We start from the raw sequence: 175,676 nt of genomic DNA, 5'->3' as shown, positions 1-175,676 counted from the left end.
GATGGTAAAATTTATCAAACAGCAAACTTAAATAAACTTACCATACATGCTGGTAATGCAAATCCTTATTCAGTATCAATTGAAGTTGCTGGTCTTTCGTATGACAAAAACGGTAAGCAAACTTGGGTAGATGTTGATCATTGGGAGGATGTAACGGATAAACAAGCTAGATCAGTAGCTTGCTTACTGGTTGCTTTAGTGAAAAAATATAATTTCACATATGAGAAAGTTCATTTTCATGAAGACTTATGTAACAAACAAAGATATGAAGGGCGCTTAGTTTGGATAGCTATGAAAAAATATTTACCAAATCCTCCTTCTGGAAACAAACCCACACCTTATCGCAATAGCAAGCTTATACTTGATCCAAGATTTCCTGAGGGATGAGAAATGAAAAAAAATATTTACAGGATTTTCCTAACAATATTATCTATTGCATTAGCAGGTTGCAGTAATGCGGAGAATAAAAATAAATCAGTGCTACCTCAGACTGATAAAGAAGATTTTTTTTTAGATAAACCAAAAATACAATCACTAAAAACATCTGAACCTCAATTAAAATGCGAACAGTTTAATCTAGATGTAGAAGATAATATAGTCTGCACCTACTGGAACAACTCTAAGAAATTTGAGAAAGAGATAAAAATTCAAGAATATGAAATTTATCCTTCGCTTATAGAAGTCCATGAATTATCTCCAACTGAGTATAATTTTTTTACAACTACAAATATCTATTATAAAAACAAGAATTATAAGGCCAATATTTTTCCAAATTCTAGAGTTCAACTATCAAATGGAAATGAAGTTATCAATCTAATCTGTAATAAAGATAGTTGCTCTAAGCCATTTCTATGGGGTTTTGCTACAGAGTCAACTATAAGAGATAATCCTGAATTAGCTGATGCAATGATGACTAAGATATCATCTATATATACCTATAACTACAACACCTACCTTAAAAAAACGAGCAGCCAATCAGTCAAAGACAAACTAGCAGTCAAAGTCTATTTTGAAAACCCAAATTTAGATGATTCAAGCTATGTTATTCGACATGTAGATAAAGATTCACCACTAAAGAACACTATTCAAGAATACTTGAACGGTTTAACACCAGAAGAGAAAAAACTAGGGTTTGAGTCTAGTAATTTTGGCAATGAAAATTTTACAGTGAAAATTGAGAACCACATCGCTAAGATTCACTTTACTGCTAGTGACTTAACTAAAGATTTGAGATCGCCACAGCAAGTGATCGATTTTACGTCCTCTATTGATAGAACTGCAGAGCAATTTGATACCGTTGACGACGCAGAAATCTGTGTTAATAATACCTACAACTATCATATGTCTTTTTTGGCTAATGAAGAACCAGTTGATTGTCCCTTTTAACTTTTATTTCAACTATCTACATTTAAAATTAAACCAAAAAAAATCCGACCACATTGAGTGATCGGATTTTTAATATTTGGTGGAGATGGCGGAAACTAAACTACAGACGTAAATCATTGATTTATATAAACATATAAAAATTAAAATAAGACGATACCAACCATAATACCAACAATCGTTTTTGATTTTGCTATTGTTGAATACTTACTATTTTATTTAGATATTATTTGTAACCTATTGTGCTCATGTGCTCATGTTTAAGGTCACGCCTAACTTCGCTCGACATACTTAACTTCGCTCACCATATTGCTAAAATTAAGCGTTTATCGCGCGTTTTTTTGCGCGTGTTTCCTGTAAAGCCCCGTAATACCAATGTTACGGTGTATTTTTTTTCGCTCAACAAGCCTCAAAGGGCGCGCGAGAACGAGCGAAATATGAGCGCCCGTACAACTCTAACCTGCACAATACACGCAATATGTGCGCATAAACACCCGTTTCCACGCGCACAAAAGCGCACATTTCGCGCATTTCTAACTGTGATTAGCTTGCGTTTATCGTGCATCGGTCGCAGCTGGTGGGTGTAAAGGTGTCAGTATTACTGTTGTTTTGCGCGATTGACATAGCGTTTCCAGTCGCGCAAAATCGTTCAAATATCGTGCATTTACTCAGATAGTGCCGATTTTGGTTAAGCGTTTACTGCGCAAGTAACGCGCATTGTGATTATTGAAATATAGCCAAGTCATAATTACGTCAGCTGCACGTGCTGGATTTTATCGGAACTATCAGTTTGACAGTACAGTCATGTTTAGCAGAACAAAAAAAGGCAGACGATGAACGCCTACCTTTTATATTTATAATGGTTTATCTACTGGTCACGACTATTTAACTTCTGCTTCTATCAAGGCAATCTCATCAGTAGTTAAATTAAACAGCTTATACACTTCCTGATTTAGCTCATCTTCAAGCAATGTTGCTTTTGCCTGTAGCTCTTGGTGCTTGGTTTGCTCTGATTCAAAGTAATCTTGCCAATCATTTCTTTCTGCAAGTGGAATGCTACCTTTAAAGGCTTTTTTAATCTCTGTTTGCAGACCAGCAAAATCCAGCTCCCACCAGCTGTTAAGTTTGTTATTGAGCTTAAACACACCTTGCTCTGGTACTAGGTCTTTAAGGCGTCGAGCAAAGCTAATTTCACATTTGTGTTTAGCTTCAGTATTAGCTTGGCATTGGGTAGCTATCTGAGAAATAATTTCTTGCTCAGGCTTTTTTGGTATGGGTAGTTTTTCAACGTATTGAGACTTATATCTGTAAAAACCACCTCTAGCTATAGTACTAGTAGCTTTAAAAACAAACTCCAAAACGCTACTGTTCAAAAGGCCATATAAATAAAAATCATATGAAGAAATGAAAAAGCATGTATCTGCAAGAAGTTCAGAGTTATTCGAAACTGATACTTGATTACTTTTTGAGATATCAGGCCATACTAACTTAGATTTATGAAATTCTTTATGATAAGAAATAGTGCTTGCTAGCTCATACCACTCAATCCCCTTAGCAGATCTTCCTTCTAATTTCTCTCTAAATTTGGAAAGGTGTTCTAATGCACCTCTATATTTTTCAATCTCTATGCCTTTACGAGAAAAGATAAGGAACAAAGACCTGTCGTTATAGATCCATTTTTTCAAATCTTTACCTTCAAGATAAGGGAAGATTATTTCTTCAGAGATAGGGTCTTTGCTTACTATTTGGTCTCTTGTTTTTTTATCAATAACGAAAGCTTCATTGCAGCCTGTTTTTATACCATAGTAAGGAGAGCCGTAGGACTGCTTTAAATTATCATATCCGTTTGTAAGCTTTGATCTTAAATCATATAAATCTTGAGGTTCTATTTTCCAACTATCTACTGATAACTGACTTTGTGCACTATCACTGCTTTTAATAACAAACTCTATCTGTAAGTTTTCAGGTATGAGATCACCTAAAACTAATGCTTGGATTAAGCTGTCAGCTGCTGGTTTATTTTTTTCTAAGATAATTATTACTGGATAGGTAGTCACTCCTTCAAATATCTGTAAATCATTGAAGTCAACAAGTTTGCTAATACGTATATTAGTACTTAAGTATTCTCTTAGTTTCTGACCTGAACCAGTCTTGAAAAAAGTTGAGCTTGAGATATAGCCCATCTTTCCATTTTCTTTAAGCAGCTTAGTTCCCAATTCAAAGAAATAACCGTATAAATCTAACACGCCATGATAAACAGCATAATGTGTTTCTAACCATGGCTTAATATCGGAAAAAAGCTCTTGTCTCACGTAAGGTGGATTGCCCAGTACAACGTCAAATCCACCTTCAGCGAATATTTGTGGGAAAGCTGTTTGCCATGAAAAGGTATTGTTCGGTACTGGTTCATCAAAGCCTAGACTGTTACCAGCAATAAAGTTAGCATCGAGCGATTCTAAAGGCTTGCCCTTTTCAGCCGTCTTCAGCCACAAAGAAAGTTTGGTTATTTCTATAGATTCCTCGTTAATATCTACACCAAACAAATTATTGTTCAAGATCTCTTTGTTCAGGTCTAGTACGCTGCGCTGTCCTGTTAGCTCTGCCAGTTTTTCATTAATCTTTTCATATTCAAGATGAAGATAATCAAAGGCTGCTACCATAAAAGCACCTGAGCCAACGGCTGGATCAACTACTTTGATCGTCATTAGCTTTTCTTGCCACTCGTACCAAAACTGCTGTTCTACCTTGCTACCTCTTTTCCACTGTATTGTTCCATCAGGTTTGTACTTACCGTAGTCAGCAAACATCAGATCAAACTGCTCACTTATATAGCTACCTAAAGTGTTAGCCACAATAAACTGTGTAATATTATCTGGTGTATATACAACGCCATCTTTTTTACGTTTGCCAGTAACAGACGTTGCTTTGCTCTTGGCTTTAGGTAGCGTGCCAGCAGCTATTGTCTCTATAAGAATTTCTAAGTCAGCTATCGACTGCTCAAAAATACGCCCTAGCACTGTGACTGAAACTTCCGAGTCAAAGTCGTATTCAGCTAAGTCTTTGAACCCTTCGCAAAGCTCATTACTAATAGCCAGTTGATCTAAAGCTTCATCTTTAGCAAAAAGCCCACCGTTATAGGCAGGAATACCTAGCGTGGTGTTACCTTTATCAACCGAGTTAAACAGCCCAATAAAGTTTTGATAGGTAGGACGGGGGTTGTAGGGATCTTGATGTTCATAGGCTTTTCTAATGCTGTTATCAGGAATTAAGCCTTTATCTTCTGCAAAGGAGATAAATAGAATGCGATCTAACAGCTTTTGTGCTGGTTGTATTAAATCTTTAGGCGTTTTATCTGGGTTGTCGGCTATCATGTGCGATAGCATGTTCTCGCGTAGTAACTTATAGTCTTCGTAAAGCTTTTCACTAATATCTTTATCAGCGCTATTACTTTCTTTAAGTAAGTCTTCGGTATGCCCAGAAAGAAAATTATCGGCACTAAGTAGTAGGTAGAACTTAGCGTACTCTGCTGGGTCTAGTAGGTCTCTAAAAAGGAATCGTTCATAAACTAGGCTGGTTTCACTAATGGCGTACAGGCGCAATTCTACATAGTTAGACAGTAATACCCACTTAACACCTTTAATATCTCTAGCATACTCATAGGCTTGCTGTACGGGTGTTTTGTGTCGTCCTGACATGATTGCATCTAAGTTCTTAGTACCAGCACCTTTCAGTTCAAAAGGTGCTATAACAGTATTTTTTGAATTATCTTTTTCACCTACAAAATGACCTAAAGCTAAATCAACTCGACCTCTAGCAATCGGGTATTCTCTGGCAATTGTATAAGTGTCAGCCGAGCCAACGTCAGTATAACCTAATACCTTACACATGATCTGCTGCGTAAAAGCTCCTTGTACTTGCACTTCGTTAAGATTATTAAATGTGCCTGAATCTATTTGGTTTATCCAGTTCTGAATTACATCTTGATGAGCTTCAGGTATGGTTGGGCTTTTTATATGTTTAGCTAATGTTTTATTATTAAATAGGCTCATCTGTTTCTCTGATTTTCCCTAAAAATGACTAAGTAGTGTACCGCAATCAAGGGAGCTTGATAAATAAAACTGACATAGATAATAGTTTTTTAGTTTAGGTTTTCATGTGCCATAAAAAAGCTATTAGAGCCAATAAAAATGAGAAAAGGTGGGATATGCAAAGAGGGCTTGTAATTTCTTTGCATGGGGTTAAATTGCTAATAGCTGCACGCGCTTATTAAACGCTTATGCAAAAGTCGTGCATATCTTAAGCGTTTTTCGAGCGTATTATTTGCATACTTGAAGCCATGACTTTTACCCATAATTTTTTAGACATTAAATAAATATGATGGATATACTAAGTATCTTAAAACCATATAAGGGCAAGCGTCATGACTAAAACACAGTTTCGGATATTAGGCGGTATTATTATTTTAATTAACCTAGTGATTTTTGGGACGTATGGCATTGAAGGCATACCTCTATTGATAGGAACGCTTGGTGTTGCTTTGCTGTTCGAGATGGTGCTAGTAAAAAAGTATGCAACGGATAGAAATAAGCCTAGCCAGCCATGAGGTGGGGCATCATTTTAGGCTATGGGTTTTGGTATGCGTGCGCGGTCACTTGGATATACAGGTTCATCGCGCTACTTGATGAGAGCTTAGCTTGGATGTTTGTCATTGTGGCTGCCATTGCCTTCTATAGGTTTTACTTTGTAGATGATAAGGCATAAAAAAGCCCTACGATAATGTAAGGCTTTTTTGTTAAAAGCTGGCTAGGTCATATTGTAACTGTAGTTATGGCTCTCACTCTCGCTTGCGGATATCCCTGCACTGCTCGTATCAATTCACATTCTAGCTATATAAAACTATACCTTATCATTGCTGCTAGTGGTCTGTTACTCGTTCACCGTCATGGTGAGGGTGTTCTTATTGGCTGCTGTATTAGATGCACTCTATCTATCTTGAACATATCTCACTACGTGTGCAAATATCGTGCACTGGTGACTGTGCTGGCATGATAAATACCGTTTTAAGCGGTGCAATAAGTGTGCATTTATCGTGCATTTTTGCAATGTGATTAGCTGCGTTTGGGCTGCATCGGCTCACCGCTTGTAAGTCGCTATGCCTTGTATATCATACGTTGTAGCGTACCAACTATAACTATAAGTAACGCACCTTGCAAGTGGCTATGCCCTGTATATTTCATTGCGTGTTTATTGCGTTTCATTGCATAGTGCCTAGTGAGTTTTATCCTATTTGCCAGCCTGTAGCGCGTCTGTAGCTGCTCCTATAGTGCCAGTGATGATACTTACTTACTTACTTACTAACCAATAAAAAAGGCAGACTCATAGCGCCTACCTTTTAATACTACTAGGGTTCGTCATGATGGCGATACCTACTTGCCAGCTAAGACTTGCTGCCAAACTCAGGGATTGCATCAAGATCGTTCGTCATCGGAATGTAATTAGTAAAGCGCGAGTACCTACCCTCAAAACCTAGTCGAACCGTTCCAACTTGGCCTTGTCGGTTCTTAGCGATAATCACCTCTGCTACGCCCCTATCTTTTGATTTGTCGTTATAAACCTCATCACGATATAAGAACATAATCACATCGGCTTCTTGCTCGATTGCTCCAGACTCTCTTAAATCGCTCATAATAGGTCGCTTGTTAGGGCGGCTCTCTAAGCTACGGTTCAACTGTGATAAGAGTAGGACGGGACAATTAAACTCTTTGCCAAAGGCTTTTAAGTGCCTTGTGACTTCACCAAGTGCATTTACTCTATCTTTGCCGTCAATCCCGCCCATGATTTGCAAGTAGTCAATCATGATGACCCCAATCTCGCCATGCTGATTGCGGATCTTGTTTAAAGTCGTTCGCATCTGATGATAAGTAATTAATGATCCTGACTCGATGAACATAGGATATTCTTTGCTGTAGTCTCTGACTGTGTTGTTTAAATTCGCCCAATCATCAGCACTAACATTCATACCACTTCTGACAGCACCTAAATCAACACCTGCCATTGATGACATAAACCTTTGCATAACTGACGCGTCTGTCATCTCCAAGCTAAAGAACACGCCCGCCTTTCGCTTGTACTGCCCTTTACTGTCTGTGTAAAAGCTGTCTCTAACCATGCTCTGTACAATGTTCTGACCGAACGTAGTCTTACCCATTGAGGGACGCGCGCCCACTACCACCAAGTCACCGTTTTGTATTGGTGAACGGTTATCAAGATCAATGAACCCAGTAGGTGAGAACGGCATTACTTCACCCTTGCTAGCCGCTTGTAGATTAGTAAAAAAGTCGTCCATCAATGAGCCAACAGATCGTGCACCGCTACCGCTTTTGTTGGTATCGATGACAGCCGTTAGCTGCTCAATAATCCCGTTCACCTTGTCATCAAGACGAGTATCGGCTTGCTTTAATTCGTCCTGCGCTTGTAGAAGCACCCGATTGATAGCTCGATACTTTGACAGCTCGAGTATGCGATCAGCGTAGGCCACAAGATTAAATAACGTGGCTGGGCTTGTGCTTAATATCTCGGCAAGATAACCATCAGAAACGTCATCACCATAATTATTAGTTGCTAACCAATCGTGAACCATGACAGTATCATACGGCAGACCATCTTTAGCCAAAGCCTTGATCGCTTGAAATATTAACTGATGCTTGCTTGCTGCAAAGTCGTTAGCATCAATCTTGCTGACGACATGCTCTAAAGATTTCTCTATGCTCATGATCGAAGCTAATAGCGCCTTTTCTATGTCCATATTATAAAAGCTCATACTTCTAACCCCGCTTTTTCCATGCTCGCTTTGTTTGCTGCTATCTGCTCCTCACGGCTTAAGCTCTTGGTCTGTGGCTGTGAGTCGAACGAGTCACTACGGTTACTGTGAGGACGAGCACTACTGCTTTGGTCTGCATCAGTGTTATCTAACTCTGTGATCTCATCAAGCCAGCCCTCATTATTTAAGTAGGTCATAGGGTGCTTACGATAGCTCTTGTTAGGCGTTGACTTAACATACCTTGGAACATGAGCCATGATTAGCTTTTGTGTCTCAATACTAAGCGATAGCCATTTAGCCTTTGGCTTTGCTAAACCGCCTTTCTTATAGTCATAAGCGTTCCAAAAATCATCAAACGGTAAGCTAGTTAATGGTTCTTGGTTAGTGGTTGATGGTTTATGGTTAGCATTGCCTTCGCTATGCGTTCGCATTGCATTCGCATTACTGTCACTTGAAGTCTTACTATTACTAGCCTTAACGCCTTTACTTCTCCATCTAACGTTAGCAGATTTACGTGCTTTATCTGATTTTATCTGATATTTAGCGATCTCTTTCTCGGCTCTGTCGTTCACATAACCGTCATCAGCCAGCTCAAAGAAATAACGCAATACAGTCGCAATGCTTTCGCTATGCGTTCGCATATTAATAAGCATTGCTATCTCGTCAATATCTTTAGGCAGTGGACACTCATTTAGGTATTGATAGTCCAACATTCTGCGATAAGCCAAGTCCTCCATAGGCTCAAGGAAGTTAGTTTTACTCATATAGTCTTTTGGGTGAAATGTATAGTAGTGCATTACTCATCCCCTATAACATCGCTGGCGCGTGATATACTATTATCAGAATCAGCTAACTTAATTAGTTGACCACTACAGATATTACCTGCCAGCCCTTGCCGTGTGGCTGCATCAAAACTATTCATAACCTCTAAGCCTGTGCTAAATGCACGGGCTTTTTCATAGCTGTCTGTTTGTGGTGTGGTAGTCATCTGTTACCCCTTGCCTGTGACTGGTTCGGCTTGCGCCGCTCTCTATACTTCTTGTAATAGCTTTTGCGCTTGGCGTGCTTACGGCTTTGCTTTGGTTGTGGGTAGGTTCTCACTGTGCCACCTCCATATTTACAAAGGTTTTAGGGTTGTTTGGCTGACATGCCACCAATGACAGTAACAAGCCAATACCTGCTACCCATGCCATGAATATAATAAAGCTAAGTAGTAAGCTACGCTTATGTGGCTGTTTGTGATTGTGCTCCCCGTGGCTGGTTTTTAAATTGGTTTTATTATCATCACTCCTCATAGCGCGTAACCTCCATTTCAGGCATTGATAGCAATCTGTCCATCTGTTCGCTGGCATCAGTGGCAAACAGTGAGTCCCTAAACAATGCAGCAATGACAGCTTGAATAACGCCCTTAGATATTGGGTCATCTGTCTGCACGGCTTGCAGTGCCATTGCGTAGTGTTCAGCATCAATCGACAATAAAACTAGGTGCTCATTGATACCCTCTAATGTGTCTGCTATCTGCAATAGTTTATCGTTTGACTGGCTCATATCTGCACCCCACTAGCGTTATTGCTGGCTGGCTTGTCTATCCAATACTGTTTAAACGTCTTACCATTGCGCTTGATGGTCTTATCTTGGATAACCACACCTTGCGCCCTTAGCTCGCTCACTCTTTGTAAAAAGCATGTGATCTGCCATAGATTAAAAGCTTCATAAGTCGATAGGGTATGACCTGCCAGCAGATAGTCATGGATAATCTGCTTATAGCTCTTTTTGGGTTGCCGTGTCTGCATGATCTACACCTCGCTAGTGGTTGAGGTGTGTTTGTTGATCCATGCGTGAACGTCTGCATATGACCAGCATGTCATGGTAGGAGATAGCTTTTTGCTAGGCGGAAAACGCCCATCTTTTGACCATTCGAATAGAGTTGTTTTAGAAAAGGGTAGAAATGGCAGAATATCTTTAGCCCTGCCCATGCCTGTAGTCGGCAAGTGCTGCATAGGATTATTTGCGGTGGTTGGTTTGGTGTCGTTCGCGGTGTTATCAGTAAAAGGGATAACGGGGGTTTGGTTGGTTTTGTTCTTGTCCATTAGTATAGTTCCACTAAATGACGCTACGGTGTGTAACGTCCAGTGGTTAATACTCTAAGGGGTAGGGCTATCTATGGCATTGTAAATACAATCTGTAAATAGTATTTACAATTTATGATTTCTTCTTAGCGTCTGTTAGCTGCTTATTTGCATTTTGAAAAAGAATATTTATATTATCTTTTTTGATGCCGTATATTTTCATATCATCAATATATTCAGCCAACCCTATTTGTGACGGTTTATTGTTACTGTTGATACTACTACTTTTAAAATGAAAAGCATTCATATCAGGATTTAACAATAGATTTTTTAATACTGCTATCAAACAATATGCACTATCTTTAGGGTTTGAATTTTTAACATCAGCTGGCTTGTCTTTTAATATGGCTTCAAGGCGTGTTATTTCGGCTTCGGCGGCTGCCAGTTCTTTAGTAAGTTGCTCATTAGTTTTAGGTTTGCCATACCCTACCGCTGACGTTCCCATCACTAAACTACCCGTTGCTTTTGCATCTACTTCTTCTTGTTCAGGTTCTGCTATGCGTTTTTGTAGTTCTTCGTTTTGCACTGATTGTTCTATTGTTAAATATTCATTAAAATTTTTATAGATAAAACCACATTTAGCTAGCCATGCTTTAACTTGTTCAGGCCTGATCTCCTCTTTATCATTAATCGGTGTTAGTTCGTTGGCATCTAATGCAGTGCTTATCATGTCCCAATATGCCTGATACTTGTCATCGCGATTGATACGAGCTGGATCATCATTGGTCATTAGGCATATTATTTGCTCAGGGATATAGCTTACAAGATTTATTACTTCTCTTTGATAGCCACCTAAATTCACATAATCCTTTATGGCTTGCTGACTGCTTTTCGGTAATTCGTAGTATTCGCTATCACTTCTATTTATCATGTCACTGTACATGGAATATAGAGCGTTACTATCACCCCAAACTATTAGACTGGTATTTTTAGCTATATCTTCTATCTTCAATAAGTCAAACCTTGACCATAAAATCTTCTTTATAAAATGTTGCAACGTAATATATTCATCAAAAACTTTACCTTCACTATAATTATCGAGTTGTCCTGCAGCCTTTCTATAATCTCTAATTTTCTGCTTTAACTCATAACTATTGCATATCGGTTTATCAATAGGATTATAAGTAGGATTATAAGGGTCTGAGCTAGTTAGCTCATGTACTGTCAAAGAAAATAAGCCTAAGCTATCCATTGCAGAAATAACTACGTCTATATTATTCTTCTCATGGCTATTTATAATGTCTATAACTTCGAGAACTGATAAATATTTCTCTCGTTCTGCATTGCCTTTTAATGTAATCGTTTCAACTAATCCCACAACTCACACCCCTACACCCTTAAATCAAAGTAGGTGCAAGGCATTGACAGCATAAGAGTGTGTAAATAGCTGTCGTTCGGGTAATTAGTCCTAGCCTTGCATAGTCGTTATGCTATGCCGTTCTCTTTGCATACGTCCAAAAAGGTTTGTAGTGACTGTTCGCCCTCATGCTCTAGCACGGTAATGCTGTCACCATAGAAGTCTGCCCCACCATTTAGCCCTACAAATTCCCCACGGAATAAATCCAGTTCAGGGTCGTATTGAATGATGGCTTTATGGTCATTAATTATCATAATGCTTTGCATAATTATTCCTTATTTTCATTATTAGCCTTGCTTAGATTGTTTAGCCTTTGGCATAGTTATCACGTTATCCAACCTGCCAGCGTAAGCATCATCAATGAAGTTTGCCCACTCAATCATCATGTCCGTTCTATACTTTAAGTGCTGCGCCCCGTTATAGGCTGCACTGATCTTGTTCTCTCTATCGTGTGCCAGTTGCAGCTCTATAGCTTCGTGCATGTATTCTTGTTCATGCAGTGTGGTACTAGCCAGCCCTCTAAAGCCGTGCCCTGTCATTTTGCCTTTGTAACCCATATTCCATAACGCATTAATAAACGCGCTTTGACTATATGGCTTGCGTGTTGAGTTATTAAAAAAAACATACTGATCCGAAAAGCCTAGCGCCTTGATCTGCTCTAATATCGCTATGGCTTGCGGTGCTAGTGGCACAAAGTGCAATCGCCTAGCTTTCATTTTGTCAGCTGGTATAGTCCATAAGCCACGATTAAAATCTATGTCCTGCCATTCCACGTATCTGATCTCATTGGTACGCACAAATGTATAGCATAAAAACCATAATCCTAGCTTCACCAGTGCATCACCCCCATAAGCATCAATGTCTTTCAATAGCTTGGGTAATTGCTGGCTAGTGATACGGTGGTGATTAGTCGTTTTGTGTGGCTTGATCGCTTCGGCTAAGTCTGTGGCTGGGTTGTGTGTGGCTAGTCCATTGCGTATAGCATGTTTGAATATCTGCCCTATTTCTCTAATAGTGCGCCTTGCCATTTCATTAGCGCCACGCGCTTCTACTGTTTTGCCAATAGCCAATATGTCAGGTGCGGTTATGTCGTTGATGTTCTTATGACCAATAGAGGGTTTTACATCACGCATATAGGCGGAATAGTTACGGGAAAATGTGCTTTCTGCTAGGTAGGTTTTGCGCTCGCTATACCATGATTGAGCTATGTTATCGAAAATATTAGAACCACTTTGGCTAGCTTGCTGCTCTTTCTTATGATCTTTAGGGTTCACACCATCAGCTATTAAGCGTTTGATCTCAATATTGCGCTGTCTTGCATCTTGTAAGCTCATGACTGGATAAGTGCCAATAGTGAGAGTTTGCTGCTTGCCTTGCCAGCGATAGGCGCTGATCCATGACTTAACGCCCGTGTAACGCACCCATAACTGCAGCCCATTACCATCACTATGCTTGTCAGGTCGCTTTGTATCAATAGAGGTGCTACTGGGCTGTAGCTTATTGATGACGGTATGAGTTAAGGGCATTGGACTATCCTTTGTTGGTATTGAAAAGGTGTATAAACTCTAATACCAACAATAATACCAACATTCTATATAGGACGCTATACCCCTATAAGATACGAAAACCCAAAAAACGCCCAAAATAAAGGGCTAACAGTCTATGACGGTCAGCCCTTTATCGTTGTTTGGTGGAGATGGCGGGAGTTGAACCCGCGTCCGCCAGCATTACGCTCATGAATCTACATGTTTAGTTTCTGTCTTTGGTTTTAATCCGCACCGATCCGACAGTCAGGATGGATTGGACGATTCTCTACTTTTGAACCCAAACGATTGAGACAATCACTTGTGGCGAGCCTACATGCGGACGCTTCAACTTAGTTGACCAACTGTAGGTGATCAGCAACTAAGTAAACAGGTTTAAACCATGTAAACAGGGTTTAAGCTGCTAGAGCGTAATTTTCGTCGTTTGCGACTATAACAATATATGTTTGATTAACGAGAGGACATATACTCTCGACATGCATCATTGAGTTTCATCACCAGCGTCGAAGCCAGAACATCCCCAATAAGACTGTGCATTATATAGTAACTACCCCTGTTGTTTCAACCTATATACAGTTGGCATTACATTATGTTACAGCTTAGATTTTTAGGCCAAAACAGTATTTAGCCATTTACCGATATTTTGAATCTGCGGCATGCAGACCTGATGTGCCATCGGATAAGTATTGTACTGAACATTATAGCCTTTTGCGGATAATAATTGCTGTGCTTGCTCGCCTAAAACCACAGGAACGACCGGGTCTTGTGTGCCATGCTCAATCAATATTGGCAAGTCTTTGTTAGCGGCACTGAAGACAATATGATCATTGGTCGCCAGATAAGTCGATAGCGTCATCAAGCCAGCCAAGCGCTCTGGATAACCAAGTGCCGCATGATAGGCCACTGCCCCGCCCTGCGAAAACCCTGCGATTACAATATGCTCAGGTGACACGCCACGCTCTATCTCACGGCTGATCAAATCATGTATTTGCTGGGAGGACTCTTCAATTTGAGCGATATCGACTTTACGCTCCAGACTCATCTCTAAAATATCGTACCATGCTGGCATCACCATACCGCCATTAATCGTCACTGGACGCTGGGGCGCATGTGGAAAAATAAAGCGTACGGCCATATCATCAGACAATCCCAATTGCGGCACAACTGGCTCGAAGTCATGACCACTCGCGCCCAAACCATGTAGCCAAATAACGGCTCGATCTATCGTTTTTTTGGCAGGGTTATGCTCAACGATAACGCACTCTAGATATTCACTCATCATTTATCCTTAATAATATTCAAAAATTTAAATAGGGTTAAAGTTACAAAATAGGTTCGGTTGTCATCATTCCTTAAACATAACTCGGTACTTTGAGTGCTAGTTAAATGACAATAAAAGTTATTCTTATTATTTTGCACTTTTTATGGAGACAGTTTACATGACAATTTCGGATAATTCAGTGCTTAAACGCAATCAGCTTAAGAAAGTGCCACTTAAAAAAATCGGTCAAATAAATCTTACTTTGCCGTTAGTAATTGTTAGTACCCTACTGCTAATAGGCTGCGAGGAAGATGACGACTTTTCGACTGCAGTGCCACCTACACCGCCTACTACTGAGCCGACCCAATCCGTCGCATACACTTACGGGGTTCGACCCTTTTACTTGGTCAATGATATGGATGAGGGCCCGCTCAAAGACGAGTTGCTGGCATGTAAAACGCAAATACCCAGCAAGACAGACTTCTCTATTTCTCATCGCGGCGCACCACTACAGTTCCCTGAGCATACTTATGACGGCTATGTTGCCTCGGCGCAAATGGGCGCAGGCATATCGGAGTGTGATGTTGCCTTTACCAAAGATGGCGAGTTGGTATGTCGCCACGCGCAAAACGACTTACATACCACCACCAACATTCTCGCGACCACACTGGCTGACCAATGTACCGTACCACCAATAGTGGACGCCAATGGCATACTGACCAATGCGGCGGATATTGAATGCCGAACCTCAGATATTAGCGCGAGTGAATTCAAAAGCCTCAAAGGGAAAATGGACGCTGCGAACCCTCAAGCGATTAGTATTAGTGGGTATATGAATGCAACAGCACCGTGGCGAACGGATTTGTATTCACAAAATGGTGAGTTATTGACTTTAAAAGAGCACATTACACTTGCCAGCAGCTTGGGCATGAAGCATACGCCTGAGCTGAAAGCCCCAGTCGTTACTATGCCGTTCAACGGTTATAGTTTGGATGCTTATCGTCAACAGTTAATTGACACTTATAAGAATGCAGGCGTGTCCGCTAGTGAGGTGTACCCGCAGTCCTTTAATATTGAAGATATCGAATACTGGCTTAACAACGAGCCCCTCTTTGCTGCCAATGCCGTCTACTTAATTGATGACAGTAATGAAACTGCTGCAGGCAAGACTTTTGACAAAAATGACCCGACCACGTGGAAGCATTCATTAGCCGATATCAAAGCTCGCGGTGTCAATACTATCGCACCGGCATCGTGGCTATTGGTCACTACCAATGGCAAGGGTAAAATGATGCCTTCTGCATACGCAACACAAGCCCAAGCCAACGGGCTGAATATTCTCGCCTGGTCACTCGAACGCTCAGGGCCACTTGCAGGTGGCGGCGACTGGTATTATAGTGGTCTGGGCGATGCCATTAATAATGATAGCGATATGATGAACTATATCGATGTACTGGCACAAGACGTTGGTGTCAAAGGCATCTTCTCAGATTGGCCCGCGACCGTCAGCTATTATGCCAATTGTAAAGGCCTGACATAGTCGTTATGAGGTCAAAACATCTCGGTAAATATATTTAGTAAAAAGGCCAACTTAGCTGAGACTAAGTTGGCCTTTTTTGGTTAACTCTGTTAAATAAATTTTTAAGTATCTCTCTCTAAAAAGTAAGATAGATTCAATTTAAAAACGATACAATTTTACTAGGCTACTGGAATGAATTTTTTGCAGCCTCTGTCACGCTGGCGAACAGCACGCAAGAAAAATTTATACCAGTAGCACGTTGATATAGTGACGCTCTTTTATTGTGAATAGACTATAGTGTCAGTAAGGTTCAATGTCCTATCATTATCTTACTTACTATTACTTGCCTCAGCTTTTCCATCAATTTTTCACAGCGATTGATGAGTGCTAGCAAAATGTAGCACTACTTTTATGCTACGATAATTTAATGGATTGATACTGACTGTATGACGCCTTATCAACATTTTTTAATCTTTGTAAATATAGCTGTGACTAACGCTACAGTCAAAAAACTTAGAATGACTACAGTGCTATTGGGATAAATTTTGCGCAGCCTCTGCGTATGCAGCACGCCAGAAAAACTTATCCCAATAGCACACTAATACAGCTGTACTAGCTTTACTATTCATCGACTATACTTTAGCTTAATTTTTTTATAAAACGATATAACGCTTATGACTCATATTTTATTGGTAGAAGATGATCCCGCTATTGCTATGTCGCTTAAAGTGACTTGCAAGCGTGAAGGCTGGCAAATCACTTGGTTAGATAATGCCAGCAGCGTACTACCGTTGCTACGTAGCGAAAAAGCGCAAGATTTATCAGCGATTATCTTGGATGTAGGGTTGCCAGACGGTGATGGTTTAAGCCTATGCCAGCAGATACGTCATGCGCCTGATATAGGTACGCTCAAGGATGTGCCTGTGGTATTTTTGACTGCACGTAGTGATGAGGTCGATCGTATCTTAGGTTTAGAGATGGGCGGTGATGACTATTGTGCCAAACCCTTTAGCCCTAGAGAGTTGGTCGCCCGCCTAAAAGCGATTTGGCGACGTGAGCAATTACTTTATGAGCAGTCTGCTAATAACCATACAGAAACAGCAAATAATAGCGCCGACCATGCTTCACCGAGCAACACGTTATCTAGTAACGGCCTTTCTAATAACATGTCGGGGCAAGCACTAACGTTTGAGTGCCAATCTGGTGTTTGGCATTATCAACCGCTCAACTACTCGCTACTGTGGCAAGAGCAAAAGCTTGAACTGAGTAACACTGAACGCAAAATCTTATTGACCTTATTAAAAGCGCCCAATCAAGTATTTAGCCGTGAACAGCTACTCAATGCTGTCAGTGATTATCCTGACCATCGCTTGGCACGGACGATTGACAGTCATGTCAAATCCATTCGTAAGCAGCTGGCAAGCGTCGATTCTAGCATTGAAGTCATTCATACCCATCGTGGTCTTGGCTATGCGTTATGTCCAGCTTAGGCTTTGATGTTCATTCGCTGCTAAATAGTATATTTATACGCTCAAAGCGACCTTACCGAGTACTAATAGCAGTATCAAACCTATGACTCATCAAACCAATAACAGTGCTAATACCAGCCAAAGTAATTGGTATGCAAAACTGCATCCCATTGGCACGGCACAACAAACGGCTGACCCAAAAAAGTTGCTAAATTTAAGTATCTTTTTTAGGATTTGGTTGGCAGTGGCTTTAGTGCTGATTATTTGCGGCATCGTCGTGTTTACTCAGCTTTTTAGCTACGTCAAGCCGACCGTGCAGCAAGTGATTGAGGACACGCTCTTAGACACCAGTAAACTACTAGCAGCCAGCCTACAGCAACCACTGCAATCAAAAGAGCTGTATGATGAGGATTATCAAAGCCAACTTGATACTGCATTTATTAATACCTTAGCAAACAACAATATAACCCGCCCAGACATCAAGTATGATGAAAAAACCTATAGTAGCTTTCGAGTCTATGTCACAGACAAGCAAGGCACGGTCATCTATGATTCATTCCGCACGCCTAACAATGCTGAAGGACAGGATTATAGCCGCTGGAATGACGTCTATTTAACCTTAAAAGGTCAATACGGCGCGAGAAGTACGACACGAGATCACAATCAGCGCGATGGTACGGTCATGTATGTGGCGCAGCCAATCAAGGATGAGGCAAGCAATATAATTGGCGTCGTTAGCGTCGGTAAGCCAGTCGCGAGCGTGCTGCCTTACTTGGACAATACTCGTCGGCGTATGCTGATTACTGCCTTGCTCATTAGTATTGTCGCTCTTATTTTAGCTGGGCTCGTGGCATGGTGGCTTAAACAAAGCATCAGCCTTGTGACCCAATATACCAAGGCGCTGGCAGAAGACACCAAAAAGCCCTATTTTTACTTAGGTCATGAGCTCAATAGCTTGACCGATACCATTGAAACCATGAAGCATCGCTTAGAGAATAGAGGCTATGTCAACGACTATGTGCATACGTTGACCCACGAGCTAAAAAGCCCGTTGACGGCCATTCGTGCCAGTAGCGAGCTGCTAGAGGACGACGGCTTGGATGAAGACGATCGGCAGATACTTATCCAAACCGTTGGTGAACAAAGTATAAAAATGCAGCAATTAATCGATAGGCTACTGTTACTCGCTAAGATTGAACAACCGACCTTTAAACTGAATCAACAACTTACTCCCTTATTACCGTTGATGCAGAGCCTTGCAAAAGACAATACCGCGAAGTTGCAACAGCAGCACCTAGCACCTATTCATATCTATGTAGATGATAAAGTAGTTAGTGAATCATCACCTTTAAACGCAAATATATCCGCTCATATTAACGTTTTTGCCGATCAATTTTGGTTGGTACAAGTGCTGCAAAACGTCTTGGACAACGCCATTCATTTTGCTGAAAGCACAATCAACATTTATATTCACCGCTCAGCACAAAGCGTCAAGATCGATATATTTAACGATGGTCAGTTATTGCCAGATTACGCGGTGACTAAAGCGTTTGACCGCTATTTTAGCTTGTCTCATCACGGTCATGTGCATCACGATCACTCACATAACAGCCACCCACATAACAGCGATGCTACTTATGGCGTTGGCCAAAACGCTAATGAAGCAGATTCCTCTACCGCATCCGCGCCTACACCCAAAAAGGGCACAGGACTGGGGTTAACATTGGTCAAACAAGTCATCGAGCATCACGGTGGTCAGGTCGCTATTAATAATATTCATACGCATAGTGAGGGAGAATTTGCGGGTATCAAGCAACGTTCTGGGGTCATGGTCAGCATTACCCTACCCTTGGCTCAAGAATAAAAATTTATGACAATTCATTAAACTTCCATCATTCCTACACAGGTTTTCTATCTCTTTATTTTATGATGCTGTTATTCAAATTCGTCATCAACAGTAAAAGTAGAAACACTATGAAAAACCTTATTAATCAAACCCAAGTTCTAGAAAACTGTTTAGGCGGTAGTCGTCATTTTTGCCTACAAGCGCTGTCATGCGAAGGTATTGATAGTATTGATTTTGGGCATTGGCTAGCCATTCCTAGTCAGCAATTACTTCTGGTGTTTCGTCATCAGCAATGTGTGGCGGTTAATGATTATCCATTGCTTGCTTAAATCACTAAGTGCCCAATATGATTAACATGTCATCACTAAACAAACCATTAAAAGTATTACTACTATTTCTTGTAGTATGGTTTATTTACAGCGAATTTTTTGCTACTCATATTAAATTAATCAATAAAACAAACTATGATATTTACTCAGTAAAAGGCGAGTATCTTTCTAAAAGCACAGACGTAAGCTCAGAAGAGATAGATAAACAACAAAGGTTAGTTATCACGCCTAAAAGTGAGGAGCAGTATTCAATTCGTTTTAGCGCGCAAACAGCAAATCACCCAATAGACATCTCAATAGGTTGGGATACGCGCGTATATGATAATAATGGCGACCGTATCTCAATGATAGACAGTCAAGGTAGCTCCTTCATATTTTCAGAAGATGGCTTTTGCGACTACGACATCATTATTCATGAGCAATACGCCGAAGCTAAAGGATCTAACAAGAATTTTTGTTATAGAAGAATACTCTTACATTACGCTAAAAATATCATTGTCACAGAAGGGTAAATAGCTTCAAGCTATAAAAGCTGAGTGGTAAAGTGCATTACGGTTAGATCACTAAATAGCTTATAAGTTCTAAAATAGAAAAGTCTTTTACCTTATCAATGAAATCCATCAACAGGGAAAAGACTTTTCTTGAATAATTAGCGAAATCAAACCACTAAGTAATCGATTCTACTGGTGGCTTTACATCCGCATTTTGACCGCGATGGCGCAGATAGTGATCTAGCAAAACAATGGCTAACATGGCTTCTGCAATCGGCGTGGCACGGACACCCACGCAAGGGTCATGACGACCTTTGGTTAGCATCTCAATTGCTTCACCCTCTGTATTGATGCTCTTGCCAGCGGTAGTAATACTAGAAGTTGGCTTGAGCGCGATACTGACCCGAATATTTTGACCCGATGAGATACCACCCAAAATACCACCAGCATGATTGGCAGTAAAGCCGTCCGGCGTCAGCTCATCACGAGAGCGATGACCAAACTGCCCTGCGACCGCCATACCATCACCAACCTCAACGCCTTTGACAGCATTAATACTCATCATTGCATGAGCAATGTCCGCATCGAGGCGATCAAATACTGGCTCACCTAAACCGACTGGAACACCGCTAGCAATAATCTCTAGACGGGCGCCGCAGCTGGTGCCTTCTCGGCGCAAGCTATCTATCAAGGTTTCAAAACGACTGACGGCATCAGCATCCGCACAAAAGAACGGATTGCTATTGACAAAGTCCCAATCGATTTGCTCGGGGTTGGTGACCTGACTGTATTCATTACCAATCTGCGTCACATGGCCATGAATTTGTACGCCCAAGCGATCTTGCAGATACTTCTTAGCGATAGCGCCCGCCGCCACGCGCATTGCAGTCTCACGCGCCGAAGAGCGACCGCCACCGCGATAATCACGAAAACCATACTTCATACTATAAGTATAATCGGCATGACCGGGACGGAAGGTGTCTTTGATTTCGCTATAGTCTTTGGATTTTTGATTGGTATTACGAATCAGCAGACCGATAGAAGTACCTGTGGTTTTGCCTTCAAATACACCAGAGATGATCTCAACTTCGTCAGACTCGCGGCGCTGGGTCGAGTACTTAGACGTGCCCGGCTTTCGGCGATCCAAATCAATCTGCAAATCTTCTGCGGATAATGCTAAACCCGGTGGCACGCCATCAACGATTGCCATGAGACCGGCACCATGCGACTCACCGCAGGTGGTGACCGTAAAAACTTGCCCGATACTATTGCCTGCCATATTTATCCTTAAACAAGTAAACGTAACTTATGCTTCTTTGATCAATCGTTTGTAATTTTTGACTGCTAATTTATACTTATTTATGACTGTCTAACATCTGCACAAAAGGAGCGAACAGCTGACGATGTGCCATTAGCTCATCATAAGTAATCGCAAACACCCCATGACCACCATGAGCGAACTTTAACCAGTCAAACTGAATCTCAGGATAGGCTTGCTTTAACGCCCACTCACTATCACCCACTTCACAGACCAGTAAGCCTTCTGGACTGAGATAGTCTGGCGCTTCAAAAAGAATGCGGTGTACCAAGTCCAGTCCATCTTGACCTGCTGCTAGCGCATGCTCAGGCTCGTATAAAAACTCTGGTGGCAAGTCTGCCATGATAGCAGCATCGACATACGGCGGATTGGTAACGATCAGCTCGTATTGATTTTCAGCAGGAATCTTGGCAAACAGATCCGACTCAATCACATTCACTTGATGGCCAAGATCATGATGATCGACATTGACCATCGCCACTTCAAGCGCGCCTTTATCAATATCTACAGCATCGACCAAGGCATCGACGAAGCGCGTCGCCAAGGCAATAGCAATACAGCCAGAGCCGGTGCATAAGTCTAAAACACGCTCAGGCTGTGATAGCTGCTTGACATCCAAACCATGATCATAGAAGGCAGTAGCCTTATCATTGACCGTCATACCCAGTGGCTTCGCCAGCTCATTGACATCAAAATACGGATGGAACTGTTGACGTATTAATTCTGCTACAGGCGAGCGCGGAATGAGCACGCGCTCATCAACATAAAAAGGCAAATCACAGAAGTAGGATAAATTGATCAAGTAGCTTAAAGGCTTACGCTCAGCGATACGCTCTTCTAACAGGCTCAATACCAATTGCTTCTCTGACGTGGTCAGCCGGCAGTCTAGAATCTGCTCATTCGCGGACCAATCTAACGACAACGAGTGCAATACAATCGCTGATGCTTCAGCAAACTCATCTGTCGTGCCTTGAGCCACGACCACATCATAGTTACGAAGTTGAGTGACCGAAAAGCGTATAAAATCACGAATACTAACCAGTTGCTCGCGCGCTTCTTCGAGCTCTGCATGCAAGTTGGCAAATTCATCGTGCTCACCGAGAAGGCCTGTCTTCAAATCGTACTCCATCTCACCGTCCAAGCCCTTAGGCTCAGTCTCATTGAAGTATTGGTTTTGAAACTCTTCTGCGCTCATTGTTTGGTCTTCTGACATATCGCACCTTGCTGATTACATGTTCACTGACTACATGCGGATGGGTTAAATCGCTCTCTATAAAAAGCCGACTTATTAAATAATAATCTAGCCCTACATTATAGACGCAAACACTAGGTTGCGCCAATCACTGTGTTTTTTAGTTTACTAAAAACAGAAAAACACTGAGTGTATTGAGTTAGGCCATGTTCTCATGTTAAAAATAGTCATAAAAATGAGATAAATTGCCGTCAAACGAGGAAAATAGCACAAATAATATCGAGATATTAATCAGCTGTTTGACGACGTTTGGCAAAGTTTAGCCATTTTTAGCCCATTTAAATACAAGCGCTTGGATTGAAGACACGCCCTAGAATCTAGCAAAAATCCATACACACCATGGCTAAATTATTGCCCAACTGTAGTGAATACGTCAGCAGTTGACGTTTAGTACTATATAGGTATAAAAATATGTGTCAAAAGTTTGCGAAGCGTCTCAATTATGCGCATAATAGCCGTATTAGTAGCAACCACAAGTAACTTAAATATGATGAAAATAAAGCCTCTTATTACCGCCATATCTATCGTAGTCGTTAGTGCCAGCGTGAGTGCGCTTGCCGCCACCGCTGATAATACTCGCTCATTGCCAGTACGCACATCCGACTCCATGCCTAGCCTCGCTAAGAAAGTGAGCCTTGATGTGCAAGAGAATCGTAGCCGCTCAGTCGATGGTCGCGCTCCCGCCACTACTGCTAAGCCAGCTGACCGCATGACGCAATTGATTGATTCAAAGCAAGGCCAAAAGCCGATGGCAGCCGCTCAATCGAGCACTGCTGATAATATGAGCGCAGAAGAGCTGACTCGTAAAGATGAGCAATCTGACAGCACTGATGATATTAGTGAAGGTCAAGCCGTTGCCGCCCCTAGCGACGTCTCGTCTATTGACTCCTCTGACCCTTTGTCTTTTGAGTTACCTGAAAGCGAAAAGCGTCAAGATTTTAGCGATGACCCTACCATCAAAAACATCGAAGACAAAGATGGTAAAAGATACACCACGCTAAACTTGTCCAACTATGCCAAACAAGTCAATGATGCCGTCTGGTCACCAAGCATGAAGGTCAACTCAGCGATGACTATTAAAATGCAGGCATTACTCGATTGGAACCATGCTTCACCGGGTCCTATCGATGGCGGCTGGGGTATGAACAGTAAAAAAGCCTTGATCAACTTTCAAACCATGAAAGGCTTGCCAGCAACCGGCAAAATGGATCAAAAAACATGGAATGCCTTAATCAAAAACATTCCTGCCAATAAGCCCGTGTTAGTGACTTACACACTGACTGAAGATGATCTCAAAACCAACTTCGCGCCTACCCCTGCTGGCTCAGAAGCGAAGTCGAAAATGAAAGGTTTGTATTATCAAGATATCAAAGAGATGCTGGGCGAACGCTTCCACATGGACGTACGCTACTTAGATAAGCTAAATAAAAATAAAGCTTACCAAGCTGGCGAAACCATTACAGTCCTTAACACCCGTGGACCGCTGAATCAGCGCATCAACCGCGTTGTCGCCAATAAAGCAGACAAAACATTGTACGCCTACAATGATGACAAATTGGTCGCCACCTACCCAACGACTATTGGTAGCGATGCCACACCGTCTCCACAGGGTACTTTCAAAATTATCAACAAGGTAAAAATGCCTTGGTATAAAGCGACTGTCGGTGACGGTGCTCAGAAAAAGGTTCATATGCTGCCACCAGGACCGAACAACCCTGTCGGTGTTGTATGGATGGGCTTGTCTAAACCGTCTTATGGTTTGCATGGCTCGCCAAAACCTGAAGGTATCAGCCGTCAAGCATCAGCAGGTTGTGTACGTTTGACTAACTGGGATGTACTAGAGGTGTATGCCAACATTGAGAATGGCGCAACCGTTGTCCTAAAATAGTTTAGTTTAACAAAATGCTTAATGAAAAAAAGACCCTGTTAAGAGGGTCTTTTTTTATGACTGAGTTTCACTCAATTTTTAGATACTTACTATCAGAGAGCAGCAAAACAGCTTCCTAAAGCAGCGTCTTATTGGCGCTTTTCTTATGATACATCCACGCTTACTCTACAAAGTAAGCTTTCCGTATTTAACGTGCCAATGTAAAGTAACGGTATAAAATAACGATGTAAAGCACTCGCTTAGAACATCAATTTAAAATATAACCCGTAAAGTAAAAATTGCCCACTGCCCTATGACTTATACTTTATAGCCTTCCTCATTACCAGTGATGCTGCCTACTTTTTTGGTAAAGTACAATCCTGCAGGAATAGAGATCAAGATACCTGCGGCTACTGCCATTTGGATATGTGGAATCTGATTAAACCCTGTAACCAAGGCGCCAATCATGAATACGCCAATGGTGACGGTTGCTGCTATGGAGTAGATGACAGAAAATAATGGCCAGTTCATAATTTATTCCTCATTTTTGTTGTGGGTATACTCCCTTTATACACTAAATCCACAAGGAAAGTAAGTATTTAATCCAAACCTTTAAGCCAGTTATAACGGGTGACTCAGCATAAAAGCCTTGTTATAATAAGGGAATTATCTGCAATATTATTTATCGTAAAAAATCGTAAAGTATGATGCTTTTATCAGTATTAGTTGATTTTCCATCCGCTTACTTCTCGCCTGCCTAGTCGCAAAAAACTCCTACGGTTTTCTACATTTATCATTACAATAGCGACTTTCTGTCATTCGCTAAGAAAGTTTTTCACTATGACCTTATCTAATAAACAGTCAGCTGTTGAGTCAGCAACGACAAAAGATGCCTTAGACCAGATTGATGCTCAGCAGGTGTCAGAGTCTATTGCTAATAATAATGCAACTGATGAAGCTAATGTCGATGAAATGTCGTGTCCAAATGATAAAATCCAGACTCATAAAACCTTGGATAATGAAACCTTAAACAATGAAAATCCAAGCAATACTGAAAGCGACATTGAGCAAAATGACATTGAGCAAGACGGCATTGAGGAAAATGATCTAGGTGCTCAACATCCTGAAGCTAAAGTAAAGATGGAGTCGCTTGGACCCGATGTGGTAGTGGCGAGTGTTGAAACATCGGAGCCAGAAACCCAAGCATCTGGCGACATGGAAAAAACAGAAGTTGGCGCGTCAAATGCTGATGATGTAGAAAAGCAAGGTACTGAAGATAGTCAGGAAACCCTAGTTGATGAAGCCACCGTTGAAGCAGAAGCTACTGACGATTCTAGGGTGCTAACCGACGCTAGCAAAACAATTGACCATGAATCCACGGCGGATGCGACGGATCCCAAAACAGACGAAAGTATGTCCATACAAGGTACAAGTGCAGAAAATACAGTAGAACCTGAAACACTAGTCACGCCAGCCTCCAAAGGAAAAACGCAGCCCAATGCCAAAGCGTTGACTGCTACTGAAAATGAATCTAAAAATGAGTCAAGCAAAGATGATGCACTAGAAAAAATGCCTAACGACGAGGCAGAGAATAACGACAAAGAAGAAGAGAAAGAGAAAGAGGACGAAGTCAAAGAACAAAAAGAAGCCAAACTGGAGTCTTATAAGCAGTTTGTTGCCGAGCAATTCAGCAACCAAAAGGTAGACTATCCAGAAGTACGAGTCAGAATCGAGGCCAACGCTCTGCCTAGCAAAATGTATTTCATTATGAATATACTTTCTGCCATCATCGCCAGTTATGGGTTGGTAACCAATTCAGCTGCCGTGGTCATTGGCGCCATGTTGGTTGCCATGATGTTAGGTCCCATTACTGGCATAGCATTAGCGATTATTGATCATCGTATGCCATTGCTACGTAAATCACTGATTACGGTTATCGTCGGCGTATCATTGGTCGTACTGGTCGGCTTCGTCGTCGGTTGGCTGCACAAAGATCAGCCATTAACGACAGAGATACTATCGCGCACTCAGCCGACCTCGATGGATTTGATGATTGCCTTAGCAGGTGGTACTGCTGGTGCTTATGCGATGGTATCACCGCACCTATCAGTGGCAGTGGTCGGCGTAGCAGTAGCAACCGCTTTGGTGCCACCACTGGCTGCCAGTGGTATTTTATTTGCCAATGGCGAGATTCAGCTAGGCTTTGGCGCCTTACTGTTAGCTGTTACCAACATTATTGCCATCCAATTTACCAATGCGCTTGTATTATGGCTTTTAGGCTTTCGTCGTTTGGTCAAGGACGACTACAAATCAAACACCTACCTGACTTTTTTGCAACGTAATGCAGTGACCCTATTGTTGTTAGCAGGGTTGGGCACTTATTTAACTATTAATCTACAAACCAACGCCAAGCAGCAAGTCTTTGAAAGCAGCGTCAAAGAAGCCATCAACAGCTACTTTATTGATAAGGGTAACGTACTGACCAATACTCAGTTTGATACCTCGAAAGAAAATAAAGTCGTACGTGCGGTCATTCGCGGAGAGACGACGCCTACCTCATACGATGTACGACAAATCGAAACTGTCATTACCCAAGATATGGCAGAGAATTTCCCTGAGTATTTACCCATTAAGCTACAGCTGCGCTACTTGCCAGTACAAGTCATTGAGTCCAATCCATTGATACAAGACAAACTCGACAAGACCGATGCGGCGATTTTGACCAATTAGCTTTTATGCGCTACCAAAACCATCGACTATTTAGAGACGCAGAATAACCTAGCAGTTGTAACTCTTGTACCAAGAGCTTGGGCGTTTGTGCTAAAATCGCTTGCAAAATTATTTTACTTTATCTATTCAATTCTATCCGTCAGTAAGGAGCCGCTGTGAGCCAGCCATTTCGCTCAGCCGATATTCGTCAAGCTTTTATCGATTTTTTTATAAGCAAGCAGCATACCCCTGTTTCTTCATCTAGCCTAATTCCGCACAATGACCCGACATTGCTATTTACCAATGCCGGTATGAATCAGTTTAAAGAAACGTTTTTGGGCATGGAGCCGCGTGATTATACCCGTGCAGTAACCTCGCAAAAATGCGTAAGAGCGGGCGGCAAGCATAATGATTTGGACAATGTTGGCTATACGGCGCGTCATCACACCTTCTTTGAGATGCTGGGCAACTTCTCCTTTGGCGATTATTTTAAGCAAGCGGGTATCGAGTACATTTGGGAATTTTTGACATCCGATGAATGGTTGGCTATCGATAAAGATCGTCTATATGTGACCATTTATGAGACTGACGACGAAGCCTTTGATATTTGGCATAAAGACATCGGTATTCCTAGCGAGCGTATTATCCGTATTGGTGATAATAAAGGCGCGCCTTACGCATCAGATAACTTTTGGACGATGGGCGATACTGGCCCTTGTGGCCCTTGTACCGAAGTGTTTTATGACCATGGCGCAGACATTGAAGGCGGTTTGCCCGGTACACCCGAAGAAGATGGCGACCGCTATATCGAGATTTGGAACTGCGTCTTTATGCAGTTTAACCGTCAAAAAGACGGCACCATGTTGCCACTACCTGCTCCTAGTGTCGATACTGGCATGGGGCTTGAGCGTATCAGCGCTATCATGCAAGGTGTGCATGGCAACTACGAAATCGATTTATTTGTGCACTTGATGGATGCCGCTGCTGAGATTTTAGACATTGAAAATCAGCAGCAGTCGTCGCTAAAAGTCATCGCTGATCATATTCGCGCTGTTTCATTTTTGATTGCTGATGGTGTCACGCCAAGTAATGAGGGTCGTGGCTATGTGCTGCGCCGCGTCATTCGCCGTGCCGTACGTCATGGTAATAAGTTGGGCGCTGATAGTGATTTCTTTTATAAGATGGTCGCGCCACTGGTCGCTGAAATGGGCACTGCCTATCCAGAGCTAAAAGACAAACAAAGCGTCATCGAAAACGCCATTCAAAAAGAAGAAGCGCAGTTTGCCAAGACATTGGCACAGGGTTTACGCTTGCTTGCCAGCGAACTTGAAGGCTTACAAGACGGCGATACCCTCTCTGGCGAAGCCGCCTTTAAACTTTATGATACTTATGGCTTTCCGCTTGATTTGACCGCCGATATCACTCGTGAACGCGGTATTGTAATCGACGAAGCGGAGTTTGATGAGCACATGCAAGCACAACGTGAACGCGCCCGTGATGCTGGCAAATTCGATGTTGATTATAGCAGTGTCATTCAAGTAGACAACCCAACGACATTCATCGGCTATGAGCAACTTGAAGAAAATGGCGTGACTGTTAATGCCCTTTATCAAGATGGCAATCCTGTCGATAGCTTAAGCGAAGGTATGGAAGGCGTTATCGTCCTTGACCGTACGCCGTTTTATGCTGAAGGTGGTGGTCAAGTCGGTGAGTTGGGTGAAATTCGTAGCGCATCTGGTGTTTTTGAAGTGCAAGATACCAAAAAATCCGGGCAAGCCATTATTCATCATGGCGTCGTGACCATGGGTGATATCAGCACTAAGCAAACAGCTGACGCCCAAGTTTTATCTAGTATCCGTGCTGCTAGTGCCAAAAACCATTCGGCCACTCACTTATTGCATGCCGCATTAAGAGAGGTATTGGGTGATGAAGTCACACAAAAAGGCTCGCTGGTCTCAAGCGACGTGCTACGTTTTGACTTCTCCTATGATAAGCCCGTCACTGCTGCCGAGATTACACGTGTAGAACGTCTCGTTAATGAGCAAATCCAAGCCAATACCCCAGCCCGTATCGAGCATATGTCTATCGATGAAGCGATGAAGCAAGGTGCCATGGCACTGTTTGGTGAGAAGTATGGCAATGACGTTCGCGTGCTTACTATGGGCACCGACAGCATTGTCGATGGTCAGCGTCAGCCCTTCTCTATTGAGCTGTGTGGTGGTCTTCACGTGCAGCGTACGGGCGACATTGGTGTCTTTAAAATTACTAGCGAATCAGGTATTGCCGCAGGTATCCGCCGTATTGAAGCCGTCACAGGTATGAATGCCATAAAAAACATTCAGCAAAGTGAGCAACAACTCAGCGAGCTTGCCAGTCAGCTAAAAGTAAAACGCCCTGAAGTGGCACAGCGTGTCCGTACTATGGCGGATAAGCAGCGCGACCTAGAGAAGCAGTTAGAGCGTTTAGAACAGAAAATGGCCAGTGCGCAAGCCGCTAACTTGCTTGATGATGTGCAGACTATCGCCGGTACGCCAGTTCTTATCAGCACCTTAGGCGGTGTGGATGGCAAATCAATCCGTACGCTGATGGATGATATCAAATCCAAACTGCCTGATAGCGTGATTGTATTGGTTGGTGATAAAGACGATCAGCTAGCCTTAGCCGCAAGTGTCGCAAAGTCTGTCACTGCTAAAGTAAAAGCCGGTGATATCATTCGTCATTTGGCAAGTGAGCTTGGCGGTAAAGGCGGCGGCAAGCCCGATTACGCCCAAGGCGGCGCACCGAAGTCTGGCAACAGTAAAGCAGTCATTGACGCGCTACCCGCTTGGATAACTACCCAGCTTGGTGAATAAGCCATTTAGCTGACTGCCATTCAGTGCGTTAAACGCCATTAGTATGGGCGAGCAGCAGGAATGATACGATTGGTTATACGCTTTATAACCAATCGCCATATATCTAATCCGTACTGACACTTAACCTTACAAGCCGAGTATGGTATAAAGGTCGACGTTTGGGCATATCCTTAATTCCATTCATATCGCTCATTCAGTTTAACGCAGGCACCATTGGATAAACAAAAGGCATAGGGCGCAACTCTTATAATACGGCTTTATCTACGCAAGCATTGATTGACAGATACATTGCTGCTTATCGATGATAATAAAAGGCCATTAATGAATAATAGGTAGATTTTTATGGCGTTAATAGTACAGAAATACGGCGGCACCTCGATGGGCAGTATCGACCGCATCAAAAACGTCGCCAAACGAGTTAAGCGCTGGCATGATAATGGTCATCAAGTGGTGGTCGTTGTCTCTGCCATGAGCGGCGAAACCAACCGTTTGATTGATCTGGCACGCCAAATTAGCACCCAGCCTGATCCTCGCGAATACGATCAAATGGTCTCAACGGGTGAGCAGGTCTCTATCTCGTTACTTGCAATGGCCATCAAAGATCTTGGTATTGGTGCTCGTTCATTCACTGGTCGTCAGGTCGCTATTAAAACTGATAGCTCATATAATAAAGCCCGTATCGAAAGCATCGATGATAAAAACATTCGTGAGCAATTAGATGCTGGTAATATCGTGATTGTGGCTGGTTTTCAAGGTATCGATGAGGATGGTAATGCAACGACGTTAGGTCGCGGCGGCTCTGATACGACAGGTGTTGCGATTGCCGCAGCCTTGGGCGCAGATGAATGCCAAATCTATACCGACGTCGATGGTGTCTATACCACTGATCCACGCGTCACCTCAAAAGCCAAAAAGCTTGAAAAAATTACTTTTGAAGAAATGCTGGAGATGGCGAGCCTAGGCTCAAAAATCTTACAAATTCGCTCAGTAGAATTTGCGGGTAAATATGGCGTACCGCTACGCGTCCTCTCTAGCTTTGATGAAAATACCGATGGTAGCTTTGACGACGACTTTAAGAACAATGTCGGCACCCTAATTACGATAGACGAAGGAGACAATATGGAACAGGCAATCATCTCAGGTATCGCTTTTAATCGAGACGAAGCAAAAATAGTCGTGCGCGGTGTGCCCGATCACCCTGGCATCGCCTCTGCTATCTTGAGCCCTATTGGTCGCGCCAATATCGAAATTGACATGATCGTGCAAAACCTATCAACCAATGGCACCACTGACTTTACCTTTACGGTCAATCGTACTGACATGGACAAAACCATGAAAGTGTTAAACGATGAAGTCAAAGACGAGATTGGTGCCAAAGAAATCTTGGGTAACAGCGAAGTCGTCAAAGTTTCTTTGGTTGGTGTTGGTATGCGCTCGCATGCTGGGGTTGCTAGCCTCATGTTCCAAACCCTCGCAGAAAACAACATCAATATTCAAATGATATCGACCAGTGAAATCAAAGTATCTGTGCTTATCCAAGAGCAGTATCTAGAAAAAGCAGTTAAATCACTGCACACGGCATTTGGTCTTGATCGTGAAGATGGCGACAGCAAAATCGCTGGGCTATAATTTATATTAAAACCATTAAAAATATAGACATAGCATTAACAGTTATCGATTACATCAGCATCAATTACTTTCAATAATGTGTTTATCCAAATAGGGTCTTTTTAGATCCTATTTTTATTTTTATTATTGTTCTGATTGGTATATACCTAATAGTTTTGTGAAAACCCGTGACAGTATCTGTTATGCCCCCTATAATGGGGCTTTCATTTGGGCTAAATGAATCTACCTATCATTACCGCTATTCGCCTAACGTTAGACATAGTAGCTTGTAAGCTAAATACAAGGTGTGTTTAGTGCGGCGGTAATGTCCTGTAATTGAGAAGTAATCTGATGAGTAATAATCTGTTGATGCGACATAAGGAGTGTGACGCATGTTAATTTTGACACGCCGCGTGGGCGAAACATTAATGATTGGTGACGAGGTCAGTGTGACTGTCCTAGGCGTTAAAGGCAATCAAGTGCGTATCGGTGTTAATGCGCCAAAAGACATTGCTGTACACCGCGAAGAGATTTACCAACGCATACAGCATGAGCGTTCGGTACAATCACAAATGCAGCATCTTGAGCAAGGCAGTTTTGCGCCTTCCTTTGATGATGAAGACTATTTTAATCGCTAAGCTGAGTCTTAACACCTAACCACTAATAATCATTGAGCACACACCAAGCACCGTACTTTGCTTTTTAATCTGCTCTGAGGTCATTTATTTATGAGTATTCGCCAATCAGATGTATCGGCTCTACTTAATGGTTTGAATAAAAAAGCCATTGGATTCAATGATGTCATCAGTTTTATTGATGATTTTTATCGTTATGCGCCCGCCCCTTTCGTTAATGGCATGCAGCACAATGCCGCTGGCGAAAACGAAGGCAGTGCGAAAATTTTTGGTTTTGCCAAACACCATGGTCTCAATCAATTAGACACGCTAAAGCTATTTGGTGAACATTATACCAAAGTGCTAGAGACGCCTAAAGGCACTGATCATGCCAATATCCGCAATTTTTTGCATTGGGGTTGGCAAGGGTTTTTGATGCAAAAGAATCCATTGACGGTCCGTCCAAGTGTTGATACGACTGCGCTTTAATCATTTTTAAGCACAAAAAAAAGCCACGCTATATAATATAGCGTGGCTTTTTTATTGAGCCTTTCAATCTTATCTTTAATATAAGTGAAAAGCACTGTCGATACATGACGCACTGCTGATATCCATTTTCTTGCTTGCTATGCCTGTGCAGACAGAGGCGACAAAAAAGTGATATCAGCAATACCGTCGCGTTTTTAGGGTATTTTGACTATAGCTGCTTTTATTGTAGTTAACTACGGCTACTCTAATTCACGACCATTCTGCTTATTTATCACGAAACTTAACTGGCTGGATAGCGCCCTTAGTATTGGGCATATTGGGATAATGATGTTCGTGCTCGACATCACATTCAGCACCGACGATTGAGCCATCGTCCTTTACAGGTTTATGAATATAACCGGTACGCTCGGCCGCAGGTAGATGCTCATGCTCCCAAACCATTACCGCTTGCATACAAGTGTCGCGCTGCTCAGGGGTTAATTTACGGCCATCTGGCCATTTGCCAAGCTCAATGGCCATACGGAATTTATCGACCACGTCTGGTGTTAGCGTTGCTAATATTGTTTGCTTATCCATCTCACTCTCCACGACTATTTTTTATACGACAACTGCTTTTATTCATCATCCATAATATCATCATCGATATCAAGACTGAATTCTTCGGCATGGACGTTCCAGTGTAGTTTGGTACGGCACGCCTCATAAAAATCAAATCCTGGAGGATGTAGCAGCGTTAGCTTATCAGGGTGCTTACGAATATAAAGCCGCTGCTCTTGGTCGAGCGGTATGCTGGGCTTGCCATCTGCACTAACCATCGGCTGCGTGCGATTGTCCTCATGGATGCGAATACAAACTTCGCTATTGCCACTGACTACAATCGGACGACTGGACAAGGTATGCGGATGCATGGGCACCAGACATATTGCATCCATACTCGGATGGATAATAGGGCCACCACCAGATAGTGCATAGGCTGTGGAACCAGTAGGCGTCGCCACAATCAAGCCATCGCTGTGCTGTCTATAGACATCGTGACCATCAATTTTCATCTGAAAATCAATCATATGTACTGACTTACCAGCATGCAATACGATGTCATTGAGCGCCATATCTTCATGGATAATATTTCGCCCTTCTCGTATTTCCATCGTCAAGAGAAACCGATGATCCAACTGATAATCGCCCATCAATACTTGACGCAATTTAAAAGCAGCTTCATCAGGTTTGACATCAGCTAAAAAACCAAGGCGACCACGGTTGACACCCAAGACTGGCACGCGATAACGAGCCAGTGCTTCAGCAGCATGCAATATAGAGCCATCACCACCGACGACGATAACCAAATCACAAATCTCACCAATTAAGCTACGCTTAACGATTTTGACTTTTTCGATCTCAGTAAGATCCAAGGTTGGTAGATGGGCAGTTTGCATGTCCATTATCAGGGTGAGATTCATCTCATTGATCGTTTGGGCAATCTGCACCAGACTTTGGGTGACGCTGCGCTTGCCTGCGCGCCCCATTAATCCAATACGCCGAAACGCTGGATTTTTGATGGCGTGGAACAGCTCTGATGCATGTAAGTGTGGCAATCTTTCGGACTGCGCGGAGTTTTCCATAAAACGACTCGGAATAACGGTAAAATACAGGGCAATGATAGCGATAAATGAGCGCTTAAACTAGCATGTTTTATCAATTATCGTTGTTAACTGTCGTAATCAACCCCATATAACAACCATTGCACGCCCATTTATGGCCTGCTTACCGCGCTACTGAGCATCCCTAGCTAGTCCAAATAATAAGTCAGATGATGGTTGCGTCAATCCTTGACAGCCGTCACGCAAACACAGTTGACAATAACCAAGCTTTTGCTAAAGTAGCAGTAATTTATATCATTTTTAATTAAGGACATATGTATGGCCAATCCTATTGTCAGTCGCGCAGAGCTTGCGATCGGCGGTCAGCCGATGACCGTCAAAGGTGTCATCCAAAAGACCAGCTTGTTGCTTGGTTTATCTGCTATCACTGGTGTCGGCTTTTTCTTTTATGCGCTGATGGCAGGTTTATCGCAAGGTTTTATTACCATGGCGGCCTTTGGTAGTATGTTTGCCGCTTTTGGTCTCGCGATCTTTATCACTTTTAAGCCACAAAAAGCCAAAACTTTCGCGGTCCCTTATGCGCTCTTAGAAGGTATCTTCTTAGGCGGCATCTCGCTGTTTTTTATGAGAATGTATCCAAGCGTGCCAGTGACTGCAATGTGTGCGACCTTTGTGACAGCAGCCGTTATGCTAGGGCTATATCGCTCTGGTCTCGTTAAGGTAACGCAAAAATTCCGCTCTATCGTCACCTCAGCGCTTATAGCCATCATGCTCGTTTATGTCGCCCAGTGGGTTCTTTCTTTAGCGTTCGGTTCGAGCTTACCTTTCTTATTTGAAGGTGGCGTTATCGCTATTGGCTTCAGTTTATTTGTGATTGTTATCGCTTCTTTTACGCTATTACTTGATTTTGATAACATTGATCGCGGCGTAGCAGCTGGTGTTTCTGAAGACTACGAATGGTTATTTAGTATCGGTATTCTTGCGACGCTAGTATGGATGTATATCGAATTTATGCGTCTGCTTAGCTACCTACAAGACTAATCTATAACTGGCTAATAATAATGATACCTAAAATAAAAACCGTCTTTTGCTAAAGGCGGTTTTTTTATATTTGAACCAAAGTAGGTATTATATGCAGATAAATACCACGTATAAGAAACTAAGCACGTTTTAGACGCAGCGCATTTAATACCACAAATAATGAGCTAAGCGACATTCCAATGGCGGCAAGCCAAGGTGGGACATAACCAAACGCGGCAGGTAATAATACGATACTGTTATAAGCCAGTGCCCAGCGGAAGTTTTGTTTGATAATGCGTTCCGTTTTATCCGCGATACGCTTGGCGGCCGTGATGGCTTCAATCTGTCCATTAAGGATGATGCTATCGCTTGACACCTGCGCCAAATCTGCCGCGCCAGCAATCGAAGTCGACACATCTGCTGCTGCCAACACGGGCGCATCATTAATACCGTCACCAACCATCAGCACGACTGACCCTTGTGCTTGCAGCTGCTGGATATGATTGACCTTATCTGTTGGTGACAGACCATTATATGCCGCCTGCATGCCCAAAGTCTCCGCCATGACCATCGCCTGCGGACTGGGGTCGCCCGTCAGCATCACAGACTCAATACCTAAGCCTTTGAGCGTATCCAGCATTGAGCGGGCGTTATCACGCACTTTATCGCTAAAGTAAAAACACGCCAGCGCTTGCCATCCACTTGAGGAGCTTGTTTGACAAGACAACACAACCGCTGAGCTGGCACGCTGGCTCAGTAAATCGATCGTTAAATCATTGTCTGCCTTTGCACCAGTAGCACCTTTATCCAAAGCAAAATCCATATGACCAATACGATATAGAACGCCATCAATCATGGCTTCTACCCCGCCTGCTGGATAATGCAGCAAGGCTTGAGTGGGCGGCAGATGTAATTGATAAGCGGCGGTCAGTAGCGCATGAGCAATCGGGTGACGACTGCCTACTTCTAAGGCCGCGGCAATGGCTAAAAAACGGTCTTTTTGCAAAGGCAACGCGCTTGAGTCATCGTTTTCATCTTGGCTGAACGATTTTATTAGCTCAATGTTCAGTAAGTTTGGCTTGCCATAAGTCAATGTCCCTGTTTTATCAAAAGCCACATGCGTAATCTCTGCTAAGGTTTGCAGCGTATGACCACGCGTGGTCAAAAAGCCATAGCTGGCCAATCGATTGGTAGAGACAGTCAAAGCAATCGGTGTGGCTAGTGACAGCGCGCAAGGACAAGTCGCCACTAAGACTGCAACCGTTGCCCAAATAGCTTGGCTTGGATCGACAAAATACCAGCCGATAAATACCAATGCTGACAACACTAAAATCCGCGCCACAAACCAACGAGCCAGCTTGTCCGCTTGCTGTGCCAGTTTGGGCTTTTCACTCATGGCACGGTTCATCAGCCGATCAATTAATCCAATCTGACTGTCTTCTGGCAGTGCCGTGACCAGCATCTCAAACGGCTGACTGTCGTTTTGTGCGCCGCCGACGATATAGTCGCCTTGAGACTTGATGATTAAATCACCCTCACCCGTCAGCAGACTTTGGGAGACGGTCGCAGTTGGACTAAGCAAAATACCATCGCTGATAATCTCAGAGCCAGCCTCAACCATGATGATGTCACCCACTTGCAAGCTTTGAGCGGTCACCATCTGTTTTTGTTCTGCACCATACACTGGCTTTAACAAATCTGGCTTTAATAGGTCTGGTTGACGGCTGGTTTGTTGCCAGTCTTGAGCTATACGATTGGTTATTTGATGAACATTGGCATCCATACTCTGCATAAAATTGGGTGTATACTTTGTTGGAGCGCTGACTGCGGCACTTATTGCACTATCAGCACCTGTCTCATGAACTGCCTGATTAATAGCACTCGTATCTGTTTTATTCGAAACATTTTGTTGTAACTGCTGCAAAATGAGCGCAGCGTCTCCTTTGTTTTCAGCAATTTTTTGTACTAAAACTGGCTCCACCACTACTAAGTCATTGGCCATCGTCGCCGCTTTTAGACGGGCATTATGCTCGATATAACGCCCTGCCAATAAGAAGAAAATAAACATGCTGACCGAATCATAATAGGTCTGACCGTTTCCAGTAATGGTGGCGTACAAACTGGCGAAAAATGTAACAATCAAGGCGATACTGACCGGTACATCCATATTGACTTGGCGCGCGCGAACTGCCGACCATGCAGACGTAAAGAACGGTATGCCCGCATAAAAGAACACGGGAATACTGACGAATAACGACACCCAACGCAAAAAGTCGCGCTGCAATATCAACATCCCGCTATATTCACCAAAATATAGTGCGACCGCATACATCATCGCTTGCATCGCGCCCAGAGCAGCAATTCCTAGACGTAGCAGCATCTTGTTATTGTGCTTAGCCAGCATTGCTTCATGGGTGTCTTGACGGTAAGGCTTGGCTTCGTAGCCAATTTCATTGATAACGGCTAGAATACGGCTGATAGGCAGCTTACTCTCGTCCCAAATGACGCGCATACGCTGATTGGTCAAATTGACCTGACACTTACTGATGCCATCAATCTCATAAAGACGCGATTCGATGAGCCACGTACAGGCAGCACAGCGCAAGTTGTTAACGGACAATTCTGCCACCGACAGACCATCTTGAGCGTAGACGAACTGTGATTTTATCTCATCATGATCATAGGCTTCGAGGCGCGTCAGTTGGGTAGGCAAACTTGCCGTACGGTTGATTTCCGAACGATCAAGATAATATTGCTCAAGCCCTGCCTCGACGATACTTTGCGAGGCCAACTGACAACCCATGCAGCACATCTCACGGGATTTACCCAATATATCGGCATAAAACGGCGGCTGCGGTACTGGATCGCCACAGTGGAAGCAATGACCAGCAAGGGGCAGTACCAACCCTTCGGTGATAGAGTTGTCTTCATAATAATGGCTGGAGGTTGGTATTGGTGAGGGGGCACTAGACATAATCGCGCTTACTTCCTTTAGACAGGTTTGCTCGAACCCAATTCACTTTGAGAAAACTTGCTATCATCAAATATGCCTAATGTTATTTAAAACAGCTATTTTAAATAAGCTCGACACGGCTAGCACAGATAGAGAATCAACCGCTAATTCATACAAAAAACATCGTTAGAATAATCGTAAATTGTTATCTTATATGGCACTGATAAAGCAAATTAAAAGCGCGCTGTGTTTTCGTATAAACATCGCTGTCAATAGATCGATTATACTATAAGCCGGTGCTGTGAACAGCATAACCCCTCACAGAGTCATCCCACTGAATGCCTGAGTTGATGATGATAGATTGAAAAATTTGTCAATTTGCGTCATTATGAGGCAGTTTTTTATCCCTAAATGGTGCATCATCCGTGCAAAAATCTAATTCTAAGCGACCAATCTCCAAGCTTCCTTCGTCATCTACGTCTGCTATCAGCACGCTACCCTCACAGCAGCGCGGCTTGGTCTTTAGTAGTATTTTATTAATTGTCATTATCGCTGGCATGGTGCTATTGGCGCTGTATTTGATCAAGCTTGATCGCACCATTACCCACAAGTTCGAAGGTAAGCGCTGGGATATTCCTGCCAAGGTATACTCGCAGCCACTTGAGCTTTACCAAGGTGCCAGCGTCGATAACAGCACGATTAAGACATGGCTTGAGCTGCTTAATTATCAAAGCAACAAAGCCTATGATCGCACCGGTACCTATCGTAAGTCTGGCAATACCTATTATATCCATACGCGCGGTTTTACTTATAGCTCCAACGATATAGACACTGAGCAAGTCATCAAAATGACGATTGCTGGTAATAAGATTGAGTCGATTCAAAGCACTTTACCGGCTAAGAGCGGCATTATTCGCCTTGAGCCGGTTAGTATTGGCGGCATTTACCCAGACAGCAATGAAGATCGTATGGTCGTCTCTTTAGATGAGGTGCCACAGCCATTGATTGATGCATTAATAGCCACGGAAGATCGCGGCTTTTATGAGCATAAAGGCGTATCGATACGCGGTATCGCCCGTGCAATCATTAATAATTTCTCTGGCGGCTCTAGACAAGGTGGTTCGACCATCACCCAGCAGCTGATTAAAAACTTTTATCTGAATTCAGATCGCACCCTAAAACGCAAAGCCAATGAAGCCCTAATGGCTGTGTTACTTGAGCTCCATTATAGTAAAGATGAAATTCTACAAACGTATCTGAACGAGATTTACCTAGGACAAAACGGCAACCGCTCTATTAATGGCTTTGGTTTGGCAGCGCAGTTCTATTTTAATCAACCGCTGAACGAGCTGCGCTTAGACCAGCAAGCCTTGCTCGTTGGTATGGCAAAAGGCCCGAGTGTCTATAATCCACGTCGCCATCCAAACGATTCAAAAGCACGTCGTAATGTCGTTCTTAGCAACATGCTAGCGATGGGCACGCTCAGTCAAGCAGACTATGATAAAGCCATAGAGAGATCACTGGGTATCGCTGACAAGCCTGTCGAAGGCAAAAGCCAATTTCCTGACTTTCTCGATATCGTCAAGCGTGAATTGAATACCGTCTATTATTCTGATGACTTAAAAAATGAAGGTCTGACGATTATTAGTACGCTCGACCCTATTGCCCAATTAGCCGCCGATAAAGCAGTCGATAAAAAACTGGGCGAGCTCCGTCGTAGCAGCAGCAAAACCAAAGATTTACAAGGTGCCTTGGTCAGTGCCAATCCAGAGACTGGTGAGCTGGTCTCTGTGGTCGGTAGCGGCAGTGAATTTACGGGCTTTAACCGCGCCGTCGATGCCAAGCGTCAAGTGGGCTCTTTATTAAAACCGATCATTTATATGACAGCGCTCGAAAGCGGTCGCTATAATTTGGCAAGTTCGGTCGATGATTCACCAGTTACCGTCAACCTAAATGACGGTACGAAGTGGAATCCACAAAACTATGACAAGCGTGATCATGGTTATGTCCCCTTTACCACTGCACTGTCTCAGTCTTATAACCAAGCAGCGGTACGCTTAGGCATGGAATTTGGGATCGATACTTTTGCCAAGCAGCTACAGCGTATGGGTATTAAAGAGAAAATATCGCCTTATCCTTCTGCATTATTAGGATCGGTCAATCTTAGCCCAATGGATATGCTTGGCGTCTATCAAGTGTTTGCTACTGGTGGCTTTCGCACGCCCATTCATAGTATTCGTAGCGTCATTGATGATCGCGGTCGTATCTTGCAGCGCACTGGACTCAATACACAGCGTAGTATCCCGCCTGAGACCAACTTTTTGACCAATTACGCGCTACAGCAAGTGGTCGCCAGCGGAACGGCTAAACGAGCACAGTCGCTTGGTAGCAACCTGAATCTCGCTGGTAAAACAGGGACCACAAATGACTATCGCGACGCTTGGTTTGCTGGTTATAGTGGTAACTATGTCAGCGTGGTTTGGGTCGGTCGTGATGATAATAAGCCAATCGGTCTGAGTGGTGGCACAGGTGCATTACCAGTTTGGGTCGACTATATGAGTCGCTTAAAATTGACGCCAGTATCACTACCTGAGCCGGAAGGTATTGAGTGGTTATGGCTTGAAAACAATTCTGGTAAGCTATCAAATGAGCGCTGTACTGATGCGCGCTATTTGCCAGTAATGTCAGCACATTTGCCCGAAGAAGCCAGTAGTTGTGCCATCGGATTGTATCAACAAGATCGCGCTCAAGAACAGAGTGAGCAAGGCGCTATCAATCAGCAACGCCGCCGCGAAGGCTTAGACATTCCAAATGGCGAAGCGGTTGAGACCGAGAGCCAAGATGATAATGATGCGCAGGGCGGTACCGATACTTGGTACGACCGTGCGGTTGAATGGTTCTAACATTGTTTTTAAAAACTTAAAAGGGTCTTAACATGGTGTCATCTATACAGCAAAGCGTATCCGTTAAGCAGGACATTATTAGCACGGCTAAAAAGAATACTCTAGCGAATACTGTTCTCGCTGCCAGTGCGGTCGTTGGCATGATGAGCTTGAGTGCCTGTCAAACGGCGCCTATTACTGCGACGAGCACAACACCTGCTCAAACGATGCCAGCAACACAACGTCAAGAGACAGCAGCGCCTTCATCGGTTACCAACGTAAAACCTGCGACTCAAGCGCCGATTATTGATCACAGGGGCTATGGAGAAGGCGACGATAATGATGAAAAAAATGACTACCCTATCCAGTCTGATGCGCCGTCTGGCCCATCTTCAGCGACAAACCCATTAACGCAACAAACTCCAGTGTACACAGCGCCTAACTCCCCATCCAGTCCTGTGTTTTCACAGCCCGATGCCGTAATCATTACGCCGTCCCGTGATGACTATATAATTTCTGAACCTTCAATACCGTCGCACAATGACCTATTAGAGCGCGCGCGCCAAAACTCGCAACAACGCAGTCAACAAGCGGCTACTAACAACAGTGACCTGCCAGCATTTCGCAATCTTATGCAAACAGGGATTGGTCAGTTAAAATCAGGCAAGCTGACCAATGCTGAGAGCAGCTTTACCCGCGCCCAGCGACTCGCGCCCAAATCCTCAGCGGTGTATTTTTATCTGGCACAAGTCGCTCTCAAAAAGAACCAACCGCGCAAGGCAGAAGCCATGGCTCGCCGTGGTCTTAGCGTCTCGCAAGATGCCAATCGCAGACGCGCGCTCTGGCAAATTATTTTGCAATCAGGGCAAGCGCAGGGTAACTCACGCGTCATCAATGAAGCAAAGCAAGCACTGCGTTAGTATCAAGACATACCGAAGTGAGTAAATACTAAGTCTATAACTTGCTATCTACTCACTTTTTATATTGTGCATACGCATCATTTATCCAAAACACTCATTTTTATTTTAGATTAAGGTTATCGTTATGGCATGGCAACAACTGCACTTACAGTGTGAAAAAGCAAACGTCGATCTGGCTGAGGCGCTGTTACTAGAAGCAGGTGCACTATCAATCGCTTTAGATGACGCAGGGGATCAACCCTTGTTTGAGCCATTGCCTGGTGAGTCACCCTTATGGGATGAAGTGATCCTGACAGGATTGTTCGATGCCAGCACAGACACTGGTAGCCGTTATGCCGTTGAACAGTTAAGTCACGAAATTGGTGCACAAGTACACGCCAGTCGTGTTTGGCTAAGTGCTGTGGATGATAAAGATTGGGAACGTGAATGGATGAGCAATTATCATCCTATAGAATGCGCCAATAACTTATGGATTGTGCCTAACTGGATAACGCCGCCCAATCCTGAAGCGATCAATATTATTATGGACCCCGGCTTAGCTTTCGGTACGGGTTATCATGCCACCACGCGCTTGTGCCTCGACTGGCTAACAGAACAAGATCTGAGTGACAAAGTAGTGATTGACTATGGTTGCGGCTCAGGGATTTTAGGTATTGCGGCATTATTGCTAGGGGCACGTCAGGTCTATGCCGTTGATATCGATCCACAAGCTGTGCTGGCGACCAACCAAAATGCCGTACGCAATCATGTCGATGATCGCTTGCAAGCATTTTTACCCGAAGACTTTACTGATTACTGGAAACAAAACGACGTCAAACCTGTAGAAGTGATGGTCGCCAACATTTTAGCCAAGCCCCTTATTGGCTTAGCACCTTACTTTGTCACCTTAATGGCACCAAAAAGTCGTATCGTGTTAGCCGGCTTAATCGAGTCACAAACTGAAGAAGTGACTGCCGCGTATCAGCCTTATTTTGCGCTCGACCCGAAGCATGCCTTTACGGCGCAAGAAGACCAACATTGGCAGCGTTTATCTGGTACATTTACAGGCTAGCAACATTTAATTACATCTGTTACGATAGAGGGGCAGTCAAATGTTATGTATTTGACGCCACTCTGTCCTTGTCTATTGCTCATGAATGTGTCAAGCATTTAACGATGAGTATCTAAGTAGAAGCCTGAGTATTAGAGGCAACTATTGGTGAGTGGCTGCGCGGTATTGATAACCATACTTTTTTGGATTCGACCCTATGACCACGCCAATAAAAACTCAGTGCCCTCATTGCCAAGCTTGCTTTAAATTACAACAAACCCAGTTAAATAAAGTAAACGCCACCGTTTGCTGTGACCAGTGTCAGCAGAGTTTTTTGGTCAATAAGCACCTTATCGTCACCACCGACACGCCACCAAAAATAGCAGATAGCACAACCACCAACCCAAATAATACCAGTAATGTCACACCGCTTACTCATAATAAACTGTCTAATAAGCAATCTTCAGCCGCCTTATCCTCTGACAGCTTAATTCATGATGATTTAATTTATGATGACATGGATATCGATGACGCAGATGAAAGTAGTTTGGAATATGACTCGTTAGAAAATATGGACGCTTGGCTGACCCATGCAACCGACAGTAGTCATAGCACCTCCACCGCCAGCAGTAAGCTTGATAAAGCACCCAAATCAGCAGCAGACGCAACATTAGCAGCAACGCAGTCTACCTCACCTGCCCAAGTTGCGCTTAGTTCAGCGGCGGCTAATAATATCCATGCCAATATTGATGATACGACTGACAACGCTTGGCTCGAAGATCTGCTCAAAGAGCAAAAAAATAATGACAATAGCATCCAAGAGGATACGGATTTATCGCAGCTCTTGCTCAGCATGGGCGTGCCCTTTAGAGACGAAGACCGAACACATGAAGAGCGGGTCAAAAAAATGCAAGCGCAAGCGAAATTTGCGCCAACACCAACGCGGCATTCAATTGCCTCGCTACTGTGGACGCTTGGCTGTTTAGTATTGGCGCTGCTACTTTTTGCCCAGTATGTTATTTTTAATTTAGAAACCTTGGTAAAAAATCCCGCTCATGCGGAGCGTCTACAGACAATCTGCACAATCGCGGCTTGCAGCCTTCCTAGCGCTGACTTATCTGCCTTGACGATCACTGAGCTCAATCACAAGCCTAGCCAAATTAAAAAAACGGGGACTTTTAGTGAGGTAAGTGCAACGTTAAACAACCAAAGCCCACAAGCCCAGCTTTACCCTAATGTTAAGGTCAGTGTTTACGGGACAGATGCCCTACTCGGAGAGTTTATTGCAGCACCAGATGATTATCTATTGAGTACCCAAAACCAAATAGCGGCTGCCAGTCGCAGACAACTGCTATTTACGATACCGGTTGCCAATGCTCAAATCCGTGAAGTCCGTATTAATCCTATTTATTGAAGCAGACCTTAATAAATAGAAGTAATAAGCGAGACCTTAATAAATAGCAGTAACGAAATAGTTTGGAATTGAAAAGTCTTCGTTGAATGGCATTGCCGCTGAGATAACGTCCAATCTGTCAATGCTAACCGATATTAATTTGTTATAATACCCGTCTAAACCCCTATGGTTTGACTCTTTTTAATCTCAAGGACATTATCTTATGGCAACTCATGCACAGCATAATGCCAATCGTTTTGCCCAAAGCTCTGAGCATCTTGCCGATTATAATAAAGACGATTATCAGCATTCTATCCGTGATTTAGAGCCTTCTCTAGATAGCCTTATGAACAATGGGCATACTCCTGAACCTTTGCGTGTGAACGTAGAGCGAGTGGTGCGTCAGTATTTTGCGATGTTAGGCGATGAGATACCCACCGATTTGTATGAGCTTATCTTAAAACAAATCGAAGAGCCGCTATTGTCTGTCGTCCTTGAGCAAACGCGCGGCAATCAGACCAAATGCGCGCAAATCTTGGGTCTCAATCGTGGTACGTTACGCAAAAAACTTAAAACCTATAACTTAATGTAACCTCGGCCAGATGAGCTTACCGATCGTCATTAACCCTCATTATGTATGGCAATTTATCGTTTATGACCTTATCCACTGTGATACTGTCGGCAGCGATTGTCATTATCACCTTGCCAGACGTTTACGTCAGGCTTTTTTTATGGAAATTTCTTATGAGTACAGCCCCACTTGCCCTACTGTCGGTCTCCGATAAATCCAATATCGTCGAATTTGCTCAAGGCCTTATTAAAGCAGGCTTTGCTTTGTTATCTACTGGCGGTACTTATCGACTGCTGACAGAGCATAATGTTGCGGTGACCGAAGTGTCAGATTATACCGGTTTTCCTGAAATGATGGACGGTCGTGTAAAGACGCTACACCCTAAAATTCATGGTGGCATCTTAGGACGCCGTGGCACTGACAATACGGTTATGAGCGATCATCAAATTGAGCGTATTGATTTGGTCGTGGTAAATCTTTATCCATTTGCCGAGACGATTGCTCGTGCGGATGTCACCATGAACGATGCCATCGAAAACATCGATATCGGTGGTCCTACGATGGTACGTTCTGCGGCGAAAAATCACGCCCACGTTGGTATCGTAACCGATCCTGCTGATTATACGCGCGTACTTGAAGCCTTGGGTGATGGCACTAAACTGACCACTGCCCTACGCTACGACTTAGCGGTGAAAGCCTTTGAACATACTGCACAATACGACGGTATGATTGCCAACTTCTTAGGTAGCCGAGTCAATGAGACTCAAGAGCCAGAGAATTTTTCACGCACCTTTAACGTGCAGCTAGAAAAAGCACAAGATCTACGTTACGGTGAAAACCCACATCAAAACGCGGCATTTTATACAGAAAATAATCCACTAAAAAGCCAGCAAGCTTCTATTGCCACGGCGAAGCAATTACAAGGTAAGGCACTGTCTTATAACAACATCGCTGATACTGATGCAGCACTTGAGTGCGTAAAAGCGTTCAGCGCCCCTGCTTGCGTCATCGTTAAGCATGCCAACCCTTGCGGTGTCGCGGTCGATACCGACCAAGTCGCTGCTTATAACACCGCTTTTAGCACCGATCCTGAGTCTTCTTTTGGTGGTATTATTGCCTTTAACCGCCCATTGACCGTTGCGGCAGCAAAAGCAATTATCGACAATCAATTTGTAGAAGTGATTATTGCACCTAGTATCGAAGATGGGGTGCTTGAAGCAACTGCTGCTAAGAAAAATGTGCGCGTCTTGGTATGCGGCGAGCTACCAACACCTGAACAGCGCGAAAGCCAGCTCGACTATAAGCGTGTTAACGGCGGGCTACTCGTACAAGAGCAGGATCTGGGTTTGATTACCGCTAATGACCTAAAAATCGTCACTGACGTGCAACCAACAGAAGCGCAGATTGCAGATTTACTGTTCAGCTGGAACGTCGCAAAATACGTCAAATCTAACGCCATCGTTTATGCCAAGGGTCAACGCACTATTGGTGTTGGCGCTGGTCAAATGAGCCGTGTCAACTCAGCACGTATCGCCGCTATCAAAGCTGAACATGCAGGCTTAGCCACAGAAGGTGCTGTTATGGCCTCAGATGCCTTCTTCCCGTTCCGTGATGGCATTGATAACGCTGCTGAAGTAGGTATCTCGGCGATTATCCAACCGGGTGGTTCTATGCGTGATGACGAAACGATTGCTGCAGCGAATGAGCATGGTATCGCGATGGTATTTACAGGCATGCGCCACTTCCGTCATTAATCTGTTGTCAAGATAATGCTGTTAAGACAAAGTCGTTAAGAATAAATAAAAATCGTATTGCATAAAAAAAAGCCACTATTGATAGTGGCTTTTTTTATTTAAGATTTGATAAAGCTTATTCAGACAAAGGGTTTAACAAATGCCTTATAAGTGGCTTAACGTCCTTGCGCATTGGCCATATTAGTCTCATTAATTTCAACCTTATACACTAAACGTAGATACTCTAGATAGTCTTGTAGCTGATCTTGACCCAAATTATCACGGATAATAGATGCCGTTTGCGCACGTTGCATATCAGACAGTGGTGATTGTTGTTCGGTCTTGATACGATCACCAACCAATAACGTCGCACCCATCTCTGTTTTACTCGCAATGGCAACGACGCCATTATTGGCCGCTTGCTGACTAAATGCCAAGCCGCGCTCTTTTTCTGTCAATCGTGTGGTTTGACGATTGACTTCGCCTAAGGCTTGAAATCTGACCGGTTGCTTACCGATATCGGCCGTTGTTTTAATACCAGCCGCCAGTTTTTTAGCGTCTTTTAACGCCAATGCTGTGGCTTTTTGCTGACGTAATATCTGTGTGATTCTTGGCGTAGCCGCTGCCAGAGTAAGCGTTTTGGTAGGACGATAATTGCTTGGCTGTACCCATACCGTGCCATTACCAACTTCAATACCTGCCGTCACCGCTTGGTCTTGAATCGTAAACTCATCAAAAGCTTGCTTAATCACTGCTGGTTGCGACAATGCTGACTGGTTGCCTTTTTTACGATAATCTTTGATACGCTTTAGTGTCACGCCCTCTTGCTGAGCAATATCTTCGATACTAAAACCATCTGCTGCCAAATCGTTAATTGCCGTGACTTTATCGGCATACATTTCCTGACGCTTATACTCTTTGGCCTTAACCGTTAGCTCTTCACGCATACTCTCGAGGCTAGGTACTTTACTACCATTGTCTTCGGTTACAGTAAATATCTGATAACCAAAGCTGGTCTTAACTGGTGCACTCACATCGCCAACGCTCAAGCCTTCCAAGGCTTTTTCAACTGCTGCTGCGTCATTGCCAAATACAGAAGGATTGAAGCGACCGATGTCACCACCCGTCTCTCCTGATGGATCGTCAGATTCCGTCTTAGCAAGCTTGCTAAAAGCCTCACCTTTATCCAAACGAGCTTTTACTTTATCTGCTCGAGCCTTGGCATCCTTACCCGTTATCAATATTTGACTGATTTTGCGCTCATCGACTACAGCCAGTCCTTGCTTATAGGCAGCGTACTGCTGCTCTAAATCTTCTGTCGTGACATCAGTAACTTGAACCGTCTGCGGACTCAATTGCAGGTAAGCCAAGTCGACCATTGCCGCACTTTTTAGCGTGTCTTTATTGGCATCATAGTAGGCTTGTATATCGTTTTTGCTCAGCTTCACTTGTTCTTGGTAATCCTGCCAATTAAAGCGATGCAACCAAATATTACGCGACTCTAGCTGTAGATCTATTAGCTGACTAACCGCTTGCATCGGATACACTGCCGTACCAACGATACTGGCATTCAGCTGATCGAGGCTTAACTGGTTACGAAACTCAGCAAACAGCTGATCTTTGGTCATACCGCGCTGACGCAAAAAGTTTGAAAACTGATCGTTTGAAAAATTGCCATCCGCATCTTTAAAGATCTCTTCTTGACGCAGTAGACGATTGATGGTGTCGTCAGAGACCGTCATACCCAGCTTACCCGCTTGCTGCTCTAGCAAAGTTCGATCAATCAGACCTTTTAGTACTTGCTCATGCAGCACATCTTCATTCAATAAACTGGCATCATCAATTTGCTCTAAGGTCTCAGTACGGCGATTATTAACAGCAGTCTGATATTCTGATAATCCAACACTTGCCTCACCTACTTGCGCAATTTGGTTGGGATCGACACCGCCACCAAAGTAGCTTTCGACACCCAATAGAGCGAGCGGCGATAGGCATAAAATCAATAAAATGCGACCTGGCCAGCTTTTTAAGAAATCGCGCAATTTATCCATAGTTATCTCTGCTTTATTAACCTATATTGATGAAAGACCATTTAATGCTATCTAAGCAGGCAATGGCAAGGGTAAAAACCTGGGCAAGTTATAAGGGCAAAATAAGGCTTGTCTAAACAACCCCACTATCGCGCGCCTATGATACGTGATTTTTACGCTAGACTCAAAATATTCACGTTATATGATACAAACGATGGCTGTAAAAAAAGCACCTAATATTTAGGTGCTTTTTTTGCGGTTTCACTTATTACTTAGGCTGTAGCCAATCAATAAGCGATTCTCTATCATTTTACTATCAACAAACGCTATTTTTATTCGTATGACACGTCATTATGTAGGGTTTGTCTGTAATAGAGTGACTTAACTATATCGGCTTAGTTCAAGCGCTCTTTTAAGTTTTTACCAGCTTTGAAGCTTGGTACTTTGCTTGCTGGAATGCTAAGCTCTTCACCAGTCTTAGGGTTACGGCCAGTACGAGCCTTACGGTCTTTTACGCTAAAAGTACCAAAACCAACTAGTGAAATGCTTTCGCCAGCTTCTAGAGCTTCGCCAACGCTTTCCATAACAGCATTCAATGCATCGCCAGCTTGAGTTTTATTTAGACCACTTTTATCGGCGATGCTATCAATTAATTCTGACTTATTCATAAAATTTCCTTCAAGTTTAAGGGGGATAATAAACGCTCACGCCAGGTATTGTATCGCTCTCATAGCACTTAAGCAATAAAAACCACCTGACTCACGCATAAACAGGTTTCGCTTTGTTAACGTCTTTATATCAAGGCAGCATAAGGAGCGCAAGCAATTTTACATATTTTTGTGCACTGTACTACGTATTTGACACCCAATGTTACGCAAAATATATGCAACTGAACATCTGACTGCTTTTTAACTCATACATTAAATAATACCTTTATGAGTTATTACCTTTACGAGTTATTCAGCTTTTGATGACAGCACTACAGATATTACTACGCGCAAATCCTAACAGTTTCGTTAACGATATATTGTTAGCAATATAGTTCTAGGGATTAGTGACATAACGCTAAGCATTAGTGAGATGATTTTAAGACAATTATTTGCTAAGTGACAGAAACCAACGTTACTTTTTATTATAAAGACGTTACTATAAGCAAAATCTTGCTATATGTTTTGAGTCGGCTTTGACTCTTGTTTGTCTTTTTGCCTCTAACTTGCCAAATAAAAAACGGATTATTTACATGAAGCGTACTACGTTGTCCACCTCTCTTCTTAATATTATTCTCGTGTTCGTCGAGTCGGCTCTGACCCTACTGTTACGTTTAGATCCCGAGCTACGTAAAGCCGCTTATCCACTTGCCAAGCAAGGCACTGTCGTTGCGCTGCGTTTGTATTTGCCTCATGTCGAGATTTTTGCCACTTTTAGCACCAAGGGCGTGTTATTAGATGCGCAGTTACCCATTGATCGTAGTGAGCCTGACGTGGTCATCAACGCTTATAGTATCCAAGTCATCAATGCCATCACGACCCACGATAGCGAAACGACTGAAAAACTACAGATGCGCGGTGAGTCCGTACAAGTACAATTGGTTAAGCAATTTATTATGCAGCTTGGTCTTGGTAGCTTGATTCAGGGTTTGATCAAAAAAATCAAAGGCGGCAAAGGCAAATCTAAGCCGACTGACGCGGAAATGGCCGAAAAGAAAGATGGCTATAAGCTCCGTATCAAAGAGCAGCAGACGCAAATCAGTACATTAACGACCAAGAATCGTGAGCTTGAAACCACCGTAAAGGAATTGCAGAGTAAACAAAAGACATTGATAATTGTGACTATTATGGCGCTTGTCATTATGATTGGCTCAGTCATAGCACTATTGATGAACTAGTTTTCGTTAATGATGGTGATATTTATTGATAAATAATAATGCACCTGTTAGGTGATTGCTTTAATGACCATTAAGCGTTTGATAGCTGCAATAAGCTACCAAACGCTTTTTTTATCGCTTTAATTTGCTAACCGTGAACTTGAAACAAATATAAAAGCTTAAATCGGTACAAAACTTTTATTATACAAGCCAGCTTTTACCCTACCTTAGCCACCATTGTTTTTATCAATCGTAGTAATCAATTGGATTAACCATTCAACCACACTTTAATCTTGACTAAATTACTCGGGATTAAGTATAATTACCCTATCGTTGCACACATCGGGTTCATCATCTGTTGTTTAATAGCGATAAGACACACTTAGTTGATAGACAATTAACAGAGGCAAAAGTTCGCTTTTACCAAAACTACTTGACTAAGATCGTTGTTAAATATACTTATAACTGAGAAGTTGGGAGATAACACATGCGTTTGACTACTCGAGGCAGATATGCCGTTACTGCGTTACTAGATCTGGCGTTACAGACCAGCCAACAAGAGACAGCGGTATCGTTATCCGATATTGCCAAGCGGCAATCCATATCTATCTCTTATCTCGAACAGTTATTTTCTAAACTTCGTAAACGTGGCTTAGTCACGAGTATCCGCGGTGCGGCAGGTGGCTATCATTTAGCCAAGCCATTGCACGAAATCGATGTGATGAGCATTATTTCTGCTGTCGATGAGTCTGTGAACGCGATGCAGTGCGAAGGACGCGGTGACTGCCAAGGTGGTACAATGTGTTTAACCCATGACTTATGGTGTGCACTGTCCAATCATATCGAACAGTACTTGAAAAATATAACTTTAGCGCAATTATTAGACATGGAAAACGTGCAGTCAGTCTCAGACCGTCAGCAGACCGTTACCAAAGATATTTCCATAAAAGACATCAATACTATTACCCTATCGACCAGCGAGGCAAACCCAGCATGAGCCAACATAACAACCTTATATACTTAGATTATGCCGCCACCACCCCAGTTGCTAAGTCAGTTGCAGCTAAGATGAGCGAATATCTGACAGTAGATGGCATCTTTGGTAATCCCGCCTCGCGCTCGCATGGCTACGGCTGGCAGGCAGAAGAAGCGGTCGAAGTGGCGCGTCAACAAGTGGCAGAAGTCATCAACGCCGATCCACGCGAAATCGTCTTTACCTCTGGTGCGACTGAGTCTGACAACTTAGCGATCAAAGGGGCGGCACATTTCTATCAGTCTCGCGGTAAGCACATCATCACCAGTAAAATCGAACATAAAGCTGTATTAGATACTTGCCGCGAGCTTGAGCAAGAAGGCTTTGAAATTACATATCTTGAGCCACAGCCAAGCACCGGTCTTATCTTACCTGAGCAAGTGAAAGAAGCGCTACGTGACGATACGATTTTAGTATCACTTATGATGGTAAATAACGAGCTTGGAACGATTACTGATGTCGCTGCTATTGGCGAAATTACTCGCGAAGCTGGTGTGGTCTTCCATGTGGATGGTGCTCAGTCAGTCGGTAAAATACTCATTAATCTTGAAGAGATGAAAATCGATTTGATGAGCTTTTCAGGCCACAAAGCTTATGGTCCTAAAGGCATCGGTGCGCTATTTGTCAGTCGTAAGCCACGTATTCGTCTAAAAGCAGAACAACATGGCGGTGGTCATGAGCGCGGTATGCGTTCAGGAACGTTGCCAACGCATCAAATCGTTGGTCTTGGCGCGGCATTTGCCCTTGCCAATGAGCGTTACGAAGAAGACCATGCCCATGCTGCAAAACTGCGCCAAAAACTGTGGGATGGTCTACAAGATATCGAAGAGATCTACCTAAACGGTGATTTAGAGCACAGCGTTCCTAACATTGTAAACATCAGCTTTAACTTCGTTGAAGGTGAGTCGTTGATGATGTCGCTAAAAGACTTAGCCGTATCGTCAGGATCAGCCTGTACATCAGCGACCCTTGAGCCATCATATGTACTGCGCGCTATTGGTCGTCCAGACGAATTGGCACACAGCTCAATTCGCTTTAGTTTCGGTCGTTATACTACTGAAGAAAACATCGATACGATTATCAAGCAGATGCACGAAGCGGTTGATAAATTACGTGCCCTATCACCACTTTGGGATATGTATCAAGAAGGTGTTGATTTAGATTCAGTCGAGTGGGCTGAACACTAAAACCTGAAACAATGAAGTACTTATTAGATACAGCTATTAAATGATGAATCAGACAATTATAAATATAGTTTTTATGAATTTTATTTTATAAATACCGTTTTTATTACCTAAATGTTTGACCCCAATTATCGATGAGTGGGTAGTGTTTCAACTTTCAGAAGCCACTGCTCATCATCTAACTAGGAGAAAACCCCATGGCCTATAGTGACCAAGTTATTGATCATTACGAAAACCCACGCAACGTCGGCAATCTTGATAAAAATGCCAAAAACGTTGGTACTGGTATGGTTGGTGCCCCAGCTTGTGGCGATGTGATGCGTCTACAAATCCAAGTCGATGATAACGGTATCATCGAAGATGCACGCTTCAAAACTTACGGCTGCGGTTCAGCAATTGCCTCAAGCTCGCTCGTTACCGAGTGGCTAAAAGGCAAAAGCTTGGATCAAGCTGGTGAGATTAAGAACAGTCACATTGCTGAAGAATTAGCATTACCACCCGTAAAAGTGCATTGCTCTGTTCTTGCAGAAGACGCCATTAAAGCCGCTATTAGCGACTATAAAGGTAAGCATGGCGCAGCAGCTGCTGTTATGGCAGAAGAAGCGACTAGCTAAGCCTATTAGCGTAAGCATTGTATTTTGAGTATTATAATAGCAATACTTTAGTAGTTGTGTTTAGCATCGCTACTAACGCTATAGAGGTGACAATGACGCTTATGTAATTGTCACCTTTTATTTTCTAGCAGTTATTAATTATTAATTTAGTTATTAACTCATCGTTATCCAGATGTTATTTTGGCAAGCCCGTTGTTTTGGTTGTCAGATCATCTACAGTTTTCTTAAATTATTATCTCTATTATTGATAGTCAATGGGAGTTGGCATGATTGAAATGACAGAACGCGCCGCTCAGCATGTTCGAGACTTTTTGGACAATCGCGGTAAAGGCGAAGGTATTCGAGTGGGTATCCGCACAGCGGGTTGCTCAGGTTTAGCTTACGTTTTAGAGTTCGTAGATACCCCTGACGAAAATGACACGCGCTATGAAAGCCGTGACGTCAGTATTTTCATTGATCCTAAGAGCTTGGTATATTTAGATGGCTTGTTGATGGACTACGAAAAAGAAGGATTAAACGAAGGCTTTAAGTTCACTAACCCCAATCAGAAAGGCGAATGTGGTTGCGGCGAATCCTTTACGGTTTAATGATAAAATAATTTGATTTTTCTGAGTTTAGGGTTTTTGACCTGAAATTCGGGCGATGGTAAATAAGTGCGGCAATAGCCAATCTTAAATCAGTAAGCAGTGCAGCCAACCAAATAGTAAAGTAGCCACTGGCTAGATAAAACCTTAAAAATAAATAAAAAAAGCAAGGCGTATGATATGACAGACATTACTCAAGAAGCCCAGTTTGATAACTTCTTTGCCCTATTTGAGCAGCCGGTACAGTTTGACGTCAATCAAGAGAGTCTCGATCAGCATCTACGTCTGCTACAAAAACGCTATCATCCTGATAATGTCGCCAAGAACTTGACAGACGCCGCCCAAGCGCAACAGCAGTCTGAGCAAGCATCAGCATTGATTAACCAAGCCTATCAAGCGCTGAGTGCGCCTGATAGCCGTGCAAGCTATCTGTTAGATATGGCAAGACAAGCACAAAACCTAGAACACTCAATCGCTGATTTAGACTTTTTAGAAGATGCGATGCAGATGCGTATCGAATTGGATGAGGCGATTGAAGATAAAAATCTCTCAACGTTACAACAGCTACATCCGCAGATTACAGAACGTTTGACCAAACAGTCTCAGCGTTTTAATAATGCTTACCAAAGCAAAGACTGGCAAACCGCGATTGATGCGACGCAAAAATTAAAATTCTTGGTCAAGTTAAATGCTGATGTGACAACGGGTCTTGATGAGGTCGCAACGTCTGAGCATTCAGATGATGATGATTTATACGTTTAGACAATGAATACTCAAAAGCTTGTATCATTGATAGTATGTGCAAGCTTTTCTAATTTATCGCTCTTATTTAAAGCAATATTCTAAAGCGGTGGTTAAAATAGTCTCAACGATACCGTATAATCCCATATTTTAAGCGCTATTAAACGCTACTCTCTTCTATGTTAGAGAAGAATCGCAGCCGTTAACTGTCATAGCGCCTATGTTGTATTTGCCCCATTTCACTTATTCATTTTATCTTTGAGTTATCTTATGTCTTTATTGCAAATTGCCGAACCCAATCAAAGTGCCCAACCCCATCAGCATCGTTTTGGCCTAGGGATAGACCTTGGTACCACGCGCTCATTGGTCGCTGTGGTGCGCTCAGGCAAGGCGCAAGTATTAGAAGCAGGCGCAGCTAACGACACTTTACTACCTTCTGTGGTCTATTATCCAAGTACTGGCAAGCCATTGGTTGGGTATGATGCCCTAGCCCACTTAGCGGATGATCCAAAAAATACGATCGTCTCGGCTAAGCGCTTTATGGGTCGCAGCCAAGCGGATATAAAATTCTCTCATCCTTACGAATTAAGTGGCAATAAAGATGACATGCCAGCTTTTGTCACCGCTCAGGGTGAAGTATCTCCTGTTGAGGTGTCAGCTCGTATATTAGCCGCTCTTGAGCAACGTGCAGCAAGCGCATTACCTGAAGATAGTATTGCAGGTGCTGTCATTACCGTACCTGCTTATTTTGATGAAGCGCAGCGTCAAGCGACCAAAGATGCGGCGCAAGCGGCTGGTATCAATGTACTGCGTCTATTAAATGAGCCGACCGCCGCAGCCGTTGCCTATGGTCTCGATCAGCCTAATCAAGAAGGTGATAAAGAAAGTTATTACTTAATTTATGATTTGGGTGGTGGTACTTTTGACGTTTCTATCTTAAAACTAAATGACGGCGTTTTTGAAGTATTGGCCACAGGCGGCAATAGTGCGCTTGGCGGTGATGATATTGACCGCTTACTGACCAATTGGCTGATTAAGCAATTAAATATCGACCCCAAAGACGTAAGCTTGCATGACAAGTCAATACTTGCGCAACAAGCCAAAGCTTATAAGCAAGCACTAACTGATGCTGAACAGGTCGATATCGATATCACTGTCAATGAGCAGTCTTATCAAGGTGTGCTACGCCGTGAAGACTTGCTAACTATTGCAGAGCCCGTTAGCCGCCGCACGATAAGTGTCTGTGAACAAGTACTGCGTGATGCCAAGCTATCTACCTCAGACTTAGATGAAGTTATCTTAGTCGGTGGCTCTACCCGTATGCCAGCTGTACAGCAGGTAGTGACTGAGTTTTTTGCTAAAGAGCCGCTTTGCCGTCTAAATCCAGATGAAGTTGTGGCTTTAGGCGCTGCCCAAACGGCGCATCAATTGGTCAACGGTGATAGTGATAACAATCTATTGCTATTAGATGTAACGCCGCTATCGCTCGGTCTTGAGACCATGGGTGGTCTGGTTGAGGTACTGATTCCACGCAATACACCTATTCCTGTCAAAAAACGCCAAGTATTCACTACCTATCAAGATGGTCAAACAGGTATGGTGATTCATGTGGTACAAGGCGAGCGTGAGACAGTAGATAACTGCCGCTCACTGGGCCGCTTCGAGCTATACGGTATCCCGCCAATGAAAGCTGGCTTTGCCCGTATTGAAGTGACCTTTAGTATTGATGCCAATGGTCAGCTGACCGTCAGTGCGCAAGAAACCACGACTAAGACAGAAAGTAAAATTGAGATTGTGCCCTCTTACGGCCTGTCTGATGAGCAAAAAGAGCAATTATTAATCGCAGGCTTTAAATATGCTGAAGAAGATAAAAATGCACGCTCTTTAATTGAGACCAAAGTAGAAGCGGAACGTGAAGTTTTAGCACTGCAATCAGCACTTAACGAATTTGCTGCCTTACTGACATCTGATGAACAGCAATTATTGGCTGAGCAAATACAAGCATTACAAACCACGCTCAGTACTGATGATTTGGCGCTTATCGAGGCACAGCAAGCAAAACTCAAGCCTCATAGCGATGCCTTTGCTGCTCGAATTATGAATCAAAGCGTCAAAGCCAGCATGGCAGGTACGAGTGCCCAAGACTGGTAGCAAAAACATCGAACCAATACAGCTTAGTAACTTTACTAAGCTGACCTCTTATATTTTTATTTTTTTAATTGATTAGCATCGGACAGACAATTTATGCCAAAGATTACCGTACTACCGCATCATGAAATTTGCCCTGAAGGCACCGAAGTCGAGCTAGAAGCTGGCAGCAATTTATGCAAGGCGCTATTAGAAAAAGGCATCAAGATTGAGCACGCTTGTGAGATGTCAAAAGCCTGTACTACCTGCCATGTGGTCGTGCGCAAAGGCTTTAATAGTTTAGATGAGATGGATGATATCGAAGCCGATTTACTAGATCGTGCTTGGGGCTTGGAGCCTGATTCACGCCTGTCTTGTCAGGTCATGCTTGATGATGATGACTTAACTATTGAGATTCCTAAATATACGCTTAACCATGCAAAAGAAAATCATTAAGCACTCGCAGCATTAGCTTCTTGCTCCCTATAATATCTAGGTATTGTAAAAAAGGTCAGTTCATTGTTAAAACAATGAACTGACCTTTTTTTTGGAAAAACTTAAAGAAAGAGCGTATCTAAAGCTTTTCTAGGGCGTGTCCTCATTTTAAAAATGGTGATAAAAATGAGGTAGATTGCAGTCAAACAAGGAAAATAGTGCAGATAATATCGAGATATTACCTAGCTATTTGACGATGTTTGGCAAGATTTAACCATTTTTAACCCATTTAGATTGCTATTGGTTGAATTGAGGACACGCCCTAATGACGATTATTATTACTCTTATTCAAGCTATAGTCAGTCCAATATTAAAAAGATACAGCGGGACTGGGATGCTTAGTTTTTAATATGAGTTTTGCAGCCTCTGTCGGCGTAGGCACAGCAAGCCAGAAAAACTTATAACAGTTTCGCGTTATTAAATAACGTATCCATTTTATTTAGTATCGACTATATTAGCCTCAAGCGCCACCGCCTCTTCTTGCTCAATACGTTCAAGTGCAAGATTTAGGCGGTTTCTCACATCTTGATAATCACTGTCTTTCATATCTTTGAAGTTGAGGTGCAAATTAAAGCCAGGGAGTGTGTGGTCGACCCACTTTGATAAACGACCTTTATTGGCATCAGGATCAAGTACTTGCCATGCTTTAATCTTATCATCGAAGCCTTTTAATTGATAAGCACCTGAATAATCACACTCATAATCGTGACAAATATAATCATGCGTACTTTCGCTAACGAGTATTTCACCCTTGCCAGCACTGGCTTCAAGCCTTGATGCTAGATTGGCTTCTTTGCCAATCAGCGTATAACTCAGGCGATTGTTACTACCAAAATTACCGACATGGCAGTAACCGGTGGTAATACCAATACGTATGTATAAACCATCAAAACCCATGAGTCGCCATTTTTGTCGTAACGTGCGCATTTCACGGCGCATATCTATAGCCATGGCAACACAGTCCAAGGCATCTTGCCGAGCGCCACGACTGTCCGGTTCGCCAAAAAAACACACCATACCATCACCAATGAACTTATCAAGTACTGCGCCGTGTTTATGCGCAATCAAGGTCATACAGTGCATATAGGTATTCAGAATATCGGCCAAATTATCAGCACTTAGACTATCAGACAATTCAGTAAAGCCAACGATATCTGAGAACATAATGGTGAGCTTGGCCCGTTTATTCGAGACACTAATAGGGCTATCTGCTTTTACAATGGGCTCCCAAATTTGTAGAGGAACAAAGCGTGTCAGTTTACTAATGACAGACACCATAGTATTTAGACGCCCACCTGCTTGTAACGCGCTGGCTTCGTAGCCAATGTATTGATGATAAATGTAGCGAAAATGAAAAATAATGACGGTCATACTCGTAATCAGCACGATGGCCGGTAGCCAACCTTCATAACAGTCCATCCCAGTACCGTGTAAAGTAACGCTGACATAATAAAAAATAATGATGGTTACTACCGATACCGCTATCAGCTTTAAGTGATTTTCAGGACTACTTATGATAATACGAATAGCTATCAACGCCGCTAAGCTAATGGACATCACGGTGCAGAACTGTAGAGAACCTATCACTGCAGACAACAAAATAATGACAATATTAGACGTCCAAAAGCTGGTTTGGCGACGATAGTTGTAAATAAGAATCATGAGGCTTGGCAGAGAGATGATAACGAGCAAAGCCATTGACATTGGGCTAAACTCAAAATGCACAGCCATCAGTACAACAGTTAGGATTAAAACGAAGACTTCTGGATAGTCAAATCGATAAATCCCATCGTCCTGCAACAGGATTTTCGGTCTTAACTTATCTAAAAGGGTCATAAGGAATGTTCGCTTAAGCAAGACAAACTAATGAGAGTCAATGACAAATACATCAGCGCATGTCTATAGTAGCCATGATGACAATGACAAAAAAGAGGATAATAATAGTGATTGCTTATTATACGACAATAAGCTTATACAACCTATGTCATTGGTAACCAAAAGAATACCCTTGGTCGTTCCTTTTTCTTTCAAATACTTTTAAGACTCTCAAAATAAAAATAATTTACGGAAGTTATCACTTAAAACAATTATCAAAAAGCCAGATATTAAATATCTGGCTTTTTAGCATTCAAAAGATGGAAAATACTAGGGTCTGTTGAACATTCAAATATTAGGACTGCTGATCGCTAAAATCGTCCCAAACCTTTTATCAAATCAGGCGTAAACCGATGATAATGTCGAGACCTTAGCTAGGTTTACAACAACGTTTGGGATGGTTTTAGCATCAGCCTTTCAGAGCAGAGCTATTTTTTGCCAATACATGGCGAAATTGTCTAACCTAGAATGACTAGGCATCAAAAATTTCACTGCACATTGTCTAAAAAATAGCTACTGCCAGTGCCACATTTGAATGTTCAACAGACTCTAAATCAATATCATAATAAGCATGATTATTGGACGGTAAGGCTATTATTGAACAGTAAAAGCATTAGAAATGCCTGAATAAGGCTTAATTTTACGTGTCCAACCATTTTTCCAGTCGCCTTGATGGGTCAATCGATAAGTACCCGCTGGGGTATCGTTACTGATTCGCCAATCAACGATAGCCTTACTGTAAGCCGCGCCTTCACGCTGCCAAGTATAAGTGGTATCAAAGTCGCTATCACTCAAATAATCGACCCACTGACCATTCTCAAAACGCTGTACTTTTAAGAAACTGTCTTCGGTACGTAGATTGTTTTTAGGATGAGCGCCGCGGAATACCGCAGTGGCAACCTGACCTTTTTGATAACTGGCTTTGGGCTGAGTGAGGGTTTGTCCCCAACTTTGTCTTAAAGGCTTGTCATCAAACACCACCCCCGGACGCTCATTAAACGACTTAGCTGAGCGATCAGGCGGCGTGGCGCTGTCATAAACCTCTATGCCATCCCGTAGCGCCTCGGCCAGTTGCGTATATTCTTGGATATAAGCAGCAGCTTGATAAGGGCCATACTCAGTAGACGCCCCTTCATAATGCTGGGTGGCAAACTCTTCTCGCGTACTTAAATAGCCGCTATAGTTATTGGCCAAGCCATTAATAATAACGGTATCAACTCCTGAGTCTTTTAGCTGCGCAAGTACTGCCGCGCGCATCCGTCGTCCGACCATGGTGGAACTCAGCTGAAATTATCATTAAATCTAACTTTACTATGACTTTTTTTAAATAAAAACTACTTTAATAAAAACATTGAGGCAAAACTGACAACTCATCATTTAATGCCTGATTACATTTGCCAATCAAACGGCATTTGATGATGACCACGTAATGCCATCATTAATGTCTGCTGCATCTGCGCCAATACTTCGTTGGTATACGGTATAGCAGGTACACCCCATACTGGATTTGGCCACTGCATGTCGTTTTGATAGCGAACGATATGATGGAAATGTAGCTGCGGTACTTGATTGCCGAGTGCTGCCACGTTCATTTTATCAGCTTGGAAGGTCTTGGCCAATTGGCTTGATAACCAGCTAGATTCACGCAAAAACTGTACTTGGTCAGCCTCAGATAGCTCATATAACTCTTTGATACCGGATACGCGTGGTACCAATATCAACCAAGGAAACTGACAATCATTGATTAAACGACAGGTCGATAATGGGAAATCACCCACTAAAAAACTATCAGCAGCAAGTTTATGATGAAGTTGGAACATAATGACGGTTCTCTTGTTATGACGCTTGAATAAAAGGAATTAGAATTAATTCAAAAATTAATAAGCTATAAGGATAATAAGCTAAATATAGGATGTCGCTATTTTATCAGTTATCCAATCGATAAAATAGCGCCATGACTGATTGACTTAAGGTTTGATATTTACCTGAGCTAATTCATTTAGCGAATCTACTTAGGTTAAACGAATAAATCAATAAAGCTAAACAGTTTCTGCCACCATATGCTCATTAAAATAGCGTAATAGCTCTTGAATCGCGCTGACGCGCTGCTGCGGAGTTGCCAGTTTATCGGCATCCTGATAACGAATACCAGAGGCACCATTCATACGGTAGCGCTGACCATTGCTCTGAATTAACTTAATAATTGCTAAGGCATCGACTGGCGTATCGGGCGCAAACTCTAATGTCATGCTGCTGCTATTAGAATCAATCTTATTAATCTTCAGCGGCTCAGCTTGTATACGCAGTCCGTGGATGGCAAATAGCTGCTTGGTTTGATCGGGTAAGATACCAAAACGGTCAATCATTTCAGTACGAATATCAGTCAGAGCTTCTTTATCATCAGCATTACTGATGCGCTTATAAAATAATAAACGTTGATGAACATCGTGTAGATATTCTTCTGGTATCAACGCCGAGCTATGCAAGTTAATCTCACTGGTCAGCGACAATGGTGTGCTTAAATCAGGCTCTTTACCTGCTTTAATCGCCTTCGTCGCTCGCTCTAGCATGTCCATATATAAGCTAAAACCAATCGCCTGCATATTACCGCTTTGCTGTTTACCAAGTATCTCACCCGCGCCGCGAATCTCTAAATCTTCGCTTGCCAGCATAAAGCCTGCACCTAAGGTATTGGCGCGTTCAATCGCATGTAAGCGTCGCTTGGCATCACCTTTAAGACCTTTGATAGAAGGCACTAGCAGATAACAATAGGCTTGGTGATGACTACGACCAACGCGACCACGTAGCTGATGCAGTTGCGCTAAACCAAACTTGTCGGCGCGCTCGATGATAATCGTATTGGCATTGGGTACATCAATGCCGGTTTCGATAATGGTGGAGCATATCAGCACATTGAATTTTTTATGATAAAACTGCTGCATGACTTGTTCAAGTTGACGCTCTTGCATTTGTCCATGAGCGACCCCTACTCGCGCCTCAGGAACCAGCTCACGTATGGTTTCTGCCATACGCTCAATACTCGCCACGTCATTATGCAATAAATAAACTTGCCCGCCACGCAGTAGCTCACGCAAGATAGCCTCTTTCATTAGAGCATCAGTTTTTTGCATGACAAAGGTTTTGATAGCCAAACGACGTGCCGGTGGCGTCGCAATAATCGACATATCACGCATACCTGAGAGCGCCATATTAAGCGTTCTAGGGATGGGAGTCGCAGTCATCGACATACTATCCACATCAGTCTGAATCGCCTTGATACGCTCTTTATGACGCACGCCAAAGCGATGCTCTTCATCAACAATCATCAAGCCTAAATTAGAGAATTTCACATCGGGTTGTAATAGTTTATGCGTGCCGATAACGATATCAACCTTGCCAGCTGCAAGGTCTGTTAGCACTGTTTCTTGATGCTTTTTGCCACCGAAGCGCGATAGCGTTTCGATACGCACTGGCCAATCAGCAAAACGGTCGCGGAAATTGTCTTCATGCTGACCGGCTAGCAAAGTTGTCGGCACCAATACTGCCACTTGATAACCGGCGCTGACCGCGATAAACGCCGCGCGCATGGCCACCTCAGTCTTACCAAAACCTACGTCACCGCAGATAAGGCGATCCATTGGTTGGTTTTGCCTCATGTCTTCCATCACCGCATGGATAGCATTGGCTTGATCGGGCGTTTCTTCAAAAGCAAATTGACTGGCAAACAGCTCGTACTGTGATGGATCTATTTTAAAATGAATACCAACTTTGGCTTCGCGCCGTGCTTGCATATTAAGCAGTTCAGCCGCCACGTCATGGATTTGCTCGAGCGCTTTTTGCTTGGCTTTATCCCACTTGCCGCTGCCAATTTTATGCAATGGCGCAAGTGCAGGATCACCGCCACTATAACGGTTAATCATTTGTAAATTGGCAACCGGTACATAGATACTGGCATCATCGGCATATTTCAAATGAATAAATTCTTGTTCGCCATCGCCGACATCTAGCGTAATCAGTCCATTGTAACGCCCGATACCATGCTCGATATGCACCACTGGGCTACCTTCGGTTATCTCGGTAACACTTTTAACCAAAAACTCTTCTGACACACCGCTTTGACGACGGCGGCGCGTTTGTAGTACTTGCCGACCAAATAACTGTGTCTCACTAATCAGCACTAAACGTTCAGGAACATAAACCCCGCGCTCAATGGGTGCAACCGTGAGCCCAACTTGCGGCAGCTTTTTAGCATTAAGACCAGTAGTTTTATCGGCGGCTAAAAACGCCTCAAAGCTGTCATAAGCTTTGATATCAATTTTACCTTTGAATAGCTCAATAAGAATCTCACGGCGACCCGCTGTTTCAGCGACAATCAATACAGGTGTTGCTGTTTGCGCTTGTAGCGCTAAAAATTCTAACAGTTCGGTAAGAGGCTCAGCTTTTTGATGATTGACTGATAATTGCGGCGGCTCTTGTGCGCTTAACGTCACCAAGCCTTGCTGCTTATTTGCCACAAGCGGCAGTTGTGGCTGTGAATCTGACTGCTCTTCAACTTGCAGCAATGATTTGTCTGCTAACAATGACGCATCTTCTAATAGCGAAGCATCGCTATCAATCGCAGCGACATCGGTCATGGTAGCCAATTCATTACGGGCACTGAGTATCACGCGTGGATAATGATTGAGGTGCTCGTTAAGCGTATTTGATAATAAATACAACCATTCAGGCGCGACGATGGGCTTATCGATATCATGACGGCGCTCTTCATAGCGGCGCTGAATCTGTGACCAATAATCTGCCTGTTTTTCGTTGATCAGCTCATCTGTTATAAATAGCGCATCACTTGGTAGGTAAGCAAATAAGCTACTCTCAGCTTCCCAATCCTTTAAGTCAAAAAATAGTGGCTGATAGTATTCAAGTCCGCTACTGGCGATACCTGCCATGACGTCTTTATGCAGCTCAAACTTACGGCTGCTGGTATTAGGGAACATCGCAACAAAGTTAGTGCGAAAGGTCTCGCGCCCCTCATCAAGCGGAAACTCTTTGGCGGGTAAGATTTGAAACTGCTTAATGGGCTTTGAGATATCTGGCAGTTTATGCAGTAGCGACAGCGACTCTTTGCCCATGCTGCTATCGTTGCCGCTCATCATGGTTTTGAGGTCATCGACGGTCAGTGTGCGCTGAGTCTGCGGATTAAAGAAGCGAATGGTTTCAATTTCATCATCGAATAAATCTAGACGTAGCGGAAACGGCTGACCCATGGCAAAGATATCAATAATACTACCGCGTACGGCAAATTCGCCCGGCTCAAAGACGTTTTCAACGGCACGGTAACCGGCCTTTGCCAATAAGCCACGTTGGGTATTGATATCGAATCGATCACCGACACTCAAATCAAAATGCTGCCCTATCAGCCAGCTTGGCGGTGCGACCCGATGCATCAACGCCTGTACCGAGATGAGCAGCACGCCTGACGCTGGCATATCGGTTAATAGATTGATACGTTCGCTGACGATATCTTGATGCGGTGACAGCTCATCATAGGTCAATGTCTCCCAATCAGGGAATACATAAGCATCGACGCCGCAGAATGCCAACTCTGTCTCTATCTGGTTAAGCTGGTTTTGGTCACGAGTTACCACGACTTTCAAACGGTCGGCAACATTCCATAGCGGCGTTTGCACCAGACTTGCCAGCCACAAACTACTGACTGCCCCATGCACAGGTGCCAGCCAACGGCGCTGGGCATTCTGGATAGGGAATAACTGCTGGTTAATCGGGTCAAAGGCGTCAGTCAAAGCAGTGATAGGCATAAAGAATAGGATCAACGTTAAGAGTCAGAAAGCTATTATACGAATATTTCAGCAATTACCAAAATTTATGCCGTAACGGTTTGTCACTTAGCATTTTTAATAAAAAACCAATAGCTAAATAGTTGATAAAACTTATATTCGTATATAAAGACAGAGTAAATGTAAAAACCTCAACGGTTAAGCTGAGGTTTTTGAGTTGTATGCATTAAGCTGCTTTTAAATTATAAGCGGTTTTTAAATTAATGGCTTGTCGCTCGCGATAATGCCGTTATTGTCTGCATAAACAAACATACCAGAATTTAGGGTTAAATCACCAAAGCTAATTTCAATGTCGGTTTGTCCTTCATCGCGGCGATTTGACTTGCGCGGGATACAACCTAGTGCCATGACACCGATGGCCATTGCTGCCATATCATCAACATCACGGACACAGCCGTACACCACAACCCCTGCCCAGCCATTATCAATCGCTGACTGCGCAATCATATCGCCTAACAGCGCACAACGCATTGAGCCACCACCGTCGACCACCAATACTTTGCCATTACCGTCTTTGTCTTTACCATCGCTGTTTAATAACGATTTTACGCGGCTATTGTCTTCAAAGCATTTCACCGTCACAATTTCACCGCAGAACTTGTCCTTGCCACCAAAGCTATGAAATGACTTGCCTTCGATATTGGGCAGGCATACCTGCGATTCAGGATTGGCATCCAATAAATCACAGGTCACAAAGCTCTCTTTATTCATTGCGGTTGCTTCTGGCATCGTGTTTGACATGATGAGGCTCCTTAATTACTTATAATTGATTTTAACTATTTTTTTATGTACTGCTTAGGCTATTTTTTCACTCTAGTCATTGCCAGCATCTGCTTATTTTCAATGATATCCGTGTGCTCCAATAACGGTTCGGTCCGGTATTTGCTACGCTGATAAATGTCATGGGCGCTCATAGCCATGGCGCTGGCAACACGCTTGGCCGAAATAGGATGCAATGATAACGATTCAGACACCAACGGTGATATAAGCTGAAAGGCTTTTTGGCCAATACTTTCAAGTGGACGACCTTTATGTTTGCCAAGTAACAAAGACGGGCGAAAAATCACTAGCTGGGCAAAATCCAAGGCCACAATCGACTGCTCAGTTTCCGCTTTGACCCGATTGTATAAAAAGCGACTGTCGATATCAGCGTTCATCGATGACAGCAAAAAGAAGTTTTCAACACCTTTATCGCGGCATAATTTAGCGAAATTGACATTATAATCATGATCGACTTTGTGAAAAGCTTCATCACTACCCGCTTGTTTCTTAGTAGTACCAAGGCAACTAAAGGCATCCGTTGTTCGATCAACCCCAACACTGGCAAAGATTTCGCTTAAATTATCAAAATCATTGACCTGATAAAAACGCATACTGGCATTGATATAGCGTGGTGGACGCCGAGCAATCACGATCAACGTATCATAAATCTCACTAAGCTGCTTTACAAGATGTTGACCTACCAATCCTGTCGCGCCAATCATAATTGCTTTTCGCTGCATACCCTATCCATTTGTATTTTGTATAATGTTAGAAAATCCATGATGATGAGAAGACATATCCGTAAAGAAAGATCGCTCATGTATCATACCTAAATTAACGCATCACTGAGGGTTATTAGGCACAGTTAGACACAGTTTATTGTAAGAGATTTTGTCAGTAATAGGCATCGCTTGGCGACCAACTTTGCTCTTAATAGCCAAATACAGCAAAATATTAGCAGATAGTTTAACTACTTTGTGCATTAACTATCAAATATATTGTCCTAAGCGCAATAATTTGCTAAGATAACCGGCTTTACACGTCAACGCTGTTTAATTATTCCAAACAGTTCTGGCGCTTGCGATGTTCTATCGATATTAGAGGTCTTAATATCAGACATCGACATCATGTTTGGCGAGAGGCTGCTCGTCACCGATGATTGTTAAACCCATTATTGCAATCAACATTCATATTTTTATCTGTCTTTATCAAGGAGATACGCGTGGCTAATACTGCACAAGCTCGTAAACGCGCCCGTCAAAACACCAAACGTCGTCAGAACTCTGCGTCACAACGCTCTATGGTTCGTACTTACTTAAAACGTGTTGATGCGGCAATCGCTGCTAAAGATTATGACGCGGCTACCGAAGCTTACAAAAAAGCGGTACCGGTTCTTGATCGTATGGCTGACAAAGGTATTATTCATAAGAATAAAGCTGCTCGTCGTAAGAGCCGCCTAAACAAAACAATCAAAGGCCTACAAGCTTAAGATTGCTAGCGTTTAGACCGCATCTCGCCTTTATAGCGTGATGACTAAAACCTTGTTACCAGTTCTAATACTGGAGCAAGGTTTTTTTATGCCTGTTGAGAAATTATTCATCATTTGGCAAAAAAAACAATTAAGTCCACTTTACTTCAGGTGGCAATAGCAATTTATTCGGATGAAAACCAGCAGCACGGTAGCCCTCTAATAAAGCGCTAATCGGGCGGATATAAACCTCACCGCGCCAAACAAAATAAGCATTGGCTTGCTCAAAGGGCTTATCATCAAACCACAAAAACACCCCTTCCATCATCTTAGGCCAATCATTCCAATCGATTTCGGTCACATCAAGCATGACCGCTAAAAAAGCAGACAATAAAGTATCGTGACTAACAGCGAGCATTAAATGCCCGTGCTGCGGTTGATGTTGATAAAAAAGCGACAAGATATCGAGACCACCCTGATAGGCATTTTTAGTGCCTTCGAGGTTGCCTTGGAGGAAACGATTGATAAAGTTAAGCACCCCAATCTCTTTAAATACCACGTTGGCAATCTCAGGCTCAGTGACTAGGCTGCCAGGCTCTACTAGCAAAGACTGATGAGCGATATTGCGCTGTAGTCCCGCGCCTTCTTGCATCAGCTGCGCAGTATCAATACAGCGACCAATCGGGCTTGAGATGCTATCGACATCGAGCGAGTATGGCAAATGTCCTGCCAACCAACGCCCCCAAGATTTGGCCAGTACACGGCCTTTTGGTGTCAGTGGCAACTGGTAGCTGGCAAAACCATTACCATCAGAACGCTCGCGCAAGGAGTGTCTGGTAAATAAAATCAGTCGTTTATCTTCGGGCAAAAGGCGGACCGACGAGATCATGCTATCCGGTAAGTGTGACGGTGCTGGGGCACTCGGCGTGTGGCTCGCAAGCTTATCAGCGGATAGTTTTGACGGGGTATCAATAGGATATTTACTCATGCCAGCAAGCGTAGCAGATTTTTTATCAGGAATGAACAAAATATAAATCCAGTTGCAATATAAGCAGTAATAATGATTAGAGTTTAAGACAGATTATTATCATGATTGCAAAATCAAACCTGCTGCTGTTTGCGACATAAGGTTGTTATGAGACACGCTACTCACCCAATATCAATGACCTTATCCCATGCGAATGCTATCTCAGTACTACTGACTTCATTAGGATAAGCACGCGGATTGACGATCACGCGAGTATTACCAATACGATAATCAAATGCCTCATGTGTATGCCCATGCACCCACAGCGTCGGCGCCCAGTCTTCATGCATCCAGCCAGAAAAATCACTAACGAATGCCGCATTACTCGGTAGGCTAGCGTACTTTTCAGACACCGATAAGGCGCTGACACTATGATGACTCATGACAACAGTTGTTTTGCCCAACCCTTTAGAGGTTATTAAGGCTTTTTTTAGCCATTGCCGCTGCTCAGCATGGATTTGCATCGATACCTCAGGAGAGAAAAGATCGTTGCCAGCATAGATTTGCTTATAGTCACGCATAAAACGTCTGGCAGCGGCCATCGTGTCTTCATTGGCCTGATATTGATAATCCGTCCACAATGTACAGCCTAAGATTCGTACCTCGCCGATATCAAAATGTTGGCATTGTAAAACCCGAACGCCTTGCTGCAAGTGGGCATTATAATTGTCCCAAGTGGCAAGCTTCTTATCAAAATGCAACACATCTTCATCAAAGTACTCGTGGTTGCCTGCAATAGTAAGTAGCGGTATTTGTAGACGCGCTGCTTGCTCCTGCAACCATGGCATGCCGTTATCGCTGTTAGCGGTGTCTCCCGCTACTAACAACACATCTGCGTCGGTTTTGGGAATATGTCCCATGGGATGCGATTGACGCGCATAGCTGTCAATATGTAAGTCGCTTAAAATCTGTAATTTCATACTATCCAATATTATTTGATAATACCATTTCTCAAAATTGAGCAGCAAGCAAAACTAGAGGCCGCGTGCTGTCTGTTAATAGACGATGCGAATTTGTAATTGCCTATCATATGTTTAAGGTAGGTATCAGTATAAATTTAACTAGTGTAGCACCTTTTCATCGACCAGCAAAAAGTAAAAAAGACAGCCATTTAGGCCGCCTTTTTTCATTATTCTGTTACCATAAAAAGATCAAATACTTTGAAGTATCGTCTGTAGCTTAGTAGCAGGATCTTTAGCTTGAGTAATCGAGCGCCCTATGACCAGATAATCAGAGCCCTCATTCAATGCTTGTTTCGGGGTACAGATGCGTTTTTGATCATCCGCATTATCATCTAACAAGCGAATACCAGGGGTTACTAGCTTAAAGTCTTGACCGCATAATGCTTTAAGTACTTTTGCCTCCTGTGCTGAACAAACGACACCATCAAGCCCCGCTTGTTTGGTCAACTGTGCTAATCGACTCACTTGCACATCCAGGCCATCAGTAATACCCGTTTGCGTCAATGCTTGATTATCCATAGAGGTCAGTACGGTGACGGCGATTAGCAGGGTATTAAGGTTATTATCCAATAAGCGCTGTTTTGCTAATGACATCGCCTCGAGGCCAGCACTGGCATGGACGTTGACCATCCATACACCAAGCTCAGCGGCAGCCAGTACGGCTTGCGCTGTGGTATTAGGAATATCATGGAATTTTAAGTCTAGAAACACATCAAACTGGCGCTGCTGCAAGTTCTTGACGATATCAGGCCCGCAGCGGGTAAATAACTCTTTGCCTACCTTTAAGCGACATAACGCTGGATCTAATTGATCAGCCAGCGCTAAAGATGCCACCATGGTCATATTATCTAAGGCGACGATGACGGGAGACTTAATTACATTATTCATGGTTTTGCCATATTTATATCAGAGTATTCAAAGCACTATAGGTGCAGCTTAATCATTCATCTCATTCAGCGATTTAATCTCGCCTATGCTTAGCCAAAGTAGAGGCTTCATCTATATTAACCGCTGTGTCTTGTACATGGGTCTCAGTTGTCCCGTAAACTGCATCTTCTACCGTAGGCGCATTCGCTTGACGATCGATAGCGATATTGGCTTGCGTCAATTGCTCTTGTAGATGTATATTGGCCTTTTGCAAGCGTGAGATTTCCCACTTATTTTGCAGCACACGGAAGATAAGCAACGCTAACAAAATACCAATAATAATACCGAGTATCAAACAAAGTATCAGTAGCAGTCCTAAATTCATCGTCGGTGCTTGTGAGAACAATAAATTGACACCGACCTCAGTATTATTGGCTAATACTAAACCTAGCGAATAAGCAAAGCTTAAGAACAGTAATATCAGCAGTAAGATGCGCATGAGACGTATACCTCGGTTTTGAATAGAGTTCATAGTTTAATGATAGCAGTCTAAAGTGTGTCATTAATAAACACATCTATAGCATAGCTGCTACTGTACTATTTATTGGCTACTTTATCATTGACGGCTTCACGTAGTGCTTTACCAGGCTTAAAATGCGGTATCGCTTTGGCGGGTACCGGTACGCTCTCACCTGTTTTTGGGTTGCGCCCCATACGGGCGCGGCGATGATGGAGACAAAAACTACCAAACCCACGAACCTCTACCCGACCGTCATTGGCTAAAGTATGGGTCATCAAATTTAATATTTCACGTACTGCATCATCTACAACTGTATCAGTTATATTTTCACAATTCGCACTCAAATTACTAATAAATTCGGATTTGTTAATCGCTTGCTGCATTATGACGCTTGCCCTGTTGATTAATGGATAAAATGACTGTCTGTCAAAATCTGTTTTTACGATGGCTTATTTTTTGGCTATCTAATGAGTTAACTCATAAACACTTAAACTTATCGCTGTTACCATAAAGCCGTAATATCGCTTGAATCTTGATTTGACTGGTGTCTTGTTACTCAATGTTGCAAATGATAGCGGATATTGGGATAAATGGAAATAAGAGTTTGCCTGTTTTAGCAAAAACCTCAATCATTCATACTACTTAGGTAAATTTGATCATAAAAAAAAGCGACCGGAGTCGCTTTTTTTTGTTACTACTATATTAATAGCTTGTCGCTTACTGCATTTGTTCTTTAATCAAGTCACCAATGGTTTTTGGCTGTGCATCAGAACCTGGAGCAGCAGTAGTGTTGGTGCTACCAAGATCTTTAATCGCTTGACGCTCTTCAGCTTCGTCTTTCGCTTTGATAGACAAATTGATGTTGCGTGTTTTACGATCAACACTGATGATTTTCGCTTCAACGTCATCACCAACAGTCAGATGCTTAGTTGCATCTTCAACGCGGTCACGTTGAATTTCAGAAGCACGTAGATAAGCTTCAACTTCGTCAGCAAGTTCGATAGTAGCGCCTTTAGCATCTACTTCTTTTACTTTACCATTAACGATAGCACCACGGTCATTATTGACTAGGTATTCGTTGAATGGATCAGAGCTTAACTGCTTCACGCCTAGGCTGATACGATTGGCTTCTGCATCTACAGACAATACCATTGCTTCAACGGTGTCGCCTTTGTTGTAGTTACGAATAGCATCTTCGCCAGTTTCGTTCCAAGAGATATCAGATAGATGAACAAGACCATCAATACCACCGTCTAGACCGATAAAGATACCGAAGTCAGTGATTGATTTGATAGTACCAGTGATTTTATCACCGCGCTCATGTTTCTTATCAAACTCATCCCATGGGTTAGCTAGAGTTTGTTTGATACCTAGGCTGATACGGCGACGCTCTTCATCGATATCAAGAATCATTACTTCAACTTCATCGCCCACTTGAACCACTTTAGATGGGTGGATGTTTTTGTTGGTATGATCCATTTCTGATACGTGTACTAGACCTTCAATACCTTCAGAAATCTCAGCGAAACAACCATAGTCAGTCAAGTTGGTTACGCGAGCTTTTACAACACTACCTACTGGGTAAGTGCCGCCAACGTTATCCCAAGGATCAGTACCAAGTTGTTTTAGACCTAGGCTAACGCGGTTGCGTTCACGGTCAAACTTCAATACTTTAACTTTTAGGTCTTGGCCAACTTCAACAACTTCAGATGGATGCTTGATACGGCGCCACGCCATGTCAGTGATGTGCAATAGACCATCGATACCACCTAGGTCAACGAATGCACCGTAATCAGTAAGGTTCTTAACGATACCTTCGATCTCGATACCTTCTTCAAGCTTGTTCAATAGCTCTTCGCGCTCAGCTGAGTTTTCAGCTTCCATAACTGCACGACGGCTAACCACAACGTTGTTGCGTTTTTGATCAAGTTTGATGACTTTGAATTCTAGCTCTTTGCCTTCAAGATGCGTGGTATCACGGATAGGGCGAACGTCAACCAATGAACCTGGCAAAAACGCGCGTACTGAACCGATATCTACGGTAAAGCCGCCTTTAACTTTGCTAGAAATAATACCTTTAACGATCTCATCGTTGTCAGAGATTTTCTCAAGGAAATTCCAAGTCTCAACGCGTTTGGCTTTTTCACGTGACAGTAAGGTTTGACCCATACCGTTATCAACCGCTTCAACCACAACATCGACACTATCGCCAACTTCAACTTCAAGTTCGCCTTCTTCGCTTAAAAACTCTTCACGAGCGACGATACCTTCAGACTTAAGACCAGTATCTACTGTAATCCAATCATTATCGATGGCTACAACAGTACCTGTGATAACCGAGCCACGCTCGATATCCAGACCTGTTTCTTCGATGCTCGCTTCAAATAGTTCAGCAAATGATTCCATTATGTCTACCTTTGTATAGCCGTATCCTGTCCAGCACAGTACGGATCAAATTTATGACTATATAAAACGGAATACTGGTTTTATATCCTATATAGTCATATAAAAAAACGGTTGTTGTTAACAAGCCCATTATTGGTAAACTCAATGTTTACTAAACTCATTAACAACAATTGTCTTTTCATACTAAAACTGCAATGTCGTTTTAGTCATTCCTTATCTTACACACTATAATTTTATACTAAAATCAAAGATATAGGAAACTTTTTAGTGCTTAATATGTTGTTTCTATTAACTATTAAAGCAAATACCCTGATTCTGGCAGTGTTTTTTTATCTGCTCATAAACCGCATCAGCATCAAGCGTTGAGCTGTCTAATACTAAAGCATCTTCTGCGGGCTTTGACGGTGCTGTCGTACGATTTTCATCACGATCATCACGGGCTTTAATCGTCGTTAATATTGCCTCAAAATCTGCCGCTTGACCTGCTTCTGTTAGCTGTGTAACACGGCGCTTGGCACGGGCTGCCGCGCTAGCAGTCAAAAACACTTTAACGTCAGCATTTGGAAATACAACTGTTCCCATATCACGACCATCAGCTACCAGTCCTGAGCGGGTTGCCATATCTTGTTGTAGCTTTAGTAAAGCGTGACGAACTGTCGGATAGACAGCCACTTGTGAGGCATAACCACCAATCGTTTCGTTACGCACCTGCTCACCCACTGCCTCACCATTCACGATGATATCGACACGCCCTGACTCATTGTTAGGTACAAAGGCAATCTCTAAACTTTGCGTTAACTGTAATACAGCCGTCTCATCAATCGACTGACTGGCATCGGCAGTAATCAATCCTGCTTCAAATGCCTTTAAACCAACGATACGATATAAAGCGCCTGAATCTAACAGCTGATAATTCAATGCTTGTGCCAGACGCCAAGTTACCGTGCCCTTGCCTGCGCCACTTGGCCCATCAATACAGATAACAGGATAACGCATTGGCTGCGCTTGGCTATTATCATTAGCAGGTGTAGAGACGGTCATAGGATTCACTTATCACTTTATAGTAGGCACTGCGTATGTGGCGGCTTTTATACTAAAAACCTCATCAAACAAAAGCGACTTGATGCAACAGTAACTACGCAATATTTACTTAATTATCAACTGCTTGTTAGACTACTAACTTATTAGCAACCAAATAGGGCGTTATTATAGCAAAAAAACCACGCTATCACTAGCCACAAGACTGATATCTTGTTGAATGTCTATTTTATTTGTTACTGATGATGGTATGGTCGCTGAGCTTGTTCTTTTTCGCAGCTTGGCGACGCTCACGAAAAAAATGCTTTAACATTTGACTGCTATGCTCGCAGCATAAGCCTTTATGTACTTCGATAATATGATTATAAAAAGATTGTGCAGCTAAGTTCATTTGACTGCCTACCATCCCCGCTCTAGGCTCACTCGCCGCATAGATCAGTCTTTCCACACGCCCATGAATGAGTGCGCCAATACACATCGTACAGGGCTCTAAAGTCACGTATAGCGTTGTCTGTAATGGCAGACGGTAGTTCTCTAAACGCGCGCACGCATCCCTTAGTGCAACAATTTCAGCATGAGCAGTTGCGTCATGGCGCCCAATTGGCTGATTGAACCCTTGGCCAATAATCTGCTGATTGTGAACCAATATAGCGCCTACTGGCACCTCTCCGAGCGCAGCCCCTTGTTTAGCCAGCAGCAGTGCTTCTTGCATCCATTTCACGTCTTCTAGCGACCAAAACGTACTGCTTGCGAATGAAGCGTCTACTTCAATAGTGGCGAGTTGGTTAGCTGTTAACGGATGAAGTTGTAAATTTATCATCGAATTATTTGGCATTTATTGTGGTAATTGCCAGTCAATGGGCGTCTGTCCATACTGTACCAAGTAATCATTGGTTTTAGAAAATGGCTTGGAACCAAAAAACCCACCACGATTGGCAGCAAGTGGTGATGGATGCACCGCCGTTAAAATCAGATGTTTTTCTGTATCGATATACTTGCCTTTCTTTTGTGCCTTACTGCCCCACAATATAAATACGGTGTGCTCCGTTTGTTCATTGACCACATCAATCACTGCATCGGTAAACTGCTCCCAGCCTTTGTTTTGATGACTGTTCGGCTCACCTTCTCGCACGGTTAATGAGCTATTTAATAATAAAACCCCTTGCTGCGCCCAATAGGTCAAATCCCCATGTGCAGAATAGCTGCTACCAATGTCATCGGCCATCTCTTTGAGTAAATTATTGAGTGATGGTGGCTTGGGAATCGCTTTGGGCACCGAAAACGATAAGCCCATTGCCTGCCCTGGACGATGATAAGGGTCTTGTCCTAAGATAACGACTTTAACCTTTGATAAAGGGGTTAGGTTAAACGCATTAAACATCAAAGGAGCCGGTGGATAAATGCTCTCATCTGATTGATACGCTTCCTTTAAAAACGCTCGTAGATTGTCCATATTGTCAGAGGTTAATTCCTCTGCTAGGGCCGCTTTCCAATCTGCTGGTAGACGGACATTATCTAAAATTGCCTGCCTTTGCTCTGGGGTTTTCGTCGCTTGCTCGTCGAACAATTCCATGATACATCCTTATTATATTTGTTATGAATAATTACTTCGCAACTACAGTCACAATATCCTAGAAACGCGATGGTATTGCTAATATCAATTTTTTTAATCTCTGTCTGCGCAGGTACAGCAAGCAAGAAAAATGGATATCAGCAGGGCGTGATGGTTCGATATTACTTTTCACTGACTATAGCGTGGTTTAAAGATTGATGGTAACAAAAAATGCTGTGAGGTTTGTTAATAAATTATAGCAATAAAAAAACGGCTACCACAGAAATATGGTAGCCGTTTTTATAAAGCTAATGTAAAACCGCTTAGCTGGCTAGTGACTCAGAGTCAGGATGCGGCTCATGGGTCTCAACGACCGTCAATATAATACGACTATCGGCTGAGCCCTTATCAGAAGACTTGTTACTATTTTTGTCTAGTTTCACAGTAGCGTCATCTTTCTCATCACCTGCTTCAGGCTCTAAGGTTAGATGGACAACCCCACCGTTAACCAAGTCTCCAAACAAGATCATACTGGCCAATGGCTTTTTAATCTCGTCCTGAATCAAACGCTGCATCGGACGTGCACCCATCAAACGATCATAGCCTTTATTGGCCAAGTAATCACGTACTTCATCATCGATCTCTAGCGTGACTTGCTTATCATCAAGCTGCACTTGTAGCTCAACCAAGAACTTATCGACCACTGAAACCACCACTGAGGTATCTAATGGGTTGAACTGGATGATAGCATCCAAGCGGTTGCGGAACTCTGGGGTAAAGACGCGCTTGAGCGATTCTGTATTATCACGGCTATGATCTTGCTGAGTAAAGCCCATCGAAGAGCGGCTAATACTATCAGCACCGACGTTGGTCGTCATAATGACAATCACCTGCTTAAAGATAGCAACACGACCATTATTATCTGTCAAAGTACCATGATCCATGACTTGCAACAGCAAGTTAAAGACATCAGGATGCGCTTTTTCAATCTCATCAAGCAATAAGACGCAGTGCGGATGCTGATTGATCTTTTCAGTCAATAATCCACCCTGATCAAAACCGACGTAGCCTGGAGGCGCACCTATCAGACGTGAGGCCGTATGGGCTTCCATATACTCTGACATATCGAAGCGCACCAACTCTACGCCTAATAATTTTGCCAACTGACGCGATACTTCTGTTTTACCAACCCCTGTAGGACCGGCGAACATAAACGAACCAATTGGCTTATCTGGTGCTTTTAAACCCGCACGAGACAGTTTAATCGCATCTGCTAACGTCTCGATCGCTTCGTCTTGCCCAAACACTAAGTGCTTAAGATCTCGATCTAAATGCTCCAGAATACTCTTATCATCACTGGATACCGACTTGGGCGGAATACGCGCAAGCTTGGCAACGATAGCCTCAATGTCTGCCACATCGATTTTCATCGGTGGTTTTTTCTTGGCTTTCACCGCTTTTGAATCGTCAGATGATTTAGCACGATCATTGGCTTTTGCCGCATTGGCTTGATCCTGCATCTCGTTATCATCGTCACTGCTCAGGTCGCCATCTAAACCCTCAGTATCGGCATCGATCTGAGCATCAAAGTCCTGCTCTAAATCCGCAATGAAGCTCTCTTCTGCTTCAATGTCGTCGGCATCTGGAATCACACCTAGGCGCTTATACGCACCGGCTTCATCAATGACGTCGATTGCCTTATCAGGTAAAAAGCGCTCGTGAATGTGCTTGGCAGATAACTGTACAGCGGTAACCAACGCTTCATCAGTATATTCAACGTTATGAAACTCTTCATAGCGCGGCTTTAGACCGCGTAAGATATCGATACTGTCATCGACACTTGGCTCTTTAACATCGATCTTTTGGAAACGACGTGACAGCGCATGGTCTTTTTCAAAGACCTGACGATACTCAGTAAAGGTCGTTGAACCAATGCAACGCAGCTCACCGTTAGCAAGTGCTGGCTTGATTAAATTCGACACGTCCATATTGCTACTCATTGAAGAGCCTGCACCAATAATCATGTGAATCTCATCGATAAACAAGATCGCGTTGGGCTTATTCTTTAGGGCATCAAGCAGTGACTTCATACGTTTTTCAAAGTCACCACGATACTTAGTGCCTGCGATGAGCGAGCCGATATCTAAGCTATAAATCACACAGCCATTGAGTGGCTTAGGTGCTTTATCATTGATAATTAACCATGCTAGCCCTTCGGCAATAGAGGTTTTACCAACCCCTGGCTCACCAACCAACAATGGGTTGTTTTTGCGGCGACGGCAAAGTACTTGTGCCGCTCGTTCAATCTCAGAAGCACGGCCAATTAATGGATCCGTTTTGCCTTCTGCGGCACGCTGATTGAGGTTAGTAGCGAACTCAACCAAGGGATCTTTACTGGTCTTTTCAGAAGCACTACGGCGCTCACCAGTCATAGAGGCACGTGGCTCAGATGGCTCGTCTTTGTCCTGACCGTGTGATAGATACTGGGTCAGCTCAAGGCGACTGATGCCTTGTTTTTTAAGCAAATAAACCGCGTAAGTATCGTGCTCAGAAAACATAGATACCAAAATATCTGAGCCTTCGACCAAACGACCGCCACCGATAGACTGCACATGAAAAATGGCGCGTTGTAGAATGCGATCAAAGCTTTGAGTCGGCTGTGGTGATTGCTCCGTTTCTGCGTCTACCGTTGGCGTATGCTTATTGATATAAGCCTCGAGCTCGGTACGCAGCGTAGAAACATTCGCATTACACGCCGTTAATGTATTGGCAGCATGAGTGTTTTCTAACAGTGCCAACAATAAATGTTCAACAGTGAGATACTCATGCGATTTTTGGCGCGCAAGTGTCATTGCTAAACGCAAAGAAACTTCAAGATGACGACTTAACATAAGGACTTCCTACAGTTGTACCTATCTTTATAAATTGATAGCTTTATGAATGAGTTAGGTAGTAAATCAGGGCGATAGATGGATTGTTCAAGGGCAATGTTAGTATTATTAAGAAACCTGCCTAAATGATGATTGATGCGTATCGCGTATCATTTAGCCGATGTTTCGACCTATCTAGCAATGATTGTGATAATTCATATTCGCTTTTCTTTATCTCAACATGATACTCAATCATAGTCAATCTATTAACGCATACTAAAATGTATCTAAGCACACTGTATGACGTCATGGTCAACATGAGAAAAAGTCAAAATAATGAATTAAATGAATGAGAAGTTGATGATAAAAAAGATCATATAAGAACGAGGACGTAAATAATCAGAATATTGAATAGTATTTGTCTGAATAATGGCTTCAGTGGCGTAGCAAAGTGCTAAAACGACTAGGCCTGAAACATCGAGCTACTATACAACGCTATGTTTAATATATAGGGCTACTTAACCTGAAAATCAAGATCAACACAGAAAGATGTCTACTTATTTGACAGAAAGATGTCTACTTATTTGGGAAGGGCAATTGCGCTGTTTTGCTGTAAAGCAATTAGCAGAACTTTATGACAATAAAGCTTTATATAGGTTTATCAATATAAAGCCTGCCAGTGGTCTTCTGAATGGCTGATTTAGGGAATGCTAAACAAAGCGAAAAACTGCGACAAAATAAAACAGTCGCGACGGCTATTCACCTTGATGCGGTTCGATTTGAGTCAGTAACGGATAACCTTCGCGATGAGCAAGGCTATTCACCTTTTTGGCTTTGGTTTCGGCGATATCTTTGGGATAAATACCGGCAATACCTTTACTGCTGTTATGAATCGTCAACATGATTTCAACGGCAGAATCAACGCTGTGGCGAAATTCTGACTGCAAAACGTAGACAACAAACTCCATCGGCGTGTAATTGTCATTGTACATCACGACCGCATACATCGGTGGCTTCGCCACTTCTGGCTCGGCCACGAGCACGTCTGCTTGCGGCGATGTCTCACCGTCTGGCTCACTATCTTGAGCGCGTTGCGCAGGTATATTAGGAAAGTGCCAATCAAAAACGGTCGGCCTAGCTTGTAGAGTCATAGGTTTTATCATAATCAAAGTATAATTATAAGGTAAGTTTGAAATAAAGAAGAGGTTATACAGAAAGGCTATCAGGCATAGCGCAAAGTATCATTAGTTATCAGAAAATATCGTTAATTATCAAAAAATGTCATTGTTATAAAATAATGGTTATGAACAGCCATTACGTTTAACTAACTTTGGCTTATACCATTAAATTTCAAGTACTTGTTAGGTTTTAGATATTAATTAAATTTTAGGCACTATAGTTAAATTCAAATAATTTCGATATTTCGATGCTTTGATATTTCAATACAATGAAACCGAGTGCAAGCGATACATCAGCATGGTTAGCGTGAATGACGATGTAACGGATTTATATGAATTGACTATAATCAAGGCTCGATAGGACTTTCATCTACTTCTGGCAAATCTAAAAGCGATAGCGGCATATTGTCGACCCTATCGCCAAGCTTCCAGTCATAAAGCTGTTCTTTTTGCTGACCACCGGCTCTCAAAGTCAGTTTTGCCTGCAATGGCTTAAAGCCTGATGGCATCATAAAGCGGCCACGAATACGCACAATACCCTTAATCGAATAACTGGCAGGATCTAGCGGCACTTCCACGAAGTCATCATCATCAAGCAATGTCAACGTTGGTGTTAAACGCTTGGCATTACCATCTTCACTGAGCATACCGATGTCAAAACCATACTCAAAAGCATTCTCAGGTAGCGGCTTAATATTAGCACCAATTATCTGTAGTGGCATGCCACCATTATCAGCAATCACCTCAGTATAGAGCTCATTAAGCTGGGCAACTTGTTTGTTTTCAACAGTTAGTGATTTTTGCGTTTCGCGTAACTCTTTCAAGTTTGCCAAACTAATCGCCAGCTCTTGCTTGGCAGTCGCAGCCTCACTGGTGGCTATTTTGTTGCTAATCCGCAAGTCTTTTAGCTCTTTGGTCGCCTCATTGCTATTGATAATTGCTTGCTTGGTCTCGGTTTGCATCGAATGAAAGCCGCGCTGATAGCCAAGCTTATGACCAAATAACAATCCAACAGTAGCGGTCACTAATATGGCCACAACAAAGAGTGCCAGCACCAGTGTCGATGCCCCTTTTTGACCAGCAATGAGATTGTGATGGTTGTCGATAAAGCGGTCACTGCTTTGTAAAGAATGCGGTCTACGCTCCACTTGATATGGAACAGAGTCTTGGCACGATAAACGTGCTGGCTGTGAGCAAAAGCGTAGTACAATCTTAACACGCATTTAGACAGTATCTCTTAACAGTAAGGGCAGGTTATTATAGCGGAATTTATAATCAATACCTAGCACCATCAATATGAATGATTTAACAGTAAAAATACAATGTTGGATAGTAAGCTTAAGGGACAATCGGCGCAAAATTCAACCCCTGTGACTCATCAAACCCAAACATCACATTCATATTCTGTACCGCCTGCCCAGCCGCGCCTTTTACTAAATTGTCTTGTACCACAATAACCGTCAATTCAGAACGCTCATTGTCCTGATGTACCGAAATCCGCAGACGGTTGCTGGCTCGCACACTGCGCGTATCAGGATAAATACCTTTTGGCATGACATCAATAAACAACTCTGACGCATAGCATTGTTCAAATGCTTGTTGCCAATCGATGGCAGCGCCTTCTTCGGTCAACTCCATATGGATAGAGCTTAACATGCCACGAATCATTGGCACTAGATGCGGTAAAAAGCGAATACGATGGCTAAACTGACTGTCTAATAACTGCGCCACCCCCTGCTCAATCTCTGGCAGATGACGATGACCTGTAACGCTATAAGCTTTAAAATTGTCCGTTGTTTCCGCATAATTAAGCGCCAGACTCGCCTGACGTCCCGCCCCTGAAACGCCAGACTTCGCATCAATAACAATACGAGCATCGATCAATCGGGTGGCTTGCTGATTTTGCGCGTCAATAATGGGTTTTAAACCCAAAATAGCGGTGGTTGGATAACAGCCAGGATTTCCTACGACCAAAGCGTTTGCAAGTTTGTCGCGATTGACTTCAGGTAAGCCATAAACAGCCGTTTTCAGCAGCTCAGGACAGGCATGCGACTGTTTATACCAATGCTCAAACTCCATCAATGACTGGAGACGAAAATCAGCCGCCAAATCGATGACTCGTACACCTGCTTGAGTCAACGCTTGTGCTTGTTTCATCGCGACACCGTGTGGCGTGGCAAAAAACACCACATCACATTTTTGTAGGGTGGCAAGCGTATCATCACCCAAGTCACTAAAGACAATATCCGAGATACCGCGTAAGCTTGGGAATATCTCATCAGCACGTGTACCCGCTTCACTACGTGACGTTAGCAAATCAATAGAAACCTCAGGATGAGCGGATAGTAAGCGAATCAGCTCAATACCTGTATATCCTGTGCCACCGACGATTGCTGCTGAAATCATAAGATATCCCCTTTTACTCAGTAATGTAATTGCTAGCTATCGCTACCACTGGATTTTAAATTTATAAGTCCAATTTATCATAGCATTTAAATATCTCAGTGGCTAAATACCACAATGATTAAATAGCACAGTGATTAAATAAAACAATGGCTAGATTTTGTAATCATGCACGGCATCGATAAACACTTTGGCATTGTCAGGGTTGACCCACTGCGTAATACCATGACCCAAATTCGCCACGTAGCCAGTTTTTTCGCCATTAGCATAAGCGCTATCTAGCATTAACTTTACTTCTGAGCGGATGGTTTCAGGAGAACCGTAAAGGGTTGCTGGATCCAAATTACCTTGAAGCGCTTTGCTACTCTGTAACTTCTTATGCTGTTTGGTCAATTGACGCTGACTCTCAGTCAATGCTTGACGCGCCCGATCAAGCGGCATCGTCCAATCTAGACCTAAGGCATCCGCCTCACTATCCGCTTGGACATCTAGCCATAGTCCGCCGCCCTTGGTAAACAGTACCACTGGTATATCAGGGTGACGCACTTTTAGCTCAGCGACGATGCGCTTATTATAAACATGTGAAAAATCGATAAACTGACGATGACCAAGCGCGCCGCCCCAGCTGTCAAATATCTGCAATACTTGAGCACCAGCAACGACTTGCGCATCTAAATAGTCAATAACAGACGTGGCAAGCTTATCTAATAATTGATTTAAAAAAGCTGGGTTACTATATAAAAAGCCTTTGGTATAACGATAATCTTTTGAGCTGCCGCCTTCAATCATATAGGTCGCTAGTGTCCACGGACTACCAGAAAAACCGAATAAGGGCACTTGCCCATTTAATGCTTTACGAATGCTGTTCACCGCACGCATGACGTAATCCAGAGAGTCATTGACATCAAGCACAGGCAGTCTATCTAAATCAGCTTGCGTACGAATAGGGTGTTTGAACTTCGGCCCTTCTCCCGTCTCGAAATACAAACCCAAGCCCATGGCATCAGGGATAGTCAAAATATCACTAAATAGGATAGCTGCGTCCAAATCATAACGACGTAGTGGCTGTAAAGTGACTTCTGTCGCGCGATCGGTATCGCGGCACAAGCTCATAAAATCACCTGCTTCAGCACGGGTGGCTTTATACTCTGGTAAATAACGACCAGCTTGGCGCATCATCCACACGGGTGTGGTGTCGATCGTCTCAAAACGAAAGGCACGTAGTAATCTGTCGTTTTTTAGAGGGGCAAACTCATGCTGAAGCGAGTTGTTATTGTCTGAAGCACTCATGTACAAATCTCCAAAACAACACGGTATTCATTGATAATGATAACAATGAATACCGTGCTGGATAAAATAAGTTAAATATAAAGAATATAGAACGCGGCACAAATTAAACCATCAGGTTTTTGTACAAAGACGGGTTTTGATCAAAATCGCCTTTTAAACCAAAAACGTCTGGTATCACAAAATAATACTGGTTTTCAAATTTTTGAGTGTCGGTTACTTTTAAATATTAGGGCGTATTAACAAGCTTTTCGTCGCGCATAAATTTCCAACCTCGATGAGTATAAGTAATCGTATGACAAAAACAATCTATTGACCAAAGTCATTTGATGCCTTATTTATACTTATAGATAAGACACCTTTATACTTATACATAGAAAGTCAAGTACATAGAAAATCGATACCACTACATCGTCAATGCTAGGTTGTCACGATGTACCATGACCACGCGCTCTTCATTATTACCAAGAATTCTATCGAATTGCTCAGTACGCTCACGAGCCACACGGCGCGCGTCACGAGAGGAGAAGTTGACTTGGCCAACGGCGAGACGCTCGCCTGTATCTTGGTGCACAATTTCGACCACATCACCTTCATCAAAATCACCGCGTACTTCTGCTACGCCGACTGGTAGCAAGCTCTTATGATGTTCAACGACGGCTTTTGCGGCACCAGCATCAACAATCAAAGAGCCTGACATACGTAGATGCGCTGCTAGCCATTGTTTACGAGCAATGATTTTATCTTCGTCATTAGTCGTTAGCAACGTACCAACCGCTTCACCAGATACCACACGGGTAATAACGTCATCGATAGCGCCGCTCACAATTACGGTAGGACAACCACCCATGGCGGCAAGGCGACCAGCACGAATCTTGGTTAGCATTCCACCACGTCCGAGTTTGCCACCATCACCTGCAATATCAAACAAGTAATCAGCCATGGCACGCTCTTGACGAATCATTTTGGCATCAGGGTTATCACGCGGATTATCAGTGAACACGCCGTCTTGATCCGTTAAGATAATGTACAAATCAGCATTGACCATCGCTGCTGCCATCGCACCTAACGTATCGTTGTCGCCAAATTTGATCTCATCAATGGTGATGGTGTCGTTTTCATTAATGACCGGTAGCACGTTCCATTCTAATAACTGTGTCAGTGCGCCTGTGGTATTCAGATAACGACTACGGTTGGACAAGTCATCATGGGTTAGTAGTAGCTGAGAGCTTTGAATACCGTGCTGAATCAACGCTGACCACCAGGTTTCAATCAAGCCCATTTGACCAATAGAAGCACAAGCTTGCAGCGCCGCTAATTTTTTGGGACGCTCCTCTAGGTTCATGCGTACCACGCCTTCAGCAACTGCCCCTGACGACACGAGCAGTACTTCCACGCCTTGCTTGTGCAGCTTAGCAATTTGCTTTGCCCATTCGTAAATGGCAGTTCGATCTAGCCCTCGACCGTTATTGGTTAATAACGATGAGCCAATCTTGACAATAACGCGCTGAATATCAAAGTTGCGAGTTTGCTTAATAAACCTTGCTTCTTCGGTCGTGTTTTCTATGTCACCTGCCATATAAACTCCTGTGTCTTATGTCAATTAATTACGGGGATTGATCTAAAAAATTCAAGTATATCAGTTTAAGCACCATCATTTAAGGAACATAAACGACTTCAACGCCATCTTCATCGTCATCATCTAAATCATCATCGTCGTTTAAGTCCAACCCTTCACGTGCCGCTTTTCGAGCCGCACGATAAGCCTCACGCTGGGCTTCAGTATTCAGACGTACTTCTACTTCTAAGCGCTCAAAACGTGTTCTTTGTGCTTCAGCGAAGATGGGGTCCTCTATTTCGCGTTCGCGCTCACGTTCAATCTCATTCATCAAATGATATTTAACAGCATCAGTCCCTTCACCCATTAGAGTTGACGTGCGAAATACATCTCCTGTCCAACCAAGCTCAGCGACAATATGGGTACAGAGCTCATTTAACTCTTCTTCAGGCACCTGATCAATTTTGTTTAATACCAAAATTTGGGGTAGGTTGGATAATTCAGGCGAAAAACGTTCAAGCTCATTCAAGATAACACGAGCATTTTTTACCGGATCGCTGCCATCAATTGGCTTTACATCAACCACATGTAACAGACGGCGCGTACGAGCAACATGCTTTAAAAAGCGAATGCCAAGTCCTGCACCTTCTGAGGCACCTTCGATTAAACCCGGAATATCCGCCATGACGAACGAGCGATGACGACCAATATCGACCACGCCCAGATTTGGAACCAACGTGGTAAACGGATAATCAGCAACTTTTGGTCTAGCAGCAGAGACTTGGCGGATAAAGGTCGATTTACCCGCATTAGGTAAACCAATCAAGCCAACATCAGCCACAACTTTTAGCTCAAACTTAAGCACTTTTAGCTCACCTTCAAAGCCTGAAGTAGCCTTGCGCGGTGCTTGGTTAGTCGAGCTTTTGAAGTGAGTATTACCCAAACCGCCATCACCGCCTTTGGCAATGAGCAAAGTCTGACCAATTTCAATCAAATCACCCAACACTTCATCGGTTTCGGTATCGACTATCGTCGTACCGATAGGCACTGGCAAAAATAGATCGTCAGAGCCCTTACCTGAACAGTTTCTACTATGACCATTCTCAGCTCGCATGGCGTCATAGCGACGCGTATAGCGATAGTCAACTAGGGTGTTGGTGTTATCCTCCGCAATGGCATAAACATCTCCGCCCTTGCCACCATCGCCACCATCAGGTCCACCACGTGGGACATACTTTTCTCGGCGAAAACTGGCGATTCCGTTACCACCGTCACCTGCTTTTACCGTTACGACGGCTTCATCAATAAATCGCATCTTACGTTCCTTAATTTACCATCCAGTTTATAAACTGGTTACAGCCAACGACTGTATTTTAGGGTATAGCTATGTGTTTGTGTAGTTGTAAAAACTTAATGCTTATAAAAAATTAGTGCTTGTAAAAAACTGGTTTAAAAATAATTATAACCCTAGTGTGCCAAAATACTTAGCAACAAACATGATACTTAGCAACAAGTATGACAACAACACCCGATAACCAATCGGACTATCGGGTGCTTGAGTATCACATCTAAAAAACATGGCTTCTATACGAAACTTAATGCATTAGCGTATCACTGCTATAGACTTAGAATTTTTACGCTGGAATCTGAGTATAGCTGATGCCGGCCATTTGTGTCGCCAAACGTAATACTTGCGTACTGTAGCCCACTTCGTTGTCATACCAGATATAAACGATGGCATGATTGTCCGTGAGAATCGTCGCTTGTGCATCAACGATACCGACGTGCGTATCACCGACGAAATCAGTCGAGACCGCTTCGGTAGAGTCCGTATAAGCAATCTGTGTTTGCCACTGGCTGCTATTAGAAATTTTACGCATAAACTCATTTAACGCATCAGCACTGGCAGGTGCAGTTTTGAGGTTTAAGTTTAAAATTGCTAAGCTGACATTCGGCGTTGGGACACGAATAGCATTACCGGTTAATTTGCCGCTAAGCTCTGGTAGTGCTTTACCAACTGCTTTTGCCGCACCAGTACTAGTGATAACCATATTCAACACTGCACTACGGCCACGGCGATCGGCCTTGTGGTAGTTATCGATTAGGTTTTGGTCGTTGGTGAACGAATGAATCGTTTCCACATGACCATTTTCGATACCATACTCGTCATTCAATACTTTTAGCGTTGGTGTAATCGCGTTGGTCGTACAGCTCGCCGCGCTGACAATCGTATCATCACCGACCGTATCATTATTCACACCATAAACGACGTTTTTAATCTCGCCGCCAGCAGGAGCCGTTAGCAATACTTTTTTAACGCCTTGAGACTGTAGATGCTTACCAAGACCGGCTTCGTCTTTCCAAATGCCCGTGTTATCAACAACCAATGCATCGTTGATACCATAAGCCGTATAATCAATTTCGCTTGGGTCTTTAGCATAAATAACTTGCACAAAGCGACCATTGATAATCAGACCGTTATTTTCATCATCAACCACCACGCCACCAGCGAAGCTACCATGAATCGAATCACGCTCTAGTAATGATGCACGCTTGGCCAAATCACCAGCAGCAGCCGGACGTACGACGATGGCTTTGAGTTGTACGCCTTTCGCGCTTGACGCTTGCGATAACAATAGACGCGTTAAGATACGACCAATACGACCAAAACCGTATAGCACGACATCAGTCGCACCATTGATAGCATTGTTGTCACTGCTAATAGATTGCAGAGCCGCTTGTACATCACTGTCATTAGCAATCAATTGACCGACATCGATACGCGCAGCTTGGATAGCCTTATTGTCTGCTAGCACTTTAACCATCGCTAGCGTATCAGCGATAGCGATGGCTTTTGCATCTTGATCACGCATCGCTACTTTTTGATGTAGTGCCAATATGCGACCGACTGAGGTCGTATCTAGCGTTTCACCGAACAAGGTCACTTGGACATCTTGCTCGTTATAGAGCTTATTCAATAGCCCCATCAGCTCAATCGCTTGTTGCTCTTGGTTGTTATAATTGCTCAAGTGCTCTTGATGTAGGTGGCGTAAGGTATCAGCGTTGCTCACGAGAAACATCCTTATGGTCAGTAATGTATGATCAGTAAAGTATGAAGAAGTATCAAACAGATAGATTGTATTTAGTCTAAGTGACTATTCAAATACGGTGAGGTCAAATACGATGAGGGCAAAACATCCATGCCAATCATTTTTCATTTTCATCAGTGTATTTAGATCGCCTAGATTTTAGCCTAAAACGGTCAATTTTGCCAGTGATAACCGATCAGCGCGCACTTATAACCTATTTTGGGGCTATATTGACTTGATTATAAAAATAAAGGCAGCCTATTACGCTGCCTTTGTTAAATTCGAACGCCTTAAACAACGATGCTGTTAAACAACTAAATCGATAAACAACTAGCGCACTAAACAATTAAGTCACTAAACAATTAGGGTACTAAAGTAACTGTTTGATTGCTTTGTGCGGTCAGTTTAAATTCTTTCAAGTCGTAGCCTTGTTGCTGGGCAATTTGGCGATATTTCGCATAGGTTTCCTGACTGACATTGGGCGAACGTGCTAGTAACCATAAATAGTCTTTGTCTGGCGTACCAACTAGCGCTGTCTGATAATCAGCATCGCGCGCCAATACCCAATAATCGGCACGACCGACTGGTAACCAGCGAATCCATGAAGGCAAGAACGTCACTTTTAGCTTGCTACCCGTATCGTCGGCAGGTTTTGCCAATCCCTCAGCGGTAATATCTGAACCGTCTTCAGCTTTACATTTATTGGTGACTACCACTCCGGAGCCGTCTATTTTTTGGGCATAGTTTGCGGTTACATCACTAGCACAGTTGCGCTGAAAGTACATTGGTAACCGACCTATCTCATACCACGTGCCTGCATACTTTTTGAGATCCACACTGTCGACGGTGGTCGGTGTGTTCGCAGACTTATGGATGATGTCGCTGGGCTTCACAGACAAGGTTTGCGTTGTGGTTTTATCAGTCGTCGCCGTGGCAGAAGTTTTACTAGTGGACGCGCTAGTCGCTGGTAACGGCGCAGCATAAGCCGAAAACGCCGCCAACGGTATAATAATCGCTAGGGCAATGCCAGTATGCTTAATAAGCCCATTCATAAATATGCGCTCCGGTATTTCTTTATATGAGGTCGTCGTCAATGATAAATCATCTGTGTTTTGAGGTTTTTCTATTGAAATATTCGCTTGTTCCTCTGACATCAGTACATCTACTTTGTTAGATTCCTGTGCTTGCTTCTTCTGCGCTTTTTTGTAGCCACGGATTTTTTGAGAGCCGCTAGCTTTTTTGAAGCCATTAGCCGTGTCAAAATCCTCTATATCGCTATTTTTTGAATCGTTACTGTTGATATTACCGTTTTCAATCATAGCAAACTCTTTTGCCTGTGTAAGGCTTTTGTCGATGCTTTTGTATCCAAAATAGCTGTCTTGCAAAGACGATGTTTTTGCCAAATGGTTTGAATGTTCGCCGTTATAACTGTCGCTGTCATTACTAGCATTGAGACTTTTATTACCATTGATAGCATGGTTATAGCTTGCATCATTGCTGGCACTATTTACGTGTTGCCCATTATCCTGATAATGGTTCTTTAACTGACTGTTTTGCTGTGATTGAGAACCGGCTGCCTGTGCATCAGACCATGATGACTGAGGTAACTTATTGGTTTTCATAGGGATACCATTAATTATTGGTGATGGTTAAAAACTTATTCATTATCAAATAAATATTATTTGATTTTCTACACAAAAATATTGTTACTAATAAAGATAATGTGAGAAAAATCAAATATTATTATGAGTAGTGAGAGTCGCTTGACCAGACAATTGGTTTATTAAAAGCCAAAAACGTCATCTATAAAAACAGCTTGAAGACTCTCTAATTTGATAGCCTATCTTAATGGCAGTGCTATGATTAAAACAGTGTCGCAATGTAGGAAAACGCAACGGTTTGTAAGTAATTCTGTATTTAGATTAGAGAATAAACACATAGTTACCGATTGGATAAATATAAGGGAAGCTTATTATTATTAAGAATTTACTTTGATAAATGGTAGCTACTGTGCTTGACGTGATAGGCCTTGTACAAGCACTTGATGAGCATAGTTAACTTGGTATTTATTAATAAAAACTTGCTAAAAAAACGCCTAAACGAACTGGCTGATACCGGCCACGCTGATACCGCCGTATTGGACAGCTTGCTCAATCATAGCTGGTGACAAGCCACCCAAACCAATGACTGGCATGTCAGCCAACTGTGCCAAAGCTGACCACGCTACCCAACCTAATGGCGCAGTATCGGGATGCGTTTGGGTCGCTAGTACTGGTGATAAAAACACACCGATCACTGGTGCTTGCTGCTGCTGTAAACGAACACTAGCAAGCTGATTAGCGGCATGGATACTGGCTGCATCGTGACAGCTGATTATTAATGGTCGATCGAGAGGTAACGCCTGCTCACCTACGGAACTGTCTTGCTCATTATCAAACCATTTCATGAGCGCAGTCTGAGAGATTTGATGAGCAACGATCTGATAATCGGCTTGTAATGAATGAAGGCGACGCTCAAATGGCAGAATCACTTGAATGTCTGGACGCAAAGCCATCAATTGCTTTACGCTATTATCAAAGTCTGAGTCCTTAACTCGAATGTATAGCCAAGCATGGGTCCCTACTTTTTCCTTGTGATAGGTCAACCATTCTGTTGCTGGATTGGGCAGATCATTAAAGTGCGCCAAAGGATAGCTAATCGCTATCTGTGCGGGTAGACGCAACCATTCTAAAATCGTTTTATTGGCAGCAGGGAAATGATACTTCCCTGCCAATAGCGCAGATTTATTGACCCATTTTAGCGCTTGCCCTTCTAAGCCATAGCAAAGATGGCGATGTTGCTCATACTGCCCTGCTGTCAGCTCAATATTATAGACCTGCAAGCTCACTTGCTTATCCCCATAATCATGATGCAGTCGTCCAAGTTTGACGACAGTATTGTCGTGAATATCGATTCCAGTTTCTTCAGCGACTTCGCGTATTAATGCCTGTTTTGCGGTTTCATTCGCCTCTATCTTGCCACCTACAAACTCATAACGGTTGCCCTGATGTTGAGCCGCATCTCGAAATCCGAGCAAATACTGCGTCTGATAATGAATAACAGCGACAGCGACATTTACAATCTTTTGATGGTGGGTTTGTTGAATCATTGCGGCGTTTGCCATAATACTGTCCTCAAATGCTTGTTTTATTTGTTATGACTCGAATGCTTGCTTTGTTTGTTATGAATAGTCACTTGCGATAATAAACTGATATTAAGTTAAGTCATTGATATAAAAAATAAAAAATAAATTCAATCTGACTTTATCATCGTAGGTTTATATAAGTTTACATAATGACTGCATTTTATTTTATCAATTACCTTGCAAAACAATCCAATCTAAATGATAATTATTATCGTTAATGACTATTACTCTTCGATGTCGACTACTCAACTGTTTTACCAAAAGGAATTTACTATGAGCATGGTTATCTCTCGTTACTTAAACTGCCGCGAAAACCGTCTACCGACTTTGCAATCACAGCATCTGTTTGCCTTGACCAAAGAGGTACGTATTGAGCACGAAGGTGAGGAATATCGCTTACGCTTAACTCGCAATAACCGCTTAATTTTGACCAAATAGTTAAAATTACACCTCACAAAAAAACGCCTTTATCGAAAGGCGTTTTTTATTGATTAAAGTACAGTTGATTAAAGTACAGTAAATACTATTTGGGCAATATTAGAGTTAATAAATCAACCATTAGCTGATAACAGTATTATCCAAAATTGCCTTCTAAAATTGCCAACTATAAACCACATCAACCGCGTTTTCTGCCGCCGACGTTGCCTCGACATAAATTCGACGGGTCAACTGGTAACGAACAGATAGGCTGTTCTGCGCATTAAAGACACCTACCCCGTAGCGAATGTATAAGTCAGGGGTCACGTAACCGGTGACATTGACGTTAGTGTCTTCACTCCCGCCAGAGGCATCAACAGTCAAGCTTTGTAGACCAAAGGCTTGACCAATCTGGTTGGTTAAGTTGCGTGTACCGCTCAGCCCGAAGCTCAGCCCAGCGGCCGCTAAGTTATTCGTCACTTGCGACTTAAATCCCTGCTCACTGATTTGCGTGGCGCTCTTATTATCGATACGACCAGTGACCAACGCATTCATTGCTTGCTGTTGGGTCAGACCAGCATTATTAAAGACGATAATGTTTGGACTCTCAGTACTGCCTTTGACGCGCACGCCGACTGTTTTTCCGCTAATGACTTTGACAGCTTCAATACTCAGGTTAGGCTTCATCACATCCCCATTGAAGCGCACCTGCCCATAGTTAAGCTCTAGACTCTGACCGAAAGCATTGATATTGGTACGACGTGATACTTGCACCACCCCTGTGGCACGCATAATGCCCGTGCCGTTTTGAGTGATATTAATCGCACCTGCCAACGGAATAACCGCTCCAAAGCCACGGAAGTTAATGTCATCACCCAAATCAACACCGATATCAGCATTGATCGACCACGGTTTTGAGATAGCTAAGACTTCGTCGATATTACCAATGAGACGACGATCTAGGACGACCGCATCTTCTGTTTGCGTAATGATGTCTTCACTAGCCTCTGGCGGACGAATGGTCGCTGATGGCACGCTGATGGCTCCTGTAATGTTGACGTAACGGTCGCCAGGACGCACGATAATATCGATATCAGGATTAATCTCAGCCAATAGCAAGGGTGGCTGAGTCAATACTAAGCGCTCACCAACGACACTCAATTTGGCTTGTAGTTTTTGCTGCCAGTTTACTGTTCCCGTTAGCGTGCCGCTGCCCGTACCACTATTAAAGGTGCCGTCGATAGTTGCTTGCGTGCCACGAATCTTGGCATCGACATTAACTTTTCTTAAATTGACTGGCAAGTCAAGCATCGCGATACGACCGTTGGCCAATTTCACATCACCATAGAACTGTGGTTTTTCTAGCGTGCCACCAAGTCCGCCCGCCATAGTGATATTGCCTTCAAGCACACGCATACCGGGGAAGAAAGGTTTAAAAATCGCTAAATTAAGCTCATTGAGCACTAATGCGCCCGAAATGGGTTTGGGGTTTTTATAAGGATCGACGATGACTTCCGCGTAACCGCGCGCGCCGCGACCAGTATTGATATCTGTCCGTAATTTAAGACCTTCAGGTACTGACAAGGCAATCAGTGACACACGCTTGTATGACAAGCTTACAGGAGCGCTGTCACCATCTTGAAGCAAGCCGATTTTGCCATTATCAGAATATAAAGTGGTATTGATAGTCGGTGGACGACCACGTTGCCAGCCGACAATCGCCTTACCATTAATCTGCCCTTGCCAATCAATATCTTTGGGTAAAAACACTGAAAATAGCGAGGCGTCTAGCTTTTGCAATGCCAAATCGACCTGACCACCAGACGGTGAAGCGATTAGGTTTTCACGTAAACACAGCTTGCCGGTTTGATCGGCCGCCTGCCAGCAATGCGCGGCAAGTTGCACCTTAAGCTCGCGGTCACTGCCGTTTTGCTTGTTAGGCAAATTGACAATCAACTGCGCTGGCTGCAACTGGTTCAAGGTGGCATATCTGGACTTAACACGACCTTTACCAATCACCCCAGACCAACTGAGTGTATTACGATTAAAACCACCTTTGAGTCTTGCTGCAATATCGAGCTGCTCATTAGCGACATTGAGATCGACCACATGTGCCTGCTCAGTACCATTAAAAGACGCATTAACGCTTTTGAAGCTTTGCCCGCCAGCATCTAAGCCTTCAGCACTGATAATAAGCTGACTTGGGCTGTTTGCTAAATTCACGATTTTGCCGCGAATACGACCTTGACGCAAGATAAAGCCCGGCAGCGCAAGTCGCTCACCGACCAAATCAATATAGATAGTGGGTAACGCTTGTCCCGCAGGCTGCGATAAGGTCGCACCGCCAGTCACTTTGCCGGTCAGCTTACTAGAGAGCTGATCGAGACTGGTGATATTAATCTTGGCTTGTAATTGCTTGGCATTGCCATTGGCAGTGATGTAGTTATCGCCCCAGCGTAAGACGAGGTTATTGGCATTTAAACTCTCGATTAAGGCGTTCACTTGCTTATATTGCGCCTGTGCATCTTGCTTTTGTAAACGTTTAAAATAGCTCGCCAAGTCTTTTGGCAGTCGCATTTTTGCGGCTAAGCTGCCTTTGGCACTGAGCGGCTGACCTTTTAACATGCCAGTCAAGTTGATCTGCTTGATATTAATGGTTTGCTGAGCGTCACTCCAGCGACCATCAGTATCGATAGTACCGGTGATAGCGCTTGGCGTACTTTTGAGGAAGTAACCCAAATTAAAGCGATTCATTACCGCTTTGATATCCCAAGCGATACCTTGACGCACATCGACGGTGCCGCTGGCATCGATACTACCTGCAGCGCCGACATGACGGAAGCGTTTGATACGGATGAGCTGGGCATCGCCACTGGCATCGATAGTCAGTTTGCCTGCTGGTAATTGCTCGGCATCTAATACACCGTCAAAATTTACTGCAAATCTATTTAGCTTACCCTTGGCATTCGCTTTGTTTTTTGGTGCTGTTTGCCACTCGCCACTGGTTTTTAAATCACCAGTAATAATGGCCGGATTGTTGGGTAAAAAATAACCCAAGTTGAAGTCATCAAAGCGACCATCCACTGTCCAACCAATATTTTTTCGCAAATCGATGACACCCTTCGCATTCACTGCGCCAGCCTCACCCTTATAATTGAGCTTACGAATACTGATCAGCCTTGGCGTGCCAGCCGCATTGATAGACAGACGACCCTTTGGCACATCCGCCGTATCGACCTGACCATCAAAACGCGCATCGAACATAGAAAGCTCGCCGCCAACGATGTCAACTTTGGCATCACCGCCACCAGTGATGCCGATAGCACGGCCGTCTTGCGTGGCATCAAGCTGCGCCTGCAAATCGGTATTGTTTAAATTAATAATATGACGCTGACCTTTAACCCCGCTTTTGCTGATATTCACTAAGCGGCCACTGGCACTAATACTGCCCGTTAGACGCTCAAGCGGTAGATCACTACGATACTTTTTGGGTAATAAACCATTAGTACGGGCATCAATTTGCCACGTTAATGGGCGCTTCTTGGTCGCCAGTTGAATCTGTCCAGTACCTGATAAATCACCGACGATACCATTATATTTGAGACGATTGATGTCAATGACATTGCCAGCTTTGCGGACGCGCACATCATAGTTGCCTTTGGGAGCAGCATTAAGCTCATTGATGACTGCATTGGCATCGACAGAGAGGGTCGAACCGCGCACGATGACATCAGCTTGACCACTAGGACTATCGATATTACCGATATTCGGGACATTACGACGGATCAGATTTTGCCAAGTGGCATCGATATACCAAGGCGCTACCTGTTTAACCTTCGCAGAGGTTTTACCACGTGCAATATTGGCATTAACATGTTCGCCATCACGCTGACGTAGATCCGCGTCAATCTCTAAGTTACCTGCACTGTTTTTTTGTTGATAATGTAGCGACAATCGACCGTTGAGTTTTTGCGGAGCGTAGGCTTTAAAATCAGCATAGTCGTCAGGAATCGCGCGGCGAATGTCAAAATTGCTACCAGTCGCGCGCACCTTTGCATCGAAGCTATTTTTCCAGTCTAAAATACCTTGTAATATTAGGTTTCCAGCTGGAACCTGAGCATCCAAACGATCAATGCGCAGTTGACTATTGGCAATCACTGCCCGCCCTTGATAATGCCCTGAAGGAATATCTTTGGCAGTCAGCTCAGTATTGATACGCAAACGTATCTCAGAGATGACCCCTGAGGCAGTGGCTGTGCCGCTTTTTAGGCGAATGGCTTGGCTTTCGGCATAAGGAATCAGAATGTCGTCCCATTGCAGTTTTGCCTGAAACGGTGAATCCTTATCGAGTCCTTGCACTACAAAATCACCGCTGACATCGTTATCATTGTAGCGGCTACGCACCTTACCAACGGTACGTTTTAAGCTGCCGGTAGCGGTAATATTAAGGGGATCAATGTAGGCTTTTTCTAAGGCACTGACCTCAGCAATAGCACTTAAGTCCAACGGATAGTCACCTTGCAAATCAATCTCACCTTGCAAAGCACTAACCTTGACGATATCTGCATACTGTAAATTGCCGCGACCTACCGTGACCATGCTGCCAACCCACGTCAAATCACGAGCGCTGATATCATGAATGACAATAGGATCTTTGGTCACTTGTTTATAGACAATCGTTTTTATTTTGGCTTGATCAAAACGCAGATTCACCGGTAGCTTGAGCGTTTTATAATCAAATGGCTCACCTGTTGGCGGTTTTTTATTGATAATCTCAATACGCTGAATGTCGGCATCGCGCAGATGGACTTCTTTAGCAAATACCGCACGCCAGCCTATTTTGACATAAGCTTGGTCTACCAAGATCTCAAGGTCTTCGGTCGCCTCGATATCGATATCTGTGACCAACAGACCATCACGCAAATTACCGCGCCCATATTTAAACTTAATACCCGTCTCAGCGCTAATCTTTTCTAATAAGAACTTGGTGCCTGATTCAGTACCAGCCGCATAAAAAAAGATGGCGAACATAATCGCCAGTACGATGAGCATGAGTACCAGTAGCTTGAGCAAAAAAGACAGCGGATACCAACGCCTTACAGCACGGGCATCACGTTGCGCCGGATCTTCATCCGGTGAATTATTAGGCGGGGTATTTTTGGTCAACATCACACTCAACTACGTTAAAAAAATGATTGCCAACAATCGCTAAAAACGATTGACGAGGCTCTTATAAAGGCGATCCGATAAAGAAACTCAACCTGACAGGAACACTTTCTTCTGTGACACCAGCGGCAACATCGACCCGCACCACACCAACAGGTGATGCCCAGCGAATACCAACACCAACGCCGACCTTTGTATCAGTCTCGAAGTTTTTGTCATAGGCATTACCCACGTCGGTAAAAACGGCGGCGCGAAAGCCAGGTTTAAACTCATAGTTATATTCCGCACTACCGACGGCGAGCACTTGCCCACCAGTCAGATAGCCATTGTCGATAGGCGATAAGCTCTCATAATCATAACCACGAATACTTTGATCACCGCCCGCAAAGAAGCGCAGCTTATAAGGCACTTCATAGAAATCATCGGCCCAAATATAGCCTGCATTGAGACTACCAAGTACTTGGTGCTTTTTGTCGTCGCCAAAACTATAAATACCGCTGACACCCGCCCGTACAATCGCTAAATCTGTATCGCTCAACGCCTTTTCAGCGCCTGCTTCTACAGAGTAATACTGACGGATACCACGAGTCGGATTGGTCGCACTATCCACGTCCGTTTTATTGATACCATAGCCCAATAACAGCGCTTGTTGCTTTGGTCTAGAAGACGTAAAGCGTATCGGCAGATCTTCTAAGTCCGCCTCATCAACCCCTGTCTCTAGCTCGTCTAAGCGATAACGTACAGAGTAGCTACGATTCCAGCCACTGTCACGGCGAATATTACGTGCCAATGAAGCTTTTAGCGTTCGGGTAGACAAATCAAAGTTGCCTTTGCCTTGATCGATGACCTCCTCTTCATAGGTGAGGCGCGCATCTAGCTTATCATTAAGCGGATGCTTCCACGGCCGGCTGCCATAGACCGAGACATTCTTAGTAATTCTAGAAACCTCCGTTTCTGCGCCAGCTTGATAGCCTTGACGATTGAGCAGGTTGTAATCTATCTTAGCTGTGGCGCGTACGCCGGTATCGGTACCATAACCAATACCTACTTGGGCGTCGCGTGGCTTACTGGAAGAGACAAAGACATATAGTGGGACTTTTTTACTCTCTTGCACTTGTTGCGGCGTTTTACGTCCTGCCAGCGTCGGTGGTACAAAGTTTTCATCCGCAAGAATACTCTTTTCATCTGGGAAGATTTTTTGTGCCACGTTGCTGATAGAGTCACTGATTTTACCTAAAATCGTGTCGGTCTCTTGGTCTTTTTCGTCTAATACCCGATCATCTGGCAAGCGGCTTAAGCGATTGGCTTTTTGTTTGATGGCTTGGAGTTTATCCAGTGTTTGCTCATCTGCTTCAAATTCGATGGCAGCGATATCTGCGGGATTAACTTTCTCCCCACTATTGCCACTATTAGCATCGCCATCGCTACTATTTGCTGCATCACTGTTTTGCGCAGTGTCATTTTGAACAGTGCCATTCGTATTACTGCTACTTTCTGCCCCATTATTTGCTGCGGCTACATCATCAATAATTTCTGAAGCATTGACCTCACTGTCAACATCGTCGTTGCCAGTATTACCAGCCGCATTGCCAGGCGCATTATCGAACGCTAAGGTACTGTTTTCACTGCTGTCATTGGGTGGCAAAATAGACTCGACATTGACAGTATTAAAATAACGTGTCGCTGATAAGTCGTTACTAAACTTAGTAACATCAGGGCGATAGAACGGCTCGCCGGGTTTGAAGTCAAACAACTGCTGCAACAATGACAATTCGACAGGTAGCTTATCAGGGTCGCGGGTCAACGTATTGGTCGCTGCATCATAAGTAAAGAACACCACTTCGTCGTACTCGTAGCGGTCACCAGTATTATAAACCAGCGATACATCGGCGGTATTGTCTGGCAAAATGATATCGACTGATTTGTTCAGCCAATACTGGTCAAAATAACCATAAGTGTTGCTGAGTGACTCTAGCGCCGCTTTACTGTTTTTGTAAACGCGATGATTGAATACATCGCCTTCTTGCGGTGGTAGCTCTTTTTCCAACGCTTGGTATTCTTCTTGCTCGCGACCTTCACCGCGAATTTCGATAATACGACTGTCGACAATGACCGGCTCACCTAGATCTTCAATGACAACCTCAATGACGTCACTATAAGGCTGACGTAAGCGCATGGTCACATCATAATAACCAACAGCTTGTGCGGCATCTTGTGCAGTTTGGCGCAGACGCGGTAAGGCTGCGGTAAAGTCAACGACAGATTGGACAGTGGTGTCATCAAGCGCAGCTTTGATGTTTTTAATCGGTTGCGTGTCTTCGTCTGCTTCGATGAGTTTTTGCGGCGTATTAGTCGCATCGTCAGCGGCAACTTGCTGCAAGTAAACCGTCGTCTCGACGTGCGGTAACGCTTGAGCACCGTCATTAAAAAATCGATTGTAGAGTCGCTTAACGATATTGGTTTTGTTACGAGCCATGGTTTTTGGCTTTTTGGCTTGCTCGATACTTTGATTGACGGCTTGGGTTTCGGACTGATAATCAGGCAAATAATCTTCTGGATTGATAATATCTGACTGCGTGCCCTCTCCTCCTGTCACATTGCCTGCACTTACTGACCTCTCATCATCGATCATACTATCATCGTCGTTATCAGCGCTTCCACTACTGACAGCATCGCTGACATTAATTGGCCGTGCCATGATTTCAGCAGTCTCAGCCTGTTCAGCCGCTGTCTCGCTTTTGCCCAGCGTATCGAGATTGCTCGGTGCTGGCAAATTGGTCGCATCAAGACTCACGTCTAAGCCAATAGGCGGGGTGGTATCATTTAAAGTCGCGATAGGCGCATCAAAGTCGCGGTCGTTATTACTGATGCCATTCATGTTACTGACATTGGTGTTGTTAACGTCGTTACCATTATTAATGCTGTCAATGTCTTGCGCATTCTGTCTATCCAGCGCTGCCAGCTCGCGATCAATCTCATCAGGCGTCATCATCTGATAGCCCTGCTGTTGCACTGTCGCCGCTTGCTGCTCCAAATCTTTATTTGCCACATTCGCCTGTGCGTCACTCAACTCGCCTACATCATAAAGGTCGTTATCCAAATCACTGGCATCATCGACATTATCATCATCTTGCTGAGCGTTGGCATTGCCATTTACTCTTTGAGATGGCGAATTTTGCAGGTCTTTTTCTTTAGTACCAGACTGCTTAATACCTAGGTTTTGTTCGCTATAGTCATCCAATACTGACTTATCGATGATGCCTTGTTCCACTGCTTTCTTTAGGCGCAAGGCATCTAAGGCGATATCAAGCTGTGTATCCTCAGTAGAGGAGAACTGAGGGTCTGTGCGAGGGGGTTTAGGGGTTGGCGGTTGCGGTGGCGTTACAGTATTGAAAAATGGTTGGTTGGCTGTATTTTGCGTATCACGGTTCTGACTATTAAGGTTCTGACTATCAATAATTTGACTGTTCGTATTGGCATTGGTCGTGGTGTCAGCCAATGCCGCAGGTGCGATACCAAAACCTACCAAGCTGCTCGCCAAGGCACTAAAAAGCGCTGAGCGCGTAAAATGAATACGCGGCGCAGTCTGCTGCAAATCATCCATCACGGCACATTTAACAGTATTGGTAGCAGCGCTGGCACGATTACCAGCATGAGTGTTTGAGGCTTTGTGCTGCGTAACCGACAAGTGGCGCGCTAGAGTTGAAGGCTGATGTTCCATGTATACTTATTTCCTATCACCTCACGCGGCACAAGGGAATGACGATAGCAGTCGCCAGGTTTTACCGGTGAATAAACGTAGAGCAGTTAACTGAGATTTTCTATGGCGACCGTACTTTTTTAGTGCTGGTTTTAGCGCTGAGCCTATCTCATCTGAACTTACTGACATAAGATAGGTAACTTTGAATGATACCGAGGCTTTAATCTCGCTCAAATTTTCAAAAAGTAACTTTTCAAAAGACAACCATGTAAAATTTACAAATCATAACTTAGTTAATTATGAAATCATAACTTCGGACGCATGTATTTTTGCCAAAGCCTTGCTATTATACGGCTTAATATTGATAAAACCTATGCTATATTTCGATAAGTTTTTGATACTGTTGATAATTAATGGCACCCGAATGCTGTGCTCAGCCCTTACCTCTCATCTATCAGCCGCGATCCATCTGTAGGAATTTTCATGGCCAATCAGTTTCAGTTATTTAAGCGCCGCCGTTTTAGCGCCATGTTTTTTACCCAGTTTTTGGGGGCGTTTAATGACAATATTTTTAAACAAGCACTCATATTAGTACTGACTTATACCGCTGCCAGTCAGTTGGGGATGGAAGTCAGTATCTTAAATAACTTAGCGGCAATGCTATTTATATTGCCCTACTTCCTATTTTCGGCACTGGCGGGACAAATTGCCGATAAGTTTGAAAAATCAAAGCTCACGCGCTTTATTAAGGTGCTTGAGCTGGTGATTATGGCGATTGCCGCCGTCGGCTTTGTTTTTGAATGGTACGGCTTGTTGTTTGTGGCATTGTTTTTGATGGGCACGCATTCGACCTTTTTTGGACCGATTAAATACGCTTATTTACCGCAAGCGATGAAGGAAGATGAGCTCGTCGGTGCCAACGGTCTGTTTCAGATGGGCACGTCGCTAGCCATCCTCCTTGGTATGATTATCGCCGGTGTCTTGACCCAGCTATCACAGTCGCTGTATTGGATTAGTGCCACTGTATTGGCGGTCGCTGTCTTGGGTTATTTGGCGGCTCGTTATATCCCTACCATGCCAGCCATGCAGCCGACGCTCAAAATTAATTGGAATATTTTTACCACCAGTTGGTCGACGGTACGCTATTTGTACTCGCTGCCGTTTTTATTCTTCGTCATTCTTGGCAACAGCTGGTTTTGGTTTTATGGTGCGACGTTTTTGACACAAACACCAGAATTCAGCAAGGTCATTTTGCATGGCGATGAGTCGGTGGTTATTTTCCTATTAACGCTATTTTCTGTTGGCGTGTCGATTGGGTCTTTGTTATGTAAAACCTTGACCAAAAACCAAGTCAGTTTACGCTTACTGCCCTTTGGTATTGCTGGTTTAAGTATTTTTGCTATTGATTTGTATTTTTCCTTGTCAGGTCTCAACATAGACGTTAATACTGAAACATTATTAGGCATTAGTGATTTGTTTGGTATGAGCGGCAGTTGGCGCGTATTTGCCGACTTGTTCTTTTTAGGCTTTAGTGGCGGTTTATATATCGTGCCTTTATATGCGTCTATGCAGGCTTATGCACCCAAAAGTCATCGCGCGCGTATCGTCGGTGCCAACAATATTTTTAATGCCATATTTATGGTCAGCTCAGCGATTTTTGCGATTGTGGTGCTCAACACCTTAGGATTGACGCTACCGCAATTATTTTTGGTTACGGGTGTGCTAAACATTGCTTTTGGCGCGTTTTTATATATTAAGCTTAATAAACACGTGCAGCATGCGGTCATACATACTAATGATGACGAGCTTAGCCGACAAGACTAAATGCCTAGAAGATCTAGCGATTATGAGTAGCGTTGGTGTTCACTAAATCATGCAGCCGATAATAGTGGTGCCGATAATTTATATTGTTTGCTATAGTAATGTGCATGAACAGAATATTGCTGCTTTAAAAAGCAAATATCAGCAATATCTTAATAAGAAGTTTTTTGATAACAATTAAAGCCATCAGGAGTGAATCATGGCCCTGCGTCCTTTATCCAAAATTGACCAGCTATTACTTGGGGTTGACAAGGCACTGCGAGCGGTTGTTCCGCATTCTAATCCCAGTACTCGCCCGTTGCCCGTCAGTAATGACGAGATTCCTGAGCTGACCATTACCGAAGCGCGTCACGTGGCAGGATTGATGCGCATCAATCATACTGGTGAAGTATGTGCGCAAGGCCTGTATCATGGTCAAGCCTTTACTGCTAAAGACACTGGCGTCAAACAAGCCATGCAGCATTCAGCCGAAGAAGAAGTCGATCATCTGGTGTGGTGCGAAACACGGTTAAAGGAATTGGGCAGTCATGCTAGCCTATTCACCCCATTGTGGTATGGCATGTCTTTCGGTCTTGGCGCGGTCGCCGGGGCTATCTCTAACGAGTTTAGTTTGGGATTTGTCGCTGAAACCGAAGCACAAGTCAGCGAGCATCTGCAAGATCACATTGGACAATTACCCGTGCATGATCAACGCTCAAGAGAAATACTGGCACAAATGGATATTGAAGAATGTCACCATCGCGAGCTGGCGCTAGCAAGTGGCGGCGCGGCTCTTTCACCACCGGTGCGTCAGACCATGCGCTGGATGGCCAATCGGATGAAAGCCACGGCTTATCATCTATAAATGAATAGCGAGTAGCGCCTCTCATCGGGTTTATTGAATCAGGTAATTTAACAATCCTACTACTGATAGCATTGAGCTTAATTTGCTAGGGTATTAAAAATTTGTTCGATTTTGCTTCAATAATATAAAAAATTTCTAAGCATACAAAATAGCGTCGATAATACAAAACAACTATCAATCGATTGTAAATAACGACTTAATAAACAAGGTAACGACTTTTATGAAAGCCATCAACCAATCCAGCTTGTCTAGCAATGCTACCAAAGCGCCTACATTTGCGACCCTAACCGCATTAGCCGCTGCCTGTGCACTGATGTTGTCTGCCCCTGTCAACGCTGCCGAAGCGGATAGCAGCGCTAACGCTAGCACCACTGCTACAAACCCTGCTGTCCCTAGTGCCATGGATTCAAGCAGACGTGTCATTCGTCTCGCTAAACCAAACGCTACTGCGGCTACTAGCACGGCTCAAACTGATGTACCATCAAATATGGCGTCCGCAAATAGCACTCAGTCAAGCAACGTCCTACCAACGAACCCTGCGTCAGTCAATGCTCAGCAAAACCGAGCTCCGCAGAACAACAGTGCTCAACAAAGTCAGGCGCCTTTAAGTAATGCACAGCCCTCAGCAGCAGTACCGCAAGCACCAACAGCAGCGACCCCTGAGCTAACAGGTACTACTCGAGTATATGAGCGTGGTCCAATGACTGCTACTGGCATTGATCTTCGTGGTGGTCAGTTGCCCAATATCCCAACACCGCAAGTACAACTTTCAAGCGTTAGCTTTGTACCGACGGTCTTAGTTCCACAGCAGCAAGGCTTGGGTACTGATAAGCTCGACGTTAGCTTGCTAGATGACTTTATCGAAGATGTCTCTCCTAACGCCCGTCACTATCCACCGAACTTCCCTAACCGCTCACAACGTCACTATACTCGTGAAAAAATCAAAGTATTGACTGAATGGATTGAGCCTTATGCCCAATCGCCAAACGCCTCTTATGACGTGCTGATTCGAGCGGCTAAGCTCAATGGTATGGGTCGTAACTTAGATTTAGGTTCAGACTATACGGTACGTGGCGGCAAATATGTCGACCGTGCTATCAAAATCAAACCTGACAGTGGTGAAGCCAACTTCTTATACGGCATGATGCTGTCAGAAGGTGGCGGCTTTAAAGAAGGTCAAAAATATCTAGACCGAGCCGTCTCATTGGGCTATACCGAAGCAGAACAAAGCTTGGCGCAGTCAGATTTATTGAGCGATCGCCGCGACAACGCTCTAGAACGTTTGCGTCGTCTTGAGCAACAAGTGCCTAATAATACCGTTATTCGTCAACAAATTAAGCTCGTTGAAGATGGTAAGTTTTATATTTGGGATATCCCAGCACCTGACATCGATGTAAAACCAGGGGCATAAACTCAGTTGTAAACATTATTCATTAGTAATAGTGACTTATAGTGTTATTATTGACTTATTAAAAAATGATTTGAGAGTAAAGCATATAGTGCCTTCTTTTTATATTGGTTTAGTATCAATAGGAAAAGAAGGCTTTTTTTGCAGATGATTTCTCGTTCAGCCAGTCTTATTTAATTAACTTCGCCAAAGTCGTTGCCAATTACTGCCAATGATTGTCGCTCCCTATCAATCACTGCCATTCACTATCAATATCCCCTTAGCCCCAAATCTGTTCGATAATCTAGGGCGTGTCCTCATTTTAGGTTAAAAGTTTGATACCCCATTACGCTTATTTTATCTTGTCCATTAGCGACGGCATTTGACTGTGAAGTTTCAAATATAATAGGGCGTGTTGAACATTCGATCATGGCACTGACAGAGACTATTTTTTAGGCGATTCAAAGATAAAAATAGTAAGTTTAGTCATTCTAAGCGTCTCTTTTTATCAAAGAATCAGCAAAAAATAGTCCTGTCCTTTTAGGCTGATGCTAAAATTGCCCCATACTGTGTTGCAAGTCTAGCTAAGATATCAACATAATCTTCGACTTGCGCCGTGTCTGGAACAATTTTAGCGATCAGCAGTGTCCATTTATGAATGTTCAACACGCACGCCCTAGTGAAATCCAAAAAGTTGCGCTACACTCATCCTGTTATACTGACTACTTATAGTCAATATATTCTAAAAGCGCAACGGTAGTGCTGATATCAATTTTTTATAGGCTCTGTCTGGTAGCCTCTGTCTGCGTAGGCACAGCAAGCAAGAAAAATGGATATCAACAGTGCATAATGGTTCGATATTATGTTTCACTCACTATATCTATCTTATAGGCTTGACTATTATTTACTGGAATCCCCTATGACTTTCGCTCGCTCTGTCAGCAATCCGGCCACACACGCTATTAAAAAAACAAAGCCTGTCATTCTATTAGGGCTAATAACAGCCGTGGCGCTACTACCTGCCTGTAGTACAGTTTCTGTGACACAACAAGCCTCAGCAAAGACCATTTCTGCACAGCGTGGCAATATCGTCACAGACGATGAGCTCAGTAGCGACACAGCATCGGCTTTATTGTCAGCAGGACTTAATGAGCAGGCCTGTTTTCAGCAGTTTGACTTGTGCTTGACGCAGCTTACTGACAGTATGCTTAATGAACATTATCGTCCAGCGCTGTCCGTTTTTGCCGAGTTACATTACGCCAAAGCTCGCCAGCTTGCCGAGTCTAAAGAGTGTCAGAATACGCTCGCCCGTCCGCCGCTTGATCCTTATTATGCCAATGCACCTCTGAGCGATGATGAGGCTAAAGAGCAGCAGAAAAATACAGATGCCTGCTTGATTAGTTATCAAGGTCGACTATTCGATGCCATTAAGTTCAGCTATACCTATCTGTTTTATGACAGTTTAGCGCATGATTTTGAAGGGGCAGATAAAGCAAAAAGCCAAGCTCAGGCCAAAAACCGCATTCCAACTGACATCGATATCCAAACCCAAGACATTTATAACTCAGCCAGCAATGACGTCATTACCCAGCTATATCAGTCGGTAGATGGCGCAAATAAACTCATGGGCAATACCAAAGTAGAGTATCTACCGATGAGCACCACTGTGCCCGATACTGGCAGCCAAGGTGCTATTGCAAACCATGCACCTTTAAAGGGTAAGCCTACTGACCAAGTCAAGGTCATGAAGGTACAAGTAGACCGCTATGATCTCAATATTTTTCTGCCTAACGAAAGTAACTACCTTCAAAATGCGCAAAAGCAAACCTCAGCGCTCGCCGATTTGGTGTCCACTTATGATCTACGTCTCTCGGGTCTTAACTCAATCAGTAAGCGCCCAGGACTGGGGATTAGCTTAGTCGCGTCACTGAATGATCGCTATACCACCACTGTGCGTCAGCTCTTGGTTTCATCGCTGTCGGGACGACTGAATAAAGACACGGTCGATGGCAAAAAGGATGATAGTGCGCCCAGCTCACGCATTTACCCCACGGGTCATTTATTGATGACGGGCCTAATTAAGCCCGCTGGCGATAGCATACTGGATACGCTCAGCAGTCATCAGCTCGATATCCACTTATACAACCCTCATCGTAGCGAGAGCGCCACTATCTTGGGTGATAACTATCCACTGGCGGCGAACTTCTCTGCCGGTTATGGACTATGGCTGGCAGAAAACCAGCTCGATGGCGTTGGTTACTTAAATCTAATCACCCGCCAGAAAGAAGCCAGCTTACCCAAACTGTTTATGCTAGAGCCTTACGATCCTGATAAACGGGTCATCATTATGGTGCATGGCTTGGCGTCTAGCCCCGCCACGTGGGTAAATTTGACCAACGATATTTTTAATGATGATAAGTTGCGCGATAATTATCAAGTGTGGCAGGTTTTTTATCCGACCAATTTACCTATTTTAGAGAACCGCTATCAAATTCAGGAGCTGATCAAGAGCACTTATCAGCAGACCGATCCTCAAGGAGGCAACCGTGCTAGCAAAAACAGCGTCATTATCAGTCACAGTATGGGCGGTATCATCTCTCGCATGATGCTGTCTGATGATAATCTTGCCAATAACTTAGACGCTTTAGAGGATAAAGACTTGCTCGAAAACAGCAGTAAACGCCAAGTCGATGAGATGCTAAAACAAGCCTTTGCTAATGATGAGCTGCGCAACCGTTTTGAGCTACATAGGCTGCCACAGGTCGACACTGCTATCTTTTTATCCTCGCCCTTTCAAGGTACCGACTACGCTGATCGCTGGTTTACTCGAGCACTACGCCGCATCGTTTATTTACCGGTTGGCTTGGTAAAGACCCTCACTGATAACTTGGCTACTCTCGCCATTCAAGGGGATTTGGCACAAAATCCTTTAGGTGCACTGTACCTACAGAACGGTGCCAGTCAGTTAAGCGATAAATCGTCTTTTATTCAGCTGACCAAAGATATCAAGATCAATGACGACATTACTTATCATTCGATCATCGCTAACAATGATGCCGACATCACTAGAGGCTTGGCGCAAATGCAGCCCGGCGGTGCAAGAATTGACTTATCTCAAGAGATATTAGAAGACAACAGCGAGAGTGCGCGCACAAATGATGGCCCCAAACCTGCATCTGAGTCAACCAATAAGCCCCTCGTCGCTGCGGTGACTGTCGATGAAGATATTAGCCAAGCACTGACCGAGCGCTTATCAGATGGTATCGTTCCTTACACCAGCGCCCATCTCGAAGGCGCCACCTCAGAAACCATCATCACAGGTGGTCATAGTATTCAAGAAAATCCGCAGACCGTGTTGACCCTGCGACGGATTTTGCATCAACAATTGCAGCAATGAGGCTCGTCTAATTGACAAGATACTGACTAGGGCGTGTCCTCATTTTAAAAATGGTATTGATAATAAATACTAAACACCCTCTATGCTTTTGGGCTATGTTCATTTATCGACAGGGTATTTCTTCAAGTAAGTTTTGGTGACTGGTAGGTGTGCGACCAGTCCCATAGGTAACTTGCGTGTGTACTTAGGGTGGCGCATACTACATTCATTGTAAATGACAGTAATATATTAATTTATAGGGATATAAATTACTTCATTCAGCTAGACAGTATTAGCTCAGCCGCATTTGATAAATTGATAGTGGTTGCTAACTAATACTGAGCCATTGCCCGTAACACTTATCATCCTGATTTACGGACAGCTACTTAAGCGTGTCATGGAAGCCTGCGCTATTCAGCTAACAGATAAAGGTAACCGTTTATGTTCGCTACATTTATGATTGACCAGCTTGATGCGCTGATGCTCGCGCGAATTCAATTTGCTTTTGTTATCTCATGGCATATTGTCTTTCCAGCTTTTTCCATCGGTCTTGCCAGCTTTCTAACGGTCTTAGAGTTCCGCTGGCTCAAAACTGGTGAGCCTATTTATGCCGAAGTTTATAAGCACTGGGTCAAGATATTTGCCGTAGTGTTTGGGATGGGTGTAGTATCGGGCGTGGTAATGTCTTACCAATTCGGTACTAACTGGGCCGTATTTTCTGATAAAGCCGGTAACGTCATAGGCCCACTACTTGCCTACGAAGTATTGACCGCCTTTTTCTTAGAAGCGTCGTTCTTAGGCATTATGCTGTTTGGTTGGGGTCGCGTCAGTAAACGCATGCACCTTGCTTCAACAGCGATTGTCGCTATTGGTACGCTAATATCTGGTTTTTGGATTTTGGCTGCCAACAGCTTTATGCAGACGCCGCAGGGCTTTATGGTCGGTGCTGATGGTTTGCTCTATCCAACCAATTGGCTTGAAATTATCTTTAACCCCTCATTCCCTTACCGTTACGCGCATATGATGACTGCGGCATTTTTGACCACAGCTTTCGTTATCGGTGGTATCGGTGCGTATTATCTGCAATCCAAAAAGCATGTTGAACATCGCAAACATGGTCGTGTCATGCTCGGCATGGCGATGGTCATGGCCATCTTTGTTGCGCCAGCACAAATATTTATTGGCGATATGCATGGTCTAAATACTCTAGAACATCAACCTGCTAAAGTCGCAGCGATGGAAGGTCTGTGGGAAAATGAGCGCGGTGCACCGCTTGTCTTATTCGGTATTCCAGATCAAAAAGCAGAAAAAAACCATTATGAAATTAAAATCCCTTATGTCTCGGGCTTAATTTTAACGCATTCATTAGACGGCGAAGTTAAAGGCCTTAAAAACTGGGCGCCAGAAGATCGGCCCTACGTTCCTATCGTCTTTTGGTCATTCCGCGTTATGGTGGCTATCGGTACATTAATGCTGCTTGTTGGTCTATTTAGCCTTTATAAATACTTTAAAAAACAACAATTCGATCCTGAAAGCAAATGGTTCCACCGTGCGTGGATGATGATGACGCCGCTTGGTTTTATCGCGATACTCGCCGGTTGGTTTGTGACCGAAACTGGTCGTCAGCCATGGACAGTATATGGGGTGATTCGTACTGCTGAGAGCATGTCACCGGTTGCAGCACAGCAAGTCGCAACGACACTTATAGGATTTATTGTGCTGTACGTCTTTGTATTTGGTGCAGGCAGTTTTTATATCTTACGCCTGATTGCTAAAGGTCCACAACCTTATGAAGATCCAGCAGATGACAACTTCTATGAGCATTCTATCACTGAAGGTCAAGGTCGCACGTTAAGTGGTGATAGTAACGTCAGTGAGAAAGTAGAAGATTTGGATAAACCTGCCGATGACGTCGATGATGGAGGGTTACGCTAATGTTTAACTACGGTGATGTATTAGATTTACCTTTAATTTGGGGCGGATTAATTGCCCTATCCGTCTTCATCTATGTCCTGTTGGATGGTTTTGACTTAGGCTGTGGTATTTTGTTCCCCTTTGCCGGCTCAGACAAAAACCGTAGCCGTATGATGAACTCTATTGCTCCCTTTTGGGATGGTAATGAGACTTGGTTGGTATTGGGTGGTGGTGGTTTGTTCGCTGCTTTCCCAGTGGCTTATGGCATCATCATGACCGGTTTATACCTGCCTGTGACTGCCATGCTATTTGGTCTTATTATGCGCGGAGTGGCGTTTGAGTTCCGTTTCAAAGCCTCTTCACGTCGTCATGTATGGGATACGTTCTTTTTCGTCGGCTCAGTAGTGGCGACATTCTCGCAGGGTATTATGCTTGGGGCGTTGGTGCAAGGCTTAGAGGCGAGCAATCGTCTGTATACTGGTGGTCCATTTGACTGGTTCACCCCCTTCTCTATCGTCTGCGGCTTTGCCCTGATAGTCGGTTATGCCTTGCTTGGCTCTACGTGGTTAATCATTAAAACCGAACACAAGCTGCAAGTATGGGCACGTAAAGTGTCTGGTTGGATATTATCGGCATTGGTATTGGCGATGATTGTCGTTACCGTGTTTATGTATTTTTCAGATATCGAAGCCCTCGAGGGTTGGTTTAGTTTGCCGGGTGCGTTATATCTAGCGCCAATGCCAGTTATCGTGCTGCTGCTATTCTTTTTCATGCGTAAGGATTTACGGACTGAGCGTGAATATCGCCCCTTCTTAATGACCGTTGCGCTGTTCTTGATGGGTTATATTGGCGTCTGTACAGCGTTGTTCCCTTATATAGTACCGTACCAAATGACTATCTATGAAGCGGCCGCTGCTGATACATCGCTGTCCTTTATGCTCATTGGTGCGGGTATTATGTTGCCGATTATCTTGAGTTATACCGCTTTTGCCTATTACACATTTAAGGGTAAAACGGATCACGAGCATATGTATTAACGGCTATATGTTAAGGAGAATCAGCCTTCGCTACTATTACTATTCTTGGTAGCGAACGCTTAAGATCATTAGCGCCTTAATACGTCACTGGGAGACGATTATGAAAAAACTCAGCAAAAAACAATCACAATGGGCATGGTTCATTGGTCTATATATAGCAGGATTTGCCGTTATTTTTACCATTGCCCAATTAATAAAGTTGGCAATGGGCGTGTAAAACCTGCCCTATTTCGCTAAACAAAAGCGCCGCATTGATTGTAAATCAATGCGGCGCTTTTTATGATCTTCGTTAAAGTAAGATTGATTGAAGTAAGATCTATTAAAGAATTATTAATTAATATTAATATCCCCTAAAGTTATGCACCGCGGTGGTTAGCCACGCCATGACTGTCAATAAATTCGTTGACCTGCGTTAAGCGCTCAGGTGTACCCACGTCTATCCAATTATCACGAATAACTTCCGCCGTAATCTGGAACTTAAGCATCGCTTGCTTAAGCAGAGGCGCTAGCGCAGCGGGTTGCCCGCTTACCAGCCCATCGACCAATCGTGGCGACATTACACTAATACCAGCAAAGGTATATTTGTCTGCATCACCAATTGGCTGCTCACTAGCCAGACCATTATTGAGCGCAAAATCACCACCGTTATTATGCTCTGGATTGTCAATCAACAATAGATGCGCCCGTTGATCAGCACCCAGCTCATAATCCTGCAACTGAGCAAAATTATACGTCGTCCAGACATCGGAGTTGACTAAGATAAATGGCTCGTCTTGTAACTTACCTGTTTGTAACGCTTGAAAAATTCCACCAGCGGTCTCTAAAGGTTCGTCATCTTCTCGTGACCAGTGCAACTTGACCCCGTAATCGCTACCATCACCCAAGGTATCCATAAGCTTGTCAGCAAGCCACGAGGCATTAATCGTAATATCAGTAATCCCCGCTGCTTGCAGTGCCTTAATATGCCAGACAATCAGCGGCTGACCGCCTACCTCGACTAATGGTTTGGGCGTCTCAAGTGTCAACGGACGCAAGCGCGTTCCCTTGCCAGCAGCTAAAATCATTGCTTGCGTAATGGTAGACATGCACGCTCCTTATTCAATTTATAATGATAGTGATAGTGATAGTGATAGTGATAGACGCAGCTTATTAGCCCTTTTTATAACGAGTCAAACTTATCTTTATAAGCCGGTAATACCGTGTCTTTTAGCCATTGATTAAATGGCAGTAGCGCTTGCTTCATCGATTCATTACCATGCTCAGCAAGCCAATTTAGCTCAAGTACTAGATCTCGCATGACTTTGGGAATATCAGCCAAATAACGGTCTTTACCATCGCGCTTAGACAAACGGATAAAAATCCCTAATACTTTGAGATGCCGCTGCACGCCCATCACATTCATATCATTTTCAAGCTGCTCAACACTATCGGCGGTGGTGAGCGCTGCTTGCTGCTGCAATTGCCAAAAGTCACGAATCCAGTCAGATATTTGATGCTCTGACCACTCAACATAAGCATCACGCAACAATGACACCAAATCATAAGTGTAAGAGCCGATCACCGCATCTTGAAAATCTATCACGCCCAAACGCGTGGGGTCGGCTTGGTCTTGCATAAGATTGCGGCTGTGATAATCACGATGCACAATCACTGCAGGCTGCTGTAAAATCTCTTGTATCAATACCGTTTTTACGTTATTCCATAAGTCCTGATTCAGCTCTACATCAATATAGGGGATAAACCAATCGCTAAATAAATCCATCTCGCGGTTCAGTAATGCTGTGTCATAATCGGGCAATTGGTGCTGCACTCTGGCAGTCTCTACTGGCACAGTCTGTAGGGAAACCAAGGTCTGCATGGCCAATTGATAATAATCGTTGATCTGTTCAGGCGTCGCCTCGACGAGTAAATGGGCAAACTCAATCGTACCAAAGTCTTGTAACACCAAAAAGCCTTTTGCCACGTCTTGCGCAACCAGCGTTGGCACATTGATGGCGGGTGTCATTAGCTTCGCAACATTAATAAACTGCTGCAAGGCGTCTTGCTCATCAGCAGAATCCATGACAATATAACGCGCAGTGTCAGCATCGTTATCAACCAATTGGATACGGTGATATTGGCGGGCACTTGCGTCACCAGGCAAACTGTCGAGCACAAACTCTCGGTCGATGAACACTTGTTGCAACCAATTCTCTAGCTGCTGTTGGCGGTTATTCCTATCGTTCAGAGTGGCATTCAGAGGGGTATTTAAAGGCATGGTATCAGTCATAGAGGGCATCGCAGGTTAAATATAAGTCATAAATCATTAAAGTAGTGATAAGTCAGGCAAAACCTTGCTAAAATAGTGGCAGCTTGATTGACAGTATCTGTTGTAATATAGGTATTGACACATAGTTTTATCAACGCGCTAAGCAATAATCTAAAAAACGGCTTGGCGATGTTATAAATTTTGGTAAATAGTGTAGCTGATTTGGTTTTTTTTGACTATGATTAGTCGTCATTATATGTAAAACACCCAAATTTTTGAGATTATATGATTAGTTCCTGATTTTTTAATCATTAATGAGCCGCTAAATATAGCTAAAATACGGCTACTAAACTAAATATCGTCATTCAATAGGCTCTGCAATCATAGGTGTGCCCTTGTTATATTCTCCGCTTTACCAAAGCATCCGTTTGGTTTTATTTGGTGCCTTAGGCTTATCAAGTTTGACCGTCAGCGCAGCACTTACCAATGCTGACGCACAGACGACCGCATCTTTGCCCGCTGATACTACCAGCAGTTATGTCTCTGACCTAACCGGCGATATCAATACCGACGCCAATACCAATGTCAACGCTAATGTCAACGCCATCAATCAAGACATTAGTTACCAGCGTGCCGCTGCGCAGAGTAGTGTTTATGAAGCAGGCGAAGAGACTGTAAATGCTGCCTCTGAGAGCAGTAATCTTGACTTAGATACTGGCAGCACCCTCGATAATGGCAATTTAGACATCACTGAAATCGCTAACAATAGTGATGACGATGCACAAGCTCAGGCACAAACGCAGAAAAAACCCTTAGCGGCTGTCAGCGACAATGATGCAATCGATACCAGTGACGAGAGTATTCAAGACAGTTTACGGCGTTTGGCAGAATTTTATGAGCTCACCCCTGATACTGACTTATCAACGCAAAACGCTAGTGACAAACCCGTAGAGTCTGAAGATGACACTATCCAGAACACCCTAACACCTGCCACGCAAACCATCCCAAAAGTAGGCAAAAACTTGCGCCTACTGCCGAATGCTGTCGATAGTGCCCAACGCTGTGAAGGTCAATGGGTCTACCCACAGCAAAACGCTAATTATCAGCGCGCCGTCAATGAAGCGGCAATGGATAGTGGCCAGACGGCAACCAATCTAAATGGTGTGGCTAATAATCAGGCGCCTTTATTTGCAGAGTCTGATTATGGATATTATGACAATGTCGACTATGCCGAGCTCTCTGGTAATGTGATTGTCGATCAAGGGACTCAGCATATTGAAGCCGATAAAATCGTGCTGGACTTAAGCAGTGGTGTTACCGCAGCGCAAGGCAAAGTAATGTTCACCGATCAAGCGACTGGCGAGCAAGTAACACGTGCCAATACTCAAAACAATACTCAAAACACTGCTACAGGAAATATCACCGATCAGGCGGCAAAAGGCGGTCTTATTGGTGTCGCAGACAGTCTGGCTTATAATACCGAAACGGGACAGTCCACAGCCAATGATGTGGCATTTGCTAGCGTAGAACTCCAAGCACATGGCTATGCCAAACGCCTCAACCGACCTAACGACAGCCAGTATGAGCTTGATCGAGTCATGTTCAGTACCTGCCCACCAACTGACCGCAAATGGCAGTTTGATGCCAAAAGCATTGATTTAGATACTGAGACAGGTCGCGGTAAAGCTTACAATACTACTTTCCGTATTGCAGATGTTCCGGTGTTTTATCTGCCTTATTTTAACTTCCCCATAGACAGTCGGCGCAGTACGGGGTTTTTATTACCGAATGCGAGTGTCAGTAGTAAAAGCGGACTTGAGGTTGATATCCCATACTATCTCAATTTGTCACCTAATTATGATGCGACGATCAATACACATATCTACAGCGATCGCAACCCGATGCTCGCAGGTGAGTTTCGCTATTTGACTGAAAATTATGGCGAAGGAATTTTTAACGGCTCGTATTTGCCGAACGACAAAGAGTATAACGACGAAGATCGCGCCAGTTTTTTTTATGATCATTACTGGTCATCAAATAGTATTCCACGCTTAAGTGGCGATGCTAAATACAGCTATGTGTCGGATGAAGATTATATTAACGACTTTGACACCCTAGGCTTATCAGACAATACTTTAAACTTACCGCGCCGTGCTCGACTTAATTATTATAATGACTATGTGAACGGTGAATTAAAAGTCGAAACCTTCCAAACGCTCAATGCTTTTACCGACAATGGTCAGCCATTACAAGACAAAGACAAGCCATATTCACGTTTACCACAGCTCAAACTTGATTACCGATTGCCTTGGGCAGAGCGTTTTGATATTACGGGTGTCCATGATTCTGCTTATTTCAAAAAATCTATCGATGATGGTTCTGAAAATGAAAAAAGCGGTGCGCGAATCTATAATAAAATTAGCGCCGCTTATCCGATGGAAAAGTCATGGGGTTATATCAAGCCCAAAGTCAGCCTACAACACCTGTATACCTCTTATGATGAGGACAGCTTAGCGGACAATCAACTCAATGATCAAGATGGTAGCCAATCGGTATTTGTGCCGCAAGCCAGTATTGACGCAGGTCTAAACTTCTATCAAGCAGGCTCACCTTTTGGGGCTTTTGACGATACGCTGGGTGGCTATCGCCTATTAAGTCCGCGCTTGAAATACACCTACTCACCGTTTAAAAACCAAAACGACATCCCTAACTTTAACACTCGTATTGCTTCCATTAACTACGAGCAGTTGTTTTCGGACAGTTGGTTTTTAGGGCATGATCGCTTGCAAGATTTGCATTCTATTACCCCTGGGGTTAATTATCGTTACATCGACGCAACGGGTGTGACACGTTTTGATGGTAGCATTGCTGAGCAGTTTTATATCGATGATGGGCGCGTCACCCTTGAAAACCAGCAACCCGTTTTTAGATCTTCCTCTTCTGGAATGGTCTGGGATACCAGTACGCAACCTTATAATAATGTTTGGGTGGATGTTAGCGGCGCGCTCACTGACAGTTATGACTTGAACTATATTACGACTGAATTGCGTTATCAGCCATCAGATAACAGCTTGTTTAATATCGGATTTGTGAAGCGCCAGCGCGATGAAAATACCAATCAGTTGCCGCTATCAGCTTTTACTGCCTCAGCTGTTTTCCCAATCAACAATAGCTGGCGAGTATTGGCTCAAGGTCAATATGATTATAATCGTAATAAAATGCTCGATTCGTTGGTCGGCATCGATTATGAGGATTGCTGTTTTGGTTTTGCCGTTTATGGTCGTCGTTACTATAATGACTTGAACGTCAGAGACAAACCAACACAAGCGATTATGGCAGAGATTAGATTGAACGGTCTTGGTAGCAATAACAGCCGTTTGACACGATTGCTCGCTGATAAAGTTTTGGGCTTTGAACCTGTCCAAACTGCATGGAAAGACTAAAAAGCGTAAATAATGCTATATTAAATCATTGTTTTCGTTACTACTTACACAACCTTGTTCGTAATCCTATTATGGACAACCTTATACAGTATTTGCTTATTAAAAGTATTGGATAGCGTTGACCGACTACCATCCGATGCGATGACATTGATGAGGAGCATCATGAGATTTTTTTCTTTACGTCAGACCAGCCGAGCTGTACTGCTTTCTATGAGTATGAGTGCAGGCTTTTTACTTAGTTTCAGTGCTCAAGCTGCTACCGTTAATGCTGCAAAAGCACCAACGCCTAAAGCAAACGCTGCTGCTGAGCAAAGTAACGTCAATCGCTTGACCCCAGCCAACAGTACCGATGGTATCATTGCTTTAGTCAATGAAAACGCTATCTTAAAAAGCGACTTGATGGACGCAATCACCCAGACCCAAGCACGCGCCCAAGCGGCTGGTGAGCCGATTGCCAATTCAGCACAGCTACAGTCTGAAGTATTAAATGCTCTCATCTTGCGTGAACTACAACTGTCATTGGTTAAACGCGTCGGTCTAAATCCTGATGAAGCTGAGATTAATCAGCGTCTTGGTCAAATCGCTCAAGCTGAAGGGCTTGGTAGTATCGCCGCTTTGCAGCAACGCCTAGATGCCGCGCAGCCCGGAAGCTATGCGACCCTGCGTGCTAAGCTGATTGAAGATGCTGCGATTCAGTCTCTACAACAACGTCAAATCAGCAATCGTGTACGTATTAGCGAGCAGGATATCGATGCATTTTTGGCCTCTCCAGAAGCCAAGCGCCTAAACCAAAGCGAATACCAGACCGTCCATGTACGCGTGCCTTATATGGATGACTACAGCCGACTGTCAGAAGCTCAGCGTGAAGAAGCACTCAAAGTAGCACAAGCACTACGTGCGCGCTTGCTAGAGCCCAATGTCGACGTGGCTGCAGCCGTTACTGCCAGCCAAGGTAGCTACCCTATTCCAATACAAGGTGGCGATATGGGCTTTCATAAAGCCGCCGCTCTCCCGACCGAGCTATCGAGCGAGATTACCAAGCTTGATGTCGGCGCAGTAAGTGCCCCATTAGTGACGCCAGAAGGCATTGATATCATTAAGCTCGCTGATAAAAAAGACAGTGATAAAATGCTTGTGCCGCAGTGGCATACGCGTCATATCTTAATCAAAGTAGATGAGCTACAAACGGATGCGCTTGCTGAGCAAAAGATTAATGATCTGTATGAGCAACTGCGCAGCGGTGCTGACTTTGCTGGTCTGGCATCGACCTATTCAGACGACCCAGGTTCTGCAGGACGTGGTGGCGATCTAAATTGGGTAAGTGCAGACGATATGGTTGGACCGTTTGAAGCAGTGATGAAAAATACAGCAGTCGGTGATTATTCTGCGCCTTTTAAAACCCAGTTTGGCTGGCATATCCTAAAAGTAGAAGGTCAGCGCCAAGAAGATGTTAGTGAACAATATCGCCGTAGCATGGCACGTCAAGCGTTATATCAACGTCTAGCACCGCAAGCCAAAGAAGACTGGCTACAAGAGCTACGCGCCGGTGCTTACATCCAAGTACTTGGTTAATATCTTAGCAATGCGCTAATAAGTGGCATCTTAGTAAAAATAGTTGAATAAAAAGGGATATATGCCAATGCATGTACCCCTTTTTTGTATTAATAACTCATAGGTGTTTTTTCTTCTTACCTAGGAAAGCCTGTTTTTGTTCTTAGTAAATTACTTAGAAAGTTGGATATAGTGAGTGAAAAGTAATATTGATACATTATGCACTGCTGATATCATTTGATATGCTAGAAACTGCTACTTTATTTATCAGCTCATAATAATACACAAAGAAAAGCCCCGAACCTAGGGCGATTGGTTCGGGGCTTTTCTTTGTGTATTATTATTATTTCTTCCATTCTGACTTATCCTAAGTCGTAAACAGTAACTTATAAGACAGCGGGCTGACCTGTGCTTAGATTGTCACTGCCTCAACACTGCATCCTTGCCTATCCTTGTGTTGATGATTGTATTGTAGGGCAATTGGTTAAAGACCACTAGAGGCTAAAGACCTTATTTGACGTAAGCATTTGCTTACGTTTTGAGGAAGCCTATTGGCGTAGCCCTTAAGACTATAAAGGTTTAGCGAAAATACTAGGACATTCTCTAACTACGACTGCTCTGCTGCATGCTCTTTTGAGACTTTACAGCCTTCTTTTTTGCCAGCTTCGATTTTATTTTCTGTTTCTTTAACATCTTCTGCATTAGCAGTAGGAGCATTTTGCTCTTGATTGCTGGCTTCTTCTGGCTCATATTGTAAGGTCGTCATGACCGGAAAATGATCGGAGCCAATAGAGGGCATACGTCTGATATCAACCACGGTAAAGCAAGCACTATGGAAGATATGATCCAGGGCCCAACGTAAAAACGGATAATTGACATGGAAGGTATTGATAAAGTGACGACCAATACGAGGATCTAGTAGACCTGAGATACGTTGGAAGCGGCGCGTTGTCTTTGACCAAGCCACATCATTAAGATCGCCAGCAAGTATCGCCGTTTGCTCATTTTCTTTGATATGTTTGCCAACCATAAGCAGCTCTGCATCACGAGTCGTTGACTTATCCGCTTCCGTCGGGCTTGGCGGCATAGGATGCAAACAATATAACCAAATCACTCGTCCGCTTTGTAAGCGCAGCTGCGTGTGGATAGAGGGAATATCATCAATCATTAAATATTTGACTTTAGGATTTATCAGCTCAAGCTTAGAATACAGATGCATGCCGTACAGGTTATCCAGCGGTACTTTTACGGTATACGGATAGTCTGGCTCAATTTGCTGCAGGGCTTTTTCCCACTTTTTATCACTTTCTAGGGTAATTAAAATATCCGGCTGTCTTTGCTTGACTAAATCGACCAGTTTTTGCGTTTCGTCATTAGGGGTTAAGACATTTGATACCATAATTTTGAGTTGATGATCTTCGCCATCTGGCTTGTCCTTGGCACTTTGTACTTCTTTTTTCCACAATTTGGTATAAGGCAATACCATTCTCAGCTGAAAGGCCAAAGTCAGGCTTAAGACGACAAATAACAGCCACTGCCCTAGCTGCCATTGTGACCAAAATGCGAGCATGCCAACCCAAGCAACGACGCCAAGCACCATTATTTGAATACGAGGGAACTCAACGCCGCGCACCCACCAATTATCAAGAGGCAACAAACCCCAAATCGTCACAAACGCGATGAAACCAGCTAAGCACTGCGCGCCATAATATAAGAGGGAAAGATCCATAATGTGTAGTAACCGTTTATTAAGTGGATGACAAAACCAATAGTTCTTATACTCATCGCTCGTCAATGACTAACGCCTGTATGATTATCTAAGTCAATCGTAGGTGCTTACTTTAGCATTTCATAACACTATCGCCTACTATTGAGCCTTAATTATGCGCAGCTGAGCATAAAACGTTACAATTTCAACTGATGCAAAACAGTGAGCTTGTTATATTTTCCATCATTCTTGCTTGCCCTGTATGCAACATGAGCACAACCGATATGATAGCGGCCTCATAATAATAACGTAAAGTTATAGTGGGCATAGTTATTAGTGTATGAAAAACAGTCAAAATCTGCGAAAACGCCTTGCTTTTTAGGGCTATTCACGGCATTGTTATCGGCTGGCGATGCAATAAATAATGGTAAAATAGGATTAGATTTCATGAGTGATTTAACAGTAGGTTTGGTAGGCTGGCGCGGTATGGTTGGCTCAGTGTTGATACAACGTATGCAGGAAGAAAAAGATTTTGACGGTATCACGCCGGTATTTTTTTCAACCAGTAACGCGGGTGGTGATGCGCCAAGTTTCGATGGTATTCAGACCAGCCAACTAAAAGACGCTCATGATATTGATGCACTCGCTGCTTGTGATGTGATTATCACCTGCCAAGGTGGCGACTACACTTCAAAAGTCCATCAACCATTGCGTGCCAGCAGTTGGAGCGGCTATTGGATTGATGCGGCAAGCACTCTGCGTATGGAAGATGACAGCATCATCGTTCTTGATCCGGTCAATCGCAGCGTTATTGATAGCGCCCTAGCCAACGGTCAAAAAGACTTTATCGGCGGCAACTGTACAGTATCACTTATGCTGATGGCCATCGGCGAGTTGTTTAATAGAGGCTGGGTAGAATGGGTCAGCGCGATGACTTATCAAGCAGCGAGTGGCTCTGGCGCCAACAACATGCGCGAGCTCATCAACGGCATGGGTGTACTACACGATGCGGTCAAAGATGAGTTGGCTGATCCTGCTAGCGCTATCCTTGAGATTGATAAAAAAATCGCCCAAACTCAACGCTCAGATGACTTTCCTAAGCAATACTTTGGTGTGCCATTGGCTGGTAGTCTAATCCCCTATATCGACGCACAGCTAGAAAACAAACAGTCAAAAGAAGAGTGGAAAGGCGGCGTCGAAACCAATAAAATCCTTGGTAACTCTGAAGCAGATAAAATTGCTATCGACGGTATGTGTGTCCGTGTGGGCGCCATGCGCTGTCATGCGCAAGGCTTAACCATTAAGCTTAAGAAAGATATCCCATTAGAGGAAATCGAGGCGACACTAAAAAACAGTGGCAATGAGTGGTTAGACTTGGTTGAAGACGATAAAGAAGCCGCTATGAACCGCTTAACGCCAGTGGCAGTGACAGGTACTTTGACAGTAGCTTTGGGTCGCTTGCGTAAGCTGAATATGGGGCCAGAATACCTAGGTGCGTTTACCGTCGGTGACCAACTGTTATGGGGTGCGGCCGAACCATTACGCCGTATGCTAAATATCATTCGTGAGCAAAAAAGCTAAAATTTATTTCCTGAAATTTAAGCTCAAAAAAAGACAGCGCTTGCTGTCTTTTTTTGGCGTCATTTTTGATGATAAAGGATCATTTTGGCTGATAAGCAATCATCACTTCATTGCGACGCATAAAAGGTAACGTCCATGGCGGATTATAGCGGGCAAGTTCCGGCACGCCAGTAACTTTTAAATTTTGGGATTGCATCCACGTCTGCAGCTCATCGGTTTTTTCTGCTACTTTTTTGCTGCCTGCCAATCCGGAGAATTTAATAACGCCATAAGTCTGTGCCGGTACTTTTTTAATCTCAATATTTGGATTATTGGGTTTGGGCAACGTTTGCAGCGTATATTGGCTTGGCATCGTAAATTGTACGCGCCATTTGCCATCGGCTTGTTGCATACTCACTGGTGCCGTCATAGCAATTTTCTGCGAATCACCATCACTCTTTTTGTTATTAGGCTGCATCGTAACAGGCGCTGTCATGCTAATCTTACGACTGCCACCAGTTGGGGCAGTATTATTGCCAAAAATATAATCTGCTAAAATCTTAAATCCTGCACGACTGGCAGCATCTTGATCACCCATTACCCAAGTCTGTGCCACCAACTGGGCATCATAATGACGCAATTCAAAACTCTTCGTTTTTGTCAAAACGGTATAGGTAGGCTCTTCGGTCGCCATAGCTGCTCCTGATATTAGTAATAGGCTACTGAACAATGAGCTACTAAATAGCGAGCGATTAGGTAAAAAATAAGTTGCTTCGATCATGTTCTTTATCCGCCATTCATCAGCAATGTTTAGTGGTTTTAATATTTATTCTTTACTTTAACAAGCACTGAACGACACTGTCTGTGTCTTTTGGTTGTTGTCGTAACACACGTACCAATGGATATAGAGTCAAAATATCCTAAAAAAATCTACGCTATTGCTGATATTAATTTTTTGTCGCCTCTGTCTGCGCAGGCACAGCAAGCAAAAAAAATAGATATCAGCAGTGCGTGATGTCTCGATATTACTTTTCACTGACTATATATTAATGACCCGCAAACATCGATGTCCAAAAAAATCGCTAACAATGCTATAATTAGCGCCATTTTCATAGTGTAAATAGCGGTTATCATATGCAATTTGTCTTACATAAAACAGCCAGCGGCACAACGCGTGCCCGCCGTGGTACGGTTCACCTCAATCATGGCGATGTGCAAACGCCAGCGTTTATGCCTGTCGGTACTTATGGTACGGTCAAAGGTATGCTACCACGTGATATCGAAGCCATTGGCGCTGATATCGTGCTAGGCAATACCTTCCACTTATGGTTACGCCCGGGCACTGAAGTCATCGATAAGTTCGGCGGCTTGCATAAATTTATGCATTGGGATAAGCCTATCTTGACCGATTCAGGCGGCTTCCAAGTATTCAGTTTGGGTGCGATGCGTAAAATCACCGAAGAAGGGGTCGACTTCAAATCCCCTATCGATGGCGCTAAAGTATTTCTCTCACCAGAAAAGTCGATGCAGATTCAATATAGCTTGAACTCAGACATCGTCATGCAATTCGATGAATGCACGCCCTACCCAGCCACCCATGATGAAGCCAAAAAATCGTTAGAGCTCTCACTACGTTGGGGACAGCGCTGCGTTGATGAACATAATAGGCTAGGCAGCACCAATGCCCTATTTGGCATCATCCAAGGCAGTATGTATGCCGATTTGCGTCAGCAATCACTCGAAGGCTTGCTCGATATCGGCTTTGATGGTTATGCCATCGGTGGTCTGTCTGTTGGTGAGCCAAAGGACGAGATGATGGATGTCTTAGATTATATCCCAGACGCCATGCCAGCAGACAAGCCGCGCTACCTAATGGGCGTGGGCAAGCCTGAAGATATCGTCGAAGCAGTCCGTCGCGGCGTAGATATGTTTGACTGCGTCATGCCGACTCGTAACGCGCGTAACGGTCATTACTTCGTGACAGGCGACTTAGACAATGCAGGTGTCGTCCGTATCCGTAACAGCCAATATCGCAATGATGAAGGCACATTAGACCCAGAGTGCGACTGCTATACTTGTCAAAACTTTAGCCGTGCTTATTTATACCATCTTAATAAATGTAAAGAGATGCTAGGCGCGCAGTTGGCGACTATTCATAACTTGCGTTATTACCAACGTCTGATGCAAGGTATTAGAGATGCTATCGAACAAGACGCCTTCGATGAGTTCGTCATCGGATTCTATAGCAAGCGTGGACAAACGGTTCCTGAGCTAAACTTACGCTAATCGTATTTTTGGAACAGTTATATAGTCAAAATATCCTAAAAACGCGATGGTATTGCTAGGGTCTGCATAAGCACAGCAAGCAAGAAAAACGGATATCAGCAATTCGTGATGGTTCGATACTACTTTTCACTGACTATACATACAAAAAGGGCTTAAGAATTATCTTAAGCCCTTTTTGTTGCTTATCATCTTTAAAGCTAGTAATTTAAATACTTTGAATTCGTATAAATCCTAGCCCATTAACGTAGTAATAAAGACCACGATAACGGCGATTGGCGCGACGAACTTAGCAACGATTTGCCAAAGCTGCCACATTCCATTAGATAGACCCAGCTCCTGTTGAATCGTACGCTGATCCATTTTCCAGCCAACGAAAATAATACCCGCAAGACCTGTCAGCGGTAATAGGAATTTACTGGTAAGCTTATCTAAAGCATCAAAGATACCATTACCCATAATGGTAAATTCAGACCATAGATTAAACGATAACAATGCCGCAACACCCAGTAGCCAAATCACCGTACTAGCAACGACTGTGGCCATCATACGATTCATCGATGTCCGCTCTTCCAAGAACTCAACCGTCGGTTCAAGTAAAGAGACAGATGAAGTAATAGCAGCGAAGGTAATCAATAAGAAGAATAAGGTTCCAAGAATTGTGCCTGCGCCCATACTACCAAAAGCAATTGGTAAACTGACAAAAATAAGGCCAGGACCTGAAGCCGGATCGAGACCATGACTAAAGATAATTGGGAAGATAGCCAGACCTGCAGCTAGTGCAATGACTGTATCCAAAATAACCACGGTTCGTGCTGTTTTGAGCAAGTTTACTTCGCGGCCCAAATAAGAGCCATAAGCCACCATAATACCCATACCAATGGACAGGGTGAAGAAAGCATGGCCCAAGGCTGCGAGCATAACGTCAGCGGTGAGCTTGCTAAGATCTGGTGTGAACAAGTAAGCCACTGCCTCACCAAAGCCACCATTGATCACGTTATAACCAACCATGATGAACAAAATCAAGCCCAACAATGGCATCAAAATCTTAGCAGTTCCTTCAATACCTTTGGTGACACCAATTCCAACGATTAAAGCAGTCAGCGCCATAAATACGGTATGCCAAACAGTCAGCGTACCAGCTGAGGCGAGCATCGCATCAAAGGTTGCAGCAACAGAATCGCTGTCTTGACCAGCGAAGCTACCGCTTGCGACTTTAGTAATATAATTCAGCGCCCAGCCACCAATCACACTATAAAAAGATAGGATCAAAAAGCCGCCTAAAATACCAGTGGCACCAACAATACCCCAACTGCGTGACTTGCCTTCGCTTGCGGCGACATCAGCGAAAGTATTAATAGGGTTTTTTTGCCCACGGCGACCGACCAACCATTCTGCGACTAATATTGGAAAACCAACCAGCGCGATACAGAATAAATACGCAATAACGAAAGCTGAACCACCGCTTTCACCAACCATATATGGGAACTTCCATATGTTTCCTAAACCAACTGCCGAGCCTACTGCCGCCAGTACGAAGCCAAAACTTGAGCTCCACTGCGCATGTTCTTGTTTATTGATAGCCATTTTGCCGTCCTCATGCTTCAATTAATGCTGCTTATAATCATCCGTGATTATTATAATTAGCTGCTGATATAACAGGCTACTTAATTAACGCCTCAATGTGACGCGCCTAGCAACATTATGAAAGAATTGTTTACAATATCGTAAACGCTCAGTTTCTGCTAAGCGACCAAAAAAGTCAAGTAGTCATAAATATAAAAAGCCATAACAATTGGTTATGGCTTTTTGACAGTTTGACGCTAATTAACAACAGTTTGGTATATCGACTGTTCGAGATTGAAACACCACAAATTGCTGTTTCTACAATAGCTCGTGTTTGGTTAGCGAACGACGCCGCGACGGCTTTTTTGTAAGGAATCAATGAGCAATTGAATCTTTGGCTCTTTTGGCAATAGCTCTTGCTTTAAGACTTCAAGCGCTTGAGCGGTCGTTAACCCGGATCTAAAAATCGTGCGATACGCTTGGCGCAAGGTATCAATCGTGTGCTTAGACCAGTCTTTTCGGCGCATTCCTTCGACATTGAGACCATGTGCCTTTGCTGGATTGCCTGATACCATGGTAAAAGCGGCCACATCCTTCAAAATCAAACTGGCACCACCGACCAAGCTATAGTCATCAACGGTACAAAACTGATGAATACCTGAGTTACCACCAATTATCGTATGATCGCCAATGGTTACATGACCAGCTACGCCGACGTTATTGGCCAATACATTGTGATCGCCAATCACACAGTCGTGAGCCACATGCGTATTTACCATCAGCAAGTTGTGACTACCAATTTTGGTAAGCTCACCATCCTGCGCAGTACCACGATGCAAACTACAAGCCTCACGAATGGTATTATGATCGCCAATTTCAAGCCAAGTATGCTCACCAGCATACTTTAAATCCTGTGGATCCTCACCAATGCTAGCAAACTGATAAAATTGATTATGGCTGCCAATACGCGTCAGTTTTGCCACGACGACATGGCGATGCAGCGTGGTATGTGCACCAATCGTTACTTCGTCACCGACAATACAATAAGGACCAATGATAGCAGTCTCATCAATCTGAGCGGACGGTGAGATGAGTGCTGTTGGATGGATCTGACTCATAATTTGGACCTTTGTATCATCTGATGCAAGTAAATAGTAAAACAAATACCACTAATGTAGCGTTATAAATTAAGCCAATACCCGTTCAGATTATAAGTGAGTTTTGCTATTAACAATATGGGCGGCAATCTTTACGCAGTTTAGCCAGTGGTTATCTCGAAATAATAACGATAAGCTACTGCTCTTGACGGGCAATCATCACCTGAGCACTCGCTGCAAGCTCATTTTCGACATGAACCGTACAATCAAACTTATAGATACCACGCTTTTGCATAACTGTTTTGGCTCGGATAATCAGCTGATCGCCAGGAATGACGCGGCGTTTAAAACGAACCTTATCCACCCCTGCAAACAGATATAAATAACCATCTTCGGCGGTCAGTCCCGCGCTAATAAAGCCCAATACACCTGAAACTTGCGCCATACATTCTACCATCAATACCCCTGGCATAATCGGCTCATCCGGAAAATGACCATTAAAAAACTCTTCATTAATGGTCACGTTTTTGATACCGGTAATGCATTCGCCAGGCTGGCAGGCAATAATCTTATCTACCAACATAAAAGGATAACGATGCGGCAAATAATGCTTCAGCGTGTGATAGGTTAATGGCAACGTGAGACCTTGCTCTGCCAAGCTTTTAATGTCTTCATCCGTTGGTATATCGATATGGGTGCTGCTCATAATGACGCTTCCTTGCTATATTTAAAAAGCCATATTTAAAAATTTATTACTGCTGAACTTGTATGAGCGCTAGTCATTACCAAGCTGACGAAAGCGCACAGCGGCACGGCGCCATTTAGCAGTCGGCATTGCCGCTGTTCCAGAAGAATATGACCCAGCGATCTTGATAGATTTGGTCACCATGGTCATTCCGGATAATGTCACATCATCGGTGATATTGATATGGCCAGTGATACCGACTGCGCCGCCGATGATACAGCGTTTACCAATACTTGTGCTACCTGCGATTGCTGTTTGGGCAGCGATTGCCGTGCCATCACCGATGTGCACGTTATGAGCGACTTGTACAAGATTATCAATAATAACATTATTACCAATCACTGTATCATCAATGGCACCGCGATCGATACAGGTTTGGCTACCAATGCGTACATGATCACCAATGATGACGCGACCGAGTTGCGCAATGCGTTCCCAGCCCGTGATGCTAGGATTGTTGGTGGGAGCAAAACCAAAACCTTCCGCACCCACACTCACTCCTGCATGTAGTCTCACATGATTACCGATGACACAATCATGCCCGATGACCACTTGTGATTTGATAACACAATCACGCCCGATATTAGTATTTGCTTCGATTACTACATGAGCATCCAGACAACTGCGATCGCCAATACTTACATTGTCACCGATAACACAAAATGGACCAATATTGATCTGTTCACCAAGGAGCGCACTATCAGCAATGACTGCACTAGGATGGATGCCACTACCTAGAGTTTGACGAGCAAATACCTGACTGGCACTGGCATAAGCCAAGTAAGGTGATGCCACTACCAATGCTATAGAAGTTGCTGGTACTTGGTCGCGATATTCAGCGGTGACCAACACAGCGGCTGCCTGACTATTGGTCAGGCTAGAGAGGTAATGAGGATCTGCCAAAAAGCTTAATTGAGCATCGTTAGCAGTGGTTAAACTACCAATACTATTAAGTGTTAGCTTTAACTGTGTATCGCTCAGTTCTGCCTTATTAATAATAGGCTGACGCTGCTCAATCCGCGTGATAAGTTGCTCAATCGTTATCATAGTTGGCATTAACATTAGTATGAATAAGAGAGTCGTCAAATTGAAGTATCAACTCAACGACCTGTGAAGATCTGGCTTTTTATTGATTGATGGTATTGGTTTAATATAAGCCATCAAACCAATCTAAAAAGTGCTGGCAACTTAAGAGGTACTAGATGACTTAAAGCATACTAAGCTCTTTAGAACGTACTACCAATCTGGAACTGTACTTTCTCAGTCTGATCACCTTCTTTGTCACCAATCGGTACCGCATAACTCAGTGAAATTGGACCGATTGGTGTGTACCACGTTATACCTGCACCCGCACTAAAGCGTAAGCTATTATCTTGCGTCAATAATGGCACGCCGGTATCAGTCCCGTTATTAGGGTTGATAAAGGTACGATCTTCTTTATCAGTAGTGTCAAATACCTGACCACCTTCGGCGAACAGTACTGGACGTACTTGATCTGCCCAGTCACCCTTAAATGGTACTGGTAAAATCAATTCACTACCGAAGCTGACTAAAGCATTACCACCAATTTCTTCATCTCTAAAGCGTCTGTCATCATTGATCGCATCAAAATAGCCTTGCGACTTAGGACCCAATGTCGATGCCTCATAACCACGCACCGAACCATAACCACCAGCATAGAAGTTCTCGTAGAATGGCAAATCATTACCATAACCGAGTTTGGTATAACCGCGTGCTATTACATCTTTATAGATAGGATAATATATGTTGCCGCGATAGATAAGCTTCTGGTAGCTGGTATCACCCAGACCAATCGTTGCATCGACCGTATGACTCATCCCTTTAGTCGGAAATACTGGACGATCTAGCGTGCTGTAATCCCAGCCAAATAGCAAGTTATAGGTTTGATAGTCATTTTTGAAGCCAGTACGACCCGAGTCGGCCCCTTCGTTATTGACGAAGTTTTCATACGTGCCGCCATCATCGATGATTTGCTGGACGTTTGACACGCCTAGGAAGCGACCGCCACGTACTGAAGTTTTATCGACGTTTAGACCGGCACTAACCCGCTTGGTTTCATCAACAGGATAGCTATAGTTCAGCGTGGCACCATAAGAGTCGGTGACATAGTTACTAACGTTTCTATCATCGAATTTGGTCTCACGATAATAACCACTTAGACCCTGCGAAACACCATTTTCCGTAAAGTACGGATCGGTATAACCTAAGCTATAAGAGTCGCGGGTTTCTGAACGCGATAGCGCTGCTTTAACACGGTTACCGGTACCCATGAAGTTATTTTGCGTCAAGTCTAACTGGAACGTGACACCGCCACTCTGTGAGTAACCGGCGGCAATCGTTGAGCTACCAGAAGGCTGCTCTTCAACCGTAAAATTTACATCCATTTGATCTGGCTGATTGGGTACTGGCTTGACATCGACGTTGACTGCTTTAAAGAAGCCGGTACGCATCAGACGCGTACGTGACAGCTGAATTTTTTCGCTAGAGGCAAGCGCGCCTTCTAACTGACGCATTTCACGACGCAGCACGACATCCTGAGTTTTGGTGTTACCCGTGAAGTTGATACGGCGTACGTAGATAGGGCGTGCTGGATCGATATAATAATCGACATCGACCATTCTCGTCTCGTCATTGATACGTGGTACCGGTCGAATTTGTGCTAAATAGTAACCTTCGTTACCATAACGGCTCTTTAAAGAGGCAGTCGTTGCATCAAGCTTGGCTTGTGAATATTTTTCATTGGGTGCAAAAGTAACCAGTTCTTTAAGCTCATTGGTCTCAAATGTCGGCTTGCCTAGGAAATTCACTTCCCCAAACTGATATTGCTCGCCTTCACTCAAGCTGACTTCGATAAAGACGCTGCGCTTGTCTTCACTGATATTAAGGACTGCATTGTCAACGTTAAAACGCACATAACCATCATTTTGATATAAGGCTTTTAAATTCTCTAAGCTGGCGGCCAGCTTTTCTTTAGCGTAGCGGTCAGACTTAGACAGCAAACGCGTCCATGACGATTCTTTGACAGCAAAAACGTCTTTAATCTCTTCATCACTAAAGTGCGTGTTACCAATGACATTGATATCGACAACTTTGGCCGGCTTACCTTCGATAAAGCGCACGTCAAGCTTGACGCGGTTGCCATCTAGCAGCGTCTGATCAACTTCGATATTACTGTTGTAATATCCTTGGCTAATATACTGCTGCTGCAGCTCGTTGGCGACGCCTTGCAATGTTGCTTGCTTAAGCACATCACCGACTGACAGACCAGCGTTGCCAAGCCCTTGCTCCAGACCTTCTTTTGGAATGAGCTTATTGCCTTCAAAATTGACCTCAGCAATAATTGGCCGCTCGACGACGTCAAATCGTAGCTGACCGCCTTCGACACGGCTTTGGATATCGGCAAAGTTATCAGTCGCATATAGCGCCTTAATACTGGCTGCCAGATTACTGTCATTTACCGTATCACCTACCGAAATAGGTAGAACCGGATAGAGACTATCAGGAGTTAGTCGTTGTAGACCATTGAAACCGATGTCAGTGACCACAAATTCTGCAGCCTGTACTGGCATACTCATCATCGCTACAACTAACGGCAACCCAGCCGCGCTCATAAATAAAGGCGTACGCATAAACACTATCCGTCAATAAAAAACTTGCTTAAGTTAAGTTAAAAAGCGCATGTTGTCTAGCCCAATTCGAGTAAAGTGATTCACTAACTCGTGGGAGACTCAGGACACTTTATATAAAACGCATCATAAAATAAACTAAAAATTACGATTAGTACAGAGACAGCGATACAAAAGAGCGCAGCACGCCTACCAAGAATCAGCGCACGATACGCGCAAAACCATTAGTGTATCGCGGCTTACCCTTTAGGTTGTCCTGCGATTCATCAAAACAGCCGACTGATATCATTACCAATTGCTAACACCATGAAACCTGCTAGCAAGAGTAAGCCGATATTTAGCCCTACCATTTGTACCCCTTCCGACAGAGGCTTACCGCGTATCAGCTCTATGAGATAATACACAATATGACCGCCATCTAACACTGGAATCGGTAAAAGATTGAGTACGGCGAGGCTCAGGCTAATCAAAGCCGCGGTGGACAATACCATCTGCCAACTGATATCAAAGCTTTGTTTGGCGACTTTAGCAATCGTAATCGGCCCTGATAAATTGTCCAGACCAATCATACCTGAGAGCATCTTGCCCATTGAGCTAACCGTCATCACTGCCAATTGTTCCGTCTTTTCAAACGACTTAACCAATGACTCACCCGGGCCATATACGATGGTGGTTTTATAGGCATCGGGAATGACAATCTCAGACTGCGCCACCATAGCACCAATCTGTCCAAAGTCATTACCTAGATTGTCTTTTTTACCTTGCGGCATAATCTGAAGCTGTACGGGTTTACCCTCACGCAATACGGTGAAATTAAGCAAAGTCTCAGGATTGTCACGGATGATACGGGTGACACTGATCCAATCTTTGATTTCTGTATCATTGATAGCCGTAATGAGATCACCAACTTGCAGACCTTGACGACTGGCAGCACCATCAGCACTCAAATCGCTAACGATTGGTTCAATCTGCGGCTGCCATGGTAGCATGCCAAAGCTGGTTAGCGCGTCTTTACCTTGCGATGCGCCTTGCATAAATGCTTGGACAGGTGCTTGATAAGTTTTCGTTGTATTGGAAGCCTGTGACTCTGATTGCAAGGTAATGCTGACATTATCAGTCTCGCCCATTCGTCCAGCAAGGCGATAATTGATACCTTCCCACGTTTGTACCTCATGGCCGTCAATCGCGACGATTTTATCACCAACGGGTAACTGCGCCATAGCCGCTGGTGTATCGGGTAATACTTCACCAATCTTCGTCGCCAACTGCTCTGATGGCGTCATAAATAACACCCAAAACAACGCAATCGCGATAACAAAGTTCATGATAGGGCCAGCGGCAACGATGGCAATCTTTTTTAGTGGATGTTGACGATTAAAGGCCAAATGTAGCTCATCTTTGGCTACCGCGCCTTCACGCTCATCCAGCATCTTGACATAACCACCCAACGGCAGCGCTGAGATACGATAATCAATACCGCTCTTTTTGCTCGTCCAGCCAAAAAGCTTGGGGCCAAAGCCGATAGAGTATGTCAGCACCTTGACGCCGCAGAGCCTTGCGACAATATAATGACCCCATTCGTGTAAGGCAATAAGCGGACCTAAGACAAATATTGCCGCAAGCAGCGTTAATAAAAACGTCATGATCTTTTCTCAGTGTTTTCTCTTAGCATCTTCTATTAATATCGTTTTTAAACTAAGAAACTCTAGCTATGATTATGCCAACTTTGCCACAAGCTTGTCAGTCAGATGGCGCGCTATTTTATCAATTGTTAATATATCTTCTATGTCAGCCGTGTCGTTTAATGGTGGCACCTGTATGTCATTTAAGGCTTGCTCGTTAATATCAGCAATATCCGTCAAACGAATCCGACCATCCAAAAATGCAGCGACGGCAATCTCATTAGCAGCATTGAGTACAATCGTTGCCTGTGTGCCCGCTTGCATGGCTTGACGGGCAAGACGCAAACAAGCGAACTTCTGCAAATCAGGCTGAATAAACTCTAGAGCATTTAACGCAAACAAGTCCAAAGGCTGCGAGCCGCTCTCGATACGATCAGGGTAACTGAGCGCATGGGCAATCGGGGTTTTCATATCTGGGCTGCCGAGCTGCGCTAAAAAGCTGCCATCGCTATATTCTACCATTGAGTGGATGATACTTTGTGGATGAATGACGACATTTATCTTATTTTCTGGCAGATCAAATAAATGACAAGCCTCTATCAACTCAAGCCCCTTATTCATCATCGTTGCTGAGTCGACCGATATCTTTTGGCCCATCGACCAGTTGGGGTGTTTGACCGCTTCAGCGACGCTGGCTTGCTGCATCTGGGCAAATGACTGCTGCAAAAATGGCCCGCCTGATGCGGTTAACCATAGCTTACGAACACCATGGTTTGGCTGATGGATTTGGGTATTATCTTGTTGGATAGCGAGCGGCAAACACTGAAAAATCGCATTATGCTCAGAATCGAGCGGTAGCAAGGTAGCATTGTGCATTTTAACGGCATTAATCATTACCTGACCGGCCATTACCAGCGCTTCTTTATTTGCCAGTAAAATACGCTTACCTGCCCGTGCGGCGGCTAAGGTAGAAGGCAGACCAGCTGCGCCAACAATAGCAGCGACAATGGTATCCGTCTGCAAATCGGTAGCAATATCGACCAGCCCTGCTGCCCCGCCTACCACATCGATATCAAGACCTGCCGCGCTAAGACGCTCAGCAAAATCATCGACTGCGGCTGTCGGCACGCTGACACGCTTGGGCAAAAACTGTTGGCAAAGCGCAAACAATTTGTCTAAGCGGTGATAGCCTGATAGCGCATAGACTTGATAATTAAGCGGTTGCGCCGCCAAAATTGCTAGCGTGCTATCGCCAATCGAGCCTGTTGCGCCTAATACGGCGATGCGTTGCGTCATAACCATCAGTGCCCACAATATTGTTACTGTTAAAATTTAAATAAAAAATCAGGAAAGTTAATAAGGTATGAATGATAGCAAAGCATCGATGCTAGATTATGTCGATGCTTTATTATAATAATAATAATTAATAAGACTGAGCTATTGGCAAAAACTAATTCATTCACGTGTACCAATTAGCCTGCATTAGTTTCTTAAACGACGATGAAGCCCAGCTGCTGTATCGACCAAAAGCCAAGCGCAAATATTGGCGTCGCAGATAATAGCGAATCAATACGGTCAAGTATCCCGCCATGCCCCGGTAATATCGTTCCTGAGTCTTTTACATCAGCGCGGCGCTTGAGCATTGATTCAAACAAATCACCGAGTACAGAGGCGAGAATAGTGATGGCTGATAGCGACACAAATGCGATTAACGGTACACCAGTTAATTGTAGTTTGAAGACACTAATAACAACAACCACGAGCAGACCAGTCACAAGACCGCCAGCCAGCCCTTCCATACTCTTATTAGGTGAGACATTCGGTGCCATTTTGCGGCGACCGAGCTTACGCCCAACAAAGTAAGCACCACTATCGGCACACCATACGAGTAAAAATACATAGAGTAGCCACCATGCTGATAGCTGCCACAGGTAAAACATAGCGGTGATAGATGCTGTCAGAATCACAGCGCCCATCAGTGCTAGCTTCCTACCATACCAATTGGTATGGGTTGGAAATACCCGCACCCAAGATAGTGCCATCAGCCATATAGCCAGTGAAGCTACCCACCAAAATAACCAAGTGACTTTGAACATCAGCGACACTAAAGTCAGTACCAATACCAATACCACAAACACCGCAGGCTGGCGCCACTTTGGCATCAGCTTGGTCCACTCATGCGCCGCGATAATCACACCAATGGCCAATAGTGGAGCAAACAAAATAGGAGTTTGGCTCGCAAACATTGCAATACCAACGATAATAACGAGAACAATTGCCGTCTTAATTCGTTGCCACATACTTGTCGAACCTTATAATAATGAAAAATGTCTGGTCAAAAAGTGCATTATAGCAGCTAATCTACATTAGCCTACTAATCGCGATCGAGGCTAATTAAAGCGCTTTGTCATTTCACAAGCAAGTAATACTAATGGCTTGGTAGATTTTTGAGCATCTATTCTTTGAACACAGTACTTATCTGAATCAATAAATGCCAGCGAGTATTCTACTGATTTAATCATGAGCCACTTGACAGTGAGCAATGTAATACTGATAAATGAATAACGCTAGCGCTGCTCTGTCACTATCTGCTCGCTGGTTTTGCCAAAGCGCCGTTGGCGCTGAGCGAACTCTGCAACCATCGCTGCCAACTCATCGGCGGCAAAGTCTGGCCATAGGGTTTGAGTAAAGAACAGCTCAGCATAAGCTGATTGCCATAATAAAAAGTTAGAAATTCGATATTCACCGCCCGTCCGCACCAGCATATCGACTGCGGGTGCATCCGCTAATTGCACATATTCGCCAAGCATTTCTTTACTGATATTTTCAGCACGCAACTCCCCTGCTGCTACTTGCTGCGCCAGTTGTTTTGCCGCATTGGCAATGTCCCACTGACCACCATAACTGATGGCGATTACCAGTGTCATAGCATCAAAATGAGCCGTTTCGGCTTCTGCATCTGCCATCAATGTCTGTAAATCATGACTCAACTGGCTACGATCACCGATGAAACGTAAGCGAATGCGGTACTCGTTCATACGCGGCATTTGCTCATGAATGGTCGATGTTAATAGTTGCATCAATAGCGCCACCTCACTGGGTGGGCGTTGCCAGTTTTCGCTAGAAAAAGCAAATACCGTTAGCACCTCAATACCCGCATCGACACAATACTCCACGATAGGATCTAGCGCATCTTTACCCGCCACATGTCCTTGACCTTTGCCGAGCGCATTGGCTTTACCATAGCGATTATTACCATCCATAATGATGGCGATATGGCGAGGAATGAGGGCAGGAGCCAAAACGGTGGGAGTAGACATGGGCGATACGACTTATTGTTGAGGTAGAATAATGTGCTGAAGTAAAACAATCATAACGCGCTCTATCGCATTAAAAAAGCATAATGCCAAATATTCATAAACTTATCATAAACCAGTCTAGCAATTGGGCTAATGACGATTGGCAAATAATTAAAACAACTCTGTAATGCTTAGTGTTTTTATCATCACAGTCTATATAGCAATAGACAGCCAATAGTGATTGACCATTAGCTGTCTATTATTATGATATTGTCTGCATTAAAAGACTTAATTTTTAAGCGCTTGGTTTATTTTTATAAAAAAAAACCAAAGACGGTACTTATACGTCCATCAAATCGCTTTCTTTTTTGCTCAGGCGACCATCGATAGTTTCGATGTACTTGTCAGTGATTTTTTGAATATCATCACTGGCGCGGCGCTCGTCATCTTCCGAGATTTCTTTTTCTTTGGCCAGCTCTTTGATGTCATTCATCATATCGCGGCGGATATTACGGATAGAAACACGGCTGTTCTCAGCTTCTCCGCGCGCAAGCTTTTGCATATCGCGGCGCGTGTCTTCGGTCAATGCCGGCATCGGTACACGAATCACATCGGCCGTCATTGGGTTCAGACCCAAATCAGCCTCACGAATGGCTTTATCGATCGCTTGTACCATGGTACGGTCGAACGGCTGTACCAATAACGTGCGCGAGTCTTCAACGTTGACACTAGCAACTTGGTTAAGCGGTGTAGGAGCACCATAGTAGCTGACCATCACCCCTGACAACATGCCTGGATGCGCGCGACCAGTACGAACTTTACTAAAGGTACTCTCAAGCGCTTCCAAGGTCTTTTGCATACGCGCTTCGCCGTCTTGCTTAATCTCTTTGATCATCATGTATCCTTATTTATCGCTATCGACAAATCATTCATTATTGTTAGTTATAAAAATTTATTAAGGTAAAAATTATTAAGGTGTTTGCTGTTATATGAATTATCACTTCATATAGCAGTCATGCCAACGCTTGCTATATTAATGAAAAACGCGTGTGCCTTCGTTTTCGCCCATAATGACATTTAATAACGCATTAGGCTTGGTCATATCGAACACTTGTAGCGGCACGTTGTGCTCACGGCATAAAGCAATGGCAGTTAAATCCATAACGCCAAGCTTTTGTTCTAACACTTCATCAAAGGTCAGGCCATCATACTTAACCGCGTCGTCATGTAAGCTTGGGTCTTTATCATAAACCCCATCTACTTTGGTGGCTTTTAAAATCAAACCTGCTTCGATTTCAATACCGCGCAGGCAAGCAGCCGTATCAGTGGTAAAGAAGGGATTGCCCGTACCTGCGACAAAGATACACACTTCGCCATTTTTTAGGTAGCGAATCGCATTACGGCTGCTATAGCTTTCAGTAACTTCACCAATAGGTAAGGCTGACATCAAGCGTGTTTTAATATTGCGACGCTCAAGCGCATCACGCATTGCTAGACCGTTCATAACCGTCGCTAGCATACCCATTTGATCGCCAGTGACGCGGCCAACCAAGCCTTCTTTTTGCAGCTGGGCACCGCGATACAAGTTACCACCACCGACCACGATACCGACTTGCACCCCAAGCCCTCGCAAATGCGCGATAGACAAGCTCATCTTATCGAGCACTTCGGTATCAATACCCATGTCTTTGCTACCGGCTAAGGCTTCACCAGAGAGTTTCAGCAAGATACGAGAGTAACGCGGGTTTTTGTCAGACATGAGGTCACCTTATTTCGTTAAATTATAATTAAAATTATCGGTAAAACACAAATACAGTTAGCCTTGCAATTTACCTACCGCCCCATACTGGGTGATCAGTGTGTAAAAAGGCTAAATTGCGCTAATTGTAGCAAAAACTGCCTATCATTGGGCAATTTTCACTCACCTATTATCGTAGTCATTTAACCTGTATAGCGGTTGTCTAACTTTTATATTAGTCACCTAATCTTTTTAGCAGTCAGTTAAATAACAGTCATCTAACCTTTATAACTGGCAAACAAATCGTATTCGCTAGCATCGTCAATCGTTACGGTTAGGAACTGCCCGACTTTAACTTGCGCATTGATATCGTCCACATAGACATGACCGTCAATCTCAGGGGCGTCAGCGTAGCTGCGACAAATCGCAATCCCTTCTTCACTATCAATTTCATCGACCAACACCATCAAGGTTTTGCCGATTTTCTCTTGTAGCTTTTGCGCTGAGATGTCTTGTTGTAGTGCCATAAAACGCTCATAGCGTTCTTGCTTGACGGCTTCAGGGACGTGGTCTGGCAAATCATTGGCGACTGCGCCTTCGACTTCTGAATAGGTAAAGGCACCCACGCGATCAAGGCGCGCTTCAACCAACCAATCAAGCAGGCACTGGAAATCTTCTTCCGTCTCACCAGGGAAGCCAACGACAAAGGTCGAACGAATGACGATATCTGGACAAATCTCACGCCACGCTTTGATACGCGCCAAGGTGTTTTCGCTGTGCGCCGGACGCTTCATTGCCTTTAGGATGCGATGGCTGGCATGTTGAAAAGGAATATCCAAATAAGGCAGCAGCTTCTTCTCGCCCATGAGTTCAACGACTTTATCGACGTGCGGATACGGATAGACATAATGCAGACGTACCCAAATACCCAAATCGTTCAATGCTTGGCATAAGTCATAAAACTTCGACTTAAGCGGCATACCGTTCCAAAAGCTAGTCTTATACTTCAAATCCAGCCCATAAGCAGAGGTATCTTGCGAGATAATCAGCAACTCTTTCACGCCAGCATTTTTCAGTGCCATGGCTTCATTCATGACATTATCAATCGGACGCGAGACCAAATCTCCGCGCAAGCTTGGAATGATGCAGAAGGTACAACGATGGTTACAGCCTTCAGAGATTTTTAGATAAGCATAATGGCTTGGGGTTAATTTGATACCCGCTTCATTGATTAAATTTATCTTTGGATCATAGTTTGCGTCCAAACTGCGGTTCGGCTTGGGTACATGCTGCGCCACTGCCGTAATCACTTCATCATACGCATGCGCACCGGTCACGGCTAGCACGGCTGGGTGCATGGCGCGGATTTTGTCCGCCTCTTTACCCAAGCAACCAGTAACGATCACCTTGCCGTTTTTGCTAATCGCTTCACCGATGGCGTCCAGTGACTCTTGCACTGCAGATTCAATAAAGCCGCAAGTATTGACCACGACCAAGTCTGCGCCTTCATAATCACTGGCAACCTGATAACCATCACGGCTAAGTTCTGTGATGATGCGCTCACTATCCACCAAGGCTTTTGGACAACCCAGTGACACAAAGCCAATCTTTGGTGCTGTGCTAACGGGTGCATTAGCAGTCGCTGCTGTTGTTTTATTTGATGTTGATGAAACCACATTGCTGCTTTGTTCAATGCTACGGTTTTGATTGTGATTGGCTTTATGGTGGTAAGGTTCACTACTATCCGTTGAGCTTTGCGCAGGCGTTGCTGGCGGCTTGGCAGGATTAAAAATAGTGGCAGTGTCTTTAGACATAGAAGCTGTTGGCGTGGAAGCTGGCTGTGGGGTGGTAATAGTCGTATTAAGCGACTCGGTAGAAGTTTTAGGCATGGCTGACCTTGCTAGAGAAAAATGGCTGTGCGCATTGTACGTTTTTTTTGCAAAAACCGCCAGTTTTGCCGCTCTAGTGTGTTGATTTATGGTTAAATATTAAATCTAGCACCTCTTTATTCTAGGCTTTAGTCATGACAGCTGATTTAACCACCAAAAAACCAACCCCGAACTTAGCATTTATATCTCAGCATTTATTCACCGCTATCTTGTGGGTCAGTGATGAGCTGGTCATTACGTGGCTAAATGCCCAAGCTGAGCAACTACTGGCTATTAGTAGTGGACGCTTGCTCAATCAATCTATATTGACTCTGCTTGCGTCCGAAAAATTAAAGAGGGATGAGCGCACGGCTCTGACTCTGGATAACGACAATAATAACACCGACCGTGACAAGCCAGACAATCACTGCGCCTTGACCGAGCGATTTCATCAGGCAAAGCAATATCAACAGCCCTTTATCGACCACGATCACATCATCAATACCCCACTCAATGGCAATTTACCACTCTCAATCGATTATAGCGTGACGCCTGTCATCTATGAGCAGCAACCTTATTTTATTATCGAGATGTGGGGTAAAGACCGCCAGAGTCGCATCTCAGAAGAGCAACGTCAGCAGCAACAATACAACGTTGCCCGTCATATGCTGCGTTCGGTTGCCCATGAAATCAAAAATCCATTGGCAGGTATTCGCGGCGCGGCGCAGTTATTACAGCGACAATTTATCAAGTTCAGCGAAGCGACTACTTTGCATCATCCTCTGTCTGCTGTTATTAGCGACATAAGCTCTGGCACAAACTCAGCTTCGAATAGCGATAAGCAGTTGCAAAAGACAGCGCAGAAGCTCCGCAGCTATACCGACATTATCATCTCAGAGACCGATCGATTGACCCATCTTATCGGTCAATTTCTTGGCTCTAATCAGCTGCCAAATTGGCAAATGCTGAATATTCATGAGCCGTTAGAGCATGTCTTGTCTTTGGTCGTTAATCAATATCCGCAAGTGCTGCTACAGCGCGACTATGATTTGTCGTTGCCAGAGCTATGCGCTGATAGAGATCAATTGATTCAAGTGTTTTTAAACCTCATTAATAATGCCTGTGAATCGATGACTGAGCTTGAGCAAGCGCTGCAACAAAGCGCGCCAGCCGCCGCTCATCAATTGCCCTTAGATACTTTGCATAGTCATCTTGATATTGAGGCCAAGTATCAACCAAAACTGCATATTCAAACGCGCATTGCTTTTCAGCATACGATTGGCAGCCAACAGCACAAACAAGCGTTGCAAGTCAGCATTACCGATAATGGCTCAGGGATAGATCCTGCGCTGATTGGACAGATATTTTTCCCGATGGTGACCAGCCGTGCCGCCGGTACTGGTCTTGGCCTATCGATTGTGCAAGATATCATCAGCTGTCATCATGGTATGATTGACGTCAGCTCGAATCAAACACAAGGCGCCAATGCAAACTATAATCCCAGTTATAATGACAATAACAGTCAGACACGCTTTACGCTGTACTTGCCTTTTAATCAGCACGCAACCGATGCGTAAATACGACTGAATCTATCAAACAACAACCCTGAATCACTTGCTCATTAGGCCTGATACATGACTGCATATAACGACAACTTCAAAGCTAACAGTGACAATCAAGGCTCGAATGATAAAATCTCTGACAACCAAATATCTGATAGCCAAGCACTTAACAGTCAGACCATAAAAGTAACGGTCAATAACGCGCCTGCTGAAAACCCTGCGACCTTATGGCTCATCGATGATGATTCAGCGCTGCGCTTGGTGTTGGCAGATACTTTTGAAGACGCTGGATTGACGGTTGTCAGCTTTACCCAAGCACAAGCAGCATGGACACGCCTCAATGATATCTTGCAACAGCGCGAGCCAGCCACTCAGCTACCGGATGTGATATTGACCGATATCCGAATGCCAATGATGGACGGCTTGTCTTTTAGCGATTGGGTGCACGACCACTTTCCTACGCTACCAATTGTCATCATGACCGCGCATTCAGACCTGAGCTCTGCCATCAATAGCTACCAGACAGGGGCATTTGAATATCTGCCTAAGCCCTTTGACTTAGATGATGCCGTCGCTACGATTTATAAAGCGATTAATTTTCAACCGAATATGCCGATAGCCACTCACGCAACCGCGTCTGTGACTAACAGAGCCACTGAGACAGCCGATGCTACTCAAGCAAAGTCTGATATTCATTTCAAGCCCAATACTGACGCAAAGCTGCAAACCAAATCTGCACGCAAAGTTAACACGACAGACAAAACCAATAAGACCGCTAAAAATAAGGCTGAGATTAAAGCTGAGACACCAGCCAATGACAACCCCAGCGGTATCATCGGTCAATCACAAGCGATGCAAACAGTGTTTCGTGCCATTGGCAGATTGGCGCACTCACCTATTACCGTTTTGATTACTGGTGAATCAGGCACAGGGAAAGAGCTGGTCGCTAGTGCTTTACATCAGCATTCACCGCGTCACCAGCAACCATTTATCGCGCTAAATATGGCCGCCATTCCACACGATTTGATTGAGTCGGAATTATTCGGTCACGAAAAAGGCGCGTTCACTGGGGCCACGACGACGCGGCAAGGTCGTTTTGAGCAAGCGGATGGCGGTACATTATTTTTGGATGAAATCGGCGACATGCCGTTTAGCACCCAAACGCGGCTGCTACGGGTATTGGCCAACGGAGAGTTTTTCCGTGTGGGCGGACAGCAGCCAGTCAAAGTGAACGTGCGCATCATTGCCGCCACCCATCAAAACTTGGAAGAGCTGGTCAAACAAGGCCGATTCCGTGAAGATTTGTTTTATCGCCTCAACGTCATTCGCCTACCGCTGCCACCGCTACGGACGCGCCGCGAAGACATTCCTGCCTTAACCCGTTATTTTATGCAACGCGCGGCTGAGCAAATGAATACCGCATCCAAGCAGCTACAACCTGCCGCGCTACAGATTATGCAAGCCTTCGACTGGCGCGGCAATGTCCGCCAACTTGAAAACGTCTGCTTATGGCTGACGGTCATGGCGACTGGTGATACGGTCATGATTGATGACTTACCGCCAGAGCTGCTTGAAGGGATGCCAGCGAACACAGAGCTGCAGACACAACAAACGTTGTCCTCGTCTGAATTTGCTCAAAACAATCATCAGCAACACAGTGCTAGCCTGCATAGCCGTCATCAAAATAACTTTATTCAAGACAACTCTATTCAGAGCAATCAAACTCAGAATGGTGCTAAAAACCCAAGCTGGCAGCAAGCACTAGCAGAGTGGGCTCAGCACGCACTGCAAACAGGCGAAACTGACATCTTGCAAACGGCAACGCCTGAATTTGAACGAGTGTTGCTCACAGCGGCACTCAATCACAGCGGTGGTAAAAAGATAGCGGCTGCCAACTTACTCGGCTGGGGACGTAATACGCTGACTCGCAAATTACAGCAACTTGATATGTCAGCAGCAGACACACAGACCAAAGAGTAATAAAAATGCAAAATCATTAAATTAAAAATTTAGTAAAATCAGTTATTTATCATAGCAAGCAAAAATAATCGTTAAATAATTAAAAATAATTGCGAAAAGGGCTTGTCAAACCATTCAAACTCTATATAATAGCCAACCACTGAGACGCACTACCGAATCAGTTAACTATCTATGTTGTGTTTGAATTTAAACGCCAATAATGATAGAGTAACGAAAATGGGGCTGTGGCGGAATTGGTAGACGCACCAGATTTAGGTTCTGGCGCCGCAAGGTGTGAGAGTTCGAGTCTCTCCAGCCCCACCATTTTCGGATAGTACATCTTAGACCAAATATTAAAGCCTGCTTTTTAGCAGGTTTTTTTGTGTCTGAAATATGGTATTTATTATCACAAACGCTCTAAACCCTCCAACATCTCATCCATAATCTGATACCTTTTCTCCACCCGCTTCGCCAATACCTTATCAACAATACATTGATAATAACTATATTCTAACGGTAAGGTTGGAATAGGTTGTTGACAATGTTGTGTCGCCCACTCGTTTAATACATCGCTACTTTGAGTATTTATCTTAAACGGTCGCTCGCCCATTAATATCTCATACAGCATTATGCCAAACGCATAAATATCGCTTTGCACCGTTGCGCCCTGCCCCTGCCAACGCTCAGGTGCGAGATACGCTGATGTGCCTGCAAGATGATGTAACTTTTTGGCGGCATGAAAACGCTGCGCTAAGGCAAAATCTGTCAATAACAAATCAGGCATTACCCTGCTATTATCCGCACTATTTGGCAACAGACCATCTAGCAGAATATTACTGGGTTTAATATCATTATGTAGCCAGCCAACGTTATGTAAATTAGTGATGAGATGAGCAGACTGCACGATAAAATGATGCTTTTGTTGAACGGTCAATAACGAATGATTATTAGCATTGATCCGCCTTGCTAAGCTAGCATTGAGATAATAAGGCATGACAATTATCGTTAGCTGCTGAGAGTGGTTTAATGCGGGAATGGTTGAGTTGTCATAGGCTAGGATGGGCGGAGCAATAGCGGTCAGATTATTTTTTGTTAAAGAAGCTAAAGATGTCAAAACCTTAGCTTCATGATTTAAATCAGCGAAATTTTGATCAGAACCCTCATTTAACTGCCATTTAATCATCACCCTACCAAACTCTGAATGCTGAGCGCGCGTTAAGCCTTGATAGTCCGTCTCGCTACCCTTACTTTGCTGGCTACTAATACGCTGATGCACTATTTCACGATAATGCTTTGCTGACAACGCTTGAGTAATTAGTGGCAATACTTGCTGAGCGTGCGCTTGCAACGCTTGTATATTCGACAGATTACTGGCACTATTTTCCATAGTATTTTTTTCATCTGACCAGTTTCTCATGATATGGTGATACCTTTATCAAACCGCTATTCCTAATGTAAACGCACCTTTAACCGTTAGAGTCATTATGCCGCAATCAGCCAATACATCTCAGCCTTTTCCTTCATCTGAAGCCTCTGATCCGTCTGCTCATTACGCCCTGCCCGCGCCTTTGTTAGCGCTGCTCAGTCAATATCTGCAAGAGCAAGTCACGCCAGCTATCGAGATTGATCCTGCTCAGCTCGCTTATCGCTGGGTTGGTGGCCGCACCGGACATTTAAAGCCGTTGGCAGTCAATCTGTTTTTGAGCTTGGACGACTTGCATGGTATCGATACGCAAAAGGCAAAATTGGTACAAAACACGCGCCAGTTCTTAAAAGGTTATCCCGCCAATCATGTGCTGATGACGGGTACACGCGGTGCGGGTAAATCATCACTGATTCGCGCATTGCTACAAGCTTATCATAGCGAAGGCTTGCGCATTATTGAGATTGCTCGGGATGACCTACAAGTGCTAGACAAGATTCGTGCAGCGATCAATGAGCTGCCCGCAGATTGTAGTTGTCGCTATGTGGTGTACTGTGACGACTTGGCATTTAACGGTCAAGACGAGAGTTATCGGGCGCTAAAAAGTGTGCTTGATGGCGCGCTCGACTCTGAGCAAGACAAACTGCTGGTCTATGCCACCAGTAATCGCCGTCGTCTCCTACCGCAGATGATGAAAGACAATCTTGACATTTATAACGGGCAGACAGATGAAGTCAATCCCTATGAAACGATTGATGAAACCGTGTCGTTATCGGATCGATTTGGCTTATCATTGACCTTTCATCCCATGGATCAGACGACTTATTTACATATTGTTCAGCATTATCTGAATTTAGAGCAACAGAAAATTTCAGCCAGTCTTGATGATACTGATACTGCCCTTGATTTGGCAGGTGAAAATCTGCCTGATACTATCAGGGCCGATGCCTTGCGCTGGGCATCGGAACGTGGTGGGCGCTCGGGACGGGTCGCTTATCAATTCAGTCGCTATTGGAGCGGAAAAACGCAATTGGCTATCGTAGATTCAATTGACGACTAATAATCTGGCAAATAACAAGCTATAAATCACGTTTCATTATCGCGTGCAGAGCCTAGATACTGCACGCTGTTATCCTCTTGACTGCTTGCCAAATCAGCAGCACCATCGACTGTATATTGAGCGAAATCCGCTGCCAGCCATAGATTACCTTGATACGCACGTTGCGCATCTAAGCGAATATGTCCCATGTTTGCCGTATTGCTATTTGGGTTATCAAAGCTTTGATAACGCGCGCTAAAATGGGTCAAAATTAGATTCTTAAGTCCGACATCTTGGGCAAACTTGCCCACCAATTGCGCACTACTATGCATAGGATCAAAGTCTGGATTTTTGGTTTGAATCTTGGTTAAGACTTCTTGAGTATAAGTGGCTTCATGCACCAACAAATCAGTATCGACCAGCGCAGCGCTGAGACAAGCTGGCGTACCATTGTCCCCTGCTACTACCACCCGTGTACGCTTCACCGCATTATCGACATAATCTGCTGAACGAAGCTGGCGACCATCTTCGGTCATGACATCTGTACCTTGCTGCAGTTTGCCCCACAGTGCACTTGCTGGAATGCCGTCTGCGGTCAACTTGTCCGTATTAAGCGTGCGCTGACTGATGTTTTGCGTGATACCAAAGCCGTATGAGGCGACACGATGTGATAGCGGGGTGATATCAATATCAAGCTGATGCTGGCTGCCGAAACTGAAACTGACCTTGCCCTCATCTTCACTGTCTTTTGATAATACATCTTCTATCGCCATAAAGTTGATGGCAAAGGGAAAGTATAGCTCGGTCGTCAAAGTAATGGCATCGAGGAGTTTGGCGATGGCTTTTGGTGCAATAAGCATTAGTGGTTCGTGGCGTCCAGACATAGCCGCGCTCGCCAGCAATCCTGGCAAACCATAGCAATGGTCGCCATGCACATGGGTAATACAAATGGCGGTTAATTGATGTAAGGAGAGCTTGGTCTGCAGCAATTGTTGCTGCGTGCCTTCACCGCAATCAATCAAAACCCAAGGACGCGATTTGTTAGGCTGCGGGCTAGCGCCAGATAGATAAGGATTCAGGCACTCAATTGCCAGCGCCGTGACATTGCGCTGTTTGGTTGGCACTCCTGCTGAGGTACCTAAAAAAGTCAGTTTGAGCATGATTTAGCACTCATAGTACAAAATTATTAATAAATGATACGGCTTATGACAATTGGCACATCATGGTTCGGTCGCCTGCTACCATCTGTCCGCCATTAGCACTGCATTCATTAACCATGTTGGACTCGTAGGATTTCCAACCACCATAAAAGCTCGCTACACACAACAAAACGACCAGCAGTTTTTGTGACCAGGCTTTTATCGACACCTGCTGGCGGTTGATTTCTTGACGAGCAAGCGATGGGTTAGCATTGCCATCGGTATTGGCATCGATATTTTTGTTATCAGATTTATTCAAGTCAGTCATTACTGTATCCTAAAAAGGTTTTGTTTACGAATAAACAAAACCTTTGGGCAAAATATCAAATCAAGCATTTATAGAAGTATAAACGCTGGCAATTAAAACGTCAGACGACCACCCTTTTCTTCTGCGCGCTTAAAGGCATCACGTTCTTCACAATGCTTGAGCCAATTTAAGATGTTGGTATATTTACTCTTATCCAATCCTGGGCCAGCATTGGCACCTACGACTGCTAGATGCATCTGAATGTCAGCGGCGCTAAAGTCTTCACCGGCAAACCAATGATTGTCTTGTAGATGCTGCTCCATCATGTCGAGTATCTTATTTAAGCTATTGGTGATCATGCTTTTTTCGACTTGGGTTCTGATGCTTTTGCTAACCGGCTTAATCAGCATCGGCGATTGCTCAACCACTTTGGTGAATACTAAGCGCATGACCAGCGGCGGCATAACTGATGCTTCAGCGAAGTGTAACCAAAATGTATAAGCTTCCCATGCGGCTTCATTATCATCCGCAGGCTTGAATTGATGCGCTTTATCATAATGCTTGAGCAGATACTCGATGATAAACCCTGACTCAATCAGCGGGCGACCGTCAACTTCCAATATCGGTGCATGACCGAGTGGATGCACTTCTTTTAAGCTATCAGGCGCACGATAAGCTTTATTGCGCTCGTAGCACGTCAGTTGATAATCGGCTTTGAGCTCCTCTAGTAACCATAAGATACGAAACGAGCGTGAGTTTGCTAAATGATGAAGGTGTAACATAAACCATCCTAGTAATTGGTAATAAATGATTGTGAGTCCGCTATACTATTTTAGATATCATGTGCCAAATTAGGTCGAGCGTGATAATACTGCTATTGATAATAGCGCACTTAACTCGGCTTTGACACCACAACTGTGTAGAGCGGTTACGAAAAACAGTGTCTATCAAGTCAACTTTGGGGTTTACGACGACCCCTGCTTATTTGGCGTGCAGTACGTCTATTTTTCGATTCATTTTGTCTATTTTTTGCTGATACTTTCTGATTTTGCGAAAACGGTGCGCGGCCAACACCCCTTTGATACGGCGATTTTTTAGGCGACGGCGCGGCGGAAAGCTGCCCACTTGTGGCTCATTGTAGCCATGCAGACGGTCATCACGTTTACGTCCCCAATACCCCAAGGCACTATCGACAATCATAATCATCAAGGCGGCAAAAATCATACCGTACATAAATAAGGAGCCGCCCTCATCCACGCTTTGATGCAAAATAGTAATAGAAAATACGAATAAAAATATCGGCTCAAGGTAGCATAAAGTGCCAAACAAAGAGACCGGCAATTTTTGACTGGCGACCATGGTCAGCGACATGGCTGCGGCGCTGATAATCCCTAATAACGGTAAGAAATACCACAGCTTACTGGTATCAAAGGCTACTTCAAACCCACCGCTCATATACAGAGCAATAATGACAACGGGTGACAGCAAGATCAGATCAGAGACCAAGCCAGTAATCGGCGGTACCGCTAATTTACGACGTAATAGATAATAAGGCGGATAACCCAAGCAGACAAATAACGTCGCCCAAGATATGGTGCCATACTGGAAAACATCATAAGCGATACCAGCGCCTGCGCATGAAGTCGCTAGCCACTGCAACACACTCATGTCTTCATTATAAAAAAACCGACCCACCATAATCATGATAAGCGGGTATAAGAAATAACCTAGCGTCACCTCAAGACCCAAATCATTGACGGGCGCCCACATAAATATCCAAATTTGCGCGCCCAAAATCGGGGTTGGCAATACAAACAAAAACCACTCTTTTGGGGTTTTTAAGGTCTTTAAATAGTCAAAAATATGTTGCCATTGCTTTAAGACACTGATTAACAATAGCAGACTTAGCAGCATCATTAGCACGCGCCATGACGCCACCTGCGTACCTGACAATGGTTGCATCAACAGACCAAACAAAAATAACAACGAGTATAAAAAATTTGCCGCCACCGCAGCGATAGCGCCCTGCGACGTTTGATTTTTAGTGAGCATAATTAACGACAGCCTGTACAGATTGGCGCACTTCCTTGGCAATTTTGAAAAAAAAACAAAAGCCCCAGACGCGAACGTCGGAGGCTTTTGTTGCTAAGAGCTACGATAACTTTATCGTGCTTATATAATGAGCAGCATTATGTCAAAGTCATTCTGGATAAGCAATACAACTGTAAGACTAGTCTATCAAACGTGTGATTCAGTTAAGCCAATTATCGACATAAAGATGCTCATAACAACCGCCCACTTCACTGATTTTTATATCATACATACTTACATCGAGTCTAGCTGCTCAATTTTTTGCTTAAGCTTATTCATCTTATGTTGGTAACGACGAATTTTGCGGAAGCGATGCGCCTGTAGCACCCCATCGATACGGCGCTCTATCAAACGGCGGCGCGGTGGAAAGCTGACCACTTGCGGCTCTCGGTAACCATGCAAATGATTGTCACGCTTACGGGTCACATAGCCCATAGCACTGTCTAACAGCATGACCAGTAATGCCAGCGTAATCATGCCATACATAAACAGCGAGCCGCCTTCATCGAGACTTTGACTCAATACCGTGACGGATAATACAAACAACAGCATCGGCTCTACATAGCTCAATGCCCCAAATAACGAGACCGGCAACTTACTACTGGCAATCATCGTCAGCGACATTGCAAGCGCACTAAAAGCACCCAGTAGCGGCAATAAATACCAGAACTTAGCCTCCTGAGCAGCCATACTAAAACCACCGCTGACATAAAGCATGATGAGCACCACTGGCGTCAGTAAGGTCAAGTCAGACAATAAGCCAGTAATCGGTGGCACGGCAAGCTTGCGCCGCAGTAGATAGTAAGGTGGATAGCCCAAACATACAAACAAAGTCACCCAAGATATCGTGCCATATTGCACTATGTCATAGCCGATACCCATTGCGGCAAATAACGCTGCGGCCCACTGCAGCGCGCTCATATGCTCATGGTAAAAGAAGCGTCCGACTACTATCATCACCAGCGGCAATAAAAAATAGCCCAAGGTGATATCAAGACCAAAGCCGTTGACCGGCGCCCACATAAATAGCCAGATTTGCCCACCCAAAATCGGGGTTGGCAATACAAATAACAGCCACTCTTTTGGGGTTTTCAAAGTCTTTAAATAATCAAAAACGTGCTGCCATTGCTTTGTGAAACTGACCAATAATACCAAACTGAGCAGCATCATGAGCACACGCCATGAGGCTACCTGTGTGCCTGACAAGGGCAGCATAAACAGCCCAAACAAGAACATCATGGAGAATAAGAAGCTGGATGATACCGATGCTAGGGTTCCCTGAAAGGTTTGATTGGTCGTAAGCATAACAACAGCCTTAGAAAATAAAACACTTTGTTGGCATTATTTATAAAACCACGTAGAGTTATTAAGAGTTAAAAATAGAGTTGTGCAACACATTTCAAAAAACAGAATCTCAAAAAATAGAATTGCAAAACCAATAAATCAGAATGACGAATTAAACGAAGCAACAAAAAAAAGCCTCCAACGATAACGTCAGAGGCTTTTTGATAGAACAGTTATGAAAACTAAACTAAAAAGCTAGGCACTGAAACATTTATTCGTCATCGTCTGTGTTTTCGTTGTCAGTACTGTCATTATCCAAGGTAGGATCATTGGCAATATCGATAACATCGTTGACATCAGTCGTCGCTGTGTCGCCAGTTGCCGCATCAATATCTATCTGCTCTTGACCTTCCACATCAAACGTACCGTCTTCTCTCATGGCATCGATTAGCTCGTCGTCACTTTCTTCATGATCAACACGCGCCATCGCCACCAGTTTTTCATCTTTTGACAGACGAATCAGCGTGACACCTTGCGTATTACGACCAGAGCTGGCCACATGCTGGACTGGCGTGCGCACTAATGTGCCTTTGTCAGAGATTAAGATAATGTCGTCTTCAGGATCAACCTTGGTCGCCCGTACTAATGCCCCATTACGCGTGCTAGTTTTGATAGCGATAACACCGCCACCGCCACGATTTTGCGTATTGAACTCATCGATCAAGGTACGCTTACCAAAGCCATTTTCACAAGCAATTAAGATTTCGAGTACATCATCTTCAATGACAACCAATGATTTGATAAATTCATCAGCAGCCAGACGCATACCACGGACACCTTTAGCGGTACGGCCCATAGCGCGAGCATCATTTTCATCAAAACGAATGGCTTTACCACTTGAAGCAAATAGCATGACTTCTTGGCTACCGCTAGTGATACGCGCGCTTACCAACTTATCACCGTCTTCTAAACCAACGGCAATCAAGCCATTCGAGCGAATATTGGCAAATTGCTTAAGCTCGACACGCTTCACTGTGCCATTGGCCGTTGCAAAGAATACAAAAGGTGGCTCTGCTTGCGTGCTATCCTCTAAATTATTATCTTCTGATAAGCTGTCATCGCCGTCTACTAGAGCGCTTGTTAATGACATCTCATCTTTTACCGACAATTCTTCTACGATTTTTGGAATAGGCAAGATGGTTGTCACGGTTTCATCAGGATTTAATCCGATTAAATTCACTAATGGACGACCACGGGCACCGCGACTGGCAATCGGCACTTCAAACCCACGTAGGCTAAAGACGCGACCGGTATCCGTAAAGCAAAGTACGGTGGCATGCGTTGAGGTCACGACCAGATGATCAATCACATCATCTTCTTTCATTGCCGTTGCAGACTTACCTTTGCCGCCACGTTTTTGTGCGACGTAGTCATCAATTGGCTGAGTCTTGGCATAGCCAGTACGCGACACCGTCATCACAACGGTTTGCTCAGGGATAAGGTCTTCACGATTAAAGTCCATACGTGAGTCGATGATGTCGGTACGACGCTCATCACCAAAGTTATCACGAATCTCAATCATCTCATTAGAGATAATGGTCATTAGCTTATCAAAATCACCCAAAATAGACTCTAAATGCGCGATTTCACGCAGTAAGTCTTGGTACTCTTCGGTCAATTTGTCCTGCTCAAGACCCGTCAAACGATGCAATTGCATGTCTAAAATCGCATTGACCTGCTCAAGTGACAAGCGATAACGCTCCTCGCCTTCGATCAGACCAAACGGCGCTTTAGGATCTTCACCATCGATAAACTCAGGACGTACTGATTGACTACCAGCAGCCGTAAGCATCGCCACGACACTACCTGAACCCCATGTATTATTTAACAGACTTTCGCGCGCCAATCCACGGTTTGCTGACGCTTTAATCGTTGCAATAATTTCATCGATATTGGCTAGTGCAACCGTTAAACCTTCTAGCAAATGGCCACGAACACGGGCTTTGTTCAATTCATAAATCGTACGACGTGTCACCACTTCTTGACGATGACGGACAAATGCAGCGATAAGCTGACGCAAGGTCAATAGCTTTGGCTGACCATTATCAAGCGCGACCATATTGATACTAAAGCTAGACTCTAGCGGCGTTTGTAGAAATAGGTTATTAACAATAACTTCAGCCGTCTCACCGCGACGTAAGTCAATAGCGATACGCATACCGTCTTTATCAGACTCATCACGAATCTCAGTAATACCTTCGATTTTTTTGTCACGTACCAGCTCGGCGATACGCTCAATCAGCTTGGCTTTATTGGTCTGATAAGGCACTTCGGTAAAGACAATACGCTCACGGTCACGGTTGACACCAGTATCACTCATCGCTTCAATAATATAGCGGCCGCGCACATGCAGGCGGCCTTTACCAGTGCGGTAAGCATCTAAAATACCAGCGCGACCATAGATGATACCGCCCGTAGGAAAGTCAGGACCAGAGATATGCGTCATCAGCTCTTCGGCTGATATTTGTGGGTTTTCGGCATACGCTAAGCAGGCATTAATGACCTCGGTCAGGTTATGCGGCGCCATATTGGTCGCCATCCCGACCGCAATACCAGTCGCACCATTGACCAGCAAGTTAGGAACACGCGCTGGCAACACGCTTGGCATACGCTCAGAGCCATCGTAGTTGTCTTCCCAATCGACGGTATCTTTGTCCAAGTCAGCCAGCATCTGATGGGTCAGCTTGGTCATACGTACTTCGGTATAACGCATGGCAGCCGGTGGATCATCATCAATCGAGCCAAAGTTACCTTGACCATCAACCATCGGGTAACGCAAGCTAAAGTCCTGCGCCATCCGTACAATCGCATCATAGACCGCACTATCGCCATGCGGGTGATATTTACCGATGACATCACCGACCACACGCGCCGACTTCTTATAAGCTTTATTATAGTCATTAGACAATACGTGCATCGCATACATCACACGGCGATGCACTGGCTTGAACCCATCACGCACATCAGGCAGCGCGCGCGAGACGATCACGCTCATCGCATAATCCAAATAGGATTGCTTTAATTCATCCACGATGGCAATAGGACTGATCGAGTCGCTCATATACACTCCTTCACTCACATACTTTCGCTATAGGTTGCACGCCTCAAAAGTGCTTACGCTGATACAAAAATATAGCGGCACAAACGCGCAACTATGATTGCTTTATCAACGCTGAAAAGCACCATCAGACGGGCAAAACCATAGGAAAATGGCGATACGGTTTTTGTTAAAAGTAATGTTTAATAAAAGAAGCCATTTTAGCACAAATTTGTTGATTTAGGGGGTTCTGACTGTCATAAAAATCAAGCAAAACAGCTCATTAGCGCTAATTTTTTAATCTGATAATATCTACCAAAACGACTTTAACGACATACTTGTTTAGACTGGCTAATTTTGCCATTTTTGCATACAAACTTGCCCTCTTTTGAGCAATGCGAGATGCCGCCCATCTTACCAGAGCAAGGGGTATTTTTTGCTTGTGCTTGGCTCATAGAAGACAGTACAAAGGTCAGGGCCAGCAAAGATAGCATCATTGATTTCATCGTTTTATTCTTCCAAAAGCTCATTGGTTTACCCATAAAAAACTGCACCCACTAGGATGCAGTCTTTTAGTCTATGGTATGTCTTTACTCTTTACGCTTAAACCCTTTATGCCCAAATATTCTTAAGATTGGTTAAAATTTTGCGCAAAGAACTCACGGGTAGCTTGCGTACAGGCAGGACTGACTAAGCCACCATGATAGTTGCTATAAAAAGCCAGTAAGCTGTTTTGACCTTGTGCTTCGGCATCTGCCTTCACTTTAGCCACACTACTACTAAAGTTGGTTTGCACACTGGTGACCACAGTGTTGGCATTCCACTTGTTCATTGATGCCTGACCAATCATTGTAAGGCTCGGCTGGTCTGGACGACTATCCGCATTATCGGTATCTACATCCAATACCGTCACATTAAGTTTAACTGCAGGATTGTTGGTACTGGCTGCTTGCAATAATTTTGCCATAGAGCCGGTGTTTATATCATAATAGACGGTCGGATCTTGATTACCACCGCAGATGAGTGTTGGCATTTTTGGCACATAGCCACGTAGGTCGTTGTCTTTTAGCGCTTTACGCAGATTATTCTGCGGATTGGCAGCAGGTAAATCATTGCCATTTTCTGCAAATAGCCCATCAGGATTGTTGATGGTATCCGTCACATAAGCCGCGCGGAAATCAGATTTTATCAAGTAATCATTGTCATCATAACCACCCAAAAATGAGAATATAGAACCTTTGGACAAACCATCCAATACTGGATTCGTCGGCGTCTTTTGAAACAACGCATTGTTTGGTAATTTACCAGCCGCTACCAATTCGCCAAATGGTGAATCACTTGGTAATTGCGCACTGGCATACTTATCCAAAAAGATATCGGATTTATCTTGATAGATATTGCCGTACTTTTCTTGCAAGCCAATACCAAGCAAGGGCGCAAACCGAGAAGCGCCAATATTGACATTGCCTCTAAAGATGTCATCACCAAAGGCCGCCAAGGCATAAGGGCCGGAAGATGGTGCTATCGCCGTAATAGGTTTGTTTTGTGACTCTAGCAATCTAGCGGTTGCCATAACCACATAGCCACCCTGCGAGTAACCAGCGAGAAACAATTTACCTGAGTCATCAATCTTGAGGTAATTGGCATCGTTGGCACGTTTTTTTCTATCAATGATTGAGCGGGCGCTGTCTAAGGCGTCGACCATATCCGTAGACTGTTGCTGGGCAACCAGATAAGGGTGATAATCAAGCTCTGATTCATCGTAGCCTGCATAGTTTGGCGCTACGACGATATAACCTTGGGCAGCAAAGTTCGCAGCGATTAACGTCGATTCGCCAACCGCCGGATTGTTTAGGTTGCCTACTTGAGTAAAGTCATAAGACTTCTCAGTGGTCGTACCATGGGCATATAATAATACTGGACGGTCGCCTTGGCATTCAGCCGCATCGCCAGTCGGTACCATCAATGCCGCTGTCGCTGTGGTATCTTCATCGGCAGCACCTTTGGTATCATAGCTGACCTTTTCTATAGTCACGCCGCATTTGGCCGCTGGCGTTGCGCTATTACCAAAGCCACTGTCTATTTGGCTCGTACTAAAACTTTTTACAAACTTTGACGTGGCTGACGAGGTATCTGAATCAACAGCGTCAAAATCGTTATCGTCGCCACAACCGACGAGTAATAAACTACTCGCAATGGCAACTGAGAGCAAACAACGTGACATGACAGGCTTATTTATAATAGAGGAAGAGGCGATAATCATAATTGCTATCCTTAGCAGTAATAAAACAGAAGAGTGCCAAGCGTCCTTGGCAGTAGATAGGAGTCGTTTGACAGTGTTGATTTAATCAGAGTATTTGATGACAGTTAATGCATCAGCAATGTGTCTGATACCTTACTATATATACCGTAAAAAGTGAGCAAAAGCTACCGGAAAACATGCTCTTGAACATCACAATTGTCCTCGCAACGCTAATACTTTTAGCCATGAGGTTCACGATACCAGAGAGGTCAGCACTCCTGCTTACATGTCATAGGCTTTGTTTACATGATTTTGCCTTGATACTATCCACCCAACCCCTACTCCTTAGACAGTGTAAACCCTTATGCCAAGTGATATGAAAAACAGTACAAACGACAAGCAAGCAATAACAGAATCTCTGCAACACTCTATCCAAGCAGAAGAGATGCGCAGTGATCGTAGCTTCGATGCGATTGCCGATCATTTTGAAAAAAAGGTCTACGGTGGTCTTAAAGGCGACATTCGGCTGGCAGTATTGCGCCGTGATATCTTTGACTATACGGCGCAGATGAGCAAAGAGCTTGGGCGGCCTTTACGGATTTTAGATGTGGGTGCGGGGCTGGCTCAGATTGCGATTGAGCTTGCCGCTCAAGGCCATAGCGTGGTCATCAATGACATCTCTGCCAATATGTTAGAGAAAGCAAAAGCGAGCACCGCAGAAATCGATAAGAATCTACATATACGCTGGTATGTTTGCCCGTATCAAGCGCTTGAGGACAAATTGGCGATAGATAAACTGGCAATAGACAACTGGCAAAATAAAGGCAGTGGGGCTGATAATACTGAAAACGCAGCTAAGTTTGATTTGATAATGTCACACGCCCTACTCGAATGGCTCGCAGAACCAGCCGCTATCATGGACTTTTTTGACCGCCAATTGGCTGAGCATGGCGCACTGTCGCTCTGCTTTTATAATCCAGCGAGCTTTGACTATCGTAATCTGATTATGGGTAATTTTAATCTGCTCGATAACACGGATTATAAGGCTGACAATAAAAAAAGCCTGACCCCTAATCATCCAGTCGCCAAGGAAGAAGTCGAGTCTTGGTTAGAAGCTCATCATTACCAAACGATTCTAACCAGTGGCTTGCGCGTGTTTCATGATTATGCGCCGCTCAAACGCGGCGGTCACAACGATCCTGATGCAGTCATACGCATGGAGCTACGCTACTCACAACGAGAGCCGTATAAATGGCTGGGTCGTTACCTGCATATCATGGCAACTCGGCAAGTTGCTTAAGTGGAATGATAACGAGCATCTAAAGTAGCGTTTGTTAAAGCGACTATCTGGCTTCTGCCACGCGCTCGGACCGATCGTACTCTGACCAAGTCGTCGCATTGATGTCTTTTTCATCAAAGACAACGACATGCTCAAGTATGGGCAAAATCCCAATTTGCGAGCCAATCTCATGATTATGATGACTGGCGACCAAGGACAAAACCGTCTGCCCATCATCGAGTTGCAAGCGATACAGATAATTAGCACCGCGAAAGACACGCCCCACTACTAAAGCGGTTCGGGGACTGTCATCATCATGAATAATATCGTCAGGACGGACCAGCACCTTAATCGGTGTGCCGTTGGGATAGTCGTACTCGCAATACTGCGGCTGTCCCGACTCATCATAGACTTCCATACGACGATAGATATCACCAAGTGCAGTCTCAACGTGACCTTCCTTGATGATGCCGTCTATCATTGCGCCTTCGCCGACGAACTCAGCAACGAACGGACTGACTGGCTCATGATATAGCTCGCTTGGTGTCGCCCATTGTACCAGTCGACCTTTATCCATGACCCCTACTTTATCTGCCAGCGCAAAAGCCTCGTTTTGATCATGAGTCACCAAAATAGCGGTAGTATTGGTACGTTTGAGAATATCGCGGACATTCATGGCCAATGACTCGCGAAGCACCACATCCAAATTAGAAAACGGCTCATCGAGTAGCAAAAGCTTGGGCTTCGGTGCTAACGCGCGTGCCAAAGCAACGCGTTGTTGCTGACCACCTGAGAGCTCATTGGGGCGTTTATTAGCATGCTCCGTCAATTCAACGAGGCTTAGCATCTCAGCCACGCGGGCTTTTTTGTCGGCTGCTGACCATTTATTGAGACCAAAAGCGATGTTTTTTGCCACGCTTAAATGCCCGAATAACGCATAATCTTGAAACACCATGCCCATGCCACGCTTGGCTGGCGCGACGGCGAACGAGGTCGTCGGTGTCTGTTCTGTCAAGCGTTGGTTATTTAAGCCAATCGTGCCGCGCCGACTTTGCTCTAGCCCTGCAATGGCTCGTAATGCTGTGGTCTTGCCGCAGCCGCTATAACCCAAAAAGCAGCCAATCTCACCTTGCTGCAAGCTTAGCGATAGTCCATTAACGATGATGGTATCGTCATAACCGACAATTAAATCTTGGACGCTAAAGTAAGGATTGGTGGCGATATTGGTCTCAGTATGTGCGCTAGAATGACCATCATGCTTAGCGATATTATTATGCTGTACTTGATAGGCTTCATCTGTTGATACTGGTGATTTTTTTACATTGCCAGCACGCACTTCCATTTTAGCCGTAGCCGACTTAGGATTGGCTGGGTCTGTTGAGTCTTTAATCAAGTCAGTATACATAGACGGTACCAGTAAGCTATTAGTGAATAAAACCAATAAATAAAACGGTAAAAATTATGGTGCTAATGAATCCTTGAGCGCGAGCAACTCTGTCTTTAACTTATTAAATAATAAACTGCGCTCAACTTACCTTTGCTTATCACTTTGACGTAGCAATATCCAAACAGGGATAAGACCGACCAGCACAATCAGTAAGCTTGGCAATGCTGCCCTGCCCCACATTCCTTCGCTGGTCATCTCAAACACCCGCACTGCTAGCGTATCCCAGCCCTGCCGCCTTGTCATCAAGGTGATTGGCATCTCTTTCATCACTTCGACAAAGCCCATCAGTAATGCCGTTAGCACCCCAGGGCTGAGTACGGGCAACATCACTTGTCGCCAGCGCTGATAAGGGCTGTCACTGAGCAATTTAGCCGCCGCTTCTTGATTGACAGTCAGTCGTTGTAACTGCCGATCGACTGGCTGAAAGCTTACAGTCATAAAGCGCGTCGATAAAGCAAGGAGCATTACAATCACACTACCAGACAGCACTTGTTGCGAGGTTATACCAAAAGCAATCAGCTGATTGTCAAGCCAAGCAATCGGAATAAATATGCCAACAGCTAATACTGTTCCCGGCACCACATAGCCTAGATTGGATAAAGTGGTCATGAGCTTGGTTGATTTATCAGGATATTGGCGCTTAATCCACGCAATGATGACTGCCAAGCAAGCAATAAAAATGGTGGTCATGCTCGCAATCATGAGACTGTTGGTGACAAAATCAATATAACGAGCGTCAAAATCTTGGCGGAAGTTTAACGCCGTCCAGTAGATGAGCTGCAAGAACGGTATTAAAAAGGCCAGCAAAAACACCAGTGTGCACAGTAACGTCATAGCCAATTTAGCAGACGTGCTGGCTTCAAAACGTTGATTATTGCCTTGAGTCACTGTATTGCCGCGTTTGCCTTGCCAATACTGCTCAAACAATACCACGATAAATACCACACCGATTAACAAAGCGGCTAATTGGGCGGCAGTCGTTAGACTAAAGAAGCCAAACCAAGCCTTATAAATAGCCGTCGTAAAGGTATCAACATTGAAGACTGAAACCGCGCCAAAATCTGCAAGCGTTTCCATACTGGCAAGTAACAAGCCGCCAATGACCCACGGCAAGGCCTGTGGTAATGCCAAGCGAAAAAACACGCGACTGCGGCTTAAACCAAGCATTTGACCCGCTTCAATCGCCCGCCTGCCTTGTGATAAAAAGGCCTGACGCGCCAGCAAATAAACGTAGGGATAAAAAGCCAGTGACAACACCAAGCCTGCGCCCCAGACATTGCGTACCGACGGAATAGCTGTATCGATACCCAGTTCTCGCAAACCTGTCTGTAGCGGTCCACTAAAATCAACAATACCAACGGTGACAAATGCCAGCACATAAGCCGGTATCGCGAGCGGTAGCATCAGAGCCCACGAAAAAAAGCGCTGTCCGGGAAAGCGATACATGCTGGTGAGCCAAGCAAGTGCAGTGCCGATACTGCCAGAAATGACCGTCACCATGACCAATAAAATCGCGGTATTTTTGAAAACTTGCGGCAATACATACTCGCGCATATGCGTCCAGATGTCTGCCACTGGCTGCGTCCATGACAGCAGGACGATGAGAATTGGTACCAGCATAAACAACGAAATCAGTCCTAGGACTGATTTTGAGAGGATACGTTTGCGAACGGCATGGTCTTGACTAACAGCTTGGTTACTATGGTTACCATTATTGCTATTGTTATTGTCGTTGACTGTTTCATCTTGACGAACAGACGCGTCTGGCGTTGTGATCATATCATTATTACCGTGTCATACGCATAGAGATCCTAACTTAGCCAGCGCATACCCAAATAGCACGTTCACACTGTCAAACTCATTTAGCCTACTAAACGTAGTGCTGCATTTGTCTTTTGGCTACTGTGCTTTTTAGGTATGGCAGGGTTTAAGAGGCTCTATTTATAACCTGCTTTGTCCATCATTTGAATCGCTTGGGTTTGCAGCTCGCCAAACTTTTGCACGCTGATGTCGTCTTTTTTGAATTCGCCCCATGATCTGAGCATATCTGACTCATCGACGCCTTCTTTGACTGGATATTCTTTATCAGAGCTGGCGTAGAGACCTTGGGCTTTATCCGACGACAACCATTCCATCAATTTAAGCGCGCCATCAGGATTGTCTGAGTCTGTGACCACACCCGCCCCAGAGATATTCACGTGAGTACCAGTAGTGCCTTGGTTTGCCCAAAAGACTTTGACAGGGAAATTCGGCTGCTCATCGAGCAAGCGACCGTAGTAATAACTGTTAGACAGGCCCACTTCACACTGACCGGCAGCGATAGCTTTTAGCATGCTAGTGTCATCACTGAAGACGTCAGTAGCCAAATTATCTACCCAACCACGAATGACGGCTTCGGTTTTTTCTTCGCCTAAGTTTTCAATCATACTGGCAACCAATGACTGGTTATATACAGAGTTCGAGGTGCGCAAACAAAGCTTGCCTTTCCATTTTGGGTCGGCCAAATCTGCATAAGTGGATAACTGGTCGGCGCTGACTTTACTTGGGTCATACATGATAGTACGCGCACGTAATGACAGACCCGTCCACTGACCTTTTGGATCACGATATTTTGCAGGCACATTGGCCTCTAAAACCGTCGATGCCACTGGTTGGAGCAAACCTTGCTCAGCCGCTTGCCATAAATTACCTGCATCTACAGTCAATAGCATATCCGCTGGCGTATTTTTGCCTTCCGCTTGCAAACGTGCCATCAGCGGACCACTCTTATCGGTCACCAGTTCAATATTGACGCCCGTCTCTTTCGTATAGCGGTCTAGCAAGGGCTTGATCAGCTGCTCGTTACGTGATGAGTAGATCGTAATCGTCTGTCCCTCAGCACTCGTCGCGCCATCATTCGCCACTTCTTGCTCGCTACTCGCTGCTGAGCCTTCCGCCTCAACGCTCTCTTCCGTCGTAGAGGAATTGCTACAACCTGCAAGTCCTAACATCATGCCAAATACGGCAATAGGTAAAGTAAGCTTGGTAGAAGGTAAATTTGCGCTGAAAGCTTTCAATGACATAGTTTTCCCCATTAATGGTGCTACAGATAATTGAGATAAAAAATCGTTATCAATTACTAATAATCAAGATTAATAACCGCATAATATCTGAAAACAACATACTAATAGAAATGAGATTAATTATCAATACATTTATTTAACTGGATAAACTGGTATTTATTTGGCTAAGCCCTTGCTTTTACAACGCAATTTTTGACTTAATTTCTGCTCAGCAGTTGTTTATTTAATCCATCTTTATCGCTGCTATTGCCCCAAACTTATAATAACCACTGACCTAAAATTGCATTGACTGCTGCTTCAGTACGTAATATGCGTGGACCTATATGCACTGCCTGACAGCCTTGCGCGGTAAGTAGCTCAACCTCATAGTCAATCCAGCCCCCTTCTGCGCCGATACAGACGAGACTGGGTAATGAGGCGCTATTAGATAAGTTGGTGTCTGCAAGCAATGTTTTATCTTGACGTGGCTTTGCTAGTCTGTGCTGCTGTACATACTGCGAAAATGACAGATCGCTGTAAGGATGCGCGACAATAGCGCGGTTAGTGATTAGACTTGCCAGCTCATCCTCGACAAAGGGTTTAAAGCGCTTTTGCAAAGTAATGCGCGGGGCAATGCTATCCACCCCTTGTTGTAAGCCCTCTAATACGAACTCATCGAGGCGACTCAACATCGGACTTTGCCAATAGCTCTTTTGTGTACGGTAGCTATTGATAAGGATAATATCACGCACACCAAGCGCCGTCATATCCATTATCAAGCGGCGCAGCACTTTTGGACGTGGCAATGCCAAGATAACAGTCAGATTTAACTTAGCAGGTGGCACAACTGACAATTGGACATCACCTAGCTGAATACAGCGAGCAGCAATCTCCTCAATAATCGCCGTACCAAGATTACCACCGAGTTGCCCGATTTTCAGCGTGTCGCCCACTTTTGCTGCCAATACATGATTGACATGGTTGATTTGCAACAGATTATTGATTATCGCAGAATCTTGCGAAAAATGTTCGGTAGGTAGTAATAGACAGTTCATAGCGTCTCTTGGCTTGCATGCTGCTCAATTACCTTTTCAATCATGGCAAACTGGCGCGTTAATACTGCTTGCTGCTGTACGGTCATCTGCTCGCCAGCTTGCCCTGCCTGTTTGGCTAATAGCGGATGGCTAAGCCAAGACTGTAGTTGATCATAAATGAGCGCCGTATCGTTAGCAGCCAATGAGGATTTTTTGCGCGAGGATTTTTGCTTACCCTTTATCTCTGAACTACTGATATCTGAGCTACTGATAGCTGAATTGGCGATATTTTCATTATTGGTAGCAACATCATTGGCAGCAACATCCTCTATCGTCGTTGGCTTTATCGTAATTGGACGATAAAACGCATTGTTTGGCTGATATAACGCGCCGACACTCGCCAGCTTATCGACCACACTTTGACACGATTGGGTTTGGCGTCCCATTAGCACTGGCGTTGCCACACTCGCTGGCTCAACTGGGTTGTGTCCGCCTACATCGACCAAAGAACCGCCCACCAACGCCACATCCGCCAATGCATACCATGTCATCAGCTCGCTCATGCTATCTGCCAAATAGACTTGCGTGTCCGCATTGATTACTTCTTCGTTACTGCGCCGTGCCATTATCAACGTGCTGTTTTGGATAAGTGTCGCTACTTCATCGAAGCGTTCAGGATGTCTGGGCACGATAATCAATAGCGTATCTGCCAGCGCTGGGTTGGACAATAGCTGCTGCTGTAATGACAGAGCGATGCTTTCTTCACCGCTATGGGTGCTGGCCGCGACCCAAATAGGACGATCAGCTATGCCCAACTCGACGGCAATACCGCTCTTTTGCTTTTGTATAGTGGCACGCTCATGTTCTTTCTTAGCAGCACTGCTATCAATCGCTTGTACATCATCAGTTTTGCTATCAATCGTTTCATTATTAAGCATTGGTCTATTAATGACCCACTTGAGTGAGCCTGCCACCCGAATTTGCGCACTATGAGCACCCAGCTGGCGAAAGCGTTTAGCAGACTCATTGTCTTGCGCAATAATTAACGTCAGATTTTTCATCATACTGGCGCTGACAGCAGCGATTTTTTGATAGCTTGTAAATGAACTGGCTGATAGACGACCATTGACTAAGATGCTCGGAATACAATGCTCGGATAGCTTGGCTAAAATATTCGCCCACAGTTCGGTCTCTACAAATAAGGCCGCGACTGGCTGCACATGCGCTAAAAACGTCTCAATAACAGCAGGGCTATCTACAGGTACATAGCTATGGCTAAGCCGACCTTGAGCAATGTCAGCAGCGAAACGGCTGGCACCGCGGGCAAAACCTGTCTGCGTGGTATTGGTCAGCCAAATCTGATAACCCTGCGCCAATAGCATGTCAAGCAACGGCGCTACTGTATTGGTTTCACCTAAAGACACCGCGTGGCACCAGATAACGTTATTATCCATCTCAGCTTTATGGTGCATTTCAGCTTTGATATCCGCTGTTGGCGCTGCAGGATAGTGCTTGCCAAAACGCTGCGCCACTTCTTGCTGATAGTTATCGCGCTTGTGTGAGCGTCGCCAGACTTGCAGACGATATAGCGGCTTGAGTAAGCCAATGATACATTGATAATAAAAGGGTGGTTGATACACCGCTCGACTGGATAACGCGTTAGATGGAGACGCGGTAGTAGAGGGCTTGAATGGCGTAGGAGAAGATGGCATAGAACAGCCCAGATTAGTAATGAATCAGATAATACCATTCTCAAAAAACTGATGGTAAAAAACGCGACAATTCTACCTGAATTTTCTGCTTAATAATAAGCTTTTACGCAGTATGAGCTAACAAAAATCGTTTAGACAATAATTAATATTAGCACTGCCATTATTGTGACTATCGCCAGCAACAGCTGATAGCGCTTGATACTGTGTTGTTCTTGCTTTTGTGTCGTTATCAACGCTTGCGCTTGCTGCCACTGCGCCACCAAGCTGGCTGCTTCTACGTGACCATTTTGGGCAGCTTGCTCTAGCCAATATTTACCATTATTGATATCTTGCACTATACCAACCCCCTGGTAATACATCCTACTGAGTAAGCGCTGCGCTCGGCTGTCGTCTTTGCTGGCGGCCTGCTTAACCCATTCAACACCTGCCTCTGTGCCAGTGATTTTATCCGTAGCTAACCCTTCACCGAGTAGCTCATACATCGCTAGACGTAGCATAGCAGCGGTATTACCAGCATGCGCGGCTTCTCGTAGTTTTAACAACGCTTGCTCTTTTGCTGCCAAATGACGCTCTGAAAAACTAACTTGTGCACGTGGTTTGCTTTGCTTGGCAATGTGCTGTTCAAACTGCTCTAGCACTTTACAAGCTTGCTGGTATTCAGCATTACCAGCAGTTTGTGGCTGTTCAATCTCATCTAATTCTATCAATAACTGGCTAAAAATTTCTGGGGTTGGCGAAGGTTTGACAGGGACTGACGGCGAGCGATCTGACTTGGTTTGCGTTAATGCCGGTTCCAATTTAGACAGCTCAGGCTTTATCTCACCTTGTTGTTCATTCGATAAGTCTTTATTGCTTAGTCGATCCAATATTTGTGGAGCAGTAGCTTCATTCAAAGCATTTTTATTCAAATCAGCTCTATTTAAAGCATCTGCTGATGTAGCCGTTATATTCTGCTTTACTAAAGAGTGTTCACTAGTAGCGACTGTCTGAGAACTACTCTTCATGCGAATCGGGCTTAAACCTGCTTTTAAATTTGTATTGGGATTCGAAGCTGTATGGGACGTAATATCAGCTTTATTATTCTGATGGCTCGTTGCAGACGTGTGATTATTGCCAGCGCTTGGCAATCTGGCACTGACCGCTTGATACAAGCCACTAGCAACTTGCCCGCCTTGTACAGCGACAAACGGCCGGTCAATATGACCGAACAAACGCAACCCTACTGGTTCTAGGGCAAAAAATATCGGTGAGTTGACACTGTCATTAATATTGGCATTGTTATTGTCGCCATACAGTACTGCCATATGCTGATAAAAGTCATCGGCGCTCAGTGACCATGTTGGATAGCGTTTGCGCAGCTCAAACTGCCCATACCAATGCGGTGTATGTTGCCATTGCTGCGCCAGTACTCGCCCTGCATAAAATGCCAAAAACACCATCAAGTTGCGATAACGCTCATTAATCAATAGCGCCGCTTCATCCCAGTAACCACGCTTAATCAGGTCACGGCGTATCTGAGATAACAGTGTATCAACTCGCTGCAAACTTGCCAGCGACTCATCTAATATACAATCACGAAGCTCGCTTTCATAAGCGATACCACCTGCGACCGGACGATTCGCTAAGAAGTCTTGCCAATAGCCTGCTGCAATATAATCAATGGGCGTTGAGGGCGATGCAGACATAGGCAAGCGCGTCCTTTTTTATGAATAGTTCATGGGCTTAGGTTTACTAAGATACTGATGGTCATAACCAACTAGCTTACTTTATTCTAAAATATAATACCATTGCCAAACATTTATAATGCTTAGTATGCTGCTGAGCAAACAAGTACACACCATCTGTATAGTAGAAGACTATAATAACGGACTAAACAAACGCACCACATTGTCAAACAAACGCTCAGCACCATGGCGTTGTTGCCACTCTTCTGGGCTTAAAAGTCGACAGCTTTGCAAATAGACCTCTTGGCAATCAGCGACTTGTGCCACCATTTCTGGGGTATAAATCGCCAAGCTGACTTCCATATTGAGATAAAAGCTGCGCATATCGATATTTACCGTACCGAACAAACAGTAATCATCATCGATGACCACAGTTTTAGCATGCAGCAGCCCGCCTTTAAATAGCGCAATGGTCACACCTGCCTCTAGTAACTCCTCATAATACGCTTGGGATGCATGCTGTACTAAAAACGAATCAACCTTTTCGGGAACGATAATCGTCACCTCTACCCCGCGCTTAGCCGCGATCGTCAGCGCACTTGATAGCGCCTCATCAGGCACAAAGTACGGCGTCGTAATACAAATACGTTTGTTGGCGCGATGAATAACCGTCACCAATGTATTGTAAATAACATGCGCCGTCACCTGTGGTGCAGAAGGTATCAACTGCGCGACCACGCCTTCTATTATAGGCATCTGAGGTATGACTATCGACGTTGAGCCCGTATGTAGCGGCTCATCAGCGGCGATACTATCACCTAAGAACTTCACCCGGCTATTGATGTCATTGATGGTCGGATCCATCACATATAGTTTACGGGTATAGTTATTTATCCGCTGGTTTAGCTCGTCTAGATTGTTTTTGTTTTCAGCACCGATATCGGTAACCACCACCTTGGCCATCGCCGTCGCTATACTAATGGTACGATGGCTAACGCTACGTATCGCCACATCGATCCACTGTCCGACGTTTTTGTTTTGTTTAAAAAACTTAGGATCGACTAAATTAAAGCTGCCGATATAACCAATGTATTCATCAATGACCACCATCTTGCGGTGGTTACGCAGATCTGAACGTTTAAATAAGGTCTTGAACAAGCCTACTGGTAGCGACTGATGGACAAAGGCACCCGCGCGCTCTAACATTCGGTGCTCATTGCTGTTAAAAAAGCTGAAACTGCCAACACTATCCGCCAATATATGACACTCGACCCCGCGCTGTACGGCAGCGACCAATGCCTCTATCACCTCTACCACCTGCCCCTTCGGATAGATAATATAAAACTCCATCAAGATGATGCTCTTTGCTGACTCAATATCATCGATCAAACGCTTAAAAATAGCATTGGGCGCGGTTAATAGCTGCATCTGATGATCGGGGAACACCCCAAAGCCTGTCCAGCGCGTCCCTATTTGGCTGACACCGCGATAGTTGTCGGGCAACAAATCTTGCCCCTTGTCAAAGACCAAATGCTCCCGCTTTGCCATATCATTCATCAGCAGGCTGGCTTGATCCACGCGTTCACGATAGCGGCGTCCGATCATTGGCTCACCCAGCAATATATAGGCAATAAATCCTACCACAGGCAAGGTATAAAGCACGGCAACCCAAGCAATCGATACACCAATATTGCGCTGTACCGATACAATCCGTAGCGTCATTAATATCATGAGCACGACATGTAATATCAGTCCCAATTCTGCAAAGTCGCCAAAAGACCATGTCGTAAAGTACTTTTCAATAGCAAAAGTGTCTATGCCCGCCTCCATCAACCAATCAATTAATACCAATCAAATAATTCAATACATGCACGTGCCACAAAGCATTATCAGTATAATAGCTTTTAGCACACACACAATAGGTAACTGTGTAGCCACTATATGGGCTAAACAAGCGCTACAATGACGACCATAAAACTAGGATAATCATCAATTTATAAAATACTTAAAATAATATTTGACAGGCAGGTGTAAATCTATATAATACACACCCACAGCAAGGGGCTTTAATTAAGTTCTATGTTGTTGAAAGTTTTTATGATTCTAGAGCGTGACACCTTTAGATAGTAGAACTTTTAAGAAATCCTATTTAAAGGATTTCTCTTGCGAAGCTAAAATTGCAGTGCAATTTTTATACGCTTCTCAGGGTGATTAGCTCAGTTGGTAGAGCGTCTGCCTTACACGCAGAATGTCGGCGGTTCGAATCCGTCATCACCCACCACTCTTTTTAGCGAGTGTCTCTGTAATAAGAGAAGATGCTAAAAACGACCTAAGCAGCGGTAGTTCAGTTGGTTAGAATACCGGCCTGTCACGCCGGGGGTCGCGGGTTCGAGTCCCGTCCGCTGCGCCATATTTAAAACGAATTCGGATGTTAAATCTGAGCAAGTTTCGCCTCAAACATAACTTTGTTTGAGGTTTTTTTGTGTCTGAATTTCCACTTAAACCTTTTCTTTATAAGGGTTGGATGCTTTCTCTCTTTTCACCTTTACCAAAAAATCTACTCTTCAAAAATGCATGAATGATAAGTTTTTGCACATGCACTCTATCTTGTGGAAGTCGGTGACCAATTTCTCAGGGACCAAACGGTGACCATTTTGTGACCATGATGGTTAAAGTTTGGTGGTAGTGACCCTTAATTTAGCAAATCTATGTATGAAGAGGTTTAGTGAAAAATCCATAACTTCGTGATAAAACCCTTCTAAAAACCAGTTTCAAAATAATAAAAATCCCCGCTACTAGGCAGGGATTTTCACTCAAACACTATCTTCAATACCTACGCCCTATCATCAATCGTTCACTGGTTTGTTCGGCTGATAATTAGAGTGTGACGGTTTTGCAAACGCCAGTTTGACCACCTGCAATGCTACACAAATAGCACCAATGATAAAGATGACATCGGCAAAGGTACGGACCCAACGTAACGTTTGTAACAAGTCTTGTTGTAAGAAGCCCTCACTACGCGCGTACCATAAACCTTCGGTCATGGAAGCATGCGCTTGGAAGATACCGATGGGTAGCAAGCTGGTCGCAATCATCAATACCAAGCCTATATTTAATGCCCAAAAGCCAGTTTTGATGAGCTTTTCACTAAAAATATAGTCTGGACGAATATATCGCATTACCAGTAATACAAAACCAATCGCTAAAAATCCATACACCCCGAACAGTGCAGCATGAGAATGCACGGCAGTGGTATTTAATCCTTGTAGGTAGAATAATGATACCGGTGGATTAATCATAAAGCCAAACACCCCAGCCCCTAACATATTCCAGAAGGCGACCGCGACGAAGCACATGATAGGCCATTTTAATTTATTCATCCATGGCGCTTGACGCTGCATAGACCAATGCTCATAGCCTTCATAACCTAAGACCACTAATGGCACCACTTCTAACGCACTGAATGATGCACCGATTGCCATCACCGACGTAGTCGTGCCCGAATAATACAAATGATGGAATGTACCCGGCACACCGCCCAGCAAAAATAGCGCGGCAGAGGCAATAGAGCTGGCTGTGGCGATTTTCTTATTCACCAAGCCCAAGTTATAAAAAATAAAAGCAAGCGAGACCGTAGCGAATACTTCAAAGAAACCCTCTACCCATAAATGCACAACCCACCAGCGCCAGTATTCCATGATCGTTAAGTGTGTGCGTTCGCCATAGAACAAGCCTGCTCCGTAGAATAAGCCAACACAAACGACGGAGGCAAAGAAGATAGCGAGTAAGTTTTTATCACCCTGCTCTTTAAAGGCAGGTAAACAACCACGGGTCATTAATAACAGCCAAAACAGTACGGCAACCCATTTTAAAATCTGCCAAAATCTGCCTAGGTCAATATACTCATAGCCTTGATGTCCAAACCAAAAGTTATATTTTGCGGGCAATATATCCGCTAAAGCAAAATACTGACCGGCGAAGGATCCCACTACCACGATAATTAATGAAAACCATAATATATCGACACCTAGTTTTTGATATTTAGGATCTTTCCCGCCATTGATAAGCGGTGTCAAAAATAGCCCTGCCATCAAAAACGCAGTGGCAATCCAAAATAAGGCCGACTGAATATGCCAAGTACGCACTAGCGCATAGGGGAAAAAGTCTGCAACCGGAATACCATAAAACTCTTGACCTTCGACCGTATAATGCGCGACAAAACCGCCGATAAACACCTGAAATACAAACAGTGCCACCACTAAAAAGCCGTATTTTGCGAGTGCCTTTTGAGAAGGGGTCAAAGCAACTTTGGTTAATGGATCAACGTCTGGCGTGATTTGTTTAACCTCTTCTTCTTGACGTAAGAAAGACCAGCCCCAAATCAGAAACCCTACCCCAGCGATTAAAAAGACAATACTGGCGATAGACCACATGATATTTTCTGAGGTCGGTACGTTATCGATAAGCGGCTCATGCGGCCAGTTATTCGTATAGGTAGCATCAGTACCGGGACGTTCAGCAGAAGCAATCCACGCGGTCCAAAAGAAAAAATTGGTCAGTTTTTGTCTATCAGCAGCATCCATTATGGTGTTGTTCTTCATCGCAAAGTTCTCTCGAGACTCTTGCAATGCAGGGTCATCACCGTACAAGCTCATATAATAAGGCGCTATCTGATTGATAGCGGCAATCCGCGTGTCTGATAGCACGACTTGCTCGCTATCATTGACCACGCTACCACGATATTCTTTTTTCAGCTGCGCATTCAATACCGCTTTTTGATCATCAGATGCGTCAGAAAAATTACTGCCATATAGCTCTTCGGATCTAATATCTAACCATGCTACCAGCTCTCTATGCAGCCAGTCCGCGGTCCAATCTGGCGCTTGATAAGCACCATGGCCCAATACCGAACCAAGCTGCTGACCGCCTGTGCGCTGCCATGCAGATTGACCATCTAAGATATCCTCTTCTGTTAATAAAACCTGACCAGTAGTATCGACATACTGATCTGGTATTGGTGGTGCTGTGCGATAGATTTCAACACCGCCCCACCCTAAAAATATAAATGTCACGATTAGCACGGCCAGTAAACCGAACCAATACTTCTTGTACTCACCCATGTCTCGCTCCTCCTTGCAAATAGGTCATAACCCTTAAAAATATATTAATAATGAATGTTTAAGAGTGTTTTAAGGCATCACTTATTTAAAATATAGTTGAATCACTATAAAAAAATACAGTGCTGCTGGGATGAATTTTGCGCAGCCTCTGTCAGCGCAGACACAGCACGCAAGTAAAATTTATACCAGTAGCACTGGTAATATTAGCGTATCGATTTTATGTCGAATTGACTATATGATTCCTATACTGCTAATAAGTCATGCGGTTAAATAGCTAACACCTAAGGTTATTTCAATAATCAGCAACACTGCTGTCTCAGTAATCGCAGTCCACCAAAGCCTTAAAAATAAATTATAACATTCATTTTAAATGAATGTTATAATTTATCTCAACAACATTTGATTTAATTTTAAAAACTATTCAAGCTGATCGTATAATTGTTGAAACAAGTCAATGCTACATCTGCTAATGCTAAGCTTAATGATTATTAAAATTTGATAAAAATCACTTTGTTTACTCAATCAAGGAGTTCTCATGAACCATATAATCATCCCCAGTCATTGGAAAGTAAAACGCTCTACCCATTTCTTTACCAAGGATAAAGTACCCAAAGCCCTACTCACTCACCACAATACTGCGGAGGGCGTGTATGGTCAGATTTGTGTCATGCAAGGAGAGGTCACTTTTTACGGATTTGCCAATGAAGCAGCCACCGAACCAGAGCAAACCATCGTCATTAAAGCGGGACAGTTTGCAGTTAGTCCGCCACAGTATTGGCATCGAGTAGAGCTGAGTGAAGATGCTCAGTTTAATATTAATTTTTGGACAGAGGGCGATACGGCTAATAAATCTCTGTTTAACGCCTCTAAGATTCACAGCAAACCTATCGAAGCCTTGTTTGATAAGCCAAATGAATAAAATTGGTCTGATAACTATTTTTCTAGAAATTGAAGATAAGACAGTGTTTTTACTTAATGCCTATTCTCTATGGATTGAAACGGGCAACTTGGGCTAGGACGTGTCATCAATGAGCAGACTTATCTATCAAAATTATATATTTAATACTCTAAAAATAGCTATTCTCATGGCTAAATATTGTATGGTATTAATATTCAATAATTACTATCATAGGATAGCTTCCAAGCTCATAATTTCTCTACCCATAAAGCGAATAACACATGGACTATAACCACATACCCAGACAATCATTAGGCTTCTTCCCCACCCCTTTGATAGAGCTCACCAGATTGAATGACAAACTCGGCGGCCCTACTATCTTTATGAAACGAGATGACAATACAGGATTGGCATTGGGTGGCAACAAAACCCGTAAGCTTGAATTTATAATGGGTGACGCCCTTGCTCAGGGTGCTGATTGCGTGATTACGGCAGGCGCTGCACAATCTAATCATTGTCGCCAAACTGCTGCTGCCGCTGCAAGCTTGGGGCTTGACTGTCATTTGGTGTTAGGCGGAGAAGAACCTGAGCAAGCAAGTGGCAATCTTTTGTTAGACAAAATATTTGGATCGCATATTCATTGGGCAGGCGCCCATCGCAAAGGGGAAGACATTCCTAAAATCGTCGAACAGTTAAAAACACAAGGCAAAAAACCCTCCGTCATCCCTTATGGTGGTTCCAATGAATTGGGTGCTTTGGCCTTTGTAGAAGCCTTTAAAGAGTTAGAGTCGCAACGTACCAGCATGGACGTCTCATTTACTCATATTGTTTTTGCCTCTAGCTCTGGTGCGACACAAGCCGGCTTGATGCTTGGCAAGAAAATGCTCAACTCGCCTGCGCAAATCGTGGGTATCAATATCGATAAAGGCGAAACAGACAAAGTGCCATTTGATCAGTATACCGTCGCGCTTGCCAATAGCACCGCTGCCCTTATCGCAGCCGACCATCAATTTTCAGAGAGCGATTTAATACTTAACTCTGATTATGTAGGCGGCGGTTATGGCGTGGTTGGTGCTTTGGAAAACGAAGCCATTGAGATGACTGCGCAAACAGAGGGAATCTTGTTAGATCCTGTTTATACGGGTCGTGCGATGGGCGGGTTAATAGATATGATTCGCACAGGTAAAATTAAGCAAACGGATCGTGTGTTATTTTGGCATACGGGCGGTGCTCCCGCTTTGTTCGCTTACTCAAGTGCGTTAGAGATTACTCAAAAACGCTAGAAAATATCGTCAGCAAGTGGATAATGATAGCTCAATTCTTCTCAAGTCCAGTTTATACGCTCATAAAAACCAGATATAGTCAGTCCTCTATAAATCAGATATGGTCTCAGGCTCGTTTAGTCTACTATTTGTAGTGCTTTCACCCGCCTTCCTTGTATCCAAATTATATTTAACCGACTATGGTTAACGCGCGTTCAGTGAACTGGAGTCATTATCAGTTAGTAGAATAAAAGGATTTAATATGCGACTGTCATCATTCATGCAAAAAATGCACAAACGCAACCCTAAACTTGGCAAAGTTGCCTCGCTTGCAACGGCCACGGGGGTACTTGCTGGTAACAGCCTAATCGTTGCACTACCGGTATGGCTAATGGGTGCTACTAAAGTCGTGACCGGTGCCGCGATCGCTGATGACACGATGATCAAAGTGACTAACTATTGGATAAATAGTAATAACGCCTTAATCGATAATATCTTGCCGGAGAAAGACTGGCGCATCAGCCTACCTGACGACGTCAATACCCAAGGCAAGTATCTACTGATGAGCAACCATCAGTCATGGGTAGATACCAGTATCGTGCAATACATTAGTGAAAACCGCTTGCCATTAACGCGCTTTTTTACCAAGTTTGAGCTGATATACATTCCTGTTATCGGTCAAGCGTTTTATTTTTTAGACTTTCCTATGATGCGTCGCCATTCTAAAGAGGCAATTGCTAAAAACCCAGCTTTACAAGGCAAAGATATCGAAGAAGCCAAACGCGCATGCGCCCTACTCAAAGACAAACCTTTTACCTTATTGAACTATTTAGAAGGCACGCGCTTTACCCAAGACAAGCATGACAAACAGCAGTCACCTTACAAGTATCTCCTCAAGCCACGTGCGGGCGGTTTATCATTAGCAATTAATGCGTTGGGTAAAGAGATGGATGGCATCTTGGATATGACCATCGTATATCCTGATGGGGTGCCGACTTACAGTGATCTGTGGAAAGGCAATATCAAACGCTTAGGTGTCGACGTACGACATGTCGAGATACCTGATGCGCTCTTTGATGCGGTCAAAAATGGCGGTTATGAGAATGATGAGGCCATCAAGGCGCAGATGTTTGCTTGGATAGAAGAGATGTGGCAGCAAAAAGACAAGCGCATTAGCGCTATGATGGCTGAATTTGAAGCAACTCCTGCTAGTGGAAGTGCTGAATAAAAAACGTAAATAATCCACCCTATCATTCTTAGTATTCAATAAAGAAGCCCGCTAAAATTAATTTAGCGGGCTTTGCTACTTTATCATTAACGCGTTGATACTCACAATCACGCTTAAGCAGGTTGTCCAAACTTGCCATTGTGAAAGTCATTGACCGCCTGATGTAGCTCGGCTTCAGTATTCATCACAAACGGCCCCATGCGAGCGACTGGCTCGTTAAGCGGCTGGCCTGCGATTAACAAAAACCGCGCGCCATCATTAGCGCTATCCACAGTAACAGTATCACCTTTGGTTAATACAGCAAGGTTTTTGGCACGTACCGTATTATTTTTGCTGACATTTCCTTCAGCATCTCGTACTTGTAACTCACCCTCTACCACGTAGATAAAGGCATTGTGCTCGCTTGCCAAAGCCTGCTCAAAGCTGGTATTAGCCGGTAAGGTAACATCCAAGTACGTCGGATAAGTATAGTTATTGATAACAGGTCCAACCGTACCTTCGCTAGTCTCACCAGCGATGACGCGAATTTCGGTGCCATTGTCGCGGCGCTCAAGTGGCGTCGACTCTGGTGGAAACTCTTGATAATTCGGCTCACTCATTTTAGCGCTGGCAGGCAAGTTGACCCATAGCTGAAAGCCTTTTAACAAGCCCTCTTCTTGTTCTGGCATCTCTGAATGCAAGATGCCACGCCCAGCGCTCATCCACTGCACACCGCCCGGCTCGATGACACCTTCATTACCTGCATTGTCTTTATGACGCATACGACCATTGAGCAGATAGGTCACGGTCTCAAAGCCGCGATGCGGATGGGTAGGAAAGCCTGCCACATAATCATCAGCATCATCGCTCTCAAAGCAATCTAACATCAAAAACGGATCCAACGTATCCAGATGCGGCGTGCCAATAATACGCGTGAGCTTCACACCAGCGCCATCAGAGGTTGGCATGCCAGGTAGTTGATGCATCACGGTACGGTGTTGTAATGGGGTAAGATTATCATTGATTTTATTTGTAGTATTCATAATCATCTTCCTATATTTTTGCTCGGTTGTCTTTATTCGATAACACTATTATAGGTGTTGACGACCCGCAAATAAACAGGGGTAAACGCAAATTATAGTTCTTATTTTTAGAACAATACTTGTCGTTTGGAGCAGTTTTCTCAAAATTATTAGGCCTTTTTAAAATAGAGCCAATGCAAAGACGATTCTATAGTCAATTTTACATAAAATCGATAAGCTGATATTACCAGTGCTATTGGTTTTATAGTAATTCAATTATATT

Annotated in this window: 130 protein-coding genes, 3 tRNA genes, 1 other RNA gene and 1 pseudogene; 53 read left to right on the top strand and 82 right to left on the bottom strand. The window is 43.9% G+C overall.

All coding sequences use genetic code 11. From position 1 onward, the window contains the following. A partial coding sequence (locus CXF65_RS08695) for an N-acetylmuramoyl-L-alanine amidase (RefSeq protein ID WP_157824069.1) occupies nt 1–387 on the top strand: 387 nt, incomplete at its 5' end. 3 nt (nt 388–390) lie between these two features. Continuing rightward, nucleotides 391–1,386: a hypothetical protein gene (locus CXF65_RS08690; protein WP_101211750.1), complete on the top strand. Its 996-nt coding sequence runs from the start codon at nt 391–393 to the stop codon at nt 1,384–1,386. Nucleotides 1,387–2,264: 878 nt separating this feature from the next. Here the strand turns inward: CXF65_RS08690 and CXF65_RS08685 are convergent. Beyond that, on the bottom strand, nt 2,265–5,432 hold the full coding sequence (locus CXF65_RS08685; RefSeq protein WP_101211749.1) for an Eco57I restriction-modification methylase domain-containing protein: 3,168 nt from the start codon (nt 5,430–5,432) through the stop codon (nt 2,265–2,267). A gap of 371 nt (nt 5,433–5,803) precedes the next feature. On the opposite strand from CXF65_RS08685, the gene CXF65_RS08680 reads away from it, so the two are divergent. Next, entirely contained in the window at nt 5,804–5,986 is a 183-nt protein-coding gene (locus CXF65_RS08680) for a hypothetical protein (protein WP_101211748.1), read from the top strand. Nucleotides 5,987–6,820: 834 nt separating this feature from the next. Here the strand turns inward: CXF65_RS08680 and dnaB are convergent. The 12 genes from dnaB to CXF65_RS08620 form a co-directional block, all read right to left on the bottom strand. Further along, nucleotides 6,821–8,203, bottom strand: coding sequence for a replicative DNA helicase (gene dnaB / locus CXF65_RS08675; RefSeq protein ID WP_101211747.1), 1,383 nt, complete (start codon nt 8,201–8,203; stop codon nt 6,821–6,823). Beyond that, nucleotides 8,200–9,000: a YdaU family protein gene (locus tag CXF65_RS08670; protein WP_101211746.1), complete on the bottom strand. Its 801-nt coding sequence runs from the start codon at nt 8,998–9,000 to the stop codon at nt 8,200–8,202. Before CXF65_RS08670 ends, dnaB begins: the two co-directional genes overlap by 4 nt. Continuing rightward, a complete protein-coding gene (locus tag CXF65_RS08665; RefSeq protein WP_101211745.1) occupies nt 9,000–9,191 on the bottom strand; it encodes a hypothetical protein in 192 nt (63 codons plus the stop codon). Before CXF65_RS08665 ends, CXF65_RS08670 begins: the two co-directional genes overlap by 1 nt. 109 nt (nt 9,192–9,300) lie before the next feature. Then, nucleotides 9,301–9,498, bottom strand: coding sequence for a hypothetical protein (locus tag CXF65_RS08660; RefSeq protein ID WP_101211744.1), 198 nt, complete (start codon nt 9,496–9,498; stop codon nt 9,301–9,303). Continuing rightward, nucleotides 9,488–9,751, bottom strand: coding sequence for a hypothetical protein (locus tag CXF65_RS08655; RefSeq protein ID WP_101211743.1), 264 nt, complete (start codon nt 9,749–9,751; stop codon nt 9,488–9,490). The genes CXF65_RS08660 and CXF65_RS08655 overlap by 11 nt, the downstream gene beginning before the upstream one ends. Beyond that, the gene (locus CXF65_RS08650; RefSeq protein WP_101211742.1) at nt 9,748–9,996 is read right to left on the bottom strand and encodes a helix-turn-helix domain-containing protein; all 249 of its coding nucleotides are present in this window, start codon (nt 9,994–9,996) and stop codon (nt 9,748–9,750) included. The genes CXF65_RS08655 and CXF65_RS08650 overlap by 4 nt, the downstream gene beginning before the upstream one ends. Nucleotides 9,997–9,999: 3 nt before the next feature. Beyond that, on the bottom strand, nt 10,000–10,293 hold the full coding sequence (locus tag CXF65_RS08645) for a helix-turn-helix transcriptional regulator (RefSeq protein ID WP_227523232.1): 294 nt from the start codon (nt 10,291–10,293) through the stop codon (nt 10,000–10,002). Between the two features lie 112 nt (nt 10,294–10,405). Continuing rightward, the gene (locus CXF65_RS08640) at nt 10,406–11,650 is read right to left on the bottom strand and encodes a hypothetical protein (protein ID WP_101211741.1); all 1,245 of its coding nucleotides are present in this window, start codon (nt 11,648–11,650) and stop codon (nt 10,406–10,408) included. A gap of 107 nt (nt 11,651–11,757) precedes the next feature. Then, on the bottom strand, nt 11,758–11,955 hold the full coding sequence (locus CXF65_RS08635) for a type II toxin-antitoxin system HicB family antitoxin (RefSeq protein WP_101211740.1): 198 nt from the start codon (nt 11,953–11,955) through the stop codon (nt 11,758–11,760). A 21-nt stretch (nt 11,956–11,976) separates the two neighbouring features. Continuing rightward, the gene (locus tag CXF65_RS08630; protein WP_101211739.1) at nt 11,977–13,215 is read right to left on the bottom strand and encodes a tyrosine-type recombinase/integrase; all 1,239 of its coding nucleotides are present in this window, start codon (nt 13,213–13,215) and stop codon (nt 11,977–11,979) included. A 162-nt stretch (nt 13,216–13,377) separates the two neighbouring features. Further along, nucleotides 13,378–13,755: a transfer-messenger RNA gene (ssrA, locus tag CXF65_RS08625) on the bottom strand. Between the two features lie 85 nt (nt 13,756–13,840). Continuing rightward, nucleotides 13,841–14,512 carry an alpha/beta hydrolase gene (locus tag CXF65_RS08620; protein ID WP_101211738.1) on the bottom strand — a complete coding sequence of 224 codons (672 nt, stop codon included), beginning with the start codon at nt 14,510–14,512 and terminating at the stop codon, nt 13,841–13,843. A 160-nt stretch (nt 14,513–14,672) separates the two neighbouring features. On the opposite strand from CXF65_RS08620, the gene CXF65_RS08615 reads away from it, so the two are divergent. The 5 genes from CXF65_RS08615 (at nt 14,673) to CXF65_RS08595 (ending at nt 20,169) form a co-directional block, all read left to right on the top strand. Beyond that, nucleotides 14,673–16,034 (top strand): glycerophosphodiester phosphodiesterase family protein, encoded by a 1,362-nt coding sequence (locus tag CXF65_RS08615; protein WP_101211737.1) that lies wholly within the window; start codon nt 14,673–14,675, stop codon nt 16,032–16,034. Nucleotides 16,035–16,687: 653 nt separating this feature from the next. After that, nucleotides 16,688–17,503: a response regulator gene (locus CXF65_RS08610; RefSeq protein WP_101211736.1), complete on the top strand. Its 816-nt coding sequence runs from the start codon at nt 16,688–16,690 to the stop codon at nt 17,501–17,503. Nucleotides 17,504–17,585: 82 nt separating this feature from the next. Then, nucleotides 17,586–19,346, top strand: coding sequence for a two-component system sensor histidine kinase CreC (creC, locus tag CXF65_RS08605; RefSeq protein ID WP_101211735.1), 1,761 nt, complete (start codon nt 17,586–17,588; stop codon nt 19,344–19,346). A 110-nt stretch (nt 19,347–19,456) separates the two neighbouring features. Further along, entirely contained in the window at nt 19,457–19,657 is a 201-nt protein-coding gene (locus CXF65_RS08600; protein WP_101211734.1) for a hypothetical protein, read from the top strand. A gap of 26 nt (nt 19,658–19,683) precedes the next feature. After that, nucleotides 19,684–20,169: a hypothetical protein gene (locus CXF65_RS08595; protein WP_157824067.1), complete on the top strand. Its 486-nt coding sequence runs from the start codon at nt 19,684–19,686 to the stop codon at nt 20,167–20,169. 154 nt (nt 20,170–20,323) lie between these two features. Here the strand turns inward: CXF65_RS08595 and aroC are convergent, their stop codons facing one another. Both aroC and prmB read right to left on the bottom strand, forming a co-directional pair. Beyond that, the gene (aroC, locus tag CXF65_RS08590) at nt 20,324–21,427 is read right to left on the bottom strand and encodes a chorismate synthase (protein ID WP_025653042.1); all 1,104 of its coding nucleotides are present in this window, start codon (nt 21,425–21,427) and stop codon (nt 20,324–20,326) included. A gap of 76 nt (nt 21,428–21,503) precedes the next feature. Next, entirely contained in the window at nt 21,504–22,679 is a 1,176-nt protein-coding gene (gene prmB / locus CXF65_RS08585; protein ID WP_025653041.1) for a 50S ribosomal protein L3 N(5)-glutamine methyltransferase, read from the bottom strand. 526 nt (nt 22,680–23,205) lie between these two features. On the opposite strand from prmB, the gene CXF65_RS08580 reads away from it, so the two are divergent. After that, on the top strand, nt 23,206–24,606 hold the full coding sequence (locus CXF65_RS08580; RefSeq protein ID WP_037026291.1) for a L,D-transpeptidase family protein: 1,401 nt from the start codon (nt 23,206–23,208) through the stop codon (nt 24,604–24,606). A 297-nt stretch (nt 24,607–24,903) separates the two neighbouring features. On the opposite strand, the gene CXF65_RS08575 is transcribed toward CXF65_RS08580, so the two are convergent. Continuing rightward, the gene (locus CXF65_RS08575; protein WP_025653040.1) at nt 24,904–25,116 is read right to left on the bottom strand and encodes a hypothetical protein; all 213 of its coding nucleotides are present in this window, start codon (nt 25,114–25,116) and stop codon (nt 24,904–24,906) included. A 309-nt stretch (nt 25,117–25,425) separates the two neighbouring features. Between CXF65_RS08575 and CXF65_RS08570 the strand changes: the two genes are divergently transcribed. The 5 genes and pseudogenes from CXF65_RS08570 to CXF65_RS08550 all read left to right on the top strand — a co-directional run bounded on the left by CXF65_RS08570 (nt 25,426) and on the right by CXF65_RS08550 (nt 32,857). Continuing rightward, entirely contained in the window at nt 25,426–27,315 is a 1,890-nt protein-coding gene (locus CXF65_RS08570) for a DUF389 domain-containing protein (RefSeq protein ID WP_101211732.1), read from the top strand. Between the two features lie 155 nt (nt 27,316–27,470). After that, nucleotides 27,471–30,146, top strand: a complete 2,676-nt coding sequence (gene alaS / locus CXF65_RS08565; protein ID WP_025653038.1) for an alanine--tRNA ligase — start codon at nt 27,471–27,473, stop codon at nt 30,144–30,146. A 342-nt stretch (nt 30,147–30,488) separates the two neighbouring features. Beyond that, nucleotides 30,489–31,775 carry an aspartate kinase gene (locus CXF65_RS08560; protein WP_101211731.1) on the top strand — a complete coding sequence of 429 codons (1,287 nt, stop codon included), beginning with the start codon at nt 30,489–30,491 and terminating at the stop codon, nt 31,773–31,775. A 371-nt stretch (nt 31,776–32,146) separates the two neighbouring features. Further along, nucleotides 32,147–32,314 (top strand): annotated as a pseudogene (csrA, locus tag CXF65_RS08555) (carbon storage regulator CsrA); the annotation flags it as partial. Nucleotides 32,315–32,482: 168 nt separating this feature from the next. After that, entirely contained in the window at nt 32,483–32,857 is a 375-nt protein-coding gene (locus CXF65_RS08550) for a HopJ type III effector protein (RefSeq protein WP_037026278.1), read from the top strand. Between the two features lie 264 nt (nt 32,858–33,121). On the opposite strand, the gene CXF65_RS08545 is transcribed toward CXF65_RS08550, so the two are convergent. Together CXF65_RS08545 and CXF65_RS08540 are read right to left on the bottom strand one after the other, a co-directional pair. Continuing rightward, a complete protein-coding gene (locus tag CXF65_RS08545) occupies nt 33,122–33,433 on the bottom strand; it encodes a YeaC family protein (protein ID WP_101211730.1) in 312 nt (103 codons plus the stop codon). A gap of 38 nt (nt 33,434–33,471) precedes the next feature. After that, entirely contained in the window at nt 33,472–34,476 is a 1,005-nt protein-coding gene (locus CXF65_RS08540) for an NAD(+) kinase (protein WP_173238908.1), read from the bottom strand. Between the two features lie 297 nt (nt 34,477–34,773). On the opposite strand from CXF65_RS08540, the gene CXF65_RS08535 reads away from it, so the two are divergent. Then, nucleotides 34,774–35,496, top strand: a complete 723-nt coding sequence (locus CXF65_RS08535; RefSeq protein ID WP_025653033.1) for a Bax inhibitor-1/YccA family membrane protein — start codon at nt 34,774–34,776, stop codon at nt 35,494–35,496. 118 nt (nt 35,497–35,614) lie between these two features. Here the strand turns inward: CXF65_RS08535 and CXF65_RS08530 are convergent, their stop codons facing one another. After that, nucleotides 35,615–38,449, bottom strand: a complete 2,835-nt coding sequence (locus tag CXF65_RS08530) for a heavy metal translocating P-type ATPase (RefSeq protein ID WP_101211729.1) — start codon at nt 38,447–38,449, stop codon at nt 35,615–35,617. 404 nt (nt 38,450–38,853) lie between these two features. On the opposite strand from CXF65_RS08530, the gene mrcB reads away from it, so the two are divergent. From mrcB to purH, 6 genes are all read left to right on the top strand, one after another. Then, entirely contained in the window at nt 38,854–41,331 is a 2,478-nt protein-coding gene (gene mrcB / locus CXF65_RS08525) for a penicillin-binding protein 1B (protein ID WP_101211728.1), read from the top strand. A 32-nt stretch (nt 41,332–41,363) separates the two neighbouring features. Further along, entirely contained in the window at nt 41,364–42,230 is an 867-nt protein-coding gene (locus CXF65_RS08520; RefSeq protein ID WP_101211727.1) for a tetratricopeptide repeat protein, read from the top strand. Nucleotides 42,231–42,354: 124 nt separating this feature from the next. Next, a complete protein-coding gene (gene prmA / locus CXF65_RS08515) occupies nt 42,355–43,281 on the top strand; it encodes a 50S ribosomal protein L11 methyltransferase (RefSeq protein ID WP_101211726.1) in 927 nt (308 codons plus the stop codon). Nucleotides 43,282–43,477: 196 nt separating this feature from the next. Continuing rightward, nucleotides 43,478–44,674, top strand: a complete 1,197-nt coding sequence (locus tag CXF65_RS08510; protein WP_101211725.1) for a DUF3426 domain-containing protein — start codon at nt 43,478–43,480, stop codon at nt 44,672–44,674. Nucleotides 44,675–44,999: 325 nt separating this feature from the next. Further along, entirely contained in the window at nt 45,000–45,245 is a 246-nt protein-coding gene (locus tag CXF65_RS08505; RefSeq protein ID WP_037026284.1) for a helix-turn-helix domain-containing protein, read from the top strand. A 152-nt stretch (nt 45,246–45,397) separates the two neighbouring features. Then, entirely contained in the window at nt 45,398–46,978 is a 1,581-nt protein-coding gene (purH, locus tag CXF65_RS08500; RefSeq protein ID WP_101211724.1) for a bifunctional phosphoribosylaminoimidazolecarboxamide formyltransferase/IMP cyclohydrolase, read from the top strand. Nucleotides 46,979–47,133: 155 nt separating this feature from the next. Here purH and CXF65_RS08495 read toward each other — a convergent pair whose 3' ends face one another. Together CXF65_RS08495 and CXF65_RS08490 are read right to left on the bottom strand one after the other, a co-directional pair. Then, nucleotides 47,134–49,008 (bottom strand): SurA N-terminal domain-containing protein, encoded by a 1,875-nt coding sequence (locus tag CXF65_RS08495; RefSeq protein ID WP_101211723.1) that lies wholly within the window; start codon nt 49,006–49,008, stop codon nt 47,134–47,136. 374 nt (nt 49,009–49,382) lie between these two features. Beyond that, nucleotides 49,383–49,655: an HU family DNA-binding protein gene (locus CXF65_RS08490; RefSeq protein WP_025653024.1), complete on the bottom strand. Its 273-nt coding sequence runs from the start codon at nt 49,653–49,655 to the stop codon at nt 49,383–49,385. A gap of 572 nt (nt 49,656–50,227) precedes the next feature. On the opposite strand from CXF65_RS08490, the gene CXF65_RS08485 reads away from it, so the two are divergent. The 8 genes from CXF65_RS08485 (at nt 50,228) to fdx (ending at nt 57,590) form a co-directional block, all read left to right on the top strand. Then, complete coding sequence (locus tag CXF65_RS08485; RefSeq protein WP_101211722.1) at nt 50,228–50,872, top strand: hypothetical protein; 645 nt, start codon at nt 50,228–50,230, stop codon at nt 50,870–50,872. 466 nt (nt 50,873–51,338) lie between these two features. Beyond that, complete coding sequence (locus tag CXF65_RS08480) at nt 51,339–51,848, top strand: Rrf2 family transcriptional regulator (protein WP_010199379.1); 510 nt, start codon at nt 51,339–51,341, stop codon at nt 51,846–51,848. Further along, nucleotides 51,845–53,071, top strand: coding sequence for an IscS subfamily cysteine desulfurase (locus tag CXF65_RS08475; protein ID WP_025653022.1), 1,227 nt, complete (start codon nt 51,845–51,847; stop codon nt 53,069–53,071). Before CXF65_RS08480 ends, CXF65_RS08475 begins: the two co-directional genes overlap by 4 nt. Nucleotides 53,072–53,265: 194 nt before the next feature. Beyond that, nucleotides 53,266–53,682, top strand: a complete 417-nt coding sequence (gene iscU, locus CXF65_RS08470) for a Fe-S cluster assembly scaffold IscU (RefSeq protein WP_025653021.1) — start codon at nt 53,266–53,268, stop codon at nt 53,680–53,682. Nucleotides 53,683–53,948: 266 nt separating this feature from the next. Further along, nucleotides 53,949–54,269 carry an iron-sulfur cluster assembly protein IscA gene (gene iscA / locus CXF65_RS08465; RefSeq protein WP_025653020.1) on the top strand — a complete coding sequence of 107 codons (321 nt, stop codon included), beginning with the start codon at nt 53,949–53,951 and terminating at the stop codon, nt 54,267–54,269. Nucleotides 54,270–54,446: 177 nt separating this feature from the next. Then, nucleotides 54,447–55,028, top strand: coding sequence for a Fe-S protein assembly co-chaperone HscB (gene hscB, locus CXF65_RS08460; protein ID WP_101211721.1), 582 nt, complete (start codon nt 54,447–54,449; stop codon nt 55,026–55,028). A gap of 249 nt (nt 55,029–55,277) precedes the next feature. After that, nucleotides 55,278–57,158: a Fe-S protein assembly chaperone HscA gene (gene hscA / locus CXF65_RS08455; RefSeq protein WP_101211720.1), complete on the top strand. Its 1,881-nt coding sequence runs from the start codon at nt 55,278–55,280 to the stop codon at nt 57,156–57,158. Between the two features lie 93 nt (nt 57,159–57,251). Beyond that, nucleotides 57,252–57,590 carry an ISC system 2Fe-2S type ferredoxin gene (gene fdx / locus CXF65_RS08450; protein ID WP_025653016.1) on the top strand — a complete coding sequence of 113 codons (339 nt, stop codon included), beginning with the start codon at nt 57,252–57,254 and terminating at the stop codon, nt 57,588–57,590. 474 nt (nt 57,591–58,064) lie between these two features. Here fdx and CXF65_RS08445 read toward each other — a convergent pair whose 3' ends face one another. Beyond that, on the bottom strand, nt 58,065–59,465 hold the full coding sequence (locus CXF65_RS08445; RefSeq protein ID WP_101211719.1) for an adenylate/guanylate cyclase domain-containing protein: 1,401 nt from the start codon (nt 59,463–59,465) through the stop codon (nt 58,065–58,067). A gap of 40 nt (nt 59,466–59,505) precedes the next feature. Here CXF65_RS08445 and CXF65_RS14950 point away from each other — a divergent pair, with 40 nt between their 5' ends. Then, on the top strand, nt 59,506–59,670 hold the full coding sequence (locus CXF65_RS14950; protein WP_156915669.1) for a hypothetical protein: 165 nt from the start codon (nt 59,506–59,508) through the stop codon (nt 59,668–59,670). A gap of 428 nt (nt 59,671–60,098) precedes the next feature. Here the strand turns inward: CXF65_RS14950 and CXF65_RS08440 are convergent, their stop codons facing one another. The 5 genes from CXF65_RS08440 to CXF65_RS08420 all read right to left on the bottom strand — a co-directional run bounded on the left by CXF65_RS08440 (nt 60,099) and on the right by CXF65_RS08420 (nt 66,858). Further along, nucleotides 60,099–60,776, bottom strand: coding sequence for a neutral/alkaline non-lysosomal ceramidase C-terminal domain-containing protein (locus CXF65_RS08440; RefSeq protein ID WP_101211718.1), 678 nt, complete (start codon nt 60,774–60,776; stop codon nt 60,099–60,101). Between the two features lie 116 nt (nt 60,777–60,892). Next, nucleotides 60,893–61,324 (bottom strand): HIT domain-containing protein, encoded by a 432-nt coding sequence (locus CXF65_RS08435; RefSeq protein ID WP_101211717.1) that lies wholly within the window; start codon nt 61,322–61,324, stop codon nt 60,893–60,895. Between the two features lie 219 nt (nt 61,325–61,543). Continuing rightward, nucleotides 61,544–65,317 (bottom strand): transcription-repair coupling factor, encoded by a 3,774-nt coding sequence (mfd, locus tag CXF65_RS08430; RefSeq protein WP_101211716.1) that lies wholly within the window; start codon nt 65,315–65,317, stop codon nt 61,544–61,546. A gap of 234 nt (nt 65,318–65,551) precedes the next feature. Then, a complete protein-coding gene (rraA, locus tag CXF65_RS08425) occupies nt 65,552–66,067 on the bottom strand; it encodes a ribonuclease E activity regulator RraA (protein ID WP_227523233.1) in 516 nt (171 codons plus the stop codon). 89 nt (nt 66,068–66,156) lie between these two features. Further along, nucleotides 66,157–66,858: an NAD-dependent epimerase/dehydratase family protein gene (locus CXF65_RS08420; RefSeq protein ID WP_101211715.1), complete on the bottom strand. Its 702-nt coding sequence runs from the start codon at nt 66,856–66,858 to the stop codon at nt 66,157–66,159. Between the two features lie 482 nt (nt 66,859–67,340). Between CXF65_RS08420 and rpsT the strand changes: the two genes are divergently transcribed. Continuing rightward, nucleotides 67,341–67,607, top strand: a complete 267-nt coding sequence (gene rpsT, locus CXF65_RS08415; protein WP_010200097.1) for a 30S ribosomal protein S20 — start codon at nt 67,341–67,343, stop codon at nt 67,605–67,607. A gap of 130 nt (nt 67,608–67,737) precedes the next feature. Here the strand turns inward: rpsT and CXF65_RS08410 are convergent, their stop codons facing one another. The 19 genes from CXF65_RS08410 to CXF65_RS08320 all read right to left on the bottom strand — a co-directional run bounded on the left by CXF65_RS08410 (nt 67,738) and on the right by CXF65_RS08320 (nt 91,506). Beyond that, nucleotides 67,738–68,574: a histidine phosphatase family protein gene (locus tag CXF65_RS08410; RefSeq protein ID WP_025653001.1), complete on the bottom strand. Its 837-nt coding sequence runs from the start codon at nt 68,572–68,574 to the stop codon at nt 67,738–67,740. Nucleotides 68,575–68,735: 161 nt separating this feature from the next. Further along, entirely contained in the window at nt 68,736–69,533 is a 798-nt protein-coding gene (locus CXF65_RS08405; RefSeq protein ID WP_101211714.1) for a metallophosphoesterase, read from the bottom strand. 231 nt (nt 69,534–69,764) lie between these two features. Then, complete coding sequence (pyrF, locus tag CXF65_RS08400; RefSeq protein WP_025653003.1) at nt 69,765–70,463, bottom strand: orotidine-5'-phosphate decarboxylase; 699 nt, start codon at nt 70,461–70,463, stop codon at nt 69,765–69,767. Between the two features lie 73 nt (nt 70,464–70,536). After that, nucleotides 70,537–70,941 carry a lipopolysaccharide assembly protein LapA domain-containing protein gene (locus CXF65_RS08395; protein WP_101211713.1) on the bottom strand — a complete coding sequence of 135 codons (405 nt, stop codon included), beginning with the start codon at nt 70,939–70,941 and terminating at the stop codon, nt 70,537–70,539. Nucleotides 70,942–71,039: 98 nt separating this feature from the next. Then, nucleotides 71,040–71,345 (bottom strand): integration host factor subunit beta, encoded by a 306-nt coding sequence (locus tag CXF65_RS08390; protein ID WP_025653005.1) that lies wholly within the window; start codon nt 71,343–71,345, stop codon nt 71,040–71,042. A 334-nt stretch (nt 71,346–71,679) separates the two neighbouring features. Continuing rightward, nucleotides 71,680–73,368: a 30S ribosomal protein S1 gene (gene rpsA, locus CXF65_RS08385; protein ID WP_101211712.1), complete on the bottom strand. Its 1,689-nt coding sequence runs from the start codon at nt 73,366–73,368 to the stop codon at nt 71,680–71,682. A 288-nt stretch (nt 73,369–73,656) separates the two neighbouring features. Next, nucleotides 73,657–74,409, bottom strand: a complete 753-nt coding sequence (gene cmk / locus CXF65_RS08380) for a (d)CMP kinase (protein ID WP_025653007.1) — start codon at nt 74,407–74,409, stop codon at nt 73,657–73,659. A gap of 226 nt (nt 74,410–74,635) precedes the next feature. Next, on the bottom strand, nt 74,636–75,226 hold the full coding sequence (gene tadA / locus CXF65_RS08375) for a tRNA adenosine(34) deaminase TadA (protein WP_101211752.1): 591 nt from the start codon (nt 75,224–75,226) through the stop codon (nt 74,636–74,638). Nucleotides 75,227–75,241: 15 nt separating this feature from the next. Then, a complete protein-coding gene (locus tag CXF65_RS08370) occupies nt 75,242–75,979 on the bottom strand; it encodes a uracil-DNA glycosylase (protein ID WP_101211711.1) in 738 nt (245 codons plus the stop codon). 302 nt (nt 75,980–76,281) lie between these two features. Continuing rightward, a complete protein-coding gene (gene clpA, locus CXF65_RS08365; protein ID WP_101211710.1) occupies nt 76,282–78,849 on the bottom strand; it encodes an ATP-dependent Clp protease ATP-binding subunit ClpA in 2,568 nt (855 codons plus the stop codon). 734 nt (nt 78,850–79,583) lie between these two features. Further along, on the bottom strand, nt 79,584–79,979 hold the full coding sequence (locus tag CXF65_RS08360) for an ATP-dependent Clp protease adaptor ClpS (protein ID WP_101211709.1): 396 nt from the start codon (nt 79,977–79,979) through the stop codon (nt 79,584–79,586). Nucleotides 79,980–80,353: 374 nt separating this feature from the next. Next, on the bottom strand, nt 80,354–81,229 hold the full coding sequence (locus CXF65_RS08355) for a hypothetical protein (RefSeq protein WP_025650497.1): 876 nt from the start codon (nt 81,227–81,229) through the stop codon (nt 80,354–80,356). A gap of 115 nt (nt 81,230–81,344) precedes the next feature. Continuing rightward, nucleotides 81,345–82,412 (bottom strand): N-acetyl-gamma-glutamyl-phosphate reductase, encoded by a 1,068-nt coding sequence (argC, locus tag CXF65_RS08350; protein WP_101211708.1) that lies wholly within the window; start codon nt 82,410–82,412, stop codon nt 81,345–81,347. A 150-nt stretch (nt 82,413–82,562) separates the two neighbouring features. Further along, complete coding sequence (hemE, locus tag CXF65_RS08345) at nt 82,563–83,699, bottom strand: uroporphyrinogen decarboxylase (RefSeq protein WP_101211707.1); 1,137 nt, start codon at nt 83,697–83,699, stop codon at nt 82,563–82,565. Nucleotides 83,700–84,102: 403 nt separating this feature from the next. Beyond that, the gene (proB, locus tag CXF65_RS08340) at nt 84,103–85,275 is read right to left on the bottom strand and encodes a glutamate 5-kinase (protein WP_025650500.1); all 1,173 of its coding nucleotides are present in this window, start codon (nt 85,273–85,275) and stop codon (nt 84,103–84,105) included. Between the two features lie 79 nt (nt 85,276–85,354). Then, nucleotides 85,355–86,569, bottom strand: coding sequence for an Obg family GTPase CgtA (gene cgtA, locus CXF65_RS08335; protein ID WP_025650501.1), 1,215 nt, complete (start codon nt 86,567–86,569; stop codon nt 85,355–85,357). A gap of 319 nt (nt 86,570–86,888) precedes the next feature. After that, a complete protein-coding gene (locus CXF65_RS08330) occupies nt 86,889–88,334 on the bottom strand; it encodes a glyceraldehyde-3-phosphate dehydrogenase (protein ID WP_101211706.1) in 1,446 nt (481 codons plus the stop codon). Between the two features lie 371 nt (nt 88,335–88,705). Beyond that, on the bottom strand, nt 88,706–89,965 hold the full coding sequence (locus CXF65_RS08325) for a lipocalin family protein (protein ID WP_101211705.1): 1,260 nt from the start codon (nt 89,963–89,965) through the stop codon (nt 88,706–88,708). A gap of 473 nt (nt 89,966–90,438) precedes the next feature. Next, a complete protein-coding gene (locus tag CXF65_RS08320) occupies nt 90,439–91,506 on the bottom strand; it encodes an NUDIX domain-containing protein (protein WP_101211704.1) in 1,068 nt (355 codons plus the stop codon). 300 nt (nt 91,507–91,806) lie between these two features. Between CXF65_RS08320 and hemP the strand changes: the two genes are divergently transcribed. Further along, nucleotides 91,807–91,965: a hemin uptake protein HemP gene (gene hemP, locus CXF65_RS08315; protein WP_227672156.1), complete on the top strand. Its 159-nt coding sequence runs from the start codon at nt 91,807–91,809 to the stop codon at nt 91,963–91,965. A 153-nt stretch (nt 91,966–92,118) separates the two neighbouring features. On the opposite strand, the gene CXF65_RS08310 is transcribed toward hemP, so the two are convergent. Both CXF65_RS08310 and CXF65_RS08305 read right to left on the bottom strand, forming a co-directional pair. Next, nucleotides 92,119–97,113: a translocation/assembly module TamB domain-containing protein gene (locus CXF65_RS08310; RefSeq protein WP_101211703.1), complete on the bottom strand. Its 4,995-nt coding sequence runs from the start codon at nt 97,111–97,113 to the stop codon at nt 92,119–92,121. Between the two features lie 61 nt (nt 97,114–97,174). Then, nucleotides 97,175–100,831: an autotransporter assembly complex protein TamA gene (locus CXF65_RS08305; protein ID WP_101211702.1), complete on the bottom strand. Its 3,657-nt coding sequence runs from the start codon at nt 100,829–100,831 to the stop codon at nt 97,175–97,177. A gap of 462 nt (nt 100,832–101,293) precedes the next feature. On the opposite strand from CXF65_RS08305, the gene CXF65_RS08300 reads away from it, so the two are divergent. The 7 genes from CXF65_RS08300 to CXF65_RS15280 all read left to right on the top strand — a co-directional run bounded on the left by CXF65_RS08300 (nt 101,294) and on the right by CXF65_RS15280 (nt 111,406). Beyond that, entirely contained in the window at nt 101,294–102,634 is a 1,341-nt protein-coding gene (locus CXF65_RS08300) for an MFS transporter (RefSeq protein WP_025650508.1), read from the top strand. A gap of 202 nt (nt 102,635–102,836) precedes the next feature. After that, complete coding sequence (coq7, locus tag CXF65_RS08295) at nt 102,837–103,475, top strand: 2-polyprenyl-3-methyl-6-methoxy-1,4-benzoquinone monooxygenase (protein ID WP_025650509.1); 639 nt, start codon at nt 102,837–102,839, stop codon at nt 103,473–103,475. A 220-nt stretch (nt 103,476–103,695) separates the two neighbouring features. Further along, nucleotides 103,696–104,886 carry a hypothetical protein gene (locus CXF65_RS08290; RefSeq protein WP_101211701.1) on the top strand — a complete coding sequence of 397 codons (1,191 nt, stop codon included), beginning with the start codon at nt 103,696–103,698 and terminating at the stop codon, nt 104,884–104,886. Between the two features lie 895 nt (nt 104,887–105,781). Next, a complete protein-coding gene (locus CXF65_RS08285; protein ID WP_101211700.1) occupies nt 105,782–108,259 on the top strand; it encodes an esterase/lipase family protein in 2,478 nt (825 codons plus the stop codon). 420 nt (nt 108,260–108,679) lie between these two features. Beyond that, on the top strand, nt 108,680–110,173 hold the full coding sequence (locus tag CXF65_RS08280; protein WP_025650512.1) for a cytochrome ubiquinol oxidase subunit I: 1,494 nt from the start codon (nt 108,680–108,682) through the stop codon (nt 110,171–110,173). Then, complete coding sequence (cydB, locus tag CXF65_RS08275; RefSeq protein ID WP_025650513.1) at nt 110,173–111,189, top strand: cytochrome d ubiquinol oxidase subunit II; 1,017 nt, start codon at nt 110,173–110,175, stop codon at nt 111,187–111,189. The genes CXF65_RS08280 and cydB overlap by 1 nt, the downstream gene beginning before the upstream one ends. Before the next feature lie 100 nt (nt 111,190–111,289). Next, on the top strand, nt 111,290–111,406 hold the full coding sequence (locus CXF65_RS15280; protein WP_373299586.1) for a DUF2474 domain-containing protein: 117 nt from the start codon (nt 111,290–111,292) through the stop codon (nt 111,404–111,406). A 139-nt stretch (nt 111,407–111,545) separates the two neighbouring features. Here the strand turns inward: CXF65_RS15280 and murU are convergent, their stop codons facing one another. Together murU and CXF65_RS08265 are read right to left on the bottom strand one after the other, a co-directional pair. After that, the gene (gene murU / locus CXF65_RS08270) at nt 111,546–112,274 is read right to left on the bottom strand and encodes an N-acetylmuramate alpha-1-phosphate uridylyltransferase MurU (protein ID WP_025650514.1); all 729 of its coding nucleotides are present in this window, start codon (nt 112,272–112,274) and stop codon (nt 111,546–111,548) included. Nucleotides 112,275–112,348: 74 nt separating this feature from the next. Beyond that, the gene (locus CXF65_RS08265; protein WP_025650515.1) at nt 112,349–113,458 is read right to left on the bottom strand and encodes an aminoglycoside phosphotransferase family protein; all 1,110 of its coding nucleotides are present in this window, start codon (nt 113,456–113,458) and stop codon (nt 112,349–112,351) included. Nucleotides 113,459–113,832: 374 nt separating this feature from the next. Between CXF65_RS08265 and CXF65_RS08260 the strand changes: the two genes are divergently transcribed. Beyond that, the gene (locus tag CXF65_RS08260) at nt 113,833–116,880 is read left to right on the top strand and encodes an LPS-assembly protein LptD (RefSeq protein WP_101211699.1); all 3,048 of its coding nucleotides are present in this window, start codon (nt 113,833–113,835) and stop codon (nt 116,878–116,880) included. A 162-nt stretch (nt 116,881–117,042) separates the two neighbouring features. Beyond that, on the top strand, nt 117,043–118,452 hold the full coding sequence (locus CXF65_RS08255; protein WP_101211698.1) for a peptidylprolyl isomerase: 1,410 nt from the start codon (nt 117,043–117,045) through the stop codon (nt 118,450–118,452). Between the two features lie 586 nt (nt 118,453–119,038). Here CXF65_RS08255 and CXF65_RS08250 read toward each other — a convergent pair. Further along, entirely contained in the window at nt 119,039–120,160 is a 1,122-nt protein-coding gene (locus CXF65_RS08250; RefSeq protein ID WP_198015400.1) for an endonuclease/exonuclease/phosphatase family protein, read from the bottom strand. A 426-nt stretch (nt 120,161–120,586) separates the two neighbouring features. Here CXF65_RS08250 and asd point away from each other — a divergent pair, with 426 nt between their 5' ends. Further along, nucleotides 120,587–121,720 carry an aspartate-semialdehyde dehydrogenase gene (gene asd / locus CXF65_RS08245; protein WP_025650519.1) on the top strand — a complete coding sequence of 378 codons (1,134 nt, stop codon included), beginning with the start codon at nt 120,587–120,589 and terminating at the stop codon, nt 121,718–121,720. A gap of 79 nt (nt 121,721–121,799) precedes the next feature. Here asd and CXF65_RS08240 read toward each other — a convergent pair whose 3' ends face one another. After that, a complete protein-coding gene (locus tag CXF65_RS08240) occupies nt 121,800–122,393 on the bottom strand; it encodes an SOUL family heme-binding protein (RefSeq protein ID WP_025650520.1) in 594 nt (197 codons plus the stop codon). A 440-nt stretch (nt 122,394–122,833) separates the two neighbouring features. On the opposite strand from CXF65_RS08240, the gene tgt reads away from it, so the two are divergent. Next, entirely contained in the window at nt 122,834–123,985 is a 1,152-nt protein-coding gene (tgt, locus tag CXF65_RS08235; RefSeq protein ID WP_025650521.1) for a tRNA guanosine(34) transglycosylase Tgt, read from the top strand. 231 nt (nt 123,986–124,216) lie between these two features. On the opposite strand, the gene CXF65_RS08230 is transcribed toward tgt, so the two are convergent. The 12 genes from CXF65_RS08230 to rimO form a co-directional block, all read right to left on the bottom strand. After that, nucleotides 124,217–125,569 (bottom strand): sodium-dependent transporter, encoded by a 1,353-nt coding sequence (locus CXF65_RS08230; RefSeq protein WP_025650522.1) that lies wholly within the window; start codon nt 125,567–125,569, stop codon nt 124,217–124,219. A 317-nt stretch (nt 125,570–125,886) separates the two neighbouring features. Further along, complete coding sequence (gene lpxA, locus CXF65_RS08225) at nt 125,887–126,666, bottom strand: acyl-ACP--UDP-N-acetylglucosamine O-acyltransferase (RefSeq protein WP_101211697.1); 780 nt, start codon at nt 126,664–126,666, stop codon at nt 125,887–125,889. A gap of 175 nt (nt 126,667–126,841) precedes the next feature. Beyond that, entirely contained in the window at nt 126,842–127,351 is a 510-nt protein-coding gene (gene fabZ / locus CXF65_RS08220) for a 3-hydroxyacyl-ACP dehydratase FabZ (RefSeq protein WP_025650524.1), read from the bottom strand. Nucleotides 127,352–127,420: 69 nt separating this feature from the next. Beyond that, on the bottom strand, nt 127,421–128,437 hold the full coding sequence (lpxD, locus tag CXF65_RS08215) for a UDP-3-O-(3-hydroxymyristoyl)glucosamine N-acyltransferase (protein WP_101211696.1): 1,017 nt from the start codon (nt 128,435–128,437) through the stop codon (nt 127,421–127,423). A 179-nt stretch (nt 128,438–128,616) separates the two neighbouring features. Continuing rightward, nucleotides 128,617–131,040: an outer membrane protein assembly factor BamA gene (gene bamA / locus CXF65_RS08210; protein WP_101211695.1), complete on the bottom strand. Its 2,424-nt coding sequence runs from the start codon at nt 131,038–131,040 to the stop codon at nt 128,617–128,619. Nucleotides 131,041–131,303: 263 nt separating this feature from the next. After that, complete coding sequence (rseP, locus tag CXF65_RS08205) at nt 131,304–132,680, bottom strand: RIP metalloprotease RseP (RefSeq protein WP_025650528.1); 1,377 nt, start codon at nt 132,678–132,680, stop codon at nt 131,304–131,306. A gap of 72 nt (nt 132,681–132,752) precedes the next feature. Continuing rightward, nucleotides 132,753–133,961: a 1-deoxy-D-xylulose-5-phosphate reductoisomerase gene (gene ispC, locus CXF65_RS08200; protein WP_101211694.1), complete on the bottom strand. Its 1,209-nt coding sequence runs from the start codon at nt 133,959–133,961 to the stop codon at nt 132,753–132,755. 188 nt (nt 133,962–134,149) lie between these two features. Then, nucleotides 134,150–134,959, bottom strand: coding sequence for a phosphatidate cytidylyltransferase (locus CXF65_RS08195; RefSeq protein ID WP_101211693.1), 810 nt, complete (start codon nt 134,957–134,959; stop codon nt 134,150–134,152). A 267-nt stretch (nt 134,960–135,226) separates the two neighbouring features. Continuing rightward, nucleotides 135,227–135,979: a polyprenyl diphosphate synthase gene (gene uppS / locus CXF65_RS08190; RefSeq protein WP_101211692.1), complete on the bottom strand. Its 753-nt coding sequence runs from the start codon at nt 135,977–135,979 to the stop codon at nt 135,227–135,229. 319 nt (nt 135,980–136,298) lie between these two features. Beyond that, nucleotides 136,299–136,853 (bottom strand): ribosome recycling factor, encoded by a 555-nt coding sequence (gene frr, locus CXF65_RS08185; RefSeq protein WP_025650532.1) that lies wholly within the window; start codon nt 136,851–136,853, stop codon nt 136,299–136,301. 138 nt (nt 136,854–136,991) lie between these two features. Beyond that, on the bottom strand, nt 136,992–137,717 hold the full coding sequence (gene pyrH / locus CXF65_RS08180) for a UMP kinase (RefSeq protein WP_010200240.1): 726 nt from the start codon (nt 137,715–137,717) through the stop codon (nt 136,992–136,994). Between the two features lie 257 nt (nt 137,718–137,974). Beyond that, a complete protein-coding gene (gene rimO, locus CXF65_RS08175; RefSeq protein ID WP_101211691.1) occupies nt 137,975–139,585 on the bottom strand; it encodes a 30S ribosomal protein S12 methylthiotransferase RimO in 1,611 nt (536 codons plus the stop codon). Nucleotides 139,586–139,719: 134 nt separating this feature from the next. Here rimO and CXF65_RS08170 point away from each other — a divergent pair, with 134 nt between their 5' ends. From CXF65_RS08170 to CXF65_RS08160, 3 genes are all read left to right on the top strand, one after another. Next, on the top strand, nt 139,720–141,141 hold the full coding sequence (locus CXF65_RS08170) for a two-component system sensor histidine kinase NtrB (protein ID WP_101211690.1): 1,422 nt from the start codon (nt 139,720–139,722) through the stop codon (nt 141,139–141,141). A gap of 57 nt (nt 141,142–141,198) precedes the next feature. After that, nucleotides 141,199–143,106: a sigma 54-interacting transcriptional regulator gene (locus CXF65_RS08165; RefSeq protein ID WP_101211689.1), complete on the top strand. Its 1,908-nt coding sequence runs from the start codon at nt 141,199–141,201 to the stop codon at nt 143,104–143,106. Between the two features lie 218 nt (nt 143,107–143,324). Continuing rightward, nucleotides 143,325–143,409: transfer RNA gene (locus CXF65_RS08160), tRNA-Leu, on the top strand. Between the two features lie 82 nt (nt 143,410–143,491). On the opposite strand, the gene CXF65_RS08155 is transcribed toward CXF65_RS08160, so the two are convergent. After that, a complete protein-coding gene (locus CXF65_RS08155) occupies nt 143,492–144,502 on the bottom strand; it encodes a serine/threonine protein kinase (RefSeq protein ID WP_227523231.1) in 1,011 nt (336 codons plus the stop codon). A 67-nt stretch (nt 144,503–144,569) separates the two neighbouring features. On the opposite strand from CXF65_RS08155, the gene CXF65_RS08150 reads away from it, so the two are divergent. After that, nucleotides 144,570–145,568 carry an ATP-binding protein gene (locus CXF65_RS08150; RefSeq protein ID WP_227502409.1) on the top strand — a complete coding sequence of 333 codons (999 nt, stop codon included), beginning with the start codon at nt 144,570–144,572 and terminating at the stop codon, nt 145,566–145,568. A 26-nt stretch (nt 145,569–145,594) separates the two neighbouring features. On the opposite strand, the gene CXF65_RS08145 is transcribed toward CXF65_RS08150, so the two are convergent. From CXF65_RS08145 to CXF65_RS08110, 8 genes are all read right to left on the bottom strand, one after another. Then, nucleotides 145,595–146,707: a ribonuclease Z gene (locus CXF65_RS08145; protein ID WP_025650538.1), complete on the bottom strand. Its 1,113-nt coding sequence runs from the start codon at nt 146,705–146,707 to the stop codon at nt 145,595–145,597. A 43-nt stretch (nt 146,708–146,750) separates the two neighbouring features. Next, a complete protein-coding gene (locus CXF65_RS08140; RefSeq protein ID WP_025650539.1) occupies nt 146,751–147,014 on the bottom strand; it encodes a hypothetical protein in 264 nt (87 codons plus the stop codon). A 92-nt stretch (nt 147,015–147,106) separates the two neighbouring features. After that, nucleotides 147,107–147,775: a glutathione S-transferase gene (locus CXF65_RS08135; RefSeq protein WP_025650540.1), complete on the bottom strand. Its 669-nt coding sequence runs from the start codon at nt 147,773–147,775 to the stop codon at nt 147,107–147,109. Between the two features lie 199 nt (nt 147,776–147,974). Further along, nucleotides 147,975–149,045, bottom strand: a complete 1,071-nt coding sequence (gene rarD, locus CXF65_RS08130) for an EamA family transporter RarD (protein ID WP_101211688.1) — start codon at nt 149,043–149,045, stop codon at nt 147,975–147,977. A 273-nt stretch (nt 149,046–149,318) separates the two neighbouring features. Further along, nucleotides 149,319–150,389: an EamA family transporter RarD gene (rarD, locus tag CXF65_RS08125; protein WP_025650542.1), complete on the bottom strand. Its 1,071-nt coding sequence runs from the start codon at nt 150,387–150,389 to the stop codon at nt 149,319–149,321. 250 nt (nt 150,390–150,639) lie between these two features. Further along, nucleotides 150,640–153,489, bottom strand: a complete 2,850-nt coding sequence (gyrA, locus tag CXF65_RS08120) for a DNA gyrase subunit A (protein WP_101211687.1) — start codon at nt 153,487–153,489, stop codon at nt 150,640–150,642. Nucleotides 153,490–153,791: 302 nt separating this feature from the next. Beyond that, nucleotides 153,792–154,007: a hypothetical protein gene (locus CXF65_RS08115; protein WP_227502410.1), complete on the bottom strand. Its 216-nt coding sequence runs from the start codon at nt 154,005–154,007 to the stop codon at nt 153,792–153,794. Nucleotides 154,008–154,093: 86 nt separating this feature from the next. After that, entirely contained in the window at nt 154,094–155,728 is a 1,635-nt protein-coding gene (locus tag CXF65_RS08110) for an alpha/beta hydrolase family protein (protein WP_101211686.1), read from the bottom strand. Nucleotides 155,729–156,152: 424 nt separating this feature from the next. Here CXF65_RS08110 and CXF65_RS08105 point away from each other — a divergent pair, with 424 nt between their 5' ends. Beyond that, on the top strand, nt 156,153–157,007 hold the full coding sequence (locus tag CXF65_RS08105) for a methyltransferase domain-containing protein (RefSeq protein ID WP_407074169.1): 855 nt from the start codon (nt 156,153–156,155) through the stop codon (nt 157,005–157,007). Between the two features lie 43 nt (nt 157,008–157,050). Here the strand turns inward: CXF65_RS08105 and CXF65_RS08100 are convergent, their stop codons facing one another. From CXF65_RS08100 to CXF65_RS08070, 7 genes are all read right to left on the bottom strand, one after another. Next, nucleotides 157,051–158,391 carry an ABC transporter ATP-binding protein gene (locus tag CXF65_RS08100; RefSeq protein ID WP_025650547.1) on the bottom strand — a complete coding sequence of 447 codons (1,341 nt, stop codon included), beginning with the start codon at nt 158,389–158,391 and terminating at the stop codon, nt 157,051–157,053. A 126-nt stretch (nt 158,392–158,517) separates the two neighbouring features. Beyond that, on the bottom strand, nt 158,518–160,212 hold the full coding sequence (locus tag CXF65_RS08095; protein WP_025650548.1) for an ABC transporter permease: 1,695 nt from the start codon (nt 160,210–160,212) through the stop codon (nt 158,518–158,520). 158 nt (nt 160,213–160,370) lie between these two features. Further along, a complete protein-coding gene (locus CXF65_RS08090; RefSeq protein WP_101211684.1) occupies nt 160,371–161,495 on the bottom strand; it encodes an extracellular solute-binding protein in 1,125 nt (374 codons plus the stop codon). Nucleotides 161,496–161,752: 257 nt separating this feature from the next. After that, on the bottom strand, nt 161,753–162,529 hold the full coding sequence (locus CXF65_RS08085; RefSeq protein WP_101211683.1) for a 16S rRNA (uracil(1498)-N(3))-methyltransferase: 777 nt from the start codon (nt 162,527–162,529) through the stop codon (nt 161,753–161,755). Then, a complete protein-coding gene (locus CXF65_RS08080) occupies nt 162,526–164,220 on the bottom strand; it encodes a 3-deoxy-D-manno-octulosonic acid transferase (protein WP_101211682.1) in 1,695 nt (564 codons plus the stop codon). Before CXF65_RS08080 ends, CXF65_RS08085 begins: the two co-directional genes overlap by 4 nt. A gap of 131 nt (nt 164,221–164,351) precedes the next feature. Further along, on the bottom strand, nt 164,352–165,905 hold the full coding sequence (locus tag CXF65_RS08075) for a tetratricopeptide repeat protein (RefSeq protein WP_101211681.1): 1,554 nt from the start codon (nt 165,903–165,905) through the stop codon (nt 164,352–164,354). Between the two features lie 171 nt (nt 165,906–166,076). Beyond that, entirely contained in the window at nt 166,077–167,714 is a 1,638-nt protein-coding gene (locus tag CXF65_RS08070; protein WP_101211680.1) for a cardiolipin synthase, read from the bottom strand. 375 nt (nt 167,715–168,089) lie between these two features. Here CXF65_RS08070 and CXF65_RS08065 point away from each other — a divergent pair. Both CXF65_RS08065 and CXF65_RS08060 read left to right on the top strand, forming a co-directional pair. Next, nucleotides 168,090–168,165, top strand: a tRNA-Val gene (locus tag CXF65_RS08065). Between the two features lie 52 nt (nt 168,166–168,217). Continuing rightward, nucleotides 168,218–168,294 (top strand) — tRNA-Asp (locus tag CXF65_RS08060). Between the two features lie 436 nt (nt 168,295–168,730). Here CXF65_RS08060 and CXF65_RS08055 read toward each other — a convergent pair. Beyond that, entirely contained in the window at nt 168,731–171,004 is a 2,274-nt protein-coding gene (locus CXF65_RS08055) for a nitric-oxide reductase large subunit (RefSeq protein ID WP_101211679.1), read from the bottom strand. A gap of 535 nt (nt 171,005–171,539) precedes the next feature. Between CXF65_RS08055 and CXF65_RS08050 the strand changes: the two genes are divergently transcribed. The 3 genes from CXF65_RS08050 to CXF65_RS08040 all read left to right on the top strand — a co-directional run bounded on the left by CXF65_RS08050 (nt 171,540) and on the right by CXF65_RS08040 (nt 174,392). Beyond that, nucleotides 171,540–171,923, top strand: coding sequence for a DUF1971 domain-containing protein (locus CXF65_RS08050; RefSeq protein ID WP_101211678.1), 384 nt, complete (start codon nt 171,540–171,542; stop codon nt 171,921–171,923). Nucleotides 171,924–172,183: 260 nt separating this feature from the next. Next, the gene (locus CXF65_RS08045; protein ID WP_101211677.1) at nt 172,184–173,185 is read left to right on the top strand and encodes a D-cysteine desulfhydrase family protein; all 1,002 of its coding nucleotides are present in this window, start codon (nt 172,184–172,186) and stop codon (nt 173,183–173,185) included. 241 nt (nt 173,186–173,426) lie between these two features. Continuing rightward, complete coding sequence (locus tag CXF65_RS08040) at nt 173,427–174,392, top strand: acyltransferase (protein WP_101211676.1); 966 nt, start codon at nt 173,427–173,429, stop codon at nt 174,390–174,392. Between the two features lie 113 nt (nt 174,393–174,505). Here CXF65_RS08040 and CXF65_RS08035 read toward each other — a convergent pair whose 3' ends face one another. Then, nucleotides 174,506–175,414 (bottom strand): pirin family protein, encoded by a 909-nt coding sequence (locus CXF65_RS08035; RefSeq protein WP_101211675.1) that lies wholly within the window; start codon nt 175,412–175,414, stop codon nt 174,506–174,508. Nucleotides 175,415–175,676: the final 262 nt, after the last annotated feature.

It is taken from the genome of Psychrobacter sp. Sarcosine-3u-12 (assembly GCF_002836005.1).
GTDB lineage: Bacteria > Pseudomonadota > Gammaproteobacteria > Pseudomonadales > Moraxellaceae > Psychrobacter > Psychrobacter okhotskensis.
This window is presented reverse-complemented; position numbering and strand designations above follow the sequence as displayed.

Excerpts from the sequence above, each read along its gene's own strand:
- CXF65_RS08690 (WP_101211750.1), top strand. The coding sequence starts at position 391 with ATGAAAAAAAATATTTACAGGATTTTCCTAACAATATTATCTATTGCA.
- CXF65_RS08685 (WP_101211749.1), bottom strand. The coding sequence starts at position 5,432 with ATGAGCCTATTTAATAATAAAACATTAGCTAAACATATAAAAAGCCCA.
- CXF65_RS08680 (WP_101211748.1), top strand. The coding sequence starts at position 5,804 with ATGACTAAAACACAGTTTCGGATATTAGGCGGTATTATTATTTTAATT.
- dnaB (WP_101211747.1), bottom strand. The coding sequence starts at position 8,203 with ATGAGCTTTTATAATATGGACATAGAAAAGGCGCTATTAGCTTCGATC.
- CXF65_RS08670 (WP_101211746.1), bottom strand. The coding sequence starts at position 9,000 with ATGCACTACTATACATTTCACCCAAAAGACTATATGAGTAAAACTAAC.
- CXF65_RS08665 (WP_101211745.1), bottom strand. The coding sequence starts at position 9,191 with ATGACTACCACACCACAAACAGACAGCTATGAAAAAGCCCGTGCATTT.
- CXF65_RS08660 (WP_101211744.1), bottom strand. The coding sequence starts at position 9,498 with ATGAGGAGTGATGATAATAAAACCAATTTAAAAACCAGCCACGGGGAG.
- CXF65_RS08655 (WP_101211743.1), bottom strand. The coding sequence starts at position 9,751 with ATGAGCCAGTCAAACGATAAACTATTGCAGATAGCAGACACATTAGAG.
- CXF65_RS08650 (WP_101211742.1), bottom strand. The coding sequence starts at position 9,996 with ATGCAGACACGGCAACCCAAAAAGAGCTATAAGCAGATTATCCATGAC.
- CXF65_RS08645 (WP_227523232.1), bottom strand. The coding sequence starts at position 10,293 with ATGGACAAGAACAAAACCAACCAAACCCCCGTTATCCCTTTTACTGAT.
- CXF65_RS08635 (WP_101211740.1), bottom strand. The coding sequence starts at position 11,955 with ATGCAAAGCATTATGATAATTAATGACCATAAAGCCATCATTCAATAC.
- CXF65_RS08630 (WP_101211739.1), bottom strand. The coding sequence starts at position 13,215 with ATGCCCTTAACTCATACCGTCATCAATAAGCTACAGCCCAGTAGCACC.
- CXF65_RS08620 (WP_101211738.1), bottom strand. The coding sequence starts at position 14,512 with ATGAGTGAATATCTAGAGTGCGTTATCGTTGAGCATAACCCTGCCAAA.
- CXF65_RS08615 (WP_101211737.1), top strand. The coding sequence starts at position 14,673 with ATGACAATTTCGGATAATTCAGTGCTTAAACGCAATCAGCTTAAGAAA.
- CXF65_RS08610 (WP_101211736.1), top strand. The coding sequence starts at position 16,688 with ATGACTCATATTTTATTGGTAGAAGATGATCCCGCTATTGCTATGTCG.
- creC (WP_101211735.1), top strand. The coding sequence starts at position 17,586 with ATGACTCATCAAACCAATAACAGTGCTAATACCAGCCAAAGTAATTGG.
- CXF65_RS08600 (WP_101211734.1), top strand. The coding sequence starts at position 19,457 with ATGAAAAACCTTATTAATCAAACCCAAGTTCTAGAAAACTGTTTAGGC.
- CXF65_RS08595 (WP_157824067.1), top strand. The coding sequence starts at position 19,684 with ATGTCATCACTAAACAAACCATTAAAAGTATTACTACTATTTCTTGTA.
- aroC (WP_025653042.1), bottom strand. The coding sequence starts at position 21,427 with ATGGCAGGCAATAGTATCGGGCAAGTTTTTACGGTCACCACCTGCGGT.
- prmB (WP_025653041.1), bottom strand. The coding sequence starts at position 22,679 with ATGTCAGAAGACCAAACAATGAGCGCAGAAGAGTTTCAAAACCAATAC.
- CXF65_RS08580 (WP_037026291.1), top strand. The coding sequence starts at position 23,206 with ATGATGAAAATAAAGCCTCTTATTACCGCCATATCTATCGTAGTCGTT.
- CXF65_RS08575 (WP_025653040.1), bottom strand. The coding sequence starts at position 25,116 with ATGAACTGGCCATTATTTTCTGTCATCTACTCCATAGCAGCAACCGTC.
- CXF65_RS08570 (WP_101211732.1), top strand. The coding sequence starts at position 25,426 with ATGACCTTATCTAATAAACAGTCAGCTGTTGAGTCAGCAACGACAAAA.
- CXF65_RS08560 (WP_101211731.1), top strand. The coding sequence starts at position 30,489 with ATGGCGTTAATAGTACAGAAATACGGCGGCACCTCGATGGGCAGTATC.
- CXF65_RS08550 (WP_037026278.1), top strand. The coding sequence starts at position 32,483 with ATGAGTATTCGCCAATCAGATGTATCGGCTCTACTTAATGGTTTGAAT.
- CXF65_RS08545 (WP_101211730.1), bottom strand. The coding sequence starts at position 33,433 with ATGGATAAGCAAACAATATTAGCAACGCTAACACCAGACGTGGTCGAT.
- CXF65_RS08540 (WP_173238908.1), bottom strand. The coding sequence starts at position 34,476 with ATGGAAAACTCCGCGCAGTCCGAAAGATTGCCACACTTACATGCATCA.
- CXF65_RS08535 (WP_025653033.1), top strand. The coding sequence starts at position 34,774 with ATGGCCAATCCTATTGTCAGTCGCGCAGAGCTTGCGATCGGCGGTCAG.
- CXF65_RS08530 (WP_101211729.1), bottom strand. The coding sequence starts at position 38,449 with ATGTCTAGTGCCCCCTCACCAATACCAACCTCCAGCCATTATTATGAA.
- CXF65_RS08520 (WP_101211727.1), top strand. The coding sequence starts at position 41,364 with ATGGTGTCATCTATACAGCAAAGCGTATCCGTTAAGCAGGACATTATT.
- prmA (WP_101211726.1), top strand. The coding sequence starts at position 42,355 with ATGGCATGGCAACAACTGCACTTACAGTGTGAAAAAGCAAACGTCGAT.
- CXF65_RS08510 (WP_101211725.1), top strand. The coding sequence starts at position 43,478 with ATGACCACGCCAATAAAAACTCAGTGCCCTCATTGCCAAGCTTGCTTT.
- CXF65_RS08505 (WP_037026284.1), top strand. The coding sequence starts at position 45,000 with ATGAACAATGGGCATACTCCTGAACCTTTGCGTGTGAACGTAGAGCGA.
- purH (WP_101211724.1), top strand. The coding sequence starts at position 45,398 with ATGAGTACAGCCCCACTTGCCCTACTGTCGGTCTCCGATAAATCCAAT.
- CXF65_RS08495 (WP_101211723.1), bottom strand. The coding sequence starts at position 49,008 with ATGGATAAATTGCGCGATTTCTTAAAAAGCTGGCCAGGTCGCATTTTA.
- CXF65_RS08490 (WP_025653024.1), bottom strand. The coding sequence starts at position 49,655 with ATGAATAAGTCAGAATTAATTGATAGCATCGCCGATAAAAGTGGTCTA.
- CXF65_RS08485 (WP_101211722.1), top strand. The coding sequence starts at position 50,228 with ATGAAGCGTACTACGTTGTCCACCTCTCTTCTTAATATTATTCTCGTG.
- CXF65_RS08480 (WP_010199379.1), top strand. The coding sequence starts at position 51,339 with ATGCGTTTGACTACTCGAGGCAGATATGCCGTTACTGCGTTACTAGAT.
- CXF65_RS08475 (WP_025653022.1), top strand. The coding sequence starts at position 51,845 with ATGAGCCAACATAACAACCTTATATACTTAGATTATGCCGCCACCACC.
- iscU (WP_025653021.1), top strand. The coding sequence starts at position 53,266 with ATGGCCTATAGTGACCAAGTTATTGATCATTACGAAAACCCACGCAAC.
- iscA (WP_025653020.1), top strand. The coding sequence starts at position 53,949 with ATGATTGAAATGACAGAACGCGCCGCTCAGCATGTTCGAGACTTTTTG.
- hscB (WP_101211721.1), top strand. The coding sequence starts at position 54,447 with ATGACAGACATTACTCAAGAAGCCCAGTTTGATAACTTCTTTGCCCTA.
- hscA (WP_101211720.1), top strand. The coding sequence starts at position 55,278 with ATGTCTTTATTGCAAATTGCCGAACCCAATCAAAGTGCCCAACCCCAT.
- fdx (WP_025653016.1), top strand. The coding sequence starts at position 57,252 with ATGCCAAAGATTACCGTACTACCGCATCATGAAATTTGCCCTGAAGGC.
- CXF65_RS08445 (WP_101211719.1), bottom strand. The coding sequence starts at position 59,465 with ATGACCCTTTTAGATAAGTTAAGACCGAAAATCCTGTTGCAGGACGAT.
- CXF65_RS14950 (WP_156915669.1), top strand. The coding sequence starts at position 59,506 with ATGACAAATACATCAGCGCATGTCTATAGTAGCCATGATGACAATGAC.
- CXF65_RS08440 (WP_101211718.1), bottom strand. The coding sequence starts at position 60,776 with ATGGTCGGACGACGGATGCGCGCGGCAGTACTTGCGCAGCTAAAAGAC.
- CXF65_RS08435 (WP_101211717.1), bottom strand. The coding sequence starts at position 61,324 with ATGTTCCAACTTCATCATAAACTTGCTGCTGATAGTTTTTTAGTGGGT.
- mfd (WP_101211716.1), bottom strand. The coding sequence starts at position 65,317 with ATGCCTATCACTGCTTTGACTGACGCCTTTGACCCGATTAACCAGCAG.
- rraA (WP_227523233.1), bottom strand. The coding sequence starts at position 66,067 with ATGAATAAAGAGAGCTTTGTGACCTGTGATTTATTGGATGCCAATCCT.
- CXF65_RS08420 (WP_101211715.1), bottom strand. The coding sequence starts at position 66,858 with ATGCAGCGAAAAGCAATTATGATTGGCGCGACAGGATTGGTAGGTCAA.
- CXF65_RS08410 (WP_025653001.1), bottom strand. The coding sequence starts at position 68,574 with ATGAGTAAATATCCTATTGATACCCCGTCAAAACTATCCGCTGATAAG.
- CXF65_RS08405 (WP_101211714.1), bottom strand. The coding sequence starts at position 69,533 with ATGAAATTACAGATTTTAAGCGACTTACATATTGACAGCTATGCGCGT.
- pyrF (WP_025653003.1), bottom strand. The coding sequence starts at position 70,463 with ATGAATAATGTAATTAAGTCTCCCGTCATCGTCGCCTTAGATAATATG.
- CXF65_RS08395 (WP_101211713.1), bottom strand. The coding sequence starts at position 70,941 with ATGCGCATCTTACTGCTGATATTACTGTTCTTAAGCTTTGCTTATTCG.
- CXF65_RS08390 (WP_025653005.1), bottom strand. The coding sequence starts at position 71,345 with ATGCAGCAAGCGATTAACAAATCCGAATTTATTAGTAATTTGAGTGCG.
- rpsA (WP_101211712.1), bottom strand. The coding sequence starts at position 73,368 with ATGGAATCATTTGCTGAACTATTTGAAGCGAGCATCGAAGAAACAGGT.
- cmk (WP_025653007.1), bottom strand. The coding sequence starts at position 74,409 with ATGACCGTCTCTACACCTGCTAATGATAATAGCCAAGCGCAGCCAATG.
- tadA (WP_101211752.1), bottom strand. The coding sequence starts at position 75,226 with ATGATAAATTTACAACTTCATCCGTTAACAGCTAACCAACTCGCCACT.
- CXF65_RS08370 (WP_101211711.1), bottom strand. The coding sequence starts at position 75,979 with ATGGAATTGTTCGACGAGCAAGCGACGAAAACCCCAGAGCAAAGGCAG.
- clpA (WP_101211710.1), bottom strand. The coding sequence starts at position 78,849 with ATGTTAAGTCGTCATCTTGAAGTTTCTTTGCGTTTAGCAATGACACTT.
- CXF65_RS08360 (WP_101211709.1), bottom strand. The coding sequence starts at position 79,979 with ATGACTCTACAAGCTAGGCCGACCGTTTTTGATTGGCACTTTCCTAAT.
- CXF65_RS08355 (WP_025650497.1), bottom strand. The coding sequence starts at position 81,229 with ATGCGTGTTAAGATTGTACTACGCTTTTGCTCACAGCCAGCACGTTTA.
- argC (WP_101211708.1), bottom strand. The coding sequence starts at position 82,412 with ATGATTTCAGCAGCAATCGTCGGTGGCACAGGATATACAGGTATTGAG.
- hemE (WP_101211707.1), bottom strand. The coding sequence starts at position 83,699 with ATGAGTGCTTCAGACAATAACAACTCGCTTCAGCATGAGTTTGCCCCT.
- proB (WP_025650500.1), bottom strand. The coding sequence starts at position 85,275 with ATGGCAGGTGACATAGAAAACACGACCGAAGAAGCAAGGTTTATTAAG.
- cgtA (WP_025650501.1), bottom strand. The coding sequence starts at position 86,569 with ATGCGATTTATTGATGAAGCCGTCGTAACGGTAAAAGCAGGTGACGGT.
- CXF65_RS08330 (WP_101211706.1), bottom strand. The coding sequence starts at position 88,334 with ATGTTTCTCGTGAGCAACGCTGATACCTTACGCCACCTACATCAAGAG.
- CXF65_RS08325 (WP_101211705.1), bottom strand. The coding sequence starts at position 89,965 with ATGAAAACCAATAAGTTACCTCAGTCATCATGGTCTGATGCACAGGCA.
- CXF65_RS08320 (WP_101211704.1), bottom strand. The coding sequence starts at position 91,506 with ATGGCAAACGCCGCAATGATTCAACAAACCCACCATCAAAAGATTGTA.
- hemP (WP_227672156.1), top strand. The coding sequence starts at position 91,807 with ATGGTTATCTCTCGTTACTTAAACTGCCGCGAAAACCGTCTACCGACT.
- CXF65_RS08310 (WP_101211703.1), bottom strand. The coding sequence starts at position 97,113 with ATGTTGACCAAAAATACCCCGCCTAATAATTCACCGGATGAAGATCCG.
- CXF65_RS08305 (WP_101211702.1), bottom strand. The coding sequence starts at position 100,831 with ATGGAACATCAGCCTTCAACTCTAGCGCGCCACTTGTCGGTTACGCAG.
- CXF65_RS08300 (WP_025650508.1), top strand. The coding sequence starts at position 101,294 with ATGGCCAATCAGTTTCAGTTATTTAAGCGCCGCCGTTTTAGCGCCATG.
- CXF65_RS08290 (WP_101211701.1), top strand. The coding sequence starts at position 103,696 with ATGAAAGCCATCAACCAATCCAGCTTGTCTAGCAATGCTACCAAAGCG.
- CXF65_RS08285 (WP_101211700.1), top strand. The coding sequence starts at position 105,782 with ATGACTTTCGCTCGCTCTGTCAGCAATCCGGCCACACACGCTATTAAA.
- CXF65_RS08280 (WP_025650512.1), top strand. The coding sequence starts at position 108,680 with ATGTTCGCTACATTTATGATTGACCAGCTTGATGCGCTGATGCTCGCG.
- cydB (WP_025650513.1), top strand. The coding sequence starts at position 110,173 with ATGTTTAACTACGGTGATGTATTAGATTTACCTTTAATTTGGGGCGGA.
- CXF65_RS15280 (WP_373299586.1), top strand. The coding sequence starts at position 111,290 with ATGAAAAAACTCAGCAAAAAACAATCACAATGGGCATGGTTCATTGGT.
- murU (WP_025650514.1), bottom strand. The coding sequence starts at position 112,274 with ATGTCTACCATTACGCAAGCAATGATTTTAGCTGCTGGCAAGGGAACG.
- CXF65_RS08265 (WP_025650515.1), bottom strand. The coding sequence starts at position 113,458 with ATGACTGATACCATGCCTTTAAATACCCCTCTGAATGCCACTCTGAAC.
- CXF65_RS08255 (WP_101211698.1), top strand. The coding sequence starts at position 117,043 with ATGAGATTTTTTTCTTTACGTCAGACCAGCCGAGCTGTACTGCTTTCT.
- CXF65_RS08250 (WP_198015400.1), bottom strand. The coding sequence starts at position 120,160 with ATGGATCTTTCCCTCTTATATTATGGCGCGCAGTGCTTAGCTGGTTTC.
- asd (WP_025650519.1), top strand. The coding sequence starts at position 120,587 with ATGAGTGATTTAACAGTAGGTTTGGTAGGCTGGCGCGGTATGGTTGGC.
- CXF65_RS08240 (WP_025650520.1), bottom strand. The coding sequence starts at position 122,393 with ATGGCGACCGAAGAGCCTACCTATACCGTTTTGACAAAAACGAAGAGT.
- tgt (WP_025650521.1), top strand. The coding sequence starts at position 122,834 with ATGCAATTTGTCTTACATAAAACAGCCAGCGGCACAACGCGTGCCCGC.
- CXF65_RS08230 (WP_025650522.1), bottom strand. The coding sequence starts at position 125,569 with ATGGCTATCAATAAACAAGAACATGCGCAGTGGAGCTCAAGTTTTGGC.
- lpxA (WP_101211697.1), bottom strand. The coding sequence starts at position 126,666 with ATGAGTCAGATCCATCCAACAGCACTCATCTCACCGTCCGCTCAGATT.
- fabZ (WP_025650524.1), bottom strand. The coding sequence starts at position 127,351 with ATGAGCAGCACCCATATCGATATACCAACGGATGAAGACATTAAAAGC.
- lpxD (WP_101211696.1), bottom strand. The coding sequence starts at position 128,437 with ATGATAACGATTGAGCAACTTATCACGCGGATTGAGCAGCGTCAGCCT.
- bamA (WP_101211695.1), bottom strand. The coding sequence starts at position 131,040 with ATGCGTACGCCTTTATTTATGAGCGCGGCTGGGTTGCCGTTAGTTGTA.
- rseP (WP_025650528.1), bottom strand. The coding sequence starts at position 132,680 with ATGACGTTTTTATTAACGCTGCTTGCGGCAATATTTGTCTTAGGTCCG.
- ispC (WP_101211694.1), bottom strand. The coding sequence starts at position 133,961 with ATGGTTATGACGCAACGCATCGCCGTATTAGGCGCAACAGGCTCGATT.
- CXF65_RS08195 (WP_101211693.1), bottom strand. The coding sequence starts at position 134,959 with ATGTGGCAACGAATTAAGACGGCAATTGTTCTCGTTATTATCGTTGGT.
- uppS (WP_101211692.1), bottom strand. The coding sequence starts at position 135,979 with ATGTCTACTCCCACCGTTTTGGCTCCTGCCCTCATTCCTCGCCATATC.
- frr (WP_025650532.1), bottom strand. The coding sequence starts at position 136,853 with ATGATCAAAGAGATTAAGCAAGACGGCGAAGCGCGTATGCAAAAGACC.
- pyrH (WP_010200240.1), bottom strand. The coding sequence starts at position 137,717 with ATGTCTGACAAAAACCCGCGTTACTCTCGTATCTTGCTGAAACTCTCT.
- rimO (WP_101211691.1), bottom strand. The coding sequence starts at position 139,585 with ATGCCTAAAACTTCTACCGAGTCGCTTAATACGACTATTACCACCCCA.
- CXF65_RS08170 (WP_101211690.1), top strand. The coding sequence starts at position 139,720 with ATGACAGCTGATTTAACCACCAAAAAACCAACCCCGAACTTAGCATTT.
- CXF65_RS08165 (WP_101211689.1), top strand. The coding sequence starts at position 141,199 with ATGACTGCATATAACGACAACTTCAAAGCTAACAGTGACAATCAAGGC.
- CXF65_RS08155 (WP_227523231.1), bottom strand. The coding sequence starts at position 144,502 with ATGAGAAACTGGTCAGATGAAAAAAATACTATGGAAAATAGTGCCAGT.
- CXF65_RS08150 (WP_227502409.1), top strand. The coding sequence starts at position 144,570 with ATGCCGCAATCAGCCAATACATCTCAGCCTTTTCCTTCATCTGAAGCC.
- CXF65_RS08145 (WP_025650538.1), bottom strand. The coding sequence starts at position 146,707 with ATGCTCAAACTGACTTTTTTAGGTACCTCAGCAGGAGTGCCAACCAAA.
- CXF65_RS08140 (WP_025650539.1), bottom strand. The coding sequence starts at position 147,014 with ATGACTGACTTGAATAAATCTGATAACAAAAATATCGATGCCAATACC.
- CXF65_RS08135 (WP_025650540.1), bottom strand. The coding sequence starts at position 147,775 with ATGTTACACCTTCATCATTTAGCAAACTCACGCTCGTTTCGTATCTTA.
- rarD (WP_101211688.1), bottom strand. The coding sequence starts at position 149,045 with ATGCTCACTAAAAATCAAACGTCGCAGGGCGCTATCGCTGCGGTGGCG.
- rarD (WP_025650542.1), bottom strand. The coding sequence starts at position 150,389 with ATGCTTACGACCAATCAAACCTTTCAGGGAACCCTAGCATCGGTATCA.
- gyrA (WP_101211687.1), bottom strand. The coding sequence starts at position 153,489 with ATGAGCGACTCGATCAGTCCTATTGCCATCGTGGATGAATTAAAGCAA.
- CXF65_RS08115 (WP_227502410.1), bottom strand. The coding sequence starts at position 154,007 with ATGGGTAAACCAATGAGCTTTTGGAAGAATAAAACGATGAAATCAATG.
- CXF65_RS08110 (WP_101211686.1), bottom strand. The coding sequence starts at position 155,728 with ATGATTATCGCCTCTTCCTCTATTATAAATAAGCCTGTCATGTCACGT.
- CXF65_RS08105 (WP_407074169.1), top strand. The coding sequence starts at position 156,153 with ATGCGCAGTGATCGTAGCTTCGATGCGATTGCCGATCATTTTGAAAAA.
- CXF65_RS08100 (WP_025650547.1), bottom strand. The coding sequence starts at position 158,391 with ATGTATACTGACTTGATTAAAGACTCAACAGACCCAGCCAATCCTAAG.
- CXF65_RS08095 (WP_025650548.1), bottom strand. The coding sequence starts at position 160,212 with ATGATCACAACGCCAGACGCGTCTGTTCGTCAAGATGAAACAGTCAAC.
- CXF65_RS08090 (WP_101211684.1), bottom strand. The coding sequence starts at position 161,495 with ATGTCATTGAAAGCTTTCAGCGCAAATTTACCTTCTACCAAGCTTACT.
- CXF65_RS08085 (WP_101211683.1), bottom strand. The coding sequence starts at position 162,529 with ATGAACTGTCTATTACTACCTACCGAACATTTTTCGCAAGATTCTGCG.
- CXF65_RS08080 (WP_101211682.1), bottom strand. The coding sequence starts at position 164,220 with ATGCCATCTTCTCCTACGCCATTCAAGCCCTCTACTACCGCGTCTCCA.
- CXF65_RS08075 (WP_101211681.1), bottom strand. The coding sequence starts at position 165,905 with ATGTCTGCATCGCCCTCAACGCCCATTGATTATATTGCAGCAGGCTAT.
- CXF65_RS08070 (WP_101211680.1), bottom strand. The coding sequence starts at position 167,714 with ATGGAGGCGGGCATAGACACTTTTGCTATTGAAAAGTACTTTACGACA.
- CXF65_RS08055 (WP_101211679.1), bottom strand. The coding sequence starts at position 171,004 with ATGGGTGAGTACAAGAAGTATTGGTTCGGTTTACTGGCCGTGCTAATC.
- CXF65_RS08050 (WP_101211678.1), top strand. The coding sequence starts at position 171,540 with ATGAACCATATAATCATCCCCAGTCATTGGAAAGTAAAACGCTCTACC.
- CXF65_RS08045 (WP_101211677.1), top strand. The coding sequence starts at position 172,184 with ATGGACTATAACCACATACCCAGACAATCATTAGGCTTCTTCCCCACC.
- CXF65_RS08040 (WP_101211676.1), top strand. The coding sequence starts at position 173,427 with ATGCGACTGTCATCATTCATGCAAAAAATGCACAAACGCAACCCTAAA.
- CXF65_RS08035 (WP_101211675.1), bottom strand. The coding sequence starts at position 175,414 with ATGAATACTACAAATAAAATCAATGATAATCTTACCCCATTACAACAC.